Source organism: Paenibacillus suaedae (assembly GCF_032337355.1).
Taxonomy (GTDB): Bacteria; Bacillota; Bacilli; order Paenibacillales; family Paenibacillaceae; genus Paenibacillus_B; species Paenibacillus_B suaedae.
Window position 1 is genome coordinate 634,385 of record NZ_JAVYAA010000003.1, and the last position, 185,800, is coordinate 820,184.

General features: G+C 43.1%; 176 protein-coding genes and 11 pseudogenes (1 of these 187 only partly in view). 61 read left to right on the plus strand and 126 right to left on the minus strand.

The genetic code is table 11. The annotated features are described in order from the left end of the window. Nucleotides 1-693, plus strand: partial view of an MFS transporter gene (locus RQP50_RS16115; RefSeq protein WP_315746032.1) — the final stretch only. Its footprint begins 795 nt before the window's first position; the window shows 693 of its 1,488 coding nt (coding positions 796-1,488); its start codon lies off the left edge, out of view; its stop codon occupies nucleotides 691-693. 265 nt (nucleotides 694-958) lie between these two features. Here RQP50_RS16115 and RQP50_RS16120 read toward each other — a convergent pair whose 3' ends face one another. After that, nucleotides 959-1,207, minus strand: coding sequence for a hypothetical protein (locus tag RQP50_RS16120; protein WP_072729439.1), 249 nt, complete (start codon nucleotides 1,205-1,207; stop codon nucleotides 959-961). 592 nt (nucleotides 1,208-1,799) lie between these two features. On the opposite strand from RQP50_RS16120, the gene RQP50_RS16125 reads away from it, so the two are divergent. The 8 genes and pseudogenes from RQP50_RS16125 to RQP50_RS16160 all read left to right on the plus strand — a co-directional run. Then, nucleotides 1,800-2,408, plus strand: coding sequence for a zinc metalloprotease (locus tag RQP50_RS16125; RefSeq protein ID WP_072729438.1), 609 nt, complete (start codon nucleotides 1,800-1,802; stop codon nucleotides 2,406-2,408). A 76-nt stretch (nucleotides 2,409-2,484) separates the two neighbouring features. Next, the gene (locus RQP50_RS16130; RefSeq protein WP_072729437.1) at nucleotides 2,485-3,081 is read left to right on the plus strand and encodes a hypothetical protein; all 597 of its coding nucleotides are present in this window, start codon (nucleotides 2,485-2,487) and stop codon (nucleotides 3,079-3,081) included. A 321-nt stretch (nucleotides 3,082-3,402) separates the two neighbouring features. After that, on the plus strand, nucleotides 3,403-4,353 hold the full coding sequence (locus tag RQP50_RS16135) for a BadF/BadG/BcrA/BcrD ATPase family protein (RefSeq protein ID WP_315746157.1): 951 nt from the start codon (nucleotides 3,403-3,405) through the stop codon (nucleotides 4,351-4,353). Between the two features lie 81 nt (nucleotides 4,354-4,434). After that, entirely contained in the window at nucleotides 4,435-4,872 is a 438-nt protein-coding gene (locus RQP50_RS16140) for a VOC family protein (RefSeq protein WP_315746033.1), read from the plus strand. A gap of 132 nt (nucleotides 4,873-5,004) precedes the next feature. Then, a complete protein-coding gene (locus RQP50_RS16145; protein WP_072729434.1) occupies nucleotides 5,005-5,895 on the plus strand; it encodes an alpha/beta hydrolase family protein in 891 nt (296 codons plus the stop codon). Nucleotides 5,896-6,345: 450 nt separating this feature from the next. Beyond that, nucleotides 6,346-7,137: a GNAT family N-acetyltransferase gene (locus RQP50_RS16150; RefSeq protein ID WP_315746158.1), complete on the plus strand. Its 792-nt coding sequence runs from the start codon at nucleotides 6,346-6,348 to the stop codon at nucleotides 7,135-7,137. Nucleotides 7,138-7,193: 56 nt separating this feature from the next. Next, nucleotides 7,194-7,943, plus strand: coding sequence for an aminoglycoside 3'-phosphotransferase (locus RQP50_RS16155; protein WP_315746159.1), 750 nt, complete (start codon nucleotides 7,194-7,196; stop codon nucleotides 7,941-7,943). A gap of 84 nt (nucleotides 7,944-8,027) precedes the next feature. Continuing rightward, nucleotides 8,028-8,474 (plus strand): annotated as a pseudogene (locus RQP50_RS16160) (DJ-1/PfpI family protein); the annotation flags it as partial. 316 nt (nucleotides 8,475-8,790) lie between these two features. Here RQP50_RS16160 and RQP50_RS16165 read toward each other — a convergent pair. Together RQP50_RS16165 and RQP50_RS29340 are read right to left on the minus strand one after the other, a co-directional pair. Further along, nucleotides 8,791-9,144, minus strand: a complete 354-nt coding sequence (locus tag RQP50_RS16165) for a hypothetical protein (protein WP_315746034.1) — start codon at nucleotides 9,142-9,144, stop codon at nucleotides 8,791-8,793. 259 nt (nucleotides 9,145-9,403) lie between these two features. Further along, nucleotides 9,404-9,524, minus strand: a pseudogene (locus RQP50_RS29340) (TetR/AcrR family transcriptional regulator); the annotation flags it as partial. Nucleotides 9,525-10,706: 1,182 nt separating this feature from the next. Between RQP50_RS29340 and RQP50_RS16175 the strand changes: the two are divergent. From RQP50_RS16175 to RQP50_RS16215, 10 genes and pseudogenes are all read left to right on the plus strand, one after another. Further along, entirely contained in the window at nucleotides 10,707-11,102 is a 396-nt protein-coding gene (locus RQP50_RS16175; RefSeq protein ID WP_142542310.1) for a VOC family protein, read from the plus strand. Between the two features lie 38 nt (nucleotides 11,103-11,140). Beyond that, entirely contained in the window at nucleotides 11,141-11,551 is a 411-nt protein-coding gene (locus tag RQP50_RS16180; protein ID WP_072729426.1) for a VOC family protein, read from the plus strand. A gap of 19 nt (nucleotides 11,552-11,570) precedes the next feature. Continuing rightward, nucleotides 11,571-12,017, plus strand: coding sequence for a GyrI-like domain-containing protein (locus RQP50_RS16185; protein WP_185929320.1), 447 nt, complete (start codon nucleotides 11,571-11,573; stop codon nucleotides 12,015-12,017). Between the two features lie 9 nt (nucleotides 12,018-12,026). Then, nucleotides 12,027-12,185 (plus strand): annotated as a pseudogene (locus RQP50_RS29345) (VOC family protein); the annotation flags it as partial. An 86-nt stretch (nucleotides 12,186-12,271) separates the two neighbouring features. Further along, the gene (locus RQP50_RS16190; protein WP_072729423.1) at nucleotides 12,272-12,670 is read left to right on the plus strand and encodes a VOC family protein; all 399 of its coding nucleotides are present in this window, start codon (nucleotides 12,272-12,274) and stop codon (nucleotides 12,668-12,670) included. 35 nt (nucleotides 12,671-12,705) lie between these two features. Then, nucleotides 12,706-13,524, plus strand: coding sequence for a serine hydrolase domain-containing protein (locus RQP50_RS16195; RefSeq protein WP_315746036.1), 819 nt, complete (start codon nucleotides 12,706-12,708; stop codon nucleotides 13,522-13,524). Nucleotides 13,525-13,581: 57 nt separating this feature from the next. Next, nucleotides 13,582-14,547: a 2,3-diaminopropionate biosynthesis protein SbnB gene (sbnB, locus tag RQP50_RS16200; protein ID WP_315746037.1), complete on the plus strand. Its 966-nt coding sequence runs from the start codon at nucleotides 13,582-13,584 to the stop codon at nucleotides 14,545-14,547. A 43-nt stretch (nucleotides 14,548-14,590) separates the two neighbouring features. Next, nucleotides 14,591-14,986, plus strand: a pseudogene (locus RQP50_RS16205) (NADH-dependent alcohol dehydrogenase); the annotation flags it as partial. Between the two features lie 672 nt (nucleotides 14,987-15,658). Next, the gene (locus RQP50_RS16210) at nucleotides 15,659-16,291 is read left to right on the plus strand and encodes a class I SAM-dependent methyltransferase (RefSeq protein ID WP_315746038.1); all 633 of its coding nucleotides are present in this window, start codon (nucleotides 15,659-15,661) and stop codon (nucleotides 16,289-16,291) included. 145 nt (nucleotides 16,292-16,436) lie between these two features. Next, the gene (locus tag RQP50_RS16215) at nucleotides 16,437-16,955 is read left to right on the plus strand and encodes a DinB family protein (RefSeq protein WP_072729418.1); all 519 of its coding nucleotides are present in this window, start codon (nucleotides 16,437-16,439) and stop codon (nucleotides 16,953-16,955) included. Nucleotides 16,956-17,131: 176 nt separating this feature from the next. Here the strand turns inward: RQP50_RS16215 and RQP50_RS29465 are convergent. From RQP50_RS29465 to RQP50_RS16235, 3 genes and pseudogenes are all read right to left on the minus strand, one after another. Beyond that, nucleotides 17,132-18,219, minus strand: a pseudogene (locus RQP50_RS29465) (transposase). An 18-nt stretch (nucleotides 18,220-18,237) separates the two neighbouring features. Further along, nucleotides 18,238-18,618, minus strand: a pseudogene (locus tag RQP50_RS16230) (MFS transporter); the annotation flags it as partial. A 54-nt stretch (nucleotides 18,619-18,672) separates the two neighbouring features. Continuing rightward, nucleotides 18,673-20,115 carry an MFS transporter gene (locus tag RQP50_RS16235; protein WP_315746041.1) on the minus strand — a complete coding sequence of 481 codons (1,443 nt, stop codon included), beginning with the start codon at nucleotides 20,113-20,115 and terminating at the stop codon, nucleotides 18,673-18,675. Between the two features lie 143 nt (nucleotides 20,116-20,258). Here RQP50_RS16235 and RQP50_RS16240 point away from each other — a divergent pair, with 143 nt between their 5' ends. Then, nucleotides 20,259-21,092, plus strand: coding sequence for an AraC family transcriptional regulator (locus RQP50_RS16240; RefSeq protein WP_315746042.1), 834 nt, complete (start codon nucleotides 20,259-20,261; stop codon nucleotides 21,090-21,092). Between the two features lie 130 nt (nucleotides 21,093-21,222). Further along, nucleotides 21,223-22,578, plus strand: coding sequence for an erythromycin esterase family protein (locus tag RQP50_RS16245; protein ID WP_315746043.1), 1,356 nt, complete (start codon nucleotides 21,223-21,225; stop codon nucleotides 22,576-22,578). A gap of 243 nt (nucleotides 22,579-22,821) precedes the next feature. On the opposite strand, the gene RQP50_RS16250 is transcribed toward RQP50_RS16245, so the two are convergent. Next, nucleotides 22,822-23,451, minus strand: coding sequence for a cysteine hydrolase (locus tag RQP50_RS16250; RefSeq protein WP_315746044.1), 630 nt, complete (start codon nucleotides 23,449-23,451; stop codon nucleotides 22,822-22,824). 211 nt (nucleotides 23,452-23,662) lie between these two features. Here RQP50_RS16250 and RQP50_RS16255 point away from each other — a divergent pair, with 211 nt between their 5' ends. The 10 genes from RQP50_RS16255 to RQP50_RS16300 all read left to right on the plus strand — a co-directional run bounded on the left by RQP50_RS16255 (nucleotide 23,663) and on the right by RQP50_RS16300 (nucleotide 34,148). Next, a complete protein-coding gene (locus RQP50_RS16255; protein WP_315746045.1) occupies nucleotides 23,663-24,676 on the plus strand; it encodes a thiamine pyrophosphate-dependent dehydrogenase E1 component subunit alpha in 1,014 nt (337 codons plus the stop codon). Between the two features lie 15 nt (nucleotides 24,677-24,691). After that, a complete protein-coding gene (locus RQP50_RS16260; RefSeq protein WP_021253413.1) occupies nucleotides 24,692-25,675 on the plus strand; it encodes an alpha-ketoacid dehydrogenase subunit beta in 984 nt (327 codons plus the stop codon). Nucleotides 25,676-25,692: 17 nt separating this feature from the next. Continuing rightward, nucleotides 25,693-26,982, plus strand: a complete 1,290-nt coding sequence (locus tag RQP50_RS16265; RefSeq protein ID WP_072729412.1) for a dihydrolipoamide acetyltransferase family protein — start codon at nucleotides 25,693-25,695, stop codon at nucleotides 26,980-26,982. 17 nt (nucleotides 26,983-26,999) lie between these two features. Further along, entirely contained in the window at nucleotides 27,000-28,139 is a 1,140-nt protein-coding gene (locus RQP50_RS16270; RefSeq protein WP_315746046.1) for an acyl-CoA dehydrogenase, read from the plus strand. 14 nt (nucleotides 28,140-28,153) lie between these two features. Continuing rightward, on the plus strand, nucleotides 28,154-29,500 hold the full coding sequence (locus tag RQP50_RS16275; RefSeq protein ID WP_315746047.1) for an acetyl-CoA carboxylase biotin carboxylase subunit: 1,347 nt from the start codon (nucleotides 28,154-28,156) through the stop codon (nucleotides 29,498-29,500). A gap of 63 nt (nucleotides 29,501-29,563) precedes the next feature. Next, a complete protein-coding gene (locus RQP50_RS16280) occupies nucleotides 29,564-29,776 on the plus strand; it encodes an acetyl-CoA carboxylase biotin carboxyl carrier protein subunit (protein ID WP_021262912.1) in 213 nt (70 codons plus the stop codon). Between the two features lie 23 nt (nucleotides 29,777-29,799). Beyond that, nucleotides 29,800-30,702 carry a hydroxymethylglutaryl-CoA lyase gene (locus RQP50_RS16285; protein ID WP_315746048.1) on the plus strand — a complete coding sequence of 301 codons (903 nt, stop codon included), beginning with the start codon at nucleotides 29,800-29,802 and terminating at the stop codon, nucleotides 30,700-30,702. A 51-nt stretch (nucleotides 30,703-30,753) separates the two neighbouring features. After that, nucleotides 30,754-31,536, plus strand: coding sequence for an enoyl-CoA hydratase (locus tag RQP50_RS16290; protein WP_315746049.1), 783 nt, complete (start codon nucleotides 30,754-30,756; stop codon nucleotides 31,534-31,536). A 31-nt stretch (nucleotides 31,537-31,567) separates the two neighbouring features. After that, nucleotides 31,568-33,106 carry an acyl-CoA carboxylase subunit beta gene (locus tag RQP50_RS16295; RefSeq protein ID WP_315746050.1) on the plus strand — a complete coding sequence of 513 codons (1,539 nt, stop codon included), beginning with the start codon at nucleotides 31,568-31,570 and terminating at the stop codon, nucleotides 33,104-33,106. Nucleotides 33,107-33,251: 145 nt separating this feature from the next. Then, nucleotides 33,252-34,148 carry a LysR family transcriptional regulator gene (locus RQP50_RS16300; RefSeq protein WP_315746051.1) on the plus strand — a complete coding sequence of 299 codons (897 nt, stop codon included), beginning with the start codon at nucleotides 33,252-33,254 and terminating at the stop codon, nucleotides 34,146-34,148. Between the two features lie 120 nt (nucleotides 34,149-34,268). On the opposite strand, the gene RQP50_RS16305 is transcribed toward RQP50_RS16300, so the two are convergent. Continuing rightward, nucleotides 34,269-34,457, minus strand: coding sequence for a YgaP family membrane protein (locus tag RQP50_RS16305; protein ID WP_021262917.1), 189 nt, complete (start codon nucleotides 34,455-34,457; stop codon nucleotides 34,269-34,271). Nucleotides 34,458-34,897: 440 nt separating this feature from the next. Here RQP50_RS16305 and alv point away from each other — a divergent pair, with 440 nt between their 5' ends. The 5 genes from alv to RQP50_RS16330 all read left to right on the plus strand — a co-directional run bounded on the left by alv (nucleotide 34,898) and on the right by RQP50_RS16330 (nucleotide 41,833). Next, nucleotides 34,898-36,403: a cholesterol-dependent cytolysin alveolysin gene (alv, locus tag RQP50_RS16310; RefSeq protein WP_315746052.1), complete on the plus strand. Its 1,506-nt coding sequence runs from the start codon at nucleotides 34,898-34,900 to the stop codon at nucleotides 36,401-36,403. A 264-nt stretch (nucleotides 36,404-36,667) separates the two neighbouring features. Then, nucleotides 36,668-37,870, plus strand: coding sequence for a macrolide family glycosyltransferase (locus tag RQP50_RS16315; RefSeq protein ID WP_315746053.1), 1,203 nt, complete (start codon nucleotides 36,668-36,670; stop codon nucleotides 37,868-37,870). Between the two features lie 327 nt (nucleotides 37,871-38,197). Continuing rightward, nucleotides 38,198-39,805 carry a BCCT family transporter gene (locus RQP50_RS16320; protein WP_072729404.1) on the plus strand — a complete coding sequence of 536 codons (1,608 nt, stop codon included), beginning with the start codon at nucleotides 38,198-38,200 and terminating at the stop codon, nucleotides 39,803-39,805. A 32-nt stretch (nucleotides 39,806-39,837) separates the two neighbouring features. Beyond that, on the plus strand, nucleotides 39,838-40,005 hold the full coding sequence (locus tag RQP50_RS16325; RefSeq protein WP_174810504.1) for a hypothetical protein: 168 nt from the start codon (nucleotides 39,838-39,840) through the stop codon (nucleotides 40,003-40,005). 16 nt (nucleotides 40,006-40,021) lie between these two features. Then, nucleotides 40,022-41,833 carry a choline/carnitine O-acyltransferase gene (locus tag RQP50_RS16330; RefSeq protein WP_315746054.1) on the plus strand — a complete coding sequence of 604 codons (1,812 nt, stop codon included), beginning with the start codon at nucleotides 40,022-40,024 and terminating at the stop codon, nucleotides 41,831-41,833. 601 nt (nucleotides 41,834-42,434) lie between these two features. Here RQP50_RS16330 and RQP50_RS16335 read toward each other — a convergent pair. The 3 genes from RQP50_RS16335 to RQP50_RS16345 all read right to left on the minus strand — a co-directional run bounded on the left by RQP50_RS16335 (nucleotide 42,435) and on the right by RQP50_RS16345 (nucleotide 45,384). After that, nucleotides 42,435-42,746 carry an aspartyl-phosphate phosphatase Spo0E family protein gene (locus RQP50_RS16335; RefSeq protein WP_083545135.1) on the minus strand — a complete coding sequence of 104 codons (312 nt, stop codon included), beginning with the start codon at nucleotides 42,744-42,746 and terminating at the stop codon, nucleotides 42,435-42,437. 422 nt (nucleotides 42,747-43,168) lie between these two features. Continuing rightward, nucleotides 43,169-43,750: a hypothetical protein gene (locus RQP50_RS16340; RefSeq protein WP_227774658.1), complete on the minus strand. Its 582-nt coding sequence runs from the start codon at nucleotides 43,748-43,750 to the stop codon at nucleotides 43,169-43,171. Nucleotides 43,751-44,091: 341 nt separating this feature from the next. After that, complete coding sequence (locus RQP50_RS16345) at nucleotides 44,092-45,384, minus strand: helix-turn-helix domain-containing protein (RefSeq protein ID WP_315746055.1); 1,293 nt, start codon at nucleotides 45,382-45,384, stop codon at nucleotides 44,092-44,094. 1,809 nt (nucleotides 45,385-47,193) lie between these two features. Here RQP50_RS16345 and RQP50_RS16350 point away from each other — a divergent pair. Beyond that, nucleotides 47,194-47,517 carry a 2Fe-2S iron-sulfur cluster-binding protein gene (locus RQP50_RS16350; protein ID WP_315746160.1) on the plus strand — a complete coding sequence of 108 codons (324 nt, stop codon included), beginning with the start codon at nucleotides 47,194-47,196 and terminating at the stop codon, nucleotides 47,515-47,517. A 172-nt stretch (nucleotides 47,518-47,689) separates the two neighbouring features. Here the strand turns inward: RQP50_RS16350 and RQP50_RS29350 are convergent. The 9 genes and pseudogenes from RQP50_RS29350 to RQP50_RS16390 form a co-directional block, all read right to left on the minus strand. After that, nucleotides 47,690-47,824: pseudogene (locus RQP50_RS29350) on the minus strand (Ku protein); the annotation flags it as partial. A 410-nt stretch (nucleotides 47,825-48,234) separates the two neighbouring features. Next, a complete protein-coding gene (locus tag RQP50_RS16355; RefSeq protein ID WP_315746056.1) occupies nucleotides 48,235-48,492 on the minus strand; it encodes a hypothetical protein in 258 nt (85 codons plus the stop codon). A gap of 310 nt (nucleotides 48,493-48,802) precedes the next feature. Beyond that, on the minus strand, nucleotides 48,803-50,209 hold the full coding sequence (locus RQP50_RS16360) for a sensor histidine kinase (RefSeq protein ID WP_315746057.1): 1,407 nt from the start codon (nucleotides 50,207-50,209) through the stop codon (nucleotides 48,803-48,805). Further along, nucleotides 50,206-50,913, minus strand: coding sequence for a response regulator transcription factor (locus RQP50_RS16365; protein ID WP_315746161.1), 708 nt, complete (start codon nucleotides 50,911-50,913; stop codon nucleotides 50,206-50,208). The genes RQP50_RS16360 and RQP50_RS16365 overlap by 4 nt, the downstream gene beginning before the upstream one ends. 1,402 nt (nucleotides 50,914-52,315) lie before the next feature. Further along, nucleotides 52,316-52,468, minus strand: coding sequence for a hypothetical protein (locus tag RQP50_RS16370; RefSeq protein WP_175460792.1), 153 nt, complete (start codon nucleotides 52,466-52,468; stop codon nucleotides 52,316-52,318). Between the two features lie 332 nt (nucleotides 52,469-52,800). Further along, nucleotides 52,801-52,986: a hypothetical protein gene (locus RQP50_RS16375; protein WP_315746058.1), complete on the minus strand. Its 186-nt coding sequence runs from the start codon at nucleotides 52,984-52,986 to the stop codon at nucleotides 52,801-52,803. Between the two features lie 28 nt (nucleotides 52,987-53,014). After that, nucleotides 53,015-54,358, minus strand: coding sequence for an MATE family efflux transporter (locus RQP50_RS16380; RefSeq protein ID WP_315746059.1), 1,344 nt, complete (start codon nucleotides 54,356-54,358; stop codon nucleotides 53,015-53,017). A 137-nt stretch (nucleotides 54,359-54,495) separates the two neighbouring features. Continuing rightward, the gene (gene arsB / locus RQP50_RS16385) at nucleotides 54,496-55,554 is read right to left on the minus strand and encodes an ACR3 family arsenite efflux transporter (protein WP_315746060.1); all 1,059 of its coding nucleotides are present in this window, start codon (nucleotides 55,552-55,554) and stop codon (nucleotides 54,496-54,498) included. Nucleotides 55,555-55,568: 14 nt separating this feature from the next. Next, the gene (locus RQP50_RS16390) at nucleotides 55,569-55,889 is read right to left on the minus strand and encodes an ArsR/SmtB family transcription factor (RefSeq protein ID WP_315746061.1); all 321 of its coding nucleotides are present in this window, start codon (nucleotides 55,887-55,889) and stop codon (nucleotides 55,569-55,571) included. 75 nt (nucleotides 55,890-55,964) lie between these two features. Between RQP50_RS16390 and RQP50_RS16395 the strand changes: the two genes are divergently transcribed. Continuing rightward, nucleotides 55,965-56,414: a protein-tyrosine phosphatase family protein gene (locus RQP50_RS16395; RefSeq protein ID WP_315746062.1), complete on the plus strand. Its 450-nt coding sequence runs from the start codon at nucleotides 55,965-55,967 to the stop codon at nucleotides 56,412-56,414. Nucleotides 56,415-56,897: 483 nt separating this feature from the next. Here RQP50_RS16395 and RQP50_RS16400 read toward each other — a convergent pair whose 3' ends face one another. From RQP50_RS16400 to RQP50_RS16470, 15 genes are all read right to left on the minus strand, one after another. Next, a complete protein-coding gene (locus RQP50_RS16400; RefSeq protein WP_315746063.1) occupies nucleotides 56,898-57,677 on the minus strand; it encodes a M13 family metallopeptidase in 780 nt (259 codons plus the stop codon). Next, a complete protein-coding gene (locus RQP50_RS16405; protein WP_315746064.1) occupies nucleotides 57,674-59,287 on the minus strand; it encodes an S-layer homology domain-containing protein in 1,614 nt (537 codons plus the stop codon). The genes RQP50_RS16400 and RQP50_RS16405 overlap by 4 nt, the downstream gene beginning before the upstream one ends. Nucleotides 59,288-59,317: 30 nt before the next feature. After that, the gene (locus RQP50_RS16410) at nucleotides 59,318-60,076 is read right to left on the minus strand and encodes an ABC transporter permease (RefSeq protein ID WP_315746065.1); all 759 of its coding nucleotides are present in this window, start codon (nucleotides 60,074-60,076) and stop codon (nucleotides 59,318-59,320) included. Further along, on the minus strand, nucleotides 60,073-60,822 hold the full coding sequence (locus tag RQP50_RS16415; RefSeq protein ID WP_315746066.1) for an ABC transporter permease: 750 nt from the start codon (nucleotides 60,820-60,822) through the stop codon (nucleotides 60,073-60,075). Before RQP50_RS16415 ends, RQP50_RS16410 begins: the two co-directional genes overlap by 4 nt. Continuing rightward, nucleotides 60,819-61,532 carry an ABC transporter ATP-binding protein gene (locus RQP50_RS16420; RefSeq protein WP_072729388.1) on the minus strand — a complete coding sequence of 238 codons (714 nt, stop codon included), beginning with the start codon at nucleotides 61,530-61,532 and terminating at the stop codon, nucleotides 60,819-60,821. The genes RQP50_RS16415 and RQP50_RS16420 overlap by 4 nt, the downstream gene beginning before the upstream one ends. 91 nt (nucleotides 61,533-61,623) lie before the next feature. Beyond that, nucleotides 61,624-62,646, minus strand: a complete 1,023-nt coding sequence (locus RQP50_RS16425; RefSeq protein WP_072729387.1) for a sensor histidine kinase — start codon at nucleotides 62,644-62,646, stop codon at nucleotides 61,624-61,626. Beyond that, complete coding sequence (locus RQP50_RS16430) at nucleotides 62,643-63,320, minus strand: response regulator transcription factor (RefSeq protein ID WP_072729386.1); 678 nt, start codon at nucleotides 63,318-63,320, stop codon at nucleotides 62,643-62,645. The genes RQP50_RS16425 and RQP50_RS16430 overlap by 4 nt, the downstream gene beginning before the upstream one ends. Before the next feature lie 239 nt (nucleotides 63,321-63,559). After that, entirely contained in the window at nucleotides 63,560-63,799 is a 240-nt protein-coding gene (locus RQP50_RS16435) for a hypothetical protein (protein WP_227774655.1), read from the minus strand. Between the two features lie 284 nt (nucleotides 63,800-64,083). Beyond that, on the minus strand, nucleotides 64,084-64,923 hold the full coding sequence (locus RQP50_RS16440; RefSeq protein ID WP_315746067.1) for a hypothetical protein: 840 nt from the start codon (nucleotides 64,921-64,923) through the stop codon (nucleotides 64,084-64,086). 654 nt (nucleotides 64,924-65,577) lie between these two features. After that, nucleotides 65,578-65,868 (minus strand): hypothetical protein, encoded by a 291-nt coding sequence (locus tag RQP50_RS16445; RefSeq protein ID WP_072729384.1) that lies wholly within the window; start codon nucleotides 65,866-65,868, stop codon nucleotides 65,578-65,580. 797 nt (nucleotides 65,869-66,665) lie between these two features. Continuing rightward, a complete protein-coding gene (gene rpiA / locus RQP50_RS16450) occupies nucleotides 66,666-67,361 on the minus strand; it encodes a ribose-5-phosphate isomerase RpiA (protein WP_315746068.1) in 696 nt (231 codons plus the stop codon). Between the two features lie 389 nt (nucleotides 67,362-67,750). Further along, a complete protein-coding gene (locus RQP50_RS16455; RefSeq protein WP_315746069.1) occupies nucleotides 67,751-68,722 on the minus strand; it encodes a glycerophosphodiester phosphodiesterase family protein in 972 nt (323 codons plus the stop codon). Nucleotides 68,723-69,088: 366 nt separating this feature from the next. Further along, a complete protein-coding gene (locus tag RQP50_RS16460) occupies nucleotides 69,089-69,721 on the minus strand; it encodes an HAD family hydrolase (protein WP_315746070.1) in 633 nt (210 codons plus the stop codon). Between the two features lie 201 nt (nucleotides 69,722-69,922). Continuing rightward, nucleotides 69,923-70,297: a hypothetical protein gene (locus RQP50_RS16465; RefSeq protein WP_174810123.1), complete on the minus strand. Its 375-nt coding sequence runs from the start codon at nucleotides 70,295-70,297 to the stop codon at nucleotides 69,923-69,925. A gap of 161 nt (nucleotides 70,298-70,458) precedes the next feature. Beyond that, complete coding sequence (locus RQP50_RS16470; RefSeq protein WP_315746162.1) at nucleotides 70,459-71,805, minus strand: lytic polysaccharide monooxygenase; 1,347 nt, start codon at nucleotides 71,803-71,805, stop codon at nucleotides 70,459-70,461. A gap of 863 nt (nucleotides 71,806-72,668) precedes the next feature. Here RQP50_RS16470 and RQP50_RS16475 point away from each other — a divergent pair. After that, nucleotides 72,669-73,166 carry a hypothetical protein gene (locus tag RQP50_RS16475; protein ID WP_315746071.1) on the plus strand — a complete coding sequence of 166 codons (498 nt, stop codon included), beginning with the start codon at nucleotides 72,669-72,671 and terminating at the stop codon, nucleotides 73,164-73,166. Here RQP50_RS16475 and RQP50_RS16480 read toward each other — a convergent pair. The 18 genes and pseudogenes from RQP50_RS16480 to RQP50_RS16565 form a co-directional block, all read right to left on the minus strand. Continuing rightward, nucleotides 73,161-73,395 (minus strand): annotated as a pseudogene (locus RQP50_RS16480) (DUF1048 domain-containing protein); the annotation flags it as partial. The gene RQP50_RS16475 and the pseudogene RQP50_RS16480 overlap by 6 nt on opposite strands. Before the next feature lie 232 nt (nucleotides 73,396-73,627). Beyond that, a complete protein-coding gene (locus RQP50_RS16485) occupies nucleotides 73,628-74,626 on the minus strand; it encodes a FecCD family ABC transporter permease (RefSeq protein WP_072729378.1) in 999 nt (332 codons plus the stop codon). Beyond that, complete coding sequence (locus RQP50_RS16490; protein WP_072729377.1) at nucleotides 74,619-75,632, minus strand: FecCD family ABC transporter permease; 1,014 nt, start codon at nucleotides 75,630-75,632, stop codon at nucleotides 74,619-74,621. The genes RQP50_RS16485 and RQP50_RS16490 overlap by 8 nt, the downstream gene beginning before the upstream one ends. A 108-nt stretch (nucleotides 75,633-75,740) precedes the next feature. Then, entirely contained in the window at nucleotides 75,741-77,702 is a 1,962-nt protein-coding gene (locus tag RQP50_RS16495; RefSeq protein WP_315746072.1) for an AraC family transcriptional regulator, read from the minus strand. Between the two features lie 458 nt (nucleotides 77,703-78,160). Further along, nucleotides 78,161-78,334 (minus strand): hypothetical protein, encoded by a 174-nt coding sequence (locus RQP50_RS16500; protein ID WP_174811566.1) that lies wholly within the window; start codon nucleotides 78,332-78,334, stop codon nucleotides 78,161-78,163. Nucleotides 78,335-78,787: 453 nt separating this feature from the next. After that, on the minus strand, nucleotides 78,788-79,528 hold the full coding sequence (locus RQP50_RS16505; RefSeq protein ID WP_315746073.1) for a class I SAM-dependent methyltransferase: 741 nt from the start codon (nucleotides 79,526-79,528) through the stop codon (nucleotides 78,788-78,790). Nucleotides 79,529-79,546: 18 nt separating this feature from the next. After that, entirely contained in the window at nucleotides 79,547-80,056 is a 510-nt protein-coding gene (cysC, locus tag RQP50_RS16510; protein ID WP_315746074.1) for an adenylyl-sulfate kinase, read from the minus strand. A gap of 14 nt (nucleotides 80,057-80,070) precedes the next feature. After that, entirely contained in the window at nucleotides 80,071-80,928 is an 858-nt protein-coding gene (locus RQP50_RS16515; RefSeq protein ID WP_315746075.1) for an STM4011 family radical SAM protein, read from the minus strand. Next, on the minus strand, nucleotides 80,925-82,301 hold the full coding sequence (locus RQP50_RS16520) for an STM4012 family radical SAM protein (RefSeq protein ID WP_072729372.1): 1,377 nt from the start codon (nucleotides 82,299-82,301) through the stop codon (nucleotides 80,925-80,927). Before RQP50_RS16520 ends, RQP50_RS16515 begins: the two co-directional genes overlap by 4 nt. A gap of 19 nt (nucleotides 82,302-82,320) precedes the next feature. After that, nucleotides 82,321-83,106, minus strand: coding sequence for an STM4013/SEN3800 family hydrolase (locus RQP50_RS16525; RefSeq protein ID WP_315746076.1), 786 nt, complete (start codon nucleotides 83,104-83,106; stop codon nucleotides 82,321-82,323). Between the two features lie 20 nt (nucleotides 83,107-83,126). Further along, on the minus strand, nucleotides 83,127-84,344 hold the full coding sequence (locus tag RQP50_RS16530) for an STM4014 family protein (protein ID WP_315746077.1): 1,218 nt from the start codon (nucleotides 84,342-84,344) through the stop codon (nucleotides 83,127-83,129). Nucleotides 84,345-84,346: 2 nt separating this feature from the next. Further along, the gene (locus tag RQP50_RS16535; protein WP_315746078.1) at nucleotides 84,347-85,192 is read right to left on the minus strand and encodes an STM4015 family protein; all 846 of its coding nucleotides are present in this window, start codon (nucleotides 85,190-85,192) and stop codon (nucleotides 84,347-84,349) included. A 239-nt stretch (nucleotides 85,193-85,431) separates the two neighbouring features. Beyond that, a complete protein-coding gene (locus RQP50_RS16540; protein WP_315746079.1) occupies nucleotides 85,432-85,917 on the minus strand; it encodes an NTF2 fold immunity protein in 486 nt (161 codons plus the stop codon). A gap of 6 nt (nucleotides 85,918-85,923) precedes the next feature. Next, complete coding sequence (locus RQP50_RS16545) at nucleotides 85,924-86,760, minus strand: TIGR02452 family protein (RefSeq protein ID WP_315746080.1); 837 nt, start codon at nucleotides 86,758-86,760, stop codon at nucleotides 85,924-85,926. A 41-nt stretch (nucleotides 86,761-86,801) separates the two neighbouring features. Continuing rightward, entirely contained in the window at nucleotides 86,802-87,353 is a 552-nt protein-coding gene (locus RQP50_RS16550; protein ID WP_072729626.1) for an NADAR family protein, read from the minus strand. A 2-nt stretch (nucleotides 87,354-87,355) separates the two neighbouring features. Further along, on the minus strand, nucleotides 87,356-88,249 hold the full coding sequence (locus RQP50_RS16555) for an NUDIX domain-containing protein (protein ID WP_315746081.1): 894 nt from the start codon (nucleotides 88,247-88,249) through the stop codon (nucleotides 87,356-87,358). Nucleotides 88,250-88,582: 333 nt separating this feature from the next. Continuing rightward, nucleotides 88,583-90,514, minus strand: coding sequence for a fructose-1,6-bisphosphatase (locus RQP50_RS16560; RefSeq protein WP_315746082.1), 1,932 nt, complete (start codon nucleotides 90,512-90,514; stop codon nucleotides 88,583-88,585). Nucleotides 90,515-90,852: 338 nt separating this feature from the next. Further along, on the minus strand, nucleotides 90,853-92,109 hold the full coding sequence (locus RQP50_RS16565; RefSeq protein ID WP_315746083.1) for an MDR family MFS transporter: 1,257 nt from the start codon (nucleotides 92,107-92,109) through the stop codon (nucleotides 90,853-90,855). 455 nt (nucleotides 92,110-92,564) lie between these two features. Between RQP50_RS16565 and RQP50_RS16570 the strand changes: the two genes are divergently transcribed. Next, entirely contained in the window at nucleotides 92,565-93,245 is a 681-nt protein-coding gene (locus RQP50_RS16570) for a DUF899 domain-containing protein (RefSeq protein WP_072729363.1), read from the plus strand. Between the two features lie 223 nt (nucleotides 93,246-93,468). On the opposite strand, the gene RQP50_RS16575 is transcribed toward RQP50_RS16570, so the two are convergent. Continuing rightward, on the minus strand, nucleotides 93,469-93,927 hold the full coding sequence (locus RQP50_RS16575; RefSeq protein WP_315746084.1) for a cupin domain-containing protein: 459 nt from the start codon (nucleotides 93,925-93,927) through the stop codon (nucleotides 93,469-93,471). Between the two features lie 852 nt (nucleotides 93,928-94,779). On the opposite strand from RQP50_RS16575, the gene RQP50_RS16580 reads away from it, so the two are divergent. Beyond that, nucleotides 94,780-96,450 carry a carbohydrate-binding protein gene (locus tag RQP50_RS16580; RefSeq protein ID WP_315746085.1) on the plus strand — a complete coding sequence of 557 codons (1,671 nt, stop codon included), beginning with the start codon at nucleotides 94,780-94,782 and terminating at the stop codon, nucleotides 96,448-96,450. Between the two features lie 107 nt (nucleotides 96,451-96,557). Here RQP50_RS16580 and RQP50_RS16585 read toward each other — a convergent pair whose 3' ends face one another. The 4 genes from RQP50_RS16585 to RQP50_RS16600 form a co-directional block, all read right to left on the minus strand. Further along, nucleotides 96,558-96,719, minus strand: a complete 162-nt coding sequence (locus RQP50_RS16585; protein WP_227774641.1) for a hypothetical protein — start codon at nucleotides 96,717-96,719, stop codon at nucleotides 96,558-96,560. A gap of 218 nt (nucleotides 96,720-96,937) precedes the next feature. Then, the gene (locus tag RQP50_RS16590) at nucleotides 96,938-97,666 is read right to left on the minus strand and encodes a DUF981 family protein (protein WP_072729361.1); all 729 of its coding nucleotides are present in this window, start codon (nucleotides 97,664-97,666) and stop codon (nucleotides 96,938-96,940) included. 102 nt (nucleotides 97,667-97,768) lie between these two features. Next, nucleotides 97,769-98,107 (minus strand): DoxX family protein, encoded by a 339-nt coding sequence (locus tag RQP50_RS16595; protein WP_072729360.1) that lies wholly within the window; start codon nucleotides 98,105-98,107, stop codon nucleotides 97,769-97,771. Between the two features lie 162 nt (nucleotides 98,108-98,269). Then, complete coding sequence (locus RQP50_RS16600) at nucleotides 98,270-98,698, minus strand: MarR family winged helix-turn-helix transcriptional regulator (protein WP_072729359.1); 429 nt, start codon at nucleotides 98,696-98,698, stop codon at nucleotides 98,270-98,272. A 311-nt stretch (nucleotides 98,699-99,009) separates the two neighbouring features. Between RQP50_RS16600 and RQP50_RS16605 the strand changes: the two genes are divergently transcribed. Together RQP50_RS16605 and RQP50_RS29355 are read left to right on the plus strand one after the other, a co-directional pair. Beyond that, a complete protein-coding gene (locus tag RQP50_RS16605; protein WP_174810751.1) occupies nucleotides 99,010-99,345 on the plus strand; it encodes a hypothetical protein in 336 nt (111 codons plus the stop codon). Beyond that, nucleotides 99,342-99,431, plus strand: coding sequence for a hypothetical protein (locus tag RQP50_RS29355; RefSeq protein ID WP_394358402.1), 90 nt, complete (start codon nucleotides 99,342-99,344; stop codon nucleotides 99,429-99,431). The genes RQP50_RS16605 and RQP50_RS29355 overlap by 4 nt, the downstream gene beginning before the upstream one ends. A 60-nt stretch (nucleotides 99,432-99,491) precedes the next feature. On the opposite strand, the gene RQP50_RS16610 is transcribed toward RQP50_RS29355, so the two are convergent. The 14 genes from RQP50_RS16610 to RQP50_RS16675 all read right to left on the minus strand — a co-directional run bounded on the left by RQP50_RS16610 (nucleotide 99,492) and on the right by RQP50_RS16675 (nucleotide 114,810). Beyond that, nucleotides 99,492-100,022, minus strand: a complete 531-nt coding sequence (locus RQP50_RS16610; protein ID WP_315746086.1) for a GNAT family N-acetyltransferase — start codon at nucleotides 100,020-100,022, stop codon at nucleotides 99,492-99,494. Between the two features lie 419 nt (nucleotides 100,023-100,441). Beyond that, nucleotides 100,442-102,850: an NPCBM/NEW2 domain-containing protein gene (locus tag RQP50_RS16615; protein ID WP_315746087.1), complete on the minus strand. Its 2,409-nt coding sequence runs from the start codon at nucleotides 102,848-102,850 to the stop codon at nucleotides 100,442-100,444. Nucleotides 102,851-103,195: 345 nt separating this feature from the next. After that, entirely contained in the window at nucleotides 103,196-104,212 is a 1,017-nt protein-coding gene (locus RQP50_RS16620) for an aminoglycoside phosphotransferase family protein (protein WP_315746088.1), read from the minus strand. After that, nucleotides 104,209-105,276 carry a ribosome small subunit-dependent GTPase A gene (gene rsgA / locus RQP50_RS16625; protein ID WP_083545130.1) on the minus strand — a complete coding sequence of 356 codons (1,068 nt, stop codon included), beginning with the start codon at nucleotides 105,274-105,276 and terminating at the stop codon, nucleotides 104,209-104,211. Before rsgA ends, RQP50_RS16620 begins: the two co-directional genes overlap by 4 nt. Before the next feature lie 390 nt (nucleotides 105,277-105,666). After that, nucleotides 105,667-106,341 (minus strand): YqeB family protein, encoded by a 675-nt coding sequence (locus RQP50_RS16630; RefSeq protein WP_315746089.1) that lies wholly within the window; start codon nucleotides 106,339-106,341, stop codon nucleotides 105,667-105,669. A gap of 30 nt (nucleotides 106,342-106,371) precedes the next feature. After that, a complete protein-coding gene (locus RQP50_RS16635; RefSeq protein WP_174810370.1) occupies nucleotides 106,372-106,971 on the minus strand; it encodes a TetR/AcrR family transcriptional regulator in 600 nt (199 codons plus the stop codon). Between the two features lie 357 nt (nucleotides 106,972-107,328). Beyond that, nucleotides 107,329-108,468 carry an efflux RND transporter periplasmic adaptor subunit gene (locus tag RQP50_RS16640; protein ID WP_315746090.1) on the minus strand — a complete coding sequence of 380 codons (1,140 nt, stop codon included), beginning with the start codon at nucleotides 108,466-108,468 and terminating at the stop codon, nucleotides 107,329-107,331. Between the two features lie 21 nt (nucleotides 108,469-108,489). Beyond that, on the minus strand, nucleotides 108,490-109,302 hold the full coding sequence (locus RQP50_RS16645; RefSeq protein WP_315746163.1) for a carbohydrate ABC transporter permease: 813 nt from the start codon (nucleotides 109,300-109,302) through the stop codon (nucleotides 108,490-108,492). Between the two features lie 73 nt (nucleotides 109,303-109,375). Further along, the gene (locus RQP50_RS16650) at nucleotides 109,376-110,242 is read right to left on the minus strand and encodes a carbohydrate ABC transporter permease (RefSeq protein ID WP_315746091.1); all 867 of its coding nucleotides are present in this window, start codon (nucleotides 110,240-110,242) and stop codon (nucleotides 109,376-109,378) included. Further along, nucleotides 110,235-111,719, minus strand: coding sequence for an ABC transporter substrate-binding protein (locus RQP50_RS16655; RefSeq protein ID WP_315746093.1), 1,485 nt, complete (start codon nucleotides 111,717-111,719; stop codon nucleotides 110,235-110,237). Before RQP50_RS16655 ends, RQP50_RS16650 begins: the two co-directional genes overlap by 8 nt. A 232-nt stretch (nucleotides 111,720-111,951) precedes the next feature. Next, nucleotides 111,952-112,716, minus strand: a complete 765-nt coding sequence (locus RQP50_RS16660) for a hypothetical protein (protein WP_315746094.1) — start codon at nucleotides 112,714-112,716, stop codon at nucleotides 111,952-111,954. Continuing rightward, nucleotides 112,713-113,498, minus strand: coding sequence for a sensor histidine kinase (locus RQP50_RS16665; RefSeq protein WP_315746095.1), 786 nt, complete (start codon nucleotides 113,496-113,498; stop codon nucleotides 112,713-112,715). Before RQP50_RS16665 ends, RQP50_RS16660 begins: the two co-directional genes overlap by 4 nt. Next, nucleotides 113,495-114,151: a hypothetical protein gene (locus tag RQP50_RS16670; protein WP_315746096.1), complete on the minus strand. Its 657-nt coding sequence runs from the start codon at nucleotides 114,149-114,151 to the stop codon at nucleotides 113,495-113,497. The genes RQP50_RS16665 and RQP50_RS16670 overlap by 4 nt, the downstream gene beginning before the upstream one ends. Before the next feature lie 2 nt (nucleotides 114,152-114,153). Beyond that, nucleotides 114,154-114,810: a response regulator transcription factor gene (locus RQP50_RS16675; protein ID WP_174810199.1), complete on the minus strand. Its 657-nt coding sequence runs from the start codon at nucleotides 114,808-114,810 to the stop codon at nucleotides 114,154-114,156. Nucleotides 114,811-115,027: 217 nt separating this feature from the next. Here RQP50_RS16675 and RQP50_RS29470 point away from each other — a divergent pair. Both RQP50_RS29470 and RQP50_RS29475 read left to right on the plus strand, forming a co-directional pair. Then, nucleotides 115,028-115,299 (plus strand): annotated as a pseudogene (locus RQP50_RS29470) (transposase); the annotation flags it as partial. Nucleotides 115,300-115,353: 54 nt separating this feature from the next. Continuing rightward, nucleotides 115,354-115,635 carry a hypothetical protein gene (locus tag RQP50_RS29475; protein WP_449411928.1) on the plus strand — a complete coding sequence of 94 codons (282 nt, stop codon included), beginning with the start codon at nucleotides 115,354-115,356 and terminating at the stop codon, nucleotides 115,633-115,635. Between the two features lie 3 nt (nucleotides 115,636-115,638). Here the strand turns inward: RQP50_RS29475 and RQP50_RS16685 are convergent, their stop codons facing one another. From RQP50_RS16685 to RQP50_RS16705, 5 genes are all read right to left on the minus strand, one after another. Continuing rightward, entirely contained in the window at nucleotides 115,639-116,610 is a 972-nt protein-coding gene (locus RQP50_RS16685; protein WP_315746097.1) for a hypothetical protein, read from the minus strand. Between the two features lie 247 nt (nucleotides 116,611-116,857). After that, nucleotides 116,858-117,967 carry a hypothetical protein gene (locus tag RQP50_RS16690; RefSeq protein ID WP_072729345.1) on the minus strand — a complete coding sequence of 370 codons (1,110 nt, stop codon included), beginning with the start codon at nucleotides 117,965-117,967 and terminating at the stop codon, nucleotides 116,858-116,860. 117 nt (nucleotides 117,968-118,084) lie between these two features. After that, nucleotides 118,085-118,213, minus strand: a complete 129-nt coding sequence (locus RQP50_RS16695) for a hypothetical protein (RefSeq protein WP_265332095.1) — start codon at nucleotides 118,211-118,213, stop codon at nucleotides 118,085-118,087. 53 nt (nucleotides 118,214-118,266) lie between these two features. Further along, complete coding sequence (locus RQP50_RS16700) at nucleotides 118,267-119,250, minus strand: hypothetical protein (RefSeq protein ID WP_072729344.1); 984 nt, start codon at nucleotides 119,248-119,250, stop codon at nucleotides 118,267-118,269. Nucleotides 119,251-119,398: 148 nt separating this feature from the next. After that, nucleotides 119,399-119,680, minus strand: coding sequence for a hypothetical protein (locus RQP50_RS16705; protein ID WP_315746098.1), 282 nt, complete (start codon nucleotides 119,678-119,680; stop codon nucleotides 119,399-119,401). A 254-nt stretch (nucleotides 119,681-119,934) separates the two neighbouring features. Between RQP50_RS16705 and RQP50_RS16710 the strand changes: the two genes are divergently transcribed. From RQP50_RS16710 to RQP50_RS16725, 4 genes are all read left to right on the plus strand, one after another. Further along, nucleotides 119,935-121,017 (plus strand): IS1595 family transposase, encoded by a 1,083-nt coding sequence (locus tag RQP50_RS16710; protein ID WP_315746100.1) that lies wholly within the window; start codon nucleotides 119,935-119,937, stop codon nucleotides 121,015-121,017. Between the two features lie 39 nt (nucleotides 121,018-121,056). After that, the gene (locus tag RQP50_RS16715; RefSeq protein ID WP_315746101.1) at nucleotides 121,057-121,971 is read left to right on the plus strand and encodes a phosphotransferase; all 915 of its coding nucleotides are present in this window, start codon (nucleotides 121,057-121,059) and stop codon (nucleotides 121,969-121,971) included. Nucleotides 121,972-122,225: 254 nt separating this feature from the next. Then, nucleotides 122,226-122,798 (plus strand): DJ-1/PfpI family protein, encoded by a 573-nt coding sequence (locus tag RQP50_RS16720; protein ID WP_065294447.1) that lies wholly within the window; start codon nucleotides 122,226-122,228, stop codon nucleotides 122,796-122,798. Nucleotides 122,799-122,881: 83 nt separating this feature from the next. Beyond that, nucleotides 122,882-123,055: a hypothetical protein gene (locus tag RQP50_RS16725; RefSeq protein ID WP_315746102.1), complete on the plus strand. Its 174-nt coding sequence runs from the start codon at nucleotides 122,882-122,884 to the stop codon at nucleotides 123,053-123,055. A gap of 77 nt (nucleotides 123,056-123,132) precedes the next feature. Here RQP50_RS16725 and RQP50_RS16730 read toward each other — a convergent pair whose 3' ends face one another. From RQP50_RS16730 to RQP50_RS16750, 5 genes are all read right to left on the minus strand, one after another. Further along, nucleotides 123,133-123,645, minus strand: coding sequence for an RNA polymerase sigma factor (locus RQP50_RS16730; protein WP_315746103.1), 513 nt, complete (start codon nucleotides 123,643-123,645; stop codon nucleotides 123,133-123,135). Between the two features lie 340 nt (nucleotides 123,646-123,985). Beyond that, the gene (locus tag RQP50_RS16735) at nucleotides 123,986-124,345 is read right to left on the minus strand and encodes a hypothetical protein (RefSeq protein WP_315746104.1); all 360 of its coding nucleotides are present in this window, start codon (nucleotides 124,343-124,345) and stop codon (nucleotides 123,986-123,988) included. 149 nt (nucleotides 124,346-124,494) lie between these two features. Continuing rightward, nucleotides 124,495-124,791 (minus strand): hypothetical protein, encoded by a 297-nt coding sequence (locus RQP50_RS16740; protein ID WP_315746105.1) that lies wholly within the window; start codon nucleotides 124,789-124,791, stop codon nucleotides 124,495-124,497. Between the two features lie 58 nt (nucleotides 124,792-124,849). Continuing rightward, nucleotides 124,850-126,334, minus strand: coding sequence for a DUF4179 domain-containing protein (locus RQP50_RS16745; RefSeq protein WP_315746106.1), 1,485 nt, complete (start codon nucleotides 126,332-126,334; stop codon nucleotides 124,850-124,852). Next, the gene (locus RQP50_RS16750; protein ID WP_315746107.1) at nucleotides 126,327-126,896 is read right to left on the minus strand and encodes an RNA polymerase sigma factor; all 570 of its coding nucleotides are present in this window, start codon (nucleotides 126,894-126,896) and stop codon (nucleotides 126,327-126,329) included. Before RQP50_RS16750 ends, RQP50_RS16745 begins: the two co-directional genes overlap by 8 nt. Before the next feature lie 689 nt (nucleotides 126,897-127,585). Here RQP50_RS16750 and RQP50_RS16755 point away from each other — a divergent pair. Next, nucleotides 127,586-128,398, plus strand: a complete 813-nt coding sequence (locus tag RQP50_RS16755) for a class I SAM-dependent methyltransferase (RefSeq protein ID WP_315746108.1) — start codon at nucleotides 127,586-127,588, stop codon at nucleotides 128,396-128,398. 260 nt (nucleotides 128,399-128,658) lie between these two features. Here the strand turns inward: RQP50_RS16755 and RQP50_RS16760 are convergent, their stop codons facing one another. The 14 genes from RQP50_RS16760 to RQP50_RS16825 all read right to left on the minus strand — a co-directional run bounded on the left by RQP50_RS16760 (nucleotide 128,659) and on the right by RQP50_RS16825 (nucleotide 143,861). Then, nucleotides 128,659-128,892 (minus strand): glycine zipper domain-containing protein, encoded by a 234-nt coding sequence (locus tag RQP50_RS16760; RefSeq protein ID WP_072729336.1) that lies wholly within the window; start codon nucleotides 128,890-128,892, stop codon nucleotides 128,659-128,661. A 705-nt stretch (nucleotides 128,893-129,597) separates the two neighbouring features. After that, on the minus strand, nucleotides 129,598-130,563 hold the full coding sequence (locus RQP50_RS16765) for an arsenic resistance protein (protein ID WP_315746110.1): 966 nt from the start codon (nucleotides 130,561-130,563) through the stop codon (nucleotides 129,598-129,600). Between the two features lie 366 nt (nucleotides 130,564-130,929). Next, nucleotides 130,930-131,553: a LysE/ArgO family amino acid transporter gene (locus RQP50_RS16770; RefSeq protein ID WP_315746111.1), complete on the minus strand. Its 624-nt coding sequence runs from the start codon at nucleotides 131,551-131,553 to the stop codon at nucleotides 130,930-130,932. A 30-nt stretch (nucleotides 131,554-131,583) separates the two neighbouring features. After that, entirely contained in the window at nucleotides 131,584-132,591 is a 1,008-nt protein-coding gene (locus RQP50_RS16775; RefSeq protein ID WP_065293459.1) for a fatty acid desaturase family protein, read from the minus strand. Between the two features lie 311 nt (nucleotides 132,592-132,902). After that, the gene (locus RQP50_RS16780) at nucleotides 132,903-133,583 is read right to left on the minus strand and encodes a stalk domain-containing protein (protein ID WP_315746112.1); all 681 of its coding nucleotides are present in this window, start codon (nucleotides 133,581-133,583) and stop codon (nucleotides 132,903-132,905) included. A gap of 29 nt (nucleotides 133,584-133,612) precedes the next feature. Beyond that, nucleotides 133,613-134,776 (minus strand): TolB family protein, encoded by a 1,164-nt coding sequence (locus RQP50_RS16785; RefSeq protein WP_315746113.1) that lies wholly within the window; start codon nucleotides 134,774-134,776, stop codon nucleotides 133,613-133,615. 210 nt (nucleotides 134,777-134,986) lie between these two features. Continuing rightward, nucleotides 134,987-136,525 carry a sensor histidine kinase gene (locus tag RQP50_RS16790; protein WP_315746114.1) on the minus strand — a complete coding sequence of 513 codons (1,539 nt, stop codon included), beginning with the start codon at nucleotides 136,523-136,525 and terminating at the stop codon, nucleotides 134,987-134,989. Beyond that, nucleotides 136,522-137,214 carry a response regulator transcription factor gene (locus RQP50_RS16795; RefSeq protein WP_315746115.1) on the minus strand — a complete coding sequence of 231 codons (693 nt, stop codon included), beginning with the start codon at nucleotides 137,212-137,214 and terminating at the stop codon, nucleotides 136,522-136,524. Before RQP50_RS16795 ends, RQP50_RS16790 begins: the two co-directional genes overlap by 4 nt. Nucleotides 137,215-137,356: 142 nt before the next feature. Continuing rightward, nucleotides 137,357-137,851 (minus strand): DUF4358 domain-containing protein, encoded by a 495-nt coding sequence (locus RQP50_RS16800; RefSeq protein WP_315746116.1) that lies wholly within the window; start codon nucleotides 137,849-137,851, stop codon nucleotides 137,357-137,359. Between the two features lie 21 nt (nucleotides 137,852-137,872). After that, nucleotides 137,873-139,012 carry a DHHW family protein gene (locus RQP50_RS16805; protein ID WP_315746118.1) on the minus strand — a complete coding sequence of 380 codons (1,140 nt, stop codon included), beginning with the start codon at nucleotides 139,010-139,012 and terminating at the stop codon, nucleotides 137,873-137,875. 39 nt (nucleotides 139,013-139,051) lie between these two features. After that, nucleotides 139,052-140,458 carry an MBOAT family O-acyltransferase gene (locus RQP50_RS16810; protein WP_315746119.1) on the minus strand — a complete coding sequence of 469 codons (1,407 nt, stop codon included), beginning with the start codon at nucleotides 140,456-140,458 and terminating at the stop codon, nucleotides 139,052-139,054. 30 nt (nucleotides 140,459-140,488) lie between these two features. After that, entirely contained in the window at nucleotides 140,489-141,190 is a 702-nt protein-coding gene (locus RQP50_RS16815; RefSeq protein ID WP_315746120.1) for a GDSL-type esterase/lipase family protein, read from the minus strand. Nucleotides 141,191-141,384: 194 nt separating this feature from the next. Next, nucleotides 141,385-143,187, minus strand: a complete 1,803-nt coding sequence (locus tag RQP50_RS16820; RefSeq protein ID WP_315746121.1) for a sensor histidine kinase — start codon at nucleotides 143,185-143,187, stop codon at nucleotides 141,385-141,387. Next, complete coding sequence (locus RQP50_RS16825; RefSeq protein WP_072729326.1) at nucleotides 143,184-143,861, minus strand: response regulator transcription factor; 678 nt, start codon at nucleotides 143,859-143,861, stop codon at nucleotides 143,184-143,186. Before RQP50_RS16825 ends, RQP50_RS16820 begins: the two co-directional genes overlap by 4 nt. 171 nt (nucleotides 143,862-144,032) lie before the next feature. Between RQP50_RS16825 and RQP50_RS16830 the strand changes: the two genes are divergently transcribed. Further along, the gene (locus RQP50_RS16830) at nucleotides 144,033-144,314 is read left to right on the plus strand and encodes a hypothetical protein (protein WP_021261156.1); all 282 of its coding nucleotides are present in this window, start codon (nucleotides 144,033-144,035) and stop codon (nucleotides 144,312-144,314) included. An 84-nt stretch (nucleotides 144,315-144,398) separates the two neighbouring features. Here RQP50_RS16830 and RQP50_RS16835 read toward each other — a convergent pair whose 3' ends face one another. Further along, entirely contained in the window at nucleotides 144,399-144,860 is a 462-nt protein-coding gene (locus RQP50_RS16835; protein WP_315746122.1) for a hypothetical protein, read from the minus strand. A gap of 388 nt (nucleotides 144,861-145,248) precedes the next feature. Beyond that, nucleotides 145,249-146,217, minus strand: coding sequence for an arsenic resistance protein (locus RQP50_RS16840; RefSeq protein ID WP_315746123.1), 969 nt, complete (start codon nucleotides 146,215-146,217; stop codon nucleotides 145,249-145,251). A 280-nt stretch (nucleotides 146,218-146,497) separates the two neighbouring features. On the opposite strand from RQP50_RS16840, the gene RQP50_RS16845 reads away from it, so the two are divergent. The 3 genes from RQP50_RS16845 (at nucleotide 146,498) to RQP50_RS16855 (ending at nucleotide 149,099) form a co-directional block, all read left to right on the plus strand. Beyond that, nucleotides 146,498-147,508, plus strand: coding sequence for an aldo/keto reductase (locus RQP50_RS16845; RefSeq protein ID WP_315746124.1), 1,011 nt, complete (start codon nucleotides 146,498-146,500; stop codon nucleotides 147,506-147,508). Nucleotides 147,509-147,549: 41 nt separating this feature from the next. Further along, complete coding sequence (locus RQP50_RS16850; RefSeq protein ID WP_138186114.1) at nucleotides 147,550-147,966, plus strand: SRPBCC family protein; 417 nt, start codon at nucleotides 147,550-147,552, stop codon at nucleotides 147,964-147,966. 125 nt (nucleotides 147,967-148,091) lie between these two features. After that, nucleotides 148,092-149,099 carry an aldo/keto reductase gene (locus tag RQP50_RS16855; RefSeq protein ID WP_315746125.1) on the plus strand — a complete coding sequence of 336 codons (1,008 nt, stop codon included), beginning with the start codon at nucleotides 148,092-148,094 and terminating at the stop codon, nucleotides 149,097-149,099. A gap of 231 nt (nucleotides 149,100-149,330) precedes the next feature. Here the strand turns inward: RQP50_RS16855 and RQP50_RS16860 are convergent, their stop codons facing one another. After that, complete coding sequence (locus RQP50_RS16860) at nucleotides 149,331-149,846, minus strand: TetR/AcrR family transcriptional regulator (RefSeq protein WP_315746126.1); 516 nt, start codon at nucleotides 149,844-149,846, stop codon at nucleotides 149,331-149,333. A 114-nt stretch (nucleotides 149,847-149,960) separates the two neighbouring features. On the opposite strand from RQP50_RS16860, the gene RQP50_RS16865 reads away from it, so the two are divergent. Then, the gene (locus RQP50_RS16865; RefSeq protein WP_174811081.1) at nucleotides 149,961-150,914 is read left to right on the plus strand and encodes an alpha/beta hydrolase; all 954 of its coding nucleotides are present in this window, start codon (nucleotides 149,961-149,963) and stop codon (nucleotides 150,912-150,914) included. 313 nt (nucleotides 150,915-151,227) lie between these two features. On the opposite strand, the gene RQP50_RS16870 is transcribed toward RQP50_RS16865, so the two are convergent. From RQP50_RS16870 to RQP50_RS16885, 4 genes are all read right to left on the minus strand, one after another. Further along, complete coding sequence (locus RQP50_RS16870; RefSeq protein WP_174811080.1) at nucleotides 151,228-151,761, minus strand: GNAT family N-acetyltransferase; 534 nt, start codon at nucleotides 151,759-151,761, stop codon at nucleotides 151,228-151,230. A gap of 143 nt (nucleotides 151,762-151,904) precedes the next feature. Continuing rightward, a complete protein-coding gene (locus RQP50_RS16875; RefSeq protein ID WP_315746127.1) occupies nucleotides 151,905-153,647 on the minus strand; it encodes a Rieske (2Fe-2S) protein in 1,743 nt (580 codons plus the stop codon). Nucleotides 153,648-153,871: 224 nt separating this feature from the next. After that, entirely contained in the window at nucleotides 153,872-154,054 is a 183-nt protein-coding gene (locus RQP50_RS16880) for a DUF4177 domain-containing protein (RefSeq protein ID WP_072729320.1), read from the minus strand. 178 nt (nucleotides 154,055-154,232) lie between these two features. Continuing rightward, the gene (locus tag RQP50_RS16885; protein WP_315746128.1) at nucleotides 154,233-154,556 is read right to left on the minus strand and encodes a hypothetical protein; all 324 of its coding nucleotides are present in this window, start codon (nucleotides 154,554-154,556) and stop codon (nucleotides 154,233-154,235) included. Between the two features lie 212 nt (nucleotides 154,557-154,768). Here RQP50_RS16885 and RQP50_RS16890 point away from each other — a divergent pair, with 212 nt between their 5' ends. After that, nucleotides 154,769-155,887 carry an alpha/beta fold hydrolase gene (locus RQP50_RS16890; protein ID WP_315746129.1) on the plus strand — a complete coding sequence of 373 codons (1,119 nt, stop codon included), beginning with the start codon at nucleotides 154,769-154,771 and terminating at the stop codon, nucleotides 155,885-155,887. 361 nt (nucleotides 155,888-156,248) lie between these two features. Here RQP50_RS16890 and RQP50_RS16895 read toward each other — a convergent pair whose 3' ends face one another. The 11 genes from RQP50_RS16895 to RQP50_RS16945 form a co-directional block, all read right to left on the minus strand. Then, a complete protein-coding gene (locus tag RQP50_RS16895; RefSeq protein ID WP_021252308.1) occupies nucleotides 156,249-156,713 on the minus strand; it encodes a MarR family winged helix-turn-helix transcriptional regulator in 465 nt (154 codons plus the stop codon). Between the two features lie 65 nt (nucleotides 156,714-156,778). Then, a complete protein-coding gene (locus RQP50_RS16900; RefSeq protein WP_315746130.1) occupies nucleotides 156,779-158,239 on the minus strand; it encodes an alpha/beta hydrolase family protein in 1,461 nt (486 codons plus the stop codon). A gap of 449 nt (nucleotides 158,240-158,688) precedes the next feature. Further along, nucleotides 158,689-159,069: a hypothetical protein gene (locus RQP50_RS16905; protein WP_072729316.1), complete on the minus strand. Its 381-nt coding sequence runs from the start codon at nucleotides 159,067-159,069 to the stop codon at nucleotides 158,689-158,691. A 579-nt stretch (nucleotides 159,070-159,648) separates the two neighbouring features. Continuing rightward, the gene (gene nadE, locus RQP50_RS16910; RefSeq protein ID WP_072729315.1) at nucleotides 159,649-160,467 is read right to left on the minus strand and encodes an ammonia-dependent NAD(+) synthetase; all 819 of its coding nucleotides are present in this window, start codon (nucleotides 160,465-160,467) and stop codon (nucleotides 159,649-159,651) included. Nucleotides 160,468-160,485: 18 nt separating this feature from the next. After that, nucleotides 160,486-161,100, minus strand: coding sequence for a nicotinate (nicotinamide) nucleotide adenylyltransferase (gene nadD / locus RQP50_RS16915; protein ID WP_315746131.1), 615 nt, complete (start codon nucleotides 161,098-161,100; stop codon nucleotides 160,486-160,488). 16 nt (nucleotides 161,101-161,116) lie between these two features. Beyond that, a complete protein-coding gene (locus tag RQP50_RS16920) occupies nucleotides 161,117-162,601 on the minus strand; it encodes a nicotinate phosphoribosyltransferase (RefSeq protein ID WP_315746132.1) in 1,485 nt (494 codons plus the stop codon). Beyond that, nucleotides 162,594-163,169 (minus strand): cysteine hydrolase family protein, encoded by a 576-nt coding sequence (locus tag RQP50_RS16925; protein WP_315746133.1) that lies wholly within the window; start codon nucleotides 163,167-163,169, stop codon nucleotides 162,594-162,596. The genes RQP50_RS16920 and RQP50_RS16925 overlap by 8 nt, the downstream gene beginning before the upstream one ends. 152 nt (nucleotides 163,170-163,321) lie before the next feature. Further along, nucleotides 163,322-164,098 carry an NUDIX hydrolase gene (locus RQP50_RS16930; protein ID WP_315746134.1) on the minus strand — a complete coding sequence of 259 codons (777 nt, stop codon included), beginning with the start codon at nucleotides 164,096-164,098 and terminating at the stop codon, nucleotides 163,322-163,324. Between the two features lie 207 nt (nucleotides 164,099-164,305). After that, complete coding sequence (locus RQP50_RS16935) at nucleotides 164,306-164,584, minus strand: hypothetical protein (RefSeq protein ID WP_142542577.1); 279 nt, start codon at nucleotides 164,582-164,584, stop codon at nucleotides 164,306-164,308. 292 nt (nucleotides 164,585-164,876) lie between these two features. Next, on the minus strand, nucleotides 164,877-165,311 hold the full coding sequence (locus RQP50_RS16940) for an acetamidase/formamidase family protein (protein ID WP_315746164.1): 435 nt from the start codon (nucleotides 165,309-165,311) through the stop codon (nucleotides 164,877-164,879). A 12-nt stretch (nucleotides 165,312-165,323) separates the two neighbouring features. Further along, nucleotides 165,324-165,635: an acetamidase/formamidase family protein gene (locus RQP50_RS16945; protein ID WP_394358404.1), complete on the minus strand. Its 312-nt coding sequence runs from the start codon at nucleotides 165,633-165,635 to the stop codon at nucleotides 165,324-165,326. Nucleotides 165,636-166,038: 403 nt separating this feature from the next. Here RQP50_RS16945 and RQP50_RS16950 point away from each other — a divergent pair, with 403 nt between their 5' ends. Further along, the gene (locus RQP50_RS16950) at nucleotides 166,039-166,854 is read left to right on the plus strand and encodes a DUF6492 family protein (protein WP_072729310.1); all 816 of its coding nucleotides are present in this window, start codon (nucleotides 166,039-166,041) and stop codon (nucleotides 166,852-166,854) included. 150 nt (nucleotides 166,855-167,004) lie between these two features. After that, entirely contained in the window at nucleotides 167,005-167,823 is an 819-nt protein-coding gene (locus RQP50_RS16955; RefSeq protein WP_315746136.1) for a YheC/YheD family protein, read from the plus strand. Nucleotides 167,824-168,384: 561 nt separating this feature from the next. On the opposite strand, the gene RQP50_RS16960 is transcribed toward RQP50_RS16955, so the two are convergent. From RQP50_RS16960 to RQP50_RS17005, 10 genes and pseudogenes are all read right to left on the minus strand, one after another. Beyond that, nucleotides 168,385-169,779: an aldehyde dehydrogenase gene (locus RQP50_RS16960; RefSeq protein WP_072729308.1), complete on the minus strand. Its 1,395-nt coding sequence runs from the start codon at nucleotides 169,777-169,779 to the stop codon at nucleotides 168,385-168,387. A gap of 135 nt (nucleotides 169,780-169,914) precedes the next feature. Beyond that, nucleotides 169,915-170,217, minus strand: coding sequence for an ArsR/SmtB family transcription factor (locus tag RQP50_RS16965; RefSeq protein ID WP_315746137.1), 303 nt, complete (start codon nucleotides 170,215-170,217; stop codon nucleotides 169,915-169,917). 93 nt (nucleotides 170,218-170,310) lie between these two features. After that, nucleotides 170,311-171,678 carry an APC family permease gene (locus tag RQP50_RS16970; RefSeq protein WP_315746138.1) on the minus strand — a complete coding sequence of 456 codons (1,368 nt, stop codon included), beginning with the start codon at nucleotides 171,676-171,678 and terminating at the stop codon, nucleotides 170,311-170,313. Between the two features lie 44 nt (nucleotides 171,679-171,722). Further along, entirely contained in the window at nucleotides 171,723-172,625 is a 903-nt protein-coding gene (locus RQP50_RS16975; RefSeq protein WP_315746139.1) for an acetamidase/formamidase family protein, read from the minus strand. 260 nt (nucleotides 172,626-172,885) lie between these two features. Further along, a pseudogene (locus RQP50_RS16980) lies at nucleotides 172,886-173,089 on the minus strand (glycosyltransferase); the annotation flags it as partial. Between the two features lie 140 nt (nucleotides 173,090-173,229). Then, complete coding sequence (ppsA, locus tag RQP50_RS16985; RefSeq protein ID WP_315746140.1) at nucleotides 173,230-175,818, minus strand: phosphoenolpyruvate synthase; 2,589 nt, start codon at nucleotides 175,816-175,818, stop codon at nucleotides 173,230-173,232. 12 nt (nucleotides 175,819-175,830) lie between these two features. Continuing rightward, nucleotides 175,831-176,877, minus strand: coding sequence for a Cfr family 23S rRNA (adenine(2503)-C(8))-methyltransferase (locus tag RQP50_RS16990; protein WP_315746141.1), 1,047 nt, complete (start codon nucleotides 176,875-176,877; stop codon nucleotides 175,831-175,833). Between the two features lie 256 nt (nucleotides 176,878-177,133). Continuing rightward, nucleotides 177,134-178,618 (minus strand): Lsa family ABC-F type ribosomal protection protein, encoded by a 1,485-nt coding sequence (locus tag RQP50_RS16995; RefSeq protein ID WP_315746142.1) that lies wholly within the window; start codon nucleotides 178,616-178,618, stop codon nucleotides 177,134-177,136. 395 nt (nucleotides 178,619-179,013) lie between these two features. Continuing rightward, nucleotides 179,014-179,835: a response regulator gene (locus tag RQP50_RS17000; RefSeq protein ID WP_315746143.1), complete on the minus strand. Its 822-nt coding sequence runs from the start codon at nucleotides 179,833-179,835 to the stop codon at nucleotides 179,014-179,016. After that, nucleotides 179,819-181,423 carry a sensor histidine kinase gene (locus RQP50_RS17005; RefSeq protein ID WP_315746144.1) on the minus strand — a complete coding sequence of 535 codons (1,605 nt, stop codon included), beginning with the start codon at nucleotides 181,421-181,423 and terminating at the stop codon, nucleotides 179,819-179,821. Before RQP50_RS17005 ends, RQP50_RS17000 begins: the two co-directional genes overlap by 17 nt. Nucleotides 181,424-181,509: 86 nt before the next feature. On the opposite strand from RQP50_RS17005, the gene RQP50_RS17010 reads away from it, so the two are divergent. Continuing rightward, nucleotides 181,510-182,544 (plus strand): DctP family TRAP transporter solute-binding subunit, encoded by a 1,035-nt coding sequence (locus RQP50_RS17010; RefSeq protein WP_315746145.1) that lies wholly within the window; start codon nucleotides 181,510-181,512, stop codon nucleotides 182,542-182,544. 109 nt (nucleotides 182,545-182,653) lie between these two features. Beyond that, nucleotides 182,654-183,931, plus strand: a complete 1,278-nt coding sequence (locus RQP50_RS17015) for a dicarboxylate/amino acid:cation symporter (RefSeq protein ID WP_072729299.1) — start codon at nucleotides 182,654-182,656, stop codon at nucleotides 183,929-183,931. Nucleotides 183,932-184,136: 205 nt separating this feature from the next. Here RQP50_RS17015 and RQP50_RS17020 read toward each other — a convergent pair. Beyond that, nucleotides 184,137-184,352, minus strand: a pseudogene (locus RQP50_RS17020) (hypothetical protein); the annotation flags it as partial. A gap of 153 nt (nucleotides 184,353-184,505) precedes the next feature. Between RQP50_RS17020 and RQP50_RS17025 the strand changes: the two are divergent. Continuing rightward, nucleotides 184,506-185,186: a DUF4386 domain-containing protein gene (locus RQP50_RS17025; protein WP_072729297.1), complete on the plus strand. Its 681-nt coding sequence runs from the start codon at nucleotides 184,506-184,508 to the stop codon at nucleotides 185,184-185,186. A gap of 201 nt (nucleotides 185,187-185,387) precedes the next feature. On the opposite strand, the gene RQP50_RS17030 is transcribed toward RQP50_RS17025, so the two are convergent. Further along, nucleotides 185,388-185,588, minus strand: a complete 201-nt coding sequence (locus tag RQP50_RS17030; RefSeq protein WP_072729296.1) for a tautomerase family protein — start codon at nucleotides 185,586-185,588, stop codon at nucleotides 185,388-185,390. Nucleotides 185,589-185,800: the final 212 nt, after the last annotated feature.

Here is a 185,800-nt window from a genome sequence, read left to right on the forward strand (position 1 = left end):
GCAGTCCTACTGACTGTTTGCCCTTTGGGCTGGTTGTGGCAGTCCCGGCAGAAAGAGCCTTTTCTGCCGCTCTCAGCGTTCCGTATTCCAGCCGTAGCCTGCGGTCTGATCATTAGCTGCGCATCTTTCCTGATGGCCAATATTGCATTGGTTCTCATGCCATTTTATATTTCGGGAACCACCTCGGTATCCACGGCGGATACAGGCTATGTCATGCTGGCATATCCGCTGCTCTTGGCTGTAATCGGCCCCGTCGCAGGGCACTTATCTGATCGGATTGGATCGCGTCGCTTAATGGGGCTTGGATTATGCGCCATGGCAGGCGGGTTCCTGCTATTCTCTGGGGTATTCGGCGTATTGCCGCTGTGGGCAATTATTTGTACGCTGGCCTTGATCGGTTCGGGGATGGGGCTGATCGCTTCGCCGAATAACAGCTTCATTATGAGCCATGCGGTGAAGGATGACGCAGGATCGCTCGGGAGTATGATTGCATTGACGCGCAACGTGGGCTTGGTGCTTGGTGCTGCGCTAGGATTGGGACTTATGGACGACGGCGATCCTGCCAAGCCGTTGGAGGCATATCTAAACATCTTCGGTTTCGGCGCATGGATCGGCGCTGCCAGCCTGCTGCCGCTCTGTTACAGTTGGTACGTACGGAGAAGGATGGTAAAGCGGCGACAAGAATCAGTGTAGAAAAATGACGGTAAACCAAAATGCTATGTGGGTGCTACCAGGTATAAATATGCAACTTGTAACCGCAAAACGGCGTAAATCGATGGAATTATCTTGGAAAATGTAGAGGAGATTCACACAAAGGAGAAACGGCGAGAGTGCGAAAATAGGGAGGATAAAGCGGCTCTACAATTCCTCAACTGAACCATGAACCATTATCATGGTATGGGACGAATTATTAGAGCCGCTTATGTACAAGAATGAAATTAATTGTTAGTGAACCGAATTAGTTCTGGGCAATACATCCGCTACGGGTTTCTGTCTCTGTCCATGTTTTGGTCTCCGATTGGCCGTTGTCATACTTGCAGGTTTGCATGTAGTGTTTAGTGATGTAGGTTTTTCCATTGAGGCAGTTTGTTTCGGTTTTGATTAAAGTTTTTCCGCCGCACCAGGCTGCATGGGACGGGCTTGGCAACGCCACGAGGAATGCAGAAGCGCACACAACAACCGCCATCATTTTTGTTATTTTGTTCATATGATCACCCCCTTTTATGAATATATTCTACCTATTAATAAGTCTTCCTCCTTTAATATAGAAATAAATTCTATCTTTTCCCATATCATTACTATTATTAATCAAAGATATAATCGGCAGTGCCAAGACCATCGCCCAAAGTATCGTTGACATAAATGGGTGATTTAGGTAGTATAGATTTAATTTGAAGGAGAGGAGCTGAGATTTTTAGAGACGGAAAATAAAAACAATCTGTAATTGTTTGAAAGTTAAACCTCATTGTACACTCCTTAGACAGCGCTTTCATTAGACCCGAATTGTATACCCTCATCATTGCATATTCCCACTCTCATCTTGCAAGAGAACTTTACTATGTAAACTTAATAGAAAAGAAATGAATTCACAAAAAGCGATTATGATGTACATGCAACATACCACGTGAACTTCCTCCAGCCACCAGAGAGCTTTGAAACGCACAATAAGCCTGAAGGCCATGCGTGAAATCTACGTTGTTAAGTGACAGTACTACCCAAAGTAAAGAATGATAGGTTCTCCTGATCGTTACATTCCGATGTTTTGGGATTGTGAGAAATTCAAATGAGAGGTGGACATTATGAAAAAAAAATGGATTATCGCTTTAACCTGTTTTCTTGCCATTTTTCTCGTTAGGTCAGCAGTTGACGCAGCTAATTCAGACTACGTGAGCGGGTCTTGGGACATGAGTGATACAACCAGCTTGGGGGTAGCAGTAGGTCCTAGCATGTCGAACTACCTGAGCTCTTTTAAAAGTTGGTACTCTAGCTGGAACGGTGTCTCATCAAAGGTAGGATTGAATCAGCCTTATGAACAATCTAGTCTTGATCAAACACCTCATTTTGCTCGAATTAATATAATCGGGAAGAATCTGGGGGCTACAGGAAGTTGGGGGGAAACTTGCAATTATAAATATAGTGTCATATTGGGATACACTTGTGACTGGAATGGCTCTTGGAAGGATTCAATTATTAAAATCAACACGAATACAGATTCAAAAACAAGAGTAGGATATTCCTTCCTAAGTTCCGACTTACGAAAAAAGGTTTTTCTGCATGAATTGGGCCATTCATGGGGTCTCGATCATCCTACTACCACATCAAATGCAATTATGAAACAAGGGGATAACGGCTATTACACGATACAGACCTATGATAAAAACAATATAAAAGCGAAATACGGAAAATGAAATCGTCATTCTGAGAATGATGGACTTTCATGAAATCAGCCCTCAAGTGCAATAAAAACAATGGGAGGTGTTTTGTTTGAAAAAATGGCTAACAGCAGGATTGGTCGTTTTGTTGGGAGTTGGCGTTTTTTTTGGATATAAGCATTTGCATACACAAGAATTGCGTCCAGAAGCAGACTACCATAATTACTCCCTCTCCGAGATGGAATCATTAGCAACAGTCATAGTAGAAGTAGACTGGGAGAAAGAAACGGATTCTATTGTAACATTGGATGAAAAAGATAAATATCCCCTGGATACACGTACATTTTCAAATATTAAAGTGAAGAAAGTTTTTAAGGGTGACGATCTGGTGAAGGAAGGCGACGAGTTGCCGGTGGTAGAATATTATGCCCAGTGGAGAGATTTGGCGGGCGCTTATGCAAAATTCCCGAATGAGTTCTATAAACCGTTAACTGCTGGGAAAAGTTATTTACTCTTTTTATATCAAAGTCCAGAGGAACCATCTGGTGCATTTGAAATTATAGGGAACCATCAAGGGAAGTATGTATTTCCAAGTAACGATAGCCCCCTGAATACGCTGACAATCAATGAACTGGATATTGCCGAGAATAATGAGCATTATACGACTCTTTATAATGAAGTTAGTCAGAAGTATTTTAATTACCAATAACTCTTCTGCATGGAACGGGTACCCGGAAGATCGCCACTGGAGACAAAAAGTGGCTGTCATCCGGGTTTTTTTATGTGTTACTTATACAGATATTGGAGTGAGCGGAGCTAATTATTATCACAGAAATGCAGTACTTCCGAGAATGATGAATCAGCCAACAAAATCATGCTACAATTGCTCCGGAAAAGAAGGTTTATCGCAGATTTTTAAAGAATATGAAATGTAATGGAATTGCATGGATGACTTACGATTGAAGGGATAGCTGCTAATAGAGTGATGATGGGTTTGAGTTCGATAATTGGTTAGGGGGCCATTGCTGTGATGGAGCGGAATATTGTTGTCGGCATTGATGGAGGCGGCACGAATACAAGAGTTATGATCTGTGATCTAAACGGAAATGAGCTTGCTTATGCGGAAGGCGGCTGTGCATCCAAGTATAAAGACGAGAACGCAGCTGAGAATGTGAAAGCGACGATTAAGAATGCGCTTGCGATAGCAGGACGAGATACAACCTCTGTGGCCGCGCTTGTTGCTGGCCTTGCGGACTATGACTCAGAAGCAGATGACGCATGGATTCATGCATTTACTGACTTACCGGGGCTTGATTGTCCCAAGCTGCATTTGAATGACTCCGATGTTGCTCACGCAGGAGCACTTCAAAATCAACCAGGTATCATTGCCATTGCCGGAACAGGAACGATGATTATGGGCATCAATGAATACGGTACACGAACCCGAAACTTGGATTATCGCCATTACGCATATAGCGCAGCACGTCATCTTGCCTATGATGCTGTGTATGAAGTACTTGCAGGTCGCCCAGACGATTCGAATGAAGGACTGATTGCAGAGATGATGCAGCATTGGAAAACGAACAGCTTAGAGCAGTTCCAGGTTCTTGCTCGGCGGGGATTTGAGCCAGATACGATGAAGCGCGATCAGCATTTTGGGCAATTCGCTCCATGTGTAACCACAGCGGCAGAACAGGGCAGCAGTATAGCAAGAAGCGTATGCAACCGCGCTGTAGAGCAGCTCCGATTAGGGATTGAGCTTGTCGGCTCCAACTTCGCTGAACGCAGCATCGATGTCGCGCTAATCGGCAGCGTCATCTGCAGTTCCTACATGCGAAGCAAACTAACTGAAATGCTTATAGCGCATCCAGTTAAGCAATATCGTGCGGTTAAACCACTATTTCCACCCGTAGTCGGTGCCATTCTTCTTGCTTATAAGGTGCTCGGCGTACAAGCGGACATGAATGTAGCAATGAAGTAGAACATGATTATCTAACATAGATCGTATTGTTAACATAGCTATGTAGATAAAAAGGAGCTGTTTGTATTAACGGATGATTTCATGAATCATGATGGATTTGGGCAAAACATCGAACGAGAAGTCCTGCGTTCAATTGTACCACGCATTGCTACAATCGAAATCCCTGTGTCGGATTTGAGAAAAGCAATAGCCTGGTATACTGAGACCTTTGGCATGAAGGTTCTTGGAGAACCGGACGAAGATTGGGAGGCAGCCATGCTTTATCTGGATGGAGGCGAACGTCTCGGAGTTCCAAACTTATACTTGGTTGAGAATCAAGATGAACAACGACTTGCTTTTACGAATACATATACGGATGTAACCCATAGTGTAATTGACTTCTACTCAGCCAATGTAGAGGAGATGCTAATAGGGTTGCGTTCTCGGATTGTAATGATGAATGGAGTTAGTGGATTTTTTGATCCGGACGGGAATTCATTAGCCGTATGCAGCGCAGTACATTATGGACAAGTGAAATAAACAAGACGACTCAACATCCGACTGTACCTTTGCAAAATAGGTTCAACACGCTAACATGAATTACCGTATAGTATAAATGAATTAACATTTCATTCGAGTCTACATCTTACTATCTTAGGGGGAACACATAAAATGGACATAAATGAAATCAAACAGCCAGGGGCCGCGGGACTCCGTAAAGTCGAAATATCGGATAAGGCTTTGGGCATTACATTTCCAATGTGGGTGATGTATCCTACGGGTACGGATGAGCAAACCGTTCAATTAGGGCCCTATTCGATTGACTTAGCAAAGGATGCGGAGGTTTTGGAAGGAACGTTCCCGTTGGTGCTGATCTCTCACGGTACTGGCAGCACTCCTTTTGCCTATCGTATGTTAGCTCAGCATTTAGCGCGGAACGGTTTTATCGTCGGTATGCCTGAACATCCATACAATAATAGAAATGATAATAGCTTGGAAGGTACGGTTCAAAATCTGACGAACAGACCCCGTCACATTCGGATGGCCATCGACTGTTTTTTTGAAAATGAGAGGTTTGCTGGGAAAGTGTACCCGATTGACGTTTCGATTATCGGTCATTCCCTCGGTGGCTACACGGCATTGGCAGCGGCAGGTGGGGAGCCTACCTCATTTCCTCATGAGTCATCAGATGGGCAACCGCAACACATTGAGGTCACGCCAGATCCCCGCATTCAGTCGCTCGTATTACTCGCGCCGGCATCGGTATGGTTTCAATCCAAAGAAGCGTTACGCAAGGTTGATGTCCCAATTTTAATCCTTGACGCCGAAAAAGACTCTTACACACCCGCTTTTCATGCGCAAATTATTATGAATGGGGTTGCTGATCGAAATAAAGTTCAATATAGAACCGTGCAAAATGCCGGACACTTTTCCTTTTTGAGCCCATTTCCACCTTCGATGAGTTCACCATCATTTCTGCCATCACAGGATCCTCCCGGCTTTGATCGAATTCAATTTCACAAGGAGCTGTGCGCAGAGATCACGAGCTTCCTGAAGCGGTAGTAATCATTGTTGCATGCCTCGAAGAATGATTTGGCTAACGGGACGATAACTCAATAAAGATAATTGGCGGCAGCCGGCTCCTTGGGGTCAGCTGCCTTTTTCACGAACGGAGAAGCGAGTAGAATTAATGTCCCCTACGTGCATCATTATAGCAGGTGGAAAGGGTGGAGGAGTGAGAGCCCCTTTATCACTGTCCATAAGGTGACGACAGTTTATGTCGGGATACAGAGATTGCGAATTGTTCGTGTAGAAGACTGTTAAAAAATAACTAGTACTTACACATATGCATGTGGTAAAATATGACTCCCTAAAATCAACTGGCTAACGAAAGGGAGTGTGCGCGTGGAAGATCTGATAATAGAACCATACCAACCTGAAAGGGATAAAAATTCAATCAGAGCTATGTTGTGTGGAGATGAACAGATTAAAGAATTGCTAAGATGCGAGAAAATGTTCCCGGATGGTATATTTGTCGCCCACTATAATGGCATAACAGTAGGTTTCCTATCCGTTGATGGGATAAAAAGAAAAGCACAGACAACGATATATGTTAGCGAGGAATACAGAAGGAAGGGGATTGGAACTTCCCTCATGGCTAAGGTAGACCACTTGCTCACCCCACACAAGATCGTAGAACGTTCGATGGGTGGATGCATGGATGGCGATCGATCTACTTTGCAATTTTTATATAAGAATGGTTACTACATCAGTTGGTCGTCTCACATCATGGAGCGGGAAGGTGGCTATCTTCCTGAACAACATATTTCGGTTAGACCTTATGAAGATGATGATTATGAGACCTGTCATATACTTATCGAGGTCGCTTTTTACAAGTTGCATGAAAGTTTGGATTTGCTTCCGACTTATTATTTCCCACCGAATGAAAATGAACGAAAGCGCATGTTCGATAACAAAAGCAACATATACGTGCTTCTTGTTGAAGGGGAAATCGCAGGGGTTGGAAATATTGATGGCAATGAGCTGAGTCATGTTTCTGTTCGGCATGATCTCCAATCTCAAGGATATGGCAGACCATTCGTTTCATTTCTTGTAAATGAAATCATGCGTCGCGGCAATACCATCGTTCAGCTGGGGGTTGTGAAAGGCAATTATGCGAGGAAGTTATATGAAAGTCTTGGTTTCAATGAAAAGTCATTGTACCACTGGCTAACCAAATACTATAGACCTGACACCCGAATGAGCAGACCGCCAAGTGAGATATTGTCAGTTGAATCGAGGTGAGAGTTATAACCGAACTATTTCCAATCGAGATACAAGCCTACTTCAGTGAAGCAGAAGTGACAGTCGTTAAGAAAACCGCAAGATCATCAGTATATCACATGAAAAATCAATCCTACGATGTCTTCCTAAAAGTAACTCCAAAAGAACAAATGCAGCGTGAAGCCATCATGACGAGCTATTTGCATCATAAAGGCATATGCCCAAGCGTAATACACTACAGTTCCAATGATAATAATGATTATCTGATCACCGAACGAATTCCCGGTTCACATGCAGCAAGCGATGAATATATAGCTCACCCAGAGCATTTATGCGATGTATTTGCGGAAAGCCTTCTACATTTGCATCAAATTCCACATACGGATTGCCCTGTTACGAACGGGCTAGAGGAAATGTTCATCCGGGCAGAGCTCAATTACAGGGAAGGGAAGGCAGAAAAGAGCCTTCTTCACTATATGGGATATACCAGTAGAGAATCCGCATATAAAGATATGGTGTCTCTATATAAATACGCTGAAGAAGACAAAGTGATCATACATGGCGACTATTGCTTGCCGAACTTAATTCTGCAAGATAATAAACGGAATGGCTTCATAGATGTAGGGTATGGCGGGATAGGAGATCGGCATTATGATATCTTCTGGGCGCTATGGTCTCTACAATTCAACTTGAAAAGCGCTGACTATGCCAATAGATTTGTGAAAGCATATGGCGAACATGTTATTGATCAAAATCGGCTTCGTCTTTGTGGGCTCCTATCAGTATTTAACGGCTTTAGAGGGCAAGATTATTATATACAAAATTAATACGGAACCTTTCTTTATTCATGGGAACTCAGCGAACTGGCAGAAGAATACAAAATTCTTTCCGAACATGGACGGTGTTCAAAAATGAAAATACAAATTGTATTGTTTGACGGCTTCGGAGAGCTTGTCTCTTTCGCACCCTTTGAGGTACACAAAAGAGCAATAGAAGAAGGGGCTCCTTTCAAGGTTGACTCCATATCAAGTGAACCAAAACAAGAAATGACTACTTCGTTTGGAGTTACGCTTAAACTAAATGATTTTTTACGAATGGATAATCGTCCAGATCTGTTAATTGTACCTGGTGGTGGCTGGAATCATAAAGCTGAACATGGGGCGCGAAAACAAGAAAAGATTGGAACCCTAACCAAACTGATTAGCGAGATGCACAACGAAGGAACGATTGTTGCTGGAGTTTGTACAGGGGGTATGCTGCTAGCTGCCTCCGGTATATTGAATGGTCGAAAGGCGACGATGCACGATTTGGCGCAAAATGAACTCATTGAGAAAGGCGAGGTGTTGTTTGGAGTTAGGAGTACTACCCCAATGGGCTTGATCCATTCAAATCGTAATATTAAAGCCGCACGAACTATTACCTAGTCCTGCGGCTTGTTCACAATCTAAGATTGAAACTTCGAAGATCTCCAGTTCGTACGATCATACTATTCAACAGTACGGAAAGCGCACAACCAATTACCAAGCCCCAAAAAACATGATCCGGCAATATGTACAATGGAACGAAACACAAGCAAAAAGCCGTTATTATGAAGTTCATGCTGTTTGAAAGTTTGGGATGTGATGACCACCATCTTTTCATGCGATTCACCCTCCCTCATTCACTATCCTTCCATTATATATCATTTTCATTCATTAAGCCAATATAGTGCATGCTGCCTGTAATATCCTTGATTTGACCGGCTTTCTGAGCAAAGCGAACGATTTCCTGTGAAGTTTTTTGGGTGAAAAGAACTTGCGGATCTCCGCTTATCATAACGAAAATGGATTCTTCGCCAAATTGCTCCTGATAGGTTGTCGTGCGTTTGAATACATCAGACGCTTCATTCACGAATATGTTGTTGCCCATTTGCATATCAAGCTTCGGAAGACCAATAGCAAAAAATAAGGTCAATATCGTGATCAGGATGATCGTGAATTTGGAACGTCGAATGATGAAATCCCCGAATGTAGTAAATAATCTGTCCAACTCATGCTCCTCCTTCGTTTTTGTCATGACGAATATAGCAGAGTAGATAGTGGGGACACGACATTCAATTAGAGATATATGTTTCAGAATAAGACAATTGTCGCAAAATCATTGTTATTGTTTTTAATCGTAAGGTTAAGGAACAGTTGTTTGTGTTCTTCTACATAATTCAGCATTTGCTCGTAGAAAGAATGCAATGACTCACGGTTGCTATTCACATTCTGGAAAAAGTCAGTTGCAATCATGGTCGTGACTTTGTTGAGCAAATCATACTTGTCTTCATAGTAACGATAGAAGGTACTGCGGTGAACAAACGATTTTTCGCAAATATCCTGAATAGTAATGGATGATGAAAAAGTCTTAGTCGTCAGCAGTTCCATAAATGCATTGGTAATATCGCGTTTGGTTCGTATATTCGAATTGCTGTTCATATTGGGCATCCTTTCTGCCAGGAAGTGAAAATGAATGTATAAGATAATAAATTTATTATGAAGATAGATTCGAGCAGACTCAAGTCTGTTGGTGTTAAAACTCGTGCTGAATTGAATAATGTGATGAGAAGCGGCGTTGAGTTAACAGTAATAACATTATGTTAACAATATGGGCGCAGAGGTGCAGTGGTTACAGGTTCTAGCTCGCATGCATTATGATTTGTAGTTGCGTTGGAAGAACTCGGCGTAAACCAATCTGAGCTATTCTGTCAGTAGGTGGATTGTTTTAGCGAATTCTGCGCTTACCCGGGAAATTTCAAGTAACAAATACTTGGATCTGTTATAATTTTGAAATACGCGACTACGGCCAAACTTATAATATATATTCAGTGTAATTGTAGGGGAGAGCTAATGATGAGGAGCTAAAGGGTTGGGGAAGGAGAATATCGCTTTACTCTTAACGTGAATGGTGAGTGGGGATTTAATGGATTTTCTGAAGAGGTGAATTTCTTAGGAGAAGATTATAATATGAATTATTTAGAGTTAAACAGATAAATAGTTAACCTTTGATGACCCCCAAGTAGATCGCCGCCATCATCTAACACCATGAGAATCAAAGTAGAAAAGCCTCCCGGTACTACGCGCCTTAAGCCTTTTGTATTCGTGAATACAAAGGCTATGCGATATTCCGGAAAGAAATAAATTGTTTATATTTACAAAAGAGAACAATTGTTCTATTATATTAAATATCTCAACTAGCTAGAAACTAATGGTTTTGAGCACTAACTTCTAAAATTATAGTTTTCGCGTAACGTACCAGCATTCGCGCCCCACGCTCTTCCAAGGCAAGTCGATGGAGAGAACTCTAGAAACCCACCAACAGGACTTCATATTAGCACACCAACACATTCTAACAGGTTCCGATGGAGCCATAAGGCTGTTCGCCGTAAAATACATGAGGACATTTTATGAAATTGCCGAAGAACCTAAAAACCTTAAGCATTCAGAAATGATCTTCTTGACCATCTCGATTGAGATTGTACACCTCAAGAAAACGAATATTCTAGGTATTCCTTGTACAGGTCTAACGAATATGGGGAATCGATAGTTACTCTGATAGGAGGCAATATGATGAGTGACGGGAAAATCCTTGGAATTGCATACAATGTCATTCCTGTGGCTAACATCGAGAAATCAGCAGAATGGTATGTGAAACACTTTGGATTTAACATTCGACACCAGCGGGAAGGATATTTAAGTTTGTTTAGGGGCAATAGGCCTATATTAGACTTAATTCAAAGTGATAACGACACGAGAGCCGTATTCGAAATCAACAATAAGAAGAGATGGATCATAACCTTTTTCACAAATGATATTGAGTCTTTACATACCTATTTGAAATCAGAAGACGTGAATGTCGGAAACATTAGCGATGAGGGGAAGTACGGGAAATTCTTTGTATTGGAAGATCTGGATGGCAACCTATTTGATATTTGGGAGAACCACGACTGCGAACTAAATTACTAACTCGTTAGATTTTCAACAAATCAGATGAGGTGACTTCGATGGGTGCTATTATTAGAGAAATCGGAAGTATCTTTATTCCAGTCAAAAATCTTGAAGAGTCCATTCACTGGTATGAGAGCATCTTAGGCTTTCAACTAACCGTAAATTGGGGATTGGGTGCAACATTGAAACTGAATCATACTCCTACTGTATTGGGACTGATACAAGTAGATGAAAAGCAGCCGGTTACATTTAAGAACAAAGATGCATTAATCACACCTTACTATAACTTCTTAACCGAGGATGTCCACTCTGCTCATGAGTATCTGAAGAACAATGGAGTAAACGTGTTTGATATCCGTGACAATGGCGATTTTTATTTAATGGATTTTGAAGATCCAGATGGAAACTTGCTCAGTTTGATTGATTTGAATCAGGATTCAAGATGGCTCAAAAGCTTTACGAAATAATTTCAAAGGAGAAATGAATATGAACCAAGACCAAGTCGAGATTGTTCACCTCCAGGAAAAGAAATTTATCGGCATTCCAGTAACATCTAGTTTTCAGAATCATGACCCAAAGAGAGTTGAAGCTACAAAAGAATCTTTCTTGAATCGCAAACATGAAATCAAAAACGTAATCAATTCACATGAATATGTGTGTCCGCACTTCTCATCGGAAGTACTATTTACTTATTTTTTCTGCATGGAAGTAAGTACTCTTGAGGATATCCCTGAAGGCATGATTGGTTTTACAGCTCCGCCACATTCCTATGCGACAACAAGAACAGAAAAAGACCCTTATGAACAAATCCATACTTACCTTGCAAACAATGGATTTGAAAACAATTCGAAGGCACTTGCACTCGAGGTCTATCAATTTGAAGATCCGGAATGGCCAGGAAAAGTAGATGTATTCGTTCCAGTTATCGATTAAGTAAGCAATATTGAGAACACAAGAGATTGGTATTGCAAATTACTCGGCATGCCAACTGATGGAGAAATATTATTTGGCCATATTTATGTGCTTCCAATGCAGGGGGAAACGAATATCGTATTAGACAGCAAGATATATTCACCAGAACACGTATTCAACATCCCAGTTGTTCAATTCGCTGCAGATAAGCCGATGGGGAATTGTGATTACAGAAGCCTTGAAATCAATATATTTAACAAGGAGGAATACACATAATGGAAATAAAGATAAAAAACTATGCAGTTGTTTCATTGCCGGTTCGTGATCTAGAGGTTTCGGTTAGGTGGTACAATGAGGTACTCAGTATTCCGTTCACTTTCGAATACTCCCCGGGTGACCAAGAGGCTTGGCTTAACGTCGGGGGAGTCGGACTTGGGCTTATTCGATGCCCAGAGGTGCCAAAGCTGGACTTTACGAATAGCAGTGGAGAGCATCAGCCAATCATCTCGCTGGAGGTAGACAATATTCATGAAGTGTACGAGGAGTTAAAGAAGAAAGGGAACGATATCGGCGAAATGGTGTACAAGCCACAGGGCGGGTACGGCTTCACTTTCCGCGATCCGGACGGTCATATGGGGCATTTGTGGGGCGGTTGGCCAAAGGAAGAAAGCTGATTATTTTCTCACACAACAAAGAGGCGCTATTTCATATGGATGTTCCATTGGCCGATTTCGATATATTTTCCGAGGAAGAGAAGCAGATCCTCCTTATCGTTAATCAGTTGAATACAGAGTATCCATTCCATCAATCGATCAGCGAGCTTTTTGAAGCACAGGTTTCCCATACTCCAAGTCATATTGCCGTTGTTTGCGAAGGGCGGCAAATTACTTATAAGGAATTGAATGAAAGGGCAAACCAGGCGACTGATTTAGCAAAATTTATCATCGCTATCCAGGAAGCAATAATCGGCAAGTCGGATGTATTCCTGAGAAACTCCTCCGTGAACGAGATGATGAAACCGTACCGAGATCTATACACGGGGCTAGGTTTTGCGTTAGGCGGACAGGATGAGTATCATCGTTTTGGACAGCAAGGTATTAATGAAGGATACTGCAGCCGCTTTGTTGGCTACAGCAAGCTTGGATACGGGGCAGTTGTGATGGTAAATACAGATCACAGTTTACCGATCATACAAAATATCCTTTCGGCTATTGCCGAAGAGTATCATTGGCCGAACTACTATCCGGGCCAAAAAATAACCATTGAGGTATCTCCAAGCGACTTCACAGATTTTGTTGGGGAGTACGAACTGCATAGTGATTACAAACTGGTAATTGATAGTGATGGAACGAAGCTACTAATTAGTGGGCAAGATCAATCCAAGTTTGAATTGTTTCCGCTCTCAGAGCTATCATATTTTGCTAGATCGGTAGAGATTGAAATTGAATTCATAAAGGTCGAAGATCGCATAATCGGAGTTCTATGCTCGCAGGACCGCGTTCAGCAATTTGGGAAAAAGCTTAGATAGTCACTATTTTAACTGCGTGCCGGTCAAAGGCCGTACAAATGACGGGAGGTTCTCTATATGCTGTATTTGAATCATGCCGATATTTTGGATCTCGGTGTGGATTGGGATGCCAATATTGATGTCATCGAACGAGCGGTTCGTTGCATCGCGAATGAGGAATACTCGCAACCGATTAAACCTTATTTACGATTCCAGAATCAAGCCAACCGCATCATTGCGATGCCTGCCTACGCAGGCGGCGCATTTCAGATCGCGGGAATAAAGTGGATTGCCAGTTTTCCAGATAATATACAAAAAGGATTGCCTCGGGCCAATTCGGTAACGATCCTTAACGACGCGGAAACGGGTGTACCGATAGCAACTATCAATACTTCGCTGATAAGCGTCATACGCACATCAGCCGTGTCAGGCTTAATCGTGAAATACTATGAAAATACGAAACGGCTGGAAAATATTCAAGCAGGCATTGTAGGATTTGGCCCGATCGGTAAATTTCATTTGAAGATGTTATGCTCATTGCTCGGAGAGCGCTTAAGCAAAATATATATTTACGATGTGGCAGGAGTTCAACCAGAGGAAATTTCGCATTTAGAGGGGAAAGTGGAGATTTGCAAGAGCTGGGAAGACGCTTATGTAAACTCGGATATATTTATCACGTGCACGGTGTCCAAATCTGGTTATATAGATCGAAAACCTAAGGACAATGCTCTTATTCTGAATGTATCCTTACGGGATTTTAGGCCTGAAATTCTGAAACACACGAAATCCATTATAGTCGATAACTGGGAAGAGGTTTGTCGGGAAAATACGGATATCCTGCACATGAATGAACAAATGGGATTGCAAAAAGAGCACACGAAATCCATTGTGGACATTGTGCTGGAAAATGAACTAAAACAACGAAGACCAAACGATGCTATCATGTTTAATCCTATGGGCATGGCGATATTCGATATCGCCATGGCCCATCACTACTATAAGCTGGCTATGAACCGAGGGATAGGAACCCTCTTGAGCAGCTAGAAATGAGACAATGCTACAATTAAGGAGGAAGACGCGAAAGCAGTCCATGGGCACCACGGGCGATTGGGCTTCTCATTCTCTTGAGCATGCGGTATCGGCAGTTCACGACATTCCGCATGGCGGAGGTCTTGCCATCTTGTTTCCAAACTGGATGACGTACTCGCTAGATGCCAACATTGGGCGATTCAAACAATTCGCAGAACGTGTTTTTAACATCAATCCTGAAGGCAAAAACGATCAACAAGTTGCTTAAGAAGGTATCGCCGAGCTTAGGAAATTCTTTGCATCCCTTTCTGCACCAAGCAGATTAGCGGATTATGGCATCGACGATTCAACGATTGAATTAATGGCGGATAAAGCAATGATATATGGTGATTTAGGAAACTTTAAGAAATTGAGCCGCTCCGATGTCTTGCATATATACCGGATGTCGCTATAAGAGAACAATAATTCATATTACCGATCCTACTCCTTCCAAGTAAAGCGAGCCAGGATCGGTTTTTATTATGTGTCTGGAGTATGGGAATATGTAGTGATGCCTCACTAATCATCAGCGCTGCTCTATGTTGCAGGATATGACATGCATTTCACTTCGGGATTATTAACACAGTTTAATGTCGGTTGGATTGCCAAGGTGGACAAGGAGCAAGGTGAGCAGTATTTCAATTTCAAGATGCGACGAAATTCTAATCTGGTTCCGTGAACCACATCGTGTCAACCGTATACATATGACTAAGGGCGTGGCCAATAGAAGGAAAAGGGGTGTTCACTTTTTGACTTAGATCCTTGATTCTCTTTTGGAGCGTTTGATTAGGGAAAATTGACTTACGTACTTCGCATCTGTACAATAATAGACAAATGAGATCTATAATATCTTTGAAGGGTATCGTATATTCAATATGATGACACAAGCAAAACCTATTTTAGAGCGCATCTGCAGAACAAAAAGGTTACTAAAGTAACTCAATATGCTTACAATTAATGAAGTTAAGTAACACTCACTTCATCAGAGATGTTTTTTATAGTCTAATTACAGAGATAAGATATCTACAATATACATTATATGCTTTTGTATTATATCGCATTTGAAACCATCACTGAGGAGAAAGCTATGACAGAATTCTGGGAAGCAAGCTTTATTGAGAAACAAATGATGTGGGGATTGGAACCTTCCGACTCTGCTTTTATGGCAAAGGACTTTTTCCTCGAGAAGAAAGTGAAGGACGTATTGATACCTGGTTTTGGTTACGGAAGAAATGCAAAGATATTCTCAGATAACGGAATGCATGTGACAGGTATTGAGATATCAAAAACAGCAATTGATTTAGCTAGGAAAAACGGGGTAAATGCTACTATTTATCATGGTTCAGTGACGAATATGCCATTTGATAACAAGCGATATGATGCGATATTTTGTTACGCCCTGATTCATTTATTGAACCGTCGTGAACGGGAAAAATTGATTCATGATTGCTACAATCAGTTAAATCCCAATGGATACATGATGTTTACTGCTGTTACAAAAAAGGCTCCCATGTATGGCAAGGGCAGAGAACTGAGTAAAGATCGATTTGAGATCATGGAAGGCGTCAAAATGTTCTTCTATGATTCGAATTCAGTAAGACGAGAATTTGAGAAGTATGGATTAATCCAGTTCTCAGAGATTGATGAGCCCAATAAAAATATGAAAAATAAGCCTTCTATGAATTTTGTGATCATAACATGTAAAAAGGAAGCTATATAAGTGTTCAACTCCATCCGTTATTTTAACTGGTCTTCATTCCATATATTGCACATATGCTCTACTAATTTCCTAACTGCCAGCATAGACAAAACACCGCATTGTGGAAGGTGTATGCTATAATTTTTGGAAAAGGAGCGTGGATATCATGTTGACACAGCCACTCGCGGCAGAGTATGGTGAAGCTTTTGCAAATTACATTGGTCTTGTTCCGGAAGGGGATCTTCGGGAGATGCTAGCTGACCAACTAGAGCTGACGACGGAATTATTCGTGAATCTGTCGGAGGAGCAGGGAGATTATCGCTATGCGCCGGGTAAATGGTCCATCAAGGAAGTGCTCGGTCATATCGCTGACACGGAACGCGTCATGGCATATCGGTTACTGCGCATTGCGAGAGGGGATCAGACACCTCTGCCAGGATTCGATGAGAATTTGCTCATGAGCGGTGCTGCATTCGCTTCAATGCCGATGTCCGAGCTGATCGAGGACTATCGAGCCGTCCGTCAATCGACACTTACGCTGCTGCGCGGTCTTACCGACGAAGCTGTACTGCGGATCGGTACCTCGAACAATATGACGATCTCGGCGTGTGCGCTTGCATATATGATTGCGGGGCATGAGCTGCATCATCTGAATGTGCTGAAAGAACGGTATTTGGGAGAATAGAGGATGATGGTAGAGGTAAATAAAGACTCATTACTATGAAAATCAAAGCCGCGAGGATTTTTCCTTGCGGCTTATTTGTGTTCTAAGAATGAAACTTCGACGAACTCTAGGAAGTCTGCCGTTGTTTTCATTACGGATTCAGGACATACACTAGCGATGTATTGGTGGAAAAAGGCTTATAATTCGCCCTTTTCCAATCTCTCAATCAAGGTGAAAATATCAATGCCAAGCAGAGTTGATTTTTTCGGTTCACGAATAACGGGAGGTATTTTGAACATTGGGAAGTTTTCTTCCATTACGTAAGTTTCGATCCGCCGCTGATTATTTGGCTTGCATTGCTTTGCAAGCCCCTCTGTATAGAGAAGTTTGGCTCGTAAGGCTTCAAATGAATAGCCCCTGCCTAAACGGTTAATGACACGGATAAGGCTTTTGAGAGAATCCGTATAGGCGTTTGTAAAGCGATGGTCGAAGTAGGTGAATATCTCTTCTTCCCAGTTCGTCACGGCCATAATTAAAGGCTCAAAAGCGGATTGGAGTTCCTTTGGTATTTTAGATCTCCAATTGAGGTATTTGAGGAACGCTATTTGTCTTGTGTTGCTTTCCCAAATATCGAAAAAGGACTCCTTTATTTCATAAGCAATCCCCAGTAAAGGGTGATTATTCGTCCATAGGTCAAGCGTTATCTTATCCATCTCTGTAAGCTCTTTGTGGCGTTTTAGGAGGGTAAAACGGTCGTGGGTAGAACGTCTAACAAAGTACATTCCTTAATGTTGGTTAACATGCATCTTGGCTTGATAATGTGTATTCCGTGAATCCCAAGCCAATTAGGAGTTTCAAACCGAATGGCTTCTTTAAGACGATTGATGTAATCACGAAAAATGTTACGTATCGTTTTTTCATTCAATCCAACATCCTCGGATATGCTGACAAACGTACGTTTAAGGCATTGCTTTTCTATATAAGACAATAATCGCTTGGTGCAGTTTCGCCTCTCGTCTATGGTGTGGTCTAAGCGATCCCAAAAGGTTCGATTGCAATCTCTACAGCGATACCTCTTACGCATTATATGAAGTCCTGCACGCTTGCCGTAAAGAGGCAAATCCATACAAACATGTTCCCTGTTACCGTGTTTATAGAGGTTCGCTATGCATCCACAATGAGGGCAAGCTAAAGGGGGCGAGTTCGTCACCACTTGTATTAGAATATCAAACTCATTCTCACTAATACTTAGTATGTTGAATTTTGGAGGATTTAGAATATCCATTGAATTTCTTATATGCATTCAAGATGCAAATTCCTTTTTTGTTTTCGAGTGAATCGTCAAAATACCACTTAATATAAAAAATAACAACGAACCAGCAAAGCAAATGGCTGCAAAAATGCCTACGGCATAAAAACCGTTAAAAGCAGCATAAATCATGCCTGCGATCCAAGAGCCGAGTGTTGTCGCAGCGTACATGATCGAATTGGCCAGGCTTGAGATCGTGCCACGGATTGTCGGATTTAACGAATTCAGCAGTCCCAAAATCAGCGGAAATGCGATTCCCATATTAGCAAATATTAAAAAGTATATACCTTCGAAAGCCGTAACCGATGAGAGGTAAGGCAAAGCAATAAAACATGCAATAGAGACAAGAAAGCCCACAACTATCGTATTGAAACGGTAGTCAAAGCCGCGAGGATTATTCCTTGCGGCTTACCAGCGATGTATTCACTATCAATCGGCTCTATTACTACGAAGTAATAACGATATCAGGGCGGACATGCCGCAGATTACGCCTGCCGCAAGGAATGCACTATGGTAACCGGCTAGCTGCGCCACTACGGCTGTACTCCCATACTCTGCATGTAGAGTCGTCATAGAATGAGAGAGTGTCACTAGTATGGCTATACCAAGTGCCCCGCCAAGTTGACGTGCTGTATTTTGCAAACCGGAAGCAAGACCTGTGTCCTGTGCCGGAATGCCCGCAAGCACAGCTTGGATGGCGGTCATTAACATCAATCCTAGTCCACATCCAACAAGCAAACTTGGAAACAAGAACTCAGAAATATAGTCGGGTTGAGCTGGCAACCAATTGAACCAGACAAATCCTGCAGCGGCCAAGAGACCACCTAGAAAAGGAAGTCTTTTAAATCCGGCGGCACGAAGTGAACGGGATATAATCGAAGTAATAGCAAGCATAGCCGCCATAGGCAGCAGCGCTAATCCCGTTTGCAGCGGACTGTATCCGCTGATTTGCTGTAAGCTTAGGGATGAAAATAACACGTTGGCTGTTAGAGCTCCACCAAGTCCGAGTACCATGAAAATGCCAATCCGTACATTCCAGTGGCGGAAAATGCTTAGACGTATTAAAGGTGCAGCTGTGTTTTTTTCAATAGCGATGAACACCAGCAATAGCACAAGCGCACCGGCTAACGAGCACAGAACAACTGGAGATTTCCAACCCCGTTCAAGCGTCTGTGTGATTCCAAAAATAAAGGCCGTCAGGGCAAGCGTAATTGTAACAGCTCCTGGTATATCCAGCTTGGCGGGGTTATTTTCTTTCGACTGTGGAAGCAGGCAAATGGCAACCATACCGCTGAGCACAACCCCGATCGGAACGTTGACAAACATTACCCAACGCCAGTTGATTACGCTCGTTAGCACACCGCCAATCACTACTCCGAACGCAGATGCAATAGAAGAAGAGGCTGCCCATAACGATATCGCCCGATCTTGCTTGGCACCTCTCGGATATGCTGCAACGATTACAGTTAATGTAGATGTGGCGAGCACTGAGCCTCCCAGTCCTTGTATGGCACGTGCCGCTAATAACATGGGGCCTGTTGTTGCAAGTCCGCCGGCGAGGCTGGCTAAAGTAAATAAGATAAGTCCAGACTGAAGTATTGCTCTTCTGCCATAAATGTCGCTGGCACGTGCCGCAAGCAGCATAAAACCACCTAATGTCAGCAGATAAGCATCAATCACCCATTGCTGTTCAGCAACAGAAAGACCCAGATCCGTTTGCATGGCCGGCAAAGCAACATTTACAATCGAGCTGTCCATGACGACCATAAAGGCGCATAAACAAGCAACTAATGCGGCGATCCATGCAGGAGTGCCTTTTTTCAGCAATGACGACCCGCTTGGGGCAGATAAATTTACAGATTTAGATGACATCGAGATCCCTCCAAAAAATGTGCTGGTTGAAATCAATCATTAGACATTGGTCTGTTCCTTATTTTAGAATAGGATCAACGATGTACGATAACGCTAATTGGACAAAAAATAACGAGAAATGGCCAAAAAAGGGGTGTTGCAAAATGACCACAGAAGAGATAGATAAGAGTGATTGGCTGGAAGGGCCTTCGTTAATTGCTTTTTGGGGCAATGATGATTCTGACAACCCTTTCCGGCTTGGAACACGTGAATACGATTGGCACAGTCATCGGCGAGGACAGTTTTTTTGTGTGGAAAGCGGGCTAATCCATGTGCGAACTGCAACCGGTTCCTGGTTGCTGCCTCCCCGCCGTGCAGGGTGGATTCCGCCGGATGTAGCGCATAAGGTTACAGTTAGTGGAGCCATGAGCGGCTGGAGCTTACTGCTTACACCTGAAATCAGCAGAGACTTATCACATACTCCGTGTGTCATCAATGTAAGTGAGCTCATGCGTGCGCTTGTGCAGCGAACGGTGTCGTGGAGGGATCAAGAAATCCTGGAACCTCATCAAGAAAGAATAATCGCGGTTTTGCTCGATGAGATTAAAATCGCTCCGCTTGAGCCATTACATTTGCCCTTACCGGTTGATCCGCGCCTTTTGCGCATAACGGACGCGATCCTGCAGCAGCCCGAAGATAATCGTACGCTTAACGAATGGGCCGTTTGGGCAGCATTATCTCCACGTACATTGCGCCGCTTAATATTGGCAGAAACCGGGTTGACCTTTGCGCAGTGGCGCCAACAGGCTCGTCTCACGCTTGCATTGGAAATGCTGGCGCAAGGGGATTCTGTAGGGATGGTAGCTGATGCGCTTGGCTATGGAACTCCGAGCAGCTTTATTGCGATGTTCCGCCGCGCATTCGGTGATTCTCCATCGCATTATTTGGCGGTCAGACGCGAATTGAAACATAACCTTCCACATACTCCTAATCACTGAATGGGGTATACGGACGGAAAATAACTAGAATTGTATTCTATCTTTATACTTTCCTTAGAATTCGCTGTTACGATGTCTTTGCAAACAAAAGAGTAGCGAGAATGGATTTCTAAGGAGGAGTATTTTCATCATGCAAGCAGTACAACGATTAAAAGGATTGATAGCTCTAGGTATGGCGTTTACGCTCGTTCTATCCCCGTTCAATGCCTCAGCGGCAGCGCAAAAGAGTGACGGAGTGAAGGAAAATATACGGGAGATTACATCGACAACGTCATCGAATTATAAAGATTTAGAGTTTCTGAAGCCGATCTTGAAGGATAAGACGGTCGTCAGTCTCGGTGAGAACTTCCACCGTGTTGCGGAATACAGCAGCATGAAGACAAGATTGATTAAGTATTTGCATGAAGAGTTGGGGTATGACGTGATTGCATTTGAATCCGGACTTGGGGATGCCTTCATGACGAACGAGAATGCCCGCAACTTGACCCCGAAAGAGATGATGCAGCAATCGATATTCCCAATTTGGCACTCCAAGGAGACGCTGAATCTGTTCGAATACATCAAGAAACAGCAGGGAACCAAAAACCCGCTCCATCTCGCAGGTTATGACATGCAATTCACTTCGGGCTATCTCACACAGTTTATTGCCGGTTGGATTGCCAAGGTGGACAAGGATCAAGGTCAGCAATATTTCAACTTCGAGATGCAAGCAATGACGGATTTGTATAAGGTGCTTAATGAATATGGCATGGAGGATGGCCATCCAGAGGCGAAGGCGGAGATTAAAAAAGTAAAGGATACATATGAACCGAAATATAAGGCGCTGATCGAATTCATCCAAACAAACAAGAAGGAGCTCGGCGCAGCTTACCCAGCCAACCCGCATATGGTGGATATTGCGATCAAGACGCTCGAAGATCGAGTAAAATTCATCGAGATGGGGATGTACGATACGAAGAAAAGCTATGAATTCCGAGACCGTATTATGGCTGACAACGTCGAATGGCTAATGAAGGTGATGTATCCCGGCAAAAAAGTGATTTTATGGGCACATAACGATCATTTGGCGAAGAATACATCTAAGATTCAGACCAAAGAGCAAGGAAAATGGATCGGCAGCTTCACCAGCATGGGCGAACTGCTCCATAAGAAGCTGAAGGATAAAGCTTATGTAGTCGGGCTCTATATGAACAGCGGCAAGGCAAGCACCATTACGACGCAGAAGCTCTTCGATATTAAGCCAATGCCGAAGGGAAGTCTGGAAGAGTTGATGATGCAGAGCGGGTACAAAATTGCATTTGCCGATCTATCCAAACATAAGTCACCGAAGCAGAGCAATTCATGGATGTTCAAGCCGATCTATGCAGCGGAGGATGGCATGACATCCGAGATTATCGCACCGATGTCAATGCGATTCGTTCCGAGAGAACAGTTCGACGGCATCATCGTCTTCGATAAAGTGAAGGAACCGACAACGAAGTTCTAATCGAGATTTATCCTATATGATGGAAAAATCGAAATAGAATGATAATTGTAATCGAGCATGAAGCGGGTATATGCCGTACAATGGTGGTGATTATTACATCAACGAACCAACGAACTCGAAACGGGAGATCACGAACAAAAATACGACACTATCATTGCGACGACAGAACTGGAAACGCACAGTGCCCCTAGGAAGGTGCTGTGCGTTTCTTTTGGATATAATTTCAACCTATGGAACTATCAATCACTGAAAAGAATGATTGTTCATCTTCATTCTATGCTGTAGTAAGATCAAATCCGTCTTCGATAATACGGCTCGGTTCCGTGTTCCCGGACTATTCAGCATATGCCATGCTGTGTATTGTTCAGCATACGGATTGGCAGCAGACATTCCGTCGACTGGAACTACTACATCATACCCACGGAATGCAGCAGCAGTAGCTGTGTGGAGAACCGCTCCATTTGCCGCATAACCCGTTACAATAACCGTTCGAATATGATTCCTCTGCAAAATCTGCTCTAACTCTGTGTTATAGAATTTATCTACGTTTGATTTCACAATTGGCTCGTTCAGCGTAGGGCGCAGTAGATGAGTAATATCTGAAGCATTTCCTGTATGTGTGAGACTATAGACAACTAACATCCCTGACTTGCGTGCTTCCGTCAATAAGTAATTAATTTTAGGAATAGATGCAACACAGAGGGAATTGTTACATATCGAATCCTCCATATCCAAGATGAGGAGTGCGGTACTTGTCGGATCAATGGAGACCGCTTTTAACTCTGGGGCCGGTGGAGGAATCACATCACTCCATTCGTCGATGATCGTATGATCAGTTCGCCAATTGCCACATATGGGACAACGATACCTCATAATAACCCTCCAAGATGCTTCTTTCCATTAGCCTATGTAACCGATTAGAAAAAGTGTATGGCGTAAATAAGGTGAGCCCTTAACCAAATCAAATGGCTATATTTTTTTTGCATCGTTACTATGCACTATATGTATTTCACGATTGGAACGATGGTTAATAAAATAAAGGAAACCGCAGTATGCAGCGGCACAATTGTCGGAGGGATACGATATGAATAACACCGAATTTGGTCAAGTCCAGAACCGGCACCAAGCACTGGGGTTATCAGATCAGCAGGTTCTTGACATGTATCAGCATATGGTTCTGGCGCGAAAAGTAGATGAACGGATGTGGCTGCTCAATCGTGCGGGAAAGATCCCTTTTCTCGTTTCCTGCCAAGGCCATGAAGCAGCTCAGGTAGGGGCGGCATATGCGCTTGATCGAACGAGAGATTTTCTGTGTCCCTATTATCGGGACATGGGTATGGTCGTTGCTTTCGGGCTGACAGCACAGGAATTAATGCTTTCCGCTTTCGCTAAGGCAGAAGATCCAACGAGCGGCGGACGCCAAATGCCAGGTCATTACGGGAGCAAAAGCCGGAATATTCTTTCGGGCTCTAGTGTCGTGTCGAGCCAAATTCCGCACGCAGTTGGAATCGCTTTATCTGGGAAAATGCAAGGAAAAAGGCTAGTTGCATTAACGGCCTTCGGGGATGGCGGCAGCAACCAAGGGGAGTTTCACGAAGCGGCTAACTATGCCGGGGTACACAAGCTGCCTGTCATTTTCATGTGTGAGAACAACAAGTACGCCATATCGGTTCCATTCTCCAAGCAGGCGGCTTGCGAAAGCATCGCGGATCGGGCAAAGGGATATGGGTTTCCCGGCATCAGTGTGGATGGAAATGATCTATTAGAAGTATACAAAGTCACAAAAGAGGCGGCCGATCGGGCAAGAAGAGGTGAAGGGCCAACGCTTATCGAGACGGTGCTATATCGTTTAGTCCCGCATTCAAGCGACGATGATGATCGAACCTATCGTTCCCGTGAAGAAGTGGAAGAAGCCAAGAAGCGGGATCCGCTCATAACCTTCAGCAATTATCTGAAAGCATCGGGGCTATTAAATGATCATAAAGACATGGAGATCCATGACCGGTTACGCATGGAGGTCGATGAGGCCACGGAATATGCGGAGAATGCCCCGGATTCAGCTCCGGAAGATGCCCTTAAGCACGTTTATGCAGAATAGGGGGAGTGAGGAGAAATGGCCGTAATTTCTTATCTTGAAGCAGTGTCCCAAGCTCTTCGAGAGGAAATGCAGCGAGATAGCAGGGTATTTGTATTAGGAGAAGACGTCGGAGTGCGTGGGGGCGTATTTCGGGTTACACAGGGATTCCAGGAAGAATTCGGGGAACAGCGGGTTATCGACACGCCGCTATCGGAAGCAGCCATTGCTGGCGTATCGATTGGAGCAGCCGCTCATGGAATGAGGCCTGTTGCAGAAATTCAGTTCGCCGAGTATATCATGCCTGCCGTCAACCAAATTGTGAATGAAGCAGCCAAAATGAGATACCGCTCAAACGGAGATTGGAACTGTCCCTTGGTCATCCGTGCCCCTTATGGTGGAGGAGTTCGCGGAGCCCTCTATCATTCGCAAAGCGTAGAAGCGATGTTTTGCTGTATTCCTGGTTTAAAAGTCGTCACGCCTTCCACGCCGTATGATGCCAAAGGCCTGCTAAAGGCGGCCATCCGCGATGAAGATCCTGTTCTTTTCTTCGAACATAAGCGATGCTACCGCTCGATCAAGGGAGAAGTGCCAGACTCGGATTATACGGTACCGATCGGGAAGGCGGATATTAAGCGGCAAGGGGAAGACATCACGGTTATTTCTTACGGACTTTCTTTGCATTTTGCGATAAAAGCGGCAGAGCAGCTTTCTAAAGATGGATACAGCGCTCACATTCTGGATTTACGTACCCTCTATCCTCTGGACAAGGAAGCTATTGTAGAGGCTGCTCGCAAAACCGGCAAGGTGCTCATTGTTCATGAAGACAACAAGGAGGGCGGCGTTGGAGCTGAAGTAGCTGCTGTCATCGCAGAAGAATGCCTTTATGAATTGGACGCGCCAATCAAACGTCTCTGCAGTCCGGATGTCCCCGCTATGCCTTACAGCTTGCCAATGGAAAAGTTCTTCATGCTCAACCCGGATAAAGTATATCAGGCCATGAAAGAATTGGCCGAATTGTGAGCCGACGGGAGGAGAATATGGCTAAGAAAATCGTCATGCCCCAGTTAGGCGAAAGCGTAACGGAAGGAACCATCTCCAAGTGGCTCGTCAACGTCGGGGATAAAGTCAATAAATACGATCCTGTATGCGAAGTGCTGACAGATAAAGTGAATGCGGAGGTTCCTTCTTCATTCAGCGGCACGATAACCGAAATTGTCGTTCGAGAAGATGAAACGGTAGCAGTAGGAACGCTGCTCTGCTGTATTGAGGAGGAAAAACAAACAGGCACGCCAATTGAATCCAAACCGGCTGCCGCCGCCCCAAACGAGGAGACCGATGATTCAACTATGCAATCAGCCAAGCAGCAGCGCTATTCGCCGGCCGTACTCAAACTGGCGCAAGACTACAACCTGGATCTTTCCTGTATAGAGGGTTCGGGCACTGCGGGACGCATCACCCGAAGAGACATCTTGCAAATCGTACAAGGAAAGAAACAGTCTGAAGACTCCCCAGCTCAGCAACTCGAATCTCCAGCTCAGTCATTATCACAAGCGGCAGCATCAGTTCCCGATATTGCGTTACCGTCCGAAACATTTGATGCCTTATCTGCTGACCATTCTACCATTCATCAATCCGACGAGAAGATCCCAGTTACCGGCATCCGCAAAACCATAGCCAAGCGAATGGTACAAAGCAAGCAGGAAATTCCGCACGCATGGCTTATGGTGGAATGTGATGTCACGAATTTGGTTAGTTATCGCAGCCAGATTAAAGAGGAATTTAAGAAAAAAGAAGGACTCCAGCTCACTTATTTGCCATTCTTTATTAAGTCGGTAGCAGAGACTCTAAAGGAATTCCCTATTTTAAATTCGCAGTGGACAGACAATCACATCATCGCCAAAAAAGCGATTCATATCTCGATTGCCGTTGCCACCGAGAATGCCTTATTCGTTCCTGTCATTAAGGACGCCGACCAAAAAAGCATTTTCGGTCTAGCCAAAGCGATAGACGAAATGGTCACGAAAACGAGAGAAGGCAAATTAACGCAGGCGGATCTAACTGGCGGAACGTTTACCGTGAATAACACAGGCTCCTTCGGCTCCGTGCTTTCAGCCCCGATCATCAATCCACCGCAGGTAGCCATTTTAAGCATGGAAGCCATCGTCAAGCGTCCGATCGTCATCAATAACATGATTGCCGTTCGCGATATGATGAACATTTGTCTTTCCTTGGATCACCGGGTTTTGGACGGTCTTGTGTGCGGCCGCTTCTTGAAGAGAGTCAAGCAAAAGATCGAAAGTTACGGCACGGACATCGGACTATATTAAAAGGGAGCGATGAACTCATGCATTTTGATTTAACCGAGGAACAAGCGTTGATCAAAAAAATGATGCGCGATTTTTCGGAGGGCGAGGTTGCCCCAGGCGCGGATGAACGGGATCGTACGAAGCAATTTCCGAAGGATGTTTTCGAGAAATTAACGAAGCTGGGCGTCATGGGCCTGCCATTTCCCGAACAATATGGCGGCGGCGGAGCGGATACCATTAGCTTTGCAATCACTGTAGAAGAATTGAGCCGGGTCTGTGCTTCCACGGGCATTACCTATTCAGCCCATATTTCATTAGGCGGAGCACCGATCCATTTATTCGGAACACACGAGCAAAAGAAAAAGTACTTAACTCCACTCTGTACAGGAGAATACATGGGCGCGTTCGGGCTGACGGAACCGAATGCAGGCTCTGATGCAGGTGGAACCCAAACGACAGCGAAGCTGAATGGGGATCAGTGGATCATTTCCGGCTCCAAATGCTTTATTACCAATGCAAGCTATGCCAAAAACCTATCCCTCACAGCCGTTACGGATCGCACTAAAGGGACGAATGGAATCAGTGCGTTTATCGTGTCTACAGATGCGCCAGGATTTACGTGCATTAACAATTATGAAAAAATGGGGCTGCATTCATCAAATACAACGGAATTAATTTTACAAGATGTAACCGTTCCCAAAGAAAATCTTCTAGGGAAAGAAGGGCATGGATACAAGCAATTTTTAGCTACGCTTGACGGAGGCCGAATCGGTATTGGGGCGATGGCGGTCGGAATTGCCCAAGGGGCTTACGAAAAATCGCTTCAATATGCCAAAGAAAGAAAACAATTCGGCCAAAGCTTATCCTCCTTTCAAGCGATCCAATTCAAGCTGGCCGACATGGCCATGCATATTGAACTCGCACGCACGATGGTGTATAAAGCGGCATGGCTTAAGGATAAAGGCAGGAAGTTCAAGAAGGAGGCGGCGATGGCCAAATTATTTGCCTCCGAAATATGCATGAAAGCATGCGATCAAGCCGTACAAATCCATGGCGGTTATGGATATATGAAGGAATACCAGGTTGAACGATTCTTCCGGGATGCCAAGCTGCTTGAGATCGGGGAAGGAACTTCGGAAGTGCAACGAATGGTCATTGCACGCCAGATCGGTTGTTAAAGGGGATTGGTTCTATGTTCAAAAAGATTCTAATCGCCAACCGAGGCGAAATTGCGGCTCGAGTGATCCGCACTTGCAAAGCGCTGGGCATTGCCACCGTCAGCATCTACTCGAAAGTGGATAAGGAAGCTCCTCATGTCAAAATGGCAGATGAGGCCTACGAGGTCGGAAATCCCAAAGTAACAGATAGCTATTTAAAAATCGACAAGATTATAGAACTCGCCCAGCTTTCACAAGCGGACGCGATTCATCCCGGATATGGGCTTCTCTCGGAAAATGCGGAATTTGCACGCCGTTGCGAGGAAGCGGGTATTGTATTCATCGGCCCATCATCAGATGTCATCGCCCGCATGGGCAGTAAAATTGAAGCCCGAAACAGCATGGAACAGGCAGGCGTGCCTGTTGTTCCCGGCATTTCCTGTGCATTAGCAGATGCGGATGAAGCAGCACAGGCAGCCGGCCGAATCGGTTATCCGGTTATGCTGAAAGCCTCAGCCGGTGGTGGCGGCATCGGCATGCAGATCGTGAATAACGAATCAGAGATAAAGCAAGCATTTGAAGGGAACCAGAAGCGTGCCTCTAATTTCTTCGGAGATGGGGCCATGTATCTAGAGAAGGTTGTAGAAAATCCACGGCATATCGAAATTCAGATTTTAGCGGACGCCCAGGGAAATACCGTCTACTTGTGGGAGCGGGAATGTTCGATACAACGGCGTCATCAAAAAGTCGTGGAAGAAGCTCCCTCACCCTTTTTAGATGAACTCACACGAGAAAAAATGGGAGAAGCGGCGGTTAGAGCCGCTAAATCCATCGGATACCGGAATGCCGGAACCATCGAATTTTTAGTCGACGAGCACAAAAATTTCTATTTCCTTGAAATGAATACTCGTCTGCAGGTGGAGCATACGATCACTGAAGAGATTACTGGCTTGGACTTGGTTGCAGAGCAGCTGCGCATTGCGGCAGGACATTCCTTGAACTTCGGTCAATCTGATGTGAAACGCGAAGGCCATGCGATTGAAGTACGGATATATGCGGAAGATCCGAAGACGTTCTTCCCATCACCAGGAATCATTACGAAGTTCGCTATCCCTGAAGGAGACGGAATTCGCCATGAGCTGGCTGTACATGACGGTTCTGTAGTCACTCCCTTCTATGATCCGATGATTGCAAAGCTCATCGTCGCAGGGAAGGATCGCGATGAAGCGATTGAGCGGCTTCAACAGGCGCTGGCCGATTATCAGGTTGAAGGCATCAAGACCAACATTCCAATGCTGCAAGAAGTCATCGCGCATCCAGCATTCCGTTCAGGCGAGACAACAACAGGCTTTGTTGCGAAATATGTACTGGAGCAGACATAACTGTATCGGATAAGGCCTCGGCGAGTTACCGTAAGGCTATTCGTAAAAAAGGAGGTTATTCAGATGAGCAAAATCGTGGCGGTTATGGCGGGGAATGTATACAAGATTCTTGTCAAGCCTGGGGATCAAGTCGAGGCAGGGCAAAATGTAGTCGTGTTGGAATCGATGAAAATGGAGATCTCGATTACGTCTGGCACCGGAGGAACGGTAAACAAGGTCAACGTGAGCGAAGGCGACTTTGTTGATGAAGGAGATTTGTTGATCGAGCTTGATTAAACGGATGCTGGGGGTTGGGGGAGATGAACTGGCCGGCGAGAGTGACGATCAAAGAGGTTGGTCCAAGGGACGGACTGCAAAATGAGAAGGTTTTCGTTGCAACAGAAGATAAAATCGCTTGGATCAACCAATTGTCCCGTACCGGAATTACATCCTTAGAAATCACTTCATTTGTGAATCCGAAGTGGATTCCAGCACTGGCAGATGCCGCTGAAGTTGCCAAAGGGATTGAGCGAATGCCTGGCATTACGTATTCGGCACTCGTTCCGAATCGGCAGGGCCTAGAGCGAGCACTTGAGACCGATGTAGATGAGGTGGCCATCTTTATGTCTGCCAGTGAGACCCACAATCAAAGAAATATCAACAAGTCAATAAACGCTACGTTTCCCATTCTGCATGAAGTCGTGCAAGCAGCCCATTCCGCTGGAAAATCAGTCCGCGGTTACGTGTCAACGGTTTTTGGCTGCCCCTATGAAGGTCCTATTTCTATCGACGAGGTCGTTCGTGTATCGGAAACGTTGTTCGAAATGGGAATTGGCGAATTATCTCTAGGGGATACAATTGGCATTGCGAATCCGAAGCAGGTACAAGAGGTATTGGAAAAGCTGCTAAAGCGTTTTGATGCCGAGAAACTGGCTCTGCATTTCCACGATACGCGTGGAACGGCGCTGGCTAATATTCTAGCGTCCATGAACATGGGGATCACAACATTCGATGCCTCTGTCGGAGGGTTGGGCGGATGCCCGTATGCACCTGGAGCCTCCGGCAATGTCGCTTCAGAGGACTTGTTGTTCATGCTGGATTCAATGGGCATTCAGACGGGGATCAATCAGGAAAAGCTTCTCTCCGCGGCGCGTTATATTCAGGAGAAGATCGGAAGAACCTTGCCGAGCCGGAATCTTCAGGTCAGCAGCTCGAACGTATGAGCAGGTACATGATGTAGGAGAATGATTCGGTACTAGGAAGGAGGGGCGATCATGGAAAAAGCCGTACTGGTCTCCAATATGGGAAATGGAATTGTGCTTATCACGTTGAAACGGCCGGAAGCTGCCAATGCGTTATCCATCAAGATGCTCGAACAATTGCGTGATGCGGCAAATGCATGTAAATTGGATCGGGCTGTTCGCTGTATTATCATCACAGGCGCTGGAGAGAAAGCCTTTTGCGCAGGTGCTGATTTAAAAGAACGCGCAGGGATGGACATGAGCCAAGTGCGTAGAACGGTATCTTTCATTCGAGAGACCATCAATGATGTAGAAGCCTTGCCCCAGCCGGTCATTGCCGCGGTAAACGGAGCCGCTATTGGCGGGGGAATGGAATTGGCCTTGGCCTGTGACATTCGGATTGCTTCCACAACAGCCGCATTCGCCCTTGCAGAGACTTCACTTGGAATTATTCCCGGCGCAGGAGGAACACAGCGGCTGCCGAGGCTGATCGGGAAGGGGCGGGCGAAGGAGCTCATTTTCACGGCAAGAAAAATCGACGCTGAAGAAGCAAGGAACATCGGACTGGCAGAGGCTGTGACACCGCCTGAATTCCTGATAGATAAGGCCTTGGAAATAGCAGGCCGTATTGTTCGAAATGCTCCTATCGCTGTGACTCAGGCCAAATTCGCCATCGATAAGGGATTGGAAGTGGAGCTGAACACTGGACTTGCGATTGAGCAGCATGCATATGAAGTCACAATTCCGACAAAGGATCGCTTAGAAGGACTGCAGGCGTTCAAAGATAAACGTCCTCCCATATTTAAGGGCGAGTAACAAGCATATCGCAGATAAGGAGGAATAGGGGATGTCCATCGAATTCAATCCGGAGGAGCTGCAGGAACGTGTCTCACGAATCCTCGAAGGAGGGGATCCGTCTTATCATCAAAAGAATGCGGAAAAAGGGAAGTTATTTGTTCGCGACCGACTAAAGCTACTGTTTGATCCGGGTTTCGAGCTGGAGGATGCGCTGTTCGCCAACTGCGCCGCAGAAGATCTTCCGGCGGATGGCGTCGTTACGGCGATTGGGAAAATGAACGGAAGAATCGTATGCGTAATGGCCAATGATTCTACGGTAAAAGCCGGATCGTGGGGATCGCGTACGGTAGAGAAGATCATTCGCATCCAAGAGACAGCTGAGAAAATGAGAGTGCCATTAATTTACCTCGTGGATTCCGCAGGTGCCCGCATTACAGATCAGGTCGAGATGTTTCCTGGCAGACGCGGAGCGGGCCGAATTTTTTACAATCAGGTCAAGTTGTCGGGCAAAATTCCTCAAATTTGCCTGCTGTTTGGCCCTTCGGCTGCGGGTGGAGCCTACATTCCAGCATTTTGTGATATCGTGATTATGGTAGATGGAAATGCATCCATGTATCTCGGTTCCCCGCGGATGGCGGAGATGGTAATCGGAGAAAAGGTTACGCTAGAAGAAATGGGCGGTGCGCACATGCACTGCTCGATTTCAGGGTGTGGGGATGTGCTGGCGAAGAATGAAGAAGAAGCCATTTTGATGGCGCGGCAATATCTCTCTTACTTTCCCTCCCATTTTTCCGAACAACCGCCGGTTGCGAAATCAGTGGCACCACCATCCTTTGAGAAATCATTGGAAGAGCTCATCCCGACCAATCAGAATGCCCCGTTCAATATGGTTGATCTGATTGACCGTATTATCGACGAGGGATCATTTTTTGAGATGAAGAAGCTGTTTGCCGGTGAGCTTATTACAGGACTGGCACGAATGAATGGGAAACCGGTCGGGATCATTGCCAATCAGCCACGGGTGAAGGGTGGCGTGCTGTTCCTCGATTCAGCGGATAAGGCAGCCAGATTTATTACGCTTTGCGACGCATTTCATATCCCGCTTCTATTCCTTGCCGACGTCCCTGGTTTTATGATCGGCACAAAGGTGGAGCGGGCAGGAATTATCCGCCATGGGGCGAAAATGATTTCAGCGATGTCCGAAGCAACCGTGCCTAAAATTTCAGTAATCGTTCGCAAAGCGTACGGAGCGGGTCTTTACGCGATGGCTGGTCCAGCATTTGAACCGGATTGTTGCCTCGCACTGCCTACAGCTCAAATCGCGGTGATGGGGCCAGAAGCTGCAGTCAATGCCGTCTATGCCAATAAAATTGCTCAATTGCCTGAAAGCGAGAGGGCTGCTTTTATCGAACAAAAGCGTGAAGAATATAAGCAGGACATTGATATTTACCGACTGGCCTCCGAAATGATTATTGACGGAATTATTCCCGCCAATTCGCTGCGTACCGAGTTAGTGAACCGTTTTGCGGCTTATTCATCAAAGGCTGTCGTCTTCTCAGAGCGCAAGCACCCGGTATATCCGGTTTAATCCATTGGCATATTTGAACAGCACTAAGCGTTTAACGGCGCGAAGTGCTGTTTTTGGCATGTTAGGCATATCATGATCTTGAGCCAAGGGATGAATGGTTTGGATACCACTTTGCCTGTAGGGGAAGGAGGAAGATCCGGATCACATGGATATTAAACAACTTCATTATTTTGCAGAAGTAGCCAAGCATAAAAATTTTACAAAAGCTTCGCAGGTGTTGTATGTTTCTCAGCCGTCCATCAGCAAGATGATCAAGAGTCTCGAGGATGAATTGGGCGTTATGTTGCTTGACCGTTCCGACAGGGAAGTTGTACTCACCGATACAGGAAGGCTGGTTAACGAGAAAGCTTTAAAAATTTTGCAGATGCTAGAGGATATATCTTCTTCCGTAAATGAGCTGGTTCACGTGCAAAGAGGAAAAGTGACAATGGGGATCATGCCTACAATTAGCGCATTGCTTTTCCCAAAAATCATTTCCGGATTCAAGAAGAGCTATCCCAAGATTGAGATTCAAATGGTAGAATACAGCGCGAAACAAGTAAAGATGCAGATGGAGCAAGGAAATATCGATTTTGGGGTCACGGTGCTGCCGGTGAACACGCAGCTGTATCGAACGGTTTCCTTGTTAACGGAAGAACTGGTTGTCATCGTGAGTAATCATCACTGGCTGGCTGGAAGGAAATCCGTCAGCTTGACCGAATTGCAGAATGAGCCCTTCATTCTGTTCACCAAGGAATTTGCCCTTCATGATGTAGTTGAGCAAGCATGCTTGCAGGCTGGGTTCGAACCCAAGGTGGCTCATTTGACCTCTCTATGGGATTTCTGCTGCGAGATGGTAGCTTCGCAACTAGGAATATCATTGATTCCCCGATCGATGGCGAACCGATTGCATCATCTTGCCATTCATGCCGTTACCGTGTCCCAACCGGAAATCGCTTGGGAGCTGGCTCTCATTTATCCTCGGGATAAATATCTTTCTTATGCATCCCGCGCGTTTATCTCCTATATCAAGGCCAATCCGCCGAATCAACCGGGATTATGACAGTGGCTGAAGAAATTGGATGAAGCGGAGTCCAAAACCTATTAAGGTTTTAGACTCTTTATTGGAGACTTCACCCAATCATCATTGGATTACGGTAAATAGTAAAGCGAAGGGAAGCATTTATTTCACTTTTTTGCAATTTTGTATGCCGAGAACTGCATTCGCCGGACAATAGCGGGTTGTGCCTGTAATGATAGGAACCAATCCAATTAATCCCCACCATTTTCTGTAATAAAGTCCCGTAAAGATGATTGCAGCTCCAACCGATATTCGAATCGCTTGTTCCGTTTTTCCAACATTACAGTTCACGTACTTTACACCTCCATAAGCTACTGTCAATTTGCTCATACACCATTTAGAGTTGCCGCATAATTATGGTTTGAAATACGGCACATTCTCATGCGTGGAATTGATTGGTTCGAATCTTCCTTTTTATGTAACAAGTTCATCGACACTCTCCTAATGTAATGCTTAGGGGAGTGTTTTATTTCACTCTTTCTACAAAAGGGATATTCTTAGTGATTTAGGATTTTATATACAATAATAGAATCAAAAAGAAAAGTCCTATAATTTGAAAATATTACTCTAAATAATCGAATTAGACTTAAAAATATTTTATTCATGTCATAAAAGTTATGAAGTTTCGTATTATTTCTTAATAAAAATATAAAAATTTCATACCAAATTACCGATAAAAAAATTAATGTAGTACATTAGTACTACAATTTTACATAAAGAGGGGTAATTGTATGAAGAAAAAATCAAACTATGTGAAAGGAAGGAAAGTACTCGTAAGTCTGTTAGTGAGTTTGCAAGTGTTTACTTTTGCGAGTATTTCCTCCGCTGCACCCAACGAATCCAATGATATTGATCTTGGAATCGCAGGCTTGAACTATAATCGTAATGAGGTTTTGGCTGTACAAGGGGATCAAATCAGTAGTTTTGTTCCCAAAGAAGGCATTCAGTCCAATGGTAAATTCATCGTGGTTGAACGGGACAAAAAATCACTTACAACGTCACCCGTAGATATTTCAATCATTGATTCGATCACGAATCGCACTTATCCAGGCGCAATACAGCTTGCAAATAAGGATTTTGCGGATAATCAGCCTAGTCTGGTTATGGCTGCGAGAAAGCCAATGGATATTAGCATTGATCTGCCTGGGTTGAAGAACGAGAACACAATTTCCGTTCAAAATCCAAATTACGGCAGCGTATCTAGTGCCATTGATCAGCTCGTATCGACTTGGGGCGAGAAGTATTCCAGCACGCATACACTCCCAGCTAGATTACAGTATGCTGAATCCATGGTTTATAGCCAAAATCAAATTTCCAGTGCACTGAATGTGAACGCTAAAGTGCTTAACGGAACGCTTGGAATCGACTTTAACGCGGTCGCAAACGGCGAGAAAAAAGTGATGGTTGCTGCTTATAAGCAAATCTTCTATACCGTAAGTGCAGGACTGCCCAACAATCCATCGGATCTGTTTGATGACAGTGTGTCATTTGCTGAGTTAGTACGTAAAGGGGTTAGCAATGAGACTCCGCCGTTGATGGTATCAAACGTAGCTTATGGCCGTACCATTTACGTCAAATTGGAGACGACCTCCAAGAGCAATGATGTACAAACGGCATTTAAATTATTGCTCAATAATCCTAGCATTCAGGCTAGCGGACAGTACAAAGATATTTATGAAAACAGTTCGTTTACTGCCGTTGTACTAGGTGGCGACGCGCAAACCCATAACCAAGTTGTTACGAAAGACTTCAATGTTATCCAAAGCGTAATCAAGGACAATGCAGAATTCAGCAGCAAGAATCCAGCTTACCCGATTTCATATACAAGCGTCTTCTTGAAAGACAATTCCATCGCTGCCGTTCACAACAATACCGAGTATATCGAGACGAAAACGACGGAATATACGAAGGGTAAAATTAAGCTTGACCATAGTGGTGCATATGTAGCTCAGTTTGAAGTATATTGGGACGAGTTTTCATATGATGAAAATGGACAAGAAATCGTGACTCGTAAAAGTTGGGATGGAAATTGGCGCGATAGAACTGCTCATTTCTCAACAGAAATCCCACTTCCGCCTAATGCCAAGAACATCAGAATTTTTGCAAGAGAATGCACAGGTCTTGCTTGGGAATGGTGGAGAACAGTTGTTGATGAATATAACGTTCCGTTAGCTAACGATATTAATGTTTCGATTTGGGGAACAACGTTATATCCGAAATCATCCATTACTCACTAATTAATATGAATACATGGACATCTCCTCATTCATTTGGGGAGATGTTTTTTTTGCTTTAGCATCTCTTCTTTATCCCCATTTATGATAGGATTTGCACTAATTACATCTGGAGTGAGAAAATTTACGGGGTTTATACAAAAATTCTTTGTACTATTTGTATACTATGATAAACTTGATCCCGAATACAAATTCAAGTACGCTTCAAGCGAGGGCATGCAAGTCCTATCGCACTAAGAAAGCAAGTATAGTTTAGGAGTGATGATAATGGCACGTGTTTTATTTATAAACGGGGGATCAGAGGGACATATCAATCCCACGATTGGAGTCGTACAGGAGCTTATCTCACGGGGAGAAGAGGTCGTATACTTCTGCATAGAAGCATTCCGGGAGCGATTGGAGAAGACTGGTGCTATCGTACGAACATTTGATGATCAGAAATTCATCAAAGCCTTTATTTCAGGTGGACGAAATTATATACTTGAACGAATCAACGGCTTGCTGCTTACGGCAGATGTCGTCATACCAAGCGTACTTGAACAGATCAAGGGAGAGCAATTCGATTACATCATTCACGATTCTATGTTCGGTTGTGGACGAATCATAGCTCAAATGCTGAAACTGCCTGCAATCAATTCCTGTACTTCTTTTGTGCAATCAGAGGCATCCTTCGTAAGCTTGATGGAACAGTTCCATGCAAGTGTACCTGCAGAGATCGCGAAGCCTATCCATGATACATTTGTAAGCCTGACGGACAAGGTAAAGGAAACCTATCATGTGGAGATCCATTCTCCTTACGAAGTATTTTGTAATCCAGCACCACTTACCATCGTGTATACGACTAGGGAGTTCCAACCTGAAGGAGAAACATTTGATCATTCCTTTCAATTTGTTGGGCCATCCATCTCTTCACGGGTCAGCCAAACGGACTTCGACCTTACGGCAATAGAAGGAAGAAGCCTCATTTACATTTCACTCGGTACTGTCTTTAACCAAGCGATTGATTTCTATAAGCTCTGTATGGAGGCTTTGGGAGACACGGAACATACGATTGTCATGTCGATCGGTGATAAAGTCCAAATTTCAGATTTAGGTGAGATCCCTGCTAACTTCATCGTTAATAACGTTGTGCCACAAACCGATCTATTGCCACACACGAAATTATTTATTACACATGGTGGCATGAATAGTGCTCATGAAGGTCTCTATTACGGAGTTCCGCTCATTGTTATCCCGCAAAGTGCCGATCAGCCAGTCATTGCCAAGCAAATCTCCAGAGTTGGAGCGGGTGTTACATTAGGTATGGATGACTTGACTGCAGAGCAAATCCGCGAAGCCGCAGACCATGTGTTAAGCCACGCATCTTACAAGACAGCCGCTGTAAACATGCAACAATCCTTCCGCGAATCGGGTGGGTTTGTACAAGCTGTTGATGAGATATTAGCATTTGCAAGTAATCATCTTAGATAAATATTGTAGAACTACATTCGCCGTGAACCCGCTCCTTCGAACATGTAGATTGATAGTTTTGATGATAGTTTTGATGATAGCTCATGATTGATTCCCTGGTATACCTGAATCAATCATGAGCATTTTTATATCCGTTTTTATTTGTAAAAGCCGACTTGAAACATGTGGAACCATTTCTGAGCCTTTTATAGCCTGCTGCATATCCCTCTAAATAGGAAAGTGATTACCTGTATGCTCGATTATGAGACCGATGAATTTATGGATTGTGAGACGGTAATATTATGTAGGGGAAGCGCTTATTACAACATAAGATAGGAGATTTCACATATGGCTGAAAAAGGTTCCCCATCATCCTATATGCCGAGTGGCGGCAAAAGTTCATTAACATTCTGGTCGGCGATTGTATTCACTGGCATCTTTTCTGTGTGGGCGGTCGTTAATCCTGAAAATCTAACGAACACGTTATGGGGATGGGTGTATAAGTACCATGGCACCTTTAGCTGGTTTACGATGATGATTCCGCTTATTATTATCGGAATTTGCTTAATACTTGCCTTCAGTAGGCTTGGCAATGTCAAGCTAGGTAAGAAGGATGAGAAGCCTGAGTTTAGCACTTTCTCATGGTTAGGAATGCTGTTCACCGCAGGGATTGGTGTCGGTCTTGTAAACTTTGGTGTCGCTGAGCCGCTTGTTCACTATTTGCAAGCAGCTGGTGGCATCAGATCTGGGGCAGATGCGGTGGCCGCTGCTGAAAACGCGATGAAATATACGATGTTTATTTGGGGCTTGCCAGCATGGTCAATCTATACGATATCAGGGTTAGTGATTGGCTATTTTGCTTATTCCCGTGGCGCAAAGTTTCTGCCGGGGACACCGATTGCGGAAGGTTTTTCGGATAAAAAGTGGGGCAAGTCATTAGCTAACATCACCAATATTCTGGCAGCCGGTGCATCCGCGCTGACGATGGCAGCCTCGATTGGTCTTGGTGTATTCCAAGTTAAAAATGCGGTTTCTGCCGTTTTCGGCTATAACAATGAAGGCTTAGGCTATTCAGTTTTCATTTTACTGGCGATTTTCGCAATCTATACGTTGGCTGCCGTATTGCCAATCGGCAAAGGTATGAAAATTTTAGGTGATATCAACGTTGTTGTTGCGGTCGCTATATTGGTTTATGTATTTGCGTTAGGAAACTCACCGTTTCTAATGAACTTTATTTCACAAACGTTCAAAAATACGTTCCTTGGCGTCGTGCCTACTAGTCTTGAAACCTTACCGTTTCTAAACAAAGGGTGGTTCTTCGATTGGCCGAATACGACTTTGATTTGGTGGATTTCGTGGACACCGTTCCTAGGGATATTTATTGCCCGCATCTCTAAAGGTCGTACGATTCGGCAAATTATTGTTGGGGGCGTATTAGCGCCAGTGATGTTCCTCATTGTGTGGTTCAGCGTATTTGGTGGCACAGGCTTCCTCAATGCGATTGTTGGCGATGGCTCAATTATTCAATATATTCAGGATCATCCTGACGATGTATATCTATCGTTCATTATGGTTCTACAGCGGCTGCCGTTGTTCACACTCACCGGGATATTGTTTATCGTGTTGATTCTTGTGTTCCTGTCAACGACTGCGACAAGCTCGATGATCTCGCTGAGTATTATGACGAGTAATGGTCCAGAAAACGCGCCAATAGCACGTACGTTGATCTGGTCGGTCATAACCACGATGGTTGCCTTCGCCAACGTAGCTACAGGGACACTGAATGGGGTGCGGGCGATAGCTGTTTTCTTAGGTATCCCGTATATGTTTTTGTTCTTCATGGCGATCTCCGGATTAATTCGACAATTGCGTCATGACACGAGACGTGAAGAACGTCATGACACGATCCATGAAGGATATGTACATCCTCAACACAAGCTGCAGCAGGAACCGTAACTGCAGTTTAAAAAGAAAGGAGTTTACTTGAAATGGAGACTACGAAAGTTCCTTTGCCGCTGCCCGAATATGGAGTAGATCAAACATTAGCAAATAGCACACTCTTGGGGAATCTAGGATTGTTTGTGATAACTACTGCCTTTTTAGTTGTGCTCGGTTGGATGGTAAAGCTGGCACTCGAACCAAAGCATGAGACATGAGATTAGAGGAGACATCATGACCAATCATACGAACAAGTACACGACACAATTACGGCCTCTTCTCCAGAAACTGCCCGTACCGGCATTGCCGTCCACACTAGCGACTTTGCTGGAGTGGGTGGAACCGGTACTGACCGAGGAACAGCTGAACGAGTTCAAGCAAATTGTGCTGCGTTTTCAGCAAAATGAGGGACCGCAGTTGCAAGAGCAGTTAGAGCAGCATGCAGCAACTGGAGCGGATAGTTGGCTCGCTCCATGGTGGCTGCAAAGCTACTTAACGACAAGGGGCAACTTACAGAGCGAGACGAATATTGCGTTGACGATTCATCCTGATTACCACGCACATATGGGAGACAGAGCTCATAAGGCGGCAGTGTTGATTGAAGGGGCGGTAAACATCTATTTACAGCTTATTTCCGGTCGTTATCCAATGGAGCAGACGGCAAAGGGAGCGGCTGTGGATATGAGCTACTATCGGAATATTTTCAAGAGCTGCCGCTTGCCAGCTCACGGGGAAGATGAGTTTTATGTAGGTGCAGATACAGCGGAAAATAACTTCGTTGTTGTTATCCACAACTCACACTTCTACAAATTAATGGTTACGGATGATCGCGGGGCTGCTATTCCAGCGGTGCAATTAGAGGGCAACTTGCGATGTATCTTATCGCACAATGTACCCGTGGCAAATGTTGCTGTAGAAACTGCGACGGCTGCTAAGCGTGACCTGTCGGCGGATGTATATGAGCAGTTGCAGCAAAACCCGGTGAATGCCCAGCATTTGCGTACGATTCATGATGCAATATTTACGATTGGATTTTCAGACGATGCAGCTGATAGTACAGCGGAGCAGTTGCATCGTGCGTTATTAGGTTGGAGAAATCAATGGTTTGCGAAGACGATGCAGATGCTTATCGATGCTAACGGCGCAATCAGTTTTAATTTCGAGCATTCATCGATTGACGGTGTGCCCGTAATGAATGTGTTAAATCAACTGTTTACCAAACAAGACGGTAACCTGCGAGAAGAACCGATTTCGCAGCAAGAGGGTTCCAGTGAATTAGTTACAGAACTGAGCTGGGAACAAGATGAACGCGTGCAGTCGTTATTGGCGCAATGCAATGAACAGGCTCAAGCGGAGTATGATAACCATTACTTTGCCCACTTTAGTTTTGAACGTTTCGGTAAGTCTCTAATGAAACGTGGCAAAGTAAGTCCTGATGCCTTCTTCCATATTGCCTTAGCATTAGCCCAATATGAGTCAACAGGGCAATTACTGAGCGTATATGAGCCGGTAGCTATGCGCCATTATTATCAAGGAAGAACTGAATGTGCCCGATCCATAAGCACGGAGAAGAAGGCGTTCGTGGAAAGTTTTATGAATGAGTATAAGCTAGGCGAAGATGAACATTGGCAATCACGCCGGCAGCAGCTGATTGACAGCTTTCAGCGAGCGGCAGCGGCTCACACTGAGCGTATCAAAGCCTGCCAGCGTGGAGAAGGGATCGAGCGTCACTTGTTCGGACTAAATAAGATAAACCAGTTGACGCAGGATTCCCCGAATCAGTCCGATTACTTCTTCCAATCGCAAGGGTTGAAAACTTTGACTGCAGACTCTATTTCAACGACAAGCATACCTTATGAGATTATGGAATCATTTACGTTCGCGCCAGTAAATAGCGAAGGTTTCGGTCTGTACTACGGTATTCTGAATGAGCGGATTGTCCTTGATATCTCTGTCAAGAAAGCCAATAAAGAAGCAGCCAATCAATTGCTGCATAGTCTATGTACGAATTTAGAACGGTTGGCAGCTTTATTAGAATTAAGTTAGAAAGTATTATTCTTTAAGAGCGTAGCCGCCAGTTCCCATTCGTTGTGGCGTTGCCTATAATTGCTCTTTGGATTTTTCAATACGAGAAGGTTAATGTACTCGGTATGAACTTACCGAGTTCTTTTTTTGGTTGGCAGGCATTTATACTAAGAAACGACGCTAGATGACAAAATCAATAAATAAATGCAGCTGCATGGTTTGATAATGGGAAAAAATTCACATATAAATAGTGAATATATTGAAGTCGGTGGTTAATTGGATTGCCAAATAAATGAGGATTTGGATTAAAAGCGATCAAGGATACGATCTAATGTGGTGTCTGTAATACGTAATATCAAATAACATCTAAATCCAGAAATGCAACTTACGAATTTGACGCTGATACGAGCATATAAATTAGAAGAATCAAATGTACAAAGAAACGAATGAAAATAATTAACAAGGAACGAACCAAAAACAATTCTGTTATCAGCATGTAACAGTAAAAGTGAACAATTAAAGTGAAATATGCACTTAGTAATAACCAATAGATGATATGGTCAAATTAAAGGGATTAACAGCTGATTGAGGCCAATTTGGAGAGACTCCTTTTAAACCCATACTACTGTTTCACAAAACCCGTATTTTGTACATATGTCTTAAACAAGTGGAAACCCCCTATATGACAGCTATTCTCCATGATGTATAACATTATTGGGCATGCTATTCCCTCCTTAAAAATATAAGTTGGCTTCATTAAAGGTTTGTAGCTATTTATAATTTCTTTTTTCTGCCGCGATTGCATTTCTACAATGTATATATCAAGTTGTTGGCTGATTCGTATCACTTCTTCGTCTGCAAAGCCATCTTTAATCTGTACAATCTCCGTAAGCTTCTTCCTAAGCTCATTAATTTTCTCCTCTAAAGAATCCATTACAGATCACCTTTTAATCTGTACAATCTCCGTAAGCTTCTTCCTAAGCTCATTAATTTTCTCCTCTAAAGAATCCATTACAGATCACCTCACGTACGCTATCTCAATCTTGTAATGTACGTTTCAGTAAAAACTGTATAAATAAACCACGGCAACATTTGTGTGAAAATGAAATAAGAACACCCGAAGGTGTTCTTATCATTAGATTTGATTCTTATCACTCGGATCTTTTGCCGGTGATCTTATCTATAATGAACATAAATGCACTGAACAAAAGGGACATAATCAACATGTCTAGTATAGTTACACCCGAGTCACTTTTTATGCCAAAGAACATAATAATCTGTAGAATCAGAGATATCACAAAAAGTGATATGTATCTAATGCTATTCATGCAACACCATTCCCTTCGTTGAGTAACTTTACTGACCTATGCAACGGATACTAAACCAAACCAAACTAGCAGCAAGTCCTACAGCTCCGCCTTTAATTGCATTTTTTCCGACGATTTTGATGATTTCAACGGCTAACTTATCCCACAATTTCTTTTCGATCATTTCCATCATTCCGCCAGTTAAAAAGCCGATCCCTGTAAAGTCAATAATTTGGTTAGCAACACAAGATCCCCATGAAGCTGTGGAGAATTCTCCAGCATCTGGATTAGGCACTCCCTCTAGCATATTTGCTGTTAGTTGCTCACCGTTTGCAAGCTTAACAAATGCCGAGATGGTTGCAACATTATCAAATCCGAACTTCTGAGCTATTTTTCCCTCATTCAATACATACTTACCGTCTTTTTTCACAGATGCCTCTTCAAAAATGAATTTCAGGTCAGATGCTACTTGAGCTGATTCAGCCTCACGTACATCAGAATCTTTCACAGTTCCCATCATGCTGCCAATTTGTGACCCCACTTGCCGATCTGATGCTGCAAAAGCCATCGGTGCAAACATCGAAAATGCCATACTCACACTTAATAACGTTCCGATCCATTTTTTCTTCAAGCAACTCGCCTCCATATATTATTGGAGAAGATTACTCTTTATACATGGGAAGGACTCCGTATCAAGATAAACTATATGCGCAACTGTATGTAATGATACATCATCTATTTCTAAGGTGATTTAAAGAGCACCCTCACATAGCGAGTATATAATATGTTGCATAAATTCCATATTTTAGTCGTCCATGAAACAAAAAGTAAACTAAAAGGTGATTTTGGCATGTTTAACTATTTCACCAAGGGAAAACTCCCCCCCTGATTGTTTCCTGATGAAGCTGTTATTGTCAAGATCACGATGGCATATAAAAGAGTAGCGGATGTACATCTCCTTTATGAACTGTTTCATGCTGAATCCCCCGTTACTTGAGCATTGTGAGTAAAATATGCGCTTAACTTTTCAATTGTTGACTTTTGCATAGGAATATTTTTTTCTAAATGAATATGCATGACCATATTCAAGCATTTTTTCTCTTCAACCGTATCGTTAACTTTAGAATAGTGCAGTGCCCCTTCTAAAAAGAGATTAATACATGTTTCATATTCACCAACGGCTAAATAATATTCCCCTTTGATTTGAAGATAATCAGCGTATCTGGAACAGATTAAAGGGTTGCTCTTGTCAATAACGGATTGATCTATATTGCTAGTACACAGTAGGTTATTAGCGCTTTCGAGGTCATTTCGTTGTAAAAATAAGCGAAGAAGTTGATTGGTGGCAAGGATGACAGAATCATTACTACAGGACTTTAAAAATGAACGGAGCTGTTCAATAGATTTTTCGATCTCCCCTTTCTTTGTATTTAATAATGCCTCCATAAGAATAACATTTTCTCGGGTGTAAGGATAGTCGAATTGTTTATACTGTATAGCATATCGTTCAGTCTGCTTATAATCTCCAAGACAATAATACGAATTTCTAAGGATGCCAATTGCATGTACTCTATAGGAACTTAATCCATTATCTTCTGTAATAATCTTCTTACATTGTTCAATGCTTTCGTTATAAAGTCTCAAATTATAAGCATGAATCCCTAACTTGTAGTATAGCTCAATCCGATATTGTTGTGGCAAAAATTTGATGTAATTTAAAATGTATTTCCCATTGTAATATGTTTCCTTCATTCGCATGAAGTCATTTCTTTCAATCAGGTACTGCTGATACAAACCTTTTGCAATATAGGGCATTATTCCATGTGAGCGTGAGTAGTCAATGATGAGGTTATACAGTGACAATTTGATGGAGGTATCTTCAATGGAGTCGATTTGTTGATATAGCTTCTCGGTTAAGTCAATGCTGTCTTCGTTTGGAGATTCAAGGTATTTGTTCGCAACTTTCCTGATTAGTTCGGTGCTGCTCCTTCGCTGGATCGTCGCTTGCAGGATATCGAACAACAAGTCTGATCTTTTTTCATTTTCGACGTAATAATCAACCAACGTTTCAAAAGGGATATCCAATGTTGTTGCCAACGGATATGCGGTCGAAAATTCTGGTCGTTTTACTTCGCCGTTCTCGATTCTTGATATCGTACCTTTGTTGATCCCTGACAGTTTTGATAACTGAGTTAATCTGATATTCGATGCACATCTAGTGTCACGAATTAGTTCTCCAATTGTTTTAATGATCGTCGCGTCCAATATCAACCCTCCTTATTTTGATTTAATTACCTATATTTTACCATATATTGAACGGTATGTACATTGTTAGAGCAAACCGTCGGCCGTTATAAAAAGAAGTTCCTTCCTTTATTCAGAAGGAACTTCTAGCTTTATTGGAATTTTTCAAACTCATTCCTTAGCCAAAGATGATTATGAACAACTATATATTGTTCTGAGTTAATCAAAAGATCGACGAGCTCGCGTTTGGAAAGCTTCATATACCGCCTTCTAACGCGATCAATGTCTCTATCTGGACGAATATCCTTGAATGTATGATTCTGCTCTTCTATAGCCATTTGTGAAGCCCTACGAGGCATTCTGTTCTTGGAAGTGCAGTACTCAGCAAAGTATGCTTGCAACTTTGCTTTCTTGTAGATACTCTAAATTCTACATCAGGGATCGTGTTTGATGTATACGACTCTTTAAGCATTTGCAGTATTTCGGTCATAAATTTAAAGACATCTTCAGGCATATAAAAATTCTCGGGTTCTTCCCTTCCCTTCGGAATAAGCCGAAATAAGAAATTCTTTTTTGGAGGATTAACATTCTTATCTTCCGTTACTATACAACATTCTCTATCGTAACTAATTTGCAAGAGTTCATTCATTCTAGCTCCAGACGAAGTAATAATATCAAGTGCGAACTTTGCAAACATACAGGCTACATAATTACTTGTGTAGTTTGTATACCAATGCAATCCTGAGGAGCCCCACGTTGTAATCGTGACATTACCAGAGGGAACACCTGTAATGGAAGCAAAGGATCTACAGCGTGCAGAGCCCGATTGGTGGGTTGTCAATCAAAGCGAGCAAGATATAAAGACTACAAAACATGTCTTACAAAACCGTGCTCTTCCAGAAAATAATTTGTAAACTAACTAGTGACCCGCTCCTCCATGTATTGTCAGAAAAAATCTCCTAGTTTGTAGGCTCTTTTTTACTTTATATTTGATTTTTAATCATGTGATTAAGTAAATCATATATAAAATAATCTTCATTAAATCCTGTTTTCTCAATTTGATTAATCGTTTGTATAAAGTCCGTCAACCATTCCATTTTGAAGAATAATCACAAATTGCTTGTTACTTCTGTGGGTGCTATTTAATTTGAAGTTGTATAGTAATCTAGAGATATCCCAAGAGTTAACACATTCATTAATTCTTTATCGGGAATAACACCTAAAAACATCCTCAGGCATTACTTCACCGCAAGATGACTCACGGAATGCAATTCTATCAATAGCTTAATGTTTTTAAAACTTATCTTTTATCTTTATTGATATGTTTCCCACATAGCTTAATTTGTTTATAACAATTGCCTATCGAGCATGACAAAACTTGTAATGAAGCTGGTTTAACAACGTAATCAGTATTAATCGGTAATGTCCTCATGTTCTTGTCATCCGACAATGTTACCCATTTTTAGTTGTAAAAAAATCAGATAGGATGTTACACATTTTATCTGATTTCATGCAGTTGGATAACAAACACAAAAATTCCAGCTATCATCTTCTCCACTACATCACGCTCCCTCTACATACCCCAATAATGGATTGGACAATTCTTATGGCCTCCAATAAGAGGGGTGGGAAATTAGGCAGGGCCTAATGGATGGGTGGGTTCCTCCATATACAACTGTGATAAAGTAGCAAAGCTTGATCTCCTCATGCATAAAGGTTAACGCGTTCGGTTGTTTACAGATCGCGATTTTGGATAGTATGATAGTGATATTGCACATGATAAGCCATTGATTGCGCAGCTACCAAATTAGGAATGGGGAGAAGTCCAAAATGCCGACGATTCAAATTGAAGGAAGAGGCTCCTATGAAGTTGCAGAAGGTACTAAACTTGTGCTTGCCCTGGTGGATAACGGGGTAGACATATTGCACCGCTGCGGCGGCAAGGCCAAATGCACGACGTGCCGGGTCGAAGTGGTGGATGGAGACGCCGGTCCGGTTGGTGAAGCGGAAGCCGCTCTTCTGAAGGCCAAAGGCATTGCGGAATCAAACATCCGCTTATCGTGCCAGATTCAAGTACATAACGATCTTACTGTAAAACCGGTGATGACGGTATCGTCATCCGGCCTTGAGCCAGGCAATCGTCCGCAAGACTAACCGATCGCGAACCGGCTTCCTGATTTTTTTACCATGTTGATCAAACTAAACGATCATTCTTCGCCCGTACAGCTGCTAATGTAGATTTGATCGTAATGTGATTTCTCCAATAGCAGCTGTTTTTGTTTTGGTCAGAATACTAACCAATAGATCATAAGCGTGATTCACAAAATCATCTGTTAATTCGTTTATTATTTTCACCGCGATATTGCTCGAGTTCATCACTATTGAAAATAACAAATCTATTCTTCCCCAGTTCAAACCCTTGTTCAATATCTTCATTTTTGATTTCCTCTTTACAATGTGTACAGTTTCTACTTTGAGGAGAGAATTATTGTATGGCATCGCCTCTTTATTTAAATAACGGGCACGTCAATGTAATAAAATTTATTAAATATACTGTTCTAAATTACAAGAGAAAACCGTCGGCCGTTTATGAAAAAGAAGTTCCTTCAGAATAAAGAAGGAACTTCTAGCTATATTGTAAAACTCATTCTTTGTCCAAAGATGATTATGAACAGCTAAATATTGTTCCGAGTTAATCAGAAGTTCGACGATCTCGCGTTTGGAATACTTCATATACCGCCTTCTAACGCAATCAACGTCTCGATCTGGACGAATTCCTTGAATGTATGATTCTGCTCTTTCTAGAGCCATTTGTGAAGCCCTACGTGGCATTCAGTTCTTGGACGTACAATACTCAGCAAAGTATATACGCTAAATCGATCCTGTGCCTCTTCCTTGCATCATTGAGTTTTTCTGCATCATTCCCTGAGAGTTAGAATTTCCTCCTCTCTGATGACAATTGTTGTACATTTGTTCCAATTCTGAGTCATTTAAATTTGGATGCATTTCTTTCATGAAAGGAAGCATGTCTTTAATGGTACCTGGATTCACATCTGCCGCATAGACAGCAGTTCCGATTCCAAGAGTCAGAACAGTTGCACCAACTATCGCTATGAACTTGTTTTTCATGTTGTCACCTCCTGATGAATTACTTAAATCATACTCTTCAAATATGTTGAAACTGTGTAGGTTGGTGCAGATCCAAAAAAAGTGACTCCTCATTGAAGTCACTTTCTATTTCGTTTATGCTTTTTTAATCGAATTATTCGGTATATGAGATAAATGACAAAACCTAAAACAACTATCCCTATGCATGTCGTTCGTTTGAAATAAGCTATTCTACTTATGAAAGTATCTCCTTGATAATACATAGCCGAAACGGTTAAACACACCAGGCCGATCGTCACAAAGAATGCGGCGATCAACCAGTCGACTTTTTTCATATCGACTCCTCCTGTATCGTCGGGAGGGCAAACTGAACCGTAAAACAAGTACCAATCCCCTTCTTACTGGTAACCTGAATGTTTCCTCCTTGCAGCTCCACTAATTTCTTTACAATGGATAGTCCGAGTCCCGTACCGCCAGTTTGTCGTGATCTGGACTTCTCTGCTCGATAGAAACGTTCAAAAATGTACGGAAGCTCCTCCTCTGGAATACCAATGCCTGAATCCTCTATGGAAACAGAAACCGTATCATGAGTGTGACTCGTATGGATTCGAATCGTACCCTGTTCTGTATAACGTATCGCATTTTCCAATAGATTGATCATGATCTGTTCCATTCGCATTCCATCCCCGCGGATTAGCGGAATTGAATCCGTAAGATGAACGCTAAGTGCTATCCCTTTCTCCTTTGCTTTTAAAGTCACCCTATTAACGACCTGATTAATACTGTCATTTATATCGACCCATTCGATGACAAGACTGACCTTACCTTCTTCCATCATCGAAAGTTCAAACAGATCGTCAACCAGATGCTGGAGGCGAACGCCTTCCTGATAAATGATGTCTAGATAACTGTCCTTCTCTTCTTCTGTCTGATACAAATGGTTTTTCAACACACTGGCATATCCTTTAAGGTGCGTGATCGGAGTTCGGAGTTCATGAGATATATTAGCGAAAAACTCTTGCCGTGTATCTCGATATCGCTGTAAGTCGGTTGCTAAATTATTGATCGCCTCCGCCAAATCACCAATTTCATCTTTTCGTTGAATCTCTAATCGGGTTTCTAACTCTCCAACGGCAATTTTCTTTGTCGCTTGCTGCATAAGAATTAGGGGCCGAGAAAAGAGGTGCGCCATAATCCACGTTATTCCGATTGCAAGTAAAAAGGCTCCTACTCCTGAAAGGAGCAGCAGATTTTGCACAGCAGCAAGAGACTTATCCATACTTAGGGTGGAGGCCATTACATAAATTGCTGAAGATACTTGATTATCGCGATAGATCGGCTGTCCAATCACCACATAACGATTGCCTAATGGATCCTGGTGTTCTAAGTTAATGGAATTTCCAGAGAAGATCTTCTTAATATCTTCTGGATGGATAAACGATCGGTCTGAAGCACTGTGTTCACCTGTATGAAGCGTTATCTCTCCTTTAGAGTTGATATAAAACATACTTACATTTGAAAAATCTGCGAAGGTCATGATCATTTCCTCTGAGGAAGACTCCGTTGTTTCTGCCATCGAGATGAAATGAGAGGTCATCTCTGCGACCTCCGTTCTCATTTCCAAATGATAAAAGTTAGAGAACATCTGATAGATACTTACACCCAGAAAGGAGATGACGATAAAGAATACCGAAATGATGATTAAACCAAGTTTCACCCCAATTCTATTGTTCCTCATCTCGTTACTCCTTGGGCTGTAAATTTATATCCTACCCCCCACACGGTTTCAATGGGATTGTACCCAAGACCTGCGCGTTGTAGTTTTTCTCGGATATTTTTTATATGAGTATCAACAGCACGAGTGTCACCGGTATATTCATAACCCCATAATCGTTCAACTAACTCTTCTCGTGAAAAAGACCGCTGCGTATTTTTCGCTAGATAAAGGAACAAATCAAACTCTTTGGGCGTAAAATCAATACTTTTTTCATGAATATGAACTTCGCGAGCCTCTGCGTTTATTTTCAGATTGTGAAATTCAATGATCGTATGCTGAAACTTCTGCGATTCGTTGATCATAGAACGCCTTAACAAGGAAAATACACGCGCCACTAACTCTTCGGGTTCAAAAGGCTTTGTTAAGTAATCATCAGCTCCAATGCCTAGTCCATGTACTTTATCCTTTGTATCAGAGCGAGCCGTGAGCATGAGGATAGGTATTGTTTCGGTTTCACGTATTGCTTTACAAACCTCCCAACCCTCCATTCCTGGCATCATGACATCCAAAATGACAAGATCAAATGCACTCTGCTTCATGATGGACAACGCCTCGTAACCAGATGAGGCTTCCTTAACCTCAAAGCCTTCCTTTAAGAGAAAAATGCGCAGCAAATTACGCATATTCCATTCGTCATCGACTACAAGTACCCGAATTTTTGACATATTGCTCACCCGCTTCTTCAATCCTAATTCAAATGTCAACTTTTTATGATCTTTCAAAAAATCAATTTCCATTTACATTTGTCCATTGCTCGTCATTTGAAGACTGCCCCGACTGATTTCCATTATAAATAAGAATAACATAGGCAGAGGCATCAACGGACACATGAGTGTTATTCATCATCGCTTAAGGTGTTAGTCCCCTTATGATTGCAATGTCTGTGTGCATGAACTTTATATCTGGATTTTAGATCCTGTTTGTGTAGAAACCATGTTGAAATCATGGAGTATAAATAACAAGTCGAGAATTTTCTCAACCGCTTTACGGTTCTTTCCCTTGTATGGATAGTCAACTCATTCCCATAAGGATTCAAGAGTTGCACCATTTCTTGCATTTCACGGATACAGGTAAGTGCCATCTCCTTCATCGTGCCACGGGAGCCCCAAGAATCATGTAAAATCGCTTCTATGCCTTCTGCGATCATCTGATCATGATTGAGGCCCGCCATCTTCTGGTCGTCCATACCGAAAGGTTCATCTTCTTTGAGTAGCATTGTATTTGTAATTAAAAGAAACAAACATTTTGGAATTTAAATGTAGTGAAAAGTGCATAAAAACCTGTTTAAAAGGGAATAAGAGAATGATAAACTTTGAAACTATGATAGAAACTGCAAAATCAGTTCTTGCTGAAGAATTGCCTTTGCAAAACTCAGAAATGCCACCACAGGCGACAGTACTACTTACTGACCATGGCAATGTACATGTAGCTATCTGTCGTGACGTGTTCGGTTCCGACTGTGGTTATGTAAACTTAATAAATACGCTTAAAAACAAAGGAGAGTCTAGAGTTCTCCAAATGGTCACAATGTGAAAGAACGGTACTGTTGACTCTCCTAGTATGAACTTAATAAAATCAATTTATGAAATGAACAAGGAAAATCTAGAGACCGAAGTCATGTTATTTGGTAAAAAACATGATGACCCAGAAGAGCTACCACTCAGAAATTTTATTAGTAAACTGAAATACATGATTATTTATTGAATGAATGCAATTTTAACTCCTAATCTATTATTTATGTTTTACCAATGAATCCATTTTTCTCAGCAAACCTGTTCATCAATTATGCATACATAATAAAGGCTATTGAATTTGAATGTTGGGTATATATCCACCTTTAAATGTACAAAAAATTGTTGCTTAAATGATTGGTCATAATTGTTGATTTATTGTATTGCTACTCCTCATGCAAGTACCAATTCTGTTGCGTTCATGTAGTAAGAATATTACTCATAAAGTACATGTAGTCGATCGAGCGAGGATATGAAATGACTTCAAAGCTATGTATCATTTATCTTTAAAAGGGCTCCCTAATGGGTGCCCTAAATTCTCGTCGTATCTCTGGGGTTATTGCACGAGTTTGCCTTGTTTGGTTTCCACATTACGAGAAACCCTTTTAGCAGTGGTCATCGTGTTCTCTTCAGCGAATTCGGTATTGAACTTCTCATTCGGAGTTTTATAACCTGAAGAAGCTGCTGTTTTATTTTTATTATTTCCCACAGATTTCACCTCCTTTTGCATATCACGAAAGAAACATCTTCTTCCGTTTTTGCGGGCCTTTCATCACGCACCCTCCTTATTATGCAATCAGGCAAGGTAACATATGCGATTTATCCCCTACGTAATAACCTAAACTTAGGCATCTCGTTGACGGTAAAATACAAATACAAAAGCTGCTGTAATCTTCGCATGGGTTGTCAAAGACATTCATGGCAGCTGAATTGGTATGAACGATTTCATGTGAATTTCCTTGGGCTAAATACTTTCAGATGTAAAAGATATCATGGATAAATGTGACTAAAGAAATATATTATTCCGAGATTTCCCTCATTCTATATGGAGTAATATGAAATCTTCCAATGCTTCTCAATACAGAACACATCTAAAAAAATGGTGGGCTCATCTAAATTCAGTATAAAGTGTCCATTCGCTTGAGTTATTTTATCCGCCTTTTTCATTTTTTCTTCCGTCGAATTGTCGATGATTTGTTGTATGATTTCACGTTGTAGCAATTTCACATGTTGGACCTTCCTTTTTACTTATGTGTTAAGCCGAAATTTGTGGAACTTTCATTTTACGCAGTGTTCTCCTAAACCAGAAGACTAAAACGATTCCCTTGAACACACTGCTTAATGCAATAGACATCCACACCCCGTTCAAGTCGAATGGTTCGGATAGTAACAGAGCTAGTGGTATTCGTAATGCTGTAAAGGTAATGCTGAAAATCGGTGGGATATGGGTTTTCCCGATTCCATTAAAGGCACCTACCGTCATAAGCTCCATACACATAAACAGTTGGGAATAACCAAGGATTCGCATATAATCCGTCCCTAGCGCTAAACTCGCCTCATCAGATAAAAAAACAGAGAAGAGCTGCCCAGGAAAGAGAATAAAGATGATCGATATAAAGATGCCGAATCCCGACGTCAACAGCAAAGCTTTTTGGTATCCTTGCCGGATACGATCTATTCGACCCGCTCCATAATTTTGTCCAAAGAAAGCAGCAATAGCGCCTTGCAGCCCACCTATGGTCATGTAGGAGATTGATTCAATCTGAATACCGACTTTTTGAACCGCAATGGCATCCGCACCAAAGCGTACTATGATCTTCGCGATGATGATGGAAATCAACGTGAAGGTCACCCTTTGAATCGTGATCGGGAGCCCCATGCGGATGACTTCTTTCATGAGATGGCTATTCCATGCTGATGACTTGGTAATCATCCCAGAATGTCTGGTTTGAATGATAAATAATACCGTCACAAGAAGGTTTGCCAACAAAGTCGCAATAGCTGCCCCTACAACGCCCAACCCTTCAAAACGTCCTATGCCAAAAATCAGAAAAGGATCGAGAATGATATTAAGAATAAGACCAACCGTGAAGATATGAAACGGCTGCTTGCTGTTCCCCATCGCGTTCAATATGGTCGCGAACAACATATTTACGACGGAAAAGACAGTACCCAAGATGGAGATCAATAAGAACTGCTTAGCCATCAACTCAACTTCACCACTACCTAAATCGAAGAACCCAATAAGCTGATCCTTTGTCAAAAAGACGAATGCCATATAAAGAAGGCCTAGCAAGACAGACATGATAAATCCATTTTTGATATAGATCTTAGCTTTTTCACCCTCGCCTGCTCCCATGCAATGGGATACCTTGATCCCCGTTCCGATCGTAATCATCGTAGCCAAAGCGATCGCTAGATTAATAAAGAAGCTCGCCGTCCCGATTGCTGCAACAGGACCACTTCCAAGCCGGCCAACCCATATCATATCGACAAGTCCATAAGTCATAGAGATGAAGTTGGTTGCTATAATCGGAAGGGATAGTTTCATCAAAGTCGGCATAATCTTCCCTTGGGTTAAATCAGTTGTGCCTTTCATGCTGTACTCCTTTATGCCCTAAGTAAAAACCGACCACAAGGGTCGGTTCAAAGCGCTTGTTATTTCCCCTCTGCTAGGAAACATTCGATTCTGGCTTTGATTGTATCGCGCACCTCACAGAATTGAGCTATGAGTTCTTACTTATTTAGTGCAGGCTCGAAATACTTCCGCTTAATCCATAGCGATACATTTACAAGCCCGATCAATACGGGTACCTCAACGAGTGGTCCAATTACCGCGGCGAATGCAACTCCTGAATCCAGACCGAACACACCAATTGCTACGGCTATCGCTAGTTCAAAGTTATTGCTTGCAGCCGTGAAAGATAAAGATGAAGCCACCGGATAGGAGGTTCCTGACTTTTTCGATAAGAAGAAGGATACTAAGAACATCACGACAAAGTATATGATCATTGGAATCGCAATACGCACTACATCAAGCGGGAGCTTGACAATCAATTCTGCTTTAAGCGTGAACATCAAGACAATCGTAAATAATAATGCAATTAGGGCAAGAGGACTAATCTTCGGAATCAACACTTGTTCATACCACTGTTGACCCTTCAGCTTGATCCCAATCACGCGTGTCAGTAACCCTGCTGCAAACGGAATTCCCAAATAAATCAGCACACTCTCTGCAATCTGTCCCATGGAGACATCAACAACAGCGCCCTCAACCCCAAACCAGCCTGGTAGCACCGTAATAAACACATACGTAAAAACGGAATAAAACAGGATCTGAAAGATCGAGTTAAATGCAACAAGGCCCGCTGTGTATTCAGGATCTCCCTTAGCTAGATCACTCCATACCAAAACCATCGCAATACATCTTGCAAGCCCAATCATGATTAGCCCGATCATGTATTCAGGCATATCAGTTAGAAACAAAATGGCTAAGAAGAACATCAGAATCGGACCGATAATCCAGTTCTGTACTAAGGACAGAAGGAGCACCTTCCAATCTTTAAACACCCGTCCAAGCTTTTCATACTTCACTTTTGCAAGCGGCGGATACATCATCACAATCAGACCTATAGCAAGCGGTACCGAAGTCGTTCCAATTTGCATGCTAGAAAGTACTTCAGAGAAATTAGGCACTATGTAGCCTAACCCTAATCCAATAGCCATTGCCCCAAAGATCCAAAAGGTGAGGTAGCGATCCAGAAAAGAGAGTCTCTTGGTGTTACTTTGACTCATGACACCCACACTCCTTATTCACACATCATTGAGTTGATTTTTCCCTGCTCTTCTTCCCCTACCTTCGGCAAATATTCAAGTGCATCTTTTAAATGAGGTTTATCTTCAACCGAAAGGGAGTAATAAATCCACTGTCCTCTTCGTTCTTCTACCACTAAACCGGCGTCTTTTAGTTTGCGAAGATGCTGGCTAATATTCGGTTGAGTCGATTGCAATAGCTCAACTAAATGACAAACGCACATTTGTTGTTGGGATAAAATTGAGACAATTTTAAGTCGAGTTTTATCACCTAACAACTTAAACTGTTCCGCCATTTCCTCAATTGAGATCATCATGTGTCGGTACACCTCCTTAATTTCATGTTTATTATATAATCAGATGCTTATATAATCAACTGATTATTTGTCGTTATGAAAACCATTGAAAATATGAACGAAGAACCTTACCACGAGTTGATACCAAATCTCTATATGTGTGGAGCAAAAGATGTAAATCAACTGATCCAAGAGCAAGGCATTGATGTGGTTGTTGATCTACGAGCAGAGGTAGACCCTGCTGAGCTTACACCACTCAACATTACAAGAGTTCATGCCCCATTAGAGGATCATGCGGAGGGTACAGAAGAATCGCAAATGAAAGAAGCAATTCAGGCTGTTGTTACCCATCACCAAGCAGGCAAAAAGGTTGCTTTCCACTGCGGGGCTGGACGAGGACGCACGGGAGCTGTTGCCGTTGGAACATTGATGGAATTAGGATTAGCCTCCGACATCGATAGTGCTTTATCTAAAGCCAGAGAATCACGTTCCATTCTGAAGATGAATGAGGCTCAACGTGCAACTTTGATGCGTCTTTACCTATAGGTTAAGCTGAATACAATAAGAGACACCCAAATAATTCGGGTGTCTCTTATTCATTAATTACCATGATGACTACTTAATTACGGCTCGATCCCTTTTTTACAGCTAAACGATATAACCCTCCACCTTCGACCCAGGAAGCCAAACTTTAATAACGCCCTGGATTCCTCTTTTGGCTCGACCACCACATCTTGAAATCCACTTTGCGTTAGCATCGTTTTCAGCTCGTTTACAGATGTCCCCAGTCTGTATCGAAAAGCATTCTGTCCGGATTCACCAACTTCTGAAATAGATCTTCGGGAGTTTGGACTTTTTGGAGAAATGAATCTGCTTCATCCAAATCCGTAGAGCTTACTCCAAACCTTTCTTTTAAATGTTGAGCCTAAAAAAAGCTGACGCCGGTAGGTTTCCGGAGCCAGCTTTTTCAGCTTCGTTTATTTCATGTCCCTTACTCAGGGCCAAATAAAAGGCTTATTTATTACTGGATTACCAAATGCTCACGCGGTTCTTAGGAGCGACGTACATGGCATCCTTTTCGTTTACTTGGTATGCTTTATAGAACTCTGGGAAGTTCGAGACGGTACGATTTACGCGTACTTTGTTTGCTGAATGCGTGTCTACTGTCGATAGGTACGCAGCCGTTTCCTTACTCATGGTCATACGCCAGATCGTTGCGTAGCCTTCAAAGTAGGCTTTGAAATCTGGGTTTTCCATTTTGGACAGCACTTGAAGCGATGCCGCCATACCGCCAAGGTCGGCGATATTTTCGCTTACCGTCAGCTTGCCATTATTGTACACGCCAGGAAGCACCTCAACATGGTCGTAGTAGGAAATAACCTGATCACATTTTTCCTGGAATTTTTTAAAGTCTTCCGGAGTCCACCAGTTGACCGCATTTCCATTTTCATCGTATGCAGAACCTAAATTATCAAAAGCATGGCTGATTTCATGTGCAATGACCATGCCGATTGCTCCCAAATTCGTTTCGCGTTTGGCTTTGATATCATAAAACGGAGCTTGCAGAATGCCCGCCGGGAACACAATTTCGTTATTCAGCGGATTATAATAAGCATTTACCTCATAGGTGCTCATCATCCAGCTGCTCTTATCGACAGGTTTTCCAAGCGAAGAGAACGCTTGTTTTTTGAGTGCTTTATTGATTGCCACTATGTTGTCAAACAGCGATCCGCCGTCCGCAAAAGTTTTAATGGAAGCATCCTTCAAGTAATCATTCCACTGATCCGGATATCCGATTTTGATTGTCATTTTATCCAGCTTTTTGATGGCTTTGGGATTGTCATTTTATCCAGCTTTTTGATGGCTTTGGTTTTGGTTGCTTCAGACATCCAGTCCAGCGCTTTGATCCGCTCTTTATAAACCTCGATGAACTGCTTAACCATCTGTTCAACGTCTTGTTTGGCTTCTTTCGTGAAATATTTTTCTGCGAATTCCTGGCTGAGATACTGATTCATGACGGTTTGGGTGGTCATGACCGCCATTTCTTCATTTGTCTTTTCACCTTCAATTCCAAACAGTTGGGCTTCAAATTCAGTTGCCAATTTCACAAAATCTCCCGATAAAGTGCCCCCGGCATTCATCAACAAAGTGGCTTTGGCGTAGGCTTTGATCTTGTCCAGATTTTTCTCGTTCAAAACTTCCGCGCTTTTATTCAATAATCCAATGTCGGTTACAATCACTTTGTCCGCTTGATCTACCCGGAGTTCTTTCATATATTTGCCCATATCGATCGATTTAAAGAGCGCGATGAATTTATCTTTGGTGTAAGGATTATAGTAATTTTCAACTTTCCCCTGATCCTGAAGATCCATTGAGGATGCAGCTAGTTCTTTTTCGAATGCGTACACATCTTCGGCTTGCGCTTTTGCTGCTATCTCGTCGGTACCGGACAGTACAAACAATTTGGTCAGGTAGTTCGTGTACACTTTTTTGGTCTTTTCGTCGCCGGAGACATAGCTGTTTTTGTCAAGCCTCGTGCCAAGGCCCGAGAAATACAGCGCATTGACGTTACTGTCCTTCGCGTCGCCCATCACGGCAAAAGACAACAAACCGCCTTTCGAGATTTCGTTCTCCATCTTCATGTTAGTATCAAATAATTCTTTGACAGAGGAAGCCTTCTCCAGATCTGTAATATAAGTTGCAATCGGTTTGATCCCTAGCTTGTTGCGACTTTCCATATCGAGTACCGATTTGTAGAAATCGGCGATTTTTTGCTCTTTGGAGCCTGCTGGGTTTTGTTTTTTTACAAGTTCATCGATGATTGCTTTAGTCCGGTCCTCGTTGGCTTTTGCCAGCTCGTTAAATACGCCGTTGGACATTTCGCCTGCTGGGATCTTGGAATCGTTCAGCCATTTTTTATTAACATATTCATAATAATCATCGCGTGGATTCGAGCCTTTAAGGGCCATGACCCGATTCGTCAGCGTAAGCAGTTGTTCTTTCGTGATATGATCGGAAACGCCGAGTTTGCCGTCCGGATAATCGGTAAGCACGCCAGAAGCAATTAGCTTGGTGATTTCGTCTTGTCCCCATTTCGGTACGTCAGTATAGGATGCAGAGGTGTTGGCTACGCGCAAATCATTGCCTTTTGGCGCAGGCAGGTTCGAAAACGCGCGGCCCAGCATGATCAAAGCTTCAATTCTGGTCACTTCCTGATCTTCTCTTGCCTCTCCTTTGCCGTAACCTTTCAAAATATCTTCTCTTTTGATGCCCGAATTGTAATCGTCTGCGGCATTCAGCAAAAATTCTACAACTTCTCCCCGTGTTACGTTCGGTTTGGCTTCTTGTGCCAGCACGTATGTAGGCAACGCGGTCAAGAACAATGATGAGGACAATAATAATACTGCAATTTTTTTCAAGTCTTCTCCCCCTAAATTTGGATTGAGCATCTAGGCATCTCGTTTACGGTAAAATATAATAGCTACTGTAATAAAAACCAGTGTCCATAACATTAAAATACCTGTCCCTTGCATTGGTGTAAAGATATTTATTTCATCAGTGGAAGCCGGCATATACATATAATATCCTGCCGTATCCGGAAAATAATTAGGTAGAAAATCTCCCGACAATGGACTGACTATGAAATAATAACTAAGCAATATTACTAAGGCAGGAGTGGTTCGCCTAAGTAAAGCACCTATAGCTGCACTGAGAAGTGTGGTTAATGTTAGATAGCCTGTTGCTCCTACTAATGTTTTTATCAGTGTGTCTATTTCAAACCCTACTGCTGTGTCTGCTGTGTCTCTCATCAAAATAAAAGTATATAGTACACCTGATGCAGCAATAATAAACGCCACAGGAATAGTTATAATTGCTAATGCCAAATGCTTCGCGGATAATTGAAAACCACGCCAAGGTATCGTAGTTAACGTAGTTCGTATCTGTCCACCAGTATACTCCGAACAAGCAGCTAAGATACCAAGAATAATGAACCCTGCTTGAAGATATCCCATAGAAGCAAGTCCTATATTCAGTATACTTCGCGTTCCTGCTTCCTCTTGTAGACCAACAGAAGTAAAAGCTGCGGCTAAAAATAAATTAACAATGAACGTACCAGTAAGAGTGCGCCATATCAATGGCAATGTAACTAATTTATCTAGTTCAGCACCAAGGATTTGTATTATCTTTCTACTAGAAGAGACACTCATGATGCAACGTCCCTCCTATGGAACACAATAACTGCAACAATGAATAGAACGGCTACCCAATCAAACATGACTAAACCGCCTGTGAATGGGGTGTGAAATCTGTCGCTCGTAAACATAAACATATCAAAGCCAGCCCTGTCTGGTAAGTAAAACGCTAACTTTGTAACCTTAGAAAGCAGGAAACTAAATGATACAACGGATGAATTTATGATGAGCACAGCAAGCGGGATAATGCCATTCTTAGTTAGAACCGTAATCCCAAATGCTAAAAGGGCAGTGAATACCCAGTAACAAACTGCACCGATAAGTCTAGATGCTTCAAATACAGGGGCGTATTCACCAAGAATAAGATGTGTTGCTGACGCAGTTGTCATCATAGCAACCATACAAAGCAGTATGCTGATCACCGTCACAGCGCCTGCTTTTGCCAGCAAAAAATGAAGCCTTGATGGAACAACCGTTAAACTTGAGGTAATCTGTTGTCCTCCACCAGATTCACTGCTCTCTGTCATATACTCACTGCTGACAGCAAGCACACCAAGAATAATGACACCTTGCACCCCAAGACCGAATCCAATATAGCCAACTTCTGATAGCCGTGTGCTAACTCCAGCTATTATCTCCTCTTTTTGTGCTGTAATGTCCAAGGCAGCAATGACCGCTGGGGCAAACGCTCCAATAAGAAAGGCAAGCCAAATGCCCGGCAGGGAGAACAATTTAGATAATTCTGCGTTGAATGCTCTCATATAACATCACCTGCATGTTCAGATGTCAGAGCAAAAAAGGCTTCCTCCAGCGTAGAGTGGTTACCTATAATTTCTTCCAAAGTTCCATCTGCAACGATTTTCCCGTGATTAATAATCACCACATCATCAACCGTCTCTGCAAGCTCTCCCATGAGATGACTCGAAAGCAACACCGTGTTACCAGACGCAGCACGTTCACGTAAAAATGTCCGAATCCAGCGAATTCCTTGTGGGTCGAGCCCGTTTACGGGTTCATCTAAGACCAGTATTTCGGGATCACCAAGAAGTGCAGCAGCCATTCCAAGTCTTCTCCCCATACCAAGGGAATAACTCCCAACCCGTTTACCTGCTGCATTCGTGAGACCCACTATTTCCAGAACTTCCTCTACACGTGAACGAGGCAATCCTGCGGCACGAGCAATCCAACGCAAGTGTGCCCGTCCTGTTCGCATACGATGAGCTCCAAATCCATCAAGTGCGGCACCTACTGTTGTTAGAGGATTATGTAATTCTGCGAATGTCTTTCCATTAATTAGTGCACTCCCTGAGGTTGCACGATCTAGTCCAAGCAGGATGCGAAGTGTAGAACTTTTACCTGCCCCATTTGGACCTAAAAAACCAGTTACTCTGCCTGGTCTAGCTTTAAAGCTGACACCCGACAGGATTTCCCTAGTTCCGCGATGTGTCACCAAGTTATTAATGGTAAGCAACCATAACACTCCCTTTCTGTTATGGTTCTATTATAAAGAAGCAAAGTTACATCTCGGTTATCATGCTGTTTACTTCTGGCTTACCTTTAGGTTACGCTCTACCAATAGCTACTCTTGTGCCATTTTCATTTGATGTAAAGTCAGCCTTCAGCTTCATTTTTTTCAACATATAGTTTGAAGTCGATAAACCAATCCCCGCTCCACGCTCATAGGATGAGTTATCCATACCTGGGCCTCTGTCTGCAACAATGATTTGTTCTTTTTCTACATCAACCACAATGTTTGCATATTTCCCCGCTGCTGCATGGCGAATAATATTCTGAAATAAATTATCCAGAACCCGTGTCACCCATGTAGGATCTGCTTCCCAATAAAATGTTTCATCTGCCGGTAAATCAACATCGAGCTGAATTTCTTTTTCCTCAAATACAGGATACCACGCAGCAACAGATGCCCTTACCAAACGTCCGATATCTGTTGAAACGGGCTCAAAAGGATGTTTTCCTGAGGTAAGCAATGTATACGTAAGTAAATCATCCATTAGATCTCCGACTCTTGTAATCGTATGGTTGATCTCTGTTAACGAGTTTTGTCCTTCTACACTCATGGATTCTTTATTTAATTTGGTGACATGTCCTCTCAAAATGGTAAGTGGCGTTCGTAAGTCGTGTGATAAATTCGCAATGAGTCGATGTCGTAACAATTCTTCTTCATATGCTTGTTTACGACTGTCTTCAAGCTGCTGAATCATCCAATTAAAAGAACTTCCTAACTGGTCTATCTCATCCATACGATCCGCTTGAACAGATATGGGTTTCGGAAATGAGTTATTTTTAGCAGAAGATGACATGACTTTCTGTAAGCGGGCGAGACGTTTGCGAAGTCTCAAGAAGAACAGCCAAGATAATATAACAAATGCGACAATAATAAAACCAAACAATAGCAAGGCAACGTAAAATAGATGTAACGTATTTAGATCTTCACTATTGATAGAATCTCCATTGATAGAAAACCCAATAAACGCACTGAAGAAAATAAGCACAATGGGAGGAAGAAAGATAAATAGAAAATGTACTTTTAGAAAACGTCGAAATAATGATCTATTCTGTTTCATAGTTTCACCCGATAGCCTATTCCCTTCAACGTTTCAATAATCTCTGGAGAATCAGGATGACGTTCCAGCTTTTGACGCAGTCGATGGATATGTACCATTATGGTCTTATCACCAGTGATATAAGTTTCTTGCCAAATTGCTTCATAGATTTGTTCTTTTGGTAGAACTTGATTGGGGTGGCGTAAGAAGTACATTAAAATTTGATGTTGTTTCCCAGTCAATATAATTTCTTCTCCTGTGCGTTTGTCATATACCATTTGGACTTCCGGATCTACTTCTATATGATCTCCTAATGAAATGCGTTCGGAATGTGTTCCACCTCTTCGACGGATTAATACTTCTAATCTTGCAACCAATTCATCCGTATGGAATGGTTTCGTTACATAGTCATCAGCAAATTGCAAACCATCTACCTTGTCATCTATCGATGTTCGAGCAGATAACAACAAAATAGGAACAGCAGGAGCTGCTTTCTTTAATCGTTTTCCCACCGTAAATCCGTCTAACCCGGGTAACATGATATCCAAAATAACTACTTCATGCTGATGTACTTCTTTTTCGGCTCCTTCACCAGAAAGCAGCCACTGAACTGAAAATCCTCGCTGTTCCAATTCTTCTTTTACCCAACTGCCTATTTTCTCATTATCTTCAATATATAATACGTTTCTTTTCAAGTAGCATCCCTCTCTCTAAATTGCGTTCACTATTAGACAGATTAACACAATCTAAGAAATGGTTTCCGTTTAAGACAATTTTAACGTTGGTTTATAGAGTTTCATAAAAATGAGGCCCGTCTAAAGTCTATCACCATGTGTTGCACACATAAAATGAGCAGACTGATGGCCTGCTCATAAATACTACTTTTTGATAATCTATTACTGGAAATTGTTTTTCATCAAAACACCCCGTAATGTTAGCTTACCAATAATTCTAATAACCGTTTCTTGAATAACTGATTGTCAATGGTCTTACAGACCGTTGCATTAGGAGGATTGCCACCAAAGCCATCTGAGATAGCTGATTTACTCCCATCATTTATGATAACTTGGCCATAAGCTGCTTCTTCTGTGGTACACACATAGCAGTAACATAGCTTGTCTTCAAGAACGATATCATCCCATAAAACAACACCCATTCCCACTGCATCAGGCAAATCAACAAAGTGCCCTCCACTTGCTTGTAGGTTGTATAACAGCTGTAACTAAATCACGCATAAGTGGTTTGGCTGCTCCAATATAAATTGGATCTATTTGTTTTCACTTGCGTACGGTAGATTCTCCTCGTTCACAGGAGATCAAATAAAATGTAGATTTTTTCGCCCAACTAGTAATAAGGTTCACCTCAAAGGGGCTATCGGCGGAAAATAAGAAGGAGCTTGTCGCGCGTGACAGCTCCTAGAAATCCAATTGGTTAACATACTCCTTAACTTGCGCCCAACTATGAAAATGTGCTAAGTAAAGACGGCCATACGGAAATTTTCTCACGGCAGGATGGACATGATGTTTCCCCCGCTAAATAATACAGATGCCTAACCAATGTTTGCTCCCCGATCGCTTCCGCCCGCTCCGCTAATATTCGTATTTCTTCATCTGCAAATGACGTGACCGGGACGATCACATGGGATTCCTGATCAGTGTGAAAGACGGGATCTTGTTCATAGGCTTGAAGTATTTCGATTTCTTCAGAATGATCTACATGAGGCCAGATATATACATCATTTTCGCAGGCCGGACACATGGCCACATACTCATCACCGTTACTAAAAGTCATCAACATATCGGCAAGCATATACGAACCTCGATAAGCGGCATCCGCAATAAGAATAAAACGTTTCTCCGTCTCATCGACGGAATGATGGGCTGTATAGGTGAATACTTCCTTCGTAAGCGCCTTGAGTTTCCCGATAGCCTCTACATATTCACGATACAATTCAGTGCAGACAGACTTGCCTACATCTTCAGCCAGTTCAGCCCAAGCTTCTGGAAATGGCTCCTCATCGTGCCCATCACGGCTTGCCTCGATTATACCGCAATTTACAAACAGCTCTTTGCGCACTTCAGCATCAGATGTTGAACATGCGATTTGTGCTAAAAAAGGCATCGCTGCATATGTGGCCGTATATATCGTATTTTGATGGTACAAGTACTCTTGGAAGATTTCATCAAAAAGCTCCTGACTATAATGGCGCATTAGCTGCTGCAATAACTCAGATAGATTTTCTGCAGAACTGTACGGCCCTGTCAGCTTTCCCCATACATCGCTATTCCACGTAAGCAAGCTTTCCCTCCGTTCCAAATTTCCATCTTCTACCCTTTTCCTTATTGTATCACACAAAAAACACTGGAATCAGTGCCCAACATCCAGCGCCTCTATCTCCTTTAGTTTTAGAAGATTACAGATTCCCCTAGATAGCAATTACATCCACATGCTCTAGCGTGCTGCCACCCATCGACCTACATAATCAATAAATTCAGCGATGGATGGGTTACTGATTGCTAGTATAGACCAAAGGTAAGTCATCTGCCCAAACGAAAGCTTCACATGTTTTTTAGTCTTGACACAAATAAATGGTAGACTATATCATAAAACCAGTAAGTATTTCCACGTAAAGGGTGTGGTACTTTTTGAAAAGTTCAAGCTCCCAATCTTTTCCTACAAGCTTATTGTTAAGTGCCTTATTGTTATTTTTGATGATTTCTATTGGCATCATCTTTACTTCAGATGCAGGTGTGAAGCATACTGAAACTGGAGATCCATTATTTATTGCATCAGACAGACAAACGGGTACAGTTAAAATCTAATATACTCTTTGAAAAGAGGGACTCCGTCCCTTTTTTTGTTTTTTAAAAGGTTTACATACTGATTAAGTATGCTGGCTTCGGAAGCTGCTCAACAAAATATGTTTAAACTATCGTGTCTTGTTAGCGTAATCTATACATACTTCCAATCACTCTTGTTTAGCTCAAAACTTGCGATAGAACTATGGAGTGCCTCTTCGATTGATCCCATATCAAAATCTTGATAGACTTCCCAGTTCTTATCACATAAGAACAGATAATAATCATTGGAATCGTCGTATTTCGCAAGTGCTAACCCTGTAATGATTATTTCCTTAGAAGAGCCATTATCTTCTTCATATAGCATTCTTGCGATTGGACGGTTCACATCATTATCCACATACATTATCACCTTCGCACCGTCTAAATGAGCAGGTACAATCATTGAATCCCCCCCTAAGGTTTGCTCCCTGGTTTCATTGAACAAACAAGTTAATCTATCACTTCGATAACAAATACGTAGCTTGAACTACCTTCAGAAATTCTTTTTCCTTATCTCTAAGCATTTCTTCTGGTCTTATATAATCGGCACAAGTGTTTCCCCAACAGTATGAGCTTTGATACACCTGAATGGATTCTCCATTAACGTTGACTTCTGGCTGGGGAGGAGTATTACCCAATTGTGGTTCGGAAAGCCTTCATCTGACCTGCAAGCACTCAATAACATTACGATAGAGAATACAATCGGCAGTTTTTTCGAAGCATCGAACCCCTCCCTTTAATAACGTAGACGTAAAATGATTACATTATGTTCCACTTTGTTTCACATGGACTCAATGAAAGCACAGTTTCACCTTGCAAGTGCAATCCGAACAACCTTTCATTCAGATCTACAATCGCCAATACTGGCTTAAGAAACAAACTCAACGCTAATTAATGTTTGGAATGCGCCGCTTGAGCTCACCGTAGAGCTCAGAGAGTATGTTATTAATATGGTTTCCGTGCCTCTAGGCAGTTTTTAATGTCCCTAATATTTAATATAATTTGTAAGTCAAAAGCTCGTCCGTAGAGTTTATTCCTACAATTTACGGTTTGTAATAAGGTGGAATAAACGCTTGCTATCGACTCTACGCCATCCTTATGACTCATCCCAACGAAGTTGCGGATATTTCTCTGGCAGCGAGAAACGTCTCAAGATATTGATGTCGATTGCTGCTCCGGAAAAACAACATTGAAACTCTGTCATTTTGAGCCAATGCGAAAACATCTCGTCCCCTCATTCTCCCCCATGATGACCTCATCAGCAATTCCGATGAACAGTCCGTGTTCGACCATTCCCTTCATTTGGGAAAGCTCATGGGCGAGGCGTTCTGGCTGATCGATAGATGCGAACTTGCAGTCTAGAATATAGTTTCCATTTTCGCTCAAATAAGGTACAGGCGGTGTCCCAAAAGAGCGTAATTTCGCTTCGCCTCCCAAGTCCCTAAGCTTCTTCGCGATCTGGCCCCACATTAGCGGAATCACTTCGATCGGTAGCGCGTATGTGCGTCCGAGTACGCTTACTTGTTTTCTGGAATCCGTAATAATAACCGTTCTAGCGGAACAAGAGGCAACCAGTTTTTCCTTTAGCAAGTAGCCGCCTCCCCCTTTTATTAATCGCAGATACGGATCGAATTCATCTGCTCCGTCAACGGTAAGATCAATTTTTTCTGGAATTTGAGTTGTGATCAGTGGAATGCCAAGTAATGTACAGAGGCGCTCCGTCTCTTTGGACGTAGGCACGCCGGTTACTTGAAGCCCTTCTCCCACTTTCTCTCCGAGAAATTGGATAAAGTGGCTTGCCGTGCTCCCGCTTCCGATCCCGATTATCATCTTGTCTTCTACATAAGCCAGCGCCGTTAATGCAGCTAGCTTTTTTTCTTGTTCATAATTGGTCATCTGTCGTTCACCCACGCAAGCTAGTTGATTTTTTGATACAACCTCTTCAACGAACTATTTGGTCTTAACAAAGGCTTCCTCCTTCGTATCAACCACTTCGGCGATATATGCTTCATAGTGTAGAATACATTGTATTTTGTTCATATGTATAAAAGTATATTCAAACCCTTGTCGCGCCTTTCTTCCTATAAATATACGTTGGAATGTAATCCTGAAAACAAAAAGAGGCATGCCAGCGTTACATTCTGATGGCCGTGCCTCCTATGTCTGATTCTATTTGCTTTCTAATTCCCTAATCGCTATTCCTTACCCCGTGCCGCATACTTCTTCAGTGTTCAATTCGATTCCCCTCAAGGTCAATGAAGAATCAACTATTTTGATGAATTAAATCAATTCGTAACTTTATCAACCCTATTTGTCCATATATAGCCCTGAAATCCTGCTGGAATTTTTTCAAGGCTTTCTTTTGTATCAAATCCTTCTGACCATTTACCATTTCCCTCTACGATTACAACTCGCGTATTGACAGATTCCATTCTATCAATAAATTTATTTGGCCAACCCCATAAGAACTTCGCATAATTTAAAGGCAAATGAAGCTCCATATTATGCAATTCTTTCGGAATATATCCCGTCCAACCTAATAATTCGTATTTTAAAAGTGCGTTTTTCATCATTGTTTTCGTCAACAATTTCAACTCTGCATGTTTTGAACGTAAATAATCAAACCCTTCGCTATCTCCATCACCATAAACTGTTATTTTATCTAATTGATTCTTTGACAATTTGCTTAAATAAGAATCCCACAATACTTTTGTTGTTTCCATATCTCCATCTTTGTCATGAATTAAAAACTCTTTATTAGGAAAAGCTGCAAACACCTCATCTAAGCTTGGCATCATGCCAATGCCTTTGCCACGAAACGGATAGCTCTCACCATTATCAGCCGTATATCTAAAGCCGACATCTAGTTTCTTCAATTCGTTCATTTTATAATCTTTGACTTCACCTTTACCATTTGTTCTATACTCTAAAGTAAAATCATGAAAAACAGCTAATTGATGATCCTTCGTTAACTGAATATCTAATTCCACTACGTCAGCACCATGATCAAATGCTGCCTTCATAGAAGGAATTGTATTTTCTAAATAAGGGTGCTCAGGCGGATAAATGATTTCAGCTGTATTCGTATCATACTCTACCTGTGAAATATCAAAGGTTTGAGCCAACCCTCTATGAGCTAGAATCTTATAATTTGTATCTTTCGAGTAAAATAGACTCGAATTATTCATCCAAACCATAACAACCAAAAGGGTTATCCCCAAAATGATATATGTCTTTTTATTTTTTCTTTTTTTCATTGGTTATCCTTTCCTTCTTTTTCTTTTCTTACTTTAAAATGAATTTACAATGTCATATCCTTTTTATAAGAGTATTAGAACTTTAAATACAGTTCAATGTATAAAAATGTAATCTAGATAACGACTATCTGAAAAATCAATCTTAAAAAATCCGCTAATAGCGACTTTAAATAGGACCATGTTCTTGTCCCCCGACAAGCAGGTGTCAAAGTGGCATCATCAGATAGTTGAGATGAATTTTTATCATTGCCGATAAGTCTGATTGAACTAATCTATGCTCTTCACCTATAAATATCATTTACACATATTAAAAAACTTCTCATCTATTCAATCTTAAATGAGAAGTTTTAGCTGTGATGCATACCTTTACTGGAGATTTAAAAGTGTAAGCATGTCCAGTGGATGGTTGAACTTATACTTTGCTGGAATAGAATCCCCATGCTTACATCCCCACAAAGCTAGTCCAAAGTCAACACCAGCGTCTCTGGCACATTCAGAATCATAAATGGTGTCGCCGATGTATATGGATGCCCCAGATTTCGCCCCCGAGATATCCAGAAACTTTAGTAATGGTTCGGGATTAGGCTTGTGCAAGGTTGTATCATCTGCACATATTACATATTGCATATATTGATCAAGACCAAACGGAACAAAATCGTCGACAAATTCTTGTTTCGTCTTGGATGTGACTACCCCGGTAGAAAAAGAATGTTCTTTCAGACTCGCAAGCAATTGTTGAATACCTTTGTAAACATGGATTGTATGTTTATAATCCCCCATAAACTCATTCCAACAATGATTGGCATATTCGATGTCATTATCCTTAATGCCCAGTCGTTTCAAGGAGACAGAACCTGGTATCCCTAGCACAAAAGCAAGTTCTGAGAAGTCAACTTCCCGATTATAGTTAATCTTTAGCAGCTTCTGCAAGGATCTCAACACCGCTTGTTCTGTATTTATTAATGTTCCATCAATATCAAAAATAATTGTTGTATACATGGTTATCATCCTCCTTTGGCATATTTAAAAAGAACTCCTATTTGTATGCTAAAGTATGAAATCCATTTCAGGTCAATAGCTAAATTGATTCCGAAAGCATCTAACTTTGTTAAAAGACATATAGGTTCTTTAATATGTTAAAAATAAGGAAAACCTCCATCGCCACCGTTAGGAGAAATGTGGCCGAGGAGGTTTTTAACGTTAATTGTAGCCCAAATAGGCAACGACGGTGAAGTCACCTGGTGAGCTTAAGACAAGTCTATACTGTCCGTCGGGTTGATTCGAAGCCAAAGGAATCTTGAGACGTGCATATTGACCAGCCGGAATGGTATTCGTCGAATTACTCCCTACCAGCACATCTCCGGTCGGGGTAACCCGGTACAGATTAAAATTAACCCCGAGGCTGATCTGCCCGTTGTTTATGAAGTTGCCTTCGATATAAATATTGCCATGTGCTTGAACCGGCGCCCAAGTATTGTTGCCTGTACCCGGTCCGCTTGAGGCGGCCAAACCAGTGGAAGCAAAACTGAACAGCAGGACAAACATGAAAACGATAGACGCGATTTTTCTTTTCATACCATCTCAAGCTCCTTTTTTCGTAGAGTGAACTCGACAAGCACTTCTTTGTACCAGATGGTAGAGTCATTGCATGGAATCCACTCGATCGAATCTATCATGAAAAATAATCCCGCCGCTCTTTGCAAACGGCGGGATTCCAGCTCTTTTAAAGCCTGCGTTTACGGTTGCAGCTGCCAGAGCGCGGGCACGTTGCTCGGCTCCCAACCCGGCAAGGCGGTATGGTTCTGGAGGCATTTGTACACCTTGCCATTATAAGATACGAGCGCATTGACCGCATAAGCGGTATTTGGAGCCCATGGCGTTGCACTCGGACCGTCAGGCGTTGACACCGTCACGGCATTGCTGTCACCAGATTCGTTGTTCGACGGGTCGTAAGCGCGAACCGTAAACGTATATTGCGTGTTCGGCGACAAACCGGTAACGACCTTCTCGGTTGCCGTACCAGTGACAGTAGCGATCACCGTGCTGCCGTTGTAAATCCGGTAACCAGCGATGCCGGAATCATCTGTGGATGCATTCCACATCAACGTAACTGACGTAGATGTCGGGGTGCCCATCACATGCAGGCCGGTCGGATTGGTCGGCGGCGTCACGTCAACCGGTAATTTCGTAGTTGTAAACTGGACACTATTGCTGAGCGGTGACCGATTACCGGAAGCGTCGAACGCCTTCACAGCTAGATTATAAGTCGTGCCTGCCAATAGATTGGTGAGATTGGCGCTCGTCTGATTGCCAGGAACCGTGGCGATGACATTGACGCCGTTGTACACCTCATAACCCGTGACGGCAATGTTGTCTGTCGAGGCCCCCCAAGTCAGTGTAGCGGTCTTTGTGCCAACGTTGCTTACGGCCAAATTAGTCGGCGCCGTAGGTGCAACGCTGTCGCCAGGACCGAATTGGGCATCGATGACGATGTACCAGGCATTTTGGGTATCCGCGATATCCCACACGCCGAGGATAACATGGTAGCCATCTCTTTGCGGCACATTGCAGGTTTGGGTTAACGTGGCCGGCGGCTGCTGGCCATTCCCGTTAATCGTGCAGAACGGAGTCAGATCAAACTGGGCGCGGGTCAACGGTGCATTGGGATTCCAATCCGGCTTGGTGATGAAATACCGGTAGCTTGTCGTGGCATGACGAGCGGTAAAAATCCAAGTAAAGTTGTTGGTACCGCTCTTCATGCTCACCTTGTTCCAGCGAGTAGCTGATTGCTGGTCAAGCGGAGCGAAGCCAGCAAGACCGGCGCTGGCGATTTTGCCGTCAGGGGGTCCGGCAGCAGGAAAACCTTTCGGCCCCTCTAGGCTCTGAGGCTCATAGACGATCGGGCCGCAGTTGGTATTTAATCCGTTTTTACACTGGATCGCCCGGCTGGCCGGATCATTAATATATCCGTGGGCTGACAAGGTCTTCGAGAACGCGAACATACAAGCGAACACGAGCAGCAATCCGCCTCCAATCAGCGTTAATCGCTGGATGAAACGGGAATCCAAACGGGTTTGAAACATCATCACATTACCTCCCATGATTTGGTTTGGTCATAATGTGCCTTCGTTTTTCGACACCTTCTTTACCTCGATCTTGTGAGCTGCCTCCTCTCTTGAATAGGATCTTGCCTAAGCTGTGCACAACCGTTAACGTGCGGGCATCCACTCCTTCTTAAACCGATTTATACAAACTCCTTAGAGCTTATATACTCGTACAAAGTCATGAAAAACAATACCTAATCACATCGTGAGAAGCATAGACAAGCGGGTTGGAAATCTACGTAGGAAGGGGAAATTAAGCGTGAGCAACTCTGCTCACAAAATAGAATCAGCTAGTAAACTGCTGATGAACGCTGACATTCATAACGCGCAATTAATTGGGGATCAAAAACCAAGTAAGTACGCCTATGGGTAAAGCATGGAGGGGATTGGAATCATGTCTCAATATGGAGGAATTTATACAGATAAGCATAATAGAATTTCGTCTCAATTGGAGTCGTGTTATCGGAGTGTCATGAATTAGCACTTTTCTTTAAGGGATTTTCCCTCTGAACAATAAGACTTAAATAATACCGCTTTTATTTTTTATGCAGGTATCTAATCGGCTATGAATACAAGTTCTTATCCTTAGCTCGGGACATGAACTTATACCATTAAAACAAAAATCCGCTCCTGTAAAGTTAAAGATTAGTTCCTCTAATAAGTGTGGAGTGGTTGGAATCATCAAGGTATGTTACAAGGCTAATAGATGTTAGCACAACACGAGGAATCTCCTATATAGGCATCTGCACAATCATATAGTTATTAACCTACATACTATACATACAGGATATTTGACGTTACGAATAATACGTTATCTTTATAAAGCAAAAGGAGGTATTGTAATGACAAATTTTTATTCTTTTCACGGGACTATCACTATGATTAATGATTTTTTTACAGGTCAAAATGGCGAAGGATGTTATAAATTAATATCTGTTGACAACGGGTTGGGGGAAATCGTAAATTTCGTGGTGTCGCCCAAGACCTATTTTGTAAACCATGTAATGGTGTCAGTGGGAGATCAAGTGACTGGATATTATGACGGTAATGCACCTGCGCCTCTAATTTACCCTCCACAATATCAAGCAATTGTCATGGTAAAAAATAGCCCCTATCAGAATGTAAAAGTAGATTATTTTAATACTGAGTTGGAGAGTAGTGATGGACAATTACGATTAATCATTTCTCCATATACTCAAATCATACTAACAAATGGGCAACACTTTTCAGGAACCCCTGCGAACCGAGATCTAATTGTTATTTATGGACCTACCACAGTAAGTATCCCCGCCCAAACTACACCCTATAGAATTGTAGTTTTGTGTTTGGGGGCATTATAGAAAATTCCTGTTGTTACCTTCTTGGCCAACAGATTCTTGATAGAGGTCAGCGTAAGTTTTTGTATCTTTGATTAGACCGTCGCAGAAAGCTGCTACGTCACTGCCCGTCACTTCCAGCACGCCTTTCCCCAAGACTGCTCCCTCTTCAAAAAGATCGATAATCCCCGAAAGCAAATCCCGTCCCCTCGGTTAGCTCAAGTGGGCCGACCTTAAAGAGATATTTTTGAATGTTCTAAACATCGATTCTGTTCTCTGCTGAAAGGAGTCACTCAAACCAGAGAATAAACACAAAGAGGCCTAAAGTATACAGCCTCCTAGTAAGTAGAAATGCTAAAACCTTAAGCCTCTTTGCTATAAGGATTCTATTCGTCTCAGTAGCGAGTCTATGATCTAACCAGGAGCATACTCAATGAGCGTTCCATTATCCTCCTCCTCTATCTCTATCTGAGATGACAGATGAGCTAAGTCCTCTTGCGTTTAAATAGCAAGTACATGAAGAATGGAGCGCCAATGCCTGCTGTGAATACGCCAGCCGGAATATCCAGCGGCTGAAAAAGCATTCTTCCTGCCAAATCCGCCAGCAATAGAATAATCGCACCTATAAACGCGGATACCGGGATGATCAGCTTGTAACAATTTCCGACCAGTCTTCTGGCAATATGCGGTGCCATTAATCCGATGAAAGAGATCGTACCGGCTGCACCAACCGCTGCGCCGGCAAGCGCAACACTATAAAATAAGAGAATCATCCGGCTGAGTTGAAGCCTATTTCCAAGGCCTCGAGCGACATCCTCGCCTAAAGATTGCACATTTAATTCCTTCGCCATCAGCAGTGACAAAGGAATGAATATCGCTACCCACGGCCAGAGCACTTCGATATAGGCCCAATTGGTACCATATATGCTTCCTGTCATCCAATTCAGCACTTGCGCGGCCAAATACGTCGGACCGCTAATGAGCAGGAATGTAGTGAGCGCCCCCATTGCGGTTGAAATGCCGATGCCGATCAGCACCAGCCGGAACGGCGACACCCCTTTTTTCCAAGCCAATACATAATTGAGGGTAGCCGTAACCAACGCGCCGCCGATCGCAATGAACGGTACCCAGTGAATGCTGTAGCCCGTCACGAAAGTCATGAAAGCAACCACTGCTACCGACGCACCACCCGTTACACCAAGCAAATCCGGAGAAGCTAGCGGATTGCGAATGACGCCCTGCAATAGCGCTCCGGCTGCTGCCAATGCTGCACCAATGAGAATAGCGGCTGTTATTCGAGGCAGACGGAACTGCATAATGATCAGGTTGCTGGCTTCCGCATTTCGCCCGACAAGAGAAGCAAGCACCTCTTCTAGAGGAACACCAACTCCACCGACCGATAAACTAAGAAGTGACAAGGCAGCAACGATAAAGGTTAAAGCGATAAACATGATCGTATATTTGGCTGTACGCGGGTTAAGCATGCAATTTCCTCCTGGCCACATGAATCAGAAAGGGAACTCCGACAATCGCCGTTGCGACGCCTACCGGAACTTCTTTGGTTTCTAGAATAAAGCGTGATGCTAAATCTGCAGTCACTAGAAGGATTGCACCAACTAGTGCGGTATAAGGAAGCAGCCACTTGAAATCATGTCCAATGATGTATCTGCACAAATGAGGAACAATAAGCCCGACAAAAGCGATCGGACCAGCTGCTGCTACTGAGCTCCCAGCGAGTAGTACGATTGCCGCAGCTGATAGGACACGCACCAGAGTCAACCGCTGTCCTAAGCTTCTTGCGCTATCGTCTCCAAGCGCCATAATATTTAAAGAGCCCGCCAATAGGAATGAGATAGCTAACCCTATTACCATATAGGGCAGTACCATCAGCAAATGTTCTACATTTCTTCCTTCCACGGAGCCGATCATCCAGAACAGGGCAGATTCAAGCGACTGCTTATCAATAAGCATAATGCCGGATGTAATAGAAGAAGTGAAAGCAGCCATACAAGCGCCAGCCAAGGTCAGCTTCACTGGCTCGAACCCGCCTCCTTGCAGGCCTAGCGTATAGACGGCCACTGATGTTGCGATCGCGCCTGCGAAAGCTAGCCAGACCATACCGCTCATCGTTAACGAGGAACCGTATGCGAGCAGCCCGATGACAATAAATAGCACTGCCCCTGCATTTACGCCAAAGACAGAGGGCGAAGCCAGTGGATTTCTTGTTAGAACCTGCATAATCGCCCCTGCTACGGCTAAGCTTGCTCCTACCAGAGCCGCAACTAAGGTTCGGGGTACGCGAGCCGTCGTCAGAATAAGATGCTCATTGGATCCGTCGAATTGACTGTAGGCCTGCCACAAGTCTTTCAACCCGAAGTGATGAAGACCGTACAATACACTGCACAACATACTAATCAGCAGCAGGATCGCGCTGACAGCTAGGCCGGCGAGCTTCCGCTTGCTGCTTCGCGTGAGGAAAGAACCATTCATGTCTGCACCGTGCCTCCTTTTCATTGGCAGCCTTAACAACGAAACTGCCAAAATCGCCAACAAGCTGACGCGAATACAGCGTCAGCTTGTTAATTCGATACGCCTTAATTACTTTACATCAAAGTACTTAACAAGTTCATCCAGCAGCAGATTGGCCGCTTCATATCCGCCTGCTGAGTTCCATATGGCTTCATCGACTTGAATAATTTTGTTGTTCTTGGTAACACTCAAGTTCTGGAACAGCGGATCTTTTTTCCATTCCTCTACCACCTTCGCCGCATCGTTCTTGCCCGGAACCTCCGATACGAAGTAGAAGAGCACATCGCCGTCCATGCTAGGTATCGTTTCCTTGGACATAACCTCCATAAAGGAGTCTTTATCCTGCGATTCTGGGCGGGCAATACCTAATTGGCTCAATAGCACACCGGAGAACGTTTGCTTCTGATAGATACGAACTTGTTTGGCAGAGAAGCGGGCCACTGATACTTTCGTTTCCGCTTTGCTGCCCAGTTTTGCCTTGACTTCCTCGACACGTTTGTCAAAGGCCGCCATCTTTTGCTCTCCTTCTGCCTGCTTGTTTAAAGCTTCGGAGTAGAGCTTGAAATTGATTTTCCAATCTCCCGCCAGATCTTCGGAGAATATCGTGGGAGCAATTTGCTTTAATTGGTCGTAAATTTTCTCTTGTCTGACCTTATTGCCGATAATCAGATCCGGCTTGAGGCTCGCGATCAATTCAAGATTCGGCTGCAGCTCGTCTCCGACAACGGTGACCCCTTCCATCTCTTGCTTGATATGGTCGTACCAAGGATCGCCAATCCAAGACTGAACGGCTCCGACTGGTTTAATGCCAACTGCCAACAGCGCCTCCGTTCCTTCATTGGTCAATATAACAATACGTTCAGGGGTACCGCTGAGTGTTTCTTCCCCCATCGCATGCTTAATTACTCTTGTCTCATTGCTTGCAGCCGGACTTGTGGAAGCTGCTACGTTATTACTGGGCGAGCCACTGTTTGCCGATGTGGCGTTCGTTCCTCCTGTTGTGCATGCGCTCAACAAGAGGGTGAAACAAAATAATAAGGTTGCTGCCATTGCTGTTCTCGACTTTCGATACATCGGTAATACCCCTTCTCTCTTTTTATGATAATGATTCTCATAATCATTATCAATATAACGTTGCTGTCTTTTAGCAGCAATGGGATATCTGGACACGACGGATGGATTATTTCGACGCTGCTCCTGCTGCAATGCAGCTTCTTTAAAGCTAGTAGGAGAAGCACCTTCGTATTTCTTGAAGATACGGCTAAAATAATAGCTGTCGGTATAACCTACGCTCTCCGCAATTTCCTTCAAGGTGAAATCTGTGGAAAGAAGTAACTGCTTCGCCTTGCTCATCCGTAATTGAATCAAATAATCGATCGGGCTTGTTCTAACTTGCTTCTTGAAGACGCGCAGCAGCTGTCTGGAGCTGCAATCAAGGTGTTCAAGCAGCGTCTCGAGCGTAATCGGCTCCTGATAGCGCTCATGAATATAGCGTACCGCTTGGGCCACGAGGTCAGGCTTGACGGCTATGACATTCTGTCGTTCCATTTGCTCTAGTATTTCATAGACCATTTGATAAAATATCGCTTTAACTTGAAGTTTCTCTATGAAATCCGAATGATGCCACTCCTTGCTCATGGCGGTGACATGATGGAAGACGGAGATCGGGTAATGAGGCTTGAACACATATTGCATTTGAAACGGATTGTGATCCTCTATCAACTTGACCGTTTCTTGACGGGCTGGCAGCGCCAGCACCGCTTTATATAAAATCATATAATAGTCCAGGAGCTCATCCGCAGTAATATCAAGATAGACTCCCTTGCCTCCATGGATCAAGGAAAACCGGCTGACGTGGTGTGCAATGCCGTCCAGCTGGAGCTGTGCGCTGCCTCTAATTACATATAAGAAGGCGCTTGAGGGCATTCTGTACGCATGCAACTCCTCGCCTTGCTTCATTATTGTATGCCGTACATCTATAATCTTGATGAATGCTTGGTTCCATAGTAAAGCTTGCTCATTCAATTTCACCGTCTTGCTCTCCCCTTCACTTTCACTCTGTGTTGAAAGATATATACCCCCATAATATATGATATTGATTATCATTTGCAATGATAATTGCATACCTATTTTCTAGCGTCAAATCCTTCAATAAGCCTAGTCTATCTGTCACAATTTTTTTGTTTCTGCATCATCATTCGATCATGTAAGTGTTTATAAATGGATTTGCAAATCAGCCCAGTATTTTTACCCACTACCTATAATTATTGATGCTACAATCAGTACGCGTTTTCATATTTTCTGAGCAATGAATTTTTTGAATCCAGCAAAATACCGCTCAGATGCCTCCCAGCGCCTCAGATCCAATAAGGACATGTCCTGCATGCCATATTGATCAGGTGGCTGATAATGCCGTGAAACATAATTTCCATGATCCAGTGAATAAAAATAATACGCTCCATCAGGAGTTCTGATTTCAATCCGGGCATTCAGGTAGTCTCCATCTTCGTCTGTACGCGCTTGACGGTGAGATCACCTTGAACAATCGATTCTCCATGATTGTAGGAGCCGCACAATATTTCCTCAATCATCAGATTACCCGATACATAAATTTCCTGACCGCCAACAGCTATATTTTTCGCACGCAAATTACCTGTGACCATAAGACTTATGGCCCCATCTGTTTCTTTATTATAGAGATTGTCTACCGTAAAATTTCCATCAATAAAAATGAGGATAACCTCTTTTTGATGTGGAATGTCGTATTTTCATGAAATAATCAGGGGTTGAAATTGAAATCAATCGAGATGAGATTTGTAAGTATTTCTGTGAAAGAAGTAATGAAGGAGCTAAATATCAAGAGTGAGGATCAGCTGAAGGTCTGGATGAAGTGGTATTTAGAAGATGCGTGTACACGTTCAGGCTTATCAAAATGCTGGAAAAGGAAACGGCATTACGATGAGCATGTCCCGAACGGGTGCGCCCGCCCTCGTTGAACAGACCGTTAAAGCTCTATCCCATAAGGGATGGACCTGCTCGCATTCTAAACTAGGGATCACCAAACATCCCCTCGAGTTGAGGGGATGTTTTATTGCAATGCAGTATGTCTGTCTCTCCTAATCTTTCCTACAAACGCTAATGATCGATGGAGATAACGGAGAGAACGGCGTTTTATCCCAGTCAGCATATTGATGTTCCACGCGAAAGCCGTGACGAGTTAATAAAGTATGCAGCGTATTCTGATCCGTGAACCGACAAGCAATTCGGGAAGTCGTTCGCTTATCCCCCCAATCACGCATCGTGACCCAATGCATGATTTGCTGGCTAGCATCGTAACGTTGTGTGCCAGACACCTTGACAGTATTTCCATCCTTATCAATAAATGATCCCCATTCTGTTTCCTCTTCATCGGATAAATCCGTTCCCTCCGGATTACGAGTCTCAAATGCAAAGATTCCGTGGGGTTGTAAATGTTTGTGAACGGTCGTGAGCAAATCGATCTGATCTTGCTCACGTAAGAATGCCTGAAATGCATTGCCAGTCAAATAAATCATCGAAAATCGCTTGTCCGATTCGAAAGTACGGGCATCGCCTTCCATAAAAGTAACAGGCAACCCCTCCGCCTTCAACCGCGCATATGCGAGCATCTCTGATGAGATATCTACACCAGTCATCGTTATGCCGGCTTTTGCCAGGGGGATCGTTGTTAAGCCTGTACCACAAGCAAGTTCTAACACTTCTCCAGGACTCGATCTAGCAAGCTCAAGATAGAACTGATATTTGTCCATTTCACCGCCAAATTCAAGATCGTAATTTACGGGATCCTGATATTCTTCAAGATTGCTATGCTCAATCAACGCCATTCCCTCCTCTCATTATTTCATCAAGTACTCTAAAATTTGACTCACATTGGACTCCACACAGTTTATGTGCGTATGTATCGTGATTTCTGGGTGCACCGGCGGTTCATAGACATCAGAAATACCCGTAAATGCTGTTATCTCACCTTTTATTGCTTTTGCATATAAGCCCTTCACATCTCTGCGCACACAATCCTCTAAGGGACAATGCACATACACTTCAACATATGGCTCCAGCTCTGCTCGCGCATAGTCTCGCATTTCCAAATAGGGTGCAATCATGGAAATGATCGTCGTAACACCATTGCGGTTCAGCAGCTTGCTAATATAGACGGCACGGCGAATATTCTCCATTCGATCTTCTCTACTGAATCCAAGCTCTCGTCCAACCATTTGTCTAAGTTCATCGCCGTCCAAGCATTCAACCCTAACGCCTCTTTCCTGAAGAGCCGCTGACAAAGCTAACGCCGTTGTCGTTTTACCAGAGCTTGGAATCCCTGTTAACCATATTGCTGTTCCTACCAATGCATAGTTCTCCTTTATGATAATATTGCGATCCGTTCGAGTGCACGTTCTCCGTAAATAGAATCGAACGACTGCTCCTCCATATGGATATAGCCTATATAACAATCACATTGCCTCATACGACACAAGAGTTCTTTAGAGATTCCATCAAGCCCATCTTTATACAAATTTCCGATTACTTGACGATCCTTATAGCAACGCTTTACACGCCCGTCTCCTTGAACATAAAACACATTTTTTCCGGCACGGCACGGCTTGTTCATACTGTCGTAATCCTTGGCATTTAGGACAAAATAGGGGTCCATATCGGTCAAAAATGCTGTATCCTCAGCAGAATAGTATGCTGGTTTATCTTTGTAGGCGTTCACCCACATATAAACATCATCAGGCAGTACCTTCCTTAATGAAGAAATGGAGTTGAACGCGCTCTTCACACCGACACAGCCTACACTGAACGGTATTTTTTGTTCATAAAGCTTGCCGCATTGCTGTAAAAAACGTTCTTCCTTCGTCTGCCCAGGATGATACGTTACCCAAAATGCAGCCGTAACCGGATTCAAATCGCCAGTCCAATCCAGCTTAGCGGATAAGTTGGTTTGTATAGCAACCTTATGAACGTGCTGCATGTGGGACAGCTTAACCATAGTTTCCCTGTACCAACGATGCGTAAGCCCTTCACCATAAGGGTTGAAAAAAATTGACAGCTGATGCCCGCTTCCTTCTTGCTTCGTTACCCAATCGACAAATGTCTGCACTTGCAGCCGATCCTTCGCCAATGTCTCTGGACTATCCGTGTTCTTGCTAAAAGGACAGTAAGGGCAGTCATAATTGCATGAGCTCAAGCTCCCACGAAAATAAATCGTCGCTTTCATGATAGTACACAGCTTTCCATACGTGCCCGAATATCCGGAGAAATGAACCAATCTCCTATGGAATCGGAGTACATAAGCCCTTCATCCGTCAGCCGAAGCACCTCATGCTCGATAACAGCAAGATCCGTATGCACAAGCAGATTCAACTCGGGATAATCGACGAGAGATGACGTTCCGAACCGCTCCACGTAGCTGCTCAATGCCAAGCCTTCCGTATGAAGCAGCGCTTTTAGTATAAAGCGTCGCTGCTGGTCATCCTTGCTTAATACAATGCCATAATCTGCATAGGTGTAGTCGGCTGAAGCCACGTAGTCGGCAATGATGCTTGCTGTAGCTGAACGACCTACACTGTATCGCGAGGAGTAATGAACCTCTCTTGTGTAAGAGCGTGCGCCACAGCCAAGTCCAATCATGCCCTCCTCCTGACAACCATACGGAAGCAATGATTTTTTCGAAATCGCATCTGCTTTGGCAAATCTGCGCATCGAGTACTGGGTATATCCATGTGCAAGCAAACGATCCCGCGCTGCACGATAGAAGCTTACCCTCTGATCCTCGCCACTCTGCCTTATCTGCTCTGGCTTTACAATCGTGTGCTCGCGCGTATATAGCGGATAAATAAATAACTCCTCTGGGTCGTAAGACAACGCCTTATCCAGCGAATATATCCATGAATCATGGGTTTGACCGGGAAGGCCATAAATCAAATCCAGATTTAGGATTGGAAATTGGTACAACTTGAGCTGCCTCAGAGCTCTTTCGACTTCCTGCGGCTTCTGGGGACGATAGATCGCGTCCGCTTCAAATTCTACGAAGCTTTGAATCCCCATACTGACCCGATCCACCTGCCTGCTTTTTAAAATATTCAAGCGTTCGGTGGTTATCGTCTCGGGGGATGTTTCTACCGAGATGGAAGCTTGGGCTGGATTCATGCCCATCACATGTTGAGCAATATGAAACAACCGATCCAGCTGGTCAGGTTCGAGTAAAGTCGGCGTACCGCCTCCAATAGCAAATCTAGCAATCGGCTTATTCGGAATAAGTGGAGCCCATTGTGCAGCTTGTCTCTCCAAAGCATCCACATAATTGGTATGTACGTCGGCTCTCTTGTCAGGCAACGTGAATAAATTGCAAAATCCGCAGCGTGCTCCACAAAACGGGATATGCATATATAAAAAGAGTGAATCTGCCTTTTCCTCGCTCCACAGTTCGGAAAGCGGCAGCTTCCTCTCCAATTCTCGATAGGAAGTTTTGTGTGGATAAGCGTATAGATATGATCGGTAAGGCTCTGATGTGAGGTTTTCCTTCCAACTGCGCAGAGCCTCCGAATTCTGGATGATATCCGTGTAATTAGGGTAGACCGTATGGCTCATCATGTTCTCTCCTCTCACCTTACAAAATAAATTCGCGATAAGGCACGTTCCACACGACCTCATGCGCTAGCCTATGGCCGTTGTAGCCATCTTCACCGAAGGCGGTGCCATGATCAGAGAACGCCATGCAAAATACAGGCCGTTCCCGTTCTCTGAATGCCTGAAATAATCGACCAAGCTCACCGTCAACATATCGAAGTGCTGCGCGCTGTGTCTCTAATGAGTCTTTCTTTGCTCCTGGTACAAAATAATGATTGGGCCCATGAATCGCTGATACGTTCATAAATAGAAACAGTCGTTCTGTCTGATTCGAATTATACAGGAGCTTGATGGCATGGTTCACCTGATGCTCTGTCGAGCGTTGATTTGTAACCCCAAAGGTCATCCGCCAATAGCTTTCTTGGAAATAGCTTGGAAGAACTTTGGCTAGCGGAACCTTTTTGGTAAAGAAGATGACTCCGCCTATACAAATCGTACGGTAGCCTACAGCTTGCAATCCAGATACGATATCCGTTGTATCAAATTGCCATGTATACGGATGTGTCTTTAATCCCGTATTTTTCGAATGAAACAACCGAACATGCTCTGCCTTATTTGTCGTAGCCGGAGTTGGCAGAAATCCGCCAAAGAAAGCATGATGAGCTGCATAAGTGAAGCTGCCTGGAGTATGTCGCTTTTCCCAATGTCCGCTCGCGCACAAATTCGGACAGTTTGCTTCCTCCAGCACAGCGGCGTCATATCGCAGTGTATCCAGCGTAATCATGAGAATATCGTGACTGCCTACAATTTCATTCATGTTAAACATCGTGGTGAGCCTCTTCCATTTTAGATAGTCGTAGAGAGTGTAGCCATTCTCATTTCCCATTCATAGGGATCATGTCCTTCATAATGACTATGGTACAGTAAATCTCCGAACGGATTAACATCCAATACATAAGGTCTATAGGAACCGCTGCTCAATAACACATCTATGCCTGCGACGGTTGATCGTGGAAATACCGCTAACGTTTGTTCAGCGCATTGTCGCACGGCAGCTTGAAGATTGTCAGACAAGCCGATTTCATCCAAGCTCATTCGATCACTATCAAGATGCAGATTCGTTATAGGTGTTCTGCTTACCCTTACAATACTGTGACACGCTTTACCTGCTACGACAAGTTGCCGGATATCAAAGGTGCGATCCCGATAAGACGCTTTTGGAATCCATTGCTCTACATGAGCGCCATGTCCCAATAACCAGTTGATGATTTGGCGAATGACTTGGCGTTCTTTATAGTTCACCAGCTTTTTTACGTTATAAAATATAGGAGGTCTACGTAGATAGTTCTCCACACCTATCGTAGTCACGGCCGACTCTGCACCTGTAATGGGGTTTACCTGATACGCGATTACACCACATGCGCCGGAACCCGTTGCTAGCTTAATAAATAAACGATATATCCGCTCTTTTGCCATAACATCCCGAAGTGTATTGTAATCCAGTATGGCCTCCGGTGCAGCTAATCTTCTAGGCACGGGTAATCCAGCTGATGATAAGATCTGGTGAGTATACCTTTTATCGAACATTGCGGCTATATCCTCGGGAGCATTCATCCATCGTGGCGTATTCCACAGCTGTGCTGCCTCCCTGTCCAGTTGAGATAACAGCTTGCAATACCCACGAAACCATTGGGAAGGATGATACAGCTCTCCCTTATTCTCCTCCAACCCTTTGGCCATCCTTACCGAGATAGGCTGAACAACGCTCTTGTTATATCTAAGCCATCGCTCGTCTATATGGGTGTTGGCCGAATCAGGGGCGCCAAGTGCAATAAGCTCACGTTCCACTTCAAAATGTTCCCCGGGCGCGTCAAGCCGCAGCAATGGAGGTTCATCCAACGTTAGCCCCAAGCTATGTGCAACCGAACTCAAGGATACATTTCCCTGCAACACATCTAAATAATTCAAAACAAGAGCTGGGGGCAACCCCAGCCGAGTTCTTGCTGCTTGTAGTCCGGTTGTTCTTCTATTGCCGGAATTGCCAATGATAATCATCGATTTCATCGTTATTCCGTCAATGAAGGATAGCGATAATCCTCGTCTTCATCAGCATCCTGTTGATCGCTGATATCTACATTGAGGCCTGACTGCTTCCAACGATTCATCATTTCATCCGACATGTAATGATAGCTTAAATCAAGCGACTTCAGTTTCATTATCTTTTCACTATTGATAAGAGCTTCCGCTCCCTTATCTGTCAACGTCCCCATAGAAAGATCCAACGTATGTAGTTGATCAAGAATCGGTGCATCGGCTACTGCAATAGCGATTTCGTCTTGAATTTCACTGTCTTTGAGCCCAAGATAGGAAATCAGAGGGAATTTTCCAGGTTCAATCAACTGGAGCACATCCGCGAGACTTCCGTCAAATCCATACTCCTCTACCCCTAAATAAAGCTCCAGCTTCTTCAAATTTTTGAAACTGCCTTCACTTATGCTAGTAATGACGTCTGTTCCAAGCCCGCCGCAAATAATAGTAAGCTCCTCTAGTTTGTCATGGTGAGCCGGAACAAGACTAAGATCTGTGCTCCCTTTAATGGTGAGTGAGCGAAGCTCAGGATAAGCGGTTAGAATCGGCCCTAAATTAGATTGATTGATCCAAGAGACCTCACATTCTTCAGAGGACATATCACCAATAAATAAGCTTCTCACCTTCGGAAAACGGTCTTTCAACCGAACAAGAGCTTCGACAACTACACTGGAATCATCCTCATAGGCGCCGCCCCAGTCACCGATTATGAGACTTTCAAGTTGCAAGCTCTCATCCTTGCCTGCAAGCTCCTCTATTAAATCTATGATTTTGACACCATCCTCATATTGATCATAATCGACAGATAGTTTACATTCGGACATAACATTACCTCCTGAAAATGAATACTAACTTGTTCATTATAATAGCCACACTTGTAAGTATCAAATGTTTCCAATCCATAAATATCCCCTAAAATAATTGCCTTGCGGAAGGGATCCGACAGCCGTATCTCTTTCTGTGAAAGCCAAAATTGCATATAACTAATTCCTTATGTTCTTGTCAAATGAAAATGACAACGAGTGTTATTACCTCGCTGAAATCTGCTCATTTCATTTGTAATTTATTTTGTTCCATACATCATGAGCATCCTCCCAGTTTCTTTTGCAAGAGCAATATAAATGACACCGCCAAAAGATCCCGGAGGAAGAGTTCCCTCGATAATCCAAGCTTCTGCAATAGGGTTATAGCTGATAGCAAAGGGTGTTTCCTCCAAAAAACGGGGATAATGCTCTGCTAAATAGGGGAAGATTGCCGTTGCAACTGCATGTACATCTGTAAGCTCACCAAAAGCAGTTTCATCTCCAAACCGATTATCCTGGAGAAGAGTGTCGCGATCGGCGAAATAGAGCTCAAACCTGCCATATAAATTCTCATCATCCAAATCACGTTCTACAAAGCCATATTCAATAACTTTTTCCTTTTGATAAACATTGCTTTTACTCTTTTTCTTATAGTCGGCCCGTACGGTGATTTGATTAACTCGAAGACGGTCGCGTTCTTGCTCCTGCTCAGCTATTATTTGCTCCAAAGCATCCATAAAGCTCATTTTGATTCACCCTCTGTTCCCATTGAACTCCTTTTCAAAAGCATGAATGCACTTGCCCTCTTTGGAAGTGTCCAAGACTGCAAAACGAATTTCCGAAAATAGGTATCCTAAGCCTTCATCCTTCAGCAGCTCCCGCCACCATCCTGCTACCTTCACCGGGTCATTCCGGAAAACACCGCAGCCATAGGCACCCAAAATGAGGTTTTTATCGCCTTTTTGGGCGAATATGGCTAAGGCCAGTCGCATCCTGTCTTTCATCATACATTCCGCTTTCCGGGGATCCTCTCCCTTAAGCAGAACCTGCCCATAATTCACGGCGGGCAGAGTCAATACTGAAGCTGTCACCGGCCGCTCTATAAGATCAAACCGCTGGTTACGGAAAAACACTACGTCCGGGGAATAGATAGCGTGATTCGTATACATCATCGATTTGCAGGCCCGATTAGCCTTATAATAACGTTCATTGCGCAGCTGTGTTTCATATAATCCGCTGGAGGCCGCCAGGCTTTCTTCTTGAGCCATCGCCCCGTTTAAAAATCCACCTCCGGGATTTTTTGCGCTAGCAAAGTTTAACACGCTGGCGCGCCCTTTCCCTAGCTCCGCAAAATCCAAGATCGACTTTACTGTGGTCTCGTTGGCGACAGAATAAACGGGTTCTTGCGGCAACTTAGGCAGCTCGTCAATTCCCCGAACCAGTTTCTCTCCCAGTTCCGGTGTAATCAGCTCGCTATTTGCCTCGGATTGCTTTTGTGCAGTGGCGAATTCTACCCGCCGCCCCTTATATTCATAGAAGCCTTGCCGCTGTATTCGTAATGTTTCCTCAGCAATTTCTTTTCGTTTCATTTCATTCCCTCTTCTTTCATCAATAACAAATCCGGTAGATGTTAATCTCGCAGTAATTCGTCTCTCACTTCGGTCAGCACAAATCCGAGTAGGTTCTTACCACGCCATTTTAGTGGATTCTCCACATCCGGATTGGACTGTCCCATGCCGATTCCCCAAATGCGATCCCGTGGGCTGGCTTCGACGAGAATACGGTTTTTCGTTGACTTAAGATATTCGCCAAGCTTCGGATTCTGCGAAAATTTAGCCAAATTGCCTCTTTTAACGATGCCATAGCATTCGTTGTCCCAAATGTCCTTGTCGAAGTTTCCAACTGCACGCCCGTAGGCTTTCATCTCCTTAGGATGCTTAGCTTTAAGAATCGCGTCCAACATTTCGCCATCTCCAAAAAGTCTTGCTTTCTCGGACATCATAAACTGCTCGACACAGGAATACTCGTGTCCCTCTACCACGAAAGGGCTCATCCACCATTGGCTAAAACAGCTTTTGTCAACCCCACCGTATTTTGGCGGTGTATGGCCCCAGAAGAAGACAAACTTGAACGTTTTACCTGCAATATATGCTTTTCTTAACTGCTCGATATTGTATATCATCATCATCGATATTCCTCCAAATTTCTTCGAAACAAGCGGGAGGGACGGTGTCCCGCATTTTCAGTATAATGATCGGTCTCCGCTACAAGATGCGCCACTTTACGCCGGAAGGCGGCTTTCAATAATTCTTTGTCCAAGATCACCTCGTAAACCTGCTGCAGCTCCGTCAAAGTAAAGAGGTGCGGCATCAAGTGCAGCGCAATGCCGGTATAATTCACTTTCCCCCGCAGTCGCTCAATAGCGCAGGCGATAATCTTCGCATGATCAAAAGCCAATCCGTGATTTGATACGATGGAGTAGGAGGTCGACGTCGAGGCCGGCTTTGACGTCATCGTCCATTCCACAACTGCCGTAAGCTCTTCCTCTTCGCTGCTTAGCTTGAGCTCGTATTCCATCGTTTTCACAAACCCATCCTCAATAAACTCTCTACGCTCACGCAGGAGCCGATAGGTTGCCTTGAACCAGGCTGCGCCGACAGCGTCATCCCCTGCTTTCAGCTGTACCTGATCGCTGTTAATTAAGGCCATGTAGCTGCAGCTCATCACCCAGGTGCGCGGATCCCTTCCAACATCGCTGAAGGTGTACAACTGCTCCAAATATATGTCATCCACACCGGTTTCCTCGCGCAGCTCCCTCACCGCCGCCTGCTCCGTCGTCTCATTCGGCCGGACGAATCCGCCCGGAAGCGCCCAACTGCCCAAGAATGGATGACCTCCGCGTCGAATGAGCAATATACGCAGCTCTTTTTCCGGAAGTTTGCGGTAGCTGTCCACCTCCGTTTTCGTAACTGTGAAAATAACCACGTCCGCCGCCACCGAAGGCCGTTCGTAATCCCCGGCACGGTACTGCTCGAAAAATTCACGTTCCGTGAGTCCATCGCGATCCAACAAATTCAAGCGTCTTTACCTCCATTGTTATTTATTCTAGCGTGCAGCTCTCCGAAATGAGTTCCTCAACATTCTATTTATACTTAGTAACACTTTAATAATATCACTTTAATAATATCAAATATAGCAAAATAGAAAGAGAGATGCAAGAAGAAACATGATGAGGAAAGGCATTTGTTACGACAATGCCTCAATCACAAAGAAAGCTAAAGAAGCTGCCGCCAGTAGAGTACCGACGACAGCTTGCTTCTTAGGTATTTTTTCTATGTTCTCTAAATGGGATCCTGACCAACCCCCGGGCGGCTCTTTTACCTTTAACAGTTGCTTCATTTAGCAGCTGTTTCATTTCATGTAGCGATATTCCAGGAGATTCTTCAAATTCGAGATTTTCTGCAGCAGCTTCTCCCCGACATTGGTTTCCCTCACCAGTTTCCGTTCCAGTTCTTTGTCCACCAGTCTTTTTACAGACAATACGTCCGTTCCGTTACATAACACATCTTCTTTTGAATTAAATTTCTTATGCGCGACGAGCTGCATGCCAAAGGAATTATACAACAAGGTATATCCGGCGATACCCGTTGTGGATTGATAGGCTTTGGAAAAACCGCCGTCAATGACGACCATTTTCCCATTTGCTTTAACAGGGTTCTCTCCACTAATTTCTTTAACTGGAGTATGCCCGTTAATGATATGTCCATGATCCGGATTCAAATCAAACTCTTGCAGGATTTTCCGGCAGATCTCCTCATTTTCCCGCAAATGGTAGTAAGGGTTCTTTCTCTCCTTATGGGTTTCTTTATCTTGGATAAAGTACCGCTCAAAGGTGGTCATTTCTCTCTTTCCAAAGAGCGAGGAACATTTCCCTGTCCAGATGTACCATACCATATCCGTAGCCAGATCATCCGTCTCTTCCGGATTCGCAAAGGCGTAACGCAAATAATATTCAAAAACATCGATCAGCTGACGACCCGAATAGGTCTTGTCTTCAATCTGCATTTCTTCCATGTTTCCTTCTTCATTCAAAGGAATGCAGCCGTGGATCAACAAATTCCCGTTGTATTTTAAATAAAGGCTGCCCTTCTTCATAAGGAAATTCATATGTCTGGCCAGCTTTTCGGAATGCTGAACGGAGAACAGCAGCTTCTCCATCACCTGTTGTTCTTCCTCCAGCAATTGTTCAGGCTGCTGCGGATTTACGGTAGCGAAACAGGTGTTTTCCAGCGGGTACGTTTTTCCGCCGATCTTGATTTCATCTTTGTCGTAATCGATCTGCTCAAGCAAAAGCCTTTCAGACATATGAAAGTAAGGACGTCTCTTGATAATCGGGATTTCAAGCTTAAACTGGATCATGGCAATGGCTTGATGGATTTTAGTAATCTGAAGGATTTCCTGCTCCGATACGTTATGGCCTTGCTGCAGCTTCGGTCTGAAGGCTGGGTTGTCATCATAGTATTTTTCCGCCAAGTTCAGCAATGGGCGAAGATTGATTCCGTATACGTCTTCGATGATGTCCAAATTGTCGTATCTGGCGCAGATCCGGATAATATTCGCAAGGCAGACCAGAGAACCCGCATAGGCGCCTATCCACAGGACATCATGGTTCCCCCATTGAATGTCTACAGAATGGTGGTTGATAAGCGTATCCATAATTTTATCGGGGTCCGGCCCGCGGTCATAGATATCTCCGACCACATGAAGATGGTCAACCACTAGGCGCTGGGTCGTATAAGCAAGGCCGATAATCAGCTTATCCGCCTGACCCAAGGAGATAATCTGCCGGTATATTTCCTCATAATAAGGATCCTTATTGTTGGTAGAATCCGTCTTGTATAGAAGCTCTTCTATAATATATACGAACTGCTCCGGCAGAGCTTTACGCAATTTCGAGCGCGTATATTTGGAGGAGGCATAAGAAATGAGCTTAAGCATTTGTTCAATCGTTTGTCTATACCACTGGTTCAAGGCTTGTTGATTGCACAGGTCTCCTTTAACCAGCTGTATTTTTTCTTCCGGATAATAAACTAACGCTGCAAAATCATTGATTTCTTTATCCGTCCAAACCTCTTGGAACAATTCTTTGATTTTCTCTTTTACGGTACCAGAACCGTTTCTGAGTACATGCTGAAAAGCCTGGAACTCCCCATGCAAGTCACTGACAAAATGCTCAGTTCCCTTGGGTAGATTGGAGATCGCTTTAAGATTGATGATTTCTGTTACGACTTTTTCTTCCGTATCATATTTCTGGGCCAATAAATCTAGAAACTGCGCATCCAATACAGTTGTCCTCCTTCAGGGAAACGGTGATATCCAGCCAGGTATACTTAGAAGACCTATGGCCTTTTTGGGGCTAGCCCGCGTATCTTCAAACTTAGTGCGAACAGTAAAGGGAAAAAACATTAGTCCATCAAGGCTCACCGATGAGTTGCCCCCTTGGAATAGCTCATCCAAAGGCCGAGCCATTCCATAAGGGCATTTGTACCAACATACCACTATGTTTTCCCTAAATCAAAGACAAATATGAAGACTACCCTGATAATAGGGCTTTTTCTTGAATGTGCCCAGAAGGAATCGAGCCCAAGATTGCGCGTTTGTACCGGATGCTTGAACGTGTTTCAAGTTCCTGTCCTGGATGCAGATTCATCATATGCATAGATCTTAAAAAGTTTTATATAAAGAATAATACTAATTAGTGAACAGACAAGGATGAAAGTAAAAACCCCCATTGGAGGTACCCATGCCGATAAAATAACGGTCAAGGGTGCTGCGAATCTCCCAATCGTGAATTGCAGCCTCGATGCCCCCATATATTGCCCTCTCGCGTTCGCAGGTGCATACTGACTTACAAAATTATTGGTCACCGGAGCTCGTATAATTTCTCCAAACGTAAACACGACCGTGATAAGGAATAATAACCAAATATGCGTCGTTAATCCAATGGCGAACATGCCCACCCCAGCCAAAGCGGATGACAGAATGAACACGTCTCGATCTTTTAAGCGATTTAACCATTTTGTAGTGGGTAAAACAAATAGAACGAATAGCAGCCCATTTAACCCGAGAATCCATCCAAATACTTCTGTACTCGTAAGCCGGAGCGTCCAATCATACCAAGTAAATAGGGGTTGCGACGGGACATATTGCGTGACATATATCGCTAAATACAGATCCAATTGCATGATTGTTATAATAGAGAAAACGCCTGCCAGAATATATAGAACAAATATTTTATCCTGAAAGATGATTTTATAGCCTTTCCATTGTTCTTTTATCGAAGTTGAAACTGCATGTAATGAAACTTTTTTGCTGGTACCCGGCATACTCTCATGAATTCTCAGAAAGATTGCAATCGTATAGAGCAGCATGACGATTGTACAAGTCCATAGCAGCTCACTTCGATATTGAAAGAAAAAAAATGCGCCCAATGCGGGTCCTAATACAGCACCAATATTATTAGCTGTCGTAAACGTGGCGAACACCTGACGTCGATCCTTATCGGGAATAAGATCAGCTACCATCGCATCACTAGCAGGTCCATAGAGGGCACCTCCTAATCCAATGCCAATATAGGCGAAATAATTAATCCAATGCGAACTGGACAACGCAAACAATGCGAACATACACGCTTTAAGGGAGGCGCCTGCCAACATCATGGGACGACGTCCCACCCTATCCGCTAAACTCCCTCCAACCATGCTGCCAAGTATGCCAATGAGAGGCGGAATCGCCATTAACATACCTGCCGTCTGTTTACCTAATGATTCGCTAAAGTAGACCGTAATAAAAGGGAAGTACATCCAAAACAACAAATTGAACAGCCCCTCGCCGATTAGGCGAATTTTCAAATTCACATCCCAAACATGTAATTTCAAATGTTATCCCTCTTCTCTAACGCAAACATCCGTATAGGTCAACGAATATTCACCTTTTCCCCGGCCAGGTAATCCAATGATAAAGTACCTGGGAAATTAAATATAGACTTATAATTTTTAATAAGTTATACTAATAATATGGAAATTCGAGGTAACCCATTTTAATTTAATTGCTCCAAAAAACGAACATTTGTTCGAAATGGTATCATAAAAACAGACGCTCTTATGTGAGAGCGTCTTTGTTCATGTATTCTACGATCCCTAATGCAATGCCACCAACAGCTCTTACTAACAACGCTATTTTTGATGAGATTCTCTCTTCAGACTCAATAAACTCCCCGTATTTGTTCTTTCCGAAATACAAGATGTCTCGGATAATCAGCAACGACCAGTGATCGCCAAAAGCCTCTAAAGAAAAATTAAATTTCCAACTCATATAGGGAGGAATGGATTAAATGAGCATTTCTTCAATGCCTCGGATCGTTTCAGAAGAAGAGTGGCAGATTGCCCGTCAAAAACTGCTCGTCAGAGAAAAGGAGCTCACCCGCGAGTTAGATGCACTTGCTGCGGAACGTAGAAGACTGCCGATGGTGAGAATTGAAAAAGATTACGTGTTCGAAGGATCGAACGGCACTGCAAGCCTGCTTGATCTTTTCGAAGGACGGCGCCAACTCATCATTTATCATTTCATGATGTCTCCAGGCTCTGATCATCGCTGCCGCGGCTGCTCATCCTTTGTTGACAACATTGGCCACCTATCTCATCTGCACGCCCGTGATACTTCCTTCATACTCGTTTCGCCAGCACCCTTTACTCAGATCGAATCATTTCGAAAGCATATGGGCTGGACTATCCCTTGGTATTCCTCAAACGGCGACAATTTCAATTTCGATTGCGGTGCAGGCAAGGGATTTGGTTTGAGCATCTTCCTGCGTAATGACGATAGTGTGTTTCGAACCTACTATACGACTGCACGCGGTGTGGACAGGATCAGAGCCGATTTCAATCTCCTCGATCTTACGCCTTATGGTCGTCAAGAGGAATGGGAGGATTCCCCTAAAGGGTGGCCGCAAACACCTCCATACACGTGGTGGCGATTACATGACGAGTACGAAGTGAACCAAGATGGAAAATAACCCTTTCATATGTCCCGTTAAATGGGGAGAACTGTTTAGGAAAGAAATGCTCATTTCCTGCAAGAATAATGGATACGATATTCACGGTTTGGTACGACCCGTAACCCGGTTCAATTCAGAGATCAGAGAAAATGAGGCTGCCGTTCCATGTCGGTAGCCTCGTCCTTGGTGATTGTTATCTCCGAAATAAACCGCTTAACTCTGGCAAAAAGAAATTAGCATGTTACGCTTGTTCTGCCCAGTTAGCCGGATATGTTACATAGATAAATCGTGCATATTCTGGCACAGAAAATTGAATCTTACTTCCATTCGGAATCAGGATCACTTCTCCTGGACCAGCTGACACCTTTGTACCATCAATGATAACATCCAGATGTCCCTCAATCACATAATCAACTTCATCATAGTTAAGTGTCCAGTCAAAAGTTGTTTCTTTCATCTCCATGATACCGCAGCCAAGTCTTGGACTTTCCTTTAGCGAAAAAAGATCTTTACAATAGACGACATCATTAGGGTTGCCAGTATCGAGACGATCCTCTTCCGTTACTTTCATATTTGGCACTTTAACAGAAGTGATCCCTCCAGGACCTCTATGAACGTTCTGTTCAATCGCATCAGCCCCTACTTTTTCCATGATGATGTTACGAACCATCTCTTCAATCATCTTTTTATCGATACTCATGGGTACCCTCCTCTATTTCTTAGGTGCAGTTTTTTAGAACCATTTTACTTGCAATGAGCATAGCAACCATTACAGCCAGAGAATAAACATAAAGAGGCCTAAAGTTATACCGCTTCCTATCAAGTAGGAATGATATAACCTTAAGCCTCTTTGCTCTAAGTAAGACTACGCCTTTGTAGTCCTCTATTACATTTTAAACGTGAATGAAACTGTTGTTCCACACGCTGTAGATTCAAATTGCATGCTCCCTTTTAGTTTATCCTCTACATAGCTATTTACAATAGATAAACCTAAACATTTTTGTGAACATTCTTCAACGTCGAATTCTTTGCCATCAATGGTTTGCAATATCTAGATTTCACCTCGTTATCGCATTCAAATTACTATGATTAGCTCTCACAAGAGATAATTACAATAAAAGGGGATTATTCGATTTCATCTCCTACTGAACCCATGTGAAATAAAGTAAATAGAAGTTTTAACGTGATATCTGTATATAACTATCGTTGTTTACGCTTACCTCAGAATTGATCCATTATTTACCTTACCTTATACTGACAATTGTTAGCCTATTTACTCAGCTAGCAACAGAAAAATTCAAGAGAATGGAAAGGAGAGATTACTATTAAACACACTTTTTCCCGATTTAAAAAAACGTTGTCCGTCGCTCTAGCCTCAACCTTGCTTTTTTCATTAGGCACTTTGTCAAATGGAGCATACGCTCTAGAGAGTGGACAGTCCTTTCCAACGAGCACATCATTCTCAGACACTGCAACTCTAACCTTCGAAGAAAAAATTGTTGTCAAATTTACACAACAAGCTTTCCTTCCAAGTGAAGAAGGAAGACTTCAATTGCAACAAGAAATATCACCGTTAGCTGCTGTACCAGAATTATCGTTTGAACCGCTAATCTCGCAGCAATTCTTACCGTCAGCTAACAAAAGCATTGCTGCTAGCCCTCTTGCAGCCGTGTTTGACCGCTATTATTCCTCCAAAATTCCCGCTGGCGCTGATGTCGAACAGTTATTGCAAACGTTGCGAAGCTTCCCGCTTGTTGAGGATGCATACGTAAGTAAAAAACCAGAACTAGCCAATGCACCTGCTCCGAACACAACACCTGTCCTTCCAGACGACGATCCGCGCTTCACCTTACAAAGTTATGCGCAAGCAGCTCCTCTAGGTATCAACGCTCCTTATGCTTGGCAATTTGAAGGTGGCGATGGCAAAGGCACCAAGTGGGCCGATGTCGAGTGGGATTGGGCTTTAAATCATGAAGATCTAGCCGCTCATAACATACAGCTTTTACCAGGCGGCACTAATAACGGAAATGCTAGTCACGGTACAGGTGTGCTCGGGGTTGTATCTGCAGTTGACAATGCTATCGGCAATATCGGGCTAGCTAACAAAGCTACGCCGATTGTATCCTCTTTAGTTCGTACAGGAGGTATAGTAGAAGCAATTTTAGCGGCTACACAAGTATTATCACCAGGTGACGTTATTCTGCTCGAAATACAGCTCGGCTATGATACTTGGATGCCTGTCGAAGTACAGTCTGCAGAGTTTGATGCAATCCAATATGCAACAAGCTTAGGTATTGTCGTTGTAGAAGCGGGAGCCAACGGTAGTGCTGATCTCGATCAGTACAAGCATTGGGATAATAAATACATCTTCAATCGGGATCTCCCAGATTTCAGAGATTCAGGAGCAATACTTGTTGGAGCAGGATCATCAACTGCACCTCACTACAGACTCGGCTTCAGCAGCCATGGCAATCGGATCGACGCTTACGGTATTGGTGAGAACGTTGCTACCTTAAATGCAACAAGTACTGCTTCGACAACTGGTTACAACGACTATTTCAATGGAACCTCTTCCGCTTCACCTGTCGTTGTAGGTGCGATTCTACAACTGCAAGGGATTGCTAAAGCCAAATTCGGCGTGCCGTATTCGCCAGATGAAGTTCGTAGAATACTGAGATGGTTACCGTTCAATACCCCGACTTCCGATATAGCCAATGATAGAATTGGTACCCTACCTAATTTGCAACAAATTATAACGAATTTACCTACGCCAGGTGCTGTACCTAACGATATAGAAGCACCACTAGCACCAACTAATCTAGTTGTTAATACTACCTCTGGCACAGTTAACTTGAATTGGACTGCTTCTACGGACAATGTTGGTTTGATCGGCTATGACATTTATGTAAATAACGATCCTTTTGCTAAAGCAAGATCAACTAGCAACTCCGCCACGATCAGTGGATTAACAAGTGGTTCATATACGTTTACTGTCAAGGCTCGGGATGGCTTTAGTAATTTGTCTGCGGCAAGTAACTCGGTGACCGTTCAAGTTCAAGTTGACCCCTGCCCTACTCCATGGAGTGCTTCCTCCACTTATGTTCAAGGTGACATTGTTTCTTATAACGGAGTGAAGTATCAAGCCAAATGGTGGACGCATAATGAACGTCCAGATCTGAAAAGTGGTCCCAACGATGTTTGGACTGCGCTCGGTCCTTGCTAAAAGAATAAAACTTGATTAAATAAAAGAGAGGTAGGGGCATATCCATTCCCTACCTCTTCTACTTATTATCTTCGATAACCCTATACTTCAGCTCTGTAAGTAAACCCCTAAGTCAGTCCATCATAAGGGTCAGCACTTAGTTTCAATTGTAATCGGTCAAAGCCCAAGCCGCGGAACCATTTAATCGGTTCTGTCACTGACAAATCAATCTTCTGTTCACTCACAGAGAGAACACTGCTATCCAGCCCGATAATCGCTCTCATTTCCAACTAAATTGCCCGTTAGATGAGAAAAAGGCTGCCTTGTGGCAGCCTTAATGCAATTGATTTATCGTTCTCAGTCCCCTGCTGAAGCATTCTGCTTCTATGTTAGTCTAGTAACTGTACCAACCTATCACTAATAGCAGGTTAATTTTTATCCCTTTATCTTTTTATGCAACCCACATTTTATCGAATTGGGAGCGATAGTCATTGTATATCATTCAATACTATTTGGGCATTGTATTCACAATCAATCCAATATGTGTAAAGTAGTTCATGGCTCCAAATAGAACAAAGGCTATGCCTGCAAGTGCCCAAAGGAATTTAATAACTTTAGCAAAGTTTCGATTTGCGTCTTTGTTTAAGGCAAAAGGAAATAATACAGCTCCAATCCCTATAATCGCGAATAATCCTGACATAAAAGTAGCTTCCAACATTGGATAATCAGCAAAAGCTCCTGATATTGGTTCTTCTGGTGGCGCTGCAAATAATTGAAATCCAATACCTGCAAATGCGATTGAGATGAGTGCTAGCCCCATTGCTGCAGCAAAATAAGATACTGGTTTTAATAAATACGGTAATTCCGCCTTTAATGTATTGGATACTATTTTCGTATCGTTCATATTAATGCCTTGTTTTACATATAGATTAGATTTTCTCCATATTAAGACGGTTGCAGCCAGAAGCAGAACCCCAAAACCTAGAGAAGACTCACCAAATATAATATCATCAAATGGGAATCCAATCTTTGACAAGGGCCAAGTAAGGGTCATATGAGCTCCTGTTAGCGTTAATATAAACCCGGGTATTCCAAATCCTATAGCCCAACCTTCTAGTTGTCCAACTTTTCCTTTGGCTAAATGGGATTCAAATCGAAGCATTAATAATAACCCTATACCAGTTGCAACTGACATTATTGTGTTATACACAGCTGTTGTTGACCAATCGATAACCATTTAAAAAAACTCCTCACTTAAATTGTTACATATTATTTCCTTTAACTTTATTCATATTTCTTCAGCAAAGTTAGAAGGATTTTATCATCACTAGCTTTCAAACTAGATCAAATGATTCATACTGACGATGATAGACAATAAGCAAAGTACGATAGCCGGTATTGCTTTTGGAAAAGGATCCTTAGCAACAGCAAGAAGAGTAAAGGCTGCGACAAACATCGTAACCGCTAGTAAAAATCCTGCAATAACAGCCGCTATTGGAAACCAAATACCTGCAAATAATCCGATTGCAGATGCAATCTCAATAAATCCCGTCAAAAAATTAAAGATGGGAGGCATGCCGAAACGCTTGAACTCATCTGCCATTTTACCGGAAATAATCTTACTCCCAGTAAACATAAAAAATAATCCTATAATAACTTGCAAAATGATAATAACCAAGAAAATCCCCCCTTTCTCGGAGTATATTATATGCTATAGCATATAATATACAAAAATATTTATTTCTTTTGACAAAATCGTTTCTTAAAAGCTTTCATAGACGTAAGACCATAGAGTCGGGTCTTGTGCGTACCGTCTCGGGTAACGTGGAACGAAGATGATCTAACCGTCATCCATAACACTTGCATACAGTTTTTCAAGTAAAGATTCCAGTACCTGCATTTCATCTTCACTTAAGTACCTTGTCACGTGCTTGTGTGCTTCGATGACAACCGGCAGTAGTTCTGATTTGAGTAGTATACCTTTATCGCTCAGATATAAGTTATGAGATCGTTTATCTGTATCATTTACAATCCGTTTGACGATCTCCTTCTTCTCGAGCGAGTGGATCATTCGAACAACCGTGCTCTGATCTCGGTCGATTGCTTCCGCAAGTTCTTTTTGAGTTGTTGGTCTATCCCCGTCTAGGACACTGATAATACTCCATTGCTCTGGCGTCATCTCATAGGGCTTTAATTGCTTTGTAAAATAGTTGGTCATTTTAACATCCGTACGGTGAATCAAAAAACCCGTTAAATTACACAATTCCATAGTTTTCCCCCCCAATTATTATTATGGAATGTTGACTTACCTATAGTACCCCAGTGCTCCAGTACACCTGATTCCAATTCACATAGTCACATCATTGAACCCATACTGTTTCATGTTCTTTCACAAAAATACATGCTATAGCATATAAAAATTTATTTAAAAAGTCAAGTTTTACTCCCTCTATGTAGAAACGCATTTCTCTTAAATGCTCACGTATCCTTAGAAGTTGACCGTTTGAACTCTCCCATGTCTCACAGAGACTACGCTCCCACATTCCTTCATTCAACCTGTCCATGAGGTGGAGGTCAGATATGCTGCCCGACAGGATCTTCGTCTGTAAGATAGTTGCGTTCCGACTCATCCGTGCTTCTTTTATCTGTCCAGCTAGCAACAGAAAAATTCAAGAAAATAAAAAGGAGAAAATATTATCTCCGGGTGACGTTATTCTGCTCGAAATACAGATCGGTTATAACGGCGGCCCTTGGTTACCTATCGAAACACTGCCAGCAGAGTTTGATGCAATCCAATATGCAACAAGCCTAGGGATTGTCTTTGTACCGTTCAAGTTCAAGTTGACCCCTGCCCCGCTCCATGGAGCGCTTCCTCCATTTATGTTCAAGGTGACATTGTTTCTTATAACGGAGTGAAGTATCAGGTCAAATGGTGGACACAAAATGAATACCCAGATGTGAAAAATGGCCCGAGCGATGCTTGGACTGTGCTCGGGCCTTGATAATAAGAAGAGGTAGGGGCATATTAATCCCCTACCTCACTATTAATATCTTCAATAAAATCAATCTGATATTAATTTCGAATAAATACTGAGATCGTTAAACTTTCCGTCTACTCTCTCGTATTGTCTGAATGTTCCTTCAAACCTGAAGCTGAGCTTTTGTAAAAGCTTCATAGAATTCACATTTCTGGGGTCAACCCTTGCTTCGATTCGATTCAGCTTTAAGGATGAAAATCCATGTTCTAACAGAGAAGAGATAGCTTCTGTAGCGTACCCTCTTCCCCAAAATGATTTAGCAATGTCATATCCAATCTCTGCCTTGCCATTTTCAAAATCTAAGTCATTATAACCGCAAGAACCAATAATCTCATTTGACTCTTTTTTAATGATGGAGAAACGAATAGCCTTACTCTCTTGAGAAAGACCATCAAAGAGATTAATCATTTCCAGTGCTTGATTTTCATTAGTAAAACTACAAATATTCATAAATTTAGTTACGTCCGGATCAGACCAAATTTTAAACAAACTAGACGAATCCGATATCTTCATTTTTCTCAAATGTAAACGTTCTGTGTGTAACTCAGTAATCAATACTTTTACCTCCATTATATTTTAATAGTTAGGTTGAAAATATTGATATCTGCGCATAGTTCAGTCCCTTCATTTTTGAAGATAGTTTCATTATATAAGAGGCTATATGCTTTATCTACGATTAATCTCAATCCTTTATTTGCTTCTCATGTTCGGGGATCCATCGATCCGTCACAGGGTGGTGCGCTTGGACAAAGAAAAGAACAGGTCTGTTCACTCAGCGAGGGAACACTGCTATCCAGCCCGAATAAACGCTCTCACTTCGTTAGGATATTGGTTCACATAATCCAGACTGCAGATCCCCGATCTTCCTTATTTCCTTTCCTATTAGTTGTTCAGAGAAAATAAAGAAAAGCAAAATAGCCCACACCTCGATAACAAGGTGAGGGCTATTAGACACTTACTAGTAAAGTTAAATTCTATTTGATAAGACGAGCATTTACCCAATCGGCATGGTCACTATTTATACCATCTCCGCCATCTGTGACAATGAGTTTTAGCTCATTCTTTCCAGATAGATTAACGTTTACCTCTTTTGCCGCTGTATTTTTATTCATTACGCCACTAGTGAATACAACTTGATTGTCTACAACAACTTTGAACTCCACAGTACCTACAGTACCTACCTCACTATCTACCCCAACTAGCGCGGCAAAGGATGTGTACTGCCCATTCAGTTTGTATACAATTTCACTGTTAGCATGTGTGCCCAAACCTTTTGTATAGGTCTTGTCATTTAACTTGAGTGTATTTCCATCAACACTACGATCTTTTTGGACTGTTCCCCAACCTGCTGTGGCAGAAAACCAATTAATATCGCTGAGATACGTTGTAACAGGTTGTGGTGCTTCAAAGAGTTTAATCTCACTTGCAGATGCAAAACCATTTGTGCCACCACCTTGAGGTACTTCAAGTCGAACATATTTGGCAAGAGTAGGTGTGAAAGTGGCTGTCTTTTCTGTTTTGTCCTTTGCCCAAGTGCCTGTGGCAACCTCATTGAAGGATACTCCATCAAGACTAGTTAGGATTCTATATTTTGTAATAATTCCATTTTCTTCACTTTGTCGTGGTAGATAGGTTAGCTTGGTGAATGTTGTAGGATTTACATACTTTGCTGTAATATGATAAGGAAACTGATTTGGGTTATTCCATGCACTGTGCCAGATAGTTTTTGTATCTCCATCAAATGTATATACTGCGGCATTACCCTGTGAAGTCTCTTCGCTATTTGCTGTTGCGGCAATGATACCCCCAATACCTTTTACCTTATCCATTCCATCAGTCGGTTTAATGATGTTATAATCTGACCCAAACCAAATTGGTGCGGTTAGAAGAGGTAAACCCAATGCATTAATCTTGTTTTTTGTGTCATTTGTTGCAGGTAAACCCCATTTATCAAAGAAAGGCGTCAAGTCATAGTGAGCTACTTTTGAAGTGTTGAGAATAAATGCCTGCTTTTTCTGATCATCTGTAGTTGGCAGATCAGTTTTTTCCATCTCACGATATAATCGATGTAACTGTGGATAGAAGTTATCCCCAAATGCAAGATTAAGCTGCCACAGCATTTCTAATTTTGAATTAGAGTCTGCAAAATTCTTGGTTGGCTGATCTACAAACGTGAAAGCAGCTAAGTACTCGCCTTGGGATCTTGCAGGCTCAGTAGGTTTAAGAGCCTTTTTAGCGGCTATAGAATATATATTTACATTGACCTCAGTCATCCCATCCCAATTCCAAGGTGCTTGTTGTCTCAGATGACCTGCCTCATGATACTGACCCCACCCCGTTCTTGTAAGGTCTAAAGCATCGGCACTTGCTCCAGTATCTTTAGGCATAATTGCCCCATCCCAATTTGCATATGCATACGCTCCTGGTATGGTATTTTCTGATTCAATAAAGCCAATCAAATGCCTATCTAACCGATGCCTAGGATCAGAATCAGAACTAGATAGTCCAGATATTTGATCCTGTGCTGTAATAAACTTATCATAAGTCTGTAAAAGAGTAGTTGGGTCTTGATTCAAGATATGATCTCTAGCAGTAGCATAATAGAAGACAAAGAGAGCTCTTTCTGATTGAAGAACAACAGAAGGTGCATTAGGATATGCATTCATCATTGCCTGCCAATCCGCATTTGTATTCTTGCCTAATACAAAGAATGGAACAGGACTCCCCCCGCTCACTACATTTACATTAATACTACCTTCATTGTTGCTGTTATCAAATGATAACAAACCGCCATTTGGTGAGGTAATTGTGTTTATGCCTGGTTGTAATGGATAAAAAAGCGCCCATTCTTTATCATGACGATGTATTCCAATAACCGCTGTAATTGGTTTGTCACCTGAAACTTCAATCTTAATTTGTTCATTGGGTTTTGCATATAAACCTGTTGGCTGATATATTTTTCGAGCATTTATGAATCTACGTTCTCGGTCGCCTTCCGCCCATATATCTCCAAGCGCTTTTACTTCAAAATTTCGCTGAACAAGAAGATTATTTAGCTCTGTAATGGCTTCCTCTGATGGTTTGATGACTGGCTCCGTTGGCGTGATGACTGGCTCCGTTGGCGTGATGACTGGCTCCGTTGGCGTGATGACTGGCTCTGTTGGCGTGATGATCGGCTCCGTTGGTGTGATGACTGGCTCCGTTGGTGTGATGACTGGCTCCGTTGGTGTGATGACTGGCTCTGTTGGTGTGGTGACTGGCTCTGATGGTGTGGTGACTGGCTCTGAAGTTTGGGCTAGTGCCCAAGATGGCGTGCCCGCTACTACAACCGCTGTTACCACCGTAAGAGATAAAACCTGAAGTGACTTCTTAAGTTTTCTCATCAAATCCTCCTAAAACAAATGAAATTTATGCATAGCTAGCATTTACATGCTGGCGTATCCATCTTGGTAAGTAATAAATGGATTTCAGACTATAATGATACTATTAAATTCCATTTTTTTACATTTGTTAAATAACACCGTTTATCTCTATTGCTTCAATTCCATCTTTATTCTGCTTTTAATAAAAAAAACAAACTCACAACATAAGCTGTAAGTTTCTATTGACAAATCGATTGATTCATCTCATCATGAATGTCGGCAATGTTCTTGCCTGAACAAAAAAATCCTAATGCTACGAAGCAGGCGTATGCCATTTCCATAGCAGAAGGATTTATTAGACAGGATCTACAAATTTCTCATCTCATAGATTTTTTGCAAGGCATTAAGGTGCATTGATTTATCTTCGGGCGACTCAGCGAATTTATACCACTCCACAAGCCTGTATCCGAACATAACAAGGATTAGTTCATAAATACAATGATCGGAGTTGTGAGACACATCCGCATATTCCGAAAAACCCCTGTAATACGCCGGAACGCATCTTTGGTAGTATTCAACCATATGACAGACATCCGCTTCGTCCGCTATTAAACTCGCGATATCCTCGCCCATATGCCCCCATCCGGCGGTATCCCAGTCGATCAGTACGATTTTACTCTCCGAGTAGAATATGTTTGCCACCCAAAAATCTCTATGGCAAAGCACGATTGGCAGCTTTTCAATGCGACTGAATATTTCGTCCGAATTGTTATCTAAGTCTATAAGCATTTTACATAGGTGCTTCGGGATTTCGCAGTCGTCGGAGCGTATGTAATCATACAAAACATTCCATGACCGATACCGCAGATAGTAGTTTTTTGTAAACTCAACCTTGCTTAAATTGGTCAAATTCTGCAATACGTTTGGTTGTTCAGCGAACAGCTTGCCTTGAAACCGCCCCAATTCCTTGGCTGCACGTTCATACATTTCGGAGGTCAGATTTAAACTTGACACACCATCAATATATTCCATCCATAGCTGTATCTCATCGCCAATTATTTCGGCGTGATAACACTCCGGACAACGGAACGAATCGAAGAAAACCTTGTTGAAATCCGATGCATAGAGATCGTATTCCCTTCGCCATGAATCCGGATCACCATAACGCTCCCATTTTTTCTGTGTTTTCCAAACTACCTTATACGGCAGATTTTCACCGTCGGAAGTTTCAGCCATGCCCGTTACAAGCCGAACATCTCCTACTGTCCCGCCTTGCAACTCTTTAAGTTGATAATCTGCGCGGATTATCGTCTTGCCGAGCATTTTACTCACAACAAGCACCAGTATTTCGGGCTTTACAAACATTTCATCATGGTTGTTCATTTCTTGTGTCCTCCATTTTTACCCTTATGTTGCATGGCAATCGACTTTTGCCACGCCCGTTTATTTATGAGATACCCCGTTTTATCATCCACAAACTTGTTTTCACGCTTCTGTACAAGGTAACGCTCCCAATGCTCTGGCGCCAATGATCCATCGGCAAGAGCGGCAAGAACTGCGCAGCCCGGTTCCGTCTGATGGCGGCAGTCACTGAAGCGACACTGTGTGAATAAATCCTCCACATCGTGATATCCCGCGCTGATCCCGTCGTCCGCACCGAACAACCCAAGTTCACGCATTCCCGGCGTATCAATAACCATCGCGCCTGAAGGGAGCATGAAAAGCTGGCGATGCGTTGTTGTGTGCCGCCCCCGGCTGTCAGTCTCGCGGATAGCATTGACAGTCATTACTTCCTGATTCATCAAGGCGTTTACCAGCGAGGATTTTCCCACGCCGGACATGCCGAGGAATACCACGGTTTTCCCAGGTTGCAGATATTCACTCAACCCGTCTAAGCCACTCCCGGTATGACTGGAAACTGCGTGTACCGGCACACCAGGGGCGATTTTCTGAACCTCAGCTAACGATGCACTGAAATCCGGAGCCAAGTCAGCTTTTGTTAAAATTACGACAGGCTGGCCACCACTCTGCCGTGTCTGTGTCAGATAGCGCATGATGCGGCTGACCTTGAAATCCCAGTTTAGGGACGACACGATAAATACGTAATCAAAATTCGTTGCTACGACTTGTTCCAGTATGGTTTTGGCATACCCTGCTGCGTGTCCCGAATAATCAGCGCGGGAAAATTTCGAGCGGCGAGGCAGCAATTTGGCAATGCGCGAAGCGCCGCTTTCGTTGTATTGTAGAAAAACAAAATCGCCAACGCACGGAAACTCCTCTCGAGTCCCCACAGAGTGGTAGAATGCACCCTTCAATACAGCCGTCACTTCTCCTTGTTCGGTGATGACGGTATATTGGTCCCGCTGAAGTTCCGTAACCCTTCCGGGTATTAATCCTATCGGCGGCGTCTCGGCTTCGATATAGCCGTATTGTTTTAAATCAATCATTGAGCCGATCCTCTCCTAAAATTAATGTTGTTTTTGGGCATAAAAATACCGCGAACAAGCAGCCTCCTAAGAAGCTGCTGTTTCGCGGCGACAAGCCAAAAGTCGGCTTATAATCAAAAAGGGATACGACCTACATCGTATCCCGCTAACAGCAGTATTCACGAAAGGTTACTGTTTACGGCATAGCAAAGAAACACGGGTAATATTCCCGGTTGTCTCATTCCAAGCTATAATCAAAGATTGGAATTTACTACGCCCGATATTCGGCTAAGTTAAAATCACCAATACCATATAAGCAGCCATTTAAAACATCTCCTTTCGAGGAAAAAAGTGGAATTACAATTTCACTTCTATAGTTTTACATAAACCTTTGTGGAAATCAATAGGAAATTAGTATTTGATCTTTCGTACATATTGATTCTCGCCCTGATTTTTCACAACGATTCCTAGTTCACGTAAGTCCATTTTTAAATTTGTGGCCTTTTTCTTATCCCCTTCCCTAATTGCATTTCGACGTTCATATAAGATAGCATTCGCATTTTCTCCACATGCATGATCATCCAGGGTCCAAAGATTGAATTCATCTTTATACGGATCCTGTTCACTCCATGGGTAATGATGATACAGGAAGATTTCTCGTATTTTTTCCTTCTTGATGTCTGTCTTTTCGCTCAAAAGCTCTTGTCCCTTTGTTCCCGTAATAACGACAATATTATCTTCCATAAAGATTTCCTTTATCTCAGATTTACTGATTCTCAATTCTATATTATCTTTATTGATCCGTATTTCTTGATCTCTTATGCTCATTTTCAATGCTTCACTATAGACTGTTAGTGATAAGAGAACGCCTATGACTCCTCCTGCGATCATCAAGATCACAGACGCCCAAAACGGGCTGAATGAAAGTAAAAGTTTAAAGACTTTTGAATCGGAAAAGAAAGGTATCCTTTTTGCGAATTCCAACAACTTTGGAAGATACCAGCCTATCGTTCCTAACACAAAAGGAAATAATGCTGCAATCCATTTTTCCAAGAAGCCCATACCAATTGTGGATGTATTGTTCATTATGATTGTTACCTCCAACCTTAATGGATGTTACAAGACGACTTTCAAGGCTAATTTAGTTAGCTCATCAGCGTACTTCTCAAAACTAAAGGAATTTTTGTGCTTAAGCATACTTTCTTCAATCGCACCTTGAATCACAACACAGATCATTTCAACATCAAACTCATTCGAAAACTCTTGTTTTTGTTGTCCCTCGATTAGAATATCTTTGAGCAATGAATGTAATGGATCCTCTTCTTCTCCATGATCGGCCCTATAGTAAGGAATTCCTTCTTCGTTTTGAGCATTAAATATAATCTCAATTAATGCGATATTATTCTTATAGTTAGCTACTTGATAAGCTAAACTGGCTCCAATATAGGCTTTCAATTGTGAACTAGGTGTTTCTTCTTGAACCACCTTTTCACTAATGAAATCCAACTTTTTGTTAAGCAAGTACAGCAAGGTCTGGTTAATCAAATCCATTTTGTCAGAAAAATGATACGAAATTAACCCTGTACTTACTTTTGCTGTTTTAGCGATTTTGGTTAAACTGACATTGGTGTAGCCGAGTTCCTCAAGTGTGTTAATGCATGCTTGAATAATCTGTTCTCTTCTTGCTTCGGCAATAAAAGATTGTTTGTCTTCCATCAGAACCTCCACCGTTATTTAATTGGTCGTTTGTTTTTTAATTTGGTCGATCAATCAATTTTATTTTGCACATAAATCCCATTTCTGTCAATAGACAATTGTATCAACCAGATTGTAATGGCAAGAACAGTCGCCTAGATCCTCGAAAAGGCGCAAGCGGAGTGGATGTCAAGGGTTCCCACAATCTGCGCACTCCTCTGGCCACCATTCAAGTTCAAGACTATGGATATATGCTGGAGGGCTTGCCTTAGCAATGGAGCCACGAGGAGAAGCAGGTCATGAGATCGACGATTGGGGAAAAAGGAGATTATAGGCTTGAACTGATCTCCGACTTTGAGAAATCAATAGAAAAGTTGATTATAATCGAATTTTATCGCCTACCTGAAGTGGCTCGCTGCTCTCGGTGACGATTTTTTCCTCTTCGAATAGTCCTTCGGTTACGGCCGATACGGATTCATTGGAATCGATAACGGTAACAGGCAGCTTCCGAATGTAAAATGCGTTGCCGAGCGGGCCGTTTTTTTCCTCGATTCCAAACACATACTTTCCGCCGCCGTCATCGCGGATCGCTTTATTGGGTACGAGGAGCGCATCGCCCGTTATTTTCGTCAACTCGACCTGAGCATTCTCACCGCCTTTTATATCCTGATTTTTCAACGTAATCCGTATAAACTTCATCGCAACTTCGGCATTTGTTCCTTTTCCATCCGGAGCACCGGCCTGATTGCTGGAAAAGGCACTTTGGATATGTTCAATTCGGCCTTCAACTTGAAGAGCCTGGCTTCCCTCCACCCTCACCTTCAAGCTCTCGCCTGATTGCAGCGAAGCGGTCATAGTTGCCGGGGCAAAGAATTCAAACTCAAATCCGAGGCTTCCGTTGGAAATAACGATATCGGGAGCTCCACCAGAAGGCACCCCCTCCGTCGCACCGATCGTCGTAATGATCCCATCAAATGGAGCAACCAGGTTGCCGTTTGCTTTCAAATCATATTGCAGCTTCTGTATTCGGCGCTCCTGAACCACGAGATCGATCTCACTGATACCAAGCGCATTTTTCGCTGCCCCAATCGCCTGTTCGTCCGCTTTGTGTGAAGCCTCGATAAAATTGCGCCGGAGCTCTTCTCGCGAAAGCTTCATCTTTTTCAAATTCGCCCGTTCGTCCAGAATTTGCTGTTCGGCCGCTTCTGTTTCATAAGAGACGAGTGTCTGTCCCCTCTTCACAAGCTCCCCTTCCTTTACGTGTACTTTCTCGACCTTCCACCCCGAGTTGTTCGATAAGCGCGCTTCCGCCTTCCATTTCAACACCCCGCTGCCCGTAAACGTATGAACAAGCTGTCCCTTGGACGGCAACGCCAACACCACCTTGGGCAAGCTCAATGTCGCTAATGTATTGCTAAATAGCGTAAATCCAATCAAGAGCCCGATAAACAAGCCAAATACGAGGCGTATGGTTCGTTTCCGTCCCATTGCTGCCTGTTCACTTTGTTGAAACTCCATTCCGTTCACCCCATATAAGGTCTATCCTTTTATTCCTGACAGCTGAATCCCTTCGACAAAGCTGGATTCTGCATACAAAAACAATAAAACCATCGGAGCCATATAGATGACGGATGCGGCAAAAGCTACCCCGCGGGCTCCTTCTTGAATATGCGACAAGTATAAAGATAGCGGCTGCTTGAAGGAATCCTCCAAAAAAATAAGCGGCTGCTCCACCATATTCCAGTTGTCAACAAACAACAATACGATTAATGCAGCGATTCCCGGCTGAATCAACGGAACGATAATTTTGCAAAAAATCTTCCCATGTCCGGCTCCATCCATTTGCGCCGCTTCGATATACGTTTGCGGGATATGCAGCATGAACTGTCTCAGCATAAACACCCCGAAGGCACTGAAAATTCCCGGCAAAATAATCGCAGATTCGGTATTGAGGATTCCGAGCTCATCCGCAATGATGTAATTGGGAACTAGCGTAACCTGAAAGGGCATCAGCATGGTGATTAAATAAACGAAAAATAGCTTATCCCTTCCCCAGAACCGGAGCTTTGCCAGCGCATAGGCCGCCAGAGATGCAACGATAGCCTGTCCGAGAATAATCGGTACGACCAAGAGAACGGAATTCCAAAACATTTGTAGAAATACAGGCTTAAAAATCAGCACTTCCATATATTGGCGAAACGATACCCAGTCAGGGATCAGCTTAAGATTAATAAAGGAGCTGACTTCTCCCGCCGAAGTCTTAACCATCTTGCCGATTAGATCATAGTTATGGTTAATTTCGTCCTCAGTCATCAATGAGTTCGAAAATGTGATTACGATCGGGAAAAGCATGATCACAGCGACCGGGAAAAGCGCTATTGTTCGCACCAGCTTACGAAATACAGCCACTTACACTCCCCCTCGCCTACTCCATAAAATTCCGGAAACGTCGCTCGATGGCCAGCATGGAGCTTACGAGAATCAAGATACCCCCCCCCATAACAACAGCCGCAGCGGTCAGCTTCTGGAGATCGAGAGATAGAAACATGTTGTTCATATAATGCTGGAGCATGTAAATTTGATCATGAGGATAATCGCCCGCAATCAGATAGGTTTCGCGGAACACTTTGAACGAATTGATAATGGATATGAGAACGACGAAAAACATCGTTGGCGTTAAATAGACGAATGTAATATGAGCCCATTGATGGAACTTTCCCGCACCTTCGATCTCCGCTGTCTCGTAATAATCCTTTGGTATATTCCGCATGCCGGCCAAAAACAAAATGATGTTGTATCCGATATTTTTCCATGTATATACAACCGCCAGCACAACGATAGACCAATCTGATTTCATCCAGTCCACCCGCTCTCGATGCAAGCTTTGCAGCCATTCGTTCAACGTTCCGTTCCAGTCGAATACAATTTGCCACATCATCACAATGGAAGCGACGGGCACTACGAGCGGCATTACAAAGGCAGTTTGCAGCCAATCCCGGATAAACAGCCTTTGGTTCAGAAGATGGGCAAATAATAGAGATAGAGTAACGATTAGCGGTACGCATACACCGGTAAATAGAAAAGTGTTAGCTGCCGCTTTGCGGAAGGAAGCGCTCTCCAGCAGTGACTCATAATTGTGAAATCCGACAAAAGAGCCGTTCCCCGGGCTATCTTGAAATGAATACAGAACCCCCATGATAAAGGGAATCAAATAAAAGATGGCAAAGCCGATCAAGCTTGGCGACAGGAAGAGCGCAGCCACGGCCATTTCATTGCGCAGCAGCTTACTCATTCAGTACTGTGGTTACCCGATTTTGAATCAGTTCGGCTACAGCTTCCGGGGTTTTCTGCCCGCTGAAATAAGCAATCGATTCTTCCTGCACAATTTGATCGATTTTGTTCGTACTTTTCTGAGACGAATAAGCAAGAGAGATGGAGCTGCTCACGAGCTTCTCCAAAACATGATAGTTGGCTCCGTTCACAAACTTCTCCAAATCGTCAATATCCTTTTGCGTAATCTCGAATACTTTGCCTTTCATAGGGCCGATTTCTTGCATGGATTCTACCTTCCCCGTTTTCAGCAGTTCCTTCACTCTATTTTTAAAGGCAGCCTTATTGATGGAGAAACCGGTGCTTTTCGCTTGAGATAGCATTTCTTCGGATACCATAAATTTGACGAAATCCCAAGCTTCCGGTTTAACAGACGACTTGTTGTTGATGCCGATCGTCATATACGTCCTGAACGTGGCTCCGGGTTTCCCCCCGTTGGGATTTGGGCTCAAGTAGAGCTTCGACTTGTAAGCATATTTGCCCGCGAAATCGCTTTGCCTTAATTCTTCTATGTAATCTTCCGGGGAATTGATTTGAACCGGGCTGAAAATTAGGGAAAATTCAGTTGAACTAATTATATTATTGTCGTACAAGGATTTAACTTGCTTCATCATCTGAATAAAGTTGCTAGTATTAAATTTGGCTTTCCCATTGACTTGATCCACATAGGAACCGTACTGGTCTTTAACAAAATTGAACAACATCATCTCGGGCGGAATTCCGCCTAAGGCATACCGATAATATTCTTTATCCGCATTCTTGGTCAACTGTTTGGCGGTTTCGGCGAAATCGGCCCAGGTCCACTTCGTATCATCGAATGTCACTCCGCTCTTCTCGATGAATGTCTGGTTTCCCATTAAACCATAAACGAAAAAATAGAGCGGCATCCCATAAATTCCACCGTTGGCCTTAATACCATCCAGCACGTTATTGAAATAGTCCTCTTTTATAAATCCGGGATCCTTATCGATAATTTTGGACATATCGGTTAATAAACCTTTGTTGATGTAATCGGCTGAAGGCAATTGATCCAAATTGATAAGATCGGGGCCTTTGCCGGATAGCATGGCCGTATTCGTCGTTTTAACGAATTTCTCCATATCTTGTTCTATCGTGGAATCATCGCTTTCGACGGATTGCAGCTCAATCGTAATGTTAGGATGCTTGGCTTCATATTGCTGCTTTGCCAGCTTATAATAATCGTTTGAAAAGCCGGTAGAGAATACTACCGTTTTTTTCTCCGTAGTGGATGGGGGCGGCATCGCTCCTTCAGTTCCCGGCGACTCGGCAGCATGACCTTTCTGCATCGTTTGGGTTGTATGATCACTGACGCTTCCTCCGGCTCTATTGCCGTCTTCGCTGCTGTTACCGGTACTGCTGCAGGCCGAAACGGCGACCATAGAGAAAACGGTTGTCAGGATGATCAGAAACTTCTTCATTAGGCACTTCCTCTCAATTACAGTATGGTATTCACCGCGCTCGCGGTTCTCCGTCAGTATAATGAGCCGATATATGAGAAATTAGATGGACTTGTATAGAAGTTGTAAAATCAATCCCCACAAAGTGAAGCTTTGGCTTCGGTGTAATTTCAGATACTTTGCGAGGAGCCCCAAAATTAACAATAAAAAAGCCGATCGCTGTAGGCAATCGACCTGGAGACTATGAGTCTGACTATTTAACTCGGATATAGTTCAGCAGCGCCATAATATCTTTACTGAAACCGCTGACTCCGTTCATATAAAAGCTTACCGTAACACTGTATTTTAACGATTGGTTATCTTTGCTCGTATAGAATACTTCCACTTCACCATCCCTATCCCACCGCGTCATGTCTTGATTCAGCGTCAACTTAGACAGCGGGTAGCTTCCTTCTTTCTGAATGAACCGATTCGCAATATCGAAGACCTTATCTCTAGCAATCTCCTGCATGCGACTTTGTTTGCCGCCTGATCTCGAAATTTTGACGATATCTCCGTCCTTTGCATTCAGCACCACATCATAAACCTCGTTGGGCTTCACAGATTGTGTTAGGGTTACATAATATAGACCTCTTGGGATTTGATCGAGAAAGCCTTTGTCTCTATAGTGATTTTGATCGGGCAAGGTTTTGTCGCCGTAGTAAACTACAGGTTCCTCTTGCGGCCGCGGGCTGTTCAGCAGATCGTTAAGCTTGTTCTGGTCTACGTACATCGATTCGAATCGAAGCTCACCCATTGTCACATTCATTTCGTAGTATGTATTGATCGCCTTTAGACTGAGCGTCTTCGCCGTTTCTTGAGAAAGCACGCCTTCATATTCCGGTTCGTTGCCCGGGTTCTCTTTCATGATTTGTTTGACCATCACTTTATCCTTGGGGATCGCGTTAAACCAGCCTTCACATCCGGTCAACAGCATAAGGATTACCATACACATAAACGCTAAAATCCATTTTTTCACAGATGTTCCCCGCCTTTCGATTGGACCGGGGCAAAGTCGACTTCGATGATCGTTCCCTGAATCTCACTGTCTGCAATATGAATGTCGGCATGGTGCAATCTGGCGACACTTTGGCAAATCGAGAGGCCAAGACCCGCTCCGTTACTGCTTCTCGTTCTTGCTTTATCCGCCATATAGAACGGCTCGAAGATTTTATCCCGATGCTCTTCAGCAATGCCGATGCCTTGATCGGCGATTTGAACAATATAATGGCTGCCACGCCAGAAAGTATGCAGTTCAACGGTCTGATTCTCGGTCGAAGCTTTGATCGCATTGTCTACGAGATTGTAGATCAGTACCTTGATCAGGTCAGGATCGACAAGCAAGCTCCCTTCCTCGCAGTCCGTGACGATACAAATCCCCTTCTCCTTCGCCATGATCTCCAGCGCCGGCCGAATTTCGGCAACAATGGCTTCGAGCTCATGCGGCACCATTTCGAAGCGATCCTCTTGAAGCAGAATCAAATCCATCAGCTTCAGGGATAACGATTCCAATCGTTTTCCTTCGGAATAAATCACATTCAAACCGTCGAGGAACACCTCCTCGTTGTACTTGGTCGTCCTCATAAAATTGGCATAGCCGATAATGGAAGTTAAAGGCGTTTTTAACTCATGAGTAAAATTATCGATAAACCGTTGCTTTTGTTCATTGAGCCGTTCAAGATCCGAAATTTTATCCTCTACGACTGCCGCCATTTCATTAAAATTGTTGGCTAATACGCCGATTTCGTCCCTAGACTTCAACTGAACCCTTTCGAAAAACCACCTTGAGCGATGACCTGCGCCGTCTTGTTCAGCCGGTCTATGGATTGTGTCAACCCTCTGCTCACGAGGAACATAATCAACATAAACAGGAAGCAGGCCGCCAAATCCACCTTGAAGAAAAAATGATATTGATCCACCCGATCCTGATATACGGGAGTTACATCTACCATGTAAGTAAACACATAAGGTTTATGATTGATATTCACCAGGTTCGAAGTGAAGAGAATCGTGCGCTGGTCGATGTCCCGCAAAATATACCGGATTTCATTCTCCTTCAGCTTGTCCAGCTCGTTGCGCTGAGCAGGCAGCGGAAAATTTATATTGCTGAACACCGGCCGGTTCGTTTTGTCCCTGATATCCAGGTACACCCGTTGATCACTGTTTTTATGTATAAATTCATTGGCAATTCTCGTTAATACCGTTTTCTCGTAATCAATAGAGTCATAGATGCGCAAAATCGGTATAATCGCCTCAACGCTCGTATGGATACTCATATGTTGACTCATCGCGTTGTTGATTTCTTGCTCTAGCATTTTGTTATGGCTCCGCTCAATGACCATGATGGAAGCTGCATGAAAGATGAGGAGAAATACGAGGATCGTGAAGACATAAATTTTCTGCCAAAACTTCATCCCTAGTCCTCCAGCCGGTAGCCCATTTTGTATATCGTCTTGATATGATCATGGAGATCCAATTTCTTGCGAAGCGATTTGATATGCATATCAACCGTTCTCGTCTCCCCATAATAGTCGTATCCCCATACTTTTTCGATGAACTGTTCTCTGGAGAGGGCAATATTTTTGTTTTTCAGCAGAACGATAAGCAAGTCGTATTCCTTCGGCGTTAGCTCGACGGGTATCCCTTGTTTGATGACTTCTCTTTTGTCCAGATCCACTTGAATCGTTTGAAACGTCATCAGCCGCTCTTCTTTTCCATATCTTCGCAACACAGCTTCGATCCGGGCCAGCAGCTCAATCGCTTCGAAGGGCTTGACGATGTAGTCGTCCGCTCCGAGCTTCAATCCGTTGACCTTGTCGTATATCGAGTTTTTCGCCGTCAGGAAAATGACCGGAATGCGGTAGGGCCGAATTTTCTCCATCAATTCGAATCCGTCCAGGTGCGGAATCATTACATCCAACAGGATGAGGTCGAACGGCCCCCGCTTCAGCGCCTCCAGCGCTTCCAAGCCGTCGTAAGCCTCGGCGGTCTCATAGTTTACTAGATTGAGGTTCATTTTAATAATTTTCGAGATATGAATATCGTCTTCGACAATCAATATTTTTTGTGTCATGACCTCAGCACTCCTTGCAAGCAGTTCTTATGTTCCATAATAAGGAGAATAGATTGCGACAGCAAGTGCAAGTGCGAAACGGAGAAAAACCGTTGCCGGATCGCGGCTACCAATATAGTAACTGACAAAGGATCTGCCTGGCGGCAGCAGTTTTCTACCTTTCCAACAGATCCTTTGTTTTGTAAGCAGTTTATTGTAACCTTCTTAATTAACCACATCGTTTCATGCGGAGTTATATAAACTTGTACCAGAAAACCACCTACTTCGCAAATTACATGCCACTGTAGATTTTGGATTTATTCATGAACTAGCAAAGCATTCCTACTGTAAGTATTATGGCAGACCGGCAAACGAACCGGAATTACTGTTTCGTTTGTTGTTCTTACAGATCCTGTACATCTCTCGGATGAGCGAATCATACAGGAAGCTCAAGTAAATCCGGCATACAAATGGTTTATTGGGATCAATCCAGAAGACTCGCTTCCAGATGCGCGCTTCGGCTGGAAGAGCAGTTCCAAATCGTTTTTTGGGTACAAAGAACATATTGCAATGACGGAAGAAGAAATCATTACCGCCCTAGAGGTAACACCGGGAAGCACCGACGACGGTAAGCAATTGTTGGCGTTGCTCGAACAGACAACAGCAAATGACATAAACGTAAGCGAAGGCTTCGAATATAACAAGGACGCCGATTTCGTCGTCTGTCCAGCTGTTGTAAACGCAAAGCGGATGGTAAAGCTAATAGAGCAAAAGCAGCCTATTCCTCAAGTGAGGATAGACTGCTTTTGCTCTATTATGAGACTACTGCAAAACGAATACAGTTAACGTCTATTTGCTCGTTCTGATGTACACGGGTTTCTTTTCAGCATCCAACGCTGCTTGCAATACCGTCTCTTTACCTTTAACAAAATAATAATCTTTAAATAGGTTGTCCCACTTCACTTCACATCCCGAAATATCGATATTGAATAATTCCTTGGCAAGCGGAGCAACCACTTCCTTTGCATCTTTTTCCGTAACCTCTTGGTTGGTCGTTACCTTTTTTCTTGTATTATTAAATACGTTCAAGACCTTTCCCTTTTTTGCTTCCATCTGAAGTGAAACATCGTTATCCTTAAGTGATAACGTTTGAACTTTGTCACCTTTAGAATAAAGTTGAGCTTCTGTGATTTCAAAATCATGATCAAATGCTGTTTTCATCGCTTTTGCTGCCGTTTCCAGCGACTTTGAATCAAGCTCTTCCTTGGCAAGCTTTATTAAAACTCTACTCTCAAATTCCGCCTTACCCGATGCTTCCCAATGTGCCTCAAAATCCTTGCCTGTCAACCAATACGAAAAATAATCATCTTTTAGTTTTTCATTTTTACCATCATAAAGGCGACTCAGAACCACTTCTTTATCAAGGACGTATGTTTTCTTCGCGTATACACTTTTCAGTGCTTTCAGGATCTTCTCCTGATCCTGTTTGCTGATTTTATCGATTGGGATCGTTCCGTCGATCTGCCTTATTTCTCCTTTTTTATAATCGAAGTAGACGACATATTTTCCATCAATCGATGTAACCTTTGCATCTGTAGCAAATGTAGTCTCGGCAGCCTCCTGCAACTTTATCTCTTTCTCCGCGAATTGCTTTACCGCTTTTTGCAGCTTGGCCGCCAGCTTCTGGTCGATCTGAACCTTCTTATTATCCGTCTGCTTCTGCGCTTGCGCAGCCTCGGCTCCTGCAGCAATCGGGCCTGCCACGGCAACTAACATACTGGATACGATCATAGACGCTAGAATTGCTTTTTTTAAATTCATACTAAACCCTCCTACATATTCTCATTGCGTACCACTGGTATATCGCCTACAATATATAACAGTTTCAACCCGCTCATTTGTGACATCATATCTCTAACACTCTGAATTCATTATCATATACGCCATGAGATTGGTGATACGGATCAACATTATTAGTCAAATACACAAAAAAATCCACCGACATATGGAAGCCAGTGGATTATTCGATACTGAGTCAAAATATAATTAAATGGTTCATTTGCAACGTTTATTTAGATTTCACTTCCATATCTGCTACATAACCGTCGAACTGCGCATCAGCAGCTTTCCCGGCGCATATGTATACAATCTTTTTATTCGCATCGAGCGCTGCTCTCACATTCATGCCATTTTTGCTGGTGAAATAATAATCCTTACGGTGTTCATCCCATTTCACGCTATGTCCATTCATGTCGATATTAAATAATTTCTTCGCTAACGGGGCAACCGCTTCTTTCGCCTCTTTTTCTGAAATTCCCTTATGATCTCGTACTCTTATTCCAAACTCATTGTACATGCCTTTTATTTCTCCTGTATTGGGATCCGCATAAACCGTAACTTTGCCATCATGAAATACCCACGCTGCCTCTGCTTTATTTTTCCCATGAGCCGTTATTGGGAATACATTAACTGCAAGCTGAGCACTTGTCATTTCAAATTTATGTTGAAACGCCGTCTTAGCAGCAGCTATAACTGTTGACAGCAATTTCGGATCAAGCTCTTTCTTATCAAAATCAATACGGAGATAATCAGTTTTCAGTTGACCATCATCATCAAAATCGATTGAGAAAGTGGAGAAATCTTTTCCTTTCAATTCGTACCGTTTCTCCTTAGATAGCTTTACTCTGTCAAGAGGATTAAATGCTCTAACGTTTAGTTTACTCACCCAAACTTCTTGTTCAAAGGCGTACTTCTTCTTTGCATACTTGGCATACTTCGCATCTATTACTTTCAACCACTTTAAGACTTCTTCTTGATGCTGCTTGCTGATTTGGTCGATCGTGGTTTGGCCGCCTACCCACAAGATAATTTCCTTATCCTTAAGACTGTCAAATTGTACACAATATTTTCCATCTACCGATCGAACTTCTGCCAGACCTGCAGTACCCTTATTATGAATTAATTCACGCTTGCCCACCTTCTGCAATTCAACATCTTTCCCGGCAAATAATTTTATCGCTTGATTCAGCTTTTCAGCAAGCTTCGGATCTATTTGAATCGTCCGGTGATCCGATTGTTTCTGTTCTTGCGCCTTGGCCCCCGCAGGAATCGGGCCTGCCAATGTAGTCAGCATGCTGGATACGACCAGTGTTGCGACGATTGCTTTTTTCAAATTCATGATAAATCCTCCTATGTAATTACTTGAATATAAAATCGATTAGATATTTTAGCGTAGGAATTGGTAAATAACCACATAACATTCCATTAACATCAATTAAGAACACGTTACTATTCCTTAAGGCTTCTTACCTGACGCTGCTCGCGCTTGTATAAGCAACTCTTGCGCCTTGGCCTCCAATACGGCAGCCGCTTCATCCACTGACTTCTTGTTATCGATAACGACATGCCAAATTGCGCTATGCAATTCAATAACTCTTTGACATTCAAACCGGCTCTATTCAAATGGTACTCGATACTTTACCATCCAGAAAACGCTCTGATACCTGATGTTAAGAACGCTACGTTCTTATCGGCATCCAGTGCTACTCTTAATACGGGTTGCTTGTCTTTAATGAAGTAGTAATTTTTAAAGGTGCTGTCCCACTTCACTTCCAAATCCGCAATGTCCATATTGAATAATTCCTTGGCAAGCGGAGCAACCACTTCTTTGGCATCGTTTTCCGTAATCTTCGTGTTGGTCGTTACCGCTTTACGCGTTTTATGATATACGTTAACGACCTTTCCCTCCTCCATTTCAAGCGATACGTCCTTATCTTCAAGTGTCCATGTAAAGCGGCTTAGATTAGCGGATGTAACTTCCAAATCATGATTAAATACCGTTTTTATTGCTCCGATTGCCGTTTCCAACAACTTCGGGTCAAGCTCTTCCTTGGTGAACTTAATTGTAAATGCACTAACTTCATTTTTTGGCATTTTAGGAGCATTCTCTTTGAAGTAATATACCTCAAAGTCTTTCCCTGTCAACTGATACGACAAGCCCACACCCAGCTTTTCGTTTTTACCATCATAGTCTCGCTGCATAATCACTTCTTTATCAAAGACATATGTTTTATTTGCATATGCTCCTTTCAACACTTTCAGGACTTTCTCCTGATCCTCTTTACTGATTTTATCGATTGTAACCTTTTCATCAACCTGCCATATACCACCACTTCCAACACTAAAGCGAACAGCATATTTCCCGTCTACGGATTCAACCTTTGCAGCATGAGGAGCTAATTCTATCTTCTCGCCGACATTCTTCAGCTTGATCTCTTTCCCTGCATATACTTTGATTGCTTTTTGCAGCTTGGCAGCCAGCCTCTGGTCGATCTGAACCTTCTTGTTATCCGTTTGCTTTTGCTCTTGCGCAGCCTCGGCTCCTGCAGGAATCGGGCCTGCCACGGCCACTAACATACTGGATACGATCATAGACGCTACAATTGCTTTTTTAATGTTCATTTTATTTGCTCCTATGTATGAATTGATGAGTTCTACTTTTATGCTAACATTGAATAAATAAGATTCAACTTAACATAATCTGAATATAATTTAAGAATAAAATCAGAAATAAAATGCGGCCAGATGGAGGCTTTGTTAATAATGGATTTCAGCGCAGCCGACAATAACGAATCGAATTCAGCTTGGAAACCTGGTGGAATGCTTTTTTATCTAACACACTGCTAGCTTCCATTGGCTTCAGGAGGTAAAGAGCATCCGTTTCCCGCCCTCTAAAATCCTTGAAATAGTCTGATCGCGTAGGCAGCGTATCGTTCATTGCCTTCCCAGCAACCTGCGCCATTTCCAGTCCGTTCACGAATTTGACGAATTCCCAAGCTGCCCGCTTGTTCGGAGAATCCGCAGATATGGCATAGATCTCCGACAATATCACGTAAGCCGATTTTCATCAGGCTTAGCAGGATTAACTATCGGGTTTCAACTTTTTGGATACAATTTTTTAGCTTGGTAACGCTGGGGCGATATCCAGTTATTAAACAATTTAAACCACGCTACCTCCACTTGAAATTGTTATAATTAAAATGTTTTTAATATTTTGGCTATGTTCAACTTTGTTGTTGATATTTGATAATTACGAACAAGTGTTCTATAATAAGGGCAATATAACTGTTCGGAGATGATTTGCCCATGGATTTAAAGGAACTGAAAAAGCTTGCTGATACGTTGGACGATAATGGGAAGCGAGAACTTATCTACTATTTGCAGTCCCGAACCAAGGGAGTGGCACTTCCAGTTCGAGCGATTGATGAAATTCAAGAGCAGAAGCATAAAGATGGACTTGTTTGCCCGCATTGCAAAAACCATTCTGTTGTTCGATTTGGAAAGTACGCTGTAAGAACACGCACTGGAGAGGTTAAACGTCAACGTTACCGTTGTAAGTCCTGTCGCCAAACATTCAATGACCTTACGAACACCCCTCTGCAACGAACGAGGCGACCTCATATGTGGGTTCGTTTTATCGAATGCATGATTGAGAGCTTTTCTCTGAGAAAATGTGCAGAGCAGTTAAACGATGAAGTTACGCATGTCACCTTGTTTTACTGGCGGCATAAGATTCTTTCCGCTCTGAAGCAGATTCCAACCGAAGCATTTCAAGATATTGTTGAAATGGACGAGACCTACTTTCTTTACTCGGAAAAGGGCAAGCGGAATATTGCCAAACGCAAGCCACGTAAACGTGGCGGCAAAGCGAAATATCGTGGTATAAGCCACGATCAAGTATGCGTGCTGGTTGCCCGTGACCGTCAGAAAATGACTTACTCTGGCGTACTTGGGCGTGGACGTATTCGGACTACAAAATTAGACGAAGCGATTGGTGGTCATCTATCTGACTCAAACGTGTTATGCACTGATTCATGGAGGGCATTTAGCTCCTATGCGAATTCAAAAGGCATGACTCATTACCGATTCAAATCCGACGGAAAACAACGTGTGAAAGGCGTGTACCATATCCAAAACGTAAACAGCTACCACAGCCGCTTGAAGAAATGGATGGATCGCTTCAATGGTGTTGCAACAAAGTATTTGCCGGATTACTTGGCGTGGTTTCGTTACTTAGACAGCAAGGAATATGAGAATACCGCATCGAATAAGAAAAATATGTTGGTCAAATCGTGCCTGTTTACTGTGACCGACGAACACCAAACTTCGGCTTTCTGCGTATTCTTGTTAAGCTACCGGGCAGTTATGCGTAACTTCCAGGGAATGTAAACATCTAAATAACGTAAGGAACGAGGAGGCAGACAATTCATGGGAGGAACGAATGTATGGGATGCGGAGTGGGAGGTTAACGAAGAGCAGGCGCGGACGCTGATCGGCAGACAATTCCCTCAGCTGTCATCGAAGCAAGTGAAGCGATTGGGCTGGGGCTGGGACAATACGGTTTTTCTCATCGGTGACGAGTACGTGTTCCGGTTTCCAAGAAGAACGATTGCAGTTGGCTCGATTCGTATAGAAGGCAAGCTGCTGCCGAAGCTGGAGGCATATATGACCATCCCCTATCCGAAACCGTTGTTTTATGGTGAAGTAAGTGACGAATACCCGGCACCATTTCTTGGCTATGCCTACGTGCCAGGAGATTTCCCAATCGGTTTGACGGAAGAACGCCGGGCTTTATCGGCAGAGACGCTGGCGAAATTTTTGCGGAGATTGCATGAGTTTCCGGTGCAGGCGGCGCTGAAGTGCGGAGTTCAGCAAGATCATCGAAACTTGACGGACATAGCATCGCGCAAAGTGAAATTGGAGGGCTTTCTATCGAAGGTGGTTGAACACTTGTCGCCGGAGGAGTCCGGTGTGATCGAAGCGTATATTAGCAGGCTGCAAAAGGATCGTGTCGAGGCGGTGAATGCACTGCTACATGGCGATCTTCATTTCAAAAATATGCTTGTGAATGAGAACGGGATCGTTTCCGGCATCATTGATTGGGGCGATCTGAGCGTAGGCCATCCGGCTTGCGATTTGAGCGTTGCTTATAGCTTTTTACCACCTTACGCTCGCGGCGTGTTTTTCGAAACGTACGGAGGAGCGGACGAGGAAACGAAGCTGCTGGCGCGGCTGATCGCGGTATACATCCCCATACTGATCTTAATGCAAGCGGTCGATGACGGGAGTGAAGCGATTGCGGCAGAGGCGAAATCCAACATCATGCGGGCACTGTCGGATTAGGCTCATTATTTCGTTGCGGCTATGGGGCTATGGCTATCGGCACCATTTTGTCGTTTAAAGGCCGCGATAAGGTACGATCCGCCTTCTCTGATGCCGCTTTATGTTGAGGAACACGAAATTCAACAGAGTAAGTCGTTGCGCTAACGGGACACGATAGCAATAAACCGCCTTCGTTGAAAAGGCGGTTTTCTTATGGTCAAATATCAACATTAGAATTTAACATAGCCAATATTTTTATAATGGAGGGCTAGAGAATGAAAATTGCAATAGTCTGTTTCGATAACTTTACTGATATAGATGTTTTTTTACCATGGGATTTATTAAATCGTGTACGTCTAGTTGGCGGTATTTCTGATTGGAATGTCCAACTATTAGGAACGGAAAAAACTCATATATCCATGTCTGGCTTACGTATCCCCATGACAGGAAGCATATCTGATATTCCTTCCGCTGACGCTGTAATATTTGCAAGTGGTAAGGGTGTACAAGATTTATATCAAAATCAAGAATATCTTAATAGCATTCATGTAGATCCTCAAAGACAATTAATAGGCTCTATGTGTTCTGGTTCACTACTACTAGGAGCTAAAAAATTGTTAACTGGCAAAAAAGCAACTACATATCCATCCGTAGTAGAACAACTTAAAGAATTTGATGTAGACGTTATTGAGCAAAGTTTCGTAAACGAAGGAAATATCTCGACTGCCGCAGGTTGTTTTGCTGCTCAAGATCTCTCAGCTTGGATTATAAGAACCCTAATTAATGAAGAAATGGTTGACACTGTGCTAGAAACTGTTCAGCCAGTGGGCAAAGGTTTATATTTTTAATTTCAAATCAAGTCAGAAATAGATAATGCTACACGACAGCTACTCAACTCGGCGCCTTCGGCTACCGCTTCTGGAGCAAGCCGATGCCGAAGCTGAAACGATATCTTAAAAAGGGAGAAACACTTCCGTTGGAGCAGGTCACCGACGAGAAAGACAGACAGCGGATTCGATTGACGTTTCAGGCCATCGAAGGATTCGTCATGTGCAGCTTGCTTCGCAACGGGACTGGTACAGATGATCTCCTTGCGCTTTTCTGAGTGCGCTCCTAACCTGCTCTTCCGCTATCTCCGAACGCCATCCAAGACCGTCATTACCGGACGGTCACTGGGTTATATTACATGCTCCCTCTACGGCTCTGTTTAAACAGCTTGATCGTGTTATCAATTTTCGCTTTGATCATGTTGAGCGGCATTTCCGTCATCTCCGTAATTTCTTCTATCGTATATCCTTCTACATACTTCAGTTGAATAAGCAATCGCGTCATTGGCGACTGTTGTTTCATAAAGGCTTGCAACTCCAAATTCTCTTCCGCCGTTTGGCGTTTCACAAGTCCCTTAACTTCTTCATCATCGATGAAGACAATTAATTTACTATTGAGCAAAAGGGATTTGCATTTATGAATCACAATCCGATTGAACCAAATATTGAATCTTTCCGGATTATCGAGTTTTTGGATATGAATAACGGCTTCTTCCACAGCATCACACACCGCGTCCATGCTGGCGGCTTCATTGAGTAAATAGCTATTCGCAATTCGGTACGATTCGTCTTGAATTTGTTGTATTACATACGCGAAGCTGTTCTTATCGCCCCGCTGCGCACGGTCAATCATCATCTTCTGATCCATAGTTTCTCCTTGGCAACGAGGCATGAGTGCTCAAAATAGTTCTGGAATCTGCAAATATAATTATATTCGGATGGTTGCTTTAAAACGAAGACTCTGTCACTGTGGCTCTCTAGCAACATTGTTTTCATTCGATTTTTTTTGCACTCATGGTAACCCCCGGTTCCATTAAGTCTAAAATGTCTTTGATTATAGGGTATTGTTCGTAAAAACGGTTAATATCACGCTAATGAGGGTAACTGACAAAGGATCTGCCTGGCGGTAGTTTTCTACCTTTCCAACAGATCCTTTGTCTTGTAAGCAGCTTATTGTGATCTTCTTATGATTTCATCGCTTTTGCGGGTTAATTTTTCAAGCCCTTCATCGGCTGCTGCTCGAATGTATGGAATGTCCCTTTCGGATTGACAAGCGCGATAACGGTCGGCTGTCCTTGCTTTGTGAACGTATATCGGTCGAGCTGTATCGATACCTTCGATCCCTTCAAATCAACGCCAAATAGCTGCTTTACCGTCGGCGCGGCCTTGGCTATCGCCTGTTCGGACGTGAGTATCGGCTGGGCAAACGCTTGCTTATATTCATCGTCGGATTTAAAGGATTCTTTTTCCCGAAGCAATACGGCCCCCCATACCTTCCCGGTATCCGCTCCGATATGCACGATGCGCAGGATAGAATTCTTCAATTCTTCATCGTAGAACTCCAGCACCTTTCCCTCCTTGTTCTGAGGATTATAATTTAGGTTCACCCCATCACGCACCTTTACGTCCTGCCCGCCGTTTAAGAGCTTCATCGTTTTGCGCGCAATATCAACCTTGGATTTGTCTGGCGCCTTCGCATAGCTAATTGTTGCCTTTGTTACTTTGCCGCTTTTGCCATCAATCGTGACAGAAGTAGCGAAATTCTGCCCCTGCAGGGTCCAAGTATCTTTGCCTCTAGATATGCGCCTTTTACTTGCGCCATCTTCGGATCCAATTCTTTTAATTTATTCTTGCCCGTTGTCAAAATGGACGAAGGTACATCCTTGAGATCCGCCACCAAGCTGAAGAGCACGATTTCTTCGGATTGTGAATTGACGACTATATGTCCTCGTTTGTCCTTTAGCTTGAAATCAATGTACTGACCTTCCGGATAATCCACCAAGCATTGCAGCAAAAACTGTTTTCTTCACATTCATTTCGTTTCCTCCTAAAATGCGCAAAACCTAAGAGACTTACTTGTCTTCCTTCGGCAATGGCAATGGTACTTTCCAATTCAGGTCATAGCTCTTTTCTGCCAACTCTGAAGTAAGACTAAGCTTTTGAGGGAGTTCTTTCATGTCATAGCTTTGCAATTTCATTCGGATATGGTTTCTGCCTTGTTCATCCTTCCCTATCATTTTAAAGTCTCCACCTGTTACATCGTATACTTTGCCCGCTTCATCTTTTATCGTCCAACCAAAACGATTAATAATTTTATCTGCGTCATCAATTAATATTGTATCGCCTATATTAATATGGGATATATCCTTTACATAAGCCTCTAGTAAAATCGTAACGTGCTTCTCAGTCTTTGGAGATGCTTCATTTAATGGTTCGTCAAAGGATACGGACTTGATCTCAATCGTTTTGCCATCCATATCTACTCGTACAGGTTTGTCGGCAAGCTGTTTTGGCTCAAATGATATGCCTAGCTCATACGGTTCTGTTTTTACTAAAGAATCCAATACTAGCGTATATTGATGATCAGGAGACAGTGGAGCAAATCCATACTGCCGATTCAAATGACCGAATTCTCCCAAGGCCTTGCTTGGCGTATCCAGCGCCCTAGTTAAATCTTTTACTTTCTCTCCTTTTTCATTTTCAACATGGAAATTCAGCTTAAAATCATCATAGCGAACATAAGGATCAGCTGAATCTACTTTTCCTTTCACTTGTTTACTTTCCTCTACTAATCTTTTCTTTGCCTCTTCCGTCCATTTCGTTTCATAATCCACACTAGCAGCAGTCGGTGAATGCATAATGCTATTTAGTTTGATTTGCAGTCCCTGTGGTGTGGTATACGTCTTATCGATTGGCAGCACCTGAGAAGCCTTCGTTGTTTTCTCTAAATCAAAAGGAATCTTCAAGGCCCAATTTCCCTCGACAGAGTCGATCTGATTTCCCTCGAACTGTAGTACAAGCTTCTGATCTTCTGTTTCCCCGGGTTTTTTTAGCGTGAGATATCCGTAATTTTCGCGGTTTTGTACCCCATATATTCTAGTTTCTTTAATTATATTCCCTTTCGAATCTGTCACCTCTACGTTACTTATGTGAAGCTTATCCGGATGAATAAAGTTATTCTGCTGATCCTTGATCGAATAAACGGCTACAATTCTCATAGGATCGGCCAATATCTCCTCTATTTCAAGAGTATAGCCCTGATCAGTAATAGAGGCATTTACCTTCTGTGAAAAACCCTCCTGTACTGCATGTTGCAGTTCTTGATCAGAACTATCAAATAACGATTTAACATAGGCCGCAAAGGTAGGACTCACCGAAATCGTTAAAAGCAAAGCGCAGCTAATAGAGACTGGGAGTACCACGGCACCTACGCCTAGTAAACGTGACCTTTTTCTTTTATCGGCTGCCACTTGGTATGGCATCACAAAGTTAGGCTGCTCCAATTCTCCAGCTACCTTTTTTAAAGTTTGTGTAATTTGTTTGTCAAGATTAGTCATGCATGATCACTCCCATCTCGGTAATTACCTGTTTTTCTTGATTAACTTGCATGTTTTCAGCAATTAACTTTCTGGCCTTATGCAGCCTTGATTTTACCGTCCCCTCAAACACACCAAGGATTTTTGCAATTTCAGCTACACTAAACTCTTCATAATAGTAAAGAATAACTGCAGAGCGATGCTTCGGCGTCATCAACTGAATCGCTTGCCAAATTTGTTGCTCTTTCTCCCTTTGCAGAATACTCTCCAATGGGTTTTGTCCAGGGTCAATAGAGTCCATATATTCTTCTGTATTTTTCTTTCTACGCACTACATTAAGTGCACGATGTGTCACAATTTTCATAAACCAAGCTCGAAACGATGTCCCTTTTCGTTCATCATATCGATATAGGGATTGATACGCTTCCCATAGAGCTTCTTGAACGGCATCCTGAGCGAGATGGTAATCATGGACGATCAAATAAGCAACTCGAAATGCACTAGTTAAGTGAGGTTGAACAAGTGTTTCAAAATCAACTGGATTTCCCTCCTTGGGTATTGGATAATGATTGCTTTCTTTCACTTCAAAGACCTCCTCGTTTTTCCTTTCACTTCTTATTCACCAGTTCTCGTATTTTGGTTCATTAAAAGAGAAAAAAACATTTCCCTCACTTGGGTGAACTGGTTGATGATCAAATTGACAGAGCTTGTTTACATCTGTAATTAACTCTGGAAAATACAAAAAAGAGCCGCAACCGCGACTCAAACAAGTCAACTGAAAAACTGCCGTCAAATATGGTTCCATATACGTAAATCAACCGGTTCGAGGAGACAACCCTCAGGCAGAGATAGCTCGGTCGGAACCATAGCCTGCGTTTCAGTGTGGTATCTGTGTCTCATCCGGATTGTCCTCTGAGAAATGTAATGACTAGCCTACAACCTCATTATAATTAATATATTTTTGTATTTCATTAAAGCGTTTAAAAAGATGTGCTAAGAGTTTCTTCTGATTTAGGCTTGCAAGGAAAGTCCCTATTCTACCCAGCCATACCATGTTGGTCTTGTATAATCCTCTCTTCAGAATGTACTATCTTCGTCTAGTAAGCATGAAATGGATGGAAGATTTTACGTGGATTTGTTCATAGGAAAATGATACGTTATTTTGAGATCAATTGCGCAGCATCTTCATTTTCGAAATGTGTTATTGGGATAACGCGCAAGTTGGGATATACGTTTAGGCTCATATTATTTATATTTGGGGAGGGCTTTGACATGGACAAGAATTCTGTTACTAGAACAAACATTATAGGCGCGGGTGAGGTTGGCAGCGCTATCTCGGTCGATATGGACAAGAATTCTGTGTATCAAACAAACAGCTTCTATTGGAATACAAAAGGAAGTGACTTCTTAGGAGCAATCGTGCTTCCTTTTTACGGAGCATTTGTCTCCGAAGAAAAATGCCAGCTTTTTGGCGATGTCTCAGGAAAAAAGATGCTGGAAATAGGCTGTGGAAACGGTCAATCCTTGCAATATCACGGGGAGCGCAAAGCATCTGAACTATGGGCTGTGGATATATCAGAACAACAACTCGAAAAGGCAAAGCATCACTTGACGGCATGCGGCTTGTCAGCAAAATTGATCTGCTCTCCCATGGAAGAAGAATGTGGCATACCAACGGATTATTTTGACTTTGTTTATTCGATTTATGCCATAGGCTGGACCACCGACCTCGAGGGTACTTTTGACCGAATCGCTTCTTACCTTAAAAAAGACGGCGTATTTATTTTCAGTTGGTCTCACCCTATACACAAATGTGTGGTTGCTGAAAACGATCTGCTTGCTTTTAAAAAATGTTATTTCGATGAATCTTGGTATTCGGTATCTCTTGATGAAGGTGCGCTAACATTATCGGATCGTAAACTATCTACCTATGTGAATGCGTTGGCAAAAGCGGGATTTGTCATTGAGGAAATGATTGAGGAATCTGATGATGAAATTCTGCAATCGCAGGACGATAACAACGATTTTGCGAAAAAAGCGAAGATGCTTCCTGTAACTTTTGTAATCAAAGCAAGAAAACGATAAGAGTACAGTATAAGCATTCGACAGCCGACTAACAGGGCTAGCATTGGTACATCCATCGGAGCAGGCATATAGGGAAACCTTACGCCAAGAGTACGGTAGGCGCGACGAGTTCATTTTATTTGTAGCTAACAAGACTGGAAGGGAGGTCACAGTCGTTCTTCTTATGATTCAGTGAATGGAAGCTGTTGTATTTTACAAATGAATGGTTAGAGGGTGCAGAGTTTCCTCGGCACCCTGATTTTCCTCACTAAAAAATGAAGCTAGTCCTGTTTATCCTGTTCAGATCCGGTATTATTATCAACTTGATCGCCAGCCTTGTTGCCCAACGATGCACCTACGATACCACCTACAACAGTTCCAACAGGGCCTAAAGCGGAACCAACTACAGCACCTACGGCACCGCCACTCACTGTTCCTACAGTCTCTCCAGTTCCCAGACCAGCCGTGTTTTGTTTCGTATCATCGTTTCGGTTACGTTCGTTGTGTTTAGCCATCTCTTTCACTCCTCATTTTGTGATGGGAAACGCTGCTGTTGCCTGCGTATCATTCCAAAACATATCGTTCCCTACCCTAACTAAATTGATTCACTGGGTGCTACTGGGTGCTTTAAGTAATCCCCTTCGAATAATTTCTCTTCTACTGAAAGATAGGCTGAAATTCACATTATTGATTTGAATTCAATCTAAGTTACGATAACGGAAATGCATAATGTAAGGACAGAAAAACAATGATAACTGTAATGAGTACCATTTATGAAATTGAGTTCTTATACCATGCATTCAGATTTAGAAAACTCATTTACACAAATTCACCTGTTGTGTTATGCGAATCAAAACGCAATTATAGCTGAGGAGATCCATCCTGAAATTAACAGCCATGGCTGTCAATCTAGCCCTCAGCAAGTAAAACAAGAACTGGATCAACTGACCAGTGAAAGTTTCAGGATTTAAAAGCAAAATTTGTTGAGCTCAGTGGAACACCATATAGGTATTTGTCATAAGTTAAATAGATGTGTTTTCAACTTATGACAAAGGAGTATACAACTGAGTACTATGGCTTTCCACAAGCCGTACCCCAGCTCCGCTTTTTTATCAAAATAAAGACGTACAACGCAAGGAAACTTCGGTATATCCAGAACATATTAATTACACGGCAGCTGTGGAACCCAAATTCACCGACCTGAATCTATTTATATTTACCTATACATCTCTGTAAATAAAATTAGGCACAACATTTATATATAACAGCTCCGCTATCAGTTCAATAATGGTCTGGGTTACGATCACAGACGCTGCTATTGTAGCCATCTCCCCTGGTAAGGTAAGAGCAAGAGGAAGGACAACAAGCGAATTGCGAGTTCCAGCACTGAAAATAAGTGTTCTTCCCTCTAATGGGCCTAAACGAAAAACAGTCGATATGATTCGTGAAATTACCGGAGAAATGATATGGAATAATACATAAATGGGTATCACAGCAATAATGACATGAAAATCCTTTACAACCCTGTCAATTTGAGAGCCTATCACCAAAAAGAGCACAAGTGCCATAAGCGGGACTGGCAGCCATGCTGTAAAGTCCAGTGTTTTCATGCCGCGTATATTTCTTTTAGCTACATATTGAATGATTAATGCAAAGAATAAAGGAACAATAATCAAATAAACAAAAGCTTCAACGAATGGTCCAAATCTTACTATCTCAGATGCCTCAGCACCAATAAATAACCAAAGATAAATAGGCAGCATAATCATTTGGACAATAAAAAGGATTGGAGTAGACGCAAGAATTAACTTTTCATGTCCTTTGCCCAATTGAGTAAACACAATGACATAATCGATACATGGAGTGAGAAGTACCAAGCAAACTCCGATCAGAACCGGACCAGGCTGAGGGAAAATCTTAATTAATAGGAATACAAGCAATGGAATGAAGATAAAATTAACAAGCAGCAATACCCCTATGAAATGTCTATTCGTGAGCGCTTCCCTTAATTTCAGAAAAGGAATTTGACAAAACATGCTGAATAAAAGAACCGCAATCGCAAATGAAACCAAGGGTTCTAGCAAGCCCCCTAATTGTGGACTTGCCAAGCCCACTCCCCCTCCTACAATTAATGCCACTGCATACACGACGATCTGATTCTTTTCTAAACTCTCCCGTGAAAACACCGATATATTCTCCTCTTTTTATTCGAATTATATCATATCGAGAAATCCATAAGTCGTGGAGATGACGTTCACTGCTAAGATCAGAATGAAATCGAATGAATCTCTAAGGGTAAAGAATTGATATTGCACAATATACGAGCAGCGATGCCATGATGATAATGGCTTCCTGTGCTTTGTAAGTACGAATAGTCGATTTCAACATTACATGGGTATGTTCTATTCAAAAACGGAGATGTCATCAACTTCTTGTCTTTTTATTTGACCAAGAAGTTGATGACATAAAGAAAAAAACCGCATTATAGCGGTCTTTTAACGTCACTATGTTCTTGTCATCCGACAAACTAGTACATGTGACTCTCTCAAGTCTCAAGCCATCAATTGTTCAATCAGCTGCTTTACTATGTATATCGCGACAGCCCAAATTATAATGGCCGAAATCTTATTGATATTACGGATTAACCTACCATTGCTATCTAATTTCCCTACAGCCTTCCCCGCAATCGCGAGTGCAAAAAACCAGCACCAAGATACAACGACGCAAGCAACAGTAAATACAAACTTTTCATTTCCCGTGTAACTTAATGAACTTGTGCCAATGACGCCTATCGTATCTAAGATTGCGTGAGGATTTAGCAACGAAACAGAAAGTGCAAATAATATCTGCTTCTTGGCATTTAATACATTCCCGTCTTGCTCCGTGTTAGGAGGTTCACTCTTCCAGACGGTCCATCCCATATAGACTAGAAACACCAGCCCAGCACCAAAGAGAATAAGCTGCAGCCATGCAAGCTGTAACACAACGAGTGAGACACCCAGCACGGCCAGCAAGATTAGCAAGGTGTCACATAATGCGGCAGTTAGAATTACGGGCAACGCTCGTGAAAATCTCTTCTGCAATGCTCCTTGATTAAATACGAATACATTTTGCGCCCCAAGTGGGATAATGAGACCAAAAGCTAATGCGACGCCATGAAAAAATGCAACAGTCAAGATCCTTCCTCCTATTGTCCTGCTGAAATGCTATTCTATTCTTTTATTGCGGCTATTGCGGCCAAAGTGCCTTCCACAGATATCTTCGATGGCGCTAAAGAAGCCGGGAACAAATGATTTAAAAAATCCAGTGCAGTGATGCGCCTTCCTATATTCCTCGTCCTCCATTAGCAGTATATGGGCTTTCTTCAAGTTGTAATGAGGTACAGCCGGAAATAGGTGATGAACTAGGTGGAAATTGTCGTGGTGGGGATGAATTAAAAAACGTTCAAGTGGATTGCCGAACGTATTGCGGCTTGCGTACAGTTCATTGTCTGTCTTCAGACCGGAATGCTCTGCCATCTCAGCCCAGTATCGAAAGATCTGGAAGGTCGTTAGCAATGGAACAAACCAGAATAATAAGAGTTCTTTCCAAAAGCCGAAAGAAATACTACTTGCTATTATTGTAAGCCAATAAATTGACTTGGCAAGCTTTTCTGACCATGGTTCTTCCTTGGATAGGATGTTTACACGAATCGTACCGTAAATATACTTGGGAACATGTGTTAGGGTTAAGGGCTTGAAGATGTGACGAATCAGAAACTGTTTGATACTGTCCTGTGGCTTATCCAGCCCGATCAACGCGTAGCGTTTCGTATCTGGGTCATATTCTGGATCCCACAGATGCTTGTGATGCATGTAATGTGATTTGCAATAAGTCGTGTAGGAAGTGAATACAGGAAATGCTACAAAAAAGCAAGCCATCCACTTATTCAGGTTGCGGTTCTCGAATAACAGAATATGACTAGCCTCGTGCATTAAGTTGTCGAAGGCTCTCATCCTACTGCCAATCAAGCAGAGACTAATCAAGTACATCCACCAACTTGGATAAGCTTTAGCGAGATAGATACCTCCTGCAATAATCAGCCAGTCGTAGCTAATTGCGAAAAAATTATACCAATTGTTCCTTTTCTGCAGCTTTTGTACTTTCTTTCGTATCTCAGTTGAGAATATCGCCTTCTTCACGATATGTTTCTCGCTGCGTACATCTTCCTCCATCATTATGCCTCCTTCTTAGGTTTCTCTACATCAACAAGGATTCTGTCTTATTAAAGAAGTAATGATACTAGGTGACATATCTTGATGGGCAACGGTTGAATTCGCCGATTATCTCCGATACAAGCCTCCACCACCTTCCATAAAGAGGCATGTAATGGTAATTTTTTATATATTTAACATCTATATATTACCTTATCTGATACTTTGTGTAAACATCTCTTTAAAGGTTTAACGGTGTCAAAACAAATCCCCCTGATTTGAGCTTCATCAGGGGGATCTTATTAATTATTTTATTAGTCAGTTTAACTACACTAACAGCTACCTTTTCGATTTGGCTGCTGCTCAGGGTACCATCGGGGGAACTGATTCGTCACCGTACGGTCATCCAGTTTGAAACCAAGCAGCGGCGTTTTGGAAGGTGTATACCACTTGGCGCTGATGCCGTTGGACAGCTTAACTTCCTTGGATTTATAGTCGGTGGAATAATCCCGTGGCGACACATTAACGATCATATGTTTAAAGATCAGGTTGACTCCATCCTCTGTCGCTCCCACTTTAACATAGCTGTCGTTTTTGGCCATTTGCTTAGGAGCATAGGCCGTCTCAAAGGATTCAAAATCGGCGTAAGCCTCTTTGATCGCCTTTATCTGTGCTTTATTGTAATTGATCGTTGTCCATTCCCCTGCTGGCTGGCTATCGCCGGTCTGCTTCGTTTCCAGCCGAATCTGCTGGCTGGCGGCATCATACCCGACATTGATTCCAGTCATGTCGGAAATGGCCCGCACAGGCAAATACGTCGTATTTTGATAAGTGATCGGCACCAGCCTATTGCCATTACTGTCTGTTAAGGACTGATCGGATCCGTTTACTTTAAAGATAATGCCGTGATTGAGATAAGAGTTGATATTCTCCAGCTTGCTTCCGGCATATACACCGGCGGCTCCCGATAGAGTCATTCCCAATACGATAGTGGACAGAAGTACTTTTTTCACAACGAATCTCTCCTTTTTATTGAACAAATTCATTTTTTGAAATCGACAATATGGGTTACGGCAAGCTTCTCTTTGTCATCCACGGTGATACCCAGCCTGGAGCCGGAAGGGTTCCAGCTTAGCGGATATGCCGGATAATACGGTAACCCTAGCGGCGAAACCTTACCGGAGACTGTATCAAAAATATAAATCCCATTCATGCCGCCCTTATCCTCGGTATAAACAGCGAAGGCCAGCTTGGAGGAATCGGGAGACCAGTTTTGGTGGGACAATACATCACCTTTGCCAATGAGCAAGCCTTGCAAATGACCACCAGTATCGTAGATGAGCAGGCGCGATTCTCCCTGCCCGCCGCTGCCCGCCGTGGAGACGGCAATCCGCTGACTGTCAGGAGACAGGCTTAAGGTGGAGACATCAGCTGCAAGCAGGGTTGGCTTAGAACGTGTGGGGGTGAAGCTTTTCAGGCGGCTTTTGGCATCTGTGTAATATATCATTCCGTTACCCACGGCAAATTCGGTGAAGCACTCTATTTCGGAATCCTTCAGCTCGATCTTTTCCCGGGTACCGTCTACGGATATGTTCCATATCTCGCCTCGCCCCTCTTTCGAACCGGCTGCTAGAATATAGGAGACAGAATTGAGCCAACCGCCTACTTCCATATAATTGTCGACCGCGACTTCACGCTGCTCCCCAGTAGCCATATTTTTGATCGCATTCACGGCCTCATATTTATTCTTCCAAGTCTGAATGAAGCTGTATTTCCCATCAGGTGATCGAAATGTTTTGATGACCTCTTCCTGACCTGCTCCTGTCTGTTCCTTGATGCCCTGCCGCTCACCTGTCTCCAGATCATAACGGAACCGGCGGTAGCTATATTGCGCTTCCTTCGCAGCGGTGGCCTGCTTCTCCAACGTGGTTACCTGGATATCCAGTTCATGGTCTGACAGCCATTTCTCTATATTTGCGCCATCAATCCGGTGTATGCGCTGAACGGCAATTCCCTGCTCAGCAGGCGGTTTGCTCTCCTTGACCACTGTCAGTTCACGTTTTTCTCCTCCATCTCCAGTGCTGATTTGGCCTGTTGTAACCAGCGTACTGCTCTTCTGCTCTGCATCACAGCCGAATAAGATGCCAACTAACAGCAAAGTCGCGGCAAGCAGTCCGGCGATGTATATTCCTTCGTTGATCTTCATCGGGGTCCTCCTGCTTCAAAATGTTATTCGGACCCAGGTCGCTTGATCCAGTTGTTGTCACCTTCCGAACCAACCGGCTGCAAGCTCCCCCATGCCTTAGAATAGTGAGGCAATATTGCGCAAATATATCTGGCTTGTAACGAACTTGTAAACAATTCAGAAAGCTGGAATCAGATGAACGCTTAACCATTGTGAAGAGCCCGGATGATTTCATTCATTCCGGGCTTCGCCTTTGTCATTGGTGTATAGATTAACCTTTTCATTCGAAGAATGTAGTGGAAGTTTGACCCTGAATAGCGAACCGTCCGCTCCCGTCGCGGCAAGCTGTACCGTTCCTCCTTGCTTTTCGGCCAGATTGCGAACCAACGCTAATCCAAGTCCTGTCCCGCCGCTGGTTCTTGACCGGTCTCTGCTGACCGTATAAAACGGATCGAAAATGCAGGATACAGCTTCCTCCGGGATACCGATTCCTGTATCGGCAACCTCGATAATCATCCGGTGTGCTTCGTCTGCTGGCGCTGCAGTGTAGTTAAGCAGGTGAATATGTCCGCCTGGTCGGTTATATTTCACCGCATTGTCCAGTAAATTTAGCATGATGTGCATCACGTTCTCAGGATCAGCCCACACCTCACCTGCAGCAAGCGAAGTAAGGATCGTAACCCTGCAGCTATCCGCCTTTCCTTGCAGCTGGGCCACTGCTTCCTCCAGCAATGGCTGCAGCGGAACCGCCTTTGCATGTGTCTCAAACTCGTAAACATCCATCGCTGACAGCTGTAGCGCCTTCTCCACAAGACTGTATAGCCTCTGTGCCTCCTTATGGATGCGCCTTCCGGCATCATCCAACAGGGCAGGATCATCACTGTACATATTCAACAAATCGGCGTAGGCGATTATCGAGGTTAACGGCGTCTTCAGCTCATGGCTGATATTGCCGATGAACTGCTTTTGCTGCCGCTCCAGTTCTCGTAGTCGCCCCACGGTCTCTACCAGCTTCTGCTTTTCTTCATGCAAAGCACCGACTGACGTAGAGATGCTTCTGCTCATTTCATAGATTCCATGTGCCAGCTCACCCAGCTCATCCTTTCTGACTACCGAAGGGGCCGATAGATAATCGCCTTGCCCAATTTGCGCTGCCGCCCTGTTCATCTTGTCAATGACATTGACCTGCCGCCGGACATATACGTAACCGATGAGAAAACCGACACCCAGCACGATGCCTCCGGCAAATAGAAACAACCGGCGAATCTGGGCGTAAAACGTATTTTGCTCGGTGAGCAAAGCATGAAATTGCACCGTGCCAAGGCGCTGATCGGCATTGTACAGAGGAGCAAGAAACAACAGCTGATCCCCTTCAGTAATGTACGCCGACTGCCCCTGTGCTGTAAATTGCAGCGCATCCTGCACATCGGCCGGTGGCTGAAATGGCACTGAGGTGCCGGCAATGGAGCCATCCACTGTATACATCGTCACCGCCATACCGCTTTGTGCGCCCAAATCCACGGCCAGCCGTTGACCCATCTGCTTCATAAACTGATCCGGCGGCATCCTGCCATCGGTCAGAAATTCCTCCCGCACGCGCAGATTGGCAGCTTCAACCTGCCGGGTAAAAGACTGCTCCAACATGGTTCGCTGGTTCTCCCGGATGCCGCTCAGCACCAGCACGCTCAGGCAGGTCACTACAAAAACGAGCAGCAAAGCAAGCAACAAAGACATTTTCCCCTTCAGGCCCATCCGAAATCTTCCGGTCATCTAGGGTGACCCCATGCTTTATAGCCGATTCCGTACACGGTCTGAATAAGCCCGTGGTGACTGCCCAGCTTTTTGCGCAGCCGCTGCACATGGATGTCTACGGTACGAGTACCGCCCGCAAAATCCATATCCCACACCTTCTCCAGCAGCATTTCCCGTGAATAGACCCGCCCCGGATTGTGCATCAGCAAGACCAGCAGATCAAATTCCTTAGGCGTTAAATCCAGCAGTTCTCCTTGAATGGATACCGTTCGGCTGAACATCTCTACAGTCAAATCTCCTAGTCTCAGCAAATCCTCCTGCTGCTCCTGTTGCAATTGTTGTACATAGCCTCCCCTGCGTGATAGAGCCTTGACTCTGGCCAGCAGCTCCCGCATATCAAAAGGCTTGGTCATGAAATCGTCAGCGCCCAGCTCCAGCCCCAGCACTTTATCGACAATATCATTCTTGACAGTCAGCAGCAGAATCGCAGGCCGCGGCTGTCCATCCAGCTTGCGGCATACGTCATAACCGCTTACACGAGGCATCATGACATCGAGCACCATAACGTCAGGTGAGAACGTCTCCACCTTTTCCAGCGCCTCCTGACCGTCCCCAGCTGTCTCCACTTCATAACCTTCCCTGCTCAGCGCGTACACTAAGGCCGCCTGGATGCTGCTCTCGTCATCCACCACAAGTATTTTGATCATGGACATCTCCACTGATTTATTTATGGTTAGCTCAACAATCTATTTTTGACGTCACGAGTTCTAATGGAATAAAATACCTATTTGATGGTAACATAAGTTTGCTGCTAAGTGTACAAGAAAACCATTACGAGGATGTGCAGGTTTACTTTAATGCCGCGTCAAATGCTTTTTCGATCTGTTCAGCATCAGCTGAGACCGTAAACAGGATGTAGCGAGATTTCACCTTTAGTACATGTTTTTCAAGCAGAGCATATTCATCAGGGCGATAATCTTTGAATTTAACGGCTTGAGCGTCGATTCTTTGTGCAATACTTGCTCTGACACTGTCTATTAGGCTTTCGTCTTTCACTTTAAGGACAACAATTTCATCCGCTCTAACGTTAGAGGAAGCAGTATATAGCAGGAAGTCCTCAACTTGTTCCGAACCAAGGTCGTACAGCTTCTTCAGCTTGTGCGCGTCCCCTTTTTTCAGCTTATCCAACTTGACTGATTGTTTCATCTGATGCTCTATCTTGGCAGCAGACACGTTGATGTCTGAATGCTCCGAAGCACATCCCGATAACACGCTAGTTGCAAAGATGAATATGAGCAATGCGAAGAATCGTTTATTTCTGGCGATATGATTGTAAATGTTCATGGGTATGATCCCTCTCCTCCCTTACCCTTTTAAATGATTGATTGATGGATCCTCGATGAATGTATTCATGTTATACAGAATCAACATGTCATGGATTTGATGCTGCCTCGCAAGCGCTGCTACATCTCCTTCATAATAGCGAAGGTCAACCATATAAATTTCACTGAAATGCGATGTTAAAAAAGGCACGAAGCTGTTCGCATAGGAATCCTTGACCACTAGCAGCTTCTTCCCTTCTCGATGACTTGTTTTCATCTGAATAAGAGAATGATTGCCGTTAAAAAACACGGTATATTTGTCCTTTTTCATCCTATTGTCCATCACATACATCGAATTCGTAGATTGTTGCTCTTCGACATAATCGACGGTAACCTTCCCTTCATTCTTTGGTACATACAAATCTATACTGTCCGAGTGCAAATTCCGAAATCCGCTCTTTGAATATAAGGAACCATAGAAATCGTCCGTTATCGTTTGTATATCGAATTCCTCTTCCATCATCGGCTTAAATCCCATTTCTCTGCTTAGCTGTTGGTATGCATAGAAAGCACCCTTACTTGTCCAATGATGATCGGTTTTATAATAGATCGGTTCGTTCTGGTGCGAAGACAGCGCTGGGTATACATCGACATAGCGAATCCCTGAATTCAAAGATGTTTTCACGGTATGAAGTGCGTCTAGCTCTCGATTCTCAGATACGTAATCAGGGAGCTTGCTTTGAAGGACACTAACAGCGGTCGGAGCAAGGATTACATACTTATTAAGCTCAGGCATCGCAGAATGAAAAGCATTGATTGATTGGATTTTCTCTTCAAGCTCTCCTGTATTAACTTCAACGAATTTCTGAATTAAATAACCGTCTTTACCAAGGTACACACCGTTACTTTCTTTTTTACCTATCGCTTGATCCGCATTTGACTTTACACCAATCCATACATCTCTAGCTACGAATTGATCCGTTATGAACTTTTCAAAGTTGGAGGTGAACTTCCCCGAAATAAAGCTGTGAAACGAAAACGCAGGTAACTGCTCAAGCTTCCGATTTTCTGCCTCTGAAAATTCCCGCTTCGGCAAGATCAGGTTGAGCATGAGAACTAGGCCGATTAATGAAAGAAACAATATAGCGATACCAGACTGAGACAACTTGTCATAACGATTCAAGCGAAATCACCTCCTTAGCAAGATGTGATGTACAATCTCTTAAAATCTAAAGTACAAGAAGGGATTATACGTGTCATTGACCAAATAGGCTGTAGAAAGAAACAGGAACAGAACATACAGGATTGGCGATAAAATTGCGCTCCCTAATGGGTATCTTTGCTTTAGTGCTAAAAACATCTTCTTCGGCAATGGCGTCGCTGCCAGCATCGCAAGCAGCAATATAACGAGATGCGTCGACAAGTAATAATAAGTGTTGTTATCAGCGAAATGATGAGTGCTTAAGCCAAACATAGCCCCTACATATGCTAAGGCTGTTGATAAACGATCGAGATCAAAGAATACCCAGCCAATCATGACAATGAGAAGTGTATATATGTTACCTATGACACGAGGGAGTTGCAGCAGCCATTTGTAAAGGAACAGCTTCTCCATCACAATAAAGCATCCGAAATAAAGACCCCATATGATGAAGTTCCAGCTTGCACCATGCCACAACCCGGTCAGGAACCACACAACGAACAAATTGCGAAGCCGCTTCACGATCCCTACCTTGTTCCCGCCTAGAGGAATGTATACGTACTCCCGGAACCAAGAGCCTAGTGACATATGCCATCTACGCCAAAACTCGGACACGCTGGTTGATATATACGGATAATTGAAATTCCTTGTGAGCTCAAAGCCGAACATTTTGCCAAGGCCGCGCGCCATATCCGAATATCCGCTGAAGTCGAAATAAATTTGCAAGGTAAAGGCAAGAATGCCGATCCAGGAAGAGGCTACTGTTAAGTCAGACGCAGGTGTTGCTTTGATGCTTGACCAGAGCATGCCGATACTATTTGCAAGCAGTACCTTTTTTGCTAGGCCTCTAACGAACAATTGTGTGCCTTCCCCAAATAGCGATAATGGAATCTTTCGTAGTGAGAGTTGCTTCGCAACATCACCGTATGCAACGATAGGTCCTGCAACAAGCTGTGGGAACATTGTCACATAGGTACCGAAAGCGATGAGATTTTTCTGCACGGGAACCTTATCTCGATACACATCGATAATGTAAGACATCGTTTGGAACGTGTAAAAGGAAATGCCGACAGGGAGCGGAAGTGTCGTCACTTCTATCTGCAAGCCGAACAGAGAATTGATGTTCTCAACTAGAAATCCGTAATATTTAAAGAAACCGAGAATCCCAAGATTTCCGACAATGGAACAGACCAACAATGCTCTAGCAGTGCTTTTTCGATTGCGATATTTATCAATAAGCAGCCCATACACATAATCGATTACCGTTGAAAAGAGCATGAGAAAGATGTAAACAGGCTCTCCCCATGCATAGAACACTAAGCTTGCTACTATCAAAACTGCATTCCGCAGCTGATTCGGTGCAATAAAATAAATAAGAAGTGTTATCGGCAAAAACAAGTACAAAAAAATCAGACTGCTAAATACCAACCTTCGTCAACCTCCTTCATGAGAAGCGTATTACAGTTCGCCTTTCAGAAAGTCGAGCAAAAGCGGATAAAATTCAGCTTTGAAATGAATCCCGTCCTCATCATAGAGAGATGGATTCTGCTCAGCAATAGAAGACACATCGACATACTTCACTTGTTTTTTGCCGGCCAGTTCTTTCAACATTTGATTGTAAGCGGCAATATTGGAGTACCGCGGCTCTTCTTTTAACGCTTTCTCTGTTACCGGGGTCACCGACAATATCGTTATTTTGGTATGAGGGAGCTCCTCTTTGATCTTATCGAGCAGCATCCCATATTGTTGAATCCCGAATTGCAACGGATTATCCGTTGGCCAGAGGATGTCATCTGAGCCGAGTGCGATAAATAGATGTTCAGGATTTCTCTCGACCAGTTTGGCCACGTCATTGTCTTTTACCGCGAAAAAGGCTGTTTTGCCGGCCTCTCCAAATACATTTCTTATATCCAAAACATCATGAAACATAAATCCTTCTGTAATGGAATCGCCATAGAATACACTTTTTTTGAACAAGAATTTCAGTTCCGTATTTTCATTCATTGATGTTGAGGATTCTTTTAGCGTTTTTGCGTCTTTGTTCGTTGACGTTTCTGTATCAACTGTCTGCGAAGATGTTCCCCCATTTTGATTTACGCAAGCTGTTAGGGAAACAACAAGCATTCCTGCCAGCAGTATGGTTTTCCATGTGTTCAACATTATATTCTTCCTCTCCTGTAACTCATTTTTTGTCCATTGATGTATGTGATGTTCCTTCCTCATAACAATGGATAGTGTAATGTGGAGAGATGCAGATAAAGTGCAGAAAAGATTGATTTGAAATAAAATAAGAGCAGTTCTTGATGTTGACAAGAACTGCTCTTAGATAACGAATCTGAATTGGTTTGGCTTATTTAAGAGTTACTTTTCTTGAGGTAGAAAAAGAAGAGAACACCGTCCGTTGTATTACTTGCACCATAATTGACCTCATGCAATTCCAGTATTTTTTTGGAGATGGCCAGACCAAGGCCAGTGCCTCCAGTAGAACGATGGCGTGAAGCTTCTCCACGGTAAAAGCGATCCCATATTTTCTCGATTTTCTCAGACGGTATATGGACACCTGTATTTTCAATACTTACCTTCACTGATTCCTGCTCCTCATTCATTGAAATATGAATGGAATGTCCCTCTGGTGTGTAGCGTATCGCATTATTGATAAAGTTGACGATGACTTGACCGATGAGGAGCTGATTGGCCACAACTTCGATCGGAGCAAGAGATACATGTAAACTCAATTGCTTCCTTGCGATTTCTGCAGAGAGTTTATTACATGATTCATCAATAACTGTATCGATACGGAACGTGTCCAGTTGTATTTTATAAGTACCAGATTCATATTTCGCTAATTTCAACATGTCCACAATGAGAAGATCCATCCTCTTCACTTCACTCTCCATCGCGGCAAAGTAATAATCCTTCTTGTGGTTCGCGACCCCATCTTTCAAGATCGACAGACAACTCTGGATGACACTCAGAGGAGTTTTCAATTCATGTGACACACCTGAAATGAATTCCTTGCGTGTATGCTCTAACTGCTTTTCTTTTTCGATATCATGCTGAAGCTTTTGGATGTAGGAATGCAACTTGTCCGATAGCTCATTAATATTGCGGGAGAGATCTCCGATTTCATCCTTTGACGTAATCGGAAGCTTTTCAGAGAAATCCAGCTCCGTTATTTTCTTAGTCATTTGATTAATTCGCAATAAAGGTCTTGCGATACCTTTGGAATAATAGAACGAGGCCAGCAATATAAGCACCAGAACGAATACAATGAGATAAAGATAATAATCCTGGATCATCTGTATGGCTTCATCAACTGGCTGCAGGGAAGTCATTGCAAAAAGATATGCATCCTTCCCCTCTTTGTCTTTTATAGGTATAACAAACTGTTTATATTTGATATCATTCTCTTCGTACGTACCTTCTAATGTAGCTGCTGCCTCCTCTGCATTCTTCAACAGCAATTCCGCTTGAAATGCTCTGATTCGGTCTAAGAACAGGTGGTTCGAATAAATAAATCGAATAGCTTCATTTTTGGCTGGAAGTGTTGTTTTTGTTATGGTTCCGGTTAAGTAAAGACTAGGGAATTTCTCATTATTCCAATCTTCCTCATTTCCATTTGGAAAGAGCTCATGTTCTTTGTTTGCAATTTGATTATTCTCCCACGTAAGTGCGAAGTTATATATGCTCATTCGATAAGGAATAACTTCTGTCCCTTTTCTAAGGACTTGAATTACGGCGTCGGTCCCTTTTCGTAGAAATTCATGTCCTTGTCGGATTCCCTGAAAATCAGTAAAGCTATATAAAGGGATTGTGATGGTTTTGGCAGTGAAACCCCCACCACTAACGCTATTTATTTCAACTTCGATCGAGTCATCATTGCTTTCTTTTATATTGCCGAGTTGATCCAGTATAGTTACCCATGTATTATGCTCTCGATAAAATTCCTGTTCCAGCCGCTGTATCTCTACCGTCTGATTGTCGTGGTTAGCATAGTTTTGAGCGAATGCTTCAAGGCTTGCTTTCACATTCTCTACCTTTTGATGGACATAATATTTCTTGAAAAATACGGTCTGGCCAAAATAAATGATGGCGAGGATAAGTAAACATAATGCGGTTGTTAACACAAATAACTTGAATACGATCCCTTTTTTCATGTTATCTCCTCAAATTTATAGCCAGACCGAACTACCGTAACGATGCAATCCGATTTGTTCCCTAGTTTTTGACGCAAATTCCGTATATGACTGTTGACCGTCCGTTCATCGCCTTCATAGTCATAGCCCCATATTCTCATTATCAATTGTTCGCGCGTGATAATAATTCCTTTGTGCTTCATTAAGTATGATAGGATTTCAAATTCAGTATGAGTCAAGCTGCAGCTAACTCCATCTACAGTAACCGTGCGAGCATGCACATAGACGGAAATGCCGCTGCTAGAGATGATTTCGTTGTCCATTTCTTGCATTTGTCGGTTTTCTAGCAATCTCTTCGCTCGAGCGAGTAAGATTGGTGGGCTGTAAGGCTTGGTAACGTAGTCGTCCGTACCCAGTTCAAATCCAAGCAGTGTATCATCTTCATCGACGCGAGCGGTTAGCATAATAATCGGTACATTTGAAGTTTTGCGAATTCGACGACATACGGACCAACCATCTAATTCTGGCAGCATAATATCAAGGATAAGCAGATCCACGTTATTTTCCTGAAATAGTTGTAATGCTGCTTTGCCATCCCCTGCTTCTAGAACGTTGTATCCTTCGTTGCTAAAATAGTCTTTCATAATTTCCCGCAATATATGTTCGTCTTCGACAATTAAGATTGTTTTTGTCATGTTTGATACCCCGTTGATTATTGTAGAGTGAATACAAGCTGATCTTACAAGAAGTTTAACCATGATCCGGTATATATTTCAACTGTTTCATCGGGGGAATGCATAATGAAGGGATAGAAAAACAATGATAACTATGATTGAATACCATTTATGAAAAGGGGATTATTCACCATGCATTCTGATTTCGAAAACGCATTTACACGAATTCACCTGTTGTATCATGCGAATCAACATGCACTTACACCTGAGGAGATCCAACCTGAAATTAACAGCCACGGCTATCAATTTAGTCCACAGCAAGTAAAACAAGAGCTGGATCATCTGACGAACGAAGGCTATTTAACTATCACAGGTTCCCTATACGATATTACATTAAGGGGAAAAGATGAACTTCGAGACGCTCAGCAGCATCTGGAGACATTATATCAAGAAGTCGCAAAGAAGAAAGTATAAGCAGCTGCTATATCACAAAAACCAATCCCCCATACGGTTTGTAATAACCGGGCAGGAGATTGGTTTTGAATTAACCAAATTTAATTACAGCAGAAGCCAGTCAACTGTCGTAGCAATTGCTTCAGCAATAGGTACACCGTATGAATCAGGAACACCTGCCATGCGAAGGCCATCGAGAACAATGGTACTGATGTCTTCAGTCGCATAATCCTTTGCCGTATCGATTTTGGCTATTGCATTATCGATACCTTCAATGATTTTGCTGGAGTTGTTGGAAAAATATTTTGCTGTATCTTTATTAAGCCATTTTGCAACATTGTAGAGTACTTCACCACCAGTGTTAACAGATCCCTTAATGACACCAAGAGCATCACTAACTAGCACACCCAACTTTCCGGAAGCTTCAGCTTGTCCATCCATAACTTTAACAGCTATTGATGTTACAGGTGCAGGTTTTGCAGCAGCAAACGTTTGTGTCGCCGGAAGTATCGCACTACAAAATAGAACAACGGCCATTGAAGTGATCATTAATGATTTCTTGAACAATTGGCAACCCCTCCTGGAGTGAGAATGTATGATGGAGTAAGTAAACAACCATCACAGATAATGATTATAACATCCCATATTTATCCAAATGAGGTTCTGTTGAACTATTTTGTGAGTGATAAAGTAAATATTAGTGCAGAAAATTCTGTTATATTGTCGAACTATCACTACAGAGCGAATCCAGTCCACAGCATCGAAAGCCCTGAACATAAGAGGAGAACATCCAATACATATCGGAATGAGGCAATACTCATACGCTCCACCACTCTCTTGGCAACGAACGTGCCGAGCATGAAAGAGGTACATATAATGACAGATGTTTAGATGAAAAAGGCAGCCGATCGTTGCTCGCTGGCCGCCTCTGTCCTCAAACTATATTTATATTTACCTAAACATCTCGGTAAATAAAATTAGGTACTACATTTATATAGATAAGCTCCGCTATCAGTTCAATAATGGTTTGGGTTACGATCACAGACGCTGCTATGGCAGCCATCTCCCCTGGCAAGGTAAGCGCAAGAGGAAGTACAACAAGCGAATTGCGTGTTCCAGCACTGAAAATAAGTGCTCTCCCCTCTGAAGGACCTATACGAAAAACAGCCGATATGATTCGTGAAATTACCGGAGAAATGATATGAAATAATACATAAATGGGTATCACAGCAATAATCACATCAAAATCCTTTACGACCCTATCAATTTGAGATCCTATCACCATGAAGAGCACAAGTGCCATAAGCGGGACAGGCAGCCATGCTGTAAAGTCCAGTGTTTTCATGCCGCGTGTATTTCTTCTGGCTACATATTGAATGAGTAATGCAAAGCATAAAGGAACAATAATTAAGTAAACAAAAGCTTCAACAAATGGACCGACTCTTACGATCTCAGATGCCTCAGCACCTATGAATAGCCACAGATAAATAGGCAGCATAATCATTTGGACAACAAAAAGTATTGGAGTAGACGCAAGAATTAGCTTTTCATTCCCTTTGCCCAATTGAGTAAAAACAATGACATAATCGATACATGGAGTTAGCAGTACCAAGCAAACTCCAATCAGAACAGGTCCAGGCTGAGGGAAAATCTGAATTAATAGGAGTACAAGCAATGGAATTAAGATAAAATTCACAAGCAGTAAAGCCCCTATGAAACGTCTATTCCTGAGTGCTTCTCTTAATTTCAGAAATGGAATTTGACAAAACATGCTGAATAAAAGGATTGCAATCGCAAATGAAACTAAGGGTTCCAGCAAGCCTCCTAAGCGTGGACTGACTAAGCCCACTCCCCCTCCTACAAGTAATGTCACTGCATACACGCCGATTTGGTTCTTTTCTAAACTTTCCCTTGAAAACACCAATACATTCTCCTTTTTATACGAATTATATCATAACTATTTTTTTATATAGTTCATCATATCACTGCCTGCTATATGGTGCACAAAGTAAGTAAAAGTAATATTAAAGAGATTAATCATGTATTAAAAAGTTGTATAGGTTACTTTTTAGTCCCTATATTACTACAAAGTGCGTACTTCTCTTTTTAGTCTCCATGATCAATAATCAATCTTGTCAGTATCGTTTACTGATTCATCAGTTTTTCAATTCGATGCAGAACAAATCTTAGGAGGGTTTATTCAAATGAGAAATATACTGCAAGGTAAACTAGGTTTTGGTACTGCACCGCTAGGTAATATGTACCGGAACATCCCGGAAGAAGAAGCAATCGCAACAGTAGATGCGGCTTGGGAAAGTGGCATTCGTTACTTTGACACTGCTCCTCTTTATGGATCAGGGTTGGCAGAGATTCGTCTTGGCGAAGCACTGTCGAAAAGAAATCGTGATGAGTATGTGTTGAGTACAAAAGTAGGTCGAATTATTTCGGATGAATTGGAAGATCCATCTGCACGTGATTTAGGTGAAAAAGGTGGGCTTTTCGAATTCGGCCGTAAAAATAAAATCATCAATGACTATAGCGCGGATGCAACCCTTCGCTCGATCGAGGACAGTTTGAAACGTCTACAAACAGATCGTATCGATTTTGTATATATTCATGATGTAGCGCAGGACTTTTATGGGGATGAGTGGCTTTCGCAATTTGAAACAGCACGAACAGGTGCATTCCGTGAGCTTACACGTTTGCGTGAAGAAGGCGTCATTAAAGGTTGGGGACTCGGCGTAAACCGAGTAGAACCAGTAGAACTTTTGTTGGATTTGGAAGAAGTAAAACCAGATATAACACTGCTTGCTGGACGTTACTCCTTGCTCGACCATGAGCATGCGTTGCAACGGTTAATGCCTGCGGCTGTAAAACACAATATGGACATTGTCGTTGGTGGTCCATATAGCTCTGGGGTTCTTGCTGGAGGTACACACTTCGAATATCAAAAAGCATCTCCTGAAATTATGGCAAAAGTCGAACAAATCAAAAGCATTGCAGAACGTCATCAAATCAGCATCAAAGCAGCTGCTTTGCAATTTTCACTGGCGAATCCGGCGGTTGCCGCTGTCATTCCTGGTGCTAGCCGCCCTGAGCGAATTGCAGAGGACAAAGCTGCCTTGAACACAGTAATTCCGGCAGCGTTCTGGGAAGAAATGCGCGAACAAAACCTGGTGGCATCTGATGCACCGCTGCCAACTAATACGAAATAAAACACGAAATAATATACGAAGGTAAAAGGAGAGGAATCAATATGGCACACACTTCGACATCGATTAAAATCTCTGCTTCACCTGAGAAAGTATGGCAATTAATCGGAGGATTTGACTCTCTTCCAGACTGGCTACCGTATATTCCAAGCAGTGAAGTCACTGAAGGTGGACGAGTACGCCATCTGGCTAATCCGGATGGAGACACGATTGTAGAACGCTTAGTGGCATTCAATGAGAAGGAGCGCTACTACACTTATGCCATTTTGAAAGCACCATTCCCGGTTACGAATTATGAATCTACACTTCAGGTTAAAGAAGATGCTGACGGCAAATCATCGTTGATTGAGTGGTCTGGCAGCTTCACACCTGTTGGGGTTAGTGACCAAGAGGCTATCGATTTGTTCCATGGCATCTATAAAGATGGCTTAGAGGCCTTGCAACAAGCATTTCTAGGTTAAATATTTATGAAGTGAATTATTGCACCAGGCGATGAAATGACTTATTTGATTAGTCAGCATGATTGGATTCTATATCCATTCATGTTGACTAATCTATTTTATTATAAATAAGGAGGCTACCTTAAATGAGAAATATACTGCAAGGTAAACTTGGTTTTGGTTCGGCACCACTAGGTAATATGTACCGTAATATTTCAGAAGAAGAAGCTATAGCAACTATAGAGGCTGCTTGGGAGAGTGGCACTCGTTACTTTGATACAGCCCCCTCTTATGGAGCAGGCTTAGCAGAGATTCGCCTTGGCGAAGCACTATCGAACAAAAATCGGGATGATTACGTGATAAGCACCAAAGTAGGTCGAATCATCTCGGATGAACTAGAAGACCCAGCTGCACGTGATTCTGGCGAAAAAAGCGGGATTTTCGAATTCGGCCGTAAGAATAAAATCATCAATGACTATAGCGCGGATGCAACTCTTCGTTCTGTCGAGGATAGCTTGAAACGTCTACAAACAGATCGTATCGATTTTGTATATATTCATGATGTAGCGCAGGACTTTTACGGCGATATGTGGATTTCGCATTTTGAAACTGCCCGAACAGGGGCATTCCGTGCGCTTTCTCGTTTACGTGAAGAAGGAGTCATTAAAGGTTGGGGACTCGGCGTAAACCGAGTAGAACCAATCAAACTCATGCTGGAATTGGAAGAAGTGAAGCCAGATGTATCCTTGTTAGCTGGTCGGTACACATTATTAGACCACGAGCGTGCGCTGCAACGGGTAATGCATGCAGCTATAAAAAATAATATGGACATTGTCGTCGGTGGCCCATATAGCTCTGGTGTTCTTGCTGGAGGTACCCACTTCGAATATCAAAAAGCATCTCCAGAAATTATGGCAAAAGTCGAAAAGATCAAGAGTATTGCAGATCGATATCAAATCAGCATCAAGGCTGCTGCTTTACAATTTTCACTAGCTAATCCGGCAGTTGCTGCTGTCATTCCTGGTGCTAGTCGACCTGAGCGAATTGCGGAAGACAAAGCTGCATTGAACACTATAATCCCGGCAGCGTTCTGGGAAGAAGTACGCGAACAACAACTGTTAGCACCTGATGCACCATTACCAATCAACGTGTAATAAAAAGGAGTGTCTTAACGTCGAAATTGGCACGTTGAGACACTCCTTTTTTTGCCCCGTAAGCAGTAATGCCACGAGTTCACTTTTCAATTTCTATTTTGGTCATTGAGAGATATTTTCCCTCGTCGTTTTCCCATTGACTTCATTTACACAAAATTCTTGACGCTACCGTTTCAAGACTTTCTCTCGATAGATCGCTAAATATTTCGTTGAATGATACTTTTAGTTTTCTTATACTCTATTTTGTAAAAACTGTATACATATACTTGCTAATTCAGCGGGAGATTCTTTTGCTCCATTCTCTATCCATGTGTAAAGCATTGACCAAAATATGCCAGTAGTAAACGCATTTGCATAAATTGCAGTGATATGATTAAATTCTTTGTCAGTTAAATAATTTTTATTAAGCTTAGGAACATACCTTTTATATTGCCGAAAAATATATAACATTAATTCGTTGTTATACATAAGTTTAAGAAATGTTAAATGATTACTCCAAAATAAAAAATGATTATGAATTAGCACTTCATATGTAGAAGAAAAATAATTTTCTTGAAAGGAGGAATACTCTAAGAATAATAAATTTATAGATTCTTCAAGCACTTCTTCTTTATTCTTAAAATATCTATAAAAGGTTTTTCTTCCTACGCTAGCTTCCTGCGTTATTTGGGTAACAGTGATTAGTGTAAATTCATATTTTTCCATCACAGAAAATAGACCATTAATTATATCTTCTTTTTTCCCCATTTTTTCTCCTGACACACCTTCTATCAATGTGTTTCCATTGATTGCAAATCAATTATTTCATATGTAGACTATACTTATATGACACATCTGTGTCAACGAAGGTAGGGAGATAAAATGTATAATTACAGCAAATGGTATACCATAAATGGTGTTAACCAATATGTTCAAGTAGTAAGTACTAATTTGGATAATCCTATTTTAATATATTTACATGGCGGACCTGGTGATGCAGCATTACCTCTTGTTGAGCATTTTAATTCAGATTTATCCGAAAACTATACTTTAATCATTTGGGAGCAAAGGGGTGCTGGGAAGTCATACTATAGGTTTAGAGAAGATGAACATATTACTATTAATGATTTTGTTCTTGACTTGAAGGTCTTAATTGAAAAACTACTTGTTGAATTCAAAAAAGAGAAAATATGCTTAATGGGACATTCATGGGGAAGCATTATTGGAATGAAATTCATTATTTCGTATCCCGAATTGATACATTTTTATATTGGAGTTGGACAAGTTATTTGTTCGCAAAAAATGTTTAAAAAAAGTAAGGAATACATTGTAAATCATATTGATAATCATCGTCTTAAATACAGAATTTCTTCTCTAAACACAAAGTTTAATCAAGATAATTGGTATTCTGATCTAATGTTTTTTATGAGTCAACTAATCAAGCAAGGTGTTTCTCTTTATGGAAAAAGTACGTATTTTTCATTATATCGCTATTTTATTTTTTCCAGAAACTATTCATTAATGGATTGTGTAAAACGACTAAAAGGTTCTGAGCAGTCCATAGTTAAGCTATGGCACGAAGTATCAGAAATTGATTTTTCTGCTTATAAAAATTTTAGGGTTCCAATAGCTTTTATCGAAGGGGAGTATGATTATCATGCTTCCTCCGAAATAGTTTCTGATTTTTATCGAAGTATTACATCTCCTAAAGTCTATTTCAGTATAAAAGACACCGCCCATTTTCCCCAGTGGACAAGATCTGACACCTTTAATTTAATTGTAAATTCTTTGAATAGTTCTATTTTTTCACACAGTAATAAAATAAAGGAATTCTAGTACTATATTCAAATTAACATGAAACGGTCTCCAAAGAGGCCGTGTATATTGCAGTTGGTATTCGTGAAGATGGTTCTCAGGACGTATACCATTGCTCCAACCGAATCGGCCTATGTATCCTCGATGTCATATTGGCTTTGACCGAGCACGTGCTGGACTCCAAGCTATGTTCAGCACTAGAGGATAATAGTTTGAGTAATCCCTGCAATAACATTGGGTTGTGTAATCTTGTTCTTAATAAACTGCAGATTTTTATCCCCAGGTATTGAATCTATCATTTGGATTCAGTCCTGTCATTGTTACATCATCCCCTTTATGTATCATTTTTTATTCTTTCGTATCCTGCTTTCTCAAAAGCATTCCGCATCGGGATATTTTCCACATCTGTATCGGCAAAAATTCTCCAAACTCCAAGTTCTTGCAATACTCTTGTTGACCTTAAAAGCAAATCATTAATAAATCCTTTTCCACGGAACTTAGGAATGACACCTATATAATGTATCGTCCCTTCCATTAATCCATTCTTCTCACAACCCTTAAATACAACAGGCTGGATAACTCCTACAATTTCTCCATTATAGTAGGCCAGTTCCCACCATTCTTTTTCGTATTGAAAGTAGTCTTCGTCTACGTTACAAATGTCCTCTACGAGTTCAAGATGACTCTCCGGTGTGATGTGTTTTTTATCCGCTCTATCTAAAGAACCTACAACCACTTGACTAATAATCTCTATAAACGTGTTTTCTAATTCCGGGATTACTTTTGTAAATTCGCAGCGATCTGGCACCACTACCTTTTCCTTTGGTTCAGTCCAGACAAAGGCAATTTTCTCATAGCTTGAAGACACGTATCAATTCCTCCTTAGGTTCAATGAAACTGCTTCCTCGCTACAGTTATAGTTATCTTAGTTCAATAAACCATCGGCAGTATAGAACTTTATTGATCCGGTCTAAGGCTGCCGATGGCTTTATATTCGGGTCAGTCTAACACTCATTCTTCTTCGAACAATTTCTCTCCTCGATGGAGCCTCCATGCGATTGTCGCCGTATGAGGAGTCTCACGTGAGGTAGGAGCATGCGCCGCTAAATAACGGGTAACCGCAAGAATCAGTGTTTCACGGGCTTTCTCTGCGAACGTTCCCGACTCGGAAGCCCAGCGGTCATATTCTGCTACGGCCGCCTCGTACATCTGGAAGGAGTGGAATTCCGCATCCTCTCGAAGCAGCGCATGCCCCAATACATTAAATAAAGGCTCCGGCTTCCCGCCGCTGCGCAGATACCGGATTACCCATTCCGCTGCCGGCGCCACCTGTTGCTGCTTGTCGAGAATCTCAAGCAGCTCGGCGGGCTGCGGCACTTCCTTGGTCTTACCAGTTGCAGACGGTCTCGGAGCCGCAGGGATGTTCAAAAACCGATCAAGGTAAATCGTAGCTGCTGTATGAAAAATCCCACGAACCAACCATGGGTCGGCGGAACGGATCAAACCTTCGTGAACAGCGTGAGCGTGCGTAAACGTGTGCAGCACCGAAATCCAGTCTCCGAAATCGTTTTGCATATGAAACCGGACAACCCGTTCAGCCGCTGCCAATGTGGCAATTTGCGAGATTCGAACCGGAGAGGCGCCATTGAGTAGAGCTTCCTTCAGCATGCTAACCGTCCTGAGCGGATCGTCTCCGAGTAGAGCTAGGAGCAGCTCCTCTTCATCGATGCCAGATTCCTCCCTGCTATCAGATGCAATCCCCTTATTAGATAGCTCCTCGAACGCTTCTTTTAATGGCTGAACCAAATTGATCGGAGACTGCCAGCTATGAAGCTCTTCGCTTCGAGATGCGCTTCCAAACATCGGAACGAGTGAAGCAAGGACATAATTACGCTGCTCTTGCCCGACATACTTCAAACTCTCAAATGCTTTATTATGAAAATCCAGTGTATGGCCTCCGTTAATATAGAAGTGATCCGTTGCCGCCATGCTCATCATTGAGAATAATCGCTTCTCATCCGCCCCTGCCTTCACGAGGGTCAGCAGCACCCTTTCCGCGCCTTGCGTATCCCGAACTTCGATGCAATCACGATACCATTCTGTTAACCGTTCTTCGGAAACGCCCGTATTAGGGAGTGAATCGAGCAAGAAGCGGGTTCCACTTCTGGCAAAGTCGCGTGCCGTATGTAGCAAGCCTTGAAATAACGCAAGAATTCGACCTTGTTTATCAAGCTTAGGTAGGATGTTGACCATCGCGGTCAGGATCGTTAATCCAGATCCCCACCCTTGCCTGCGTTGTTTGACTCCTATTTCGATCCCGATTGCAGCGATTTCCGTCTCAGGAACGCCAGCTTCTATTAATCCGACTACAGCTTTGGCGATGACAAGTCCGATATTTTGCTCAATACCACTCAGAAGTCGGTCTTTATACCGTTGAACTTGATTGCCGTTCCGGGAATTCGGGTTGACCCAAATGAATCCGTCATTAACGGTTATATCGTGCACAGGTACATCATCCGCCCAAGGGTCAAGCGTTCCTCCACTGCATACGTCAAACCGCGCATGATGCCAATGACATGTCAAAATTCCATTGCACACACTTCCCATGTGAAGCGGAAAACCAAGGTGAGGGCACCGGTTGTCAAGCGCATGCACTCTATCCTCGTGATAAAAAACAACGATGCCACCCTTGATTAGCTTCGATCCCCGTTCTCTCAGCTCATCTACCGTACCAGCCTGAATCCAACCATTCATGAAAACGCCTCCATTTTCAATATCAGATGACTCCCATATTTAGGATATCTTATTTCCAACACTTTTGAAACATATTTGTTTTGAAAGTCGATATTATTTTTTCTATGCCTTAGGTCATAACCTTTTTCCCTAATGGAATTCTCACCATCTGTTGGCTGGAATTCTTCAATATATAAAAAAAAATAGACTATCGAACAGCGATAATCTATTTCCCTCTTAGCTATTTATGCTTTTTTCTCAAAGATGATTTCGAAACTCAGAGTACACGCTCCATGATATGGTGGGATAACTTGAACTAAGCGCCAGCCGTCCTTAGCATGTTTGTGGATGATCTCTTGCACCTTAGTTTCTACGTTTTTTTGCGACGACAACCCAATCTTTACTTTCTCAAAATGATACGTATACATGTATGTATCCTCCTCGTGAGCCCCCTGCTTGATATACTCAGTCTAACACTTTATTTTTCAGTCTAGTACTTTCATTTTTTTACATTGCTGTTCACAAACAAGGGTACCTTTGAGTCGTTTAACAGCATAAAATATGTTTCATTAAATGGTTAATGTAGTCTACATCTCATATTTTCACTTATGAAATTCGGTCAAAAATAAACTTTTGCATTTGATAAGCAAGGTCAATCGCATGTTCATCCTTGCCATGTTGTAAAGTCCAGTGCAACAATACCATGGCGTTTGCCGCATACAAGCGGGCCAGATATTCTATTGATACAGCTGGTGCCGTAAGTTCCTTTCCCAGAAAGGATAAACAAGTTTGATATAAAATCTTCTCGAATTCCACATGCAAATCCGCCGAATGTACATGTACGTTTAACAGTGTGGAAATTACGGTATTTTGCTTAACCGTTTGTTCGACGATCATTTCGATAACTTCAGCCACATTGTCATGTTTCATGGAGTCAAAACGCCGCAATATTTCTTGCTCGAATGAAGCTGCATGCTGTTGAACAAGTTTCTCCAGAAGATCGTATTTATCGACAAAATGGCTGTAAAAAGTGGATTGGCGTACATATCGTTCGATTTCGTACGCAATGAACTTTTTTGCTTGTTGCTGGGTGAAGCCCCTTCCAATAAGATGGCCTTGTAACAACGCAAAGGAGGGATTGTATGTTTACACAATATGTTGCCAATGAACAATTCAATTTGCAAATCAACCGTTTTTTAAATGATTTTTATCAGGAAGACGAACGGGCAAACAGCGATTTGCAAGGAATAATTCCAAGATTGAAGGATATGAACAGCTGGTATGAATCTTGGCTGGAATATGCGGTTATGCGGGAAGAACGCCAGGATTATGATCTGGCTTCCGTCTATTATCAGGCTGCTGAGTTTTATCTGAATCCGTCGAATCCGGCCAAAGAGAATATGTATCAAAAATACCGCGAGACTTTCTACAAAGGTTTCCATGATTTTGACTATAAGTCCTATCAAATTCCGTATGAACATTCCTATCTGCCAGCGATTAAATTGGTAACGCCCGGCGCCAAGCAAACGCTGCTCGTATTTGGCGGATATGATTCATACATGGAAGAAATGGTTAAGATGATGAACTTCATAAAAAGAATTAACTATCATATTATTGTCTTTGACGGTTCGGGACAAGGTACGGCACTTAAAAACGGCTTGAAATTCATTCATAACTGGGAAAAGCCGCTTGCAGCGGTTATCGATTACTTTAAGATCGATCGCGTAAGCATCTTGGGAGCTTCATGGGGCGGTTATTTGGCGATGAGGGCCGCCGCTTTTGAGAAGCGGATCGATAAAGTGATTGCGTTCAATATTTTCTATAGCGGTCTGGATGCATTGAAGATTCGAATGCCAGAAGATGTCTGGAACAAGCTAAGCACGCTTTTGGATGCCAATGAAGCTGATCAAGTTAATGCCATGATCGAAAACATGATGAAGGACAGCATCGATTTGAGCTGGAAAGTCATAAAAGGAATGGAAAACACGGGCGAGAAAACGCCGTTCGCTATGCTCAAAAATTTCGAGAAGCATACGATGGCCGGGATCGGCTCGTTTATCAATCAAGATGTATTGCTGCTGGCCGGAGAGAATGACCAGTATGTTCCGATCAGCCGACTGCCGCAAATTCAAAATGAACTATGCAATGCGGCGTCTATCACGACGAAGGTGTTCACCAAGGAAACAGGCGGCGAGCAGCACTGCCAGGCAGGACATCGCAATTTGGCTTTCAACGAAATAATCAAATTTTTGCAAGAGTAATGCCGGATTCACCTAGTGTAGGATGAGGCTGCCTTATATAGGGCTGCTTCTACGCAGCATATCATGCAGATTAAGAAAAAATTGCTCTTAAAAGCAAGTCGTTAATAAATCCTTTCCCACGAAAATTAGGAATGACACCTATATAATGAATCGTCCCTTTGAAAATATTCTTCGTCTACGTAATAAATGTCGTCCACGAGTTCAAGATGACTCTCCGGTGAGATGTGTTTTTTACCCTTAAGTTCATTAAACCCTGCTTCCTAGCTACAATGAAAGTCTATTGACTGATTGATGTTGATTCTATAAACAGGCGGACATCCTGCCCCGAAGGAGGCAACTGTTTGAAACAATAACGTTCTTACTACAACTCCTCCTGTTTCTTTGCTTGCATTTTCGATATTTTGACCAATTTCTGAAGAGTACTATGAACCGCTTCGAGGTCATCCATGCTCACCTTGGAGTAATAATCCCTTACCAACAACTCATCGATTCGGTGCAACAAAGCGGAATATTCCAGACCGCGTTCCCCTAATCGGATCAGCGCTTCCCTTTTATTTTCCGGATTCGTCCAGCGAACGATCATTTTTTGTTCCTCGAGTTTGGGCATAACGTGGCTGACGGCACTCATCGAGACATCCAAATATAAAGCGATTTGTCTCGCCGTTACGGGCTCATTACGGACGATATAGTACATAATGAACTCCTGCTGCGGGGTCAGGTGGAAATGTTCCAGTTGTTTCGCTTCCGCTACCTCCCTTTGAACGATCGCCGTGAATTGCTCAAAGGCTTGATTGATTTGTTCTACTATTTTAAGATAATCTTGCATCGCCGCACCTCAATCAATAAAGTTACCTGTAGCATAAAAAAGTATTTCGATTTCGTCAAATCATACTAGTTCTTCTTTTTATTCGCTTCATAGTCATAAAACTGATTTACATGCTCCTCTTTCAACAACAAGGGATCAAGCTCTTCATTCTTAACATAATGATTAAAGTAAGCTACAATGTAGCGATTCATCACTTGATGAAATTCTTCTATATCGATCCCCTTCGACAACAGCGGCGATAAAAATGGAAAATCGGAAAAAGAATAATGATCTCCGGCATTAAAAATAAGTTGATAAGTATCTGCCCTAATTCCCTCTCTAAAGTGATGATCCGCAAGCTTTTTAATTTGACTATGATATTGCCGGAATTGCTCTGGCGTGATAGATGTATATTTAATTTCCTCATCGTCTAAATCCAGATAGTCTTTATTCAAAATAAACATAAATGGCCGGTCGAGCCCTTTGCTTGCTACCGGTTCATGCAATGGGCCGTCTATGTTGACCCCCGCCAAAATTCTTGCATCGTCCAATAACAACTGAGCAGCGGTTGAACCCCCGTAGGAGTGCCCCAAAATACCGATTCGTTCCATGTCCAGTTTGCCGGTGAACAGACCTTCTGGATCCCGTTCATTCAATAGCGTCAATTGATCGAGGACATACGTCATATCTTCCGATCTTGCCCTCACATTTCGTTCATCTTCAATCGTAAAGGAATACGAATAAGCATCAGCTTTACTCATGGCTTCCCGCCCATCGGGAAATTGCGTAAAGGCCGCATCAATCATATGATCCACACTGACAACGATATAGCCATGGCTGGCCAGTTCCTCCATTTGAGAAAAGCTTTGCATTCTCGTGCTGCCAAACCCATGGGAAAATAACAGGATGGGGTATCGGTCTTGCAGATTGGACACGGCAATATCTTGTATGCTGTTGGTTCGGCCATACTTGAGATAGTCAAAAATAAATCGGGGCGTAGAAAAAAGAAATTCCATAGTGCCTGCCCATTCTGCATAGGGAAAGGATTGGTAACGGATAGGTTGTATGTCGTCATTGATTTTGGCGGGATACCATATTTGGATCATGAGCTCTTTTCCTACTCGCTCCGGCAAAGCGGCGTTCGTTCGAGATTCTTCAAGCAAGTGTCTAGAGCTCATCCCCACTTCGAACGATCCAGTTGGCTTGGGAAGCTGGAATACGGGAATCATTGCTACAGGAGCGACGCTGCCGATCGCATACAGAATGAGCAGCAAGGCGTATAAAAGCTTTTGTGCTTTCCTTTTTTTTCTGTTCTCTGTTTTATCTTTCCTTCGAAAATATAGCATAAACGTGACTACAGTCAGAACAACAAACAAAGTATAGGTCACCGCCATCTGCCAGCGATAACCTTCTGCTGCCAGATGAAGAGTTAACAGAGCGAATGCTGCTATATTGGCACTTATTTTGATTTTGGCATCCGCCCTGAGTGAAAAAGAAAACAACCAAGCGATATGAACAAATATCAGAACTCCTTCAAACAACCTCACTCATTTCATCTCCTTTTTAAAATAAAGTAAATCTTTCTAAGCAACCCTCTTACAAATTAGTTTACTTTAGTAAAGTAAACTATAATTCAATATTATCTATTTATTTCCTGTTCGTCAACCTGGAAAATCACGATGGCCCACCGTGGCGTAATCCGATACATAGAGGTCGTATTCCATTCGCATGAATCTGGATCACCATAACGCTCAAATTTTCTTGTGTTTTCCAAACCACCTTATACGGCAGACTTTCACAACGGCAATCATTCAGTGTGGTCGAGACATTTTTGCAGTCATAATCTCTTACACGCACACGCTAGACTAAGTTTTAAAGCAAAAAAAGCAACAGACATTTTGGCCATGTCCCGTTGCTTTTTTTTTGTTGATTGAACTTATTTATTTTTCTTTTTTAATTGCCAAATCAATCGATTTCAGTTGTACTTTAGAGTTGATTACAACTCAAGAGATATCCATGAATCATCATTTATTCTTTTAGTTGTGCTATCTTGTTTTATCAATTTACCATTTTTATCAAATGCACCAACCCAAAATCTGTATTTATGACCACTGTCCACATAGGTGAGATGCTTATTATCATTATTTTCCCTGTTAAAATATTGCCGGTCGGTATCTAAATTCCTGATGGAAATCTCATACCAAGCAGCACCGGGTACGTCGTTCCATACAATTTTGGCCAGTACCCTTTCTGCGGCTTGACTCACTGCTTTTGCCTCAACAGCAGAGGCTTGAAGCGGCTCCGCAAGAACTGCACCAGAACTAGCAGAGAACAACGTAGTTGCTGCAAGGATTGAAACAGAAAGCTCTTTTAACATAGTATTACCTCCCAAAAGAATTTTGAGGCGGAAAGGAATCTGGGATGTTGTTCTATGTATCATTTTACAATTCAAACATGCTGCCAACTAGGGGAGCGTTATGACATGATTCACTGAATTTTTTTACTATTTTTGGGTTATACATCTAGAATAGGAAAATCAACATTTCCAAATGTAGCGGCATAGCTGGTTCACCATGAAACTTAGAAGCAAGGTGTTCAATATTTCAATACTTGGCAACGACAGAAACTTTATACTGATTGATAAACCATCCTAACTAAAGGTGTTTGGTGCAGTTGATTAACTATCGTTCCTCGTTAGTCACACATGCGGGCAATCAGAGTATCTCGGAAAACACCTATATATAATTTATACAAATTTTTAAGCTATTGTTAATAATTCTTTTATAAAAAAAAATAGAGGAGATTAGCTCCTATATTGAACTAACCATCCTCTATTTACGTTACTACAATTAACTAAGTCTAACGCTTTATTTTCTAGTCTAGCTTTCATTTTTTCACATCAAAGCGCCTTTCGAAAAAGAGGCTCGTACCTTAATAGACCCAGTAGTCTATTTCCTTATTTCCACCATTGGTCGAATGGGGTTACTGGCAGCTCCCGTTTGTGTTGTGTCACCGCGTAGCGGGTTTCAATATTCACCTTCGCGTCTGGAGCAACCTCGTTGCCGACTAGATATTCATCCAACAACTCATATTCCAAACCTAGCTCAGCTTCATCAGCTTGTTGCGGCTTATTGTCGAGAAGATCTGCTGTTGGCGTCTTCAGATATAGACGTTCCTGTGCATGCAGCTCGATCAAGAGTTCACGCCCTTGACCTTTCGTCAGTCCAGCCAGCGGGAGAATATCAGCTCCGCCATCACCAAATTTGGTATAGAAGCCAGTGATTGCTTCTGCGGCATGATCGGTTCCCACAACAAGGCATTGATGCTCGCCTGCCACAGCATATTGTGCAATCATACGCATTCTTGCCTTCACGTTCCCTTTATGGTAATCCGAAAGGGCCCTTCCGTCAGCACCCTTATATGCTTCTGCCATAGCATTTACAGGAGTCTCAATATTGAATGTCAGCGTATCATCAGGCTTAATAAACTGCAAAGCAAGCTGAGCATCGTCCTCATCTTGCTGTGTCCCATAAGGCAGACGGATCGCAATAAATTTGGCTTCATAGCCTTCTGCACGAAGCTCTTCAGCCGCTAATTGGGTTAATCGTCCAGCAAGTGTCGAATCCTGCCCACCGCTAATTCCTAACACAAATCCCTTCGCTCCCGTTGTGCGGCAATACTCCTTAAGGAAATTCACCCGATTACGAATTTCTTCCGCAGGCACAATTGTGCGGTTTACATGCAATGCGTTCATGATTTCGATTTGCTTATTCATATCCCGCTTCCCCTTTCATTATTTGTATAGGTGATTGATTTGAATGTAATCGTAAACCTGATCAGGAACCAAGTAGCGCGGCTCTCCGCCCATTTTGAATTCGTCTCTGATATAACTAGAGCTAATCTCCATTGCCAGCCCTTTGTCGATCAAATGAAACGTGTGGCCATCATCTGCATTCCGAAGAATTGGAGATTTGCTAATGGCCGACAGCATATTGATGCCGTCTCTTGCCATGACAATGAACTTATTTTCACGAATTAGTTCCTCTGCCCGCTTCCATTTCCCTTCACCGATATCGACGAGCAGATCAGCACCCATGATGAAATACACTTCGTCATTCGGATATTTCGCTCGAAAATGCTTCAAGGTTTGGTACGTGGCAATTTCCCAGCCAGGTTGATTCATTTCAAAATCGTCAACTTCAAATTTGTCGTTGCCCTCAATCGCAATCCGAACCATGTTGATACGATGTTCATCCGAAACGTTCAACTGTTTATCTTGCCGCTTACTGGAACAAGGCAGGAATATTACTTTATCTAGCTTGCAACGATGCGCTACGGTGCTTGCTGTCCAAAGATGGACATTCGTAATCGGATCAAAGGATGAACCATAAATCCCGATCTTCGCCATCTCATCCAGCCTCCTTCTAAGCTTCGAGATCCGCTTGAACTTTATTACGAACTTCTTCAATCAATCGCATCTTGTTATTCCAACATTCTTGACTGAGGTTAACAGGGTATTCTGCTGGATTGAGGGTGCGTTTATATTCATCCCATAATACATCGAGATTTTCTTTTACAAACTCCCTAATTTCGTTAAGAGTAGGTACATCGTACACCAAGTTGCCATTCTCAAAGATGGTATGATGAAGTTCTCTAGCTTCAAATCCCGTTACGAATTTCGCGATATACGTGTGAACGGGATGAAACATGTGCAAGCGCTGTTCCGACTGCGGTTCTTCATGTTCCAGTGCAATGTAGTCTCCCTCCGATTTCCCATTCGCCTTGTTGACAATGCGGTATACACGCTTGCGTCCAGGGGTCGTAATCTTCTCAGGATTCGAGCTGATTTTGATCGTGTCGACCATATCTCCGTTTTCGTCTTCAATCGAGATCAGCTTGTATACAGCACCCAATGCGGGTTGATCATACGCTGTAATCAGCTTGGTGCCAATGCCCCATACATCTATTCTAGCCCCCTGTGTTTTCAGGTTCATGATGGTTTGTTCGTCGAGATCGTTTGAGGCATAGATTTTCGCATTCGGGAAGCCTGCTTCATCAAGCATTTTACGTGCTTCTTTCGATAAATACGCTAAGTCTCCACTATCAAGTCGGATACCTTTAAAGTTGATACGGTCACCGAAGTCTTTCGCCACTTTGATTGCCGTAGGGACACCAGATCTCAGTGTGTCATAGGTATCAACAAGGAATACGCAGTCTTTATGCGTTTCTGCATACGCTTTAAATGCCTTATATTCATCTCGATAGGCTTGAACCATTGCATGAGCGTGTGTGCCCGAGACAGGGATGCCAAATAACTTCCCTGCCCTTACATTCGACGTTGCTTCGAATCCCGCAAGATACGCAGCTCTCGTACCCCAAATCGCGGCATCCAGTTCTTGTGCTCGCCGAGTTCCGAACTCCATGCAATGATCCTCACCTGCTACTTGCTTAATTCGAGATGCTTTTGTTGCAATAAGGGTTTGATAATTAACGATATTAAGTATCGCAGTTTCAATTAGCTGTGCTTCCGCCAGTGGTGCTTCAATTCGCATAATCGGTTCATTCGCAAAAACCAATTCCCCTTCTCTCATCGAACGAACGGTTCCTGTAAAACGAATGGCCCGAAGGTAGTCCAGATATTCTTCGCTGTACCCTTCTTCCTGAAGATAACTCAAATCACTATCGGTAAAGTGGAAATCATACAAATAACGAACGACCCGCTCCAGACCTGCAAAGATCGCATATCCGTTCTGAAATGGAAGCTTGCGGAAGTACACCTCGAATACTGCTTTACGGGTATGCATGCCCTTTTGCCAGTAGACCTGCGCCATATTAATTTGATATTTATCGGTATGCAGCGCGAGACTGTCATCACCATGATTGAATATCGGAAGCTCAACCTTATTCATTATCGTTTTCCTCCTTTTTGACTACTACAGCTCCGAGCGAACCCTTGAAATGTCTGAGTGCCCATACATGACCTTCGGCATCAAAGCTTGCAACGGCATCCTCATGAACGACAATATCGAAACCTTTATTGTAAGCATCTACTGCGGTGTGGAGTACGCAAATGTCCGTACAAACGCCTACTAGATGAAGTTCATTTATCCCTCTTGCTCGAAGTAAAAGCTCTAAGTCTGTACCAGCAAATGCACTGTATCTTGTTTTGTCCATCCAATAGACATTATTAGCGTCTTTATTTGCTTGATACAGATCCTCCAATTGACCGAAAAGCTTCCGACCATCGGTTCCCTCAATGTTGTGCGGCGGGAACAGCTTCGTTTCCGGATGGAATGCGTCATTCTCCTTATGAATGTCGATAGCGAAAACAACGAAATCACCACTTTGAATAAACGCTTTCGTAATTTCAGTCATTCGCCCTTCAATCGCTTGCCCTGGTGCTCCGCAACTCATTGCCCCATCCGCAGCAACAAAGTCCTTTGTATAGTCGATATTAATGAGTGCTTTCTTTTTCATTGTGTACTCCTCCTTTAATTTAACTATTTCATAATTGTTAATTGTTATCGCAAAAAAGAGTAGTGACAATAAAGTTAGAATAGCACTTCACACCTCGACTTCGAAATGCTATTTCCTTTAGTCACCATCTTATTGTAATCAGCTAACATCCATCACATTCTGGTATGGTAAATGGATTTGTTTAGATCCATTTCGACAAATCGGTACAACTGTGTCGGTCGTTTCGATGTTCGGGTAGTCTTCTTCCCTACAACCTCTTGGATAAAGGGCAACGATTTGATCTTTCTTGCAAATGCCGGTTCCGACGCAATTGCGGAATCATCTGTGACCGTAAGGAGAACGGCTTGCAGCTCCGAGTACGTAAATTCTTCGGGTAGAAACTCCTTGGCGACAGACGTTTCGAGAAGCTTCTGGCGAATCACATGAATCGCATCTGCGATGATTTGTGCGTGATCAAAAGCAAGATCGAGATTCATGACCTCTTTTACCGAGAACAATTGAACATCTGAAGCATCATCGTTTGCCTGTCTTTGGGACAACTTGTGTTCGGGAACAATCGCAAAGTGTGCATTTGTGATCATCCAGCCCCGCGGATCACGTCCTGGTTTATCGTATACACCGTAATGTTCAAGATGAATGTTCTCTACACCTGTTTCTTCTTGTAATTCGCGTTTTGCACTTTCATAGGCAGTCTCATTTGGATTGACGAAGCCACCGGGCAATGCCCACTTCCCTGCTTCGATATTTGGCTTGCCTTCGCTGTTAAGCATACTCCGCTGAATGAGCATAATTTTGAGCTCCATCTCGGGTGGTTTGAATTCTTTGATTGTAACAGGCACTATCGTAAAAACAGCAATATCAGATGTATATCCATCTGGCGTTCGATATTGTTTTACATCATATTGTTCCAAGGCCTCTTTGTTTGACATGCTAAGCACAACCTTTTCTCTCTTTTAACAATTACCAATGTGTTAATTGTATAATACGAGTAATTCATCCTTTTGTCAACCTATATATTCCATGTCTTTAAAAACCTTATTCTAACTAATTTTGCGCAAATAAAGAGCCTCCTTTGGGGGAGGCTTCTTTCAAAGTTTCATGTCTCAACACGGTTATATGTATGGTTAAACCATTGTTTACAAACTAAAAAAGACACCATTTAATAAACCATAAACAATAACTTTGTCTCCATTAACGTTATAAAATGAGAACTTAGAGAAGAAAATATAATTATCTCTTTCCATTCCCAGAAGCTTAAAAGCAACAGATGCTACAAAGTGATTTGCATCTGCTTTCTTACTCACATAATCAGTAAAGTCGTCTTTATTCGGATTCGTAACGGCTAAGATGATCAGTAATACACCGACAATAACGTATTTTAGCGATGACTTCTTTTTTGTTTTTTCTTCTGTCATGATTGTACAATCCCCTATTTTCTATATTTTATACATTACGAGTGTAAGCACATCTAAAATACTATCGAGCATTCGTTCTTTTGTAAATATTAACTTTTTGTTGTCATCATCACCATTTACATAGAAAGGGCAGCCGATCGTTTGGTCGGCTGCCTACGTGCGTGTTTTATTGCACTAGAGTTCCTCAGTTATCGTCATCATTAACATGATATCGGATACGTTTAATATGTGTTATGCGAACCTCGTCCATGAGCGCAGCGTTTGGGACACATCGGCACCATCGAGAATCATCCTATGCCACCTCGTATTCCACGGCCTGGCCCAGGAGAAGGCTTGCTTCCGAGGCAGTCAGGCCGTAGTCTTTCGTCAGCATAGCCAGCATTTCCGTCGTTGCATGCTGAAGTGCTTGATCAAGCGGCCTGGCGTTGCCAATGCAAAACCAGTGAGTGTCCGATTCGCCTCGCTGCCAACCGATCGTTTTCCCCTTCAATACCTGAACAGTGAAACGGACGTCGAGCGATATTTCCACACCGGTGCCTGCAATCTCCCCACAGCCTTGAATGGCATGCCCGTCCCCAAGATGGAAGAGCGCCCCCTCCGCAAAAACCGAAAAAAAGACGGTAACACCAGCTACAAGGCCTTTATAGTCCATATTCCCACCGTATTCCCCGCTCGTTGCCGTTGAAATCGCCTGATCTTTCTGAGGAGCAACGCCAAAGCAGCCCAGAAACGGGCGCGCTTACAGCTTCAATCCGGCCAAACCGGACGTCGGATTTTCCAAAACAACCGAAGCTTGCTCAGCGTCCACAGACCAACGCACAATGTCGAATGGCGGCAAAGCTGCGGCAGCTATTTGGTCGACGACGTTCCGCGCCAGCACGTTGAACGTCCAGCCCCAATCCCGGCTCGGCACCATCGACTCAAGCCGTACGGCAAGCGTATCGCCGGGCTGCGCCCCTTCCACATAGAATGGTCCCGTCATCGGATTTCCGCGCCCGGCGACGCTCTCCCCTCTGTAGTCTAAGCCTCTGGCGTCTACTGTGGATGTCACGACGGAATCGCCGTCGGCAATTTTGAGTACGGCTTCGTGCGCCCCTATGGTGTTATGGTAATGCTTGGGTTGGAAGTGGTGTACAGCGATCGTTTCGCCTCCTTTAGATCGAGGAATTTTCCTTGGCTTTCACATTGCTTAAGAGCACCGATAATTTCGGTATTTTGAGTAGATGTGCAACCGCTAACAGCATGCAACCGTTAATGGTCGGTTCCTGGGGCTCTCTGCTGCGACACCTGCCACAAAATCCAATCGGGAACGTTATCCAGGGCGAGGTCAATCTGATGGATGCAGCCCAAAATACACGGAGTCATGGTTGAAAAAAAGCTGTCGACGGGAAAGTAAGGGGGCAGCAGTCCCAACCCAAAATGATCGGCTCAGCATATTCTGACGTTAACCGACTATGAAAAGGAGCGGATTCTCATTGGCCTCGAACTCTGATATCAAAATCGACGTCGTCATTCCGGCCATCGACAAAGATTTGGACACGCTTCCCTATGTGATCGACGGTGTAAGGAAATACGTGCGGCATCCCATCGGCCGGATTTTCGTCGTGGCGCCGAACAGCCCCAAAATCAAAGCCATCTGCCATCTCAAAGGCTGTGCCTTCATTCATGAAAGTACGGTTCTCCCCTTGCAAAAAAAACAGATCGCGTACCGTTCTAAAAGATGGGAGAGATCCGGCTGGTTATACCAGCAACTGTTGAAACTCGGCAGCAGTTCCGTTGTGAGACAGAGGCATTTCTTGGTTATCGACGCCGATACCGTGTTGATCCGGCCGCACCGGTTCTACGCCGACGGCAAGCAACTGTTCTATTGCCGAAACTGGAGCCAGCCTGAATATTTCGTCACCTATCGCAAGCTACTTGGAACAAAAGCCCCACGTCCCCGTTCTTACGTGACGCACTACATGTTGTTCGACAAAACGAAGCTGCGGTCGCTCAAGAACAAAATCGAAGCGAGGCACGGAACGAAGTGGTTTAAAGCCATTCTGAATAGCGTCAACCGAAAAAAGCAGTTCGGATTTTCTGAATTTGAGACGTACGGAAATTACGTTTATTCCGTTCACCCCGAGAAAGTTCGACTCAAAAGCGCGCTTAACAAAAGTCTGTCGACCAGCCCATCCGCTCTGTCGGGATCTGCCGTCGATAAGCTGGCCCAACGCTACCGATCGCTGTCTTTTCACAAAAGAAAGAGTTACACCCGAAGCGCAAAGTAGCCGGATAAGCCATACGCGAATTAAGCTGGCTTCAAACTCTCAGATGAAGCCAGCTTTCGTTTGTGCCCAAATTTCATCTCCATCTCCACATTTGCCTGAATCCGGGGGGGATAGAGTCAGCATATATTACATGGCAGGAGGTGCCGAAGCTTGAAAACATCCGCTCGAAAGAACGTTTTAAGCAAATGGCTGAAAACAAAGGCCATTTTGAAAGACCCGAAAGTCCGCATGCTGGTGCCGGAAACCCGCAGAATGAACGAAAAATCGCTTGGCAAGATGCTTCGCCGCTATTCCATGGTTTACATCAAACCGGAAGCGGGCACTTACGGCAACGGAGTCATGCGTGTAGAACAAGGCAACGACTCCTATTCGTATCAAGAGAAAGAAAAGAAGCGCGTGTTCGATTCGTTCCCTTCCATGTATCAATCTATCGTTCGCAACAAACCAAAACGCCCTTATTTGGTTCAGAAAGGAATCCATCTCTTGAAATACAAGGGCCGCCGGTTCGATATCCGCGTTATGGTCCAACGCAATCGCAAACGCGCTTGGGAGATGACCGGTATGATCGGACGGGTCGCTCACCCGAGGAAGATCGTGACGAATTACCATTGCGGCGGCAAACCAACGGAAGTTCGGACGTTGCTGAAGCCTTTTGTTTCCGGAGAGAACCTGTCCAAAATCGAGAAGACCCTTTCCAAAGCCGGATATGACGCCGCCAAAGCTCTCAGCCGCACGTATCCCGGACTCAACATGGTCGGCGCGGATATTGGCCTGGACAACCGACTGCGCCCTTGGATCATCGAGCTGAATACGAATCCCGACCCTTATATATTCCGGCACTTGGCCGACAAGAGCATCGCCCGCAAAGTGCTAAGTTACGCCAGAGCATTGAAGCGTATCCCTAAGGCCAAGTCCAAGCCGAAGCGGTATAGCAATCGATCCCTTTCAAATAAGCCTTTACAACGATAGCAGCATCCACTACGATCGACATGGTGAAAGGCACAATGATTATCGAACATGGAGACGAGGCGGCTAAAACTTGCAGTCTCCCTGTTTCTTTTTTCTCGCCCTCTACGCCGATTCTCTTCTGATGTCGGTAAGTTCCACCTGCTCTGCCGTCACCGTACATAAGAAATCGCCGCTCATTCCTACAGCACAAAAATAAAGACTGCCAATAGATAGGCAGTCTTGTGGTCGGTCTATACTTCTAAAGCGATGTAAACTTTACAATTTCATCAGAAGGATAGATGGTAACTTTCTGTTCTTTGCTTCGTAAAGCGATAACTTTCATTGCATATGCGACCTGTTCTCCTGAAATAGAACGATATTTTCTTGCAGACCCCACAAGCAGAGAGTTTACCATTTTCAAAAGTATTTCCCCAACCTTTTCCCCTAACCGAAATTCATCGCGTTTCCCTCCCTATGAAACCCGTTGCTCCTACCACTAATGCTGACCGTTTCGCTTCCATGTTCATCGATCCCATCCTTGCTACAATCCTAATGATACCTATATCGGTAAGAAATAAAATTCTAACGTAGGAACTTTTTGACCAATCTCAGTTTCTTCTCATTGTAAGGAGGCAAAATAAAACTGGTATCGATTATTGTGGTCTTCTTTACAATGCTCTTATGATGTGAAAAAAGGTCGAAACTATATTTCCCATGATAGGCGCCTATGCCTGAATTCCCCACGCCACCGAAAGGCAAATGACTATTCGCAATGTGAAGAATCGTATCGTTTACACAACCGCCACCAAAGGAAACTCTACGCAATACCTCTTCCTCACAATTCTTATCCTCTGTGAACAAGTATAAGGCCAATGGCTTCGGATGCTCTTGAATGGTGTGAATGGCATGGTCCAACTGATCGTATTCCAAAATCGGTAGAAGCGGCCCAAAAATCTCGTCTAACATAACCGCATCAGACCAAGATGCTGACTCCAGTAATGTTGGTTCGATATACAACTTCTCTCTTACAGATTTACCGCCATAGATTACGTTATTTCGATCTTTTTCCAGAATTGAATTCAATCTATCGAATTGGCGCTCATTCACAATGCGGCCATAGTCTTTACTGACCATCGGATCTTCTCCATAGTAATTCACGATGACCTCTTTCATTTTTGAAATGAGAGCGTCTTTGACTTCCGAATGTACCAACATGTAATCTGGCGCAATGCAGGTTTGGCCTGTATTCATAAACTTGCCCCATACAATTCTTTTCGCTGCTGCATCTAAGTTCGCAGTCTTGTCTACAATGACGGGGCTCTTCCCTCCAAGCTCTAAGGTTACGGGAGTCAGATTCTTGGCAGCAGCCTCCATCACAATCTTTCCAACCTGTACACTTCCCGTGAAGAAGATATAGTCAAAAGGTGCATGAATAAGTGCTGACGTTATTTCCTTCTCCCCTTCTACGACGCGGATGTAGCTATTATCAAAGATCTCGTGAATCATTTCATGAACGACTCGCGTTGTATGAGGTGTATGTTCTGAAGGCTTAAGTACCGCACAATTTCCCGCAGCAATTGCACCAATAAGAGGCTCGATCAGCAATTGGAATGGATAATTATAAGGCCCGATAATGAGTACTGTCCCATATGGCTCTTTAATAATGCGGCTTCTAGAAGGCCACAAAGCTAGAGGTGTTTTTACCTTCTGGGGCTTCATCCATTTCTTCACTTGCTTCATTGTGTTCTTCATACTATCCAATACAAAGCCAATCTCCGTTGAATACGCCTCATATTCGCTTTTCCCTAGATCCTGATACAGTGCTTTTGTAATTCGGTCTTCATTACGCTTAATGGCATCTTTTAATTTGCGCAGCTGTTCGAGGCGAAATTGCACAGTATTCGTCGTTCCTTTTTGAAAAAATTCCTTATGTTGCGCTAATATGCTATCCACTTCCAGCTTTTCTATGTGATTCATTCCTTTACACCCCTTTTCTCTTCTCACTGTATAAATTCCTTATGCTCTTATCCTTCCAACAATTCCGAACATCTAAATATCTAAGCGTTCAAACCCTTGGACATATAGGAGATTACAAATGCCTTTAGATATGTCCTAAAGGCACTCATTCTCAAGTAACAATAGTAGTTTTTTTAACGAATCAACAGCAATATCCAAGGTTACGGAATAATAACGCTCTGTACCGATCTTCTCCATCGTAACTAAACCTTGATCCCGCAGCAATTTTAAATGATGTGAAATCGCTGGACGCGATAATGTAGATTGGGCTGTTATTTCACCCACTGACATAGGCCCCTGTTCACTAAGCCACAGGATGATATCTTGGCGATGCGGATCTACTAACAGCTGAAAAAAAGGAATACATGTACGAAATTGTTCTAATGCCTGTTTCCCCATATTTTATCCTTTCTTCATGACGTTGTAGCGAAAGGTTTACATACTTAAAGTCTTGAAGTAAGCGTTTTGTTAATCCATAAAGATAACAAGCATCTACAGATCCCCCGCGATCGAAGCATCCTTCTTCGTCAGCTTCAGATAGATCATATATACAATCCCAATGCCCATCCATATGAACCCGAACTGTTTGGAAGCAGCGTCAAGACTGTACCAGACGTAGCCGATAATCACGAGTCCTATGAGCGGATAGAGCAGATGATTCAAGTAATCCCTGCTCTTCAGCTTCCGAAGGAAATAGTTGATTACCGACAGATGAAGAAACAGGAAGGCTGTCAATGCTCCGAAATTGACGAGCGAGGACAAACTGGCGATATGCGATGAAAAGCTGAGCGTGACGATCAGCGAAATTGCCGCGACGATTAGGACGCTCACATAAGGCGTTTGATACTTAGAGTGGACTTTGGCCAGAATCCCCGGGAGCTTCTTGTCGCGCGATATGCTGTACAGGATGCGGGAAATGGCAGCTTGTGCCACCAGCGAGTTGGCAATCCCCCACGCGAGTGCCGTGGCGATAATGGTTGTCCACTTCAGCCAAGGTCCGCCTGCGAGCTCGGCGATTTGATAGAAGGCGACATCAGCGTTCTCGAAAGTCGTGTAATCCGGCCACAGAAGCGCCGCAACCCAGGTTTGGACGATAAACATGATGCCGATGACCAGCAGAGAGAAGACGATGGAACGGCCGACGGCCTTTTTGCCTCCGTTTGTCTCTTCAGCAAGCGTTGATACCGCATCGAAGCCAAGGAAGCTTAGCACCGCAATGGATACCGCCCCCATGATCGTGCCGATGTTGAAATGAGCTTGGTCATATAGGGGCTTAAATGTAAAGGTGGCGCCGTTAACCCCTTTCACAACGGCAATAACCGCCGCAGTAATGAACACAGCAAGAATGAGCAGTTGCAGCGTGACTATGATTTTGTTTGCTTTTGCCGTAATCTCGATGCCGAAAATATTGATAACGGTATTGATGCCGATAAAGATCAGCAGCCAAACATAGGACGGGATTTCGGGAATTATTGCTCCTAGGGCTGAGGCGCTGATCAAATACAAAAGCGACGGAATAAGTATGTAGTCGAGCAGAATCACCCACCCGGCAAAGAAACCGACATGTTCATTGATGCCGCGTTGGGCGTAGGAATAAACGGATCCAGCAATCGGAAACGCTTCCGACATTCGCGCGTAACTCAGCGCCGTGAACACCATGCCGACCATGCCGATCAAATACGCGAGAGATAACATTCCAAACGAGCCCTGCGCCACGTAGCCGTAAATGCCGAATGGGGCGATCGGGACCATGAATATAAGCCCGTAAATCAATAAATCCCAGAACGATAAGGAACGCTTGAGCTCTTGTTTGTACCCGAACTGTTCCAAATTAGCCAGACGCTCCGGCTGTGACGTCACGTTTGTCTTCAGACTTATCCCTCATCTCTCCCGGAATTTGTTGACTATTCGAATAATTTTACATTATAAGCATCCAGCGCGCTATTCGGCATGAAGAATCTTGCTGTCATGAGCGGATCGACAATCTGTGAGATTTGCGATTGGCCGATGGCACTGCACAGCATCGTCAGCTCGCCCAAGGACAGCTCCATGTGGGGAAGCAGCGCATCGATCATGACTTCTACAGCCTTACGCGCCGCTTCATCGAGCGTAGGCTTGGATACGATCGAAGCTATCCCTTCTTTATTTTGCACAAAAGGATACGGGATGCTTGTCCCCTTGATGACTTCGAGCGTTACCGTTACACGAGCGGAAACTTCGATGCCGGAAACGCCGACTTCGCCATCCCCCATCGCTGCATGCAGATCGCCGAGGCCAAACAGCGCCCCTTCATGGAAAACGGGAAGATAGAGCGTCGCTCCGGTGGTGATCAGCTTCGTGTCCATATTGCCGCCATGCGCACCGGGAGTGCCGCAGGAAATAGGCTCACCTGCCGGGGCAACGCCGATCACTCCGATCATGGGAGTCAGAGGAATGTGCAGCTTGTCATTAAATAGCGCCTTGCCGTTTTCTATGGGGATGATTTTGATTTGAAAGGCATCGATACGGTGCCCCATGACGCCAAGTCCAGGCCCTACAGCCATAACGCCTTGCTTGCCCAATTCAATTTCGTTGATATGTACTTTGAGGATATCACCAGGCATAGCGCCTTCGACATAGATCGCTCCCGAGGCCGGATTGATCTGGTTCCAGTCGATGGATTGGAACGTAGCTTGTTCCGATTGAATCTGATCCTTAAAGCAATCGAAGGTATGGATGACAACACAGGAATTGGATGGAACGCGCAAAGCTTGCGAATTATCTTTGCTAAATGAGTAGAAAAATTGCTCGTTGGATACAGAAAACACTATGTACAGCCTCCTTCAAGTTTTTCTTTTATATAGTTAATCAAATAAGCGGAAGCATCAGCTTATTTCTATCGTATAACGGAAAACGATAGGGAGCAGTTTGCAGCCGTTTGTCGAAAATAGAATGCCTCCCGCCAGCTCGGCACCTCACGGTTTCTTTTGAGCTCACATGTTGAATAACGACAAACCGCTGGCCGCAAATATTCACCTCTCTTTTTATGGTTAATTATAGCAAGTTTCTACTCAAATAGAAGAAATCACACAAAAATAGGATGCAGAAGTACACAACACAAGCTTATTACCAAGGCTTCTCCATAATAGAGCTTGAATACATCGCCTATGTCCTGTTGGTTCCGCATGAGCCGATCCAATACATCCTTTTGATCTGCACGATCAGAAATGGCGCTGACCATATAGCTTCTCGTCCATATCGTATGGTCGATCCAAACCTTCTGCATATCGACTTATGCGATCAAGACGCGGCGAATTTTATGGCTTTAAACTTGATTAACAACATTACGAGACCGAGGAATAGCTTCCTCGGTCTTCTTTGTTTCGGAATTATGGAGACTACTTTCAGGAACTCCTGCACGGCGCTCAAGAATTACAATATTTCGATATACCCTTCTGTTCCATGCACACGAATTCGTTGTCCATCTTTGATCAGCTGGGTAGCGTTCTCCACTCCTACAACTGCAGGCAAGCCATATTCACGCGCGATAACGGCTCCGTGGGTCATCAGTCCGCCAACCTCGGTGACGAGGCCTTTGATAGATACAAACAATGGTGTCCAGCTAGGATCCGTAAAGGCGGTGACTAATATATCTCCATCTTCTAGATCAGCATCTTCCATGTTCAAGATGACACGTGCACGCCCCTCTATAACACCTGAAGAAACTGGCAGACCTACAATAGCATTCGCGGGAAGATTATCTCGTTTGTACTTCCCTACAATGATTTCGCCATCAGACGTGATAACACGTGGTGGGGTTAGTTTTTCATAATGGTTGTACTCGTCTTTTCGTTTAATAATGATTTGGTAGTCCAGTTTATTGGTGCGTACGACTTCGTGAAGTTCTTCAAGAGCGAGATAGAAGATATCTTCCTTTTCATGAATAATGCCCGCTTGTACGAGTTGTTCAGCTTCTTTAAGTAAAGCCTGCTTATACACGAAGTAGCGATTAATCAAGCTGTACTTTGGATATTCTCGAAACCCGCTGAAATTCCGGATGAGATTGATCATTCGTTTTGTTTCTTTGGCTTTTTGTTCGCCATCCGGCAATTGCTTTAATCGCTCTAATAACTCTTCTTCTTTCTTCAAAGCTTCTTGTTGCCCTTGCTCAAACTTCTGCTTGCTCGCATTAGGCTCAAAGTTTTTGATATTGCCGAGAATCAGGGGGACAAGCGTAGTTGGTTTCTCACTCCAACGCGTTCTAGTTATATCGATTTCTCCGGCACAGCGCATTCCGTATTTGACGAGATAAGCATCGATAGCGTCTCGGGTTTCCTGCCCACCTTCTAACTTAAGCAGTTCATCCAAGAAATGATCCTCTTTTACATGTTCTAAATAATCTACGACTTCTGGATAAGGACGGAGCACATCTGCGACATCCAATAGCGCCAGACCCATTTCCGAAGTAATATTGCCCGGTACAGATTGAGAAAGGGTATCTGCAGCGTGTTTTTCACCTAACCACTCGTTCATGTTGTCATTGATCCATGCTGCAGCATCCATTGCAACCAGAATCACATCTATAATTTGCGCATCAAAAACAATCTTCTTTAATTGCTCGAGATCTTCGTAAATAAAATCAAACAAATCCGATCCTGAATTCGTTTGGATATTGTGTTTCAACGCTTCGAGCGATTCTTGATTACGCTTAATTGAATCAGGAACGATTGACGGATTGTTTTCAATTTCACGCATTTTATCTGCGGTGCTTTTATACGGATTTGGTGCTGTGGTATCAACTGGCAGCATCTTTATAAAATCTCGCTCCAGAACGGTCATCAGTGCATCTTTGATAAGCGGATCGGATTTTCCCAGGTAATGTAATACATGATCTCTGCTAGCGAGCATAGGTGTCACATCAATAAACAACCTGCCACCAGCTTTACTCATGGGTGCTGTAGTGGTTAACTGGAAAAAAGACAATCCCAGCGGTTTCATAGGATCGGTCATCATTTGTTGGTGACCGACAGATACATAAACGCGATTTTCCTGATCATTCGCTTCCGGAATCGGATATAACGTCGTGATTGGCCGACTCTGAACTATATAAAAGGTATCATCAACCAGACACCATTCGATATCTTGCGGGCAACCAAAATAGGCTTCGATCTGCCTTCCGATGCGTGCTAGTTGTAAAATTTGTTTCTCAGTCAGGGTTTGAGCCTCTTGCAGCTTAGGATTGATCTGTTGTGTCTCTGTTCCGCCTTCTTTTCGTCCATAGACCGCCAATTTTTTGGCCGCGATCCTCTTATCGATGATCTCCCCTTCCTTTACTTGATAACAATCGGCAGAGACCAGGCCAGAGACCAGTGCTTCTCCAAGTCCAAAACTCGCATCGATCGATATCACCTTGCGGTTGGAAGAGATCGGATCGGCGGTAAATAAAATCCCCGAAGCTTGTGGGAACACCATCCTTTGAACGATAACGGCTAAATAAACGTGACTGTGGTCGAACCCATTTTGCATGCGGTAAATGACTGCGCGATCCGTAAATAGAGAGGCCCAACATTTGCTGATATGCTGCAGGATGGCTTCTTTGCCGATAATATTTAAATAAGTGTCTTGTTGGCCAGCAAAAGAGGCATGTGGCAAATCTTCAGCAGTCGCACTAGAACGCACGGCATAAGCATGTTCCTCGCCAAACTGGGAGAGATATTGCGTTACTGCTTCCGCAACATCAGAAGGAATTTCCGCTTCCAAAATGATTTCTCGAATCTTCCTGCTGATTTCACCAATTTGATCTCGATCCTCAATGTTTAGCATCGTCAGTCGATTGAGCAAAGCATGATACATTTCGTTTTGCTCGATTGCTTTTTGATATCCCCGTGTTGTCACACAAAAGCCTTCTGGTACTTGGATTCCCTCAATTCTTGATAACTCCCCTACATTCAATCCTTTTCCGCCAACGAGCAATAGCTGTGTATTTTTCATTTCCTGAAAACCGAGAACGAAAGAACTCATACCCTATCTCCCCTATCCATTCATTTTAGAATCAGCTCGGTACAACTGACCACATGCCGCATTAATGTCTGCTCCGAATTGAGTTCGGACCGTAACGTTCACACCGTACATTTTCAACGTCCGCACGAACGTTTCGATCCTCTCTGGATCAGATGGCAAGTAGCTCTGAGGCGTTACTTCTGTTGAATTGTAGGGAATGAGGTTCACGTGGTAGAGATGTTCCCAAGCTCCCCTTCCCCTCAACAGCGCAGCAACCGCTTTCGCATGCTCCGCCGAGTCGTTGAACCCTCGAAGTAAAATATATGCGATATACACCTTTCTTCCCGTATGTCGGATGTGGCGATCCAATGAATTGAGCACATCGCGGAGCGGAAACCGCTTATTGATCGGCATCAGTTCACTCCGTTGCTCGTCGAAAGGCGAATGCATCGAGAAGGTTAGATTGACCTGTGGAAACTCCCGCGTCAACCTATCGATTCCTGGCAACAGGCCGATTGTCGAAATCGTAATTCTTCGATGTCCTAGACCGAAGAGATTTGGATTGGTCAAAATCGCCAGCGCATCGAATAGTTGCGGGTTGGCGAGCGCCTCCCCCATGCCCATGAAGGACACACTGTCCAAGGCGTGGCCGTTCAAGTGAAAGTGAAGCAATTGGTCGGTAATTTCGTCGGCGGTTAGATTGCGTTTCAGCCCGATGGTACCCGTGGCGCAAAAGCGGCACCCAAACCCGCAGCCGCACTGCGTGGAAATACAATACGATTTCCATCCTCGTTTATAGGAAAGTCTTACGGCCTCTACGCGTTCGCCTCCATCAATGGCAAACAACACCTTGCTGACCTGCTGTGATGTGAGTTCTTTTACTGGAATAACGCTGGAGACGTTCGGACCAAGCGTCCGGGTCAACGCTTCCCGCAAAAATGTAGGCAGTATGGTGATCCGTTCGTATTCAGCAATTTTCTGTTTGAAAATAGCGTCGATAATTTGCCCATACCGGTATGCAGGCTGCTTGAAGTCGGACAGGATCTGTCCAATCGTTTCATATTTGGAGGTTGGTTTCATGTGTTCTCCTTACCGCCGGAGAAAATGCAAAAAAGCAACCGTCAATCTGGAGCTTTCATGCGTCATTCACCAACTACGCAGAAAAAATCACGATGAGTTTATGGACATCATCGCTACGTGCATCTGTCGATAGATTGGTATACCTCCGGCAACAGATCTATTTTTTTGTGAACCGGGTCAGCCGGTAGGAACCGGTTCACATTATCATCTACAACCTCAACCTCAATGTTCATTGTTTTCATCCTCCTAGGGTGTGTTATATGTTCAGTTCCACCATTTTAGTTGCGATATGTTTGCAAAACTCGCTGTCATGCTCCACAAAAAGGATTGTTGGTGAATGCTCCAGCAGCAGTTCTTCGATTTGCATCCTGGAAATGACGTCGATAAAATTAAGCGGTTCGTCCCAAATATGCAAATGAGCCTGTTCGCAGAGGCTTTTCGCAATCAGTACCTTCTTCTTCTGACCGCCGCTATAAGAAGCAATGTCCTTTTCAAATTGCAAGCGCGAAAAATCGAGTTTTCTCAAAATCGCTTTGAACAAGCTTTCGTCAATTTCACTGGATTTAGCGAATTCCGACAAATTTCCTTGCAACTGCGAGGTATCTTGTGAAACATAGGAAATTTTCAACTGGCTCCCTTTTCGAAACACGCCGGAATAAGGAATATCCTCGCCACAAATCAATTTGAGCAAACTGGATTTGCCTGAGCCGTTCGGACCGGAGAGCACGATTCTGTCCCCTTGCTCGATAGTAAAGCTGATATCGCTGCACACGTTCTTTTCTCCATAATGAATCGAAACGCGATCAAGCTCGACCAATTGGTGTTTATGATAAGTCATCTGCGATATTTTCAGGCTTTCCGAGCTATCGACGTTTCTCAGAAGCTGTGATCTTTCCTCGATCGCAGAGTGCTGTCTTTGCTCGATCGATTTGGATCGCTTCATCATTTTAGCGGCCTTGTGGCCGATGTATCCTTTGTCGACCTTGGAGCCAGAGTTGCGGGTGCCGTTTTTCGTTTTTTCTACTTCGTGCGACCAGTTGCTCGTTCGCTTGGCCGCTTCGGATAGCCTCTTAATGTCTTTCCTCAGCTTTTCGTTCTCAGCCAGTTCGAAATTATCCTGTCTTTGTTTGTTCTCCCACCAGTCTGAGAAATTTCCGTTCTGAATTTCGATATTGGTCTTATTGATCGAAATGATATGATCTACACAATTATCGAGAAACGCCCTATCGTGTGACACCAACATAAAGCCGCTCTTCCCGTTCAAATAATCACTTACCAGCTTCCGAGCATGCAGATCTAGATGGTTGGTCGGCTCGTCGATAAGCAAAAAACTGTTCTCCTTCAAAAACAGAACCGCCAGCATAACCTTCGTCTGTTCTCCGTTGGACAACGAGTCGAACGGTCGATATAACACATCTTCTGACAACTTCAGCAGTGAAAACTCGCGCATGAGCTGCCAGTGCTCGTAGTCGGGATAGATGTCAGCTACCACATCGAATGTATACTTTTCCTTGTGTTCGACATGGAACGGGAAATACTCGAAGCTGACGTTAGAGGAAATCGTTCCGCTGTATTCATACTTGCCGAGTAGCAGATTGAGAAACGTAGTCTTGCCCCGGCCGTTCCTCCCCGTAAAGCCCAATTTCCAGTTGGTATCGATTTGTAAACTTACATGCTCAAAAATGTTGTCGTAACTGCCGTCATAGGCAAACGTCAGGTTCGTTACCTTGATCAATGACATTCCAGAAACCTCCTTGGTTCACAAATAAAAAAGAGCTGCAAGAAAGTTGACCTTTCTTACAGCTCAAAAAAATAAAACAAATCCAACCCTACACAGAGTCAGATAAGGATATATTTTGAGTGAAAAGAATAAGGTAACTTTCTTGCCAATAAAGAATAAAACAGCACAAATAGAACTTGTTTTATCCTTTAAACGTTAGCAAGAAATTCTACATTATCCTCTTCAACTCCTATCGTAAGTGTTAGCGCAATATTAACATACCAGATATTTCATTGCAATAAGAAGTGGCAGCATTTAACCTTTATGAGTCATGAGTAATTAGCCCCCATCCACTTCGGTGTTACATTTTCATTTGTAATTTTAATATTCACGTAAAAGACGTGTTTCGGATGATTTTAGTCTCTTTTTGGTCTTGAATGAAGCACATACCGATTAATTGGTCGCCCTACGCCTCCATAATTAACCTCTAGATAAACATATCCTGTCTTTGACAAATATTCGAGGTATCTTCTTGCTGTCACTCTCGCAATCCCAACCCCTTCGGCTGTTTCTTCTGCGGATAGCTTCCCACCTTTATCAGCCATGACTGCAAGCACTTGTTTAAGTGTTACTGGATTTAATCCCTTCGGCAGTTCTTCCGTAGATATAAACATTTCAGCAGGTGATGATGATTCGATAATGTTCTTGTCTCGGATTACACTCTGCCCTAAACTCTGCTCTAATAGAGAAGATCCATCGTTCACAGTGCTATCCGTTCGGATCTCATCTCCCATTTGTAGAATGCGATCAAGCTGCTCTTGGGTAACTGTATGATCGTCGGTTAACGTCTCGTATCGATCACGATAACGTTCCAATGTCCGTCTAACCCGCTCTAATTTAAATGGCTTGATAATATAATCTACTGCACCGTTTCTCATCATCGCTCGTAATGTTTCCGTCTCTTTAGCAGCCGTAACTACGATCACATCTACTGGTAGATTACGCGCTCTAATTTCCTTCAGCGTACTAATTCCATCAAATGAAGGCATAAACACATCCAGAAAGATTAGATCCGGCTTCAGTTCTTCAATCATCCGCAAGCCATCCTGACCGTTGCCTGCCGTCCCAATAACTTTATAACCATTCACCCGTTCGATGAACATGCGGTTCACTTCCTGAACCATTGGATCATCTTCAATCAGCAATACCTGCACGATATGCTTACATTGCTCCTGCATCTCTTATCGCCTCCTTCATCGGAAAAACGATTTCCATTGATGTTCCGAGTCCTGGGGAGGATTCACACCGAAGCAGCCCTTTACCTTTTGCAATAATCCCACTTATCAGAAATAGGCCTATCCCTCGATGCTCTCCATTTTTGGTCGAGAAGCTGCGTTCCAGCATTCTTGCCTTCGTGTCTTCTGTCATACCGCAGCCATTATCCTCTACTAAGATCGTTAAATAATCTTCATCTTGTCCAATGTACAGATACACTGCCTTCTGATCAACCTTGATATTGGAAAGTGCGTCAAATGCATTTTCAATCAAATTCCCTACCAGAAGCACGATATCTCGTCGATCAAGCGAATCTGGAAATTGACGCAAACCGCAGTTCGGATCGATGATCACATCTATATCAAGCTCATGACCTCGACTGATCTTACCAAGCAGTAAGCCTGCAACTCCATCATCCTCAAAATGCTCCTGCATAAATCTTGTTGTCTCTTCATGTTGATCAGATACCTCAAACAAATATCTTAATGCTTCTTCATGTTTTCCAAGCTGCAGAAGCCCCGCAACGGTATGCATTTTATTCATATGTTCATGATTTTGGGCTCGCAAGGCATTCACAAATTCTCGCACACCTGTCAGTTCTTCTGCCATATGCGTAACCTCCGTGCGGTCTTGAAAAATCGCTATGGCTCCCTGTGTAACCCCCTGCTCGATTATGGGTATTCGATTGCTCCAAATGAGCGTATCGCCAATCAGCAATTCGTGGTTCAGGAGCGGCATCTTTACCTTAAGTACTTCAGGCAAGCGAGAATCTGGAATCACATCCCAAATGTTCAGCCCAATAACATCCTTGGACACGCCAAAAATGCGCTTAGCCCGTTCATTGAAAATCGTGATTCGCTCCTTGCTGTCGATGGCGATTACTCCTTCATGCATAGCTTGGAATGCAGCCGTATGTTCACGAAACATCGTGGCAATTTCATGCGGCTCTAGATTATACATCTCTTTCTTGATATGTTTCGCAAGCATCGCTGAGCCCATCATTCCAAACGAAAGCGCTAATATAATCATTACCATAACCGATCTGAGTTGCTCGGGGAAAATATCCTTCATTGTTGGCAGAAGTCCCCCTGCCATTACAACGCCAACCTGCTCATGCTTCGCGTTCATGATTGGCACAAATGCCCGCAAGCCAACACCTGCTTCACCTTTTACTTTGGAAACATACATATGCTCAGCAAAAGCTGCATCCGCATCGTCCCCACTAAAATACGTTCCTATTCGATCCGATAGAGGATGTGATAAGCGCTTGCGATTCATATCCAGCACGACGATATAATCAACCTCATTCAGCATGCGAATTTTGTCAGCAACGGGAGCAATATGCTCGGCTCCATTCTGCTCATTGATATATTCTGCCACTCCCGGTAGATTAGCAACAATTTGGGCAGTCGTAATAAGCCGTTGACGTAAGCCTTCTTCTTTGACGCTAGTCAAGCTTCCTAGCAAGACTTCTACAGCAATTAGGAGGGAGAACAGAACCAAACCGAATGAAAGTAAAATGATTTTCCAATAGATTCCTATTCGGTTCAAGTCTATTGCCCTCCTTTTCGAAATATTTACCTTTATCTGCTATTGTGCAATAATAAGTCTAATTTAGCAACTGGGAGGAGACAAATTTGAAAGCGATTGCAAGCATTGGAATGTTCATTATTATTGGATTGTTAGCTGCATATCTAGTCGGATATCAGCCAAACTTGAATGAGCATCTCTATCAGGATGATGAACAAACTGGACTTAAGCAACGGATCGTCATCAAATTCAGTCATGTAGTTGCTGAGAACACACCAAAGGGCCTCGCTGCAGCTGAATTCGCTGATCTTGTAAAGAAGAAATCAAAGGATCGCATCGAGATACAAGTGTTCCCAAATGGCATGCTGTATGGTGAGAACAATGAAGTTGCTGCACTTCAGCGTGGTGATATTCAAATGATAGCCCCATCCTTCTCAACCATGAGCGAGATCGATCCAGCATGGCTAGTCATGGATCTGCCATTTGCTTTCAAAGATCAGAATGAGGTTGAAAGCAAGCTGAATGGTCCGCTTGGAGACAAGCTATTCCAAACGCTTAGACCGTATGGCATGATGGGAGTCGCCTTCTGGTCCAATGGCTTTAAACAAGTGACGAACAATGTACGGCCTATTCTGGGGCCTCAAGATTTCAAAGGTCTAAAGTTTCGCATACAGCCAAGTCCATTAATTGAACGGCATATTAAGAACTGGGGAGGGAAGACAAGTGTTATTCCTTTTAACGACGCCTATCGCAATCTAGCCGACGGCTCAGTAGATGGACAGGAAAATACGATATCGAATATCGTAAGCAAACGCCTCTACCAAGTACAGAAATATATGACGATTAGCAATCATGGTTATTTGGGCTATGCCGTTATTTTCAACAAATCCTTCTGGGATAGCCTGCCTTCTGATGTGCAACAGCTGCTCATCGAAGCAATGGATGAAACAACAGAGCAGGCAAATAAGAAAGCAGCTAGAAATGAGTCTCATATGAACGAGATTCATACGAACCAGAATTTACAGATTTCCATCTTAACGAAAGAGCAAACAGCGGAATGGAGGATAGCCTCAAAGGAGCTTTATAAAGATTTCGCATTGAAAATCGGGGCTGATATAATGAGCGAAATCTCTGGGCCTTAAAGACCAAAAAGAACAATATGACCATATGCTTGTCACCTTCTCCCCTCTCTCTTACACTTAAGCACATCTAATAAAAGCGCTTACAATGGTGAAAGCGAGGGGTATGAACATGAAGTTAAAAAAAATCATGAAAAACATGACCGTTCAAGTATTATTCGCGATTCTTCTTGGGGTTCTCTTCGGACAATTTTTCCCTAAATATGCCGTTGAACTGAAGGTGCTTGGAGACATCTTTATCAAGCTTATCAAGATGGTAATTGCACCAATCATCTTCTTCACCGTAGTACATGGAATCGCAAGCATGGGCGATATGAAAAAGGTCGGACGCATCGGTGGTAAGGCATTATTGTACTTTGAGATTGTAACAACCATAGCACTTACAATTGGCCTACTTGTAGTAAATATAGTTAAGCCAGGCTCTGGAATCGATATTTCAAAGGCTACAGGTGACGTTGCACAATATGCGGAGAAAGCGCATGATAATAGTGTAATGGGCTTCATCATGAACATCGTGCCTGATAATGTTATCGGGGCTTTTGCTAGCGGTGAGCTTCTTCCGGTATTGTTATTTGCTGTCCTGTTTGGTTTTGCTCTAACCGCTATTGGTGAAAAGGGGCAAGCCATCATTTCTTTATTTGATAAGCTCTCACACGTATTTTTTGGTATCGTTAATATCATTATGAAGCTTTCACCAATTGCCGCTTTTGGTGCAATGTCATATACGATTGGCAAATTTGGCCTTGGCTCGTTGTTCACACTTGGCAAGCTGATGGGTTCTGTTTATTTGACCATGTTCCTATTTATTATCGTCGTACTCGGATTCATCGCCAAAGTATTCGGATTCAACATCTTCAAGTTTATCTCTTACATTAAAGAAGAAATCTTACTGGTGCTTGGTACCTCTTCTTCCGAATCGGCCCTTCCGCGAATGATGTCAAAGCTCGAGGCATATGGTGCTTCCAAATCCGTCGTGGGACTTGTTATTCCAACAGGATACTCATTCAACCTGGACGGTACATCGATTTATCTGTCAATGGCTGCGCTATTTGTCGCTCAGGTATCTGGTGTTGATCTAAGCATCTGGCAGCAAATTACCCTTCTGCTCGTATTGATGCTAACTTCCAAAGGTGCTGCCGGGGTTACAGGATCAGGATTTATTACACTAGCAGCAACATTAGCTGCTTTCCCATCCATTCCGATCGCAGGCATGGCCCTACTGCTGGGTGTTGACCGTTTCATGTCCGAAGCTCGCGCAATTACGAATTTGATCGGTAACGGTGTAGCAACCGTTGTTATCGCCAAGATGGAGAATGAATTTGATCCGAATCGATTAGAAGCTGATGAATCTACTGTAAAGAGCGGCAGCGGCAACATTGCCTATAATTAAGACTCTCAGAAAGTGATTTGCGATTATTTATAATTGTAAAAAAGGATGAGTTTAGATCCATTAATAAATGTTGATCTTGCTCATCCTTTTTGTTAATATGCTGCTGTTTTAGAATGGTGACGAGGCCTTTGTATAGATACAAACAATGGTTTCCAGCTAGGATCCGTATAGGCTGTGACTTCCATCTTCTAGATCAGCATCTCCCATCGATCTCTCCGGTACATCGCATTCCATATTTATTGAGAAAAGCATAGATCGCGTCTTGGGTCTTCTGTCCACCCTTCAACTGAATCAGTCCATCATTAAAGTAAACCATAATATTATTATGTAAACTATAATGGACTTCCGGATAAGGGCGGATTACATCTGTGACATCCAACAGCTCCATACCCATTTCCGAAGTAATATTATTAGATACTGAACCCCTGCTGACGCCTTCCCTTCATTGCTTTTACACTCCAACTTGATTGATTCAACTTTGCTCAGTTATTCTGTCCGAACCCTGTCATGTCAGAAAGCGATTCGGAGTATTTTGATAGTAGCCCCCACGATAGATATGATAAGGAGGTTCATAATGCTAAGGAAGAGTATCCATTCAAGTAGAAGGTCTGCTGTAATTGTAGGGTTGTTATTCATAGTCGGGTTGGTTGCAGGGATATGTAGTGTAGTTCCTGTTATTGATGGAGCAGACTACCTGGTCAACGCTTCTAAAAATGAAGGTCAGGTACTGATAGGAGCGTTTTCTCAATTATTAATGGTTGCTGCCTATGTTGGGATTCCGATTTTGCTGTATCCGATGTTAAGCAAGCATAATAAAGGTCTTGCTCTAGGCTCTGTTGGCTTTGGCATCATTTCAGGTGTGTTCATTATGATTGGTGTTATCATTCTTCTGCTGTTACTGTCAGTAAGTCAAGAATTTGCAAAAGTTGATGCTCTGAATGTATCCTATTTCCACACCTTGGGTGAATTGTTGCGGGATGGTCGGGATTTGGTGAACCATGTAGCAACAACACTGGCATTTGTTTTAGCAATGTTCTTGTTTACCTGCATTTTTGTCCAAACCAAAATCGTTCCCCGTTGGTTATCAGTTTCAGGTCTGATTGGCTCAACACTATCTATATTGGCAAGCCTGTTATTTATGATTCGCTTCATCGGTCTGGACTCAACCTATATGATATTGAACGTGCCGATTGCTGTTCAACAATTGGTATTGGCTATATGGCTGATCATGAAAGGATTCAATCGGCCGGAATAGTTTCTGTTGTCAGCAGAAAATAAAGTATTAGACTGGATGTCTATGATCTAGGCGACTTTTCAAACTGTTATAACGTCAGACTCCATATAATAAGTTTTAGACTGACCCTAGAAAATAAAACAACACAGGCCAAGGATAAGAAAATAAAGTCCTAGACTGTCGCTGTTTCATTGAACTAACGTTCCCAGTTAACGTAATAACTTAAGACTTACTCCTTAGAAAATCGTCTGTCAAAACACCGCTGAACCCCCAATTTTCTTCATCAATTTCTTGAATAACAATATGGGTATGTTCAGGTTTCTTGCCAAGTACATTGACAAGGGTCTGAGTAAATTCTTTAACGATTTGCGCCTTTTGCTCCCTACTAGCACCCTTCGTTATTTGGAGATTTATATGCGGCATTGTGGCCCCTCCTTACACAATATATTTGGACTACTTAATTATATACGGTAAATAAGTGGAAAAAGTTTTAAATTCACCACGCTAATCTGCCCGTTAGAATTCCTGTAATACGAATAATTGGGTGGTTGAACAAAAACGAGCGCCTCGGTACGATGGGGTTGTGCACGAGGTCATTGCCTCAATAATCCCATCCAGGAGGTCGCTCTACTATG

What these genes read in the sequence shown, in the direction of transcription:
- RQP50_RS16120 (WP_072729439.1), bottom strand. Translation starts at nt 1,207, where the DNA reads ATGAACAAAATAACAAAAATGATGGCGGTTGTTGTGTGCGCTTCTGCA.
- RQP50_RS16125 (WP_072729438.1), top strand. Translation starts at nt 1,800, where the DNA reads ATGAAAAAAAAATGGATTATCGCTTTAACCTGTTTTCTTGCCATTTTT.
- RQP50_RS16135 (WP_315746157.1), top strand. Translation starts at nt 3,403, where the DNA reads ATGGAGCGGAATATTGTTGTCGGCATTGATGGAGGCGGCACGAATACA.
- RQP50_RS16140 (WP_315746033.1), top strand. Translation starts at nt 4,435, where the DNA reads ATGAATCATGATGGATTTGGGCAAAACATCGAACGAGAAGTCCTGCGT.
- RQP50_RS16145 (WP_072729434.1), top strand. Translation starts at nt 5,005, where the DNA reads ATGGACATAAATGAAATCAAACAGCCAGGGGCCGCGGGACTCCGTAAA.
- RQP50_RS16150 (WP_315746158.1), top strand. Translation starts at nt 6,346, where the DNA reads ATGTTCCCGGATGGTATATTTGTCGCCCACTATAATGGCATAACAGTA.
- RQP50_RS16175 (WP_142542310.1), top strand. Translation starts at nt 10,707, where the DNA reads ATGAGTGACGGGAAAATCCTTGGAATTGCATACAATGTCATTCCTGTG.
- RQP50_RS16180 (WP_072729426.1), top strand. Translation starts at nt 11,141, where the DNA reads ATGGGTGCTATTATTAGAGAAATCGGAAGTATCTTTATTCCAGTCAAA.
- RQP50_RS16185 (WP_185929320.1), top strand. Translation starts at nt 11,571, where the DNA reads ATGAACCAAGACCAAGTCGAGATTGTTCACCTCCAGGAAAAGAAATTT.
- RQP50_RS16190 (WP_072729423.1), top strand. Translation starts at nt 12,272, where the DNA reads ATGGAAATAAAGATAAAAAACTATGCAGTTGTTTCATTGCCGGTTCGT.
- RQP50_RS16195 (WP_315746036.1), top strand. Translation starts at nt 12,706, where the DNA reads ATGGATGTTCCATTGGCCGATTTCGATATATTTTCCGAGGAAGAGAAG.
- sbnB (WP_315746037.1), top strand. Translation starts at nt 13,582, where the DNA reads ATGCTGTATTTGAATCATGCCGATATTTTGGATCTCGGTGTGGATTGG.
- RQP50_RS16210 (WP_315746038.1), top strand. Translation starts at nt 15,659, where the DNA reads ATGACAGAATTCTGGGAAGCAAGCTTTATTGAGAAACAAATGATGTGG.
- RQP50_RS16215 (WP_072729418.1), top strand. Translation starts at nt 16,437, where the DNA reads ATGTTGACACAGCCACTCGCGGCAGAGTATGGTGAAGCTTTTGCAAAT.
- RQP50_RS16235 (WP_315746041.1), bottom strand. Translation starts at nt 20,115, where the DNA reads ATGTCATCTAAATCTGTAAATTTATCTGCCCCAAGCGGGTCGTCATTG.
- RQP50_RS16240 (WP_315746042.1), top strand. Translation starts at nt 20,259, where the DNA reads ATGACCACAGAAGAGATAGATAAGAGTGATTGGCTGGAAGGGCCTTCG.
- RQP50_RS16245 (WP_315746043.1), top strand. Translation starts at nt 21,223, where the DNA reads ATGCAAGCAGTACAACGATTAAAAGGATTGATAGCTCTAGGTATGGCG.
- RQP50_RS16250 (WP_315746044.1), bottom strand. Translation starts at nt 23,451, where the DNA reads ATGAGGTATCGTTGTCCCATATGTGGCAATTGGCGAACTGATCATACG.
- RQP50_RS16255 (WP_315746045.1), top strand. Translation starts at nt 23,663, where the DNA reads ATGAATAACACCGAATTTGGTCAAGTCCAGAACCGGCACCAAGCACTG.
- RQP50_RS16260 (WP_021253413.1), top strand. Translation starts at nt 24,692, where the DNA reads ATGGCCGTAATTTCTTATCTTGAAGCAGTGTCCCAAGCTCTTCGAGAG.
- RQP50_RS16265 (WP_072729412.1), top strand. Translation starts at nt 25,693, where the DNA reads ATGGCTAAGAAAATCGTCATGCCCCAGTTAGGCGAAAGCGTAACGGAA.
- RQP50_RS16270 (WP_315746046.1), top strand. Translation starts at nt 27,000, where the DNA reads ATGCATTTTGATTTAACCGAGGAACAAGCGTTGATCAAAAAAATGATG.
- RQP50_RS16275 (WP_315746047.1), top strand. Translation starts at nt 28,154, where the DNA reads ATGTTCAAAAAGATTCTAATCGCCAACCGAGGCGAAATTGCGGCTCGA.
- RQP50_RS16280 (WP_021262912.1), top strand. Translation starts at nt 29,564, where the DNA reads ATGAGCAAAATCGTGGCGGTTATGGCGGGGAATGTATACAAGATTCTT.
- RQP50_RS16285 (WP_315746048.1), top strand. Translation starts at nt 29,800, where the DNA reads ATGAACTGGCCGGCGAGAGTGACGATCAAAGAGGTTGGTCCAAGGGAC.
- RQP50_RS16290 (WP_315746049.1), top strand. Translation starts at nt 30,754, where the DNA reads ATGGAAAAAGCCGTACTGGTCTCCAATATGGGAAATGGAATTGTGCTT.
- RQP50_RS16295 (WP_315746050.1), top strand. Translation starts at nt 31,568, where the DNA reads ATGTCCATCGAATTCAATCCGGAGGAGCTGCAGGAACGTGTCTCACGA.
- RQP50_RS16300 (WP_315746051.1), top strand. Translation starts at nt 33,252, where the DNA reads ATGGATATTAAACAACTTCATTATTTTGCAGAAGTAGCCAAGCATAAA.
- alv (WP_315746052.1), top strand. Translation starts at nt 34,898, where the DNA reads ATGAAGAAAAAATCAAACTATGTGAAAGGAAGGAAAGTACTCGTAAGT.
- RQP50_RS16315 (WP_315746053.1), top strand. Translation starts at nt 36,668, where the DNA reads ATGGCACGTGTTTTATTTATAAACGGGGGATCAGAGGGACATATCAAT.
- RQP50_RS16320 (WP_072729404.1), top strand. Translation starts at nt 38,198, where the DNA reads ATGGCTGAAAAAGGTTCCCCATCATCCTATATGCCGAGTGGCGGCAAA.
- RQP50_RS16325 (WP_174810504.1), top strand. Translation starts at nt 39,838, where the DNA reads ATGGAGACTACGAAAGTTCCTTTGCCGCTGCCCGAATATGGAGTAGAT.
- RQP50_RS16330 (WP_315746054.1), top strand. Translation starts at nt 40,022, where the DNA reads ATGACCAATCATACGAACAAGTACACGACACAATTACGGCCTCTTCTC.
- RQP50_RS16335 (WP_083545135.1), bottom strand. Translation starts at nt 42,746, where the DNA reads ATGGATTCTTTAGAGGAGAAAATTAATGAGCTTAGGAAGAAGCTTACG.
- RQP50_RS16350 (WP_315746160.1), top strand. Translation starts at nt 47,194, where the DNA reads ATGCCGACGATTCAAATTGAAGGAAGAGGCTCCTATGAAGTTGCAGAA.
- RQP50_RS16355 (WP_315746056.1), bottom strand. Translation starts at nt 48,492, where the DNA reads ATGAAAAACAAGTTCATAGCGATAGTTGGTGCAACTGTTCTGACTCTT.
- RQP50_RS16360 (WP_315746057.1), bottom strand. Translation starts at nt 50,209, where the DNA reads ATGAGGAACAATAGAATTGGGGTGAAACTTGGTTTAATCATCATTTCG.
- RQP50_RS16365 (WP_315746161.1), bottom strand. Translation starts at nt 50,913, where the DNA reads ATGTCAAAAATTCGGGTACTTGTAGTCGATGACGAATGGAATATGCGT.
- RQP50_RS16380 (WP_315746059.1), bottom strand. Translation starts at nt 54,358, where the DNA reads ATGAAAGGCACAACTGATTTAACCCAAGGGAAGATTATGCCGACTTTG.
- arsB (WP_315746060.1), bottom strand. Translation starts at nt 55,554, where the DNA reads ATGAGTCAAAGTAACACCAAGAGACTCTCTTTTCTGGATCGCTACCTC.
- RQP50_RS16390 (WP_315746061.1), bottom strand. Translation starts at nt 55,889, where the DNA reads ATGATGATCTCAATTGAGGAAATGGCGGAACAGTTTAAGTTGTTAGGT.
- RQP50_RS16395 (WP_315746062.1), top strand. Translation starts at nt 55,965, where the DNA reads ATGAAAACCATTGAAAATATGAACGAAGAACCTTACCACGAGTTGATA.
- RQP50_RS16400 (WP_315746063.1), bottom strand. Translation starts at nt 57,677, where the DNA reads ATGACAATCAAAATCGGATATCCGGATCAGTGGAATGATTACTTGAAG.
- RQP50_RS16410 (WP_315746065.1), bottom strand. Translation starts at nt 60,076, where the DNA reads ATGAGTGTCTCTTCTAGTAGAAAGATAATACAAATCCTTGGTGCTGAA.
- RQP50_RS16415 (WP_315746066.1), bottom strand. Translation starts at nt 60,822, where the DNA reads ATGAGAGCATTCAACGCAGAATTATCTAAATTGTTCTCCCTGCCGGGC.
- RQP50_RS16425 (WP_072729387.1), bottom strand. Translation starts at nt 62,646, where the DNA reads ATGAAACAGAATAGATCATTATTTCGACGTTTTCTAAAAGTACATTTT.
- RQP50_RS16445 (WP_072729384.1), bottom strand. Translation starts at nt 65,868, where the DNA reads ATGATTGTACCTGCTCATTTAGACGGTGCGAAGGTGATAATGTATGTG.
- rpiA (WP_315746068.1), bottom strand. Translation starts at nt 67,361, where the DNA reads ATGACCAATTATGAACAAGAAAAAAAGCTAGCTGCATTAACGGCGCTG.
- RQP50_RS16455 (WP_315746069.1), bottom strand. Translation starts at nt 68,722, where the DNA reads ATGAAAAAAAGAAAAAATAAAAAGACATATATCATTTTGGGGATAACC.
- RQP50_RS16460 (WP_315746070.1), bottom strand. Translation starts at nt 69,721, where the DNA reads ATGTATACAACAATTATTTTTGATATTGATGGAACATTAATAAATACA.
- RQP50_RS16465 (WP_174810123.1), bottom strand. Translation starts at nt 70,297, where the DNA reads ATGAAAAGAAAAATCGCGTCTATCGTTTTCATGTTTGTCCTGCTGTTC.
- RQP50_RS16470 (WP_315746162.1), bottom strand. Translation starts at nt 71,805, where the DNA reads ATGTTTCAAACCCGTTTGGATTCCCGTTTCATCCAGCGATTAACGCTG.
- RQP50_RS16475 (WP_315746071.1), top strand. Translation starts at nt 72,669, where the DNA reads ATGACAAATTTTTATTCTTTTCACGGGACTATCACTATGATTAATGAT.
- RQP50_RS16485 (WP_072729378.1), bottom strand. Translation starts at nt 74,626, where the DNA reads ATGCTTAACCCGCGTACAGCCAAATATACGATCATGTTTATCGCTTTA.
- RQP50_RS16490 (WP_072729377.1), bottom strand. Translation starts at nt 75,632, where the DNA reads ATGAATGGTTCTTTCCTCACGCGAAGCAGCAAGCGGAAGCTCGCCGGC.
- RQP50_RS16500 (WP_174811566.1), bottom strand. Translation starts at nt 78,334, where the DNA reads ATGGTCACAGGTAATTTGCGTGCGAAAAATATAGCTGTTGGCGGTCAG.
- RQP50_RS16515 (WP_315746075.1), bottom strand. Translation starts at nt 80,928, where the DNA reads ATGAAAGCGACGATTTATTTTCGTGGGAGCTTGAGCTCATGCAATTAT.
- RQP50_RS16520 (WP_072729372.1), bottom strand. Translation starts at nt 82,301, where the DNA reads ATGAGCCATACGGTCTACCCTAATTACACGGATATCATCCAGAATTCG.
- RQP50_RS16525 (WP_315746076.1), bottom strand. Translation starts at nt 83,106, where the DNA reads ATGTTTAACATGAATGAAATTGTAGGCAGTCACGATATTCTCATGATT.
- RQP50_RS16530 (WP_315746077.1), bottom strand. Translation starts at nt 84,344, where the DNA reads ATGAAATCGATGATTATCATTGGCAATTCCGGCAATAGAAGAACAACC.
- RQP50_RS16535 (WP_315746078.1), bottom strand. Translation starts at nt 85,192, where the DNA reads ATGTCCGAATGTAAACTATCTGTCGATTATGATCAATATGAGGATGGT.
- RQP50_RS16540 (WP_315746079.1), bottom strand. Translation starts at nt 85,917, where the DNA reads ATGAGCTTTATGGATGCTTTGGAGCAAATAATAGCTGAGCAGGAGCAA.
- RQP50_RS16545 (WP_315746080.1), bottom strand. Translation starts at nt 86,760, where the DNA reads ATGAAACGAAAAGAAATTGCTGAGGAAACATTACGAATACAGCGGCAA.
- RQP50_RS16550 (WP_072729626.1), bottom strand. Translation starts at nt 87,353, where the DNA reads ATGATATACAATATCGAGCAGTTAAGAAAAGCATATATTGCAGGTAAA.
- RQP50_RS16570 (WP_072729363.1), top strand. Translation starts at nt 92,565, where the DNA reads ATGAGCATTTCTTCAATGCCTCGGATCGTTTCAGAAGAAGAGTGGCAG.
- RQP50_RS16575 (WP_315746084.1), bottom strand. Translation starts at nt 93,927, where the DNA reads ATGAGTATCGATAAAAAGATGATTGAAGAGATGGTTCGTAACATCATC.
- RQP50_RS16590 (WP_072729361.1), bottom strand. Translation starts at nt 97,666, where the DNA reads ATGGTTATCGATTGGTCAACAACAGCTGTGTATAACACAATAATGTCA.
- RQP50_RS16600 (WP_072729359.1), bottom strand. Translation starts at nt 98,698, where the DNA reads ATGGAATTGTGTAATTTAACGGGTTTTTTGATTCACCGTACGGATGTT.
- RQP50_RS16605 (WP_174810751.1), top strand. Translation starts at nt 99,010, where the DNA reads ATGCTGCCCGACAGGATCTTCGTCTGTAAGATAGTTGCGTTCCGACTC.
- RQP50_RS16615 (WP_315746087.1), bottom strand. Translation starts at nt 102,850, where the DNA reads ATGAGAAAACTTAAGAAGTCACTTCAGGTTTTATCTCTTACGGTGGTA.
- RQP50_RS16620 (WP_315746088.1), bottom strand. Translation starts at nt 104,212, where the DNA reads ATGAACAACCATGATGAAATGTTTGTAAAGCCCGAAATACTGGTGCTT.
- rsgA (WP_083545130.1), bottom strand. Translation starts at nt 105,276, where the DNA reads ATGATTGATTTAAAACAATACGGCTATATCGAAGCCGAGACGCCGCCG.
- RQP50_RS16630 (WP_315746089.1), bottom strand. Translation starts at nt 106,341, where the DNA reads ATGAACAATACATCCACAATTGGTATGGGCTTCTTGGAAAAATGGATT.
- RQP50_RS16635 (WP_174810370.1), bottom strand. Translation starts at nt 106,971, where the DNA reads ATGGAAGACAAACAATCTTTTATTGCCGAAGCAAGAAGAGAACAGATT.
- RQP50_RS16640 (WP_315746090.1), bottom strand. Translation starts at nt 108,468, where the DNA reads ATGGAGTTTCAACAAAGTGAACAGGCAGCAATGGGACGGAAACGAACC.
- RQP50_RS16645 (WP_315746163.1), bottom strand. Translation starts at nt 109,302, where the DNA reads ATGCTTTTCCCGATCGTAATCACATTTTCGAACTCATTGATGACTGAG.
- RQP50_RS16650 (WP_315746091.1), bottom strand. Translation starts at nt 110,242, where the DNA reads ATGAGTAAGCTGCTGCGCAATGAAATGGCCGTGGCTGCGCTCTTCCTG.
- RQP50_RS16655 (WP_315746093.1), bottom strand. Translation starts at nt 111,719, where the DNA reads ATGAAGAAGTTTCTGATCATCCTGACAACCGTTTTCTCTATGGTCGCC.
- RQP50_RS16670 (WP_315746096.1), bottom strand. Translation starts at nt 114,151, where the DNA reads ATGAAGTTTTGGCAGAAAATTTATGTCTTCACGATCCTCGTATTTCTC.
- RQP50_RS16675 (WP_174810199.1), bottom strand. Translation starts at nt 114,810, where the DNA reads ATGACACAAAAAATATTGATTGTCGAAGACGATATTCATATCTCGAAA.
- RQP50_RS16685 (WP_315746097.1), bottom strand. Translation starts at nt 116,610, where the DNA reads ATGAATTTAAAAAAAGCAATTCTAGCGTCTATGATCGTATCCAGTATG.
- RQP50_RS16690 (WP_072729345.1), bottom strand. Translation starts at nt 117,967, where the DNA reads ATGAATTTGAAAAAAGCAATCGTCGCAACACTGGTCGTATCCAGCATG.
- RQP50_RS16700 (WP_072729344.1), bottom strand. Translation starts at nt 119,250, where the DNA reads ATGAACATTAAAAAAGCAATTGTAGCGTCTATGATCGTATCCAGTATG.
- RQP50_RS16710 (WP_315746100.1), top strand. Translation starts at nt 119,935, where the DNA reads ATGGATTTAAAGGAACTGAAAAAGCTTGCTGATACGTTGGACGATAAT.
- RQP50_RS16715 (WP_315746101.1), top strand. Translation starts at nt 121,057, where the DNA reads ATGGGAGGAACGAATGTATGGGATGCGGAGTGGGAGGTTAACGAAGAG.
- RQP50_RS16720 (WP_065294447.1), top strand. Translation starts at nt 122,226, where the DNA reads ATGAAAATTGCAATAGTCTGTTTCGATAACTTTACTGATATAGATGTT.
- RQP50_RS16725 (WP_315746102.1), top strand. Translation starts at nt 122,882, where the DNA reads ATGCCGAAGCTGAAACGATATCTTAAAAAGGGAGAAACACTTCCGTTG.
- RQP50_RS16730 (WP_315746103.1), bottom strand. Translation starts at nt 123,645, where the DNA reads ATGGATCAGAAGATGATGATTGACCGTGCGCAGCGGGGCGATAAGAAC.
- RQP50_RS16745 (WP_315746106.1), bottom strand. Translation starts at nt 126,334, where the DNA reads ATGACTAATCTTGACAAACAAATTACACAAACTTTAAAAAAGGTAGCT.
- RQP50_RS16755 (WP_315746108.1), top strand. Translation starts at nt 127,586, where the DNA reads ATGGACAAGAATTCTGTTACTAGAACAAACATTATAGGCGCGGGTGAG.
- RQP50_RS16760 (WP_072729336.1), bottom strand. Translation starts at nt 128,892, where the DNA reads ATGGCTAAACACAACGAACGTAACCGAAACGATGATACGAAACAAAAC.
- RQP50_RS16775 (WP_065293459.1), bottom strand. Translation starts at nt 132,591, where the DNA reads ATGGAGGAAGATGTACGCAGCGAGAAACATATCGTGAAGAAGGCGATA.
- RQP50_RS16785 (WP_315746113.1), bottom strand. Translation starts at nt 134,776, where the DNA reads ATGAAGATCAACGAAGGAATATACATCGCCGGACTGCTTGCCGCGACT.
- RQP50_RS16790 (WP_315746114.1), bottom strand. Translation starts at nt 136,525, where the DNA reads ATGACCGGAAGATTTCGGATGGGCCTGAAGGGGAAAATGTCTTTGTTG.
- RQP50_RS16795 (WP_315746115.1), bottom strand. Translation starts at nt 137,214, where the DNA reads ATGATCAAAATACTTGTGGTGGATGACGAGAGCAGCATCCAGGCGGCC.
- RQP50_RS16800 (WP_315746116.1), bottom strand. Translation starts at nt 137,851, where the DNA reads ATGAACATTTACAATCATATCGCCAGAAATAAACGATTCTTCGCATTG.
- RQP50_RS16815 (WP_315746120.1), bottom strand. Translation starts at nt 141,190, where the DNA reads ATGTTGAACACATGGAAAACCATACTGCTGGCAGGAATGCTTGTTGTT.
- RQP50_RS16820 (WP_315746121.1), bottom strand. Translation starts at nt 143,187, where the DNA reads ATGAAAAAAGGGATCGTATTCAAGTTATTTGTGTTAACAACCGCATTA.
- RQP50_RS16825 (WP_072729326.1), bottom strand. Translation starts at nt 143,861, where the DNA reads ATGACAAAAACAATCTTAATTGTCGAAGACGAACATATATTGCGGGAA.
- RQP50_RS16830 (WP_021261156.1), top strand. Translation starts at nt 144,033, where the DNA reads ATGCATTCTGATTTCGAAAACGCATTTACACGAATTCACCTGTTGTAT.
- RQP50_RS16845 (WP_315746124.1), top strand. Translation starts at nt 146,498, where the DNA reads ATGAGAAATATACTGCAAGGTAAACTAGGTTTTGGTACTGCACCGCTA.
- RQP50_RS16850 (WP_138186114.1), top strand. Translation starts at nt 147,550, where the DNA reads ATGGCACACACTTCGACATCGATTAAAATCTCTGCTTCACCTGAGAAA.
- RQP50_RS16855 (WP_315746125.1), top strand. Translation starts at nt 148,092, where the DNA reads ATGAGAAATATACTGCAAGGTAAACTTGGTTTTGGTTCGGCACCACTA.
- RQP50_RS16860 (WP_315746126.1), bottom strand. Translation starts at nt 149,846, where the DNA reads ATGGGGAAAAAAGAAGATATAATTAATGGTCTATTTTCTGTGATGGAA.
- RQP50_RS16865 (WP_174811081.1), top strand. Translation starts at nt 149,961, where the DNA reads ATGTATAATTACAGCAAATGGTATACCATAAATGGTGTTAACCAATAT.
- RQP50_RS16875 (WP_315746127.1), bottom strand. Translation starts at nt 153,647, where the DNA reads ATGAATGGTTGGATTCAGGCTGGTACGGTAGATGAGCTGAGAGAACGG.
- RQP50_RS16880 (WP_072729320.1), bottom strand. Translation starts at nt 154,054, where the DNA reads ATGTATACGTATCATTTTGAGAAAGTAAAGATTGGGTTGTCGTCGCAA.
- RQP50_RS16885 (WP_315746128.1), bottom strand. Translation starts at nt 154,556, where the DNA reads ATGAAACATGACAATGTGGCTGAAGTTATCGAAATGATCGTCGAACAA.
- RQP50_RS16890 (WP_315746129.1), top strand. Translation starts at nt 154,769, where the DNA reads ATGTTTACACAATATGTTGCCAATGAACAATTCAATTTGCAAATCAAC.
- RQP50_RS16895 (WP_021252308.1), bottom strand. Translation starts at nt 156,713, where the DNA reads ATGCAAGATTATCTTAAAATAGTAGAACAAATCAATCAAGCCTTTGAG.
- RQP50_RS16905 (WP_072729316.1), bottom strand. Translation starts at nt 159,069, where the DNA reads ATGTTAAAAGAGCTTTCTGTTTCAATCCTTGCAGCAACTACGTTGTTC.
- nadE (WP_072729315.1), bottom strand. Translation starts at nt 160,467, where the DNA reads ATGAATAAGCAAATCGAAATCATGAACGCATTGCATGTAAACCGCACA.
- nadD (WP_315746131.1), bottom strand. Translation starts at nt 161,100, where the DNA reads ATGGCGAAGATCGGGATTTATGGTTCATCCTTTGATCCGATTACGAAT.
- RQP50_RS16920 (WP_315746132.1), bottom strand. Translation starts at nt 162,601, where the DNA reads ATGAATAAGGTTGAGCTTCCGATATTCAATCATGGTGATGACAGTCTC.
- RQP50_RS16925 (WP_315746133.1), bottom strand. Translation starts at nt 163,169, where the DNA reads ATGAAAAAGAAAGCACTCATTAATATCGACTATACAAAGGACTTTGTT.
- RQP50_RS16930 (WP_315746134.1), bottom strand. Translation starts at nt 164,098, where the DNA reads ATGTCAAACAAAGAGGCCTTGGAACAATATGATGTAAAACAATATCGA.
- RQP50_RS16935 (WP_142542577.1), bottom strand. Translation starts at nt 164,584, where the DNA reads ATGACAGAAGAAAAAACAAAAAAGAAGTCATCGCTAAAATACGTTATT.
- RQP50_RS16950 (WP_072729310.1), top strand. Translation starts at nt 166,039, where the DNA reads ATGAAAAGGAGCGGATTCTCATTGGCCTCGAACTCTGATATCAAAATC.
- RQP50_RS16960 (WP_072729308.1), bottom strand. Translation starts at nt 169,779, where the DNA reads ATGAATCACATAGAAAAGCTGGAAGTGGATAGCATATTAGCGCAACAT.
- RQP50_RS16965 (WP_315746137.1), bottom strand. Translation starts at nt 170,217, where the DNA reads ATGGGGAAACAGGCATTAGAACAATTTCGTACATGTATTCCTTTTTTT.
- ppsA (WP_315746140.1), bottom strand. Translation starts at nt 175,818, where the DNA reads ATGAGTTCTTTCGTTCTCGGTTTTCAGGAAATGAAAAATACACAGCTA.
- RQP50_RS16990 (WP_315746141.1), bottom strand. Translation starts at nt 176,877, where the DNA reads ATGAAACCAACCTCCAAATATGAAACGATTGGACAGATCCTGTCCGAC.
- RQP50_RS16995 (WP_315746142.1), bottom strand. Translation starts at nt 178,618, where the DNA reads ATGTCATTGATCAAGGTAACGAACCTGACGTTTGCCTATGACGGCAGT.
- RQP50_RS17000 (WP_315746143.1), bottom strand. Translation starts at nt 179,835, where the DNA reads ATGCAGGAGCAATGTAAGCATATCGTGCAGGTATTGCTGATTGAAGAT.
- RQP50_RS17015 (WP_072729299.1), top strand. Translation starts at nt 182,654, where the DNA reads ATGAAGTTAAAAAAAATCATGAAAAACATGACCGTTCAAGTATTATTC.
- RQP50_RS17025 (WP_072729297.1), top strand. Translation starts at nt 184,506, where the DNA reads ATGCTAAGGAAGAGTATCCATTCAAGTAGAAGGTCTGCTGTAATTGTA.
- RQP50_RS17030 (WP_072729296.1), bottom strand. Translation starts at nt 185,588, where the DNA reads ATGCCGCATATAAATCTCCAAATAACGAAGGGTGCTAGTAGGGAGCAA.